The sequence below is a fragment of the Streptomyces sp. NRRL F-5123 genome (genome assembly GCF_000721495.1).
Lineage (GTDB): Bacteria > Actinomycetota > Actinomycetes > Streptomycetales > Streptomycetaceae > Actinacidiphila.
Genome location: NZ_JOHY01000002.1, coordinates 1 through 226,297, shown reverse-complemented (window position 1 = coordinate 226,297; position 226,297 = coordinate 1). Strand labels below are relative to the sequence as shown.

Sequence of the window (226,297 nt, the reverse complement as noted above, 5' to 3'; positions counted from 1 at the left end):
CCGGTCCACGGCGACGGTGTGCGCTCGACAGCTGTAAGGCCGAGACGTGCGGAGACCGCCGAAATCACCCGTACGGATGAACGCGCCTCCCACCGTCACTCGTTCGGGCAGCGGCCGGCCGCGGGTGACCTGCCCGCGGCGCCGGATGGGCGGGAGGGTCCGCGCCTGACCGCTATGTTCTCTTTCGTGGCACATTGCGTCGTTCGCAGAGGACGGCGACCGGGCACGAGGAGGAGGGAAGCGGCGGATGGCAGCGCACCGCCAGGCGGCACAGGACCCCGGCGGCCGGCTGCGGCTGATCGCGGCCGCGAGCGTCGCCGCACTGGCCGTCGTCCTGGCGCTGGCCGCGGTGACCGCCGACCACCACGACACCGCCCCGCGCCGCCAGGCCGGCCACAGCACCCCCCGCGACGCGCCGGGCGGGAGCCGGACGGGCGGTGCGGCGGGCGGCTCGATGAGTGGCTCGGCGAGTGGCGGCTGACGCGCGGCACCGCCCCGGAGCGCACGGGGCCGCCCAGGGATCCGGAGGATCCGCGGCGTGCGGAAGGCATCGCCCGAGACCGCTCGGGGACCGTTCGAGGCGCCGTCCGAGGCATCGCCTGCGAGCTGCTGACCTGGGCCAGGACATGGAAAACCCGGTCGCTGACGACGGGGGATGCATCAGCGACCGGGCTGACTAAACGGTAACAAGACTTCGTCCGATCGCAAATTCCTCACAAGCGGAGGCACCGCCGAATCCTGGGGATTCTCCGGAGGCTGTGACCGGAATCACTGACCAACCGCTCAGTCGGATGCGGTGCGCCCCGTCCGGCGGCACTGCGATCCGGCAGTGCGACGGCCCGGCGGCCACGCGCCGGGATGCCATGCGGGCGCGCACACGGTGTCGGGGCCGGCGCGGGCGTCCACGCGGGGGCCGGTGTCCGGCCGACCCCCGGCCATGGCACCGGCCCCGGCCCGGTCAGCTCAGTGTGATCTGGCGGTTCATGAAGCCGCTGCGGGCCCGCCGCTCCTCGGCGGTCAGCGGCTCGGTGCGGGCCAGGGTCTCCAGCAGGCGCTCGCCGAAGGCGGCCGCGGGCTTCTCGACCTCCTCCGCGCCCATGCCCAGCGGCAGGTCCCACACCGGCACGGTCAGCCCGTGCGCGCGGAAGGAGCCGACGAGCCGGGTGCCCTCGCCGAGCGAGGACGCGCCCGCGACGTGCAGCCGGGCCATCGCGTCGAGGAGCGTCTCCTCCGGGTGCGGCATGACCCACCGCAGGTGGTTCTTCTCCGGTGTCTCGCACCAGTACGCCGCGTCGACGCCGTTCAGCCGCACGGTCGGGATCACGGCCTCGTTCGCGCGCTCCAGCGACGCGGCCACCTCGCCGGTCGCCGTCTCCGCGTCCTCCAGCCAGAACTCGAAGCCCGAGTGCACCTCGGGCACGAAGGGCGCGTCCAGGTCCAGCAGGTCCTGCAGCCGCGGCCCGTCGGGGGCGGTCCTGCGGCCCTCCACCGGATTGCCGGGTTCGGCGGTGAGCGCGCGGGTGAGGGTGTCGGCGAGGTCGCGGCTGATGTCGCCGGAGGCCGTTTCGCTCTGCAGGCCGAGCAGCACGGCGCCGGTGTCGCGGCGCAGCCCGGGCCAGGCCATCGGCAGTACGGTGCCGAGCGTGACGGAGGGCACGCCGTCGGGCAGCGGTGCCTTGAGGGTGAGCGGGGCGGTCGCCGCGGGCACGAGCTCGCGCAGCGCCACCCAGTCGCATTCGCCGGGCAGGCCCTCGAAGGGGCGCTTGACCAGCTCGGTCACCGCGTGCGCCGCCTCCCGGCCGTGGCAGGCCTTGTAGCGGCGGCCCGAGCCGCACGGGCAGGGCTCGCGCGCGCCGACCACCGGCACTGCCGCGCCCTTCGACGTCCCGGCCGCCGGTGCGGCCCCCTTGCTCCTGGTGGCGGTCGCGCGCTTCTTGGCCATGGCTCGGTCTCTCCCGGTGCGGCGTTGTTCCCGGCCGCGAGCCTAGCGCCCGGCGGCCCCTCGCCCGACCACGACGGGCGGTGCGGCAGGGACCGCGTCGGGCGCGCTCAGCTCCGGTCGTCCAGGGACTCCGCCAGGTCCAGCGGGAGGCCGAGGGGGACTCCGCGGGGCAGGCCGATGCCCGTACCGCCCGGGGCAAGGTCGTCGCGGCGGGCGTGGCGGCCCCGGACGGGCAGGAGAGCCCAGACGGTGACCTCGCCGGGCGCGTAGTCGCCCACGCCCCAGCGGAGCGAGAGGCTGCCGACGATGCCCAGGCCGCGGCCGCCGTGCGCCGTCAAAGAGGGGCTGGAGGGGCGCGGCCTGGTGGGCCCGCCGCCGTCCGTGACCTCGATCTTGAGCAGCCCGTCGTCCCCGACCGCCCACCCGGCCCGTATGCCGCCGTCCACTTCCTCAGGACCGGCCTGACCGGCGGCCGAGCACAGGCCCTTGCCGGGGATCGCGGGCATCGCGCTCTCCGCCGGATCGCCCAGCGGACGGGCGTGGCGGCACGAATTGCTCAGCAGCTCGGAAAGGATGAGCACCGCGTCGTCCACGACCGGCTCCGGCACGCTCTGCGCGTGCAGATCCCGGCGCATGCGCCTGCGGGCCTCCGCGACGCCACCGGGACCATGGGGCAGGGCCATGGTCGTGGACGTCGGCACCTCCTGTGCGACCATCAACGACACCCCCGTGACCTCCTTCACCCCACGCCACGGGATGGATGCCCTCTGGGGCTGGACCGGAAACAGGCCAACCGCGATCTATTGACGCACTCCTTACGTCCCGGCAAAAGCCTCTGCGCCACATGTAGGGAAAACCCTGCGTCCGCCCGCGCCGCACACCCGCGCCCGATCTGGCGCCCGCCCGCGTACGCCCCCCAGCTCACGCGATGTCCCGCCACTGCTCCGCATATTGCCGCGCCCCGGGTGTCCGGCGCCCGCCCGGCCGTGACCCCGCGGCGTATTGCCGTGCCGCCGCAATATGCAGGGTGGATATCCCGCCACCCGACCCCCGCCACGGCGTTCCGCGCCCGGTCCGGTCGCGGGTCCGCCACCCGGCCCGGCGCGGCTCCGGTGCCGGTCCCCGGCGCGGCCGTGCGCTCCTTCCGTTCCGGTGGGCGCCGGTTCAGCGCCGGAGCCCGTCGTCGCCGCCCGCGCCACCGGCCCCGTCGATCGCCGCGAGCTGGGCGCGTACCTGCCGCGGCCGGTTGGTGATGACGGCATCGACGCCGAGCCGGGCGCAGAGCTCCACGTCGGCGGGCTCGTCGACCGTCCAGACGTGGACGCGGTTCCCGGCGCTGTGCAACCGCGCCACGTACCCCGGGTTCGCCCGCACGATGCGCATGCTCGGGCCGGCGATGCGCACCCCCGCGGGAATCCGCCCGTCGCGGTGCCGCGGCGACACGTACTGCATGAGGTAGACGGTCGGCAGTGCGGGTGCCGCGAGCCGCACCCGGCGCAGCGAGCGGGACGAGAAGCTCATCACCCGCACCTGGGAGGGCGCCCCGGCCGGTGAGGGCCGGTCAAGGCCGAAGGCGCGCAGCATCTCGATCAGCCGCTCCTCCACCTGTCCGGCCCAGCGCGTCGGGTGCTTGGTCTCGATGGCCAGCTCCACCCGGCGGTCGGTGTCCGCGACGAGTTCCAGCAGCCGCCGCAGGGTCAGCACGCGGCTGCGCTCCTCCGGGTTGCCCGGAGCCGCGGGCCCGGCGGGATCGGCGGGATCCCGCTCCGGCGCCTCCGGATCGGCCTGCCGCCCCTTCCAGGAGCCGAAGTCCAGCGCGGCGAGGTCGGCCAGCTCCAGCGAGGAGACCGCCCCGCGGCCGTTGGACGTACGGTTGACGCGCCAGTCGTGCACGCACACCAGCTCGCCGTCCGCCGTCAGCCGGATGTCGCACTCCAGGGCGTCGGCGCCGTCCTCGATGGCTTTCCGGTACGCGGCGAGCGTATGTTCTGGTACATCTTCGGAAGCACCCCGATGGGCGACGACCTGGACAGGTCGCCCCTGCGGGTACGCCTCCGGGACCGCGCGCACATGTGTCACCGGTTCATGGTGCCACCGCCTCGGCGGCCGCCACGCGAACCGGCTCCCGGCGCACGCGTCCCTGACATGCACAGCTCCCGCTTACGGTGGTCCGACACGCCGTGGGAAATGCTGTGTTCGGCCCACCACTCTGTCCTGAACCGAGGAGAAACGCTGTGAGCACCGAAAACGAAGCCGGTTCCGTCCCGGCTGCGGAGTCGGCGGCGGCCGCACCCGGCGGTGCGGCGTACGACGGTGCCTCGGCGGCACAGGCTCCCGCTCCTCCGGCGACCCCGCCGGCGCCCACGGACGACGCCGCGCGCACCGAGGTCCTGCCGACGCAGGCGCCTCCGCCGGTGGGACCGCCGTCGCCGTACGGCCCGCCGCCTGCCGCGCTCGCCCACCAGCAGCCGCAGGCCGCCCCGGCGTACGAGCCCGCGGCGCCCGCCGCCCCCGCGTACGACGCCAAGCCGTCCGCGTACGACGCCCCCGGGGCCGCGCCCGTACCGGCGCAGCCCCGGCCGCCCGTCGCCGACGCCCAGCCGCCCGTGGTGCCGGCCCAGCCGCAGGGCTACGGGCAGCACGCCGCGTTCGGCGCGGAGCCGCCGCACCAGGCCCCGCAGCCCGCGCAGCCGCAGCACGGCCCGCAGCCGCCGCAGGACCCGTACGCCGTGCCGGTCACGCCCTCGTACGCCACCGGGGGCCAGCCCCCGCAGACCCAGCCCGGCTACGGGGCCCCCGGCGGCCCCGAGGGCCCGGTGTGGGGCCAGCCCGCGCCCGTACCCCCGGACGGCGGACGCAAGCGCCGCGGCGTCGGCGGCCTGGTCGCCGCGGTCCTGGTGGCGGCCCTGGTCGCCGGCGGGGTCGGCGGCGGCATCGGCTACTGGGCCGCGGAGCACAACGACAAGAACGACACGTCGACGTCCACGACCGTCGCCGACGGCGGCAGCCAGAAGGCCCTCAACCGCGCCCCCACCTCCGTCGCCGGCATCGCCAACACCGCGCTCCCCCGCGTCGTGACGATCAAGGCGAGCGGCAGCCAGGAGAGCGGCACGGGCACCGGCTTCGTCTACGACACCCAGGGCCACATCCTCACCAACAACCACGTCGTCGCCCCCGCCGCCGACGGCGGCAAGCTGACGGTCACCTTCTCCAACGGCAAGACGTACGACGCGGAGGTCATCGGCCGCGCCCAGGGCTACGACGTGGCCGTCATCAAGCTCAAGAACGCCTCGGGCGTCAAGCTCTCGCCGCTGCCGCTCGGCAATTCCGACAACGCGGCAGTGGGCGACGCCACCATCGCGATCGGCGCCCCCTTCGGCCTGTCCGGCACGGTGACCACCGGCATCGTCAGCGCCGTCCACCGCCCGGTCGCGTCCAGCGACGGCCAGGGCTCGCAGGCGTCCTACATGAGCGCGATCCAGACGGACGCGTCCATCAACCCCGGCAACTCCGGCGGCCCCCTCCTCAACGCCAACGGGGCCGTCATCGGCATCAACTCCGCGATCCAGCCCGGCGGCAACACCCAGCCCGGCAGCCAGGGCGGCAGCGTCGGCCTCGGCTTCGCCATCCCGATCAACCAGGCCAAGCGCGTCGCCGACGAGCTCATCAAGACCGGCAAGCCCGTCTACCCGGTCATGGAGGTCCAGGTCGACAGCCAGTACCAGGGCGACGGCGCGAAGATCGCCGACGGCTCCGACGGCGTCACCGCGGGCGGCCCCGGCGACAAGGCGGGCCTCAAGCCCGGCGACGTCATCACCGAGTTCGACCACACGATCGTCGACAGCGACGAGACCCTGATCGGCGAGATCTGGCAGCACCAGCCCAACGAGAAGGTCTCCGTCACCTACACCCGTGACGGGTCCACCCACACCACCACCGTCACCCTCGGCTCCCGCGTCGGCGACTCCCCGCAGTAGGCTGACCCCCGCAGCGCCCACCCCCCCACGGGGGCCAGGGCGCCGCGGGGAGGCTTGCCCGAGCGGCCGAAGGGAACGGTCTTGAAAACCGTCGTGGCAGCGATGTCACCGTGGGTTCAAATCCCACAGCCTCCGCACTGGCGGTGAAAGCGCAGGTGAGGGCGGGTCTCGGAAGTCCGAGACCCGCTCTCGCGTGTTTCGCCGTCCTGATCCCGCCGCCCCGCCCGCGGGGACGGTCCTGCCTCGCACATCCCCGCAAGGTCCGCGTCGTCGGTTGCCGGCGTCAGCCAGGCCGTCTTCCGGTGATCGGGCGGGGGAGGCGGCGGCCTCGCGGGTGGGGGCGGGTGGGGGCGGGTGGGCTACTTCGTCGTCCACTGGGCCGTTTCTTCGGCGAAGCCGGAGTTGGGGGTGTACTGGACGCGGGTGACAGCCGCGGGCTTGGGGACCTGGAAGACGAGCCAGCCCAGGGCGACGTCGCCCGGGGGGAGTTTGAGCTCGGAGGGCATCAGGGGGCCGGCGGTGATCGCGTCGAGGAGGGCCTCGTCGAAGCGCTGGCCCTGGGCGTCGGCGGCCTGGACGCAGTTGCCGGGGCTGTCGTCGTAGACGGCGGTGCCGACATTCCTGATCTCGAACTGGCCGGCGACCCACGTCTTCCCGGGCTCGGGGGTGAAGTACTGGTCCGTGCTGCGGGCGGTGTTGTTCCACTTCTTGAGGGTGATGGCGAGCTTCACGCCCTCGTCGCCGCTCACGGTGATGGTGTCGCCGACGGCCGCCGCCGTGGGTGCGGGGGCAGCCGTCGTGGTCGTGGGGGCCGCAGTGGTGGGCCGGGCGGCGGCCGTCGTCGCGGCGGGCTTGTCGGGGGCGGACTTGACGGTGCTGCCGCTGCCGGACGAGCAGGCCGTGAGGGTGGTGAGGGCGGCGGCGGTCACGGCCGCGGCGGCGATACGGGTGCGCATCGGGCCAGCGTGGCGGATCGGGCGCATCATGTGGAGGAAATGTGATGGACCTGTGATGAAAACTGCCGAAGGTCCTGCTCGGAGGCGGCTGTTGGGGTGGCGGGCGAGGGCGTCACGTACGGCCGGAACGCGGGCGCGCGGCCACCGTCGCACCCCCTGGCGCGCCGTCACGGTCCCGCGCTGAGCCAGGCTCCGATCGCGGGGAGCGCCTCCGGGCCGTAGTCGCCGGTCACCTCTGCGGCGAGGTCGGCGACGGATATACCCCGCAGCGTCGCGCGCCACGCCGCGTCCGCGCTCGCCATCGCGCGGGTGATGGCGCAGGGGCGGGTGCAGGCCTCGGGGGGTGAGGCGAGGGGGCCGCGCTGCCGGATCTCGGTGCAGGTGAAGGCGGGCTGGGCGCCGTCCACGGCGGTGACGACGTCCAGCACGGTGATCTGCGCGGGCGGCCGGGTCAGCACGTAGCCGCCGGCCTTGCCCTGGACGGACTGCACGAGGCCGGCCCGGGAGAGGGCCTGGAGCTGCTTGGCCAGGTAGCTCGCGGAGACGTCGTGCAGCTCGGCCAGCCGCGCCGCCGGCACCGGCTCGCTCGCGGTCGTCAGGACGACGCAGCAGTGCAGCGCCCACTCGACTCCGCCGGAGATCTTCACGCCCGTCCCTCCGTCCCGTGCAAAGGCCCGGTGCTTCGCTTGACTCGGACAAAGACTATCCGACTATCATCTCGGACAGAGATTGTCCGAGTTAGCGCGTGGAGTGCGCGCGAGAGGTGGCAGTGATGAAGTTCACCGTTATCGGCGGTACGGGTCTGATCGGCTCGCAGGTGGTCGCGAAGCTGGCGGCAGCGGGGCACGAGGCCGTGGCCGCGTCGCCGTCCACGGGGGTCGACGTGATCACCGGTGAGGGCCTCGACAAGGCCCTGGAGGGTGCCGGGGTCGTGGTCAACCTGTCGAACTCGCCGACCTTCGACGACAAGTCCCTCGACTTCTTCCGCACGTCGATGGGCAACCTGCTCGCGGCGGGCGAGCGCGCCGGGGTGGGGCACCAGGTGGTGCTGTCGATCGTGGGCGTCGACCAGGTGCCGGGACTGGACTACTACCGGGCCAAGGTGCTGCAGGAGGAGCTGCTGCGGCAGGGGCCGACGCCGTACTCGATCGTGCGGGCCACGCAGTTCTTCGAGTTCGTCGACGCGGTGCTGTCGTGGACCTCGGACGAGCGGACGGTGCGGCTGCCCGCGACGCCGGTCCAGCCGATGGCCGCCGCGGATGTCGCGGCCGCCGTCCACGAGGTCGCGACGGGTGCGCCGCTGGGCGGCATCCGAAACGTCGCGGGCCCGGACGTCTTCACGCTCGACGACCTCGGCCGGCTCACGCTGGAGTTGAAGGGCGACGGCCGCGAGGTCGTCACCGACGGGACCGCGGGGATGTTCGCGGCGGTCGACGGCGACGTGCTGATCGGCGGCCCGGACGCCCGGCTCTCGCCCACGCACTACCGCGACTGGCTCCAGAGGAAGCTCTGACCTGCGGATTCGCCGGACGTGGGGAGGCGTGCGCGGCGGGTGCGCCGCGCTTCCGCGGTGATCCGGAAAGAGGCGTCAGGGGTGTTTACAGACGGATCGTCACGCTTGGGAGGGAAAAGGAGTACGCGGGCGCATCGGTCGGAGCGCGCTGGGCAATCTGATCTTGGCGACGCCGTCAGAGGGGCGGGAGGAGCGGTCGGCCGGCCGCTCCGCCGCAGACAGCAGGTCCGAGTTCGGAATTCTGTTTCCTGGGAGGGAACACCATGGCAAGCATCCGTACCGTCCGTGTCCTGGCCGCCGTGGCGGGACTGCCCGTTGCGGCGGTGCTGTTCGCGGCGGGCACCGCCGCGGCGGACGACGGCGCTTTCGCAGGTGGTCAGTCGGCCGCGACGGTCGTGAGCAACTCCGGGGGGAATGTCGTCGGGGACAACTTCGGCAACGTGACGACGACCCAGCAGGTGGCCACCGGCCCGGGTGCGTCGAACCGGAACAGCCAGGCGAGCGTGGCCGGTTCCGGGTTCACCGCCATCGACCAGAGCGCCGTCGACGTCCACTTCTCGCCGCTCTGGTTCGGGTGACCCTCCGATCGACCCGGCCCCGGTGTGCGAGGTGCTCGCCGGTCGGTTGAGCCGGGTCCGGGCGCGCGACGGTCTCCCCGTGCCGTCGCGCGCCCATCAGGGGGTGATGTGGGGATTCGTCCACAGGCTGTGGACAAACAGTGCCGGGAGGGAGCGGTGAGGCCCGAGGGGGAGGTGGGGGCAAGGAGGTGGCAGGGGTGGAATCCGTCGCAGACGGGTGTGCGGCGGCGTGTCTGCGTGTGCCGCGGGCGTTGCCCGCGTTGACTCGCTGAAATGACCGACAGAAGTGGATTCATCCGTTATGTACGCCACCTCCTGGTGGGCACCTTGACGATGACCGGCCTGCTTCTCCCCGCGATGAGCGCCGCCGCCGCGCCGGACGCCACGGGGGCGAACCGCGGCGACACCGTGCCCCGGATCTTCCAGGGGGCCGGCTTCGACACGTGCCAGGCGCCCGACCTGGCGACGATGCGCGCCTGGCGTGCCTCGACCGCCTACCGCGGGGTCGGTATCTACTTCGGCGGGCGCGCCCGCGCATGCAAGAGCCAGCTCCACCTCACGACCGACTGGGTGCGGCAGACCACGGCGGACGGCTGGAACCTGCTGCCCATCTACGTCGGCTCGCAGAGCCCGTGCGTCAACGGCTCCAACAAGAACCCCTACCGCATCGACCCGCTCCTCGCCTCCGCGCAGGGCGGAACGGAGGGCGAGGACGCGATCGCCGCGGCGAAGGCGCTGGGCCTGGGCAAGGGCAGCCCGCTGTACCTCGACATGGAGGCCTACGACACGCAGGACGCGGACTGCGCCGCAGCGACCCTCACCTTCGTGCGCGGCTGGGACCGCGAGGTCCAGGCCGCCGGTTACCTCGCCGGCTTCTACAGCAGCGCCGACTCCGGCATCCGGCACATCGAGACGGCCCGCCGGGCGGGAGTCGGTGACCTGCCCGACGTCGTCTGGTACGCCCGCTGGGGCGTGGACGCGACGCTCACCGACGAGCCGGTGCTCGCCGCCGACGCATGGGCTTCGCACGCCCGGATCCACCAGTACGCCGGGAGCGTGACCGAGACGCACGGCGGCGAGACGCTCACCGTCGACCGCGACCTGATCGACGCACCGGTCGCAATCGTCGACTGACCGCCCCGCGCCTCCGGTTCCTGTGGGTTCGCCCCCCCGCCCCCGGTTCCTGTGCGCTCGACACCCCGCGCCCCCGTACATGCCCGCTCCACGCCCCCGCACGCCGCCCCCGCGAGGGGGCGCGGATCCGCGCCGGTGGAGCGGGGTGCCGTACATCTGAGGGTGTACCCCCCGTCCGACCCTGAGGCCCGGCTCCCCCCTCGGGGGGTGGGGCAAACCCCCGGCCTACGACCTGAGGGTGATCTCCTTTCGGCACCTGCGGCCGATCCGCGCGGGCCGCCCCGGCGCCTAGCGTTGAGCCATGACCACGCCTGTGTGCACCCGCGCCGGCACAACGCAGTTCACGGCCTACGTCCGGACCAAGGGCCCGACGCTGCTGCGCACCGCGCGCTCCCTGACCCCCAACCCCGCCGACGCGGAGGATCTGCTCCAGACGGCACTGACCAAGACCTACCTCGCCTGGGACCGGATCGACGACCACCGGGCCCTCGACGGCTACGTGCGGCGCACCCTGGTCAACACGCGGACCTCCCAGTGGCGCAAGCGCAAGGTCGACGAGTTCAGCACGGACGAGCTGCCCGAGCCCACGACGGCGGGCCTGCCCGACCTCACCGAGCAGCAGGCCCAGCGGGACGCGCTGCTGCGCGCGATATCCCGGCTGCCCCCGCGTCAGCGCGCCATGGTCGTGCTCCGCTACTACGAGGACATGAGCGAGGCCCAGACGGCCGAGGCGATGGGCGTCTCCGTCGGCACGGTCAAGAGCGCCGTCTCCCGCGCCCTCGGCAAGCTTCGCGACGACCCGGAACTGGAGCTGTGCGTGGCCTGAGGCCGCGGCGGCCCCCGCAGGGGGTAGTGACATACCACCCGGTATGCCAGCACAATCGGGAAACCCTCGCCGATCCCGTGAGCCCGCCGGAGGCCCGTTGTGCTGAGCACGATGCAGGACGTACCGCTGACCGTGACCCGCATCCTCGTGCACGGGACGCTGGTGCACGGCAGGTCGCGGGTCACGACGTGGACGGGTGACGCCGAGCCGCAGCGCCGGACCTTCCGGGAGGTCGGCGTGCGGGCGGTGCAGCTCGCGAACGGGCTGCGGGACGGCCTCGGCGTGGTCGAGGGCGACCGGGTCGCCACCCTCATGTGGAACAACTGCGAGCACATGGAGGCATACCTCGCCATCCCCTCCATGGGCGCGGTCCTCCACACGCTCAACCTGCGGCTGCCCGCCGACCAGCTCACCTGGATCGTCAACCACGCCGCCGACCGGGTGCTGCTGGTCAACGGCTCGCTGCTGCCGCTGCTCGCCCCGCTGCTGCCGCGCATGGAGCCGCTGGAGCACATCGTGGTCGTCGGCCCCGGCGACCGCGCGCTGCTCGACGGCTGCCGCCCCGCCGTGCACGACTACGAGGAACTGCTCGCCGGCCGCCCCGCCCGCTACGACTGGCCCGAGCTGGACGAGCGCGCCGCCGCCGCCATGTGCTACACCTCCGGGACCACGGGCGACCCGAAGGGCGTCGTCTACTCGCACCGCTCCATCTACCTGCACTCCATGCAGGTCGGCAGCGCGGAGTCGATGGGCCTGACCGACCACGACACCAGCCTGCCCGTCGTGCCGATGTTCCACGTGAACGCGTGGGGGCTGCCGCACGCGGCCTTCATGAGCGGGGTCAACCTGCTCATGCCGGACCGCTTCCTCCAGCCCGGCCCGCTCGCCGAGATGATCGAGAGCGAGCGGCCCACACACGCCGCCGCCGTGCCCACCATCTGGCAGGGGCTGCTCGCCGAGCTGACGGCCAAGCCGCGGGACGTCAGCTCGCTCTCCCGGGTGACCATCGGCGGCTCGGCCTGCCCGCCCTCACTCATGAAGGCCTTCGACGAGCAGCTGGGCGTACGGCTCTGCCACGCCTGGGGCATGACGGAGACGTCGCCGCTCGGTACGGTCGCGCTGCCGCCGGGCGGCCTGGAGAGCGAGGCGGAGGAGTGGGCGTACCGCGTCACGCAGGGGCGCTTCCCGGCCTCCGTCGAGCCGCGGCTCATCGGGCCGGACGGCTCCGAGATGCCGTGGGACGGCGAGTCGGCGGGCGAGCTGGAGGTGCGCGGCCCCTGGATCGCGGGGGCGTACTACGGGGGCGCGGGGGCGGAGCCGCTGCGGCCCGAGGACAAGTTCAGCCCCGACGGGTGGCTGCGCACGGGTGACGTCGGCGTCATCTCGCCGGACGGCTTCCTCACCCTCACCGACCGCGCCAAGGACGTCATCAAGTCGGGCGGCGAGTGGATCTCCTCGGTCGAGCTGGAGAACGTGCTGATGTCCCACCCGGACGTGGCCGAGGCCGCGGTCGTGGCGGTGCCCGACGAGCGCTGGGGAGAGCGCCCGCTCGCCACGGTGGTGCTGCTCGAGGGCACGAGCACCGGCTACCAGGAACTGCGGGACTTCCTCGCCGAGCGGATCGCGCACTGGCAGGTGCCCGAGCGCTGGGCGGTCGTTCCTGCGGTGCCGAAGACGAGCGTCGGGAAATTCGACAAGAAGGTGATCCGCAAGTCGTACGCGGACGGCGAGCTGGACGTCACGCGGCTCTGAGGCCCTGCTCCGAAAGCCCCGGGGCGACGCGGAACCGCGGCACCGGGCCGTACGAACTCACGGAGCAGAAAGGGGAGTTCGATCGGTTCGACGGGCAACCACCGTGCCGTGTACGGGCGTACGTCCGGCGTGTCGTCCGAAGCAACTGACCCGTGAGGGTGTTGAAGCCGCCGGAGCCCCAAGTCCCGTGCTGGCCCGGCGCAGTTCACCAACTCGCCGCCCCGGCTATTCCGTTGAGTTCAGCCCGACGGCAACACCCCGCACAGCGCGGCCAGCGCGGCCGTGAAGGAGTGGTCCGGCGGGGCCGCGTACCCCACGACCAGGCCGTCCGCGGGAATGCCGGACCCGGCGGCCGACTCCCCGGTGGCGGGCGGCGCGTCCGGATGCAGGTAATCCCCCAGCGCGCCCAGCGCGACGCCCTGGAAGGCCGCGGCACGGGCCACCGCCGCCTCCGTGCCCGGCGGGAGGCGGAGCACCGCGTGCAGGCCCGCCGAGATGCCGGTCACCTCGATGTGCGGGGCCTGCTCCGCGAGTACGGCGGCGAGTTGGTCGCGGCGGCGCCGGTAGCGCTGCCGCATGCCGCGCAGATGACGGTCGTAGCCGCCGGACTCGATGAAGGCGGCGAGCGTCAACTGGTCCAGCGCCCCCGCCCATGGCTCGCGCTCGCCCTTCGCCGCGACCACCTCCGCCACCAGGTGGGCGGGCAACGCCATCCAGCCCAGCCGCAGCGCGGGGCTGAGGCTCTTGCTCACCGAGCCCAGGTAGACGGTCCGTTCGGGGTCCAGCCCCTGCACCGCCCCCACCGGCTGCCGGTCGTAACGGAATTCGCCGTCGTAGTCGTCCTCCAGGACCAGCCCGTCCGCCGCCCGCGCCCAGCCCACCGCCGCCGCCCGGCGGTCCGGGTGCAGGGCCGAGCCGGTCGGGAACTGGTGCGCGGGCGTGAGAAGTACGGCCCCCGCGCCGGACGTCGGGAGGCATGCCGGGTCGGCGCCGTCGGCGTCCACCGGAAGCGGCGTGGTGCGCAGGCCCGCGCCGGTGAGCAGGCTGCGGTGGAACGGCAGCCCGTACGCCTCGACCGCGAGCGGCGCCGACCGCAGCTGCGGCAGTGACGCGAGCAGCCGCAGCGCGCCCGCCGTGCCCGAGCACACCACGAGCCGCTCCGGCGACGTCCGTACGCCCCGGGCCCGCGCGAGGTAGTCCGCGAGGGCGCGCCGCAGCTCGATCCGGCCGCGCGGATCGCCGGGCCCGAAGGCGTCGTTGGGCGCCGCGGCGAGCGCCCGCCGGGTCGCCGCGAGCCAGGCGGTGCGCGGGAAGGACGCGGTGTACGGGATGCCCTCGCGCAGGTCGTGCACCGGACGGGAGCCGGGCGGCGGCGCGGCGGGCGCGGGCGGCGGGCCGCTCGGTGCGATCGGCGGCGCGGGCCGGTCGGCGACCCGCGTGCCCGAGCCCTGGCGGGCGGACAGCCAGCCCTCGGCGACGAGTTCGGCGTACGCGTCCGCGACCGTGTTGCGGGCCATGCCGAGGTCGGCGGCCAGCGAGCGGTACGGCGGCAGCCGGGTGCCCGGCGCGAGGCGCCCGCCGCGTACGGCCTCGCGCAGCGCCGCCGTCAGCGCGGCCCGCCGCCCGCTGCCCCGGCCCCCGCCGCGCGCGGACAGCTCCAGGTGCAGGTCCCGCCCGAGCCCGCCGGCCGCCTCCGCCCAGCCGGGACCGCCGTCCGTACCCCCGCCCGTACCCCCGCCCGTACCGGCCTCCGCGGCCGGGCCCCCACCCGTACCCCCGCCGTCCGGCAGCGAATTGACCCGCGAATCCGTCATGGAATTGCACTCTATGTCAGGTCACTGCGCTTCCTAAGCTCCTGTGCATGACGACGACAACGACGCAGCAGCCCACCACCGCGACCACCGCGACCACCGCGACCACCGCGACCACCGCGGCCACCGCGACCACCGCGACCACCGCCACCACGGCGACCACCGCGGCCACGGCGAACGCCCCCGCCCGCTCCCGGGCGCTCGAACTCGCCCAGCACGCCCCCGCCGCGTTCAAGGCGCAGATCGCCTTCGACGCCGCCGCCCGCGCCGGGCTCGACCCCACCGTCGCCGAGCTCGTCGAGATCCGTGCCTCCCAGCTCAACGGCTGCGCGTACTGCCTGCACATGCACACCAAGGACGCGCGCAAGCACGGCGAGAGCGAGGAGCGGCTGTACCTGCTCGCGGCCTGGCGCGAGGCCCGGCACTTCTACACGCCCAAGGAGCAGGCGGCGCTCGCCTTCACCGAGGCGGTCACGCTCGTCTCGCAGGGCGGGGTGCCGGACGACGTCTACGACGAGGCCGCGGCGCATTTCGACGAGACGGAGCTGGCGCACCTGCTGGCGAAGATCATCTCCATCAACACCTGGAACCGCATCGCGATCACCAGCGCCCGCCGCGCGGGCACCGACATGCGCGTTGCCGCCCGCAGCTGAGCCGGGGCGGCAGCCGGTCCGGCGTCACGTGCCGATCTTGCCCAGCAGGTCGACGATCCGGGACTGCACGTCCGTGCTGGTGGAGCGCTCGGCGAGGAAGAGGACCGTCTCACCGGACGCGAGCCGCGGCAGCTCGGCCGGGTCGATGTCGGCGGAGGTGTAGACGACCAGCGGCGTGGTGTTGAGCCGCTGGTGGCCGCGCAGCCAGTCGACGATGCCTTGCCTGCGGCGGCGGATCAGCATCAGGTCCATCACCACGAGGTTGGGGTGGACCTGCGCGGCCTTCGTCATCGCCTCGGCCTCCGAACCGGCGTGCGCGACCTGCATGCCGCGCCGCTCCAGCGTGGCGGCGAAGGCCTGCGCGATCGGCTCGTGGCCCTCGACGAGCAGCACCCGCGGCGGGTGCTGCTCGCTGTCGCGCGGGGCGAGCGCCTTGAGCAGCACCGCCGGGTCCGCGCCGTACGCCGCCTCCCGGGTCGCCTGCCCGAGACCCGCCGTGACCAGCACGGGGACATCGGCGGCGGCCGCGGCCTGGCGCAGCGCCTGGAGCGCGGTACGGGTGATCGGCCCGGTCAGCGGGTCGACGAAGAGCGCGGCGGGCGGCTCGGCGACCTGCGCGTCGACCTCCTCGCGCGACCGTACGATCACCGGACGGTAGCCACGGTCGGTGAGCGCCTGGCGCGTCGAGACGTCGGGCTCGGGCCACACCAGCAGCCGGCGCGGCTCGTCCAGGGGCTCTTCCAGCCGGTCGTCCGCCATGTCGGTGACGTCGACGGCGCCGTTCGGCCCGTCCAGCGGCTCCGGCCCTTCCGCGGCACCGGCCGCGGGCGCGCCTATGGCGTACGACCGGCCCGGCGGCTGCACGGGCGGTACGGCCACGGCCGCGGGCGCCGCGGGAACGGGACGCAGCAGCGCCGTCTCCTCCTCCGCGGAGGGGGCGGGCGCGGTCTGCGGAGCCTGGGGCGCCTGGGACGTCTGCGCGCCGGGACGGCGTACGGGCAGCTGTCCGCTGTCCGGGTCCGCCTGCGGGTGCTGGCGGGCCTGGCCCTCGCCGCCCGGACCGTGCGGCTGGCTCGGCACCTGCTGGATGAGGCTGCGGGTGGACGGCGCCTCGTCGGTGGTGCGGTCGGGGCTCAGCCGGCGGCGGCGCCCGGAACCGCCCGCGGCGACCTCGGCGGGCAGGCCCTGCGGGTCCGTCTGGCCGTTCGGTCCGGGGGCGAAGACGCCCTGGCCGAGGGTGCGGACGCTTATGGCCCGGCCGTACGTGCTGTGCGTCGGGTCCTGCGGCTGGCCCGCGGCCGGGCCGGGGAGCTGCGGCGGGGGCGAGGCGAGCGCCGGGCGGTTGCCGTTGCCTCCGCCGTTGCCGGGGGCGGCGGGCCACTCGGTGGCCGGCGGCAGCGCGGGCGTCTCGGCGGCGGGGGCCGCGGGGGACGCCGGAGACGCGGGGGCCACGGGCTGGCCGGGCGCGCTGGGCCAGGCCTGCGGGGTGGCCGGCACGGCCTGCCCGGCGTCGGGCCACGACTGGGGGGCGGGCTGCTGCACCGGCACGGCCTGCGACGCGGGCTGCTGCGCGGGTGCGGGCACCGGGGGCTGCGGCTGGTGCGGTACGACGGGGGCCAGGCCGGCGCCGGGGGCCGGGGCCTGCGGCTCGGCGGGCGCGGGGGTTCCGGGGGCGCGGTGGGCGGCGCGGCGGCGTGCGTTCTGAACGTTCTGGCCGTTCTGGCCGTTCTGGCCGGCCTGCGCGCCGGAGCCGCCCGCCGGCTCCTGGCCGCCGTGCGGGCCGTTGCCGCCGATCGGCGCGCCGGGCGGGAGCTGGTGCTGCGCGGGCGAAAGCTGCTGCTGTGCGCCGGGCGTGTCCTGGGCCGCGGCCGGGAGGGCGTTGGGGATCGGGACGGGCGGCAGCTCGGCGCGCTCGGTCGCCGGGGCGGGGGCCTGCTGCTCCTCGGCGCGGGCACGGCGGCGGCCGGTCGGCTGGGACTGCTGGGACTGCTGGGGTTCCGCGGCTGCGACCGGGGCGGCGGGCGCGGGCTCGGGACGGCCCTCCGGACGGCGGAGCGCACGCCGGCGCCCGGTGGGGGCGGCGTCCTGCTCGGGGGCGTGCGGGGCGTTCGGCCGGCCGGGGGTGTGCGCCTGCGGGTGGCCCTGCCCGGCGGCCTGGGCTTGCGCCTGGGCCGCGGCCTGCGCCTGCATCTGGGCCTGGCCCTGCGCGGACCAGGCGGCCGCGTCGCCGCCCGGCTTGCCCGTACCGTCGCCGCCGGGGGTGTGCGTGCCGCGTACCGGCTCCGTCGAGAGGGGCATCACGGTCGTCTCGGACTCGCGGGGCGCGTCGCCGTCGCCGGACGCGCGCCGGGCGCCCCGGGGGGCCGCGTCCGCGCCGGCGTGCGCCTGCTCCGTACCCGAGGCCGTCTGCGTACCGTCCGAGTCGCCCGCGGAGCCGCCCTTTCCGGCCGGCACCTCCAGGACGTACGCGCTGCCCGCGCCGGGGACCTCGTGGGTCTGGAGGACGCCGCCGTGCCGCTCGACGATGCCGCGGGCCAGCGGGAAGTGGACCGGGTCGCCGCCGGGGTGCGGGCCGCGCACGTCGATGCGGATGACGTCGCCGCGCGCGGCCGCGGCCACCACGATCGTCGAGTCGCCGGCGAAGGCCTGCGCGTTGCCGGCCGAGTCGATGCCCGCGACGTCCGCGATCAGGTGGGCCAGCGCCTGCGCCATGCGCTCGCCGTCCACCGCGGCCTGGATGGGCGGCGCGTGCACCGCGAACTGCGCGCGCCCGGGCCCGATGAGCTCGGTCGCGCCCTCGACGGCCGCCGCGATGACCTGGTCCAGACCGACGTCCGCGCGGCGCAGCTTCTCCTCGCCGCGGTCCAGCCGCTGGAAGGCCAGCACGTTGTCGATGAGCGTGGTGATGCGCGCGTAGCCAGCCGCGAGGTGGTGGAGTATCTGGTTGGCCTCGGGCCACAGCTGCCCCGCCGGGTCGGCCGCGAGGCCCACCAGCTCGCCGCGCAGCTCCGCGAGCGGGCCGCGCAGCGACGTGTCGAGCAGGGCCCGCAGCTGCGCCGTACGGGCGGCGAGCGCGTCGAAGGACGTGCGGTCGGTGAAGGTCATGACCGCGCCGACCAGCTGGTCCCCGTCCCGCACCGGCGCTGTCGTCAGGTCCACCGGGACCGCGGTGCCGTCCTTGCGCCACAGCACCTGGCCGCGCACCCGGTGCTTGCGGCCGCTGCGCAGGGTGTCGGCGAGCGGGGTCTCCTCGTACGTCAGCGGGCTGCCGTCCGGCCGGGAGTGGTGCACCAGCGGGTGCAGCTCCTTGCCGCCCAGGTCGGTGGCCCGGTAGCCGAGGATCTGCGCGGCCGACGGGTTGACCAGCACGACCTTGCCCGCGGTGTCCACGCCGACCACGCCTTCGGCGGCGGCGCGCAGGATCATCTCCGTCTGCCGCTGCTGGCGGGCGAGTTCGGCCTCGGTGTCGACCGTGCCGGTCAGGTCGCGGACGACGAGCATGAGCAGCTCGTCACCGGTGTAGTGCGGCAGGGCTGTCGCGGTGACGTACTCGGCGTACGGGGTGCGGCCGTCCTCCAGGTTGGCGCTGGTCACCTCGACGGGGAATTCCGTGCCGTCGGTGCGCCGCGCGACCATCCGGGTCGGCTTGGTGCGGGTGTCCTCGGCCGCTTCGCGCGGGCTGCGCATGGAGCCGGGGATGCGTTTCGAGTCGAATCCGGGCAGCAGGTCGAGCAGCCCGCGGCCGACGAGCGCGGTGCCGGGCGACTCGAAAGTCTCCAGCGCTATGGCGTTGGCGTTCACCACGGTGCCGTTGACGTCCACCAGGAGCAGGGCGTCCGGGAGGGCGTCGAGTATGGAGGCGAGGCGAGCAGCGCCTCGGGATGGCCTGCTGCTCACGAGACGCGTCCTCTCTGGTCACCGCACTGTTCTCGCCCCGGGCGCCGGCACCGCGCACGGCCGGCCCGCCGCCCGCCTGCACCGGCCGACGACGTCGGCTGTCCTTGGCCGATTTCCGGGCGGCCCATCTTGCCGCCACCCCCGGGTCATGTCACTAGAGCGAGTGTACGTGTCGGCCACGGGGGCGGGGCGGCGGATGCCCATGTGGGGCTGTGCGTATAGGGGTTCGGATGTGTGCGGGGTTTGTGTGGCGTCGGTCACGGCGCGCTGCGGGGCGCGACGGAGCGCGCGCCCGCGGGGCATGCTCGCGGAGGCTCCGGTGCGCCCCCGGCGCGTATCCGGGTACGTCCCCGGTACGCGCCGGGGCCCGGCGCCGCAGCCGTGCTCCGGGGCGCCGGGTACGTACCCGGCGCGGAGATCCGGGCGCGCCGGGGCTCAGGCGGCGAGGATGTGCGGGCCGCCCGAGGTGGGCTCGGGGAGCGCGGGGATCATGCGCTTCCAGCGGGCGACCTCGCAGCCGTTCGTACGGCGGTAGGTCTCGTCGACGGGCTCGCCCCGCCACATGCCCGTGACGTGCGCGGTCTGCGGGCCGCCGTAGATCATCGAGCACATCTGCCCCGCGGGCACGGGGGCGAGCGGCCCGCCCAGCTCGTCGAGCTGCCGGCACGCGGCGAGCTGCTCGGCCCTGACCGCACCGCCGCAGCTCAGGGTGCGCGTCCTGACCTGCCCGCTGCCGTCGTCGTACGCCACCGAGATCCGGTCGGCGCCCGCGTCGCGCCCGGACCAGGGCAGGCCGACGGCGACGGCCTGCCCGCCGGCCAGCACACCTCCGGCGACGGCGAGTCCGAGCGCTCCGAGTACCCGGACACGGTGACGCCCCCGGGCGGCACGGGGACGACTGACGGGAGAGCCTGCACGGCGGTGCGCGGCACGAGCACTGACAAGAGCCATACCCATCCTTTACCGCCCCGATACTCCTGGAGTGGCCCATTTCACCCGTTCGTGGGCGCGCCGCGCCGCGCGATCCCGGCGGTTCACCCGCCCCGACCGCCCAACCCCTTTGCCCTGCCGACCGGCAGCCTTGTACCGTAGTCTGCGATTGGTCGCAGCCCGCAAGGCTGTGCCATCATCTGCACACGCGCTCGCTCACGCGGGTCGCGCGTTGGAGGCGTCGCCTAGTCCGGTCTATGGCGCCGCACTGCTAATGCGGTTTCGGGTTTACACCTGATCGAGGGTTCAAATCCCTCCGCCTCCGCCACCTCCCCGGAACCCCGCCCGTCCTCCCGGACAGCGGGGTTTCGCCGTTTCCCCCACCCCTTCCCCCGGACCTGCGCCATCCCCCCTCCAAGGGCCTCCGCCGCAGCTCAGCCCACCTCCCCCTTATCGATTTCACGTCCCGCCCCACCTCATGTAATGTTGTTCCCGCGACGCCGACCGGCCCAAAAGCCGCGAAGCAGCCTCGCACTCGTAGCTCAACGGATAGAGCATCTGACTACGGATCAGAAGGTTGCAGGTTCGAATCCTGCCGAGTGCACCACAGGTCAAAGCCCCCGCCGGATCATCCGGCGGGGGCTTTGTCGTGCCGTACAGCAGCGAAGTACAGCAACGGCTGATCTCAGCCGGAGCCGCCCATCGCCTCGGAGAGCTGCCGCAGTGCCTCCCGCACCTCGTCCTCGCTCGCCTCGGCGTAGACCTCCATCGTCATCGTGATCTGCGAGTGGCGAAGGATGCGCTGGGCCACCTTCGGGTGGACCTTGAGGGCGACCAGGAGCGAGCTGCACGTGTGCCGGGTGTTCCGCAGCGGGATCACGCGCAGGCCCGCCCGCCGGGCCCGGAGGGCGAACATCCGGGTGAGGTTGCCCGGCTCGATCGGGGTGCCGTACTTCGTGGTGAAGATCAGGCCGCGGGTGTCCTGCCAGAGGTCCCCGGCCGCCTTGCGATCGCCCTCCTGCTGGGCCCGGCGCATCCGGAGCGCCTTCAGGCACAGCGCCGGCAGCGGCAGGAAGTCGTCCGACTCCTCCGTCTTCGTCTCGCGGTGCAGGATCTCCTTCCCGGCGCGCTGGATCTGGTGGTCGACGTACAGCTCGCCTGAATCCAGGTCGACCGACTTCCACGTCAGCCCCAGCACTTCACCGCGCCGGAGCCCCAGGCACAGGACGAGGACCCACGCGGCGAAGAGCGGGTCCTCCCGGGCGAGCCCGTCCGCCAGGAACCGGCCCGCCTCCACCACGGACCACGGCTTGATGCGCCGCCGCCGCGGCTTCGGCACCTTCACCAGCGAGGCGACGTTCTTCCCGATCTCCTCCTCCGTCACGGCGTGCGTGAGCGCGGCGCGCAGCGCATCCCGGGACGCCTGGATCACCCGCCGCGACGGGTACGCCTCGCAGCACTCACCGACCGCGCAGCAACGGCGCCGTGCCGGGGAGCGCTTGGCATCCTTGCCTTGCGCGCAGCACTGGCAGACGGCTGCCAGCTTGGTCAACCACTCCCGCACGTCCCGCACGGTGAGCTTGTCGAGCCGCTTCGCTCCGAGGTGGGGAGCGATGTAGAGCCTCACGGCGCCTTCGTACGAGACGTATGTCAGCGGGGCGAGGTTGGGCTTGACGATCGACTCCAACCAGTAGGAGAGGAAGGCGTCGAGCGTCCGGTGCCGCGTGGCCACCGGGCCCTTGCGCGCCTCGGTGTGCAGCCTGATCCACTTCTCGTGGACCTCTTCCCGGGACTTGCCGTAGACGTACTTCCGCTGACGCTTGCCGCTGGGGGTGTCCACCCAGACGTAGGCCGCGTAACCGTTCCTGTACGGGTAGATGGAGCCCTCGCCGTTGGCGCGCTTGCCGCTCATGCCGACCGCCTTTCAGGGCCCGCGGTGACGGCCCGGACGTACTCGTCCACCCAGGCGGGCAGGATGCGGCGGTTGCGGCCGACCTTGACGGAGCGGATCTCTCCCGTGAGTACGAGCATCTTGGTCTTGGACAGCCCGAAGCCGAGCATGGCGGCGACCTCGGCAACCGTGTGCCACTTGCGCTCGATGACGGTGGTCGCGGGACTCATGTGGTGGGTTCTCCTTCCGTTCCGGGGGCGGGTTCGAGGGAGGCGGCGAGCCAGCGTTCGGCGGTGGTGAGGCCGGTGCCAGCGAAGGTCCAGTGGGCGAGGACGTACGTCGTCTCTTCGGGTTGCTGGCCCTTTTGGGCGCGGCGGTATTCGGCGCGGGCGTCGCGGAGGGCGCCGAGGGTGGTGGAGTAGCGGCGGGTCTTGGTGGAGAAGTGGCCGCGGAAGCCGAGCATGTGGGCCCAGGCGCGCAGGCGGAGGTGTTCGAGGTCCTTGCGGGCCCCGAGGGTCCAGGCCGTGCGGATCATGCGGCGGGCGTGGTCGGTGAGGTGGAGGTGGGCGAGTTCGGCGAGGAAACGGATCGGGCGGTCGAGGGTGCCGGTCGCTGTCTCGGCGCCTTTGGTGGCGTACTTGGCGATGTACGCGGCAACGGCCCGGTCGGTGAGGGTCGATGAGCCGTGGAAGTCGTTGCTGCGGATGGTGCGGACGTCGAGTTGGCGGCCGAAGGCGAAGGTGTGGGGGCGGCCGTCGATCACGGGCCCGGTGACGCTGGCGGTGGAGGCGGCGGCGCGGATGGCGTCGGTGAGCAGGTCCGGGGTGGCCCAGGCGGGCGGTGGGGTGGTGCCGCCTTCGGGGCCGTCGAGGCGGATGACGGCGTGGAAGTGGACGGCGCCGCGCCGCTGGTACTCGGCGACCTTGGCGAACGAGACGCGGGCGTGCCGCCGGAAGGCGCGTTGGCTCAGCCCGGCGCGCTTGGCGATCTCGCGGCGCAGGTAGATGGAGAAGCGGCGCCACAGGGCCCCGGCGTGGGCGTTCCAGAGCACAGCGGCGTCGTAGTCGTATGTGTCCGGGTCGAGTGGGGCGCCGAGTTCCGGCGCGTCCGTCTCGTGCACGGCTCCGCAGCGGCAGCGGCCGGTGTCGGGGCGGTTGTGGACGGGGCCGAATCCGGGTGCGGTAAAGGTGGCGAAGACGCGCGGGTGGTGCGCGACGTCGTCCGGGGTGCCCTTGCCGCCGCGCAGGCCTGCGGTGATCAGGTGGAAGGTGTCGCGGCGGTAGGTCTCGGCGCAGGCCGGGCAGCGGGTAGTGCGGCGGTTGTTGCAGCGGACGAGGAGGTGCCCGGCGGGCAGTTGCTCGGAGGTCATCCGGTGCAGGACGGCGCCGATCTCGCCGGTGGTGGTGTCGAGGGCGTGTTCGGTGCGGTGGCCGTCGAGGCGGATGGGGTGGGTGCAGCCGCCGAGCCCGGAGAGCTGGCGGACGAGTCCGGGCAGGGTGCCGAAAGCGGCCAGGGTGCCGAGTTCGGGCAGCGGGGGCGGGGTTGCGCGGGTGATGATGGGGCTCCTTCGCGGGCTGAGGTTCGTGGAGGGTGGCTGCCGGGGCGGCGGATGCTTGGCGGTATCGGTGCCGCCCCGGCAGTTCGGTGGAGCGGTCAGCGCTGGCGCGGCGGCGCGAGCAGCGAGCGCAGGATGACGGCGACGATGGCGACCGAGATGGCCGCGACGGTGACGGCGACCAGGAGCGCGGTCAGGATCACGCCGACCGTGACGACGGCGGCCACGGCTCCGGCGACGACGCCGACAGTGGGCGCGAACCGGTGGCCCGGGGTGGCGGCGGGGTGGGCCTGCTGGCAGGCGCAGACCGGTGCGTGGGCGTGCTGCGGGAGCGCGGTCGAGGTGCTGACGGGCGCGGCCGGAGCGGTCGGCGCGGGCGGGTACTTGGGGTTCAGGAGCACGACGGGACCTCTCTCAGCTACTCGTCTAGGTGTGTGTGCCGTTGACGATCTCGACGCCGTTGCGCGTGCTGTCGTCGATGGCGGGGGCGAGGAAGGTGTGGGCGAGATAGAAGCCGAACAGGGCGATGACGACGGCGACCCAGAGGCGGATGCCGAGGAACCGGATCGCGGCCCAGGCGATGATCCCGAGGACAGCGACCAGGGGCAGGCTGACGGTCACGTGCGAGGACTTCCTTTCAGCGGACCGGGCAGCGGTGGGTTCGTGCGGCCAACTCGGCCGCAGCGCGGGAGTCGTAGTCGGCGGAGAAGCCGCAGCGCGGTGCGGTGCAGGCGGTGGTGTGCTTCTCGGTGCCGCGGGTGTCGTTGGAGGTGCCGACCTGGACGGGCCCGATGCTGATCAGGTCGCGGAAGTGGCGGTTGGCGGGCATGGGACGTTCTCCTCTCAGAGCTGGGCGGCGATGACGTCAGCGAGGGGTGCGGGGACGCCGAGGCGGGCGCGGAGGGTTGGAGCGTCGATGGCGCTGCCGGTGCGGGTGTGGTGTTCGGCGGCGATCTTGCGGGCGTGCGCGAGCAGGGCAGCCGGGATGGCGGGTTGGGCGGGCGCAGGTGCGGCTTCTGAAACGGGACCCGGCGCAGCGGCGGCCGTGACGGAGGGGAGCTCCCGGAGCACCGGCTCCGCTCCGTGCGCCAGGAGCGTTCCGCCGAGGAAGGCCAGGGCCGGCCATCCGGCGACGAGGATGCGCAGCCAGGCCGGTACGGACACGGCGTCGAGGAGCCCGGCGGTGGCGACGTTGGCGCCGAGCGAGGCTAACAGCGCCACGACGAACCAGCACCAGGCCGCCGCCTTCCCCGCACCGGAGCGCAGGCGTCGCCAAGCCGCGACGAGCAGCAGGTCGACGGAGACCGGGTAGGCCCACGCCTTCCAGCCCTGTTGTCCTGCGGCGTCGGCGACGTCGTGCAGGTGGGCGAAGGACAGCGACGCGGCGATGAGCGCTTGGACGAGCACCGCGTCCACACGGGACAGGTGGGCGGGCATGACGTCGTCTCCTCTCGGCCTGCCTCAGCCGGTGGCCAGGTCGTTTGCACGGGCACGGGCACGGGCAAGGGCGGCGGTCTGGGCCGCTTCCTCGTCGCCGGGCATGTCGGCGGCGATGCGTTCGAGGAGATCGGCCTTCCGGGCCATCAACGCGGCGTAGTCACCGGCTCCGCCCGTACGGAACGCGGCCAGGTCGGACAGGAAGTCGGACAGTTCACCGGCAGTGGGGCTGGACACGGGCCTGCCTTTCGGTTTGGGGCATGACGGGGTAGGGACGTGGCGCTGCACAGTGAGAGAGGGAGGGTCAGCCGCTGACGGGCCGTGGTTTGGCCAAGGGCGCGGGCGGACCGGCGGGACGCGCGGGGACGGCGGGCCGGAAGGGTGCGAGGGCGGGAAGTTCAGGCACGCGGTCGGTGGTGGCGTCGCAGACGGCCGCCGCGTCTCCGAGGGACAGGTACGGGGTGCGGATGCGGGACCAGCCGCCGGAGGTGTCCCCGGCGACGGCGAGCCCCGGCCGTTCGGGGGCGATGGCGCAGGCGGCCATGACGGCTTCCGGTGCGATGTCGCCGAGGGCCATTTTCGCAGAGGCTTCGTCGTTCACGCGGTGGCAGACGCGACCGCTGAGCTGGGCCCGGAGCATGGTCGCGCCCTTGCCGAGCTCGGCACCGAAGCGCTGCCCGCACACCTCCAGGTAGATGCCGGCGGCACGGCCGAGCTGAGCAAGGCGGATCAGATGGGTGACCATCTCGTCGCGCCGTTCCTCGTCCTTCTTGCTGGCGACGAGGAAGAGTTCCGCCACCTCATCGACGAACAGCACGATCGGTACGGGCCGTTGTGCTTCCGGTAGGCCCCATACGTCGGAGGTGATTTCCTCGCTCGGGGCCGAGGGGGCGACGCCCTGCCGGGCTTTGATCAGGTCGTAGCGGTTCTCCATTTCGCGTACGAGTACGGGCAGCAGGTTGGCCGCCTGCTCGGGGTCGGTGGCCAGGGCTGACAGCCGGGCCGCGAACGGCGCCAGCTCCACGCCCCGTTTGCAGTCGATCCCCACCAGCGCGACGCGTTGCGGGGCGAGCCCGGCGACCAGGTTTCGCAGGTACATAGACTTGCCCGACAGCGTCGCGCCGAGCGTGAGTTGGTGCGGTATCGCGCGGTAGTCCCGTACAAACGCGGTCGCGTCCTCCCGCAGAGCCATCGGCACCTTGAGCAAACCGGCGGCCATGCGGCGCGGCATGCGAACCTTGCGCAGTACGTCGAAGCCGACGAGCCGCAGTTCCACCACGCCCGGCTTGACCACCGACACATACACGGCGTGCACGCCCCAGGCATGCCGCAGCCGTTCCGCGGAGGCTGCGACGTCGGCGGGTTCCTGACCGGGCGCGAGCCGCAGCCGGAGCCGCAGACCGGTTGACGTCGGCCGGACGATCCCGCGCCGTGGAGGCACCGGCCGCACCTCCCGGCGAGTCGTCACCTGTACGGCCAGGGCCCGCAGCCGCGAGGGCGGGACGGTCAGCCCGCAGGCGTCCATGACCGAGGCGTACGTGCTGAGCAGGCGGGCGGTCGAGACGGGAAGCCCGACCAGGGACCAGTACGCGGCCGGTTGCTCGGCCCGGAGGTAGGCAGCGCCACCGCCGACAGCGGTGACGGTGCCGCCCCCCTCCAGCAACGTCATCAGGTCCGACATCGGGCTCAGGCCCCCACCTGTGCGGGGAAGGCGGCCGGGGTGACGGCGGCGGCCCGGAAGGCGATCCCATGCCGCTGCTGCCCGTTGAACATGCTCTCCCAGGGCCGGGCCACCAGCCCCGGCAGCGCGACCGGCGCCCCGAGGGCCAGGCCCTCACTCACACCGCTCTGCGGGACGGTCACCTTCACCAGCGAGGACTCCCCGTCCTCGATGTACACGACCCCGAGCGTCATCAGCGGCTCACCACTGACCGCGTCGGTCGCGATCTCGCCGGTCTGCCGGTCCTTGATCTTGGTTTCCGGGGCCTCGGTCAGCAGGATCGTCGCCGCCGAGGTCTCCACACGGATGGAACGCAACGCTGGTTCTCCCCTCACTCATGACAGCTAGTCGTCTAGATAAGTGTCATCCGATGTGCCCGCAGGGGCGGGTGCGGGACCCACTGTGCCACACGACCCAGCTACTCGTCTATACGAGTTTTCGTGTGGAGGCATACGAGTCGGCGGACGCGGCCTCCCCGCCACCCGTCACGCACCCCATCCGCCCTGGTCACGTTGCCGGAAGCTGGTACGCCAGGACGTATGCGTCCGCCGCCATCACCGTGTCGCAGACCTCGACGGCGCGTCCTTCCGTGTCGAAGGCGGTGCGGATCAGGTGGATCACGGGCACGCCGGCGGCCAGGTGGAGCGTCTTGACCTCACCGGGTGCCGGCATGCGGGCCCGGATCTCCTCCTCGAAGTGGTCGAGGCGGTGCCCCAGCTCCTCCAGCCGGGCATAGATGCCGCCGGGTCCGGGGTTCGGCTCGGCGATGGGTGTCCCCCGGGCGAGGTCCAGCGGCAGGTAGGAGGTGGCGAATTCGACCGGCCGCCCGTCGAGCAGGTACCGGCGCCGCCGGGCCAGCACCTTGCGGGGGCCGCCCAGCCGTGCAGCCACATCCTGCGTGGGCCGCTCCTCCTTGATCTCCAGGCTGTCGACGGTCGGGTGGCTGCCCGCGGCGTCGGCCTCGACGATGAACGCCGACTTCCCTTGCTCGCGGTGCCGGCGCGCGAACCGGTCGGAGGCCAGGCGGCGCACAGGTGGCCGGGGCCGCACGAACACGCCCTTGCCGTGCTCGGAGACGACCAGCCCCTCGCCCTGGAGGACGGAGAGCGAGTTGCGGACGGTCATCCGCGAGACGCCGTAGTGGTCGACAAGCTCCGTCTCGCTGGGAAGCTTGTCGCCCTCGGCGAACTTGCCCTTGTCGATGGCCTCGCGCAACTGGTCGGCGATCTGGCGGAACACCGCGCGGTCACTCGTGGGGTCCAGCGCCCCGAGTGTGCCGGAGAAGGAACCGGGCATCATTACTCCTTTGGATATCTAGACGAGTGGCCGACCTTTGTTGCTACGGTGGGCAGCCTAGCCAGTCGAAGGGATCACGTACGTGCCGATCGAGCGCCCGCACTCGGTGAGCGTCGCCGGAGTCATCGTCGACGACGCCGGCCGGGCCCTGCTGATCCGCCGCCGGGACAACGGCCACTGGGAGCCCCCCGGTGGCGTGCTCGAACCCGAGGAGACCATCCCCCACGCCCTCCAGCGTGAAGTCCTGGAGGAGACCGGCATCAAGATCGCGCTTCCGGCGACGTTGACCGGCGTCTACAAGAACATGACCGGCCTGATCGTCTCGCTTGTCTTCCGCTGCGAAGCGATCGACGGCCACCTCTCCACCGGTGACGAGACCAGCGCCCTGCGCTGGGCAACCCGCGACGAGGTCTCCGAACTCGCCGACGAGGCGTACGCGATCCGCGTCCTGGACGCTCTCGACGCCGTATCCCCGCCGGCCGTCCGCGCCCACGACGGCGTGAAACTCGTCTAGCTCGTAACACCTGTCCATGGCCGCCCACCAGCAGGAAGCAACTTGTATGCACGAGTATATGAGTAGACCGCGGGTCTGGGGAATCAGTTGCCCAGGTTCACCCGAAGAAGTTGCCCGCGCCCGCCGCTGGACCCGCGATGTCCTGCGCGAATCCCCGTGCGCGGACGACGCCGCGCTGATCGTCACGGAGCTGAGCACGAACGCCGTGCTCCACACGCACACCGACGCAACAGCCGACCAGCCGCCGGGAACGTTCCACATCAGCCTCGCCGTCTCCGATGCGCTGGTCTCGATCTCGGTGACCGACTCCGGAGGCACGAAGACCGCCCCGACCGTCGAGCACCCCGACGCCGACGAGACCCACGGCCGCGGCCTGGCGATGGTCACCGCCCTCGCCCACCACGTCGAGACCCACGGCGACCAGCACGGCCACACCGTCACCGCCCACCTGACCACCACACCGGACACGCCATGACGCCCGCCGGCCAGCAGGCGGACGACTCGGCCACTACCCACAGCCTGTGGACGGTCGCCCGCATCTGCCGAGCCCTGAACCACACCGTCCTGGAACGCCGCTTCCTGACAGACCTCACCCACGCCCCCGAACCCGACGTGATGTCCGTCTTCACGGCCTGGCGCAAGGTCGCCGCAACGATCGAGCAGCACGCCCCCAGCGAGGCACGCCTTGAAGACCTGGCCTTACCCGCACCCGTCCAGCCCCCGACCGCAGAAGGGCGGTAGCCCATGACCACCGCAACGGTGCAGCCCCACAGTCCCCAGCCGACGACCAGCGAGTCGGACGCGACGGCGCCTCACGGAGAAAACGCCCCGCCCACCCAGACGTGGACGATCACCACGACAACCGGCTACACAGCGGCCGGCTACCTGCCCCCTTGGGCCGAAACCGACCCCAGCACCACCGACATCCCGCCCCACCATCTCGCCACGGAGCTGGCGGACCTCACCCACCACCAGCCCTTCCCCGGCCAGCGCATCGCGGTCACCCTCACCGACGACCAGCCAGCCCCGGAAACCGTCATCCTCAGCGGAAGCATCGACTGCGCCCCCTACAGCGAAGACCCCACCTCACGCGAGCCCGTCGCCAACCTCCAACTCGTCGACGACTACTGGCTCACCAACCTCGACCCCAACCAACTGGCCACCATCGCAGCCCAACTCCGCACCCAAGCCGACCACCTCGACCACCAAGTTCGCCCCGCCCTCATCGCAGCCCGCAACGACTGGACCGCCCACCACAACGCGTAGCCGAAACCCACGTCCCATGGGCCCCGACCGCCACGAAGCTCCAAGGCGACCGGGGCCCTTCCACATGTCCACCTACGCCAGCGACGCCCGGAGTGAGTAACAACCTTCTCTACGAGTTCAAGGCACCCGGCGTCGCTGCCGCTCCGCCGGGCGCGCGTCCGGCGCCCGGCCGCGCCGTCGCTCCTGTCTCCGCCCCGCTCGGCACGGCCCGCGCCGCGCGCGCCCCCGAGGGGGAGGCCGGCGGCATGAGACGAGACGTACAGCCGGGGTCAAAGAGGTGCCTCCGGCGGGGGCGCTCCGGCTCCGAGATGGACCAGGCTCGGTCGGCGCCCGCGGGTTCATCATGGGCGGGTGCGGGGTGCTCCCATCCCGTCTGCCATCGGCCCGGGGCAAGCCGAGCAGTCGCGGCCCAGGGCGTCAAGGTCGTTCGTACAGTGGCGCGCTCCACCTTGACGCCCTGAACCACGCCCGCTCCACTGAAGTGCGGGCCGACGGCAGACGGGACGGAATCTGGGGACGAGAACGGGACCTGGTATGTCAACGACAGGTAGGGGGCTCCGCTTGCCAGGCGGCCTCAGCCTTTTCATCAGTTCACGAAACCAGTGAAGGTGCGCCGAAAGTGGTAGCCAATGACGCTACATAGACGCCGGGCAACTTCCGAGGTTGCCCACAGAATCGGCGGAGGTGAGAGGCATGGTGGTAGAACCCGGGATGCCTCCTCTGTGGCAACTGCGGCACGATTCACCTCAAAGTGGTGGCTACCGCCGTCACTGCCTGGACCATCGTTGCCAGCGCGTTCATTGTGGTGACAGAAGCGGCTGCCGCCCTGGGAAGTGCCTCCGAATGCGATGTTCCACTGCGACGCGCCAGAAAATATGCTGAGCCTCCCGCCGCAAGCGTCGCGATCAGAACAGCGAAGCAACCTAGAGTCACGAGAATTGAATTGTCGGACATCCCGTAGTTCCCTTCCATCAGAGCAGCGGAATTCGCGGCTGTTCTGAGGGTGGCCCAGACGATGTTCGCAGATGTTCAGCACGAACGAAGACGAACAAAGATGAACGGCAAAGACGGAGACTGGAGCGCCCTTGTCCACCGACAACTTCGATGACCGATCGGCAACCACCGCTAACGAGGCACTCGCAGAGTTGCGCCGCATCCTCAGGGCGAGGCGCTCGAAGAAGCGACTCACCATGGAACAGGTGACGGTCCGTAGTGGGTTAGGACGCACCGTGATCAGTCAGGCCTTCAGTGCGTCCGCACCACCGCCAAGCGGCGCGACCGTCAGCGCACTGGCAGACGTCCTGGCGCTGGACACCGACTACTTACTAGCTCTACTGGACGTAGCAACTGGGGCAGAGACCGATCGTTCCACGCCGCCAGGCGCCGGTAGCGGAGGCGACGTAGTCACTCTGGGGCGGCCAATCGCGGAGTGGGATCCGGACGAACTGGAAGTCCATCCCGCAGTGGACGCCCCTTCCTCTGAAAGCAGTAGCGGGCACCGTTTGTCAGCGAGACTGCCTAAATATGTCTTCCGTACACACGACGAGGAACTGTCCGCTCTCGTGTCTGAAGTCGACATGGGACAAAGCCGGATGGCAGTGCTGGTCGGTACCTCGTCAACGGGGAAAACGCGAGCTTGTTGGGAAGCGGTTCAGCCCCTGGCCAGTAAGGGGTGGCGGCTGTGGCACCCCTTCGACCCCACTCGCGCTGAGGCTGCTTTTAGAGGGATCGAGGGTGTGGGGCCGCGCACGGTTGTGTGGCTCAATGAAGCTCAGCACTACTTCGGTGCAAGTGGTGGACTGGGCGAACGCATTTCCTCCGCCGTCCACACGCTACTTACCACTCCGCGGCGGGGGCCCATCCTCATTCTTGGGACGATGTGGCCGGAGTACGCGGATACCTATATTGCCCTACCCCAACCTGGGGAGGTCGATCGATATTCACATGCTAGGGCAGTGCTCTCTGGACGGCTGATCGGCATCCCGGAGAGCTTCGATACCAAGGCGGCCGGTCACGCGCAGGCTCTGGCCATAGCAGGTGACGCCCAACTTGCGCATGCGCTCGAACACGTGCAGGACGGGAGGGTGACGCAATTCCTCGCCGGAGCTCCCGAGCTGGTCCGTCGTTACGAATCCGCCTCGTCGGCTGCTCGCGCACTCTTGCATGCGGCCATGGACGCTCGACGCCTCGGTGTCGGAGTCCAGCTACCGATAGGGTTCCTGGAACATGCCGCGGAAGGATATCTGAGCGACGACGAATTTGACGACCTTGATGATAATTGGCTCGAACAAGCCCTCATGGAAACCAGTCGACCCGTCCACGGCAAACTAGCCCCTCTGCGTCGCAGTCGCCGCCGAATACATGAGATTGTGCCCCCCACGCAGGCGTCTCCATCTTCACTAAACTATCGGCTCGCAGATTACCTCGAACAACGGGGGCGTCGTGAGCGCAGGCTCCTCTGCCCTCCTACATCGTTTTGGCAGGCCGCTCACGACTATCTGAGCGCCGCGGATCTGGTCCAATTGGCCAATGAAGCTCGGCTCCGTTACCGCAATCGCTGGTCATATATTCTACTCCAACGTGCAGTTGAGTCAGGCTATATTCCCGCCGTTAGGGAGCTTGCCTTCTTCCTGGAGAACCTAAATCCTGAACGCTCCAGTCGACTATACGAACAGGCCATAGAGTCTGGCGACACGCACGCCATGATATTGGTCGCTCAGTCGCGGGACATCTATGGAGACATCGCAGGTGCCGACGAATTATGGTGGCAAGCCGCTGACTCGGGCGACGAAGAGGCCATTGAGGTGCTTCCCCAGAGGCTAGATGCGTACGGGGTCGCCAAGGGAATTGAACAACTACTTCAGAAGAATACCGCTGCGGGAAATGTTCAGCAGCGAGAACTTTTAAGCGAATGGCGAAGCCTAGTCGAAGAGCTAGAAAGTGAAGATTTCCAGGCCCGGCACCCTGAGTATGGCGGTGAGGCCGACGCGCTAGCCTTGCTCGCTCAATGGCGAGACCAGGTCGGCGACAGCCGAGGGGCGGAGTCGCTTCGTCAAGTTAGCGCAGCGGTCGTTGACCCAGTGCATGAAGCTCTAGTCAGTAGATCCGGAGATGGATTTATCGAAGGAGCTATTTCACAGGCGGGCGAAGCGGGTGAGACCGAGGTACAGGGTTTGCTAATCGAACTAGAGGGGCGGAATGGCGACTACCGAGGCGTCGAGCGGACGCTCCTAAAATTGCTCGATTCTGGAAATCCGAAATCACCATCCGTTCTCTTTCTTGACGATGATGACCTATGGCCCAATTACATAAACTTCTGGCCGTATGGCCTGGAAGCAGATGGCAGCCAATCTGCGCCGTGGTGGTAGCGAATGATATGGGCGTGTCGAGGGAGACGAGCACGGTGAGAGCTCATTGTGAGTATGCCCATCTCCGCCGGTTGCAAAGTTCTCCGCGGCCCCTCGGGTGAAGTTGTTCCTGGCGGGTTTCGCGACGTCGGCCCTCAGCCACAGCGAGGCTGCAGGCTGAGGGCCAAGGGCACTTGATCAGCGCCTTCCGGCTGAGCATCTAGTTGATGGGCTCGGATTCGCTGCTGGTGAGTTCGGCCCAGGTGTCGGAAAGGATCTTGTTCTCCACCTTGCCAATGTGTGCCGGCGTGTTCGAGGCTGCAGCCGCGACGACGGTCTCACCAGTGCTCTTCAGCTTCACCGTCTTTTTGGTGCCGTTCTTCTCCTGCAGGTAACCGGTGATCTGAATCCAGTGCCGGCGGTCACGCCGCCAGTCGATGGCGGCCAGACGCTGCTTGAATTCATCAAAGGAGATCTCCGGAGCAGGCACCACCTGCTCCTCGATCATATCGTTGAACCTCTTCACCAACTGCTCAGTGGTGTCGTCTCCGGTTGCAGTCTCCTTCTGCATCGCTTCCATGATTGGCCCGAGTTTGTCCCTCCGCACCTGGTTGTAGGCCAATGCGAGAGCCTTGAGGGCGAATGCCCATCCATGGACGTACAACCGTCGGTAGGTGTCAGCCTTTTTGGTGTCACTCCAAGCGCTACCGAACTGACTTTCCAAGGTTTCCAGGAACTCGCGGCAGTAGGGCAGCACTGCCTCGATGTGATGATGCTTAATGTGCTCGCGCTTGCGGTTGCCGTGGGAGATCACGTTGAGCAGTAGTTGCTCGAGCGTCGATGCGTCGACGATATTCTGCACCGCGGTGAGTGTGGCTCCCGTGCTGCGGCCATCGGCGACGCGGTCCTCGAAGATGGTGCCCTTGACTGCCTGGTTGCGCAGCTTCGCCAGTGCTGACGAGGTGTCGAAAGTCGCCACCAAATTGGTGTTCTTCTTCGTGCCTCGGCCGTTGCGATCTGCGAAACTCTGGGCCGCCGCATCGACGTCAACCTTCAGTTCGACCTCAAGCGTCACGAAGAAGGTTTCGAGTGCACCGCTCTGGAGAGCGAGACGATTCTGCGCTGCCTCGAAGAGGGCAGCGGTTTGAGTCTGTCCGTCGGCCTGCATGATAGGGCGCTTGGGCAGGTAGATCTCGCCGTAGATGGCCGCCGGGTTGGCTTCATCAAACGCGACGAAAATGGGCTGCGGGTCTTCCTCAAACTCCTCAACCGACTGCCAACCGGTGACGGTGGGGAGGTAAGCAACTCGTTCGCCGCGGACGGCCTCCAAAATGTAACGACTGAAGTCCATACGGTTGGCGGACTTTGCTCCCTTGAAGTCACTTTGTGTCTTGATATGCGCAGCCCTCATGCCGTTGGCTTCGTAGTCGACAGCGCGCGGCGGATCGGAAGGATTATATTTTACGAGGTCCGTAAACTGCCGGAGACTGGGATGGACTGTGACACAAATGCGATACTTGCCGGCTGCACCCTTTAGGGACAGCGTGCCACGAATGGCGTGCCGCTTCTCACTCTCATGCTGGAAGCGGTAGCGATGCTGTTCGAAATTCTCTCGTGCTTCCGTGTCGGTGCTGACATGCAGAATGCGCAGGCCCCCATAGTTCGCGTCCTCGGGGATGTCGTCGGTGTTGATCAACTTCTGCTGACTGATGAACGGTGTACTCATGGCGTCTCCTGTTGATAGAGGTCGGTGCCCGGGGCGAGCAGCCCGGACTGGCCTGGAATTACGGGAATCGATATGGGCTCTACAAAAGCCGGAATGCCACCTGCATGGGCAAGTACCAGAGGGAGAGGGACTAGCTCGATCGAGAGGTTCAACCTCTCAACGGTGTAGGTGAGCTCAGGTTGAAAATCGAACGCTGCGATGACTCCGCGGATCAAGCATTCGCTGCCGGCGGTTTCCTCGGCCCGGCGCGCCATAGCCATGTAGACCAGGATCTGCCCAAGCGCCTCGTAACTCGCACTGATCTTGAATTCCCACAAGCGAGTGACGTTGCTTCGATCGATCGTGCGCATATCCGCGCGAACGGCCGTGCCGTCGTAACTGTTCTCTCGGGCGATAAGTAACTCGCCTGGACGGTGCTGGGCGAGCTCCGAAGCGTAGTAGTCCCGGACTCGACATTCGCGCTCGTGCAGCACTACCCGATCTCGCGCCATTGGCTCCAACTCTCGCCCCGCTCAACTCTTGCCTCGCAGAGGTTACTTGATACATCGTCAGTCGGCAAGCGTATCTCGGAGATGCAGGGGGCGTTGCCAAGACCGCAGTGGAATGCACTGGTGCACCGCACCGACGGCGAGGTCATCCCCGAGTCCGGCGAGCCCGAGGTCATCTTCTGCATGGACGAGTTCGGCCCGCTCAACCTCCAGCCTCACCCCGGGCGGCAGTGGGCCGAACGCGGCGGCAAGCACAAGGATCCCGAGCGCGGGCCCAGGCCGCGGCGGCGGGCGACCTATACCCGACCGCACGGGGTCAGGCACCTGTTCGCCGCCTACGACCTGGGCAAGGACAAGCTCTACGGCCACATCAAGAAGACCAAGAACCGGACGAAGTTCCTGGAGTTCTGCCGCTACCTGCGCAGTCTCTATCCGCCCGAGGTCCGCATCGCGATCGTCTGCGACAACTGTGAGACTCGTGGGGTGCCGCCGGGGGCCGGGGCCTGACCCGTGCGACAACTGGCCTCAGCTGCCTTGGAGTAGATCTGTCGGCTCCGGCCCCTGGCGATGCTTGCTGCCGCCGGACCGGCGAGCGTGTCCCGATAGGGGCCTTGCCCTACAAGGCACCATCACAGTTCTGACCGCCCTCCGGCCCGGCGTCGGCCATCAGCCCCAGCCGATGAAGGAGCCGCGTGACCGTCACCAGCATGCCCAAGCCAACCTTGCCCGCACAGCGGGCAGCACAGCCCGCGGAGGACGTGGTCCTCGGGGTCGACACCCACAAAGACGTGCACGTCGCCGCAGTGATCACCGTGCTGGGCGCACTCCTGGCTCACTAGGAGTTCCCGACCACCGCTGCTGGTTACCGCCAACTCCTCGTCTGGGCGGCTCTTTCGGCATCCTGCGCCGCGCCGGAGTGGAGTGCACCGGATCCTACGGAGCCGTCCTGGCGCGCTTCCTGCGGCAGGAGAACATCCAGGTCATCGAGGTCAACCAGCCTGATCGTGCCACCCGCCGCAAGCGGGGCAAGGCCGACGCCGTCGGCGCGGACGCCGACGCCCGCGCCGTTCTGTCCGGACGCGCCACCACCACGCCGAAGACGGGTGAAGGCCCGGCCGCGGACCTGCGCGTCCTCAGACTGGCCAAGGAATCAGCCGTCAAGGCCCGCACCCAGGCGATGAACCAGCTCAAAGCCGTACTCCTGGGCGTCGACCCCGTACTGCGCGAGTCCTTGTCCGGGCTCAGGAACCCGGCGCTGATCGCACGGTGCGCGGACGGCCTTGCCGACAGCGACGACGCGTCCGTCTTCACCCTCCGGCTCCTGGCCCGCTCGCTGGCTTCGCCTTTCAAGGTCTCTATCAGTGCCCAGAAGGCAGCCCAGGTCATCACGAGGGAAGCTTGCCAGATGGCGCACGATCCGCCTCAGCATCCCGTACAGCAGCGAAGTACAGCAACCCCAGCAACCCGTGCTGCCCTACAGGGCCCCTCGGCGCACCCGTGGCGGCCTGTATGACCGCCCGCGCCCCTTCCGGCTAGAGCTACGGATCAGAAGGTTGCAGGTTCGAATCCTGCCGAGTGCACCACAGGTCAAAGCCCCCGCCGGATCATCCGGGCGGGGGCTTTGTCGTGCCGTACGGCAATGAGCGTGTGATCGTCGGAGCGGGCCCGGGGCGGTGGGGCCGTGGTGCGGCGCGACGAGTACGTGGAGCACATCGCAGGTCTTGGGACGGAGAACCACGCGTCGGTGTCAGTCGGCGGTAAGGGGCTGTGGCGGACTGCCGCCCGGCAGTTCATGCGCGACAAGGGGTACTGACAACGGCCTCGGGCCAGGGCCCCCGAGAGGGTCGGGGGCCCTTTGCGGTTGCTCGCGTGGGTGGGGCGGGTCAGGAGGGGTGGTCGGCGGCGGGCGCGGAGAGGTGGGCGGACCAGGCGCGGGTCTCGTCCGGGGTCAGGACGCGGGTGAGTTCGGCTGTGCCGGGGAGGTGCGGGAAGAACCGGTCGGCATTCCAACTGCGCTGGTACGAGGGCTTGTCGAGTACGAGGAGGCGGCGTCCGGCGACGACCGGGATGTCGTCGGGCAGGCCCTCGTTCCAGATGCGCGTGCCGTCCGGGGCGAGGAGTTCGAAGGCCCCGGTCGCCACGGCCTCGCTGCGCCCACGGGCGGGCTCCGGGTCCGTGGCCAGGCGGACGCTCTCCGCGGAGGGCGGCGTGCCGGGCACGTGGCCGCCGCCGATCAGGACGTGGGCGAGCAGCGTGTGCAGCTGAAAGTTGTCGCCGATGCCGCCGATGCGTATCTCGAAGCCGCTTCCGGTGGGCCGGTGGAGGACGACCACGGGCTCGTCGTCGAGCACCGCCAAGGCGTAGGCCAGGCACTTGAGGTCGTGCCGGTTCAGGGCGGCCAGCTCGCGGCAGGCGGGGAGGACCGCGGCCGCGTGCAGGCGGCGTACCTCCGCGCTGCGGCACAGCACGGCCAGCGCGGGCGGCTGCCACTCCTCGACCGAGCACCAGGCCAGGGCCAGCCGCGTGGCCTCGTACGGGTCGCCGCCCAGGCGGGCCCGGAGGGCGTCGTCGACGATCTTCCCGTCCGGCTCCGGCAGCTCCTCGCCGGCCTCGCCGGTGGCCGACCAGCGGCGGGCGAACTCCAGGGCGTCGAGCAGATCCCGGTGCACGCCGTCGAGGACCGGGCCGGCGCAGGCCACCGGGTCCGCCCCGTGCTCGACGCAGAAGCCGGCCGCCATCGCCAGCATCGGCCGCGGACCGGTGGGCGGGAAGGCGGGGAGCAGCGCGGCCAGCCGGGGCCCGGCCGCGACGCGTGCGTCGTCCGGCGCCGACTGCACACTCTCGATCATGGTGGCGAAAGCGCGCCCGGTACGGTCGCCGTCACGCGCGGCGACCGCGTCCTCCAGTTCGGACACGGTGGTGGCGAGGCCCGAGGCCCGCTGCTTCCTCTTGAAGATCACCGGCACACCCTAGAACCCGGGCGGCGTGTCGCGAACCGCCGGTCGCGCCAGGGCCGTTCGCCCGCTGCCGCGGGTGCGGGTGCTTGCGGGCCGGCCGGGGGTGCGGGTGCTTGCGGGCCAGGAGCGTCTTCGCGCAGGCCTGGCGGGTGGGGCCGAGCACGGACGGTCGGCGGCGGACGGCCCGCGGCCCGGTCCGGTCACCGCCGCCGCGCCGACGGCGCCCGCTCGCCCCGGGGGTCAGGTTGCCGGGCTGTCGGCGGGCTTCCTGAGGGACGCCGACAGGGCGCGGGCCTCGTGCTCGGTCATGCGGGTCGTGGTGTACGGGACGGCGTTGACCCAGCGCTGGGACAGGTGGGCGATGCGCTCGCCGTAGCGCTCGGCCGTGATCAGGTCGCCGGGGGAGCAGCCGTCCTCCGGGCCGAGGTCGGTGTGGCTCTGGGCCATCAGGCCGAGCCACGAGCCGAGGCGGTTGACGTCGTCGCGGGTGCCGCCGCTCCAGTTGTTGCCCGGCATGTCGGCCACGCCGATCCACTGCATGCCCATCTGGGCGCCGAAGACGGACAGTTGCTGCAGGACCGCGAGCTTGTCGCCGCTCTGCGACGCGGACATGGTGAAGCCGCCCGCCAGCTTGTCCTTCCAGCCCTGCGTCGTGAACGGCTTGAACGCCGCCTCCATGAACGCCTTGAACACCGCCGACACGCTGCCCATCAGTGTCGGGCAGCCGAAGACGATCGCGTCGCTGCGGTCGAGCAGCTCCGCCGTCGCCGCGTCGTGCCAGCGGCCCGCGGTGACGTCCTCGGGCCGCAGGTCGACGAGGTGGACCTGCGCACCGGGGACGGTACGGGCGCCGGCGGCGATGTGCTCGGCCAGGAGCCGGGTGCGGCCGTGCACCGAGTGGACGACCACCGTCACCGTGACGGTGGGAGCTGCGCCGGGGGTGCGGTCAACGCCGTTGCTTGTCATGTCTGTTCACGCTTCCTGATGGCGGGCGTGCGCCGCTCCTGCCCCGCAGCCGGTGGCGGCGGGAGGCGGGCGCTGCTTGCCCTGCCATCACAACCCGCGCGCGGCGCACCATCAACGCCGGATTCCGGCATGCAGCGATCGGCCGCACCGATCGATCGGCGCTAACCTTGCGGTGTGGACAGGATGGAGCTGGAAGCCTTCGTCACGGTCGCCGAGGAACTCCACTTCGGACGTGCCGCCGCGCGCCTGCACCGCGGCCAGCCGACGGTGAGCGACGCCGTACGGCGGCTGGAAACCGCCCTGGGCGGACGGCTGTTCCACCGCACCAGCCGCCGGGTGGCGCTCACCGACCTGGGCGCCGCGATGCTGCCCGACGCGCGTGCCGCGCTGGCCCAGCTGCGCCGCTTCCAGCAGCGCGGCCGCGCCCTCGCCGCCGGGGACCGGAGCGGCACCACCCTCGTCGTAGGCCACGCCGAATACACCGGCCACCAGCTCCTGCTGGAGTGCCTGCCGCGGCTGCGCGACCGCTTCCCCGACGTCACGATCGTGCCCGAGCCGATGCCGACGACGGCCCAGCTCACCGCCCTGCGGACGGGCACGGCCGGGCTCGGCATCGGCTGGGCCACGGACGGCTTCACCGGCGTACGCGCGCGGGTGCTCTCCGCCGAGCGGTTCATGGCCCTCGTGCCCGCGGGCCACCCGCTCGCCGGGCGTGCGGAGTTGAGCGCCTCGGAGCTGTCCGCGACGGACCTGCTCACCTGGCCGCACCAGATCAACAGCGGTCTGTGCGACCGGCTGCTGGCCGCCTTCGACATCGGCGGCGCAGACCTGCGCATCATCCGCACCGCCGACAGCGTGCACGCCATCGCCGCGCACGTCGCCGCCGGGGCGGGCATCGGCATCACCGTCGGCTCGGCCCTCGACCACACCCCGCCCGGGATCCGCGTCATCCCCCTGACCGGCCCGTCGACGACCGCCGACCAGGTCGTCCTCACTCCTGCGGAGCCCACTGCCGCCGCCGTGGCGTTGCGCGAACTCCTGCTGCACGCAGCCGCGGAGGCGCGCGCCGCGGCGTGACGCGGGCCGCGGCAGGGCAGTTGCGGCACGGCAGTTGCGGCGTCAGCGGTCCGTCGCCCAGCGGGCGAAGGCCTCGACGGCGTCGCTGATCGCGTGCAGGCGGAGGGAGGGGAGGACGTCGAAGTTGTGCTGGGTGCCGGGGAGTTCGGCGAGGACGACGGGCTGCGCGGACGTACGGGCGAGGGCGGCGGTGAAGGCGCGGGCGTCCGCGGCCAGCACGAGGGTGTCGAGGGAGCCGTGGACGAGCAGGAACGGCGGTGCGGCGGCGTGGACATGGGTGTGCGGGGTGGCAGGGCCACCGGACCGGCCGCCGCCGACCTCACCGTAGTAGCCGTAGAAGCCGATCGCGGCGGATACCGCGCCGTCGGTGAGGGCGACGGTCGCGGCGAGGTGCGCACCCGCCGATCCGCCCGCCACGACCAGGCGTTCGGGGTCCGCGCCGAGCTCGTCGGCGTGGTCTCGCAGCCATGCGACGGCCGCGCGGGCGTCGGCGAGCGAGTTCGGGTACGGGGTGCGCAAGCGGTAGTTGGCGCTCGCGCACACCCAGCCGTCCGCCGCGAGGCGGTAGAGGAGGGGCAGCCCGCCAATGAGCTTGCTGCCGGTCGTGAAACCGCCGCCGTGGAAATAGAGCAGGACGGGTGCCCCGTGCGGCCGCTCGCGCGGGACGTACACGTCCAGCGCTTGCGAACGGGCCCTCCCGTAGCGGCGGTTTCGCAGCCGACGGACACCGCGGCGCGGGACGAGAAGGGGCAGCAGCACGCGGAGCAGGGGAAGCGGGCGGCGGGGGACGCGCAGGCCCGGCACGTCCGCGAGAGCCGCCTCCAGGACGCCCCGCGCGGACCGGGTACGTACGGCGAGCGCGGCCATACCGCAGGCGACGGCGGCGGTGAGGGCGGCCGCGAGCCACCACAGCGGGCCGCCGACGTCCGTCGCCAGCGTCTGGTAGGTGCTGAGGGCCAGGACGGCCAGGCCCACGAAGGGCTGCTCGTTGACGAACCAGCCGAGCCAGAACCACACATTGGACGGGCTCGACCGCCGCGGCATGGGCGGCCGGAGCGCGGCGAACGTGCACAGCGCGAGGATCGCGATCGAGGTGACGAAACCGGTCCGCACGGCGCGTTCAGCCTCCGGAGGGCGGTGCCGGTACGGGCACGCGGGCCGGCGGATCTCCGGTCGGCCCGGACGAGGACGCGACCGTGGCAGGTGGGCGGCTCATCGCGTCCTCCTCCTCAACCGGTCCTGGTGGGCCCATCTTTGCCTGCGGACGGCGTGCCGGGAAGCCCTCGGTCCGGGTTGCGGGCGGGCTCAGCGGTGGAGGTGCGACACGTCCGCGGGGTAGGGGCTCTCGCGCGGGAGGAGGGCGCGGGCCGCGTCGAGTTCGCCCGCGCGGACGTGGGCGTGGACGGTACGGGCGAGGGGCGTGACGTCGGTGACGGAGACGGTCCACTCGTCGGCGTAGCGGCGTACGGCTTCGCCGGAAAGGCCGAGTTGCAGCGAGCGGTACGGCAAGGGGCGCAGGTGGAGGTCGCGTTCGGGGTCCCACTGGACGCGCGCGGGAGAGCGCTTCAACTCCCGCTTCCAGGAGGCCTGGTCGGCGTGCAGGCCCGGCTCGTAGTGCGACAGGCAGGCGTGCGCGAGTGCCCACGCGAAGCCTTCACGGGTGATCTCGACGGCGAGGACGGTCTCCTGGCCTTCCTTGGTGCCCCATCCGCAGCGGTACATCATCCACAGGAACGACGGTTTGATCCACGTCATCCGGTCCCTCTTCCACGCCGCCGGGAAGCGGCCCTCCCGCACCGCCGCCAGGCCGATCTCGGGCCTGTACGCCTGGTAGACGGTGACGGTGGAGCCGGTGGCGAGGGCGCGGACGCGGTAGGTGGGCTCTTGCATGGGGCCAGGGTGAGCGGCGGGGGGCCGCGGCCGCCAGCGAATTACCGCGGCGCGGGAGGGGCGACGGGGGCACCGGTCCGAGGAGCGACCCCCCTGCGCGACCGCGGGGTCCCTGCTACGGGACGGCGATCTCCGGGTGCGCGCGGAGGGCGGCCGCGAACCACGCGAACACCGGTGTGAGCGGCGGCTGTTGCGGCCAGCCGTTGATGACGGACAGCAGCTGCCAGTAGTGCTCCGCGCGCGGGTCGGACGCGACGTCGAGGCGGGTCAGCAGCCAGCGGCGCAGGGCGGTGTCGTCGGGGCGGCCGAACGTCCGGGCGTAGCGCGCGGTGAGCCCGGCGACGACGGGAGCGGCCGCGGGGGAGTCCGGGGTGGTGCCGTCGTCGAGGGCGCGGGTGACGACGTCCCGTACGGCCTCCGTCAGTTCGTGGTGCAACCCGGTGGTGTCGCCGGTGGCGCGCTCGGCCGCCTGGTATTCGGCCATGCGGCGCACGGATGCGCGGAAGTCGGGGTCCTGGGTGAGTTCGGCGAGTTCCACCCAGGCCTCGATCTGAGGGGGCGCGGGGTCGTCGGGGAGTTCGGGCATGGCCGCGCGCATCATGGCGACGAACTCCGGATTGGCGTCGAGGCCGCCGAAGGTCTCTTCGACGAAGTCCTTCACGAGGCGCCGCCGTTCGGCGTCGGTGAGCTTGGCCAGCTGGTGCATGAGCTGCAACTCCTCTTCGTTCGAGCCCCGTTCGGCCACCGCTCGCAGCACCGCGCGCCGCGTCCGCAGGGTGCGGATCTGCACGTCGAGCGCGTCGGCGTGCGCGGCCGCGACCTCCGCCACCGTGGCCTCGCGGTCCAGCACGCGCCGGATGACGGCGAGTTCGAGGCCGAGGTCGCGCAGGGTGCGTACGAGGGCGAGGCGGGCGAGCGCGGTGATGTCGTAGAGCCGGTAGCCCGCGGGGCTGCGGGCCGTGGGCGGCACGATCCCGGTGTCGGAGTAGAAGCGGATGGCCTTGACCGTCAGGCCGGTCCGCCGCGCCAGCTCCCCGATCGTGAAGTACGTGTCGCCGTCCATGCCCGTACCCTCCCGTCTCCCCCCACGGGAGACTCAAGCGCATGCGGGTGCCCGCTGGGCGGCGGGTCTCCTGCGGGCGGGGCGCGGGGCGCCGGGTACGCGGTGCCGGGTACGCGGTGCGCGCGGGAATAGCGGATGGCGGGGCGGGGTGGTCCTGACAGCTGTCAGGACAGCAGGACCGCGGTTGTTGCCAGAGTGGTGAACGGCATCGTGAAGGCGCCGCCGAGGGCGTCGATCGCCGTGCCGACGTCGGAGAGGATCACGGACAGCTGGGCGGCGGTGAGCCGGGTGAGACCGCCGGTCGTGGGGAGCAGGGCGAGCCATTCGTCGCGGGTGTACGGGCGCTGCCAGTCGTAGCGCCAGTGCTCGGGGGCGTCGAAGGAGCCGGTGTCGCGGATGGCGTCGGCGAACGTCGCGTAGAGGGCTTGGTAGGCGTCGAGCGGGCGGCGCGCGGGCTGGGTGCTCAACGGGGAGTCGGGGACGGCACGGCGGAAGGCGGCGGCGAAGGGCTCGGCGACTTCGGGCGGCGGCTCGTAGACGTGCCCGAAGACGGCGAGCCGCCCGCCGGGGCGCAGCACCTCGGCGGCCCGGGCGGCACCCGCGGCGGGGTCCACCCAGTGCCAGGACTGGGCGGCAACGACCGCGTTGAAGGTGCGGCCGGCGGGCTCCCACGCCTCGAACGTCGCGACCTCGACGGGCAGCCCGCGCGCCTGGGCGAAGGCGGCCATGCGCGGGTCGGGCTCGACACCCAGGACGAGGCACCCGGCGGCCTGGAACTGCCGGGCGGCGATGCCGGTGCCGCAGCCCACGTCCAGGACGTCGGGCCGGGCGGGGTCGTCGGGTGCGGGCATGCCGGCGACGATCCGGGCGATGAGCGCGTCGGGGTAGCCGGGCCGGGCTGCGTCGTACTGCCCCGCGTTCTCGCCGAAGGACTCGGCCATGCGGCGGGCGGTGTGGGGCGCGGGACCGCCGGCGGAGTCCGGTGCGGGACGCGGGGAGCCCGTGGTGGGCGGGGCCTGATCCGGGGGTCGTGGCGGTAAAGTGGGCATGTGCCCACCTTAGTGGGCGTGTGCCCACTGAGCAACAATCGGCCGTCAGGGCGGCGGCCGACAGCGGACCGCCCGCAGGTGAGAGGGGAGCGGCGCATGCCGACCGGTGTGCATCTGCGCGACGCGCGGCAGCAGCTCTTCGACGCCGCGGAGCGCATCCTGCTGCGGTCCGGGCCGAACGGGCTCACCAGCAGGGCCGTCACCGACGAGGCGGGTTGCGCCAAGGGAGTGCTGCACCGGCACTTCGCCGACTTCGACGCCTTCCTGGCCGAACTCGTCCTCGACCGGGCGGCGGAGCTGGAGGAGCAGGCGCGGGTGCTGCGCGCGTCGGCGGGGGAGGGCAGCGTCGTCGACAACCTCACCGGGGCGCTGACCGCGCTGTTCGGGCCGGTCCCGGTGGCGATCATCCCGCTCATCACCTTCCGGGACGCCTTGCGGGCGCGGCTGCGGGAGGCCACGCCGGGTGGCGGCATCGCGGTCCTGGGGCAGGCCACGCAGGCGGTCGGCGCGTATCTGGCCGCCGAGCGCGACCTCGGCCGCATCGCCCCGGACGCGGATGTGGACGCGCTGACGCTCTCCCTCGTCGGCGGCGGCCACCTGATCTTCGCCGACCGAGAGCGGCCTGCGGACGCGGGGCCGGAAGGCCCGGACCGTGCGGCCGTGCGTCGCCTCGTCGCGGCGGTCGTCGCGGCGGCGGCCGTGCCGGGTGCCCCCGGCGGAGGCGGCGTGCCCGCCGGGCCGGGGGCGCTCGGTTCGCCCGGGGCGCGGTGACGGCCGGGTCCGCCGCCTCCGCCGGGGGCGGGCCACGAGGTGGTCCACCGCAACCTGTGCACGCCTGACGTGTCAGGCGTGTAAGAGCTGCAGAGCTGCGGACGAGGAGCCGGCCTCTGCCTCGGGCGGTGACGGGCCGACACCTGCCCGTCGGCGTCGGCAGGGGCCAGGTCGCCGGCCCCGAGCGTCGGCGCAGCGAGGGGGCATCGCGGCCTGCGGTGGTCCCGTGGGCGTACCGTCGCGCGAGGCTTGACACCCGGAGTGAGGCGGTTGCCTACTCTCCTCATGCCCGATGACGACGCCGCGCCCGCGCCTCCGGCGGCCCCTGCGGACGCGGCGGATCCGGTCGGCGAGGCGGTCCGCTCCCTGCAGTTGCGGCGCATCCGGCTGACCGCCGTCGCCCTCGGCGGGGTGGTCGCGGCGCTCACGCTGGTGCCCGTCCTGCTCGTCGCGCGGCCCACCGATCCCGCCCCGGTCATGTTCACCGCGGGGCTCGCCGCGGGCGTCGGGCTCGCCCTCCTGCCGCATCTGTGCGTGGCCCGGGGCGCCCCGCGGCGGCACGGCCCCGACCGCCGCTACCTCACCGCCCGCACCTGGGCCGGACCCCGCACCCTCGACCTGCACGACCTGCGCGGCGTGCGGACGTGGAAGGAGGTCGGCCGCAACGGGACTGCCGAGACCTACCTCGTCCTCACCGACACCGCCGGGATCCGGCTGAGCCTCAGCGACAGCGACCTCCGCAATGTGCGCCTCGTCCGCCGCTACGCGCTCGAGCGCCCTGCGCGGGAAGAGCGCGCGGACGCCGTGCACATGAGCCGGCTCGCGCTCGCCGACCTGGGCGTACGGCCGCTGCCGCGGGTCGTGTCGGGGCTGCGCTCGCTGCTGTCGGTGGAACGCACCGCCCTGATGCTGCTCGGCCCGATGACCGTGGCGGGCGTGCTGCTCTCCCGCTGACGCCCGCGTCGCGCCGCCCGCCCGGCGTTCCCGCCTGATACAGATGTCGGCGAGGACGGGCGAAGGGACGCAGGAGTGGCCGAGGAGGCGGGCGGCCTGGTCTGGTACGCGGCGTACGGCTCCAACATGTGCGCCGAGCGGCTGCGCTGCTACCTCGCGGGCGGCCGCCCGCCCGGCGGGTCCCGTACGTACGCGGGGGCGCGTGACCCGCGGATGCCCGCGCGTTCGCGCCCCGTGGAGCTTCCTGGCGCCCTGTACTTCGCGACGCACTCCCCCGTCTGGCACGGCGGCCGCGCCTTCTACGACCCCGACGCCCCCGGTACGGCATGGGCCCGCGCCCACCTGCTGACGGCCGCCCAGCTCTCCGACATCGCCGCCCAGGAGATGTACGGGCCGCCCGGCCGCGACCTCGACCTCGCGCCCGTACTCGCCACCGGCCGCCACGCGCTCGGCCCGGGCCGCTACGAGACCCTCGTCAGCCCCGGCGCGCTGGAGGGCCACCCGCTGCTCACCTTCACCGCGCCCTGGCACCTGGACGACGTTCCGCCGGTGCCGCCCTCCGTGCCCTACCTGCGCGTCATCGCCGCAGGGCTGCGCGAGACAGGCCGGGACCCCGCGGCGATCGCCCGCTACCTCGCCACCCGCCCCGGCGCCGCGGGCCACTGGACTCCCGCGGAGGTGGCCCGCGCCCTTGCCGCGCCGGGTGGCAACATGCCCGTATGAGCAGCCGGTGGGGCGTGACGGTGGTACGGGCGTGCGGGCGGGGCGGGCCGGAGGGGGCGGGCGGCAGCCCCACCGCGGTCGTCGCCGAGCGCGAGGCCGCGGGGGCGGCGGACGCGGAGCGCGCGGCGGTCGCGCCCGCCGCAGGCGTCTCGCACGCCGTCTTCGTCGACTCCGCCCCCGGCCGCGCCCGCCTGCGCTTCTTCACCGCCGAGGGCGAACTGCCCGCGTGCGGCCACGGCACGGTGGCCGCGCTGGCATACCTGGCCGCACGCGGCAACGGCCGCTTCCAAGGAGAACTGCACGCGGGCGGCGCGGCCTTCGCGGGCCGGGCAGAACCGGACGGCGCCGGCTACCGCGCCGAATTCCGCACCCGGCCCGTGGAGCTGCACGCGGCCACGCCCGACGAGGCGGCGGCGGTGGGGGACGCGCTCGGGGCGAGCATCGCGGACGGCGCGGTGATCGCCTCGCTCGGGCGGGCCCGCATGCTGCTCCCGGTGGCCGGCCGCCCGGCGCTGCACGCGCTCACCCCCGACCCCGCGCGGCTGCGCGCCGCGTGCGACCGGCTGGGGCTGCTCGGCGTCTACGTCCACACCCCGCCCAGCTCGGACGGGCGGCTCGCGGCGCGCATGTTCGCCCCGTCCATCGGGGTGCCCGAGGACATCGCGAACGCCAACAGCACCGCCTGCCTCGCCGCCCACCTCGCCGGACGCGGCGTGCCCCGGATCGCCGCCGACATGGGCGACACGCTCGGCTCCCCCGCCACGATCACGGCCGCCGCGGAACCCGGGCCGGGGCCACGGCACGTACGGGTCGGCGGCCGCGCGGTGCTCGCGGCCGGGGGCCGTTGTCACACCCTCCCCCTATCGTGATCTCCATGACGCAGAACGTGACGCGAGTGGACCTGGCGGCCTGGGACAAGGGCGATTTCCGGCTGCTGGAGCGGACCAACACGCCGGAGATGACGGACCACCTCGGCGGCCCCGAGAGCGCGGAGGCACTGGCGGCACGGCACCGGCGGTATCTGGAGCTGCCGAAGGGAGGCATGTTCAGGGTCGTGACGGCCGAGGGCGAGACGGCCGGGGCTATCGGCTTCTGGGAGCGCGAGTGGCGCGGCGGCCCGGTGTGGGAGGCGGGCTGGAGCGTGCTCCCCGAATTCCAGGGGCGCGGGATAGCCGCGGCGGCCGCGCGCGAGGTCGTCCGCGTGGCGCGGGAGCGGGACGGCAACCGCTACCTGCACGCCTTCCCCAGCGTCGACCACCCCGCCTCGAACGGGGTCTGCCGCAAGGCGGGCTTCGAACTCCTGGAAGAGGTCTCCTTCGAGTACCCGAAGGGCAGCTGGATGACGTGCAACGACTGGCGCACCGACCTGCAGGCCACCCCCACCGGGCGCTGACCGCCCCGCCCGGGCGGAAAATCACTGGCCGCCCGCAGGCGGCCGGGGGCAGCATGCCCGGATGGAGATCTCGGGACCGCCCCAGGGCGAGGTGAGCGTGCCCGCGCCGATAGCGCGCGTCGCGGGAGGGCGTCCTGCCGTCGCCGTGTGGCTCAACAACCGGGGCGGTACGGCCTTCCGGCTCGGGGAGGGCGAGCTGTACGCGAAGTGGGCCCCCGCGGGCGCGGACCTCGACCTCGCGGCGGAGGCCGAGCGCCTGGCGTGGGCCGCGCAGTACACGCCCGTCCCGCGCCCGGTCGACCACGGGTCCGACCCCGACGGGTCCTGGCTCGTCACCGAGGGCCTCCCCGGCGAGAGCGCGGTGAGCCCGCGGTGGCAGGGCGACCCGGGCACCGCGGTACGCGCGCTGGGCCGCGGGCTGCGGGCGCTGCACGACCGGCTGCCGGTCGACGCGTGCCCCTTCAGCTGGTCGGTGGAGCTCCGGCGCGGCCACCCCGACGTGCCCGCCGACCTCCCCGATCCGCCGGCCGTCGACCGGCTCGTCGTCTGCCACGGGGACGCCTGCGCGCCCAACACCCTCCTGGACGCGGACGGCTCGTGGGCCGCCCACGTCGACCTCGGGGCGCTCGGTCTCGCCGACCGCTGGGCCGATCTCGCGATCGGCGCATGGAGCACGACCCTCAACTACGGGCCCGGCTGGGAGGAGCTCTACTACGCCTCCTACGGTGTCGCCCCCGACCGCGAACGCATCGCCTACTACCGCCGCCTCGGCGGCCTGAGCTGACCCCCTCCGGGGTCCGCCCTCGCCATGGGCCTTGCAGCTTCCCGCCGCGGTGGTGCCCGCGCCTGGCGGCGCGGGGTGCTTCCCCCCACCACCCGTGCAGGTGGTAGCGCCAGCTGCTGTCCCCCTGCGAGGGGCGCACCACCGCCGGGGGCTGCCCCGCCGCTGCGGTGGACTCTCGGCTGACCGCCGGTGGGGGTTCCCGCGCCTGGCGGCGCGGGGTGTTTCCCACCCCCACCACCCGTGCAGGTGGGGGCGCTGGCTTCTGTCGACCTGTGGGGGCGCACCACCGCCGGGGGCTGCCCGCCGTGCGCGGTCGCCGCCTCAGCGGCGGGGGCCCGGGGCGGGTAGGACGTCGGCTGACGGCCCCCTCGTGGGGTGCACGGCAGCCGGGGGCTGCCCCGCCGTCCCCTGACGCCGCCTCAGCGGCGGGGGCCCGTGCGGGTGGTAGGGGCCCAGCGGCGGGAGGCCCGGGGCGGGTAGGACGTCGGCTGTCGGCGCCCTGCGGGGCGCGTTCGCGGGTGGGGTCGAACCGCGCTCCCTCCGCCATCACCCCCACCGGCGGGCAGCCGCCGACGAGGCCTCGGGAGGGGGACGATCCGGGGGTGCCCCCGCAGGAATGCGCATCGACTCCCCGTCACGCTGGGGGAGAGGTCAGACGCGCATTCCGAGGAGGTACCCCCGGAGTGGCCCCCGACCCCACCCACCGAAGCAGAAGCGCGATGCCCCGCCGGGCAACAACAGCGGCTGCGTCGGGGCGCCCCAGGCGAAGCTGGGGGAGAACGGAGCGAGCAACTCCCACCGGCGGCAAGGCCGCGCAGCGAACCGCACCACCCACCCCTCAGCGCCCACCACCCAAAAAGCGCTGAGCCGAATTCTCAGAGGATTCACAGATTCGGCCAAGACGGCTTTCATAGGGTGCCCACAGGGTGGGGCCATGACGACGACACCCCCCGCTCCCGCCGCGCAGGGCGCCGCAGCCGGTGGTGGCGCGCTCCGCGCCGCCAAGAGCTCCGTGAGCCACAGCGCCGCCACCACCCACCCCACCACCGCCAGCGCCTCCGCCACCAGCGCCACCGCCGATCTCGCGCGCCCGGACGGCTCCCCCGTGCGCGTCCTGGTCGTGGACGACGAGGCCCCGCTCGCCGACCTGCTGTCGATGGCCCTGCGCTACGAGGGCTGGAAGGTGCGTACGGAGTGCGACGGCGCGAGCGCGCTGCGCGCCGCGCGCGAGGACCGGCCGGACGCGGTCGTGCTGGACGTGATGCTGCCGGACATGGACGGCCTGGAGGTCCTCGCGCGGCTGCGCCGCGAGACGCCGGACGTGCCGGTGCTGTTCCTGACGGCGAAGGACGCCGTCGAGGACCGGATCGCCGGGCTGACGGCGGGCGGCGACGACTACGTCACGAAGCCCTTCTCCCTGGAGGAGGTCGTCGCGCGGCTGCGCGGCCTGCTGCGCCGCTCGGGCGCCGCGGCCGTACGCAACGAGTCGCTGCTGACCGTCGGCGACCTGGTCCTCAACGAGGACAGCCACGAGGTGAGCCGCGGCGGCGACAACATCCACCTCACCGCGACGGAGTTCGAGCTGCTGCGCTACCTGATGCGCAACCCGCGCCGGGTGCTGAGCAAGGCGCAGATCCTCGACCGCGTGTGGTCGTACGACTTCGGCGGCCAGGCCAATGTCGTCGAGCTGTACATCTCCTACCTGCGGCGCAAGATCGACGTCGGCCGCGCGCCGATGATCCACACCCGGCGCGGCGCGGGCTATCTGATCAAGCCCGGGGAGCCCGCGTGACCCTGCCGCGCCCCGGCAGGTCCATCCGCGCTGCCCGCGCTGCCCGCGGCGCCCAGCGGCGTACCGTTCACCCCGCCCGCGGCGCTTCGCGCCGCACTGTCCCCGGCGTCCGCGCCATCCGCGTCGCCCGCCCCCGGTGGTCGCTGCGGCGCCGCCTGGTCGCGTCGTGCGTGGCGCTCGTCGCCGTCGTGTGCACGGTGATCGGCGCCGTCACGATCTTCGCGCTGCACGACTTCCTGTACGGCCAGCTCGACGGCAAGGTGCACGACCTGTCCGTCCGCGCGTCCGGTCGCCCCGGCGGCGGCCCCGGCGGGCCGCTCCCCGGCGTGAACGTCCCGCACGACGAGCGGGCCCCCACCACCCCCACCGCCCCCGCCCGCGGCGACCGCGGCGACACCGTCCCCCTCGGCTTCCTCATCGGCGGCGGCCAGCCCCGCGAGACGGTCGGCGCGGTCGTGACCTCGTCCGGCGCGGTCGCGCAGGCGGCGGTGAGCGCGACCGACGCCACCGGCTCGTCCGGCTCGTCCGGCGGCGCCCTCGTCGCCTCCCCGCTCACGAACGCCCAGGCGGCCGCCTTCGCGGACGTACCGCGTGACGGCCACCCGCACACCCTCGACGTCCCCGGCCTCGGCGGCTACCGCGTCGAGTCCGCGCAGCCCGGCACGGACGGCAGCACCGTCCTGGTGGGGCTGTCCACCAAGGGCACCGAGGACACCCTGTCGACCCTCATGTGGGTGGAGGTCTCGGTGTCGGCGGCCGGCCTGGTCGCCGCGGGCCTGGCGGGCGCGGCGCTGATGCGTATCGCACTGCACCCGCTGCGCCGGGTCGCCGCGACCGCCACCCGGGTGTCCGAACTGCCGCTGGACCGCGGCGAGGTCGCCCTGCACGAGCGCGTCCCGGAGTCCGACACCGACCCGCGCACCGAGGTCGGCCAGGTCGGCGCGGCGCTCAACCGCATGCTCGGGCACGTCGCCTCCGCGCTGCACGCGCGGCAGGCGAGCGAGACCCGGGTGCGGCGGTTCGTCGCGGACGCCAGCCACGAGCTGCGCACCCCGCTCGCCTCGATCCGCGGCTACGCCGAGCTGACCCGGCGCGGCCGGGAGCCGGTGGGCCCCGACACCCGGCACGCGCTGGGCCGTATCGAGTCCGAGGCGTCCCGGATGACGACCCTGGTCGAGGACCTGCTGCTGCTCGCGCGGCTCGACGCCGGGCGCCCGCTGGACCCGGTGCCGACCGACCTGTCCCCGCTGGTCGTGGACGCCGTGAGCGACGCCCGTGCGGCCGGCGGCGACCACCTGTGGCGGCTCGACCTGCCCGACGAGCCGGCGGTGGTCGACGGCGACCCGCAGCGGCTGCACCAGGTGCTCACCAACCTGCTGGCCAACGCCCGCACCCACACCCCGCCCGGCACCACCGTGACCGCCCGCGTCACACCGCTGCCCGGCGGCGCCGTACGGCTCCAGGTCGAGGACGACGGCCCCGGCGTCCCCGCCGACCTCCAGCCGGTCGTCTTCGAGCGCTTCGCCCGCGGCGACGCCTCCCGCACCCGCACACCGCACAGTGGCGGCAGTACGGGTCTGGGCCTGGCGATCGTGCAGTCCGTGGTGGCCGCGCACGGCGGTTCCGTGGAGCTCGCGAGCGCGCCCGGACGCACCGTCTTCAGCGTCACACTGCCCTCTTCGCACTCACAGGCCGTCCCCAGCCTCAGCACAATGTCGTGACAGGGCCGGCGCCGAGCCTCGGCGTATGCGAACCACACTCGGCAACCTGCCGCCCCGGCAGCACCTGCCGGTCGCGGACGCGGCGCCCGCCGAGGGCGTGAGCGGCGCGGCCGCCACCCCGGTGCTGGACGTCGTCATCCCCGTTTACAACGAGGAGGACGACCTCGGCCCCTGCGTCCGCCGCCTGCACGCCCATCTGTCGGGCACCTTCCCGTACCCCTTCCGCATCACGGTCGCGGACAACGCCAGCACCGACCTGACGCCGCTGGTCGCCGCGGAACTCGCCGCACAGATGCCCGAGGTCACGTCCTTCCGGCTGGAGCAGAAGGGGCGCGGCCGCGCGCTGCGCACCGTGTGGACCGCGTCCGACGCGCCCGTGCTGGCGTACATGGACGTCGACCTGTCCACCGACCTCAACGCACTGCTGCCGCTCGTCGCCCCGCTCATCTCCGGGCACTCCGACCTGGCGATCGGCTCCCGCCTCGCGCGCTCCTCGCGCGTGGTGCGCGGCGCCAAGCGGGAGTTCGTCTCCCGCGCCTACAACATGATCCTGCGCGGCTCGCTCGCCGCCCGCTTCTCCGACGCCCAGTGCGGCTTCAAGGCGATCCGCGGCGACGTCGCGGAGCGGCTGCTGCCGATGGTCGAGGACACCGGCTGGTTCTTCGACACCGAGATGCTCGTCGTCGCCGAACGCGCGGGCCTGCGCATCCACGAGGTGCCCGTCGACTGGGTCGACGACCCGGACAGCAGCGTCGACATCGTCCGTACCGCGCTGGACGACCTGCGCGGTGTCTGGCGTGTCGGCCGGGCGCTGGCCACCGGCCGGCTCGCCCTGGACCGGCTGCGCCGCCCCTTCGGCGACGACCCGCGCGACCGCGACCTGTCCGGCGTGCCGGCCGGGCTGGCCCGCCAGCTCGTCGGCTTCTGCGTCGTCGGCGTCCTCAGCACCCTCGTCTACCTCGCGCTCTTCTCCCTCTTCCGGCTCGGCACGGGCTCGCAGGTCGCCAACGCGCTCGCCCTGCTGCTGTCCGCGCTCGGCAACACCGCCGCCAACCGCCGCCTCACCTTCGGCGTACGCGGCCGCGACCGCGCGATGCGGCACCAGGCGCAGGGGCTCGTCGTCTTCGCGATCGGCCTCGCCCTGACCAGCGGCTCGCTCGCCGCGCTGCACACGGCGACGGACTCGCCCTCGCACGGCAGCGAGCTGGCCGTCCTCGTCGCGGCGAACCTCGCGGCGACCGTGCTGCGCTTCCTGCTCTTCCGCGCGTGGGTCTTCCCCGATCCGGCAGGCCCCGCGGCTGCCGCCGCAGCCACCCCGGAGGCCACGCGGTACGGGACGGCGCCCGAGGCGCGCCCGTACGGCGCCGCGCCCGACGCGTACGGCTCCGTCCCGGGCGCGGGCTCGCCCGGCGTACCCGGGGGCCCGTACGGCTCCGGCCCCGGCGTTTCCGGCGCCGGTCCGTACGGCTCCGTCCCGGGTGCGGGCCGGCACGGCGGCTCGCCCGGCGTACCCGGGGGTCCGTACGGCTCCGGCCCCGGCGTTTCCGGCGCCGGTCCGTACGGCTCCGTCCCGGGCGCGAGCCCGCACGGCACCACCTCCTACGGCACCGCGGACCGCGGGGCCCCGAACCCCTCCGACAGGAGCCCGCGATGACCGCGACGACCGGCTTTCCCCACGCGCCGACCGCCGCCCGCCCGTCCTCGGCGCAGGCCCGCGCGGCCCGCCTGGCGCGCCGGATGTGGCGCGGCCGGACCGCCGACCCGGCGTGGGCCCGCCCCGCGCTGCTCGCGCTGCTGCTCGGCACCCTCGTGCTCTACCTGTACGACCTGGGCGCCTCCGGCTACGCCAACTCCTTCTACTCCGCGGCCGTCCAGGCCGGCAGCCAGAGCTGGAAGGCCTTCTTCTTCGGCTCCTCGGACGCGGCGAACGCCATCACCGTCGACAAGCCGCCGGCCGCGCTGTGGCCGATGGCCCTGTCCGTACGGCTCTTCGGCCTCGGCTCGTGGCAGATCCTGGTGCCCGAGGCGCTCATGGGCGTCGGCACCGTGGCGCTGCTGAACGCCGCCGTACGCCGCCGGTTCGGCGCCGGTGCGGGCCTGCTGGCCGGGGCGCTGCTGGCGCTCACGCCGGTCGCCGCGCTCATGTTCCGCTTCAACAACCCCGACGCGCTGCTCGCGCTGCTCATGGTGGCCACGATCTACTGCGTGCAGCGCGCGCTGGAGCACGCGAGCACCCGGTGGCTGCTGGCCGCGGGCGGACTGCTCGGCCTCGCCTTCCTCACCAAGACCCTCCAGGCCTGGCTGATCGTGCCCTCGCTCACCCTCGTCTACGCCGTGTGCGCGCCCGCGCGGCTGCCGCGCCGGCTGCTGCAGCTGCTCGCCGCGGGTGGCGCGATGGTCGTCGCGGGCGGCTGGTGGGTCGCGATCGTCGAGCTGTGGCCCAAGTCCTCCCGCCCCTACATCGGCGGCTCGCAGGACAACAGCTTCCTGTCGCTGACCTTCGGCTACAACGGCTTCGGCCGTATCACCGGCAACGAGACCGGCAGCGTCGGCGGGGGCCGCGGACCCGGCGGGGGCGGTGGCGGCGGCATGTGGGGCGAGACCGGCGTCGGGCGGCTCTTCAGCTCCGACATGGGCGGGCAGATCGCGTGGCTGCTCCCCGCGGCCTTCGCGCTGCTCCTCGCGGGCCTGTGGCTCACCCGGCGCGCCCGCCGCACCGACCTGGTCCGCGGCGACCTCATGCTGTGGGGCGGCTCGCTGATCGTCACGTTCGTGACGTTCAGCTTCATGTCCGGGATCTTCCACCAGTACTACAACATCGCGCTGGCCCCGTACATCGCCGCGGTGTGCGCGACGGGCGGCGTCCTGCTGTGGCGGCGCCGCGGCGAACTGCCCGCGGCCGCGGCTCTCGGCGCCGTCGTCGCCGGTACGGGCGCGGTCGCGTACGTGCTGCTGAACCGCTCCCCCGACTGGCACCCGTGGCTGCGCACCGCGGTGCTGGGCGCGGGCATCCTCGCCGCGGTCGCGCTCCTCGCGCTGCCGTACGTGCGGAGCGCCGCCGTGGGCGCCGCCGCGGCCGGCCTCGGGCTCGTCGCCGTGCTCGGCGGGCCCGTGGCGTACACCCTCGACACCGTCTCGACCCCGCACCAGGGCTCCATCGTGACCGCGGGCCCGGCCGTCATGTCCGGCGGCTTCCCGGGCGGCGGCGGAGGCGGCCGCGGCGGCATGCCGGGCGGCACGCCGGGCGGGCCCGGCGGCCAGGCAGGCGGGCAGGGCTTCCCCGGCGGGCAGACCGGCCAGAACGGCGCCCAGGGCTTCCCGGGCGGCCAGACCGGCCAGACCGGCCAGACCGGCCAGACCGGTCAAGGCCGGCAGGGCTTCCCCGGCGGGCAGACCGGCCAGGGCCAGTTCCCGCCCGGCATGGGCGAGGGCGGCTTCCCCGGCGGCGCGGGAGGCGCCGGCGGCATGGGCGGCCTGCTCAACGGCGCGCAGGTCAGTTCCGCGATGACGTCCCTGCTCAAGGCGAACGCCGGGAAGTACACGTGGGTGGCCGCTGCCGTCGGCTCGCAGAACCAGGCGAGCTACCAGCTCGCGACCGGCAAGCCCGTGATGTCCGTCGGCGGCTTCAACGGCAGCGACCCGTCCCCGACGCTCGCCCAGTTCAAGAAGTACGTCGCCGACGGCCGCATCCACTACTTCATCGGCGGCGGCGGCATGGGCGGCGGGAGCATGGGCGGCTCCGCCGCCGCGTCCGACATCGCCTCATGGGTCGAGTCGACGTTCACCGCGAAGACGGTGGGCTCGACGACGGTGTACGACCTGACGTCGTAGCACGCCCCGCCCGCCGGGGGCGGCCCACGCGCCCCTGAAAAACGCCTGCCCTGCGCGGTAAGAGCCTGCTCCTGCCGCGCGGGGCAACCAATCAGGGGCGCGGGGAACTGCGCGACAAGCCACCCACCCACCGCAAGGTCGCGCGGGCCACCGCAAGGCGCAGCCCGGGCGTACCCGGCGGGCGGGTCTCAGGCCAGCCGCGCCGGGAAGCCGCCCGTGGCGACGGGGGACCAGCGTTCCGGGGTGATGCGGAGGAGGGACTTCCCCTGGCGGACCATCGCTTCGCGGTACTCCGCCCAGTCGGGGTGCTCCCCGCTGATGTTGCGGAAGTACTCGACCAGCGGCTCGACGGAGTCGGGCACGTCCAGCACCTCGGCGACGCCGTCGATCTGCACCCACGGCCCGTTCCACTCGTCCGACAGGACGATGACGCTCACCCGCGGGTCGCGCCGCGCGTTGCGGGTCTTCGCGCGCTCGGGGTAGGTCGACACGACGATGCGGCCGGCGTCGTCGACGCCGGCCGTGAGCGGGGAGCCCTGGGGGCGGCCGTCCGCGCGGGTGGTGAGGAGGATCGCCCGGTGCCGCGGGCGTACGAAGTCGAGGAGCTCTTCCCGCGAGACCGCGGTGTTGGTGGCGATGTTGGGAGCCATGCCAGCACTTTACGTCGGTGCTCCCACGCCCGCCGGGCGTGGGAGCACCGGGGGTCCCGGCGGGCGGCGTCGGCCGTCCCCTGCCTCGGCCGCCGCCGGGACCCGTCACCCGTACCTCCGCTGCCTGGACCTCTCCGCTGTCGGGCACAGGGCGGGTGAACGGGGGTTCACCGGGCGGGCGCGCAGCGCCCGGGACGCTCAGTCGTCGGCGCGCTGCAGGCCGCTGCGGGTCTTGAGCGCGACCTCCTTGACGAAGATGACGAGCAGGAAGGACAGCAGCGCGAAGGGCGCCGCGTAGAGGAAGACGTCGCCGATGCCGTGCCCGTACGCGCTCTCCACGACGCCGCGCACCGGCTGGGGCAGCAGGGCGACGTCGGGGATGCCGCCGCTGTCGCCGGAGTCGGCCTTGACGTGGAGGGCGGCGAGGCCGTTGCTCACGAAGTGCGTGACGCGGTTGCCGAGGACCGCGCCGAGCGCGCTGACGCCGATCGCGCCGCCGAGGGAGCGGAAGAAGGTCACGAGCGAGCTGGCGGAGCCGAGGTCCGCGGTGGACACCTGGTTCTGCACGGCGAGCACCAGGTTCTGCATCATCATGCCGACGCCGAGCCCGAGCAGCGCCATGTAGATGCCGACCTCCCAGTACGGGGTGTCGTAGCGGATCAGGCCGAGCGTCGCGGCGCCCGCGGTGAGCAGCAGGCCGCCGGCGACCAGGAAGACCTTCCAGCGCCCGGTGCGGGTGATGATCTGGCCGGTCACAGTGGAGGAGAGGAACAGGCCGGCGATCAGCGGGATGGTCATGATGCCGGACATCGTCGGGGTCTCGCCGCGGGCCAGCTGGAAGTACTGGCTCAGGAAGACGGTGCCGGCGAACATCGCGACGCCCACGAAGAGGCTGGCCAGCGAGGTCAGGGTGATGGTGGCGTTGCGGAAGAGCCGCAGCGGCACGATGGGCTCGGCGGCGCGCGACTCGGTGTGGACGAAGAGCGCGCCGAGCACGAGCGCGAGGGGCACCATCACGTAGGACTGCCAGGACATCCAGGCGTAGTTCTGGCCGGCCAGCGACACCCAGATCATCAGCAGCGACACGGCCGCGGTGATGAAGAAGGCGCCCGTCCAGTCGATCTTCACCTGGCGCTTGACGACCGGCAGGTGCAGCGTCTTCTGCAGCACGACCAGCGCGATGATCGCGAAGGGCACGCCGACGTAGAAGCACCAGCGCCAGCCGAGCGCCGAGTCGACGATCACACCGCCGATGAGCGGGCCGCCGACGGTGGCGACGGCGAAGGTCGCGCCGAGGTAGCCGCTGTAGCGGCCGCGCTCGCGCGGCGAGATCATCGCGGCCAGGATCACCTGGGTCAGCGCGGACAGGCCGCCGGCGCCGATGCCCTGGACGAGGCGGCAGCCGATGAGCATGCCGGGGTTGGTGGAGAAGCCCGCCACGACCGAGCCGAGCACGTAGATCACCAGCGAGAGCTGGATGAGCAGCTTCTTGCTGAAGAGGTCGGAGAGCTTGCCCCAGATCGGCGTGGTGGCGGTGACGGCCAGCAGCGAGGCGGTGACCACCCAGGTGTACGCGCTCTGGCCGCCGCCGATGTCCGACAGGATGCGCGGCAGCGCGTTGGAGACGATGGTGGACGACAGGATCGCCACGAAGAGCCCCAGCAGCAGGCCGGAGAGCGCCTCCATGATCTGCCGGTGGGACATGACCGCCCCGTCCGGGGAGCCCGGCGGGGCGGTGTGAGCTGAGGGTCCGGTCGTGCCGGACTGGTCGGGGAGCTGGTTGTCGCTCCTGGTCGACGGGGTCGCCATCAGGCCTCCACTTAATTGCCTGAAGCAACCATAGGCTCGTATGGTTGTATTGCGCAAGTGCTATGGGGAGGCTGTGGCGCACGCCACGTGCGTCACTGCCGCAGATGGGGGGCCTGCGGGGGGTGCGGCGGCCGGAGCCGACACGCTAGGGTCAGGCGGCATGTCGAGTAGCCAGCAAAGCCCTGAGAACAACTACGACCCGGCCGGCTCCACGCAGATGTTCCGCGCCTTCGTCGACGAGCAGCCGCAGGCCGTCGAGGTGCAGCGGGCGCAGGCCCGTCCGCGGGTCGGTCTGATCGTCGGCATCGTCGTCGCGGTGGTCGTCATCGTCGGAGTGGTCGTACTCGCCATGAAGTAGCCCTCGGTCCTCGGGCGCCTCGGCGCTTCACCAGGCAGGCCCGACCACTCCGTCCCGTCAGGCCTCGGCGGTGAGCCCCTCGCGGAGCTGAGCCAAGGTCCTCGTCAGCAGCCGGGAGACGTGCATCTGCGAGATGCCGACCTCCTCGCCGATCTGCGACTGCGTCATGTTCGCGAAGAACCGCAGCATGATGATCTGCCGCTCGCGCGGCGGCAGTTGCGCCAGCAGCGGTTTGAGCGACTCGCGGTACTCGACGCCTTCGAGTGCCGCGTCCTCGTAGCCGAGCCGGTCGGCGAGCGAGCCCTCGCTGCCGTCGTCCTCGGGCGGCGGGGAGTCGAGGGAGCTGGCCGTGTAGGCGTTTCCGACCGCGAGGCCGTCCACCACGTCCTCCTCGGACACGCCGAGGCAGGCCGCCAGCTCGCCGACGGTCGGGGAGCGGTCCAGCCGCTGGGAGAGTTCGTCACTGGCCTTGGTGAGTGCCAGCCGGAGCTCCTGGAGCCGCCGCGGCACCCGTACCGACCACGAGGTGTCGCGGAAGAAGCGCTTGACCTCGCCGACGATCGTCGGCATCGCGAAGGTGGGGAACTCGACCCCGCGCTCGCAGTCGAAGCGGTCGATGGCTTTGATCAGGCCGATGGTGCCGACCTGGACGATGTCCTCCATGGGCTCGTTGCGGCTGCGGAAGCGCGCCGCCGCGTACCGCACGAGCGGGAGGTTGAGCTCGATGAGCGTGTCGCGTACGTAGGTGCGTTCCGGGCTGTCCTGCGGCACTTCCGCGAGGCGCAGGAAGAGCGAGCGGGACAGCGTACGGGTGTCGATGGCCTCGCCGTGATGAAGAGCATCGTGCGGTGCTGCGTCGGAGTCGAGCACCTTGGGACTGCCCACCTGTACGGACATGCCACCCCCTTGAGGTCGCGGACGGGTGTCGCGAGCGTCGTTCCGGTTGTTCCTCCACTGGAATACCGGCTGAGCGCACGCGACAAACGCGGTATCCGCAGAATGTCACATGTCGGCAACACGCTGTAGCGCCATGTCGACATATCTGTGCAGGTGACTTAATCCTCTTCGGTTAGGGTTCGAGCTGGTTTGCGGACCTCAGCCGGGCGAAGCTGCGGGAGAGCAGCCGGGACACGTGCATCTGGGAAACGCCCAGCTCAGCGCTGATCTGCGACTGTGTCAGGTTGCCGAAGTAGCGCAGCAGCAGGATCCGCCGCTCGCGCTCGGGGAGCTGCACCAGCAGATGCCGCACCAGATCGCGGTGCTCGACGCCCGACAGGGCCGGGTCCTCGTAGCCGAGCCGGTCCAGCAGTCCGGGGGCGCCGTCGCCCTCCTGGGCGGCCTCCAGGGACGTCGCGTGGTACGCCCGGCCGGCCTCCAGGCACGCGAGCACCTCCTCCTCCGACAGCCCCAGCCGCTCGGCGATCTCGGCGGTGGTCGGCGACCGCCCGTGCAGCACGGTCAGGTCCTCGATGGCCCCGCTGACCTGCACCCACAGCTCGTGCAGCCGGCGCGGTACGTGCACGGTCCGCACGTTGTCACGGAAGTAACGTTTGATCTCCCCCACCACGGTGGGCATCGCGAAGGTCGGGAACTGCACCCCGCGGTCCGGGTCGAAGCGGTCGATCGCGTTGATGAGCCCGATGGTGCCGACCTGGACGACGTCCTCCATCGGCTCGTTGCGGCTGCGGAAGCGGGCGGCGGCGTAGCGCACGAGCGGCAGATTGACCTCGATGAGCGCCGCGCGCACCCGGGCGTGTTCGGGTGTGCCGGGTTCGAGTGTGCGAATCTGTTCGAAGAGCACCTGGGTGAGGGCCCGTGCGTCCGCCGCGCCGGCGCTGGGGGTGCGCGTCCTGCCGCGGGGATAGGAGGTCGACGCGGTCGCCGCAGTCGACGCCGTACGGGCCGGCACCGGCACGTCACACCCCTCTTCGGTTCTTCGGTCCACTCATCCTGCAAAAGCGGTCATAGCATCACAATTCATGTGTGGGGGTTCAAGCACCGCATAGTGCCGTGTTGTACGACCGCGGCCCCGCCGCCGCCCCCGGAAACAGCGGAGCCCCCCGCCGGGAGGGGCGGGGGGCTGGGGGCTGCTCGGCGCGGAGCCGGGCGGCGGCCGGGGCGGGGCCGGGCGGCGGCCGGCGCGGGGCCTCAGAACTCGTAGTCGGCAATCACCCAGGTGGCGAATTCCGTCCAGGGCGCGACGGCGGCCTGGTGCGCCGGGTGTTCGATGTAGCGGCGCAGCGCATCGGCGTCCGCGACCGAGGAGTTGATCGCGAAGTCGTACGCGATGGGCCGGTCGGAGACGTTCCAGCCGGTCTCCCACGACGCGACCTCGGGCACGAGCCCGCCCAGCTCGGCGAACGCCTGTGCGCCCGCCACCACCCGCGGCTCGTCCCGCGAAACGCCCTCGTTGAGCTTGAACAGGACCAGATGCCGGATCATGCCACCCTCACTCGACTCGTCAGTTGACCAAGTCGTGCATGAACTGCCCGATGCTCTTGGCCGCGTTCGACATTCCGACGAAGCCTACTTGGACCAGATCGGCGGCCCGGGCGGGCTGGTTGATGATCGTGTACAGCACGAAGATCACCAGCACGTACGTGGCGATCTTCCTCGCCTGCGCCATGCTCCTTGCCCTCCCCAGCCGCAGCCCCACACCAACGGTCACAAGCGTGCAATCCACAGAGTCTATCCGTCAGATGGCGCAACAAGGCGTCCACCGGACCTTTGATCCGATGAACGCCCTCCCCGCTGGTCGCGGCCCGGAAACGCCGAACGCCCGTCGGCTCACGGGGAGTCGACGGGCGTCGCTGCGCTGTGCTCGCGCTGGGAGCGGTAGCGGTGGGATTTGAACCCACGGAGGAGTTGCCCCCTCACACGCTTTCGAGGCGTGCTCCTTAGGCCGCTCGGACACGCTACCGAGAGAGAGCTTAGCCCACGCCGGGGCGTGCGCAGAAATCCGTTACCGGTCCAGCGGGCGGCCGGAGCGGAAGAAGGCGGTCAGGAGGGCGGCGGCGGGCTCGGGGAGGACGCCGGCGATCACCTCGGGGCGGTGGTTGAGGCGGCGGTCGCGCAGCAGGTCCCACAGCGAGCCGGCCGCGCCCGCCTTGGTGTCGGTCGCCGCGTAGACGACCCGGTCGACGCGGGACTGCACGAGCGCGCCCGCGCACATCGCGCACGGCTCCAGCGTGACCAGCAGCGTGCAGCCGGTCAGCCGCCACTCGCCCACCGCGGCGGCGGCCCGGCGCAGGGCCAGCACCTCGGCGTGCGCGGTCGGGTCGCCGGTCGCCTCGCGCTCGTTGCGGGCGCGGGCCAGCACCGTCGTACCGTCCGCGGCCAGCACGACCGCGCCCACCGGGACATCGCCGGTGAGCGGGGCCAGCTCCGCCTCCGCCAGGGCCAGCCGCATGGCGGCCGTCCAGGGGTCGCGCACCGGGTCGTGCGGACCCGCGGCGCCCCCCGGCGGCTCCCCCGGTGGTCGGCCGGGCGGCTCCCCGGGCGGAGGGGAGTGGGGTACGGGAGGGTGCGGTGGGTGTGCTGTCAGCGGACCGCCTCCAGAACCTCGCCGCAGCCCAGGGCATCGGCGATCTCGCCCAGCGCCTCGCCGGTGAGCGCGCCGTCGCCGCTGAGCGCCAGCAGCTCCTTGCGGCTCATCCCGAGGTCCGCCAGCAGATCGGTCTCGCCGAGCGGACCGACGGGCACGTGGTCCTCGGAGAGGCCCGCGACGGCCCCCTCCTCGTCGTCGTCCCCGTCGCCGTCCTCGGTGCCGTCGAGGTCGACGAGCACGTCGAGGTCCTCCGGGTCGCGGCCCAGCACCTCGTCGGTGAGCAGGATCTCCCCGTACGAGCTGCGGGCGGCGGCCGCCGCGTCGGACACGTAGATCCTCGGGTCGTCCTCACCGTCCACGCGGACGACGCCGAACCAGGCGTCCTCCTGCTCGATGAAGACCAGAACTGTCTCGTCCTCGTCGCCGGCCGCGCGGGCCAGATCGCTCAGGTCGGCGAGGGTTTCCACATTGTCGAGATCGGGTTCGCTCGCTTGCCAACCGTCCTCGGTGCGCGCGAGCAGTGCGGCGAAGTACACCGTGACTCTCCCACAGGTCTCAGGCCGTCCGGACCGGGTGGGGCCGCCGCCGACATCTCTCGGCATTCCACGGTCCCGCCCATCGGCATCGTGGCAGAAACCGGGGCGTTGCGAAGGGTCTTCGGCACTGCGACGTGCCAGGTCTTCGTCACTTCTGCGAGATTCCCGGGCCGCGTACCGCCATTGCGGGGGTCCGACGGTCACCTGAGCGCCACCAACCGGTCACAGTCCGCGCGTGCCGCGATCGTCCGCGGACACCCGGACTCCCGCACAGAACCCTCACCACCGGAAGGTGCGCATCCGCATCTGCTGCCGCAGCCGTGCGGCCCGGGCCCGGCGCGGCTGCACCCGGTCGCGCAGCTCGCGCGCCTCGTCCAGTTCGCGCAGGAAGGAGGCGCGCTTGCGGCGCCGCTCCTGCTCGCTCCCGGGCTCGCGTCCGGCCTCGCTCCCGTGCCCTTCCGCCGCGCGCCCGTCCCGGTCCGCCATGGCGCCACCATCCCTGGGTCGCTTCACCCGGGTGACGCGCCCGGGCGTACAGACCCACTTTCCCCCGTTCGGGCGGTTTACCCCACCGGCGGCGCAGGAGCCGGGGGTGAGCCGGGGCTGGCAGGACCCCCGGGAGCTGCGGTTACAGTCGTCGTCATGCGTCTCCACGTAGTCGACCACCCGCTGGTCGCGCACAAGCTCACGACCCTGCGCGACGAGCGCACCGACTCCCCGACCTTCCGCCGGCTCGCCGACGAACTGGTCACCCTGCTCGCCTACGAGGCGACGCGCGACGTCCGGACCGAGCAGGTCGACATCCGCACGCCCGTCGCCGCCACCACCGGGGTGCGGCTCTCCCACCCGCGCCCGATGGTCGTGCCCATCCTGCGCGCCGGGCTCGGCATGCTCGACGGCATGATGCGCCTGCTGCCCACCGCCGAGGTCGGCTTCCTCGGCATGGTGCGCGACGAGCACACGCTGGAGGCCAAGACCTACGCCACCCGCATGCCCGAATCCCTCTCCGGCCGCCAGGTCTACGTCGTCGACCCCATGCTCGCCACGGGCGGCACCCTGGTCGCGGCGATCAACCTGCTCATCGAGCTGGGCGCGGACGACGTCACCGCGCTGTGCCTGCTGGCCGCGCCCGAGGGCGTCGAGACGATGGAGGCCGCACTCGCGGGCAAGCCGGTCACCGTGGTGACCGCCGCGGTCGACCACCACCTCAACGACCAGGGCTTCATCGTCCCGGGCCTCGGCGACGCGGGCGACCGCCTCTACGGCGCGGTCAGCTAGCCGCTGGGGCTTCGAGGGGGCCGCCCTCGCGCTGGACGGTGCGTTTCCCTGCTGCGCGGGTGAGCGTCTTCAGGCTGCGGCTGCGGCTGCGGCTGCGGCTGCGCCGCGGGGCCAGCCAGCGGCGCGGGGAGGATGCGCTTCCCGCGCGGGGTGATCCCTTTTAGGGGCGCGGGGACCTGCGTGACCAGCCACGACGTGCCGTCACGTCGTCACCGGCCCGAAGGGGCAGCACGGTCCGATCCGGACCATCGGCCGGTGGAGGGCTGAGCGCGCAGTTCCCCGCGCCCCCGAACGCCTACCGCCCGGCGCGAGCTGACGGCTTCGCCGGAGAGGCAGAGGCCGACGAGCCGCACGCAGGAGCCGGCGGCGGGGGGTTCGCCGCCGCCACGCGGGCCTTGGCCGCATCCGCGGGGCTGGCCATCGCCTTGTAGGCGTTGCCGATCATGACGTCGACGTTCTTGTCCTTGCGCGCAGGATCGATCTTCACGGCCGACCCGGCGATCTGCGTACCCGCCTCGCGGGCCGCGGCCTCCGCCGCGGGTCCGGCGACGATCAGCGCCGTCTGGGTGACCTTCTTGTCGTACGGCGCCGAGGCGTTCCCGAACGACTTGACCTTGAAGCCGCGCTTGGCGAACTCGTCGGCGGTGGTCTTGGCAAGGCCGCCGCGCGTGGTGGCGTTGTAGACGTTCATCGTCACGGCCGCCGGCTGCGGCAGCGCCATGGGCTTGAGCGCGGGAGCCGGGCTCGCGGTGCAGGGGTGGCTCTGCGGGGCCGCGTTCGCCTTGGTGTCGCCGTCGTCGCCCTTGAAGACGTCGAAGAGCTGCAGCGCGCCGTAGCCGAACAGGCCCAGCACGACGACCGACGCGATGACCACGGCCACGATGCGGCCGCGCCGCTTGGGCCGCCGCATCCGCGGGTAGTGGTCCCCGGTGATTCGGTATTTACCGCCCATCCCGGAGGGCGTCAGCATGCTCATGAGCGCAGCGTAAGCGGATTGTCAGTCCATCTCCAGGACCCGGGCATGCAGCACTTGGCGCTGCTGGAGAGCGGCGCGTACGGCTCGGTGGAGGCCGTCTTCGAGATAGAGATCACCCTGCCATTTGACGACATGTGCGAACAGGTCGCCATAGAAGGTGGAGTCCTCGGCGAGGAGCGTCTCCAGGTCGAGCTGGCCCTTGGTCGTCACCAATTGGTCCAGCCGCACGGGTCGGGGGGCGACGTCCGCCCACTCACGCGTACTCACCCGGCCGTGCTCCGGGTACGGCCGAGAGCTTCCGATGCGCTTGAAGATCACACGGAAAGCCTACCGGTCCGGCTTGTGCGGGCGCAGCACCCTGCGCTTCCTGCCCTGTGTCAAGCCCTGGGGTGCACTTGCCGGGCGGGTATGACGCCGTCGCGGCGTAGAGGAGCGCGCGGGTCGAGGGGTGGGCGGCGGCGGAGGGCGGCCAGACGAGCCGGAGCCGCAGCGCGGGCAGCGGGCGGGGGAGCGGGAGGGCGGTGAGGGCGCCCGCGGCGAGGTCGGCGGCGACCGCGAAGGAGGGCAGCAGAGCGACGCCCACCCCCTGCCGGGCCCAGGCCCGCATGACGGCGACGCTCCCGGCCTGCACACGCGCGACGCCGGGCCCGAAGATGCGCCCGGCGGCGAGGGCGAAGGAGCAGGTGGACGCGGTGTTGACGAGCAGCCGGGCGCGGTCGGGGTCCGCCGGTGCCCGGCCGGGCGCGGCGACCAGGACCAGCGGGACGGGGTCGAGGTCCAGGAAGTCCAGCTCGGCGCCGGGCGGCACGGCGAAGCCGAGGTCGCCGAGGGCCTCGCCGGTGTCGAGCAGCAGCGCCGTGTCCAGCTCCCCGGTGCGTACGGCGGCGAGCAGCGCGTCCCGCGAGGCCTCCGCGCGCACCTCGACGGTGAGCCCGGGGCGCCGGGCGGCGAGCCGGTCCAGGATCCCCGGCACCAGCTCGGCGGCGATGGACTCCAGCGCTCCGAGCCGTACGACCGTGACCTGCCGCGCGGCGGCGTCCGCGGCGACCACCTCGTGCCGCGCCCGCTCCGCCTGCTCCAGCAGCCGCCTGGCCCATCCCACGAGCTCCGCCCCGGCGGCCGTCGTCCGCATCCCCCGCGCCCCCCGCTCGAAGAGCGGCACCCCGAGGTCCCCCTCCAGCGTCCGCACGGCCTGCGACACGGACGACGGCGCCATCCCCAGCAGCGCGGCCGCCTCGGTGACACTCCCGGCCCGCACGACGGCCTCGAAACTCCGCAGCTGCCGCAACTCCATCGGCTCCGCCCCCTTTCCCCGTGACCTGCCGCTCCCCGGCCACGGTACCGGCGGGGCCGGTCATTCGGCCGGGGTGAACCAGGCGGTTGCCTCGTTGGCGAGGCCCAGCTCCGCTGCCGCGGTGGCGATCTCGCTCAGCCGCGCGCCGTGCCCAGTGGGGAGATGGCCGGGTCGTCGTACCCGCTCGCTCCGGTCAACAGCGCCCTGCAGGCCGACGGTTGCCCCTCCGAGCCCACCACCCGACGAACGCGGCGCGTCAACTCCAGGGCGCGGCACGGCGGTCCGGCGACCGAAGCCCCAACGAGCCGACGTACGCCGCCCTGCCCGCACCGAGGGCCCTGCCGCCGAAGCGGCAGGGCCCTCGGCGCGCCGGGAACGCCCCTGCCAGGGGCGGGAGATCAGCTCGCGAAAGGCACGGCGTCGGACGCCTTGGTGTGCCAGCTGGTGACGATCGGCTTGTCGACGGTGTAGGTGCCGACCTTCAGCGAGACCGGGTTCGGGTCGGTGTCGGAGACGGAGACGATGATGGTGGTCAGCTCCTTGCCGCCGTCGGACGCGGTGGACTTGGGGTTCACCCCCGCGTAGGCGGAGACACCCGCCTTCAGGGTGATCGGCTGGCCCGCGGACTGCTCTGCGGGCTTGGCCTCCGTACCGTCCGAGCCGAAGGCGATGACCGGCAGAGCGGCGGGGATGACGCAGGTGATGCCGGGCTTGGCGGTGGCCTTGACCAGGAAGTAGCCGCCCGCCTGCGATTCGGACGTCACGCTCCAGGAGATGTCGTTGCTGCCGCAGGACTGGCCGTAGCCCTTCTTCTGCGGGGCGCTGCCGCTGTCGTCCGTACCGGACTTCGCGGGCTTGCCCGGCTTGCTCGTGCTGTCCGACGAGTCGTCCGCGGGGGCCGCGGTGCCGGTCGACGGGGACGCGGTGGCGGAGGCCGCGGGGGCCGAGGGGGAGGACGACGTCGCGGACGGCGACGGATCCTTGGCCGAGGACGACGAGTCGTCGCCCCCGCAGGCCGACATGAGCAGGCCCGCGCCGAGGGCGGTGGCGGCGGCGAGGGCTGCGGCGCGCAGACGACGGTTCATTGTTCGTGACTCCCCTGAGGACGACGGCCGCGTTCGGCCGCTGCTGTGTGACGCGCGTTGACGATCACTCACACGATGCCCGCCCGACGGGCGGTTCCGCCGTGGCACGCCCAGGACGGGGCTGTCGCGCGCCTGTGACATCTGACACGGGTAGGGCGGAGGTCATGGGGAGGGGCGTGCGGGGCGTACGGCGAGGGCCCCGGTCACCAGGTGACCGGGGCCCTCGGGGCAAGGGGGCGTGCGGGGTTACTTGTCGCTGCCCACCGGGCCGTGCTTCTTCGTGCCGGCCGCGAGCTGCAGGTCCTGCTGGAGCGTGGAGTACACGGTCTTGGGCTGCAGGTTCACGTCGTACAGCAGGCCGGAGCCCTCACCGCTGAACGTGCCCGGGATCCAGGAGTCGCCGTCGTAGACGCCCCACGCGGTGAAGGAGATGCACTGGGTGACCAGCTCGCAGCCCTTGAGCAGCGCGGAGAACTCGTACGGCTGCGCGAACTGCGCGAGCGAGTCGGTGGGCACCTGGGTGGCCGGGTCGTCGACGAAGGTGCGCACGTCGGCCTCGGTGATGGCGACCTTCAGACCGAGGTCGCCGTAGGCCTGCAGGTCGTTCTGGTAGAGCTGGGCGTTGAAGCCGTACTGCGTGTCGAGGTGGCCCTGCTCGCCGATGCCGTCGATCGGGACGCCCTGCTTGCGCATCTGCTTGACGAAGTCGTAGACGGCCTGGAACTTGACGTTCGTGCCGTCCTCGCCGGTGATGTTGTAGTCGTTGTACATCAGCAGCGCCTTCGGGTCCGCCTGGTGCGCCCAGCGGAAGACGTCGGCGAGCACGCCCGAGCCGAGGTGCTTGACCCAGAAGTCATCGGCGTTCAGGCCGTCGGCCTGCGGGGTCTCCCAGGAGTTGGCGAAGGTCTCGTTGGCCACGTCCCACTGCCACACCTTGCCCTTGAAGTGGGTGACCTCGTCGGTGACGTGCTTGTGCAGGATGTCGCGCAGCTGCGCGTCGCTGATGGTGCCGTTGCTGACACCGGTGGTCAGCCAGCTCGGGAGCTGGTTGTGCCACATCAGGGTGTGGCCGCGGACCGCCTGCCCGTTCTGCTGGGCGAACTTGACCAGGTCGTCCGCGGCCTTCCAGTTGTAGACGCCCTGGCTGGGCTCGACGGCGTCCCACTTCATGGCGTTCTCGGCGGTGACGGCGGAGAACTGCCCGGCGACGATGTCGGTGTAGGCCTTGTTGCTGCCCAGCTGGCTGGCGTCGACGGCGGTGCCGAAACGCAGCCCCTGCTTCGACGCCAGCGCCCGCAGGGAGGTGTCGTCCTGCTTGCCGTTTCCGTGGGCGGCGGCGACTGCGGCCGGAACGAGCAGGGCGGCGGCGGCGACACCGGCGGCGACGACTGCGGATCTGCGTCGGAGCTTCACAGCAGACTCCCGGGGAGTGAGCGGTCTCGAAAGTTTCGGACCGATGTTCGATCGGAGCTGAAAGCTAGCCCCGGCGTTCTGGCGGAGTCAATGACGCTGCACGGCTCAAATTCGACGGATTCGACATCTCATTTGGTGAGCAGGGGGACGTGGTGGGGCCCGGGTTTACGCACCCGGGTCCGGTCCGGTGGTGCCGTCAGCGCTGCCGCGCCGCCGCGCGTGCGGCGACGGCGTCGACCGCGGCGCGGGACCAGGCGAGTTCGGCCCGAGGGCCGGGTGCCTCGCGCAGCAGGGCCCGCAGCTCGTCCCAGACGTGCGACCCGCTCCACTCGGCGAAGCGCCGGTGCGCGGTGGGCCCGGACGGCCCGAAGACCGGCGGCAGTTGGCGCCAGGCGCAGCCGGAGGTGGCCGCGAACACGATCGCGGCGAGCACCTCCCGGTCGCCGTACCGCCGCCGGCCGCCGCCCTGCGGCCGGGCGGGCGCGGCCGGTGCCACGCGCTGGAAGGCCTGCCACAGCGCGTCCGGCACGAGCCGCTCGACGATCGTCACGCGGCCAGGTTAGCCGCCCGGCCAAATGAGATGTTTCCGAGGTGTCGCGCCGGTGTTAATTGCCCCTGTTTCGCCCTCGGTGGTGCGGTCGAAACTTTCGGCCGCGCGTCCGATCACGCTCGGGGCGCCCCTGCGTCCGACCGTCCGCGGCCGTCCACGCCCCGTCACACCGTGGCGCCGCCGCCCGCGCCCTGGCTGCCCTGGCTGTCCTGGCCCTCGCCGTCGGCTTCGCCCGCCCGCAGCGTGAGGACGGTGATCTCGCTCGGCGCGAACACCCGGAAGGGCGGGCCCCAGAAGCCGCTGCCGCGGCTGGTGTAGAGCCGTGTGCGCTCGCCGTGCCGGCTCAGGCCCTGCACCACCGGCTGGTCGACCCGGACCAGGAAGTGGAAGGGCCAGATCTGGCCGCCGTGCGTGTGCCCGGAGATCTGCAGGTCGATGCCCGCGGCGGCGGCCTGCGCCACGTACTTGGGCTGGTGGGCGACGAGCAGCACCGGCCGCTCCGGGTCCGCGCCCTCCAGGGCGCCGAGCAGGTTCGCACGGTGCCCGGCCAGGCCCGAGGACTCCGCGGTCACGTCGTCCACGCCCGCGAGCACGAGCGCGTCCCCGCCCCGCTCAACCACGACGTGGCGGTTGTGCAGCGGCTCCCAGCCCAGCTCCGCCATGCGGTCCAGCCAGCCCTGGGCCTCGCCGAAGTATTCGTGGTTGCCCGTGACGTAGACCTTCGCGAGCCGCGCCCGTACCGTCCCGAGCGGCGCGGACTGCGCGGTGCGCTGCGCGGGCGTGCCGTCGGCGATGTCACCGGCGTGCACGACGACGTCCGCGTCGAGCGCGTTGACCGCCTCCGTGACCCGCTCCGACCAGCGGGCCCGGTCGATGGGCCCGTAGTGGGTGTCGGCCAGGACGACGACCCGGGTCCCGTCGAGCCCGCCGCCGAGCCGCGGGAGCGGGACGTCCACCCGCCGTATCCGCGGTACGCGCATGGCCTCGTAGTGCCCCCAGGCCAGCAGCACCACCGCGACCGCGGCGACGCCCAGCGCGACCGCCCGCGCCCGGTCGGCGCCCCCGGCGCCGAGCCCGATCAGCACGAGGTGGACGAGGTCCCCCAGCACCGACCAGGAGAACAGCACCCACACCACCCCGAGCGTGGTGTCCGCGACACGTGACGCCCGGTCGTTGCGGCGCCGCCCGTGGCCCGCGGCCATCAGGAACGGGAAGGAGACCAGCCCGGCGCCGAAGACGGCCGTGCCCGCGACGAAGACCGGGAGCGGCCAGCCGGTGCCGAAGGCGAACAGCGTCGCCCAGGGCAGTGCGAACAGCAGCCCCAGCACGAGCAGCACCACCGGCAGCCCCAACGGCCGCCGCCGCGCCCGCCGCCCCCCGTCCTCCGCCGCCTCCGCGGCCTCCCCGTCCTTCAGGGGCGCCGCCGCTCCCACCCGCTCCCCCGCAGCCTCGCGTTCCGCCCCTGCCACCCGAATCGATTCGCTCTCCGCCACTGCCCCGCCCCTCGGTTCCGCCGCTTCGCCGTCCTCCCCATCATCCGCCACGCGCCCGTACGGGGCGGGCACGGCGGCAGGGGACCGACGCGGCGGCGTCAGAGCAGCAGGCGGGCCGCCGCCGTCGACGGGCCGGAGCGCCCGCGCGACCACAGCTCGGCGTCGGTCGCCGGGTGGGCCGCCGTGATCTCCCGCCGCAGCGCCGCCCGGTGCAGCGCCGCGGCCCGCCCGGCGCTGCCCGCCGGCGTCATGCCGCCGGTGAGGGCGACGGTCACGCCGTCGCGCTGGAGCACGTACCCCACGGGCTCCTGCTCCGTACCGCGGAACCACAGCCCCGGGCCGTCCGCGGCGCACGGCGGTGTCACCTCGCCGACCGCGTCGCCCTCGCCCGTCAGCAGCGGACCGCAGGGGTCGGCCCTGCCGGGCGTGACCGTCTCGGCGCCCACCCACGCGGCCGACCCGCCCACGGGGACGGTGAACATCGCCGTGAGCCGCTTGCCGTCCCAGCGGTACGGATCCTGCGCCGTCCCCGGCAGGACCACCACCTGCGCGAGCGCGCGGGACGGGATCCCGTTCGCCTTCAGCCACTCGCGTGCCGCGACGTGCTGCTGCATCTCGCGCACCGGCCACGCGAGCGCGTACACCGCCAGCAGTCCGCAGAGGGCTCCCAGGACCGCCGCCCGCGACCGCAGGAGCACGCCCCGTCCCACGCACAGCGCGGGCAGGCAGTACAGCAGGCAGCTCAACGCGCCCCAGCGGAAAGGGAGGAGGAGGGCGAGCAGCAGCGTCGCAGCCGTGTTCGCGAGGAGCACGGGGACGAGTACGGGCCGCAGGTCGCGGTGCCGCCGGCGGCGGACGGCGCGGAAGGCCAGCAGCATCGGCGGCGCGGCGAGCAGCAGCCCCGCCGTGACGACGACGAGCGCCCCGAACGTGCCGAACGGCCAGTCGCCGACGCGTCCGAGCGCCGCCATCGCCCCGGTGACCGGAACCGCCGCCCCCAGCCCGCCCGCGAGTCCCAGTACGGCCGGTCCTGCCCGGCGGGCGGTGCGGGTGCGGGTGTCGGGGTGCCGGGTGGAGGACAAGGTGGGGAGCACCAGGCACACTTCACATGGCGCAGTGCCAATCGACAAGGGGATCGAGCATGATCACGCTGAAGAAGGACGACGAGCCCGCGGACCTGGGCGGAGTCACCCACCTGTCCATCGGGGTCTCCTGGGACCCCAGCGCCGGGAGCAGCGGCGGGCTGATGGGGAAGATCCGCCAGAAGAGCGGCACCGACCTCGACCTGATCGCGATAGCGATGGCGGGCGCCGAGCCGGTGCGGCTGGCCGGGCTGGACTCCCTCGACCCCTTCGGCAACGGCGCGCTGGTGCACAGCGGCGACAACCAGACGGGGCGCGGCGACGGCGACGACGAGACGGTGACCGTCGTGCTCGACAAAGTGCCGGACAGCGTCACCTCGATCGTCTTCGTCGCCGCCGCCTACAAGAAGCGCAGCGCCTTCCAGAACGCCCGCAACGTCAGCTTCAAGGTCTACGACGCGACGGGCGGCAGCGCCCAGCAGGTCGCCGACATCTGGCCGAGCCTGCTCACCACCGACAACGGCTGCGCGGTGGCCAAGGCGATCCGCGAGGGCGGCGTCTGGAAGCTGCAGGTGATCAACGAGACCGGGAAGATCAAGCAGGGGGACGAGCAGGCGCTGATGCGCTTCGCGATGAGCAAGTAGCGGTGCCCGGCCGCCCGGCCGTGTCCGGCGGCTGTCGCAGGGGCCCGCTCGTCCTCGGGCCCCTGCGACCGGATCGCCGGACGGAGTTCCGGTGCCCCGCGGGACACCCGTAGTCTCCGGGCCATGGCTCTGCGACCCGACGAATTCCACGCCCGCGCGCTGAGTGCCGCGGACACCGAGGCCCGGCTCCCGCTCTCCCGCATGACGGGATGGGACATCAGCCCGTTCGAGCCGGAGGGCCTGCGTGTCTCGCCGCTGCGCCCGCCCGTGCTGCCCGAGGCGCCCCGGCACGGCGAGGACCCGGCGGACTGCGGCTCGTGCCGCGGGCGGGATGAAGGGATCTGGCGCGACGAGCACTGGCGGCTGACCCGGATAAAGAAGGTCGGCGTCCCCCTGGTGCTGATGCTGCACCCGCGCGACCACCACGACCTCGCCGACCTCCCCGACGGCCTGGCGGCGGAGCTCGGCGTGCTCACCGCCCACATCGCCCGCCACGTCCAGGCCCTGCCGCACATCGCCCGCGCCCACGTCTACCGCATCGGCGACGGCGGCGCCCACCTGCACGTCTGGTTCTTCGCCCGCCCCGAGGGCCAGGCCCAGCTCTACGGCTCCTGGCTGCCCGTCTGGGACGACCTGCTCCCCGAATACCCCGAGGACATCGCGGCCGCGGACGCCTCGCTCGTCGCGGACGCGCTGACCGCCTCCTACGGCGGCCACCGCCCCGTGCCCGCGCCGTCCTCACATACCTGAACGCGCCGTGACCGCGCGAGCGCCCGGGACAGGTCGGCCCGGGCGCCCGGCGGTCCGGTGGCGCGGTGGTCGGTAGCGGTTGTGTCAGTGGTTGCGGGGACGGCGGGGTCGGTTGCGGGGACGTCGGGCTGGGCTACAGCTTGGTCATCTTGGTGTAGGGGCTCGGGATCCGCATGCGGGCCGAGCCGAAATCCACGAGCGCCGCGACTCCCTCCTCGGTGTCGATCACCCGGCCGAGGCCGTACATGTCATGTGTGACCTGGTCGCCCACGGCGAAGTGCTTGGCGGTGGGCACGACCGGTGCCTTGAAGGGACTGGTGGGCAGATGGCGCTTGGGTACATCGGACTTTGTCATTGTTGCCAGTGTGCACCCGCGGGGGCCCTGCACGCCCCGTCCGTCCACGTCAGGCGCTCGATTCCGGCTCGCCCGGGCCGCCCGCGGGGCGCGATTCAGTGCTCGCAGAGGGAGAATTCCCGCTCGTAGAGCTGCTCGTTGTGCTCGTCGACGAAGAACTTGCGCTCCTGCATGAGCTGCTCCCGGTAGGTCCTGGCCTCGTCGAGCGTCATGGTCGAGGTGGCGGCCCACGGCTGCTGCGGGGGGACGTCGGACGTCGACACGAGCGTCCGCGCCGGGTCGACCAGGAAGAACGCGAGGATCTTGCGGTGCCCCGGGCGGGTGGGGTCCGCGAGGCGGAACGGGCCGACGCGGTGCTGCAGGACGTTGGGGAAGGCCAGGCAGCGGCCCGCCGGGGTGGACGCCGAGCCCAGCACCTGGTTGAGGGCGTCCTCGTTCTCCAGGCCGTAGACCTCGCGCATGCCGTTGTCGTCGTTCTGCTCGTAGTCCGGGTCGTCGACCGCCGTCCGGAAGCTCAGCCGGCTCTCGGTGATGTTCTCGCTGTCCCAGTAGTAGATGCCGGTCGAGACGATGCTCTCGTTCATCATCCCCTCGACGTGCCAGGAGCCGCCCGCGTACTCCGGGGCCTCCGGCGTGAGACAGATCGTGGCGAGCTTCACGATCACCTGGAGGCGGCGGCCGCGCAGATCGACCCGGTCGGCCTCGCCGGGCGCCTCCGGCGGGGTGAAGTCCGGGGCGTCGGGCACGACAGGGCGGCGGTTCTCCCACCAGTCGTCCTGCGCCTCCTCCGCTACGCGGACGGCCTCCTCGTACGCCTCGTCGTCGGCGAAGGAGTCCTTGTCCGGGTATTCCGGCTCCGAGTCGTACCACCCGTAGGGATCCGCCTTGATCCGCAGCGGCCGCGGACGGCGCAGATCGGTGAGCACGTTCTCCAGCAGCGGGAGCATGCGCGTGAACAGCTCCGGCAGGACGGCGGCCAGGTCGCGGTGGTCCTCGGGGTGGACGTTGTTGACGTACGACCGGAAGGCGGCCTCGCCCTCGTCGCTGACGTCGACGTCCGTGGGAAGCCACTGGAACTTCTCCGAGAACTCGTACCGCGAGGAGCGGTCCGCCGGATTCTGCCAGGCCTGCTCGTGCGCCCCGCTCACCTCGCGCACCAGGCAGAACAGCGAGGGGTGCACCAGGTCCAGCACCTGGCCGCCGGATCCCGGATGCCAGTCCCGCTCCGCCTCGGGCACCTGCTCCAGGACCCGGACCGCCTCGCGCAGCCGCGCCCGCAGCGCGTCATCGACCAGTGAGTCCGACTGCCACACCCCGTCGACCGCGGACACCTCGACGCCGGTCCGCGCGTCCCGCAGCCCCGCGTAGTACGCAAGTTCGGCGAGGACGTAGCGCACCTGGGCCTCGGTGAGGCCCTGGTCGGCCGCCTCCCGCGTCCACCGGGCGACGATGCCGGGGTCGTTTCTCTTGTCGAACCACCCCGGCTTCTCCCGGATCGTGGCGCTGCACCGCATCATGTCGAGCTCGCGCAGCGTGCGCGGCGCCGCGATCCGCAGCGAGCGGGCAGCCCGGAAGGGCAGCGGGAAAGCAGAAAGGCCGGTCAATTCGCCTGATCCTCACGGTCGTTGTGCGGTGCCGGGAGGATACTTCAGCGCACCGGCACCGCCGCGTCAGCCGGTGGGGCGGGCCAGGACCGGGTCCGGGTCCCGAGTGCGGACCCGGCCGGCGGACGCAGCCTGTCCCGGCCAGGGCAGCCACGAAAAGGCGGCTCCGCGCGACCCATCATTTCTACGTTTCGTAGTAGGTTGCGATGGTCACGGCCTGACCTCCCCCTCCCCCAGGAGAACCTCGTGCCGCTCGCTTCGCCGTACCTCGCCCCCTCCGACCCGTGGAGCGACGCGCATCTGCTCCACGCCCTGGAGGAGGTCGTGGCGCGCGAGCTCGACCGGCACCTGGGGGTGGCCAAGGAATGGATGCCGCACGAGTACGTCCCGTGGAGTGACGGCCGCAACTTCGACGGCGTGCTCGGCGGCGAGGCGTGGCAGCCGGAGCAGTCCAAGGTCTCCGAGATCGGCCGGATCTCGCTGGTGGTGAACCTGCTGACCGAGGACAACCTGCCCAGCTACCACCACGAGATCGCCACCCTCTTCGGACGCGACGGCGCCTGGGGCACCTGGGTGCACCGCTGGACCGCCGAGGAGGGCCGGCACGCGATCGTGATGCGGGACTACCTGCTGGCCAGCAGGGCGGTCGACCCGTGCGAGCTGGAGCGGTTCCGGATGCAGCACATGTCGGCCGGGTTCGAGCACGACCACCGGCACAGCATGCTGCACTCGGTCGCCTACGTGGCGTTCCAGGAGCTGGCCACCCGGGTCTCGCACCGCAACACCGGCCGCGAGTCCGGCGATCCGGTGTGCGAGCGGATGCTCGCCAGGATCGCCGCCGACGAGAACCTGCACATGGTCTTCTACCGGAATCTGCTGGCCGCGTCGCTGGCCATCGCCCCGGACCCCGCGCTGGTCGCCGTCCGGGACGTCGTGGTCGGCTTCCGGATGCCGGGGCACGGCATGCCCGGCTTCGAGCGGGCGGCGGCCCGGATCGCCCTCGGCGGGATCTACAACCTGCGGATACACCACGACGACGTGCTGCTGCCGGTGCTGCGCCATCTCAAGGTGCTGGAGCTCGGCGGGCTCGGCCCCGAGGGGCTGCGGGCGCAGGAGGAGCTCGGGCTGTTCATGGGCGGTCTGAACGATCAGGCCGGGCGCTTCGACGAGCGGCGCGAGGCCCTGCTCGCCCGCCGCCGGGCCCGTGCCTGACCTGCGGGCCGCAGGCCGTACGCGGCCGGTTCTCCACGAGGAGGCGCCGGGTGGCGCAGAAGGACGGCCGGGGGAGGTCCGGAGGCGCGCCCGGGGTGAGCTGGAGGCCGAGGTGCTGGCCGCGCTGTGGGCGGCAGACGCCCCGGTGACGGCGGCCGTGGTCCGGCAGGGGGTGCCCGCCGTCGCGCACACGACGGTGCTGACGATCCTGACGCGGCTGTGCGGCAAGGGCCTGGTGACCCGGCGGCGGGAAGGCCGCGGCCACGTGTACGCGCCCGTGGACGACCGCGCCGGGGTCGCCGCCGCGGGAATGCACTCCCTGCTGGCCGACAGCGGCGACCGCGCGGCGGTGCTGGCCCGTTTCGTGTCCGACCTGTCGGCGGAGGACGAGCACCTCCTGGAGCAGCTCCTCCACGGCGCGCCGCCCGCCCGGCTCCCCGAACGGGAGTAGCGGACTCCGCGCGACTGCGACCGCCCGGGAAGACGGGCTCCGGCCTTCGACGGTCCGCTAAGCTCCGAGCCGTGTCCGACCTGCCAAGCTTTCACAGCGCGACCGTCGACGCCATCATCGACCATGCCGGCCGGGCGACGATTCCCTTCCAGCGAGCGCACCGCGAGGAACAGCACGCGACGGCCTTCTGGTTCAACGAGCTGGTGGAGACCTCGGACGAAGGCGAGGTCGTCCGGCAGTACCTTGTGACCGCCGGCGAGCCGACGAGGGTCGACATCGCGGAGTTCACCCTCAGGCCCGAGCTGTGCGAGCCCACGATGAGCGCGGAGAAGCTGCTCATGGCCGACTTCTCGGAGAGGTGGACGCATCTGGACCGCCTCGGCGTCGCTGTCATGTCCACCGCCGGCCTGCACGCGCACGGCGCTCGCAAGGGGTGGCGCTGGTCGACCGATGAGATCACCGACGGCATCGCGGCAGGGGCCGAGGACATCGCCGCCCTCGGCGCGGAGCCTGCCGCGGCGTATCTGCTCGGCCACGACGTCGATCCCGGGACGGGTGCCCGGGAGCTCGTCGTCGTGGTCGGCGAGGTCACGCGTGACGAGGACGGTGACGTCCGCTGGGTCGGGAACGTTCCCCGAGGCTGCGTCGGAGCACCGGTGTTCACCGGTGTTCCCAAGGGCGGTGACAGGTTCAAACTGGTATGCGCGGGGGTGCTGCTGCCGGGCGACGGCGACCATCCCGTCGCTCCCTTCGACCGCCTCCGCACGGCCCTGCGCGCCCTCACTCCGGAAGCCTCGGCCGCCCCCGAGCCGGCCGGACCGCGTCCCCGAGACCACGCGCCGAAGCAGCGCTGGTGGCGCCGCCGCGGTTGACGGCGAACCACCCGAAAACGCAGCCGGCCGTCCCGGGGAGTCCCACAGGGCTTTCGCAATCCTCAGTCCTCGACGGCGACCGGGTGGACCTGAATCGTGCTGCTGCCGTACGGCCCGGCCAGCGGCGGCGCCCCGGCGGGCCACTTCAGCGACACGGTGTGGGTCTCGTTCGGGGGTGTCGTCAGGATGGCGACCGGGTTGTAGAGGTGGTCGCCGCTGCGGTCGACCGCGTACGAGATGCTGAAGCTGGCGGTTTCGCCGGGCTTCAGGTCGGTGACTTTGGGCACCTCGCGGCCGCGGGCGACGGAGACGGACGTGCCGTCGCGGTCCTTGAGGTCGGCGCCGGGGAAGCCCGCCGCCGAGCAGGTGCCCGCGCCCTTGTTGGTCATCAGGACGGTGACGTCGCCCGTCCGGCTGTCGGGCGAGGTGTTCTCGGCACGCATGGTCAGGTCGGCCGTGCGGCAGATCGGGCTCTTGCCTCCGCCTTGCGCCACCTTGTTTCCGGAGCCGCCCGTGTCGGCGCTGCCGGCGGTGGAGGGCACCGCGTCCGGGGACGGGGCCGAGGACGGCGCCGCCGTCGGGGCCGAGGACGGGGCTGTGGCGGAGGAGGACGGGGCGGCGGAGGAGGCCGGAGCCGCGGAGGAGGTGGGCGCGGAGCCTGCCGCGTCGTCGTGTCCGGAGCCGCAGGCGGTGGCGGTGGCGGCGAGGGCCGTCACGACGGCGGTAGCCAGGAGAAGGCGGGCGGAACGGGCGGCGGGACGCGGACGCATCGTGATCTCCAGCTGCTGTCGGTTGCGGTGTTTCCTGCTGACAGCCACGACACTAGGGACACGTCGATCCTGAAATGATCCTGCGAATGTCCGGATTCGGTCCCGGCGAATCCGGTTCCGGAAAGCGGCGTCGAATCCGGGAATCCCTGGGCGGAAGGCGGCCCGGAGCCACGCCAAGTCGCCCGCCCGCCAAGGTGGTCCGCGAAGGAGCCGCCGCCGGGGGAATGGCGTACGCGAGAACGCGGCGGGCGCGGGCGGCCACCCGGAGCAGCCGCCTGCGCCCGTCCTTCGGTCTCACTCCGGGACCGCCGCCGGGGTCACCACGGCACCACCCCGTCCTCGTCGAAGAACGCACCGGTCGGGCCGTCGTCGGGGAGGGACGCGAGCCGGATCGCGATCGCCGCGCCCTGCTCGGGGGTGCGCACGCCGCTGAGGCCGTTGAGGTCGGTCGCGCAGTAGCCGGGGCAGGCGGCGTTGATCAGGATGTTCGTGTCCCGCAGCTCCTTGGCGTACTGGACGGTCACGGCGTTGAGGAACGACTTCGACGGTGCGTACGCCACGGAGATCGGTCCCGTCTCCGCGTCGGAGTCGGTCTGCCTGGTGAGCGATCCGACGCTGCTGGACATGTTGACGATCCGCGGCGACGCGGAACGGCGCAGCAGCGGCAGCAGCGCGTTGGTGACGCGGATGACGCCGACCACGTTGGTCTCCACGGCCGTCCGTACGGCCGAGAGATCGACCGTGGTGGGCGTCTGCGGCATGCCGCCGGTCACCGCGGCGTTGTTGACCAGGACGTCGAGCCGGCCGGCCCGCTCCTCCACCAGCCGGGCGGCGGCCGCCACGCTCGCGTCGTCCGTCACGTCGAGCGGTACGCCGAACGCGTCCGCGCCGCCCGCCCGCAGCTTCTGCACGGCGGCCTCCCGGCGTGCCTCGTCCCGGGCGCCGACGCCGACGCTCCAGCCGAGGGCACCCAGGCCCGCCGCGATCTCGTACCCGATTCCCTTGTTCGCGCCGGTGACCAGCGCGATCGTCTGTCCGCTCATGCTGTTCATCGTGTCCCGCGCCCCCGCGACGCGGCCAACACCGTCTGGGTAAGCGGTGATACCTCCCGGGTATCGGACCAGCTCATCGCAGTCTTTTCAGCCGGCGCCGAGGCGGTGTCGGGTAGGTTGGCGGCATGGAGACGAGGGAGCTGCGGTACTTCGTCGCCGTCGCCGAGGAATTGCACTTCGGGCGGGCGGCGCAGCGGCTCGGGATCGCCCAGCCTCCGCTGTCGCGGGCGATCCAGCAGCTCGAACGGCGGCTCGGGGCCGCGCTGCTGGAACGCAGCAGTCGCGGTGTCGGTCTGACCGATGCCGGATCGGTGCTGTTGCGGGAGGGGCAGGCGGCCCTCGACGCGATCGACGCCGCCGAGCGCCGGACCCGCCGCGCCGCTCTCGCGCCGACCGGCGCGCCCGGCGTGGTCCTCGTCACGAAGGCCGGAGCGACGGGCGAGTTGCTGGCGAGACTGCTCGACGCCTACGCGGCCGAGCCCGGCGCGGTCGCCGTCGACGTGATGCTGTGCGGGGTCGGCGAGCAGGAACGGCTGCTGCGGGACGGGCGGGCCGATGTGGCGCTGCTGCACCGGCCGTTCGACTCGACAGCGGGGTTCGACACGGAGGAGCTGCACGCCGAGGGTCAGATCGTGGTCCTTCCGGCCGGCCACCCCCTCACCGGCCGGGCCCATGTGCGGATGTCCGACGTCGCCGCGCTGCCCGGCCTGCCCATGCCCCGCTGGCCGAACCTCGACGGCACCTTCCCGGACGGCGCCGGTCCGCCGGTGCACAACCACTCGCAGCTGCTCCAGCTGGTCGCGCTCGGCCGGGCGGCGGCGATCCTGCCGGAGTCGGTGCGCGCCGAGCTGAGGGACGGCCTCACCGCCGTCCCCGTGGCCGACGCCCCGACGGTGACGACGGTGATCGCATGGCCGCCCCACAGCCGCTCGCGGGCGGTCGCCGCCCTCGTCCGGGCCGCCACCCGGGTCTGCGGACCGTCCGCCCGGCGGTAGGGCGGGCGCGGTCAGCGCAGTCCGGCGAAGAGGTCGTTCTCGGGGACGGGCGCGCCGGTGGTGTCCCGGACTCGTACGAAGGTCTCGATGCCCATCAGCTCGCCGAACCTCTCCTTGCCCATCTTGAGGAAGAAGATGTTCTCGCCCTGACTGGCGTGCGCGGCCAGCGCGTCGAACTTCTGACCGCTGAACGCGGTGGTGTCGACCCACGTGGTGACCTCGTCGTCGGGAAGGCCGATCTCGGCCATCGCGGCGGCCTCGGCAGGGTCCGGTTCGGGCATGTCCGCACCGAACTCGCGCATGACCTCGCCGAACCGCTGCATCATCGAGCGGGGCGCCGTCGTCCAGTACACCTTCGGCGTCAGCGCGGTCATCTCCAGCGCCGCCATCGTGATGCGGTGGGCCTGGATGTGGTCGGGGTGGCCGTAGAAACCGTTCTCGTCGTAGGTGACGACGACGTCGGGCCGGTAGTGCCGCATGAGTTCCGCGAGCCGGGCGGCGCCTTCCTCGACCGGGGTCCTCCAGAAGGACCCGGGGGCGTCGTTGCCCTCCCAGCCCATCATTCCCGAGTCGGCGTAGTCGAGCATCTCCAGATCGCTGATCCCCAGGACCTCGCAGCTCGCCTCCAGCTCCTGACGGCGCATCACGGCGACCGCCGCCGGATCGTGCCCGGGATCGCCCGGCTTCACGCCCTCCGGTCCGTCACCGCAACCGCCGTCGGTACACGTCACGAGAACCGTGCGGATGCCCTCCGCCGCGTACCGCGCGAGGATCCCGCCCGTTCCGGTGGCCTCGTCGTCGGGGTGGGCGTGTACTGCCATGAGGGTCAAGGGCCGGTCAGTCATGGAACAGTCCTCCTGCGGAATTACGTCTTGCTCCGAAGTCCATGCCGGACATACCACCACGCCGGGGCCCGGCCCCGGCGCGGGCGGGCGACGCTGCGGCTTCCGTGTTCCCGCCCGTGCGGCGTCGGCCCCCGGCCAGTGCAACCGCGCCGACCGGACCGGCTGTTCCCGGCGGGCCTTCGGGGTTTCCCGGCGAACGAGACAACGCTGTGCGCGGCCTTCCTCGCGGACCTGCGCGGTGGCGAGGGCGGGACGGGACCGCCGGGTCAGGCAGGGAGGCGGTTCAGGGCTGCGGTGGCGATGCCCTTGACGTAGGACGGGGCGTCCGTGGGCCGGCCGGTGAACTCGACGACGGCGACCCTGGTGCCGCTGCGGAGGACGGCGACGCCGCCGGTGGCGGTGCCGTCGCCGCTGTAGGACGGGTACCAGCGGCCGCTGCCGCCGGCGGCGGTGAGGGTGTGGGCCGCGCCGTAGTGCCAGTGGCCGGCCGGCTCGTCCTGGCAGGCCTGCACGAGTGCGTCGAGCTGCTTCTCGTACGCGCTCGCCGAGCTGCTGGTGGCGGCGTTCGCGGCCGACTCGGTCAGCAGGCTCTCGGAGTCGAAGGTCCAGGTCACGGACGCGTACGCGGTGGCCTTGCCCTTGGTCAGGTCACGCATGGTCTCCTCGCCCGAGCACGCCGAGAGCGCCTGGCGCCCGTCCAGCGCCACGGTCGCGCCGACCGGACCGGGGCCCTGCTGGAAGAAGTCCTCGCTCTGGACGAGGGCGGCGGAGCCGAGCCCGGGCGTTGCGGCCGCGGCCGGGCGGGCGGCGGCGGGCCGGGCGGCGGGCGTGGTGCGGTGCGCGGTGTGGTGCGCGGCCCCGTCGGCGGTGGCCGACTGGACGCTCACGACGCCGACCGTGACGAGTGCGGCGGCGAGGCAGGCCGCGGCGGCGGCACGGTTGCGGCGAACGGACGTGCGCTGGACGGACGTGCGCTGGACGGCCTGGTTCTCGGACATTTGGGTCTCCCTGCTGGTCGGGACGCCTGCTGCGTCCTCGTACGACCGGGGAGATGACGCCGGCGGAGGGAATGTTGGAGCCCTGACCGCCTGTTTCACAGCTGTGACAGAGCGGTCCTGACGATGCGGGACATCGCTGCCGTGCCCAGACAGGCGTCGACCTCCAGCACCCCGTAGTGGCTGCCGCTGCGGAGCACGGCGATGCCGCCGCAGGGCTCCTTGCCCTCGGGCGCCGTGCCGCCGGTGTTGAGGGATCCCGGGTAGGTGCCCATCCAGCTCGCGCTGACGTCGGGGGCGAGTTCCACCGTCGTGGCGCTGCCGTAGACCCAGTGGCCGGGTACGTCCTCCTGGCAGGGCACCTCCTCCAGCAGCAGGCGCTGGGCGAAGTTCTGCGCCAGGGCCGGGCTGTGGGCCTCGGCGGCGACCTCGCGGGCGATCTGGTCGGAGGGGTCCAACGCCACGGTGGGGTCGCCCGGATCAGTGCGGGTGCTGGTCATCAGTCCGCGGAAGTGGGCCCCGGGCCCGCCCAGCGTCTGGGTGAGCGTCTTCTCGCCGGTGCAGGCCGCGTTGGCGTACGAGCCGTCGCCGAAGCGGTCCCGGGCGTAGATCTTCCCTGTCACGCCGACCGCGGCGAACGCTGCGGGGCCGACCAGGTCGGCGGTCGTCAGCGGCCCGGTGGCGGCCTTCGGCGGGACGGTGGCGGAGGCCGAGGGCCCGGGTGCCGGGGCGGACGCGCCGGCCGTCCCGGAAGTGGAAGCGGAAGTGCCTTCGGTCGCAGGGGTCGCCCGCGCTGCCGGGTGCGCGGCGCCGGGGGGAGGTGGCAGCGCGTATCGGCCGGTCGCCAGGCCGCACACGGCGGCCGCCACCAGGGCGGCGACGGCGGACCGGGTCCGGACGGTGGCGCGGGTCCGGACGGCGGCGCGGCCGCCTCCCGGCTCGGGACCGCCGTTCACAGACCGCCGGCCAGGTGCTCGCGCATGAAGCGCCGCGCCTGGTGGATACGGTCCTTGACCGTGCCCAACGGGGCGTCCAGTTCCTGGGCCACCTGCACGTAGGTCAGGTCGCCCAGGTCGCGCAGCACGAAGGATTCCACCAGGGTGGGGTGCTGCTGCTCCAACGCCGTGAGCGCCTCCATCAGGTCGAGCCGGGTCCCGGCTATGACGCTGGTGGTCCGCGGGTCCACGGACTCGGGCAGGTCGGCGTGGCTGTCCTCGGCCCGCCGGCGCATCGAGCGGTAGGTGGACCGGGCGGCGTTGGACGCGATCACCGTCACCCAGCCCAGGAAGGAGCCGCGGCCGCCGTACTCGCCCAGATGCGTACTGATGGAGAGCAGCGCGTCCTGCGCAGCCTCCTCGGCGTCCGCGTGGTGCGGCAGGAAGCGGGAGCAGCGGCGCAGCACCACCGGCCGCAGCTTCGCCAGCAGGTACTCCACCGACCCCGGGTCCCCTGCCTGAGCAGCCGCCACGAGCCGTTCCAGCTCGCCCTCCTCGAACACCCGGAGCCCCCCGTCCCGTCCCTGCCACGTCGCACCCGTCGAACGGGAGTTCCCTGCTCCCGACGATTCCGGCAGAATGCTGCCACATGCGCAAGCTCGGCCGTTACCTCCTCCTGGACCGACTCGGAGCAGGCTCCTTCGCGACGGTCTGGAAGGCCTACGACCCGGAGCTCGACACCGAGGTCGCGGTGAAGGTGCTGGCAGAGAACTGGGCTGCCAACGCCGACGTGCGCGAGCGCTTCCTGGCCGAGGCGAGGCTGCTGCGCCGGATCGCCAGCCCGCGGGTGGTCCGGGTGCACGACGTCGGGGTGCAGGACGACCGGCCCTACTTCGTCATGGACTACGTACGCGGCGGCACCCTGGCGGACCGGGTCGGGCGGTGCGGCCGGCAGGAGGCGCTGCGGCTGGCCGCGGAGGCGGGCTACGCGGTCCAGGTCCTGCACGAGGCGGGCGTGGTGCACCGCGACGTCAAGCCGTCGAACCTGCTGCTCGCCACCGGCTCCGCGCCCGCCGCGGTGCTGGTGGCGGACCTGGGCAGCGCCAAGCAGCTGGCCGACGCGTCCGGGCTGACGGTGACCACGGGCACGCCCGCGTACATGGCGCCGGAACAGGCCTTCCAGACCGGCGGGTTCGACGGGAGGGCCGACGTGTACGCGCTGGCGGTCGTGGCCTACGAGCTGCTGACGGGGCAGAAGCCGTTCGGCCCGGGCGGACGCGCCACGGCCCTGATGACGGACCGCCCGGCCGCATCGACGCTGCCCGCGCTGCCGGCCGGCCAGGAGCTGCCGCCGGGGGTGGCCCTGCTGCTGCGGACCGCCATGTCCGTCGAGCCGGCGGACCGGCCGCCGACCGCACAGGCCTTCGCGGACGCGCTGCTGGCGCCGGTCCCGCAGGGCGAGCCGCAGCCGCAGGCGCAGCCCCAGTCCCGGTCCCAGTCCCGGTCCCAGGACCGCCCCGGGCGGCTGACCCTGCGCGCGGTCTGTCTGGCGTCGGGCGCGGTGTTCACGGCGGCCATGCTGCTGAGCTGGCTGTATCGCTGAACCGGACCGGCTCCCTGTCCGGCACACGCTCCGCAGGGCGCAGCCACGCAGGGGCTGTTTGTCACCGGTCTGGAACAGCCGCCCAGAGCTCCAACATTTCCGCCGCGGTCGGCATCTCCCCGGTTGCACGAGGACGCGACAGCGATCGCGTTCCCATGACGCACAGGGGAACTCAACGGGAGCGTGGGGAACATGGCACGGAACGCACGACGGGCACCGAACCGCGGGCACCGCGGGCACGCCAGGCACATCGGCGCGGCGGTGCTCGCTGCCGCGGTGCTGCTGGGCGCCACCGCCTGCCAGGACGGCGCTGCCAAGGCCACCGCGCCGGGCTCCTCCTCAGCGGTGCGGTCCCCGTCGCCCGGTGCTTCGAAGGGCGCCGCACCGGACGCCGGCACCGGCTCCGCCAGCCCTTCCCCCACCCACCCGGCGGGCCCGCCCCTGCTGCTGGAGACGATCACTCCGACGAACGGCGCCACCGTCGGCGTGGCGATGCCCGTATCCGTGCGGTTCACCCACCCCGTCGCCCGCTCCGCCCGCGCGGCGGTCGAGCGGGCGATGCAGGTCACGACGTCCACCCCGGTCACCGGCGCCTGGCACTGGTTCGGCAGCACCCGGGCGGACTGGCGCCCGCAGCACTACTGGCCCTCCGGCACCCGCGTGGCCGTCGACGCCCGCCTCACCGATGTCGCGGACGGCAACGGCCGCTACGGCATCCACGACTACCACCACGCCTTCACCATCGGCGCCGACTGGGAGACCAAGGTCGACGCCCCCGCCCACACCATGGACGTCTATCTCGACCACGTCCGCCAGAAGCACTTCCCGATCGACGCGGGCAGCGCCCAGTTCCCCACCTGGGACGGCACCATGGCCGAGATGGGCAAGGCGCCGACGGTCCACATGACCTCCTGCAGCGTGCACATCAGCTGCACCCCGGGCACGGCCAACTACTACGACGTCACCCTGCCCTGGGACGTCCAGCTCACCACCAGCGGCACCTACGTCCACTACTCCGACGCCCACCCCAACCCCGGCCAGGCCGGCTCCCACGGCTGCATCCACCTGTCCCTGGCCGACTCCCGGTGGTTCTACGCCCACGCCCACCAGGGCGACCCCGTCACCGTCACCGGCACCCCACGCGGCCTCGTCCACGCCGACAACGGCTACGCCGCCTTCACCCTCGACTGGAACGCCTGGCTCACCGGCAGCGCCACCGGAGCCCAGCGGACCGCGAGCTCCTGAACCACCCCGTCGACGTGACCCGGCGCCGGGGATGCGGGCGGGGCCGGGTGGCGAGAGGCTGGAGACAGCGGCTCCGCGGCCCGGGTGGCTGTGCGGCTCTGTGGGGGCGCCGCCGCACGGGCCGGCCGGAGGAGGGCGGGGCTGGTCACCGAACGTCACCGTGCCCCCGCGAGGAGTTCGCCATGGACGTCACGACGCTCCAGGGGATACGGACGGCGTTGCGCGGACCGGTCGTCACCGCCGAGGACGCGGAGTACGACGAGGCCCGCAAGGCCTACAACGCGATGATCGACCGGCGGCCGGCCGCCGTGGTGCGGTGCGCGGACGCGGGGGACGTACGGGACGCGGTCACCGCGGTCCGCGAGGCGGGACTGGAGATCGCGGTGCGCGGCGGCGCGCACAGCGGCCCCGGCCTGTGCCTGGTGGACGACGGTGTCACCGTCGACCTGTCGCCCATGCGCGCGGTGCGCGTCGACCCGGTGGCACGGACCGCCCAGGTCGCCGGGGGGAGCCTGCTGGCGGACCTCGACCACGCCGCGCACGCCTTCGGCCTGGGCGTACCGGCGGGGATCGTGTCGACGACCGGCGTGGCGGGTCTGACGCTGGGCGGCGGACACGGCCACCTCACCCGCAAGTACGGCCTGACGGCGGACAGCCTGCTGTCCGCCGACGTCGTGCTGGCCGACGGCGATTTCGTCACCGCGAACGAGCGCGACCACCCGGACCTCTTCTGGGCGCTGCGCGGCGGCGGCGGGAACTTCGGCGTCGTCACCTCGTTCACCTTCGGCCTGCACCCCGTGGACACCGTCCTCCTCGGGATCACCCTGTGGCCGCTGGACCGCATCCGGGAGGTGCTGCGCTGGTACCGCGAATTCCTGCCGCAGGCGCCGAACGACGTCAACGGCTTCTTCGCGGAGCTGACCGTGCCGCCGGCCCCGCCCTTCCCCGAGGAGATCCACGGGCGGAAGATGTGCGGTGTCGTGTGGTGCGTGACCGGGGAGCCGGACGAGGCGGAGAGGGCGCTCGCGGTGGTGGACGAGCCCGGGCCGCCCGACTTCCACTTCACGGCCCCGATGCCGTATCCGACGGTGCAGTCGATGTTCGACGACCTGCTGCCGCCCGGGTTGCAGTGGTACTGGCGCGGGGACTTCTTCGACCGCATCACGGACGAGGCCGTCGAGGTGCACGCCGAATACGCGCAGCGGCTGCCGACCGGCCTGTCGACGATGCACATGTATCCGGTCGACGGTGCCGCGCACGAGGTGGCCCCGGGGGACACGGCGTGGGCCTACCGGGACGCGGTGTGGTCGGGGATCGTCGCCGGCATCGACCCGGACCCGGCCAACGCCGAGGCGATCAGGCAGTGGTGCGTGGACTACTGGGAGGCACTGCACCCCCAGTCGATGGGCGGCGGCTACGTCAACTTCATGGGCACCGGAGAGAACCAGGGCCGGGTCAGGGCCACTTACCGCGACCACTACGACCGGCTCGCGGACGTCAAGCGGACCTACGACCCCGGCAACTTCTTCCACGCCAACCAGAACATCGCACCGTCCGCGCCGTCCTGACGGCTGTCCTGCCCTCCCGGTGACCCGCGGCGGAACGGTCAGCGGGCGGGTGGGCGCTTCACCGGCGGACGCCGATCGGGGGGGACGGCTGTCGGCGGGAAGCCGAACGCGGCGGCAAGGCCGGGTTGGTGGAACGAGCAGATCCGGCTGATGCCCGTGCCGGTGACAGTGAGAACGACTACCCCGTAAGCCTGGTAGGTACCGCCCCGATCACGGGTATAGGCCATCGCGGCGGGCTGCCCGTTGGCCCTCGTCGGCAGCATCAGCCAGTCACCGGGCGATCCCATAACCCAGGTGCGGAGATAGGACACGCAGGTCTTTTTGCCGGCGAACCAGGTGGAGAAGGGGGTCGCCTCCAGCGTGGCGTCCCGGCACAGCAGCCGTTCCAAGGCCTGCGCGTCGGCGTTCTGGAAGGCCGCGATGTACTGGTCGAGAAGCCTGTAGGCCTCCGGCGCCGTGGGCTGGGTGATCTCGTCGGCCGCGGGGGCCAGTTCCCGGAGCCTGCTGCGGGCGCGTTGGAGCGCGCTCTTGACCGCCGTCGTGGTGGTGCCGAGCATGACGGCGACCTCCGCCGCCGGGAAGCACAACACCTCCCGCAGGATGAGTACGGCCCGTTGCGTGCCGGACAGGTACTGCAGGCTGGCAACGAGCGCCAGCCGCAGGTCCTCGTGCGCGAGGACGACGGAGGCAGGGTCCGCAACGCCCGGGTCGAGGTGGAGGTCGGGGACGGGCTGGAGCCAGCTGACACCCGGTTCGGCCGGTACGGGAGCGGCGTCGGGGTCCGGTTCCGGACCGCGGAGACCGGAGGGCAGCACACGCCGGCTGTGGTGGGCCAGCGCGGTCAGACAGGCGTTGGTGGCGATCTGGTGGAGCCAGGTACGCACCGAGGACCGCCCCTCGAAGCTGCCGTAGGAACGCCAGGCACGCAGATACGTCTCCTGGACCACGTCCCTGGCGTCGTCCACCGAGCCGAGCATGCGGTAGCAATGCGCCAGCAGCTCCCGCCGGAACGGCTCGGTGGCCCCGACGAACGCCTCGCTGTCGCGGACGGCGGGTTCCGTGTCAGATCCACTCGAGGTCAAAGCCAGTCCCCGTCCTCACGTAGCACGATCACACGGTGCGACCGAGGAAGGCGGCCAGCCGGTCGGCCGGGTACGCTCCGGCGGGAGCCTCGACGACGGGCCCGAAGACGGCCGCTCCTTCGGGTCCACGGTAGGCGTCGAGGATCTCGACCCGGGCCTGGGCGAGAAGTTCGTCGGCGAGTTCGGGATCCAGGTCGGTGCCGCACCCGATGGCGCGGGCCAGGTCCCAGCCATGGGTGAACTGGTCCCTGGCAACCATGCCCATCAGGTCCGCACCGGAGAACTCGCCGAAGGCCAGCACGATCTTCTTCTCCAGGACGCCGTCGGCCCCGAAGGCCGCCTGCGCACGCTCGATTGCCTCGTCGTAGTCGGCAAGGAAGCCGGCGGCCGTGAAGTCCTCGTCGCCGCTCCCGTGACCCGCTCCCATGACGGTGGAGGCCCCCCACCGGGCCGAGCCGACGAAATGGCCGATCAGAGCGCGCACATCCCACGACGCGCACGGCGTCGCGGCATCCAACTGGTCGGGGCCGACCCTGGCCAGCACCGCCCGGGTGCTGGCCAGGGCCCGGCTCAACTGCCGGGTGGGCGCGGAATTCTGCTTACTCTCCACCGTTGCGGCCTCTCTCGTGTTTCCTGGCGAATCAGGCCTTGCCCCCACAGTCGCGGAAGTCCTCGGCCCACAGCAGGTAGACCTCCCGGCGTCGGAAAAGGAATCGCGGGCCATGAGCGGACTCGAATTCCACGCCGCACGGCCCCGGCGCGGGTTCGGCTTCGGCGTCCAGGCGCATCGCCTGGCGGCAGCCGCGGCGGGGATGGCCGGTTCACCACCGCGGCGACAGCCGTCCCCGAAGCGCCCGCCCGGGGCACTCGATCCCGATCGGTCGGACGGCGGCACCGCCCCGAAAACCACCGGGACTGGAACGGATGTGGGCGGCTGCGCGCCAGGCTGCGCCTGCTGCTCGTGAACATCTCGTTGCCCGGCCGCACACCCCCCGCCCGGTCCGCCGATACTGACGGATCGGTCCGGGGACGGCGGGGGGAAGCGGTGGAGTGGACGACCTGGGCGGGCTTCGCGGCCGGCCTGCTGATCTCGACGGCGACCGCTCCGGCAGGCGTGTCCGGAGCGGTCTTCCTCCTGCCGGTCCAGCTCAGCGTCCTCGCAGTGCCAAGTCCCGCGGTCACCCCGACGAACCTGCTGTTCAACGTGGTGGCCGGACCGGGCGCGCTGTGGCGCTACCGCCGCGACGGCGCTCTGCGCAGCGGACTGACCCGGCGCCTGGTCGTATGGACGCTGCCCGGCGTCGTCAGCGGCGCCGCCGTCCGCGTCCTCGCCCTCCCCGGCCCCGCCGTCTTCCGCGCCCTGGTCGCGGCCTTCCTCCTCCCCCTCGGCATGTGGCTGTGCCTGCGCACCCTGAGGCCCGCCCGGGGCAGGGCGAACGCGGCCGAACCGCCGGCACGCGTGCTCGCAGCCCTCGCCCTGACGGTCGGCCTGGTCGGCGGGATCTACGGCATCGGCGGCGGCTCCCTGCTCGGGCCCGTACTCGCCGCACGTGGCATGCCGATCGCCCGCATCGCACCGGCCACCCTGGCCGCGACCTTCACCACTTCCCTCGCCGGTGCCACCGCCTACGCCGTGCTGGCCCTGGGCCGCCACGGGGCTGTCGCGCCCGACCTGCGGCTGGGCCTGGCCTGCGGCGCAGGCGGACTGCTCGGCGGCTACGTCGGTGCCCGCCTCCAGCCCCGCCTGCCCGACACCGCGCTCCGGCTGCTGCTCGGCACCCTCGCGCTGGCCCTCGGCGCGCTCTACGCCGCACAGGCACTGGCCTGAGCCGGCACGGCGGGTGGCAGCTCGCGCCGCAGCCGGCACATTCTCGCCGCCTGGGCCGAGGACTCCCGCCTGGTGGCCGCCGGACCGGCGGACGAAGACGCCCTGCGCCGCGCCCTGCTCTCGCCCCCACTGCTCATGGGCTCCATCGCGGAACTCGAGAACACACTGGGCGTGGAGGCCTTGCTGCGCGGACTGGAGCACCAGCACGTCCGCGACGACACGAGTGAGGTGAACAGGCACCGACTACACCCTGACGTCAGCGCCTGCGCCACTGGCGACGGCATGGTCCTACTCGACGAACGCGCCGCCCGCCACCGGCAGTTGAACCGCACCGGCGCCTCGTCGTCCAGGCCCTGCCGGACGGCGGCACACCCGAGCACGCCGCCCGGCGACGTCATTGACCGGGCAGCTCGAACCCGAGGGCGGCGAGTGCCTCCTCGGCGGCCTGCTGATCCTGCTCGTAGCTGCCGCCGGAGATTCCCAGCCCCCCGATGTATCGGCCGTTCTCAATGATCGGGTAGCCGCCGCCGACCGCCATCACGCGAGGGTGGCCGCCCAGCGGTGCGATACGGGGGTTGGTGAGGTAGTCGTTCCACGTATGGGTGGGGATGCGGAAGGAGGCCGCTGTCCATGCCTTGTCGAGGGCGACCTCGGCGGTGAGGAAGGGTGCGTCGTCGGCTCGGTCGAAAGCCTTCAGATGTCCGCCCTGGTCGGTGACGGCGATGGCCGCCGTGAAGCCGATCCGGGTAGCGGCGCTGTGCACCGCCGCGATGAGTGCGCGGGCGGCGGCCCGGGTGACCGACGAAGCGGGGGCGGACTTCTGGAGTGTCTCGGTGCTCATGGAGGTTCCCTGTTCCTGTGCGGTGCTGTGGCGGATGAAGCGTTCGTGAGCCGGGTCACCGCCGACGGAACGGGATGATGACCACGTCCTCCATGTAGCGAACCCACTCCTCGCGGCGTCCGGATCGGGCCCGGTAGCGGCGGGTCTCGTAGTACACGGTGCTACTCCGAACTGCTGTCAGGCACGGTCAGTCGGTCACGGTGAGGACGACCTTGCCGCGGGTGCGGCCGGCCTCGACACGGGCGTGGGCCGCGCCGGCCTGCTCCAGCCGGAAGGGCTCCTCGACCTCGACGGCGACATGACCGGCGTCGATCAGGCCTGCGATCGTTGTCAGCGCGGCGCCGTCCGGCTCAACCAGGTACGGGGTGACGCGCACGCCGGCCGCCTCGGCGGCCCGGGCCAGCTCCGGGGAGACGCCGGCCGGGACGGCGACCAGCAGGCCGCCCGGGCGCAGGACCTTGAGCGAGCGGGTGCCGGTGTTGTCGTGGGCGTCCCCCACCAGGTCGATGACGACGTCGATGTCGGTGGCGACGTCCTCGAAGCGCGTGGTGGTGTAGTCGATGGTCTCGTCGGCACCGAGTCCCTTGAGCCAGGGGTGGCGTGCCGCACTGGCGGTGGCGGTCACGTGGGCGCCCCGATGCCGGGCGAACTGGACCGCGAAGTGGCCCACCCCGCCGGCGGCTGCCGTGATCAGGACGCGCTGGCCTGCCTGGACGCGGGCGGTGTCGACCACGGTCTGCCATGCGGTCAGCGCCGCCAGCGGCACGGCGGCGGCGTGTACGTGGTCGAGCGTGGCGGGCTTGCGGGCGAACTGGCGGGCCGGTGCGGTGACGTACTCGGCGTAGGCGTGCGCGGCGCGCGGGAACCACGGCATGCCGTACACCTCGTCGCCGGCCGAGAGGGTGGTGACGCCGAAGCCGACCTCCTCGACGACACCGGAGACGTCCCAACCCAGGATCAGCGGGAGCGTCTGCAGCCCCGCCATGCCCTGGCCCTCGCGCGTCTTCCAGTCCACCGGGTTGACGCCGGCTGCGTGCACACGCACCAGCACCTCGGTCGGCAGCGGCTCGGGGCGCGCGACCTCCTCGACGGTCAGCACCTCCGGTCCGCCGAACTCCTTGACAGTGACAGCCCGCATGAAGTGCCCGCTCATGGTGTCCTCGCTCATGTCCGTTGCGCTCTTCCTTGCCGGGACCGCCGGTCCGGCAAGGAAAGAGTGGCGCGTGGTCGACGAGGCGGGTGAGTGGCCGGAAGGTCAGCTGTCGTACCATTCCGGCCATGACGCATCGTGTGGCCGTTCTTGCCCTCGACGGAGTCCTGCCGCTGGACCTGGGCATCCCGGCACGGGTGTTCAACGAGGCCCGCGAACCGGACGGGAGCCCTCTTTACACCGTCAGCACCTGCTCGCTCGGCGGCCGGCCGGTGCGCACGCACGAGGACTACCGGATCGTCGTCGACCACGACGAGTCGCTGCTGGAGACCGCGGACACCGTCGTACTCGCCACCCAGGAGCCCGGCGAACGTCTGCTCGCCACCGGCACGCTCCCCGAGGAACTCGCCGCGGCGCTGCGCCGGATAGGCCCGCGAACCCGCATCGTCAGCCTGTGCACCTCGGCCTTCCTGCTCGCGGCGGCCGGCCTGCTGGACGGCCGGCGGGCCACCACGCACTGGGCGCTGTGTGACGCGCTGGCGCGGTTGTTCCCCGACGTCGAGGTCGATCCCGGCGTGCTGTTCGTCGACAACGGGCGCATCCTGACCTCCGCCGGCGGAGCGGCCGGCATCGACCTGTGCCTGCACCTGGTCCGCCTCGACCACGGCGCGGCGGTGGCCTCGGCGGCCGCGCGGCGCTGCGTGGTGGCGCCGTGGCGCGAGGGCGGGCAGGCGCAGTTCGTCGAGCACCCGGTTCCGCAGGACGCCGGCCGTTCCACGTCGGCGACCCGGCAGTGGGCGCTGGACCGGCTGGACGAGCCGATCACCCTCGAGGACATGGCCCGGCACGCACGCATGAGCGTACGCACCTTCACCCGGCGATTCCGCAGCGAGGTGGGCAGCAGCCCGCTGAAGTGGCTGGCGCAGCGGAGGCTGGCGCACGCGCGCGTGCTGCTGGAGTCCACCGACCTGACCGTCGCACGAATCGCCACCACCTGCGGCTTCGGCGACCCCGTCGCCCTGCGCAAGCACTTCCACACGTACCTGGGCCTGTCACCACTGGCCTACCGTCGCGCCCACCACGCACCGGAGCCGATGACGGCACGGTGACCACCGAGCCGGGCCACAGCCGCGACAACCCCGCGTTCCCGGGACTGCGAACGTCGATGGCCCCCGCAGCGGGCTGCGGGGGCCGTCGACGTCGTGCCCGGTGAGGCACTGGCGGAGCCAGGACAGAACAGCCGGCGCCGCAGGCCGACCGCGGGCGCCGGTGGCGGTCGCCCCCGATGGTGCGGAACAGACCGCGGGAGGAGGTTCCTCCAGAAGAGTGCTAGCGTCGTTGACAGGGGGAAATCTGATGATTTCTCCTGTTTCTCCGTCCCCTGAGCAAACGGTGAGCAGGGCGAGATGACAGCTGCGAGGACTACCTCGGAAGGCAGCTCCGGTCCGCTGGCTGCGGTGGACCCCGGGGCGTTCTCGGGTGCCCGGCCCGCCTCCCCGGAGGGTGCGCCGCCGGACAGCACCCTGGCCTCGGTATTCGGCTTGGCCCTTCGACAGGCGAAGGTGTGCCTGGGCGGCCTGGAAGCCCTGGCCCACTGGCGTGAGCCCGCTGACGGTCGGCTGCGGATGGTGGCCTCCTACGGGTCTGCCCCGGTCGGCGCCGAGGGGTGGGCCCAGCTGGGTGCAGACCAGGACGCGGCGCCCGCACGCGCCGTCCGGCGCGGCGGCTACGTGTGGGTGGAAGGGGACATCCTGGGGATCGGGGCGTCCGGCACCGCCGCGGTGCCGTTCCTCGGCGCCGAAGGACCCGTAGGGGCGTTGTCCGTGCTCACGGGCGGGGCGGGCGAGCCGGACGAGATGCAGTGGTCCTTCCTGCGCGCGGTGGCCGCGTGGGCCGCGGCGCACGTGCGCGGTGTGCCACAGCCGTCGGCGCCCGGTCCGGGAGGATCGGTGGTCGCGCGTTCCGCCCTCATGGGTGAGCTGACGGCCGCGCTCGGCCAGGCCGTGACTGCCCAGGACGTTGCTCAGGCAGTCGCGGACCACGTGATGCCCCCGTTCGGTGCCGACGGGCTCCTGGTCCAGGTGCTCGACGAGGACGACCGGCTGTACGCCGTCGGCTCTGCCGGGTACCCGCAGGAGTTCACCAGGCTGATGGACGGGTTCCCGCTGTCCGACTACACCACGGTGCACGACGTCGTAAGGAGCCGTACCCCCCGGTTCATCGAGTCGAGAGCCGAGTACGACCGGCTCTACCCCTCGATGAGCCGGGTGAGCACGAAGTCGCCGAAGGAGGCGTGGGCGTTCCTGCCCATGATCGCCTCCGGCCGGACCATCGGCCTGTGCACGGTGTCCTTCAGCGAGCCGCGCCCCTTCGGCGAGGAGGAGCGCACTCTCCTGACGGCCCTGAGCGGCCTGGTCGGACAGGCCCTGGAGCGGGCCCGCCTGTACGACATGGAGCACGCCCGCGCGAGGGAACTGCAGCGCGGTCTCCTACCGCGTACGCTGCCTCGGCTGCCCGCGGCCTGCGCCGCTGCCCGCTACCTGCCCGCAGCCCAGGGCGAGGGAGTGGGCGGCGACTGGTACGACGTGATCCCGCTGTCCGCCGACCGGGTCGCGATCGTGATCGGCGACGTGATGGGACACGGCATCGCGGAGGCGGCCACCATGGGACGGCTGCGCACCGCCGTGAGCACCCTCGCCGACCTGGACATGCCTCCCGACGAGTTGTTCGACCGGCTCAACGACCTGGTCTCCGAGCTGGGCGACGACTCCTACGCCACCTGTCTGTACGCCGTCTTCGACCCGGTCGCCCGGACCTGCTCGTACGCCGTGGCGGGGCACCCCCAACCGATCGTCGTCCATGGCGACGGCACCGTCGACAGCCCTGTCGTCGCCGCCGACCCGCCACTGGGCGCCGCACAGCCGCCCTTCGAGACACACCAGCTTCAGTTGCCCGACGAGAGCCTGCTCGTCCTGTGCACGGACGGGCTCATCGAGTCGGCCACCCAGGACGTGGAGGAGGGTCGGGCCCGCCTTCAGCAGGTTCTCACCCAGGCCGCGTCCTCCACCTCGTACTTCCGGGTCGCGGACGAGGACGACGATGTCCGGCAACTCGAGGAGCTCTGCGACACGGTCGTCTCGGCCCTGCTGCCCGATGCCAGAGCGACCAGCGACGACGCCGGCCTGCTCATCGTCCACACCCGGTGCACCGCCCCGTGCGACGTCGTCGGATGCGACCTCGCCGACGATCCCCGGGCGGCCGGTCAGGCCCGCAAGTACGTGCGCGCACGGCTCGCCACGTGGGGGCTGGCGGACCTCGTGCTCACCACGGAACTGCTGGTGAGCGAGCTGGTCGGCAACGCCGTCCGGCATGCCAGCGGCCCGGTCCGGTTGCGTCTCCTGCGTAGCCGGACCCTGATCTGCGAGGTCTACGACGGGAGCCTCAACACTCCCCGCATCCGCCGTGCCGACTCCACCGACGAAGGCGGACGCGGCCTGCAACTCGTCGCAGCCCTCTCCCGGCGCTGGGGTGCCCGGTATCTTCAGGGCGGCAAATGCATCTGGACCGAGCAGCAGCTGCCGATTGGTGAGCCGCCTGGTGCGGTCTCCGACACCGCGCCGCATGCCGCCTGACATTCTTCCGCCGCGCGTCTGTTGTCCTTCCGAAGGTGCTGGCTGTGTTTCCGCACCGTGAGGCGGGGCCCTTCGACGTCGTGCCCGGTGATGGACTGGCGGAGGATGCGGGATCCGAACTCGTGAGGGGTTGCCCCCCACAGGCTTTCCAACTGCTCACGAGGGCAGCGCTGGGTGCTGTGAGGCTATTTCCCGGGATCGGGGCCGTACCACTGGAGGGGCTGGCCGGTGACGGCGGCGATGCAGTCGAAGTCGCGGTCGCGATGGAGGAGGGTCAGTCCTTGGAGCTCCGCGGTGGCTGCAACCACCAGGTCCACCGCGCCCGCGCTGCGGTGCTGCCCTTTGCGGGTCAGCAGTTCCTGGACCCGCCATGCGCGATCGTAAGCCCGGTCGTCCACGGGCACCCGGCCGAAGAGCAGGCGCATGTCCTCGATGCCGCGTGCCCGGCATCGCTGGATGCGCAGAGGGCGGGGCTCCGGTACGGCCGGCGCGGGGTTCGCGGGCTTCAGACGTCGGATGGGCCGTTGGGCCGCACGAGTCCGGATTCGTAGACGTAGACCACGGCTTGTACCCGGTCGCGCAGGTGGAGTTTGGCAAGTATGCGGCTGACGTGGGTTTTCACGGTTCCCTCGGTGACGTGGATGCGCGCGCCGATCTCGGCGTTGGACAGGCCCCGGGCCATGAGTACCAGTACCTCGCGTTCGCGTTCGGTCAGCGCTTCCAGGTCGGTGGCCGCGGTGAGGCGCGGGGACCGCGTGCCGACGTAGCGGTCGATGAGGCGGCGGGTCACGCCGGGCGCCACCACCGCGTCGCCGCGGACCACCACGCGGACAGCCGACAGCAGGTCGGCGGCCAGGGTGTCCTTGAGCAGGAAGCCGCTGGCGCCTGCGTGGAGGGCGGCATAGACGTATTCGTCGAGATCGAAGGTGGTCAGTATCAGTACCCGGACGTGTCCGGCGGCGGCGCTGATTCGGCGGGTCGCCTCGACGCCGTCCACGTCGGGCATGCGAACATCCATCAGGACGACGTCCGGCCGGAGTTCGACAGCCAGGGCCACCGCTTCGGCACCGTCGCCCGCCTCACCGACCACTTCCATGTCCGGCGCGTTCTCCACGATCATGCGGAAGCCGGTACGGACCAGAGCTTGGTCATCCACGAGGAGCACGCGGATCGCGTCCTGCACGCGGATCACGCGTTCCGACCGTTGATCGGAAGACCGGCCCGGACGACGAACCCGCCCCGGTCGCCGGGCTCGGCACTGAGCCGGCCGCCGAGAAGCTTCACCCGCCGATGCATGCCCGGCAGGCCGTTGCCGCCGCCGGCCGTACCCCGGTCGTCGCCACTGATGCCCTGGCCGTCGTCGCTGACCTCGATGGCGACCTCGCCATGGCCGTACGAGACGACGACATCCGCGGTCGCGCCCGCACCAGCGTGTTTGACGACGTTGGTCAGTGCCTCCTGCACGATGCGGTAGGCCGACAGGTCGACAGGCGACGGCAGGGCCGCAGGGGTCCCGTCGATACGCAGACGCACCGGCGTGCCCGCGTGCCGTACCCGGGTGAGCAGGCTGGGCAGTCGGGCGAGTCCGGGCTGCGAATGCCAGGCGTCCTCCGTCTCGCCGAGCGCGGCGAGTACCCGGCGCATGTCGGACAGGGCGTCGCGGCCGGTGGCGACGATCGTCTGCAGGGCGGCGCGGGTGTCGCCGGGACGGTTGTCCAACGCGGCCTCGGCACCTTGTGCCTGAACGACGATCAGTGACAAGCCGTGGGCGACCACGTCGTGGACCTCGCGGCTGATCCGTCCGCGTTCGGCGGCCACCGCGAGCGCGGCCTGATGGTCCCGTTCCCGCTCCAGCCCCTGGGCGCGCGCGTGCAGCTGTTCAAGGTACGCGCGCCGGTTGCGGCTCCCGTATCCGACCGCCCACGCGGTGACCAGCCCCGATCCCAGCACGGGCAGGCCGCGCCACGGACTGGACCCGCTGCCGTGACAGGCCACGCCGATGCCGTCGGCCCCGGCCCCGGCCCCGGCCCCGGCCCCGACCTCGGCTCCGGCCGGCCCGGACGGGGCGACATGACGACTGCACACCTGAAAGGCAGGCATCCGCAGCGGCTGATCGAGCGGCGAGCCACCGATCAGCCAGGCCGCACCCAGCAGCAGCCCGCCCAGGGCCAGCAGCGAAGCGGGCCGCGAGCACAGGGACGCGACCGTGTAGAGGAGTATCAGCACCGCCAGATCCATGACCGTGGGAAGAACACCTACGGCCGCGCGCGCTCCCGCGGACAGTGCGCACAGGACGAGCATCGCCACCGGCCGGCGCCGCCGCAGGGTGACGCCGACCATGGTGAGCGCCGTGGCGACCCACCACACCCACAACCCACCCGGTCCGCTCCACCCACCGCCGCCAGGCCGGTCGGCCTGGGTCCGTACCAAGTCGAACGCACCGTTCACCAGCAGGCACACCACGAAGAGCACGCAAGCCAGTGCGGCGTCCGGAAGCACCGTCCGACCGACCCAGGCACGGAGGGCGGGAGCCGCAGGAGCGTTCATGTCCGGAGGAGTCTAGGGGCGGTCCCTGTGCCGCCGTATCTGTCGTAGGGAGGATGCGGAAGCGCCGTCGTACATCTCGCGACAGACGCGGCTGTCGGGCCGCGGGCAGACGCGTGGGGCGGTCGGCGCGCGGCAAGGTCGTGGCATGAACCACACGAGGGAGAACGACGACGTCCGCGACGGCCTCGGCCGACGCGCTTTTCTGCGACGGGCGGGGCTGGTCGCCGGTGCGAGCGCGGCCCTGCCGCTGCTGGGAGCCGCGGGCTACCCGTCGGCGTCAGCCGCCGGCACCGCGGCCCACCCTGCGGCCCCGGGCGATGACCCCGACCGATTGTTCCGGTCGGGCGAGTTCGCCGCCGCCGGGCGGGGCTACGCACGACTGCTGCGCGACGATCCTGGCAATGCGCACGCCGCAGGGCAGCTGGGGTACATCGCGCTGCTGTCCAACCGGTTCGCCCGCGCCGAGCGCTACCTCAGCGAGGCGCACGGCCTGGCCCCCGACGACACGGACATCAAGCGGCGGCTCGCGGACTGCTTCGTGCGCCAGGACATGTTCGCCCGCACCGTACCGCTGCTGCCACCCGCCCCAGCCGCCCAGGCAGCGCAATTCGCAGAAATGAACGGTCGGCCGTACGAGGTGCACGGCGCGCAGGCCACCCGGGTGCGCTTCCTCGACATCGACCCGCTGCCCCAGGTGACGGCTTCCGTGAACGGGCGGGCACCAGGGACATTCGTCCTCGACACCGGAGCCATGGGCCTGACCCTCACCACCGAGGCGGCGGAGGAGGCAGGGCTCGACGCCGTCTCCTCGATGACGGCGAACATCAACGGCAGGGCCGTCACGACCTTCCTCGGTGTCGCACCGTCGCTTCGGCTCGGGGACATCGAACTGCGCAACGTGCCCGTCAGCTGGACGGATGGTGCGATCATGGCCTTTCCGAACGGCGTCGTCACGGCCGGCACCATCGGAACCGCGGTTTTCCACCACTTCCTGACCACGATCGATTACCGGGGCCGGGCACTCGTCCTGCGGCGGAAAACGAGCGCACAGCAACGGGCGTTCCACGCGGAGGCCGCCCGCGCCGCCCTCCGCCCGCAGCCGCTGTGGCTGGCCGGCGACCACCTCCCCTGCACGCTGGGGAAGCTCAACGACTACGGCCCGCAGATGGCCGTCATGGACACCGGCAGCATCGCCAACGGCCTCAACACGACCGTGGCGAACGCTGAGCGGGCCGGCATCACGATCGACTGGGACCACCCGATCCCGGTCAACGGCGGTACGACCACGGTCTATCCGATCGCCCCGGACCGGATAAGCATCGGAGACATGGTCGGCCGGCATCTTCCCGGCTCCGTCGGGCCGACGCCGTGGGAGGGCCAGACCGGGTTCGACCTCATCGGCAATTTCACCCACGAGTTCTTCAAGCCGTTCGCCGTCACCTTCGACTACGTCGGCATGAACCTCTTCGTCGGCTGACCGCCTCCGCACGTCCTGCCCCTCGTCCGCCCTGGCCGGTGGGTGCGGACCGCACGATCGCGTGAGGGGTTGCCCCCCACACGCTTTCCACGTGCTCGCCGGGGCGTTCATGGTGGTGGGGACTCGGGGCCCGGACGTCCGGCGGGTGCGACCTCGACGAGACCGAGTCCCATGGGCCGGGGTTCGTCGTCAAGGTTTCAGCCGGCGGTGCCCTCTGCCCGTCCGGCCGGGCGGTGAACGGGACCGCGCCCCCGTCGCGGGTTCGGTCCCGCAGGCCGTCCTCCCGCCGGCGGGCCGCCCGCGGCGTTCGGCTCGCCCGGGTCGTCGGGCGTCCCGCCGGGCTCGCCCGCAGGTGCGTCGGTGTCGGCGAGCGGCAGGGTGACGCGGAACGTCGCCCCGTCCCCTGGCGAGGTGCGGACGCTCACGGCGCCGCCGTGGGCGGCGGCCAGTGAGGCCACGATGGCGAGTCCGGGTCCGGAGCCGCCGGTGTGGCGGGTACGTGAGGTGTCGGTGCGGTAGAAGCGTTCGAAGACGCGCTCCGCCTGTTCGGGGGTGAGGCCGGGGCCCTGGTCGGCGACTTCGAGACCGTGGCCGGCACCCTCGGCTACGGTGACCCGATTTCCGTGCAGGCCGGGAGCGGCGGGGGCGAGCCGCCGGCCCAGGACGGCGCCGGCACGGGCGGCTCGGGCGCCGGCTCGGGCTCGGGATCCGGCTCCGGCTCCGGCTCCGGGACACTCACCTGGCTGCCCGCCGAGGGCGCGGTGATCGAGCGCGGTGAGGCGGTCTACCGCGTGAACGAGAACAAGGTGCCGCTGCTCTACGGCTCCACGCCGCTTTACATCACCCTGGAGGTCGGCGCCGAGGGCGAAGACGTCCGGATGCTGGAGAAGAACCTCGCCGCCCTCGGCTACAGCGGCTTCACGGTGGACCGCACGTACACCGCCGGCACCGCGGGCGCCGTGCGCGCCTGGCAGAAGGACCTGGGCCGCGAGCAGACCGGCAAGGTCGCGCCCGGTGACGCCGTCGTCGCCTCCGGCGCCAGACGCGTCGCCGAGGTCAAGGCCGTCGCCGACACCGCGGCCTCCGGCGAGATCCTCACGTGGACCGGTACCGAGCGGCTCGTCACCGTCGATCTGGAAACGCGGTACGAGGACCTGGTCAAGCAGGGCACCAAGGCCACCGTGAAGCTCCCCGACGGCACCGAGGCCGACGCCACCGTCACCCGCGTCGGCAACGCCGCCACCGCCGAGCCCGCCGACGGAAGCGGCAGCAGCGACACGACCACCCTGCCGGTCGAGCTGTCGGTCCCCGACCAGAAGGGGCTCGGCCGCTACCAGGCCGCGCCGGTGCAGGTGACGCTGGTCGCGGAGACCCGCCGGGACGTCCTCGCCGTGCCCGTCAACGCCCTGGTCGCCCGCAAGGGCGGGGGCTACGCGGTACAGGCCGTCACCGCCGAAGGGGTGCAGTACCGCCCGGTGAAGCTCGGCCTGTTCGCAGGCGGCATGGTCGAGGTGTCCGGCAGCGGCATCACCATGGGCCTGAAGGTGGGGATCCCGCAGTGAGGCGGCCATCGATCGAACCGTCCGCGTGCGGGGTGTCCGGGGCCGAGCCGCCCGTGGTCGTGCTGTCCGGCGTGTCGAAGACGTACGGCGACGTGGCCGCTCTCGCCGACGCGGACCTGGTGATCCGGCGCGGGGAGATGCTGGCGATCGTCGGCCCGTCCGGTTCCGGCAAGTCCACGATGCTCAACCTCATGGGGACCCTGGACCTTCCCGCCTCCGGTACGGTCCGCATCGACGGCCACGCCGTCGACGACCTCTCCGACCGCGAGCTGTCCGCGCTGCGTGCCCGCACCATCGGCTTCGTCTTCCAGTCCTTCCACCTGGCGGCCGGCGTCCCGGCCCTGGACGCGGTGGCCGACGGGCTGCTCTACAGCGGCCGGCCACTGCGTGAGCGCCGCCGCCTGGCGCGGCAGACCCTGGACCGGGTGGGCCTGGGCCACCGGCTCCACAACGAGCCGCACCAGCTCTCCGGCGGCGAGAAGCAGCGCGTCGCGATCGCCCGGGCGGTGCTCGGCGGCCCTTCCCCGGCCGCCGGCCGGTCAGGCCCGCTGCTGCTGCTCGCCGACGAGCCGACCGGTGCCCTCGACTCACGTTCCGGTGCGGTGGTCATGGACCTGCTGCACGAACTGCACCGGGCCGGCACGACGGTCGTGGTCATCACGCACGACCAGGCGATCGCGGCATCGCTGCCGCGCGAGGTACGTATCAAGGACGGCCGCATCGAGCACGACTCGGCCCGGCCGGAGCGGGTGGGCGCATGACAGCGACGACACCGTCACCGGCCTCGTCCCGCCCCAGGCCCGCCCGGCTCAGCCTGGCGGACGTGATCCGCACCGGCGGCTCCGGGTTGCGTTCACGCCCGCTGCGGGTCTTCCTCTCCGCTCTCGGTATCGCCATCGGCATCGCCGCGATGATCGGTGTGGTCGGCATCTCCGCCTCCAGCACCGCGGAGCTGAACCGCAAACTGGCCGCGCTCGGCACCAACCTGCTCACCGTGGCCCCCGGGAAGACCTTCGCTGGCGGCGCGGCGCATCTGCCCGACGAGGCAGTGGAGATGGTGCGCGGCATCGACGCCGTCGAGTCTGTGTCGGCGATCGGCAGGACCGACGCGAAGGTGTACCGCAACGACCGCATCCCAGCGGTGCAGACCGGCGGCATCTCGGTGTACGCGGCCCGCACCGACCTGGCCGGGGCGGTCGGTATCGACGTCGTGTCCGGCCGCTGGCTCGACGCCGCCACCGAACGCTACCCGGCGGTCGTCCTCGGCTCGCGGTCCGCCCAGCAGCTCGGCGTGTACCAGGCCGGGCCCGAGGTCCAGGTGTGGCTGGGCGGCCGGTGGTTCACCGTGGTCGGCCTGCTGGCCACCGACGAGCTGGCCCCCGAACTGGATTCGGCCGCGCTGATCGGCTGGCCGGTTGCCGAGCAGGAACTGGGCTTCAACGGCTACCCGACGACGGTCTACACCCGCGCCGAGGAGGACCATGTCGCCGATGTCCAGCAGGTGCTCGCCGCCACCGCCAACCCGGAGAACCCCAACGAGGTGGACGTCTCCCGTCCGTCGGACGCCCTGGCGGCGAAGCAGGCCACCGACGACGCCCTCTCCGGGCTGCTGCTGGGCCTGGGCGCGGTGGCGCTGCTGGTCGGTGGGGTCGGGGTGGCCAACACCATGGTCATCTCGGTCCTGGAGCGCCGGGCCGAGATCGGCCTGCGCCGCTCGCTGGGCGCCACCCGGGGCCAGGTCCGCACACAGTTCCTGTGCGAGTCACTGCTGCTGTCCGCCCTCGGTGGCCTCGGCGGGGTCGCCATGGGCATCGCGGTGACCGCCGGATACGCGGGCTACCGGGGCTGGCCGACCCTGGTACCGCCGTGGGCCATGGCCGGCGGAGTGGCCGCCACGCTGGTCATCGGCGGCCTGGCCGGCTTCTACCCGGCCGCCCGGGCAGCCCGGCTCCCCCCGACCGAGGCACTGGCCGCCACCTGATCACGGCGGCCGCAACGCTGCGTGCCGAAGGGCCCCACCGCGAGCGGTCGGGGCCCTCGTCTGCCCTGGTGGGCGGGTGCGGAGGATACGAGATGCGAACTCGTGAGGGGGGCGCCCCCAACACGCTCTCCAACTGCTCACCTTGGAGTTCGACGGCGACCCCAGGCGTCCTGACCTGCGATGGAACGGTCGAGCGAGAGGCTCACGGACGCCGGTGGACAGGCACGAAGGAGACCAGGACTGAGACCGGTGGCTCTTATGCAGCGGGCGCGATGAACTCGACGGCGGAGGTGTCACCGTCGAAAGCGATGTCGAGCGACGCTTCGAGTGCGCCGGCGAGCCAGGCGAGCCGGGGAAAAGTCGGGACAGTGCCGCCGAGTTCGAGCTTCGGGACCTGGGGTTGCGTCACGCGGGCACGCCTGGCGAGTTCGGTCTGGGAAGTGTCGTGCGCGGTGCGGCGCTCGGCTTCGCACGCGTTCCTGGGCCCGTGCCGGAACTCTTCGTGGGGCGGCCACGAGGGCTGTTGTCAGAGGCGATTGGCAAGATCGCGGCCATGAATGTCACTCCTGTCACTCCGCCACGGCCGATCGACGTTGCCGCGGTCTTTCCCCAACTGGTCCCACTGGCCCGCACTGCGACCCGCCTGCACCCCCGCCCCGGGGCGCCGACATGGCACGACAGCTCGATCGGCGGGCCGCTGCTGTGGCCCGCCGAGGAGCCGTGGCCGTACTGCGAGGAACCGCATGTGGTGGATGGCATCAACCCAGCCCAGTCCCCGGCGCATCTGCGGCTGGAACGACGGATCTTCGCCGCCTCGCACGGCCGGGACCTGACTCCGGAGGAACGGGAGACTCTCGAGCGGATCCGGCCCCCTCGGACCTATCCGGTGAGGCTGGCGGTCCAGGCGTACGACGGCCCCATAGCGATGCTGCCCGTCGCGCAGCTGTACCTACGGGATGTGCCCGATCTGAGCCCGCCGGAGGGCAAGGACCTGCTGCAGGTCCTGTGGTGCCCCTTCGATCATCCGATCATGCCCAGGACCCGGCTCTTCTGGCGTTCGGCAGCCGCCGTCACCGACATCCTCGACACGCCCCCCGAGCCGCCCGCAGTGCAGTTCGACGGCTATCTACCGGAACCGTGCGTGCTCGAACCGGAGCAGATCACCGAGTACCCCGACCATCTGGAGCTGAGCGAAGAACTGCGGGAGCAGCTCAAGCAATGGAGTGTGCCGCAGGCAGCAGAAGAAGACATGGACCCGGACACGTACTACGACTGTGTGCTGTCCAACGCACCCGGGTGGAAGGTCGGCGGCTGGCCCGCTTGGAACTCCACCGACCCCAGCCCGCAGCCCTGCTCCGAGTGCGGCACCGGCATGGAGGTCCTGATGACCGTCGCCACGTTCGAGGAAGGGGACGACGCCGGGAACAGCTGGTCTCCGCACCCCCACCCGGGTGCTGGACCGTACCCCGGCCACCGTGGCTACAACGCGACCGGGGTCCAGATAGGCAGCGGCTACCGCCAGCACCTGTTCGTCTGCCCCGCGGAGCCCGAGCATCCGCACATCGAGTTGATGACGTAGCCCGTCCGCAGTGTGGAGCCGGGGCGTCACAGCGCGGGTGCCCCCCCAGCGCAGGCCGGACGGCTCGGGCTCGTCGGACGGATCCGGCAACTTGGGGCCGAGCGCCGGATCGGCCCTGGCCGGCAGCGCATTCGCACCGGCTGCGAGCGGCCCGTACGCCGGGTAACCGTCCGGGAGCTCCTCCCGCGTCCCGCCGAACGGGATGAGCGGACCGTCGACGTCAAGGAAGAGCAGGGGCCGGGTCACATCCGCACCGTACGGGCAGACAGGCCGCCCGGAAGCGAACCGACGGCCGCCCGCCCGGACAGGACCGCCCCGCTGGCGCGACCCCGAACGTCGAAGGGTCCCACCGCGGATGGGGCCCTTCGAGGTCGTGCCCGGTGAGGCACTGGCGGAGGATACGAGATGCGAACTCGTGAGGGGTTGCCCCCAACACGCTTTCCAACGGCTCACTACGGCGTCCGCAAGGACCAGAGCCGGTCGGACCCGCAACGAAGCGGGTGGTGTTCCGGGTTTTGAACGCCGTCGGACGGGCCTGAACGAGATCAGAACTGAGACCGGACTTTGCAGAATCGCCTTGGGTAGCGACCGAAGCGCACTGCCGTTCATGGCCCGTTCGGTGCGGACCGGGCACCGCGCCTCGGGTCGAGACCTGATCGCTCGCCTGCGATGCGATGGATTTAGCTTTCGGTGTCCTTGGGGTGCCGGGTAGAGGCGTAGACGAGGTGTACGGTCCTGCGTGGTTGGTCGATGAGATAGCGGACGCGGCCACCGGCGGTGACCTCGTACTCCCACTGCGGGTATTCATTGCCGCCAAGGGTGGCGGCGCCCAGTCGCCCGCGAAGCCTGTGCTGGCGGTCGGGGTCCTTTATGGAGGCCGGGTCGGCGCGCAGCGCCTCGTAACAGCGCCGGGTGTTGCCCGGAGCCTCAGTGCACAGGTCGCTCCAGCCTTTGGCTGCATCGTTCGTGGCGAACCGGAGGCGCCATTCGTTGCCGATCGGCGGTGGTGGGACGTCGTCGCCGCGTTTGGGGCTCATGGAGCGGGTACCTCGCCATGGTCCTCGTCCGGAAGCGGAGCGGTCATCTGCGCGGTCAGTTCGGGATCAGCGAGGATTCTGGCAGTAGCGCGCCATTCGACAATGACTCGGTGCAGGTTGGTGTGCACGTCCAGTTCCGCGGCGTCATGAGTTGCGTTCACCAGGTCGACGACGAACTCGCGGACCTCCTCCGTCGACAGGTGCCGGGTCCACGGGAAGACCTCGGGCAGTGCGAGCAAAATCGCGCGGGCACCTTCGTCGCTGCTGATCAGGGCTGCGAAGAGCCGAGCGGTGATGTCGGCGGTCTCCTCGCGCTGGCGGTCATGACGCTCGGTGGTGAGGTACAGATCCTCGCCGTCCCGACGCGTCACATGGACGCGTTGGGCACGCTCGACGGTGTCGGCAACCCGCTTGGAGTTCTTCGACAGATCGGAGAACGAAACGGTCAGATTGGACATGAGTCGAGCTTACTTCGGAATATGTTCCGAAGTCAAGCAGGCGGTAGCGCGGTGCCCTCTTTCATGACCCGGCGAACGATGCCGACCATGTTCGTCGGGTGCTGTACTACGCGCCATTCCGGCGCCGGCCCGTAGGCGAGGGCCTCGGCGTACGCGACGGAAGAGAGGTACCGAGACACTGGCCCTGCCGTCCACTGTCGACATCCTCACCCGGCTCGAAGCCGCTCAGGTCAGGATCGGCTGCATCTTCTCACCGGACCGGACGTGGGCCTTCATGCTCTTCCTCGCAGCACACAGAGCTGGCGCAGCTTCCGCGGGAGCTTGTCGCGCAGGGGCGCGCTCGACCTCGCGGGCGACCTGTTCCGGCAGCTCGACCGTCGCGTCCAAGCGCATGTCGAGGACGAGGGGGTGGCGGTTGAGGTCCGGAACCACAGACCGCATCCGCGCGGCGGCGCGGGCCCGGCTGGCCGCCGCGCCCCTGGAAGACCGGTCCCGCCGCCTCCGCCGGTACGAGCCTGCCTGTCGCACCCTCCGCCCGCAGCAGGAGCACCCCGCTCCCGGAACTACCCGGGCCGCGATCGGTACGCACCTCCCACACACCGTCACCGACCAGGTGGTGGAACGGATAAGCGGGCGTCGTCCTGTTGGCAGGGCCGTACTCGGCCAGCAGCCGCCCCAGATCCGACTCCACCGCGCTGTAGCGCAGTTCAACCTCGGCATCATCCTGAAACCTGCAGAGGGCGTACAGGAGCGGCAGATACGGGAGAGCGTGAGGACGCACTGTCGCTGGTTGAGGGGTGGCAGCCGCTTGGACGTCGCCAGGCACTCCACAGGGCGCCCTCACCGCTCCGGCGCCAAGACCGCCGATGCGGACGGCATCTGTGGGACCGTCAGCCGGAGACAGATGCGATGACGTCGTCGAGGTTCACCGCCAAGTCGACGAGGAGGCCGGTCTCCGCCCAGGAGTCCTCCCTGGTGAGCATGGACCCGGTGGCGAGACGGTCGCGGCTGGTGGTGAGTTCGGTGAGCTGGGACCTGCCGGGTATGACCGTCACGCCACGGTCCTCCTGCACCGTGTGCTGGCGTACGAGGCGTATCCGGCGGACGGTGCCGGCCAGCGCTTGTTCGGGCGGTTCGCTGCTGTTCCAGGTGGCGAACAGCCGCCCACGCAGCCCCTCGGCGTGCTCGGGGTCGGCGACCGACGCCGTCGCCGCCGTCGTCACGACGGAGTCCACCGGGAGCATCACCTCGGCGGGAGCCGCGAACTCGACCTCGTGGAGGAACTCCAGGTGCCAGCGGACTTCCGTCCCGACGGCGAACGGCGCGCCGCAGCAATACATCTCCCATTCGGCCACGAACACGGCAGCGAGTCCATGCGTCCATTGTGAGCGACATAGGGTCGCGCCACGCAGCTCATGGAGGCGCCGATCCCGGCGGCCAGGGCAGAGGATCTCTTGTTCGGCCATGGGAAGAGATGCCGGTGGACCTCGCCGTGCGCTGATATCCCTTGAAGCGCAGGGAACATCGGAGCGAGAAGGAGGGGGCCGCTTTGCCTCTTGAGTTCGGGTTGTGGCGCGTGGATGACCGACCAGTACGCGTCACCACGACGCCGATGCCGCTGGAGTCCCGGCTGGAGGAACTCATCGTGGCCGACCCAGCAATCCTGGGTCGGCCGATACTGCTCATCGGTCGGCAACTGCTGACACGCCACAGCAAGGTCATCGATCTGCTGGGCATGGACGCCGAGGGCTGCCTGCACGTCCTGGAACTGAAACGGGACCGCACTCCCCGGGATGTCGTGGCCCAACTTCTCGACTACGGAACCTGGGTACAGGATCTGACCAACGAGCAGGTGCGTGAGATCTATGCGGCCTACGCGCGAGATACCGGGGTGGCGGAGGAACTGGACGAGGCGTTCGCCCTCCGGTTCGGGAGCAGCCCGCCGGACGCCCTGAACAGGGCACACACACTCACGGTGGTCGCGAGTGAGGTCGACGCTGCGACCGAGAGAATCGTCACCTATCTGGCATCGGGCTTCCAGGTACCGATCAATGTGCTCTTCTTCCGCTACTTCGCCGATGAGGGCCGTTCGTACCTTGCCCGCTCCTGGCTGATCGATGACGTCGACGCTGCCGAATCGTCCGTGGGAATCAAGACCGGAGGAAAGCGGGAACCGTGGAACGGCACGGACTGGTACATCTCGTTCGGCGAGGAACCCGGCGGCCGTAGCTGGGACGATGCACGCCGCTACGGCTTCGTATCCGCCGGCGGTGGGGACTGGTTCTCCCGCACCCTTCGCGCCCTGCCCATCGGGGCGCGCGTCTTCACCCACATCCCCAAGGCCGGCTACGTGGGCGTCGGGACCGTCTCCGGTGAGGCGCAGCCGTTCGAGAGCGCGGCCCTCGCCGTGGATGACGAGGTGGTACCCATGGGCCGGCTCCCTCTCCAGGGAACCTACCAACACGCTTCCGACGCTCCGGCGACGGAATCCGGTGAGGACCGCCGCGAATGGGTCGTCCCGGTCAACTGGGAGAAGGCTGTCCCCCGCGATCAGGCGCTGTGGCGGGCGGGCTTCTTATCGCGGATGGGGGCCCTTCGACGTCGTGCCCGGTGAGGCACTGGCGGAGGATACGAGATTCGAACTCGTGAGGGGTTGCCCCCAACACGCTTTCCAACGGGCACGAGGCCGTACGCACCGAAATAGAGGCGCTCTGAACCGCAACGGAACCGGTCTCCCAGGCGGGTGATGGACGTTCGCCCCGGACGCGGCTGAATGAGACCAGAATTGAGACCGGACCGCATCACACCCTCTTGACGACGACGGTGTCCGGGACCAGTTTCTCCAGGTCGTCGACATCCGAGGTGAAGACGGTGACCTGGCCCTGCTGCTGTCGTGCTATCACGGCGAGCACCGCGTCGATCGCGTACTTGTGCCCGTGCAACTTGGTGTCGGCCAGAAGTCGACGGGCCTGTCGGGCCTCGTCCTTTCCGATGTCGGCGACCTTGAGCCGGGAGAGCACCCAGTCCCAGCGCTGCTCGGTGGTCCTGCTGTCGTACGCCTCGACCAGCGTCATCGGGGATGTCACCACCTCGGCTTCGCCCCGGGCCGCGAGGTCGAGCCAGGCGATCATCTTCCGGTCACCGCGAACGGCCAGGGACAAGGCTTCGCAATCGAGCACGAAGACCCGGAGCGGGGGCCCGTGCTCGCCGCCTCGCTTCTTCACGCGGCGTCTCCGACGCGGCGGGTCCGACGACGCTCGTGCTCGGCGTCGAGGCTGTTCAGCTCGTCGAGGGCTGTCGTGTGTTCGTCTTCGGTGACCGGGCCGTGCTCTTCCTCCAGCCAGCCGACGAGCTCAACGAGCCGGTCCCGGTCACGCTTGACCCGCAGTGCCTCGGCGACGTACGCCGACAGGCCGCGCTCAGCCGCCTCCGCTCGGATCTCGTCAAGGAGGTCCTCAGGAATCGTCACCGTTACCTTCTTACTCGCCATACAAGGCACCATACTCCTGGTGCTTCGAGCCTGCTACCAGGGCAGGCACATGGGTGGTGGTCACCCTTGGTGCGTCGATGCGTGGTGGTGCCCCAAGGCGGTGCGGGCATGACCGCGGAGCTGTCAGCCGGGTGTTCACCGCGCTACGTTTCCCCTCATCCTGCAACTGACTGATGCGCGCAAGGAGGAGGGCCATGCTCCCGCTCCGCCCTGTCCACCTCCTTCGGCGCAGGTGGGACGCGCTGTACGGCCTCGGGGTGGAGATCCTTACACGGGATCCGCAACGGGCGTTGGAACTGCGGGTGACCCGTCGGTACGTGAAGGCGCACGGACGGTACTGGTACGTGTTTTCGCGCGCGGCCCTGCTACTGCCTCTTCCCCGCCTGCGGCTCTTCCAGCGGCGGCTGCGCCGGGATGCCCGGCAGGCCACGGCACGCGAGTTGGAGACGCTGCTCCGCCTGGGGCGGCGCGAGCAGGGGGTGGGTCTGTGGCTCATCGCCGCCGGCCGGCGTGTCGACCTGCGGAACCGCCTGGCAGAGATGGCGGCGGAGGACGAACACCGGGGTATGGCGGACCTCGGGCCGGCCGCGGTCTGCCTCGGCGAGGACCAGGACGCCGAAACACTGGTCAGGTACCTTCGCGTCGCGCTGCCCCGGGGCGACGAAGACGGACCGCGCATGGCCCTGGCCGCACTGCTCCATCTCGACGACCGACTCGACGCCCACCGCGCACAGGAGTTCCTCGCTGCCGGTGGGCCTTGGGAGCGCTACGCGGGCCATGCCGCGGACCCGGACGATCTACGCCGGTCGATCGCCGATTACCTCGACCTGTTCTCAGGCGGACGCCCTACCTCACGCGCCGAACTCATCCGCGACGGCACCTACCCACCCGGCTGGTGGGGCTGGCACCTGCCGCCCTTCTTCTGAACGTCAGCGGGGCGACCCGAGTGCGCCAGCCAGCCGGGCGAGCAGGGAAAGGGTGGGCGCGATAGGGCTCACCTGGCGGGCCCGGCCCGAGCACCGCTCGCGATCTCATCGCGGATGGGGGCCCTTCGACGTCGTGCCCGGTGAGGCACTGGCGGAGGATACGAGATTCGAACTCGTGAGGGGTTGCCCCCAACACGCTTTCCAACTCTCCTCGGCGCCGTCTACAGAGGTTCACACCCATCCTGGCCTGTGGCTTAAGGAGCTAGTGGAGGCGGTTGAACGCCGGTGGACGGGTGTGAATGAGACCAGAACTGAGACCAGTGGGCTACCGGCCTTCCGGAAGTCCGGCTGTTCCGCGCCCGTTGTGCTCTGCTTGCGGAGGCTGAGAAGGCCACTTGCCGTTCCTCGATGTCGGTGGCACGACTTGCGAGCATCTCACCCGACGCTGATGTATCTTGTGTACAGCGCTGCTGCGGCAGCGTGCCTCGGTCGCATCCGGTCCCGGCGTCGGAGCCGAGCAGTGGGCTCTTGAGAGTCTCCGCAGTTGTGAAGCCAGTAGTCAGAAGGACACTTCACCTGTCTTTCCTGTCGTCGCCGGGCGACATGTGGAAAGGGCGAAGTATGTCCAACTCAGGCAACGCGAAGCGACTGGCGAAGAAGATCCGCGACAACACGTCACTCACCCTCGCTGCTTCGTTTCGATTGGCGCGGCAGCTAAACGTGCGTCCCGAGCCTCCGACTGTCGATGCTCCCGATCCGCGCCAGCGGCGCTTGGAAGCCCACCTGGCCCACGTCTTGGCCGCAAGCTTCCAGGACCATCAGCTCAATGGCTCGCTACTGGGCGTGCGGAAAGCTGTGCCGAACGGGCAACGCCTGGATCTGCTTCTGGAACCAGCTATGGCGGAGGCTGTTATTTACGAGCTTCTGCCGCGCTTCGACCGTTCCTACGGTGGCATCCGTGGGGTTCCCGGACTGCGTGTTACGGGTGACGGAAGGAGATGGACACTCCATGCGATCGGCCTGGGGAAAGTAACTGCGGCACGAACTGACCACGGCCCCATCCGTCTGCCAATTCCGCGCGACGACGAGGTGGCCTTGTGGGGCAGACTGCCCGACGACCTTTCTCGCGACGAGAGGCATGAGATCGAGTGGTGGGTCGATGCCAAAAGCGTTGACGCCCCGGATATCCGGGACCTACTGATGAGTCGACTCCTACGACGTCCTGAACTGGTCAACAAGGCAGCGGAACCTCATGGATTCGCTAACTGCTACAATCACCATGCGGGTGACCTCGTGATCGAGTGGTGTTGTGGTGAAACTGTGGAGGCGCTCTGTGCAGCTCTCCTGGCACACGGCTTCATCGACGGCGTACCGAGGGCCGACGCAGTCGAGTTGGTCTCCCGGAACTCTGCCCTTCTCGGCGATGCCACGATCATCCTGAACCGCCACACCTCGTGCTTGTACGGCGATAACGCCCAGTCCATTGCTGAGCACATCAAGAAAAGCTACGAGTCATGAGCCCGTCCGCAGCGGCACTCGTACCGCCCGCGTGCGTGCTTATGGGGGCCCTGGCGCGCTACTTCCGGGAAATGATGGTGCTGCGACAGTTGAAGCGACTGCTGGAAGGCTGCGATCCGCAACAGCGAGCCGAAGTCTGTTTGATCCTTGCTAAGTCACTGAACGCTGGTCGGCAGACGGGGGTGCGGCGCGAGCTATGAGAGGACGGGTTACAGGATCTGGGCAGGTGTCCCTCGGCCTGTGGAACAACGGCGCCACGCTGCACTCCCTGCTGGGCATCAACGGAGCAGGCCAGGGCAACGAGCAGTACCGAGCCCGGTGGAGGGACACCTACGGCAAGCCATCGCAGCGCCGGGGGCAGGCTCAGGGCAGGGGTTAGTTAGAGTTCGGGCGTGCGGCGGCCTCTGGTCCTCTTCGACCTCGACAACACCCTTGTAAACCGGCGAGGAACGCTAGCCGGCTGGTCTGCTCAGTTCACCTCCCGGCATGGCCTGGGGGACCAGGAGCAAGCGGGCCTCCTGGGGATGGTGGCAGAGCGGACGTATCCGTCGACCTTCGACGCGATCCGTACCCGCTATGGCTTGCTCATGCCGGCGGAGGAGTTGTGGCGGTCCTACTGCGCTGACATCGCGGCCATGGTGTCGTGCCCGGGTGCGGTCCTGGACGGGTTGGACGAGCTGCGCGCGGCCGGGTGGCGGGTGGGGGTCGCGACCAACGGGGCGGTGGATATCCAGTGGGACAAGCTGAGGGCCACCGGTATCGTCGATCATGTGGACGGCGCCTTCGTCTCCGAGGAGGCCGACGCCCGTAAGCCCGAGGTCCGGCATTTTGCTCTGGCCGCGGCCCGGTGCGGGGCCGCGCTGGGTGATGGCGGCTGGATGGTGGGCGACAACCCGGTCAATGACATCGGCGGCGGGCACTTGGCCGGACTGCGCACCGTCTGGGTCGACAACGGCCGTTCCTGGGTACAGCAGGCTCCGGACCCTGATCACACGGTTCCTCATGCGCGGGCCGCAATCGATCTCCTCCTTCGGTGCACGGCAGTTCGTGCGAGGACGGCGTCATGACAGCGACGGTCGGGCTGCTGCATCCAGGCACTATGGGGGCGGCCTTCGGCGCCCAACTCCGTGCCCGCGGCCACACGGTGCTCTGGTGCCCCGACGGCCGTAGTGACGCGACCCGTCTCCGAGCGGATAGCGCTGGCCTTCAACCCGTCGCGCTACCCGAACTCGTCGAGCGCTCCCAGGTGGTGCTTTCGCTCTGCCCGCCTGCTGCGGCTGAGGAGGTCGCAGCCCAGGCCGCGGCAGTTCGGACCGGTACGGATGCGATCTACGTCGAGGCGAATGCCGTGGCGCCGTCGCGTATGAAGCGAATTGCCGAGCTGCTCGAGCCGGTGCCGGTCGTCGATGCCGCGGTGGTCGGGTCGCCCCCGACCGGTGGCAAGACGCCCACGCTGTACCTCGCGGGTGCCGACGAACAGACCGACCGGATCGTCCAGCTCCTCGCGGAGACGGATGTCCGCACGCATGTCATCGGCGATCGTTTCGGCGCGGCCTCCGCGCTGAAGCTCGCCTACACCAGCTACCAGAAGGTCTCCCGCGTGCTGGCCGCCGTGGCGTACGGAGCAGCCGACGCGTACGGCGTCGGGGACGAGCTGCTGGAGATCGCGGCCAAGCGCACCCGCAGCTACCTCGTGGAGATCGACTACATCCCCAAGACCGCCGCCCGCGCCTGGCGCTGGGGTCCTGAGATCGAGGACGCGGCCGCTCTGCTCGCGGGCGCCGGACTGCCGGACGCCCTTATGCACGCGGCTGCTGCGACGCTCGCTCGCTGGGACGACAGCAAGGACCAGGCGCTGACCATCGCAGAGGCGTTGGAAGCCCTGCATGTGGAGCCGGACGACCCGAGCTGAGTCGTCGAGCCCGGCGGTGCGGCCTCGCGACGGTCAGGGCTGAGCCACCGCACTTCGGATGAAGGCGTCGATCTGCTGGGCGGCGTCCCGGGGCGTCGTCACGTCCGTGTCCACCCGCACCTCCCACCCGGCCTGCGGATACGGGGCGAGGTCCGCGTGGGTGGCGTCCCACGCGGCCAGTCGAGCTGCCGTGTCGGTGTCCCCCCGCTGTTGTGACCGCTCAGCCGTGGACGCCCTAGAACACCACAGCAGCACACGCACCCAGCGCGCCGGGAAGAGAGCGCCTACCCGCTCCACCCCCGCCACCTGGCCGAGGTGGACGACCGGTATCTTCCCGTCCTCCATGGCTCGTTCGAGCCCGGGCCGGTCGACGACGTAGACGTTGCCGTACCGCTCGTTGCGGTAGATGACGTCTCCGCGCGCTTCCAGGTCGGCCAACTCCTCCTGTGTGCCCATCCGGTACCCCGTGGACTTGCCACTGCCGACCTTGAGGCGGTGAAAGGGGACGTAGCGTGCGTCGAGTTCAGTCAGGGCCGCGGTGACCGTGTCCTTGCCCGCCGCCGGAGGCCCGTACAACAGAACGCCCGGCCTCATGGGAACACCGCCCCGAAGACCTGACGTACCTGGTCGGTGAGGGAGATCGCGGCGCCGAGCCGGTTGTCGACGCTCAGGTGGGGAACGACGGGCCGCAAGTCGAGATCGAGCCCGGCGGCGTAGGCATCCCAGTTCTGGAGTTTCCAGCTGTCGCGGGCCGCGGACCGGAAGCTGATGTTCTCGTGCATCGTGTCGAGGTCGCAGTGGATCCACACGACCACGACGGTGACGCCTCGCGCCTCGCAGCGGTTGATCAGTCGCCGCATCCACCGGGCGTCGGTGGCCTCGGCTACGAACGGTGCGGTGAGTACGGTGCTGATCGCGCAGTCGATGTTCGCGTATGCGGTCTCCAGCAGGCACTGGTACTCCAGCGGGCGGACCTTCTCCCGGTAGACGTCCGAGTGCCGGTCGTTCGGGTCACTGCCCAATTCCACGAGCAGGCGCTCGACCAGCGGGCGCGTGATCGGGTCCTTGTCGAGGACGGGCCAGCCGGTGAGCTGGGATATGAACCGCGAGAACTCGGACTTTCCGCTTCCCGCGTAGCCGCCGACCATCAGTAAAGTCGGTCGGTTGGGGTCGCCGCCGGTGTGACGCCGCTTCCAGGCGTCGAGTATCCGCTGCTGCACGCTGGGCCCGTCGATCTCCTCAGGGCCAGGCCCGAGTTGGAGCAGCGCGCGTTCCACGGCCAGTACGTGGGCGCCGTCGTGCGGTTCGCTCGACGCGGTGAACTTCAGCGTCGTCGCCTCGTCCGGCAACGCGTGGCGGAAACCGAGCTCGGGTTCGGTCGCCCGGTACAGCAGGCAGTAGGCGCGCCGGTAATGCGGCCCGGGGTAGACCTCGCCCTGTTCGTGCTGCCACAGAGTCTGGAAGTTGGCGGCCGGCACCGTCAGATTCGCCGCCCCGGCCACCTCACGCAGGCGTTCGCCCGCACCCTCCAGGGTCAGACCGTGGGCCTCGCGCTGCTGCCGCAGCTTGTCCGGGCGCCAACCGGGGCGATTCTTACCCACCGTGTCCACCGCCTGCCCATCGCTGGTCATGATCGGGAGCCTAGGCAAGCCTCTCATGAACGCGTGTGTAAGCGGATGTTGAAAAGTCAGGCTGCCCGTTGCTGAGCCCGTGATGAGGAGGTTCGGCAACTCTCCGTGATACTCCACTGCTTCCCGAGCCGCTGTGATGGTTCGCACCGAAGCAGTCGTCACTGATCGGCTTCGGTGCCTAAGTGGCGGCCGACACCTGCCCCCGTCAGGCATCGGCCGCCACTGCTCACCCCGCAGGCTGAGGAGAAGCTCCGGATGAAGCACCAGCAGCTACCGGCGCCGGACGAATTCCACGTCCAGGCCGGCGCCGACGCCGTCGGCGATGCTCGGCGGAGAATCGTCCTCGCTGCGCGTCACTGGAACGTTCCCCTGTCCGACTCCGCGCTGGCCGACGTGGAACTGTGCGCGAGCGAGATCATCACCAACGCCCTGACCCACGCCGGCGACGAGTGCTGGGTGCGCACGCACTGGACCGGCCAGTTCCTCCAGGTCGAGGTCACTGATCGCTCCCTGCGGCCACCCGTGTCGTCCACCGCATCGCCGGACGACACGAGCGGCCGGGGCCTCGCCATGGTGGAGTGCTTCTCGCACGCCTGGGGCTGGGTGCCGAAGGAACTGGGCAAGACCGTCTTCTTCATAGTGGCCGCCGAAGCCGTGCTCACGGGCACAACACGGCTGAGCGCGCTGGCGCGGACGGCCCAGGCGTGCATCACGCAGGCACGGAGCACCGCCCTGTGGGCCTCCGACACCCGGCGCCGGCGCAAGGCCCGTACACGAGGGCAGGCCCTCCGGGCATCCACAGCAGTGGAAGCCCTCGATGGGGCGGGGTGGTCGGCGTGACGGGGGCTGTCGGCGAGGCGCTGCGCGGGCGCTTCGGGCCGTTGGTGCCGATGCACGACAAGCCGCTGTCCACGATGTGGGGCGCGTGCGGCGGTGAGGCTGTGCTCAAGGTCTACCGGCGGATTGCGCCTGCGGAGCGGCGCGACCGTGAGGCACAGGCATTGGCCCTGGCCCGCGGCTGGGGCGTGCCCGCACCGGCTGTGCGTGAAAGCGGCTCCGAAGAGGACTACAGCTGGTTGCTGCTTGACGCAGTCGCCATCACCGCGCCACAGGGGACCGACACGCTCCGCGCATTCGTCCAGCGCACGCTCGCGCTCACGGTGGTCCTTCAGCAACGGCCCGCGCCTGCCTGCGCAGGCCCAGGCTGGCTTTCGCCCGAGGGAAGCGGACAGAGCAACAGTGACGCGCTTCTGGACCAGCTCTCCGCGCGGTGCGCCGGGCAGGCGTGGTGGGACCGGTTGTCCGGCAGCCTCGCCGGTCTGGACGACGAGCCGCCCGTGTATTTGCACGGCGACATCAAGCCCGAGCACTTCCTCGACGACGGACACACCGTGCACGTCGTCGACTGGGAGGCAGCCGCTCGCGGCCCGGCCGCGTGCGATGCCGCGGACGCCGCCTTTCACCTGGTCCGTGACCTGGTCTACGTCGGCACACCGGCGTGGCCCCTCGACTCCGTCGGCCGGCTGCCGGTCACAGGCCCGGTCGCGGCCTGGCGCTTCGTGCGCTGGCTGGACCGGCGTCGGCCGGACGACCTCGCTCTCGTCACCACGGCCGACCTGACCGGTCTCATCGGCGCCTGCGACACCCCGGACGTTCTTCGCCGTCTCGCCCGGCTGATCACCGTCGCGCGCACGGCGGGGGTCCCCCGATAGCGCAAGCAGTTCCCCCTGGCTCCATCCGTTCCCAACGCCAAGGAGCACCACGTGAACCGCACCATGTGCACGTCCGGAAGCAGCCGGATCGTCATCGAGACGGGTGGCCCGGCCCCGGACGGGACCACCATCGTGGAACGCAAGGGGTTCGGGCACCCGGACACCCTGGCCGACCACCTCGCCGAACGGCTCTCCCAGGCGTACAGCCGTCACACGCAGGAGGCCTTCGGCGCCGTCCTCCACCACAACTTCGACAAGCTCGCCCTCCTGGGCGGCGCCAGCCGGGTCGAGTACGGCGCCGGCGGGATGAAAGCGCCCGTCCGCGTCCTGGTCAACGGGAGGGCCGCCCGCGCCTGTGGGGGTACGGAGATCCCGGTGCACGAGCTGGCCGAGCAGACGATCCGGGAGTTCTTCGCGGAGCGCCTGCCGGAACTCGCGGACCACCTCGACCTCCACTTCCACATCACCGCCAATTCCAGCCCCGGCGCGGTCATCACCGACACCGGCGCTCCCGAGCGCACCCGCTGGTTCGCACCCCGGTCCGTCGAGGACCTCCGCGAGAGGCAGGCGCTCATCGCCAACGACACCTCGATCGGCACCGGCTGGGCACCCCACACGCCGTTCGAGGTGCTGGTGCGGGAATTGGCCGACGGCTTCTCCGACGTCACGCCGTTCACCCGCGCGCACCCGTGGTGCGGCAGCGACGTCAAGGTCATGGGCTACTACGACGGCGAGCAGGCCGATGTCGTCCTGTGCGTTCCCCAGAAGAGCCGGTTCGTTCCCGGCCGGGCCGCGTACCTCGCCAACAAGGAGACGGTGCTCGCCGAGTGCCGTCGGATCGCGGCCGAGCACCTGCCCGGCACCTCGATCGACTTCCGGTTGAACGTCCGCGACGTTCCGGAGAAGGACGAGCTGTACCTGACCTACTCCGGCAGCTCGATCGAGTCCGGTGACGAAGGCGTGGTGGGCCGCGGCAACCGGGTCAACGGCCTGATCACCCCGCTGCGGCCGATGAACATGGAGGGCGCCAGCGGCAAGAACCCCGTCTACCACGTCGGCAAGCTCTACAACCTGGCCGCCGCCCGCCTGGCGCACCGCCTCCACGAGGAGACGGGCGGCCACGCCGAGGTCCACATGGTCAGCGCCACCGGCGAGCCGCTGGACCAGCCCTGGCGTGTCCTCGTGCGCCTCTCCCGCCCGGACGCCCACGTGGACACCGTCCAGGCTCTCGTCCTGGAGACGCTTGCCGGTTTCCCGACGCTCACGCAGGAGCTGGTACGGGAAGGGGTGCTGCTCAGTTGAGGACGCCTCCCGTCCTGCCGCCGCCACCCTTGACCTGCCGCGGTCGCCTCATCGCTCATTACGGTGGGGCAGCGGAGGCGTGGCTCGACCGCGTCCCTCGACTGCTCACGGACGCCGGGCACCGGTGGAATCTGCGGCTCACCGGCTATCACGACGCCGGTCACGCCAGCGTTCTCGCCACAGCCGTCGACCGCCAGGACCGGCCCGTCCTGGTGAAGACCTGGTTCGACCCCGACCGCTACGTCCGTGAGACCGCCGCCCTGCGTCTGTGGCATCCCGGTCCTGACCGCGTCGTCCTCGACACCGCGGACGAGCTGTCCGCCGCGCTCCTGCGCATGATCGCCGGGCGCCCAGGCGGCCACGAGCCCCCGCCCGGCGAAACCGCGCTGGTAGCCGAAGCGCTCCAGCAGGCGCACGGCGTCGGTCGGGATGTCGTTCCGGGCACGTTCCCCTCACTCGCCGATCACCTCGCCAACGAACTCTGGCCCCGTATGCGGGAACGCGCGCTCACCAGCCTCCACGGCTCTCGCATCGCCCAGATCACGCCTTACCTGGACGGCCTCGCGGAAGCCCCCTTCCGTCGAACGGTGCTGCACAGCGACCTCTACCGGGAAAACGTCGCCTTCACCCGCCAGGGCCGTCCCGTTCTGCTCGACCCGCTGCCCATGCAGGGCGACGCCCTCTTCGACTGGGCCTTCTGGACCCTCTACTACCGCCTCGGGCACGCCACGGAAGAACGGCTCCGCGAGGCTGCCCGCCGCTCGGGCGTCCCGCGGGCCCGGATCCTGCCCTGGTGCCTGCTCATCGGACTCGACGGGCTCCTCTACTACGAGGACACAGGAGATCCCCGCCAGGAGCGCATGGCCGACGTCCTCACCACCTTGTACCGCTCCACCGACGGGGGGCCGACTCCGTGACGACGATCCTCATCCGGCACGCGAGCACGTCGTACAGCGCCCGCTACCTCGTGAACGGAGATCCGAGCGTGAGGCTGCCGATCAGCGCCGAGGGCGTCGCAGCCTGCCATCGCCTGCGGGACTCGGGTGCCGTCCGTCATCCCCGGACGTGGATCACCAGTGCCTTCGCCCGGACGCAGCAGACCGCGGTCCTCCTCGCGGGTCCGATGCAGCCGGAGCTGCACGTCGACGCCCGCCTCAACGAGATCGACTACGGCGCCTTCGAAGGGGGCCCGTTCCTCGACTACGCGGCCTGGCTGGGTCTGCACGGCCCCTTCACCCGCCCGCCCGGAGCCGCGGAATCCCAACGTGAGGCCTTCGTCCGCATGCTCACTGGCGTCCGCAATGCCCTGCGGCTTCCCGGCCCGCGGGCCGTCGTCGCGCACGGTCTCCTGCTCTCCCTGGTCGACTGGGCGCTGTCCGAGCCGCCCGGCGAACCGCTCCCGCTCTTCTTCCCGGAGGCTCCCTGCCTGGAGCCGGTCGTCGTCGCCGACACCCGGCTGCAAGCCCTCACCAGTCGGCTGATCGACAGCATCGACACCAGCGGGTCTCACGCACAGCCGACCGAGTGTGACTGGCCCGAATCTCGTCAAGGAGGGATGCCCGTCCTTGCTACCTTCGATCCTCTACGGACCCCGCCCGAGGAGAGATCCCCTCATGCATGATGCACGCGCTCTGATCGACATGGGAGACGAGGCTGTACGCCGCCTCGCCCGTCGCGGCTACGCCCTGGACCTCTCCTCTCTGGAGTCCCTCCAGTCCCGCCGTACCCAGAGCATTCGTGTCGTCGACGAACTGCGGTCGGAGTCCAAGTCCGTCGCGGCCGAGGTTCAGAAGACCGCAAGGTCCGGGGGCGACACGTCCGCCCTCAAGGAGCAGGCGCGCAAGCTCAAGGAGCGGATCCGTGAGACAGAAGCCGAGCAGGAGCAGGCGCAGCACGAGCTGACCGCGCTGCTGCTCACCATCCCGAACCTGCCCGCTGACGAGGCCCCGGACGGGGACTCCGAGGACTTCGCCGTCGAGCAGCGCCGGGTCGGGAACCCCCAGGCCTTCGCCTTCGAGCCCAAAGACCACGTCGACCTCGGCGAAGCGATGGGCATCCTCGACTTCGGCCGCGCGACCAAGCTCTCCGGCCCCCGTTTCAGCGTCCTGCGCGGCGTCGGCGCCGCCCTGGAGCGGGCCCTCGTCAGCCTGTTCCTCGACCTCCACACCCGCCGCCACGGCTACACCGAGCACTCCGTCCCGTTCCTGGTCACGCGCAAGACCATGACTGGTACCGGCCAGCTCCCCAAGTTCGAGGAGGACCTGTTCGCCACCGGCGTCGCCGACCGCGAACTCTTCCTCATCCCCACCGCCGAAGTCCCGCTCACCAACCTCTACGCCGACGAGGTCGTACCACCGACCCAACTTCCCCTTGCCCTGACGGCGCAGACTCCCTGCTTCCGCTCGGAGGCCGGTTCGTACGGCCGCGACACCCGGGGGCTCATCCGCCAGCACCAGTTCTCCAAGGTCGAGATGGTCCGCATCTGCGCGCCCGGCGACTCGCGCGCCGAGATGGAGAAGATGGTCGGCCACGCCGAGGCCTGCCTGAAGGAACTCGACCTCGCCTACCGCGTGGTCACCCTCGCCGCCGGCGACACCGGATTCTCCGCCCAGCTCACCTACGACATCGAGGTGTGGCTGCCCAGCCAGAGCACCTACCGCGAGATCTCCTCGATCTCCGACTTCGGCACCTTCCAAGGCCGCCGCGCCGGCATCCGCACCCGTGACGAGCACGGCAAGCCCACCCCGGCCGCCACCGTCAACGGCTCCGGCCTGCCCGTCGGCCGCACCCTGGCCGCGGTCCTGGAGCAGCACCAGCAGCAGGACGGCTCCGTCCTGCTCCCGCCATCCCTCGTCCCGTACCTGGGCTTCCGCCGGATCACGGCGGACGGAAAACCCTCGGAGGCATAGGTGTTAGTCGGCGTCTGCGACTTCCCGGGCAGCTACGCGTTCCCCCCGACCGGATACGGCGGGATCGAACGCTGGCTGTGGGCAGTCGCCATCGGGGCGAAAGCCGCAGGCGCCGACGTCCACCTCCTCGGGCCGGCGTGGCGCGACGACCTGGGCCCCGACTGGACCAGGAGGCCCGTGAGGCTGGAGGACACCGAGCCGGGGTCGGCCGCCGCCGCTGACCTGGCTGCTACCGGCTACGACCTGCTGGTCGTCGGCCACGAATACCCGACGCTTCCCGCCTGGCGCCGGATATCGGATCTGCTCGGTTGCGACGTCGCCACTTTCCAGCACAATCCCGACTTCCGCCACGCCCCGGACGCCTTCGACGGCGAACGAACCCGCCTGTACTGCTATTCGCCCGAGATGGCCGAGCGGTACGCCACACACCAGCCCCGCCTGGAGCTGGCCGTCCATCTGGGCCTGGACGAAGCCGAGCCGCCCGCGGCCAAGGGCAGCGACCTGGTGTGGCTCGGCCGCATCGACGCGGAGAAGGCACCGCACCTCGCCGTCCGCGCTGCCGAAATCCTCGGCCGCCGCATACACCTGGTCGGCCCGGTTTTCGACCGCAGGTACGTCGAGCGCCACAAGCAGCAGCTCGCCGCCGACCACGTCGAATGGGTGGGCGAACTCGGCGGCCATGCCAAGATCGCAGCCCTCCACCAGGCCGGCACCTTCGTCTACACCTACGCTCGCGACTACGTCGAAGCAGGCGCGGCCGTCTTCGGCGAAGCCCTGCGCGCGGGGACACCGGTGGCCGCCCTGAGCTGGCGCGAGGGCACCTGCGCGGAAGCCGCGCTCTGCCCGGACACCGGCGTGACCACGGTTGTTCCGCCCGAAGTCGACGACGAGACGGCGGCACACGCACTCGCCGAAGCCATCGCCCGGACCGAAGACCTCGACGCGGCAGCCGTGCAGGCTCTCGGTCAGCAGCGCTTCGACCCGCAGTGGCACTTCGAAGCCCTGGCCAGTCGTTCGTGCTGACCACGCCAGATCCCGCCGAGATACCCGGCCTCCTCCGCAAAGCACTCGGACCTCGCTGGAACTTCACCGTCGAAGGCGCCCAGTTACTCGTCCGCCATCGGGACCACGCCACGCCCTACCGCCCGCCTCGCCGCGCTCTGCCCTGGCCGGACCTGCTCGCGCTCCTGGAGTCCGCCTTCGCCGACCAAGGCGTCCCCCGAGCCGCCTCCCTCCCCCTGCGCTGGGGCCGCGAGACCGAGCTGACCATCTCCGCGGTTCAGGCTCTCGACCCCGTACTCAAGGACGGCGGCACGGTCCCGTACCGCCAGGGCTTCATCCCCCAACCGGTCGTCCGGCTCACCGCCAAACGCGGTCCGGGCGGCACCCTCCAGGACGGCTTCCTGACGTCGTTCGTCAACGCGTCCCGCATCGCCCTGATCCCCGATCTGAGTGCGTACACCACTGCCTTCGACCAGCTCCTCACCGTTCTGTCCCGCCTCGGCCTCCACGCTCGCCACATCACCTTTCGGGGCCGCCTTGTCATCTGGCAGCGGCGCCAGGTGAAAGGCATCACCCTCCGCTTCGACCACGCCGGTCTCCCTCTCGGCGACATCGTCCTGCTCTGGAACGAAGCCCAGCCGGGCCGCCTCGCCCTCGACCTGGGCACCTCCCTGGAACGCCTCAACTGGGCCCGCCGCCGAGTCTCATGGCCCGAGCTGATCTACGGCTGCTTAGCCGACGCCGCGCCCCACGAGGTGCTTGATGCCGTTCGTACGGCAACGCTCCTCCTCGCCCACGGCCTCACCCCCTCCGCACGCGGCGCGGGGGGTGTCACCCGCCAGGTTCTCCAACGCGTTCCCCCGGGAGTAGCCGCCCTGGGGCTGAGCCGGGCCGTCCGCCACTTTCATCAGCACTGGCAATGCGTCTGCACGACCGCTGTCGGCTGGCACCACGTCTCAGCGCAGATGGAAGACCTGCTTGCACGCCCGCACTCGCCGTCGAGACGAGTGGGCCAGCAGGCGCAACGTCCAGGCCGAGCCGGTGTCGTACGCACCGCTGCCCCATGTCGAACGGATGATCACTTCTCGTGATCTTCTCAACACTGATTGTCAGTGGTGGGTGCGAGCATGAAGTGCGCACGGGGGCAGGCCACGAGTTGAGGGGGGCGCATGCCCTGGATAGACAGGTACGTCAAGGCCGACGGGACGACAGTGCGGGGGCACTGGCGTTCCGCGGCGGGGTCGGGGACCGCAGTGCTGATGTTCGGCGTGCTCTTATTTGTGGCTGCGGGCAACCACGGCCAGGCCTCCGCGGATCCGGAACACACGGGGCCCGCACCGGCCCGCACGGTGCATTATCCGATCACGTTCCCACCCGCGAAGGGACACCCGCACCACACGGCACCACGCCCGACGGTGTCCTACCCGATCAAATTTTCGGACGCGCCACGAACGCAGCCGCGCCCCCACTCCACCGTCTCGTACCCGATCCGTTTCCCCTCCTCGAGGAGTGGGCGATGACCCGCAAGGCTCCGGTGAGGCGCCGGCCCGCGCGGAGGAAGAACAGCGACGCGCTCATTCCAGTCCTGTTGGCCGTCGGCGTCGCGATCGTGATCATCGTGACAGTGGTCAGCTGGCTACTGGCTCACGTGTGGATCCTCGTGCTCCTTCTGCTCGCAGCCGGTGGTGCCGCGGGAGCGTGGTGGCACCAGCGCGCCCGGCAGGCGCAGTGGCAGGCCGTACGCGCCCAGAACCTGCGGTACGCGCTGTCCCAGCTCGATGCCCTGCACCACAGGCAGTTCGAGCACGCCGTTCGCGACTTGATGCGCAGGGACGGCTGCCGCGACGCGGTCCAGGTCGGTGGAGCAGGCGACAACGGCGCTGACGTCAAGGCGACCGACCCCTTCGGCCGACGCTGGGTCATCCAGTGCAAGCACCGCCGCAACGGCGACCACGGTTCCGCCGTCGGCACGCCGGACCTGCACGTTCTCAACGGCACCGCCCGGCAGTTGCACGGCGCCGACGTGGTCGTCCTGGTGACCAACGGCCGCTTCACCGCCAACTGCCCGCCGCTGGCGAGGTCCCAGAAGCTCCATCTCGTCGACCGGCGTCTGCTCGGCGCATGGGCGTCCGGATCGCGGCCCATATGGGAGGTCCTGCGCGAACTGCCGCCGCCGCGCAGATCATCGTCACTGTCGTGACAGCAGCGGGGGCCGGCCTCTACCGGCCCCCTCGTGGAGCGCGGGCCAGGGATTCCTAAGCCTTTGGCGCCTCTGTTCCGTTCGGCGCCTGTCGGTGGCGACGCTGGTCGTTCCGGGCGCGGCTGCGGCAGTGTGAGCCGCGCGGTACGGCGCGGATGCGGGCTCGGTTCATGCACTCCGGACGGCGGCGGGGTCAGATCGGCGGAGCCTTGCTGGGTTCGCCCAGGACACCAACTGAGACCAAGCACGTTGAAGGGCCCCACCGCGAGCGGTGGGGCCCTTCGACGTCGTGCCCGGTGAGGCACTGGCGGAGGATACGAGATTCGAACTCGTGAGGGGGTGAACCCAACACGCTTTCCAAGCGTGCGCCCTAGGCCTCTAGGCGAATCCTCCGTGGGGAACAGTACAAGACGGAGGGGGGTGGGGGCGAACTCGTTCGAGGGTGGGGGGATCGGGTAGGGTGGGCGTAGCCCCTCACGTGGCGCTATCTCGCTGAAATCCCCCAGGGCCGGAAGGCAGCAAGGGTAGGTGGGCTCTGGCGGGTGCGTGGGGGGTCTTTGTGTGGGTGGGAACGGTTGTCGGTGGGCGCGGATAGGCTCGTGGTGTGTCGCTCGCTCTGTATCGCCGCTATCGTCCCGAGACCTACGCCGAGGTCATCGGGCAGGAGCATGTCACTGACCCGTTGCAGCAGGCTCTGCGGAACAACCGGGTCAATCATGCGTACCTGTTCAGCGGGCCGCGGGGGTGCGGGAAGACGACCAGTGCGCGGATCCTCGCGCGGTGTCTGAACTGCGAGCAGGGGCCGACGCCCACGCCCTGCGGGGAGTGCCGGTCGTGCCGGGACCTGGCCAGGAACGGGCCGGGGTCGATCGACGTCATCGAGATCGACGCCGCTTCGCACGGTGGTGTCGACGATGCCCGTGACCTGCGGGAGAAGGCGTTCTTCGGGCCTGCCGGCAGCCGGTACAAGATCTATATCATCGACGAAGCCCACATGGTCACCTCGGCCGGCTTCAACGCGCTGCTCAAGGTCGTCGAGGAGCCTCCGGAGCATCTGAAGTTCATCTTCGCCACGACCGAGCCCGAGAAGGTCATCGGGACGATCCGGTCGCGGACGCACCACTACCCCTTCCGGCTCGTGCCGCCCGGGACGCTGCGGGACTACCTCGCGGAGGTCTGCCGGCAGGAGGACATCGCCGTTGAGGACGGGGTCTTTCCGCTGGTCGTACGGGCCGGGGCCGGGTCCGTGCGCGACTCGATGTCGGTCATGGACCAGCTGCTCGCCGGGGCCGGGGCGGACGGTGTGACGTATGCCATGGCCACCGCGCTGCTGGGGTACACCGACGGGGCGCTGCTGGACGACGTCGTCGACGGCTTCGCCGCCGGGGACGGGGCCGAGGTCTTCCAGGTCGTCGACCGGGTGATCGAGGGCGGGCACGACCCGCGGCGGTTCGTCGCCGACCTGCTGGAGCGGCTGCGGGACCTGGTCATCCTCGCCGCCGTGCCGGACGCCGCGGAGAAGGGGCTCATCGACGCCCCGCGGGACGTCCTGGAGCGGATGCAGGCGCAGGCCTCGGTCTTCGGCGCCGCGGAGCTGAGCCGCGCCGCCGACCTGGCCAACACCGGGTTGACGGAGATGCGGGGGGCGACCTCGCCGCGGCTGCAGCTGGAGCTCATCTGCGCGCGGGTGCTGCTGCCCGCCGCCTACGACGACGAGCGGTCCGTGCAGGCGCGGCTGGAGCGGCTGGAGCGTGGCGGGGCCGGTGGCGGCGGCGGGTTCGCCGCCGCCGCGGGGGGTGGCGGGGGTGCCGGGGGTGGCTACCCGGCTGCCGCGCCGCCCGCGCCGGCAGCCCCCGCGCCGGTCGCGCCGCCCGCCGCCGCGGCCCCTGCCCCGGTGGCCCCGCCGCCCGTGACCGCCGCTGCGCCCCCGGCCCCGCCGGCCGCGTCCGCGCCCGTACCCTCCGCCGACAACCCCGCCCGGCGTGGGGCCTGGCCCACGGCCGCCGCGCCCGCGGCCACACCCGCCGCCGCTCCCGCGCCCGCCGCCCCGCAGGGGGGCTCCGCCGGGGTCGGGGATCCCTCGCGGGTGCGGCAGATGTGGCCGCAGATCCTGGAGGCCGTCAAGAGCCGGCGGCGCCTCACGTGGATGCTGCTCTTCAACAACGCCCAGGTCTCCGGGTTCGACGGCGAGACGCTGCAGATCGGCTTCGACAACGCCGGGGCCCGCAACAGCTTCGCCAACAACGGCAGCGAGGACGTCCTCAAGCAGGCCATCAGCGACGCCCTGGGCGTGCAGTGGCGGATCGAGGCCATCGTCGACCCCTCCGGCGGCGGCCCCGGCCCCGGCCCCGGTCCCGCGGGCGGCTTCGGCGGCGGAGGCGGCAGCACCCCCGGCGGCTTCGGCGGCGGCTCCCCCCGCCCGCCCGCACCCCCGCCCGGCCCCGGATCCCCCTCCTACGCCCCCGCGGGCCCGGACGCGTACGGCTCGGCCCAGGCCCCCGCCCGTACCGCACCGGCGACCACCGCGCCCGGCGCCCCCGGCGGCCCGGCCGTGTCCGGCGGCACTACCGCACTCGGCCCCGTCGCCGTACCCGGTCAGGGCACGGCCGTGGCCGCACCGCCCCCGCCCCGCCCCGCCCCGCCCGGGCCCGGGGACGTACCGCCAGGTCAGGCCCCCGGCGGGCAGCGGCCGAGGCTCATGACCGACGAGACGCCGCCCCCGATCGAGGACGACATCCCCGAGGACGACGACCCCGACCTCGTCGATTCGGCACTCAGCGGTCACGATCTGTTCATCCGCGAGCTCGGCGCGACCGTCATCGAGGAGATCCGGCACGACTGACCTTCCTCGCGGCCGCGGTTCGTCCCCTCCAGCCGGACTGACCTGGCCGGCAGCGGGCAGATGGTGCTCCGGGTACGCCGTAGGGCCGGCGCACCCGCTACTCCCGGCGGAGTCGGAGGACGGCGCGATCCTCCGTACGGCGTAGGGCGCGGCAAGGGGCGAACACGTAGGCTCGGCGTGTCACGGACGGCAGGGTGCGAGACGATCGAGAGACGGACGAAACGCGTCCGGCGGACGATGCGAGGCAGGAGCAAACCATGATTCCCGGTGGTCAGCCGAACATGCAGGCGCTGCTCCAGCAGGCGCAGAAGATGCAGCAGGACCTGGCCGCGGCCCAGCAGGAGCTGGCCCGGACCGAGGTCGAGGGCACGGCGGGCGGCGGGCTGGTCACGGCGACCGTGTCCGGCGCGGGCGAGCTGCGCGCGCTGGTGATCGACCCCAAGGCCGTCGACCCGGAGGACACCGAGACGCTGGCCGACCTCGTGGTCGCCGCCGTGCACAACGCGACGGAGGCAGCACAGGAAGTGCAGCAGCGCAAGCTGGGCCCGCTCGCGCAGGGCCTCGGCGGCGGGCTGCCCGGACTCTTCTGACCATCGGACAGTCGGCCCCGCCGGCCCGGTCCGACGATCGGACGGCCGGCAACCGAAGGTCCCACCCCTCCTCCCCGAAAGGCGACCCGGCGTGTACGAAGGCGTGGTCCAGGACCTGATCGACGAACTGGGCAGGCTGCCCGGCGTGGGTCCCAAGAGCGCGCAGCGGATCGCCTTCCACATCCTGCAGGCCGACCCCGCCGACGTGCGCCGGCTGGCGCACGTGCTGGCGGAGGTCAAGGCGAAGGTGCGCTTCTGCCAGGTGTGCGGGAACGTCGCGCAGGACGAGCTGTGCCGGGTGTGCCGGGATCCGCGCCGCGACGCTTCGGTGATCTGCGTCGTCGAGGAGCCCAAGGACGTGGTCGCGATCGAGCGCACCCGCGAGTTCCGCGGGAAATACCACGTGCTGGGCGGGGCGATCAGCCCGATCGACGGGGTCGGGCCGGACGATCTGCGGATCGCGGAGCTGCTGCGCAGGCTCGCCGACGACTCGGTCACCGAGTTGATCCTGGCGACCGACCCCAATCTGGAGGGCGAGGCGACCGCGACGTACCTCGCCCGGACGGTCAAACCTATGGGTTTGCGTGTGACGCGCCTGGCCAGCGGCCTGCCGGTGGGCGGCGACTTGGAGTACGCGGACGAGGTCACGCTGGGGCGGGCCTTCGAAGGGAGGCGGTTGCTCGATGTCTGAGACCGTGGTGAACAGGAACCCGGAGAGTCCCGCCGGTTCGGCGGGCGGTGGCGCGGCCGCAGTCGATCCGGTGGTGGCGCTGCCGCGCGAGCAGGAGCCGGACGAGTACGCCGTCCAGATCGCCGACCAGATCGAGAGCTTCATCCTCTCGGTCCGCGAGGTCGCCAAGGGCGACGACCCGGACAGCGCCGTGCCGTACCTGCTGCTGGAGGTATCGCAGCTGCTGCTGGCGGGCGGGCGGCTCGGGGCGCACGAGGACTTCGTGCCCGACGAGCGCTACGAGCCGGACGCCGGGCCCGAGCCCGATGAGGACGACCTGCGGCAGCGCCTCGCGGCGCTGCTGGAGCCGATCGACGTCTACTCCGAGGTCTTCGACCCGTACGTGCCCCGGTCGACGCCGGTGGCTTGCCGGATCTCGGACGACATGGCCGACGTGGTGGCCGATCTCACGCACGGGCTCACGCACTTCCGGGCCGGGCGGGTGTCGGAGGCGCTGTGGTGGTGGCAGTTCTCGTACCTGTCCAACTGGGGGTCGACGGCGAGCGCGAGCCTGCGGGCCCTGCAGTCGCTGGTGGCGCACGTACGGCTGGACAGCCCGCTGGACGAGCTGGACGGCCTGGACACGGGTGGCGAGGCGGACGACGAGGAGGAGCTGGCGGAGGAGGCCGGCCGCGTCATGGAGGCCGAGCTGGGGACGATGGGGCTGCGGCCGGCGCGGTGAGCCGCCCGCGGCGGCCGGGGCGGGGTCCGGGCGGGGCCTGGCGGGGCCTGGCGGGGGTCCGGCCTGGCGGGGTGAGGGCGGGTCCGGCGGTCGCCGGGGTGATCGCGTGATCATTCTCTGAGCGTCACATCTCACCATGCGATACGTTCCGGGCGAATCGTGCCTGCTCGTTAAACTGGGCCGACCGCATTCACATCCCTGAGCGAGGAGCGCACGTGGGCCTTGTCGTGCAGAAGTACGGCGGCTCCTCTGTCGCCGATGCCGAAGGCATCAAGCGGGTCGCACGCCGGATCGTGGACACCAAGAAGCACGGCCACCAGGTCGTCGTGGTGGTCTCGGCGATGGGCGACACGACGGACGAGCTGATCGATCTCGCGGAGCAGGTGTCGCCGATCCCGGCCGGCCGCGAATTCGACATGCTGCTGACCGCAGGAGAGCGCATCTCCATGGCGCTGCTGGCGATGGCGATCAAAAACCTCGGCCACGAAGCGCAGTCCTTCACCGGCAGCCAGGCGGGTGTGATCACCGACTCGGTGCACAACAAGGCGCGGATCATCGACGTCACGCCGGGCCGCATCCGTACCGCGCTCGACGAGGGCAACATCGCGATCGTCGCCGGCTTCCAGGGTGTGTCGCAGGACAAGAAGGACATCACCACGCTGGGGCGGGGCGGCTCGGACACGACGGCGGTCGCACTCGCGGCGGCGCTGGACGCCGAGGTCTGCGAGATCTACACGGACGTCGACGGCGTCTTCACCGCGGACCCGCGGGTGGTGAAGAAGGCCCGCAAGATGGACTGGATCGCCTTCGAGGACATGCTGGAGCTGGCGAGCTCCGGCTCGAAGGTGCTGCTGCACCGCTGCGTCGAGTACGCGCGGCGCTACAACATCCCGATCCATGTGCGCTCGTCCTTCTCCGGACTCCCGGGCACCTGGGTCAGCAACGAACGGCCCGAGGGGCTGGAAGCGCGGCCGGTGCCGCACCACGTCACGCAAGGAGGCAGCCCAGTGGAGCAGGCCATCATCTCCGGTGTCTCGCACGACACCTCGGAGGCGAAGATCACGGTCGTCGGGGTGCCGGACAAGCCGGGCGAGGCGGCGACGATCTTCCGGGCCATCGCGGACGCCGAGATCAACATCGACATGATCGTGCAGAACGTGTCCGCCGCCACGACGGCGCTGACCGACATCTCCTTCACGCTGCCGAAGGCCGAGGGCCACAAGGCGATGGAGGCGCTGCAGCGGGCGCAGACGGTGATCGCCTTCGACTCGCTGCGCTACGACGACCAGATCGGCAAGATCTCGCTGGTCGGGGCCGGGATGAAGACCAACCCCGGCGTGACGGCGACCTTCTTCGAGGCGCTGTCCAACGCGGGGGTCAACATCGAGCTGATCTCGACCTCGGAGATCCGCATCTCGGTCGTCACCCGGGCCGACGACGTGAACGCGGCGGTGCAGGCCGTGCACACGGCGTTCGGGCTGGACAGCGACAGCGACGAGGCCGTGGTCTACGGCGGTACCGGCCGCTGAGCTTCCGGAGTCCGCGGGGCCGGAGTCCCCGGAGTCCCCGGAGCTTTCGCAGCTTCCGGAGTTTCTGGCGGTGCTGGCGTAAGGATTCCGGCAAATCGGGTCGAAATCGGCTGAATCTGGTCGGAAGCTGGTCTGGACCACTTGAATCCGCCCGTGCAACCCTGGAGAATTTGCTCCCCCGTGGCCGCAACCGCCGGCCGCGGGGGAGCGTCTTTGTGTCAGCGCGCTACCGGGTGCTGTCCGGGGTGCTGCACACACACCGAATGTGAACGGGGGCCGTCGGTGCAAATCAGGCGCTGAGGGAAGAGCTGGTGCGCATGGGGATATATGACGCTCCGTCGGGTGGGGTGCCTTGCGCGTACAACCCTGACAGGGGGATGCGTGTCCAACTGGCGTGGCGGAGGCACTGGCTATCGATACGGCACTGGGACGAGCGGCGGTCGCACCCGCGGCCCGTCCGGCGCGCCCGGCCGACCCGGCCCGTGCGGTACGCCCGGCCGGAACGAAGCGGGCGCCGTACGGAGGGCTTCCGGTGATCGCGCCCTGGCCGGTGGCGCGGGTGACGCCTGCCGCACCGGACACGGCGACGACCGACAGCGGGCAGGACGGCCGATCGGACGACAGGCATGCGGACGAACGCGCCGACGGGCGGGCGGACGGACGCGGGGGAACTGACGCCGCGATGGCCGCCGGCACCACGGTCGACCACCTCACCGAGACCTACCGCGCCCACTACCGCGCCCTGCTGGGCCTCGCCGCCCTGCTGCTGGACGACACCGCGTCCTGCGAGGACGTCGTGCAGGAGGCCTTCATACGGGTGCACTCCGCCCGCAGCCGGGTCCGCGACCCCGACAAGACCCTCGCCTACCTCCGCCAGACGGTGGTCAACCTCTCGCGTTCCGCCCTGCGCCGCCGCATCCTCGGGCTGAAGCTGCTCTCCAAGCCCATGCCCGACATGGCGTCCGCGGAGGAGGGCGCGTACGAGCTGCTGGAGCGCGACCAGCTCAAGGCCGCGATGCGCTCCCTCCAGCGGCGCCAGCGCGAGGTGCTGGTGCTGCGCTACTTCGCCGACATGACCGAGGCGCAGGTCGCCGAGACGCTCGGGATATCGCTCGGCTCGGTGAAGGCGTACGGCTCGCGCGGCATCGCCGCCCTGCGGGTCGCGATGGAGAGCACGACATGACCGCAGCCCCCGACGGACACGACGACGACACCCCCGAAACCATGAACCGGCACCACCACACCCCAGGCCCCGACCGCGACCCCGCCTCCGCCCCCGGCGCCGACCCCCGCTCCGACACGGAGGCCGTCGCCGGAACCGGCGCCCTCCGCGAGGCCGGCGAGGAGGAGGCGCTGCGTGCCCTCTTCCACCAGGCCGTGCGCGACCTGCGGCCCGCGCCCGACGCACTGGACCACCTGCGCCACGCCGTGCCCGCCCGCCGGCTGCACCGGCGGCAGGCGATGGCCGGCAGCGTCGCGGCCCTGCTGCTGGTCGGCGCGGCGGTGCCCGCGCTGGTCCACGCGGCCGGCGCCACCGGCAGCCCCACCGCGGCCCCCGCCGGCCCGGGGAGCCCGCGCGCCTCGCACCCGGACGACGACGGCCGCGCCGACGCCTGGGGCACCAGCGGCGACGCAGGGGCGGACCGCACCGGGCCGGACGACGACGGCTCCGGCCGACAGGCCACGGCCTCCGGCGGCAGCGGCAACTCCGCAGGCCTGGCCACCAGCCCCGGCAGCCTCCCGACGGCCGCCGCCCCGGCCTGCTCCAGCACCCAGCTCGGCGGGGGCAGCAGCAACGCCGTCCCCGACCCCGACGGACACGTCCACGGGTGGTTCCGCGTCGCCAACGTCTCCACCTCCGCCTGCACCGTGCCGCCCGGCCCGGCCACCGTGGGGGTCATCGCCCAGGGCGCCGCCGACCCCGGGCAGATCACGGTCGTCAACCACACCGCGGGCGACGCCGCCACCGAGCTGCCCCCGCCCGCCGACGACGCGCAGCCGCTCGTCCTCGCCCCGGGCCAGACGTACGAGGTCGCCTTCGCCTGGGTGCCCGCCGACACCGGGCCGGGCGGCTGCCCGCCGACCGGCTCGCCGACGGCCAGCCCCACCGCGGCGCCCACCGCGACGGACACCCCCGCCGCTGCCGCCGAGGGTGCGGACGGCGCGGGCCCGGCCGCCGCGGCCAAGGCGGACGGCCCGGCCGGCGGCGGGCAGTCCGTCGGCACCCCGACCGCGACGGCGGCGCCGGCCGCCATCGCGCTGACCCACACCCCCGCCGCCGGCGCACCGCTCATCGTCGGCCCGACCCTCCAGGACGCCTGTGCGGGCACGGTCTACACCACCGCACCGATTGCCGAGAGCCCGCCCGCCGGCTCCTGACCGGCCGGGGCGCCCCCGCCCTGACCAGGGGGCGGCGGCAGGACCGGGTCCCGGTGGCGGGCGGCGCGCCGCTGCCCCGTACCGTGGGGGTGTGTACCGGTTCCTGCTCACCCCGCGCTGGCTGGCCGTCGGCGCGTTCGTGGTGCTCGCCGTCGTCGTGTGCGTCTTCATGGGCACCTGGCAGCTGAGCCGCTTCGAATTCCGGGTGGACCAGCACCGGGACGCCAAGAGCTCCCAGGCCCACGCGGCGGAGCAGAAGCCCGTCCCGCTCGGCGGGGTGCTGCCCGACACCAGGGCCGAGGTGCCCTCGGACGCCTCCGGCCGCCGGGTCACCGCGACCGGCCGCTACGACGCGGCGCACCAGATGCTCGTTCCGGACCGTCGGCTCGACGGACGCGACGGCTACTACGTGCTCACCCCGCTGCGGCTCGACGGCGGCGCCGCGCTGCCGGTCGTTCGCGGCTGGCTGCCGGGCACGGCGCCCGCGGGCGGCCCGGCGGACGGCGGTGCCGCCGGCGGGGCGGTGCCGGCCGCTCCCTCCGGCGAGGTCACCGTCACCGGCGCGCTGCAATACCCGGAGACGGCGGGCAGCAACGGGGTGCCCACCGCGCCCGGCGGGCTCCCCTCCGGGCAGCTGGGCATCATCAGCGCCGCATCCCTGGTCAACCTCCTTCCGTATCCCGTCTACAACGGCTGGATCACCGCGACCGAGGCCGCCGCACCCCTGAAGGCCGTACCGCCGGTGGCGCCACCGAACAGCGGGCTGGACCTCAAGGCCTTCCAGAACCTCGGCTACACCGGCCAGTGGTTCGTCTTCGCCGGCTTCGTCGTCTTCATGTACTTCCGGCTGGCCCGGCGGGAGGCCGAGGCCCGCGCCGACGCCGAGCTGGGGATCCTCCCCCCGCCCGGCCCCGGCCCGGGGGCGGGACCCGGAGCCGGAACCGGGGCGAGGGCCGGGTCAGCCGCCCACGTGGCGTAGGGCGAAGGCCAGCTCCAGCCGGACCTGCTTGATGCGCTCCTCCACGACGAGCGAGCCGTGGCCCGCGTCGTAGCGGTACACCTCGTGGGGCTTGTCCAGTGTCCGCAGCCGCTCCACGTAGTTGTCGATCTGGCGTATCGGGCAGCGCGGGTCGTTCATCCCCGCGCTGATGTAGACCGGCGCGGTGACCTGCTCCACGTATGTCAGCGGCGAGGAGGCCTCGTAGCGCTCGGGCACCTCGGCGGGGGAGCCGCCGAAGAGCGTGCGGTCCAGCGACTTGAGCGCCTCCATCTCGTCGGCGTACGCCGTCGGGTAGTCCGCGACCGGCACCGCGGCTATGCCCACCGCCCAGTCGCCGGGCTGGGTACCGAGGCCCAGCAGCGTCAGATAGCCGCCCCACGAGCCGCCGGTGAGCACCAGCCGTGCCGGGTCTGCCAGGCCCGACTCCACCGCCCATGTGCGGACCGCGGCTATGTCCTCCAGTTCGATGAGGCCCACCCGGTGCTTGAGCGCGTCCGTCCACTCCCGGCCGTAGCCGGTCGACCCGCGGTAGTTGACCCGCACCACCGCGAAGCCGTGGTCCAGCCAGGCGGCGGGGCCTGCGGCGAAGGAGTCCGACTCGTGCCACGTCGGGCCGCCGTGCACCTCGAAGACGGTCGGCAGCGGCATGGCGTCCGGCCCGGCGCCGGGCGGGCGCTGCACCAGGGCGTGGATGAGGCCGCCCGGCCCCTGCACCCAGACGTCCTCCACCGGCACCGAGTCGGGTGCCCGCAGCCCGGCCGCCTCCAGCACGACCGCACCGGTGGTGGAGCGCACCGCGGGCGGCCGCTCCGCAGAGGACCACAGGTACTCCACCGTGCCGTCAGGCCGGGAGGTGGCGCCGCCGACCGAGCCGCGCGGGGTGTCCAGCGCGGTCAGCGTGCCCTCTGCCAGGTCGTACCGGAACAGCTCGCTGCGGGCGTGGTAGTCGTGCACCAGCAGCAGCGCCCCGGCGTCCGGATACCACTCGGCCTGCACGTCGCCCGGCAGGTCTATCGACGGGAAGGTCTGCTCGCCGCTCGCCACGTCCCAGATCAGCGGCAGCCAGCGGTCGGAGCGCTGGTGGCCGACCAGCAGCCGGGTATCGCCGCGCACCGGGGCGAAGCCCCAGCTGTCGAGGCCCAGTTCGCGTACGCCACCCTCGGTGTCGTCCAACTCCGCGACCACCGAGCCGTCCGCGACCCGCAGCACCCGCAGGGCGCTGTGCATCGCGTCGCCGTGCTCGGTGTGCTCGATGACGACGAGCGTCCCGTCCTCCGAGAGGTCGCCGACGCCCGCGGACTCCTCGTGCCGGTAGATCTCGTAGGGCTCCGCACCGCCTGGCGGCACGACGTGCACGGTCGTGCCCTCGTCGTCCGTCGAGCGGCCGACGACCGCGACACCGCCGACACCGAGCGCCACGCCCGCGGGATAGGAGGGGGCGAGGCCGGGGGCGGCCGGTATGTCCTCACCTCCGCCGAACGGCTGGCGCATCCACACGCCGAACTCGTCCCCGTTCGTGTCTGAGAACCACCAGACCCACTCGCCGTCCCGGCTCAGCGTGCCCTCCGTCGTGCCGTTCGGCCGGTCGGTGACCTGGCGGCGCTCGCCCGTACGGCGATCCCACGCGTACAGCTCGTACGTGCCCGTCACGTCGGAGACGTACAGATTGCGCTCCGGGGCGTCCTCCGCCCACTCCGGCAGGCCCACGCGCGGTGCGCGGTACCTCTTCTCCCAGTCGGGGAGCCGGCCGTGGGGCTCGCGCCGGGACACGGTGTGCTCCCCCGCGGAGCCGGCAGGGGCCTCCTGCGCGTGCGCGGGGGCGTGCGCGGGGGGAGGGGCCGTGAGGGTGGCGGGCGCCCCGGGCGCGGTGGCGTCGGCAGCCGGGCCGGCCGGAGCAGCCGCGGGCGAGGCCGGTGCTACGGGCTGGGCCGATACGGCGGGCGCCGCGTCGGATGCGGGTGCGGACCCGCTGGCGGATCCGGTCGTCTCGTTCATGCATCCATCATGCTCCGCCGGGCACGCCTCACGAGCGGCCCTCGCCCAGGCTGTGGATAACTCTGGGCAGGGGCCTGACAAAGCGGGGAGCTGCGTTATTCCTGGGACGTGGGGCCCGAGGCGTCGGCGGTCTCCGGGACGTCGTCGCTGCCGCGCACCACGACCACCGGGCACTCCGCGTGGACGGTCACGGTGTGGCTGACCGAGCCGAGCAGGGTGGCGCGGAAGGTGCCGTGGCCGCGGACGCCGACCACGATGAGGTCGGCGTCCTCCTCGTCCGCGCGGTCCAGGATCGCCTGGGCCGGGTTGCCCAGCACGACGACCTGCTCGACGGTCTCCGCCTGGGTCGGCGGGAGGGCGTCCTTGACCGCCTCCGCGAGCGCCTGGGCGGCGGGCTCCTCCATGTCCAGGTCCTGCGGGAGGCCGGGGACGCCCGCCCAGCCGAATGCCCCCGGCAGCTCCCAGGCGATGACGGCGACGAGCCTGCCGCCGGTCAGCTCGGCCTGGCGGCCGGCCCAGCGCAGAGCCTGCACCGAGGGCGCCGAGCCGTCGACCCCGACGATGATCGTGTCGTTCGGCATCCTGTCGGCCTTTCGCTTGCGCGGGCGGGTGGACGGATGGGCGGTTACCCGCTGATTCGCAGCGTAAGCATGGGCCGGGGGCGGCGCGACCGGAGCGGGAGCCCGCGAGGGCTGCGGCGGGCCGGGGCACGGCGGGCCGTCCTCGCGCGCAGCCCCCCGTCCTCGTCTGTTCGCCGTGCCGGGTGCTCAGGAGCGGGCGGCCGCGTCCAGCAGGGGGGCCAGCTCGGTGGTGACCGTGGTCAGGGGGGTGGTGGACTCGTGCGCGCGGCAGAGGAGGATCGCGCCCTCCAGGGCGGAGATCATCAGGGTCGCCAGGGCCGGGGCGCGGCCGGCGGGAACGGCGAGGGTGACCAGTGCCGCGGTCAGGGGGGTGGTCCAGGCCGTGAAGGCGGAGGCCGTCGCCGCGCGGGCGGACGGGGTGGAGGCCGTGGAGTCGACGGTGGCGGCGGCCACCGGGCAGCCGGTGAGGAAGCCCTCGGACTCGAACTCGTCGATCCATTGCTGGGCCATCGCGGCGAAGAGCGCACCGGGGGTGGGCTCCGGCAGGGAGGCCAGGTAGTGGTCGACGCGCTTGCCGGCGTAGCGGCCGGCCCACGAGACGGCCTCATTGACGACCTGTTCCTTGCCGCCGGGGAAGTAGTGCTGGAGCGAACCGCGCGGGGCCTCGGCGTGGGCGGCGATGTCGCGCATGCCCGTCGCGCCGACGCCGTCGCGCCGGATGAGTTGGGCCGCGGCGAAGACCATACGCTCCCGCGGGCCGTGGGTGCGGGGTGCGGTCATCGCCGGCCTCCTCAGGGTCGGTCCAGCTTATAGACGCCGCTCGGGCCGTCGGCGGTGTACGCCAGGTGCGCGGCGGGAAGGTGCCGCCCCAGCGCGCCGAGCAGCGCGGGCCTGCCGGGCAGCACAGTCGCGGTGACGCGCCGGACGCCGCGGGCGCGGGCCCTGGCGAGCAGCAGCTCCAGCATCGCGCGGCCGGCGCCCTGCCGCTGCCAGGGGTCGCCGACGAGGAGGCCCAGCTCCGCGGCCGTTTCGCCCGCATCGCGCGCGTTGCCCGTGGGGGCGGCGAGGCTGGCCAGGCCGATCAGCCGGTTCCGTGAGCCGCCCCGCGCGTACGCCACCACCGCGTCGTGACGGTCGGGACTGCCCGCGAGCGCCTGCTCCAGATACTCCTCCGGGAGAGCGCGCACCTGGCCGAAGAAGCGCAGCCGGATCGTCTCGGGCGAGCAGACGGCGAACAGGGCGTGCAGTGCGGGCGCGTCGGAAGGGCGTACGGGCTCGGTCCGCCAGCGCCCGGCCGGGGCCGCGGATGTCGTCGCGGGTGGGGTGCGCGCGGCTCCGTACGCCGTCCGCGCGCGGGCCGGGGCCGCCGTGGGGAGAGGAGGCTCCGCGTCCCCGGGCAGCCGGGCCGAAGCCCCTATGACGGTCGTCATAGGGACCAGTATTATGACGTGTGTCATAGGCCGCAACCCGGCCTCGGCCCGCCGGGGAGGCCCGGCGGCAACGGCGGAAGGGGCGCGCCCGCATGCACGGAAGAAGAATCGGTTTTCTCGGGCTCGGCGTCATGGGGCGGCCCATGGCGCTCAACCTGCAGCGGCGGCAGCCGACGGGCGCGCCGCTCACGGTGTGGAACAGGACGCCCGCGAAGTGCGCGGAACTGCGGGGGGCGGGGGCCGTCGTCGCCGATTCCGCCGCGGAGGTGCTGCGTACATGCGACGTCGTCTTCCTGATGCTCGCCGACGGCGCGTCCGTCGACGACGTCCTCGGCCGCGGTACGGACGCCTTCGCCGGCCGGGTGCGGGGACGGACGCTCGTCCACATGGGCACCACCTCGCCCGGTTACTCGCACGCGCTGGAGTCGGACGTCCGCGCGGCGGGCGGACGTTACGTCGAGGCGCCGGTGTCCGGGTCGCGCGTGCCCGCGGAGGACGGGCAGCTGATCGCGATGCTCGCCGGTGAGCAGGCGGCGGCGGACGCCGTACGGCCGCTGCTCGCGCCCGTGTGCCGGGACGCGTTCGACTGCGGCCCGGTGCCGAACGCCCTGCTCACGAAGCTGGCCGTGAACCTCTTCCTGATCACCATGGTCACCGGCCTCACCGAGGCCTACCACTTCGCCGACCGGCACGGTCTGGACCGGGACCGCTTCCTCGCCGTGCTCGACGCCGGGCCCATGGCCAGCGCCGTCTCGCGCATGAAGGCGCCCAAGCTGCGCGAGCGCGACTTCGCCGTCCAGGCGGGCGCAGTGGACGTGCTGAAGAACAACCGGCTCATCGCCGACGCGGCCCGCGCGGCCGGGCTCGCCTCCCCGCTGCTCGACGTCTGCCACGCCCTCTTCTCCGAAACCGTGGCAATGGGCCACGGCGACGGCGACATGGTCGCGGTCCTGCACGCCATCGAGGCCCGCACGTCCGCCGACGCGCAGGAGCGGGACGCCGCGGCGCCGCACGGCGGGTGACAGGCCGGCACATTGCCGTGCCGCCGCATTGTGCCGCGCCGCCGGTCGTGCCGCCGCAATGTGCCGCGTTCTGCGGCTCCGACGGGCGGCTCCGCCCACCGGCCGCGTTTCCGTCCGCGGTGCCGGGGTGGGGGCCGGGGCACCGCGGACGGAGGGTCCGTCAGGACAGCGTCGCGCAGATGTCCTCGTACGGACCGATCAGGGCCAGCAGCTCCCTGCTGGTCCGGCCGTCGACCGTGGTGATCTTCACCGACATGAAGGTGCTCGCCACGATCCACTTGTTGTGGACCGGCCGGTCGGTGGTGTGGAAACCCGCCGACCAGTCGTTCCCGCTGAGGATGTACGAGTCGGGGGTGGGGTAGGTGATCACGCCCGTGCCGGAGATGTCGCGCACGATGGTCCTGCCGGTGTCCACGTTGGTGACCCGCATGAGCAGCGGGCCGTCCTCGATCGCGAAGACGGGGGTGCCGGCGGAGTCCGTCCAGGTCCGCATCCGCAGGTCGCTCACCGGGAACTCGGTGTGCGTGGGGAAGGCGCAGACCTCGCCCGCGGGGTAGTCCCTGGGCGACTCGGTCGGGTAGGTCACCACCGGGCCCTGCAGGCCCCGCACGTTCGCCGGTACGCCCGGCAGGTCCGGGACGGTGTTCGCGGGCGCCGCCTGCGCCTGTGCAGGTGCCGCGAGGACGGCGACCAGCGCGCCCGCCGCCAGTGCCGCCGCGCCCGCCGCCCGGGTGGGGGTCCGCCGGACAGTCCCTGCGTCCGGTGTGCCTGCCTGCCGCGCCGCGGTCCATTGCCGTGCCTTCATGCCACGTCCTCCCGTTCCGTGTGCGCGCCGCCGCCCCCTTGCGACGGCACGTGCCCTGCTCCTCCGCGCGGCAGGATGTGCCGCCGCGCGGTGTCGTGCGGTCCGTGTTCCCGTTTCGCGCCGCCACGGCCGGGCGCCGTGCCATGTGCCCGCGCAGCACCGTCCGGACGGCGCATCGCCGTTCGCGGGCGGCGCTTTCGAGCTCCCCCCGTACGCTCGAAAGCGCCGCGCACACACCACCGTGCCGGGCGAAGAGGACGACGGCGGTACGTTTCGGCCTTGGCCGAAGCGAAAGCCGGGCGAGAGCCGAAGCGAATGGGGGACGTTCGTGCGCATCCACTTCACACTGACCGACCTGGCCCGCACCCGGATCGCGGGCCGCCCCAGCCCGCTGGCGGCCGCCACCTTCAGTGCCTTCCGGCTCACCCAGCGGGCGGGCGCGCCGCGGCTCGACGACTGGCGGCGGCTGGTGCGTGTCGGGTTCGCGCTCCTCGACGCCCCGGGGCCGCGCCGGCAGCGGCCCTGGCAGACGTATTTCGCGCAGCTCACGGCCTCGGACCCGGCCCATCCCGTGCCGCGCTTCCTGCGCCCGCACATCGGCCTGGAGAGCCTGGAGGACGAGCTGGAGCGGCTGCTCGGCACGCCCTCGCGGGTACTGCGCGCCGACCTGGAATACGTCGGGCGGCACCGCCCGCTGCCGGGCTGGACCCGCGACCTCGCCGCGGGGGACCCGGCCACCGTGGAAGGCCTCGCCGCGGCCGTACGCAGGTACCACCGGGTGGCCGTGGCGCCGTACTGGCGACGGATCACCACGGCGCTCGCCGCGGACCGCGCCGCCCGCACCCGGCAGCTGGGAGAGGGCGGCATGGAGAAGGTGCTGGACGGCCTCGGGCCCCATGTACGGTGGCGGCCGCCGGTCCTGGAGGTGCGGACCGTGGCGCCGCTCGCGTACGACTACCACCTGCGCGGGCGCGGACTCGTCCTCGCGCCAGGGGCCTTCGGCGGGTACGTGCCGTGCGATCCGGACGACGAGCAGCCGACGCTCTACTACGAGGTCGGGGCGGGCGCGGGCGCGGGTGCCCCGGACCCGTTCGCGCCACCGCCGGGCGGCGGGGCGCCTTACGAGGGCCTGGCGGCGCTGATCGGGCACAGCAGGGCGGCGGTGCTCGAAGTCATCGCGGACGGTGTGACGACCGGCCGGCTCGCCCGGCGTGTCGGGCTGTCTCCCGCGTCGGCGAGCGAGCACGCGGGCGTGCTGCGGCGGGCGGGGCTCGTGGTGACGCGGCGCAGCGGGCGGTGGAGCTTTCACAGCCTGACGGCGTTGGGGGCGGAGCTTCTCGCTGCCGCGGGCGGGGATGTCGTGCGGGGCTGAGCTGTTTTCCGCACCCTCTCGGCCCGGGGGCGGGGCGCGGTTGCCGTGCGGCGGCCCGCCGGTGGGAGGTTGTTCGCGCCGTTCTCCGTGCCGTCTTCGGCGACCGTCCCATGGCTCCCGGACGGCCGCGGCCATTCGGCTGGTCTGGGGGCGGGGGTACGTGTGTCGGGCGGGGGACGGGGACTGATCGTCAGATCGTAAGGGCGCTCGTGTGCGCTCTGCCACGACTGTCGACGTCCCCCTGGGAGCTTCCCATGCGTCTGTTCGCGCGCGGTCTGTCGGCCGCCGCCCTGGTGCTCGCACCGCTGGCCGTGGCAGGTACGCCTGCCGTGGCCGCCATTCCGCTGCCCACGCCGGAGGCGACGCTCGCCCCGCTGCGCACGCACGACAACGCGATCGCCGGGCAGTACATCGTCACGCTCGACAAGACGCTGGACCCGGCGTCGACGGCGCAGAAGATCGGCGTCGCGCCCTTCTTCACCTACAGCAGCGCGCTGCGCGGCTTCGCCATCACGCTCACGGCGACGGAGCTGGACACGGTGCGCAGGATGCCGGGGGTGACGTCGGTCGAGCAGAACGCCACGGTCAGCGCCTTCGGGTTCGCGCACACGACGGACACCGCCGCGCCGCTGCTCGACCCGACCGGCAGCAGGGTCAAGGCGAACTCGTGGGGGCTGGACCGCATCGACCAGCGGCAGCTACCGCTGGACGGGCAGTTCAACACGGTGGGCAAGGGCGCGGGCGCGACCGCGTACATCATGGACACCGGCATCGACTTCGGGCACAGCGAGTTCGGCGGGCGGGCCGTGCCGGGCTACGACGCGGTCGGCGACGGGCGCGACGGGCAGGACTGCCAGGGGCACGGCACGCATGTGGCGGGCACGGTCGGCGGCGCCACCTTCGGCGTCGCGCCGCAGGCGAAGCTGGTCAGCGTGCGGGTGCTGGGCTGCGACGGGACGGGCAGCTGGGCCGGGGTCGTCGCCGGCTTCGACTGGATCGCCAAGAACGCGCAGCAGCCGGCCGTGCTGAACGCCTCGCTCGGCGGCGGCTACTCGCAGGCCGTCAACGACGCGGCCGACGCGGTCGCCGACGCCGGCGTGCTGCCGGTGGTGGCCGCGGGCAACAGCAGCGAGGACGCGTGCAACGCCTCCCCGGCGAGCGCGGTCGGCGCCTTCACGGTCGGCGCCACCACCTCCGCCGACCAGCAGGCGAGCTTCAGCAACTTCGGCCGCTGCCTGGACATCTACGCTCCCGGCCAGGACATCGTCTCCGCCCGGCTCGGCGGCGGCAGCGTCGCGGAGTCCGGTACGTCGATGGCGAGCCCGCACGTCGCGGGGGTGGCGCTGCTCTACAAGGCGACGCACCCGACCGCCGACACGGCGGAGGTCGGCAGCTGGCTGCTCGGCGCCTCCACGCAGGGCGTGCTGGCCGTGAGCCCGGACTCCCCGAACAACCTGCTCTACACCGGCGGTCTCTGACGCCTTACGGCCCCTTCCCGGGCCTCCGCGAGCCGTCTCGTCGCCACGAGGCGGCTCGCGCGCCGTGTGCCCGTCGGCGGCGGCCCGGCGCGCTCCGGTACTCCCGCTCGAAGGCCTCGGCGTAGGCGAAGCGTCCCCGGTCCGGCGTTCAGAGGAGGCCGAGGCGCATCGCCGACGTGACGGCGGCGGTGCGGTCGTCGACGCCGAGCTTGGCGAAGGAGCGCAGGAGATGGGTCTTCACGGTGGATTCGCCGATGAAGAGGCGGCGGCCGATCTCCGCGTTGGTGCAGCCCTCGGCGACCAGACGGAGGACGGCGGTCTCGCGGTCGGACAGGTGCGGGCGTTCGGGGCGGGTACGGAGGCGGTCGACGAGGCGGGCGGCGACCGTGGGGGCCAGGACGGTCTCGCCGCGGGCGGCGGCGCGGACGGCGTCGGCGAGCTCGCTGCGGGCGAGGTCCTTGAGGAGGTAGCCCGCGGCTCCGGCCTCGACCGCGCGCAGGATGTCGCCGTCCGTCTCGTAGGTGGTGAGCACGACGACCCGGCAGGGCAGCCCGGCCGCCGTCATCCGGACGATGGAGTCGACGCCCCCGCCGCCCGGCATGCGCAGGTCCATGAGCACGATGTCCGGCAGCAGCGCGGCTGCCTGCGCCTCGGCCTGCGGGCCGCTGGACGCCTCCCCGACGACGTCCAGGTCGTCCTCCGCCTCCAGCATCGCGCGCAGGCCCTCCCGGACGACGGGGTGGTCGTCGGCGAGCAGGATGCGGATCACGGTGCGCTCCTCGGGGCGTCGGCGGGCTGGGCCTGGGCGTCGGCGGGCTCGGGCGGTACGGCGGCGGGCCCCGGTGCCGCGGCGGCCGGTTCGAGCGCCGTGGCGGGCGCCCCGCGCGTCAGCGGCAGGCACACCGTCACGCACGTACCGGCGCCCGGCGCGCTGCTGACCGTGGCCGTACCGCCCAGCTCCGCGGCCCTGGCGCGCAGGCCGGGGAGGCCGTAACCGGCGGCCGGCGCGGATTCGGGGGCGAAGCCGCAGCCGGTGTCGCGGACGGTGAGGCGGAGGGCGTCGGCGGCGTAGTCGACGTCGAGGCGGACGGGGACCGCGGGCCCGGCGTGCCGACGGGCGTTGGACAGGGCCTCCTGGCAACTGCGCAGGGCCACGACCTCGACCGCCGGTGCGAGGGCGCGTACGCGGCCGGTGACGGAGACGTTCGCGGGGGCGCCGCTCTGCTCGGAGTGCCGGGCGGCGAGGCGGCGCAGGGCGTCGGGCAGCGAGGTGCCGTCGAGGCCCGCGGGGGCGGTGCCGGCGACGAGGGCGCGGGCCTCGGCGAGGTTCTCGCGGGCTGTGCGGGCCATCAGGTCGAGATGGCTGCGGGCCTGCGCCGGATGGGTGTCCAGCTCGCCCTCGACGGCCTGGACGAGCATGACGAGGCTGGTGAAGCCCTGTGCGAGGGTGTCGTGGATCTCGCGGGAGAGCCGCTCGCGCTCGGCGAGGGCGCCGTGTTCGGCCGACAGCCGGGCGATCTCGCCGCGGCTGGCCTCCAGTTCGGCCACGAGCTGGGCCCTTTCCGTGCTCTGCTCGATGATGCGGATGATCCAGCTGCCGACGACCGCCGAGAAGGCGAGCGTGACCATGCCGAAGACGGAGTTGTAGAACAGGTCGTGCGTGCTGGGCCGCCAGACGACTGCCCACGCGGCGACCGGCGTGACGTTGACGACGGCCACGGCTGTCAGCGCACCCGGGACCCGCAGCAGCATGAAGCACTGCGGCACGAGGGCGAAGGTGGCCAGCCGGGTCTCGCCGACGAGGGCGGCGGGCGGCAGGAAGAGCAGCACCAGCCCGGCCAGGTAGCGGACGGCGGCGCGGCTGCCGGTCGTCTCGGCCTGGCGGCACAGCAGCGGTCGGCCCACCGCTGTGTACCAGGGGATGGGCAGGCAGAACAGGCACGCCGCCACGATGCGCACCCGCAGCCCCGGGCTCTCGGCGGAGAGCGCGAAGAGGACCGTGCCGAGCCACACCACCGCGAAGTACAGGTCCCACGGCAGGAAGCTGCGCTCCCACACGTGCCCGCCGCGGGCGGAGTCCGCGGCGGGCGGTGCGGCGGGAGCCGGGGGCACGGAGAGCCCCGGCGACGGCCCCGCGTCCTCGTGCGGCGGCACGCTCACCCGTCGTTCCGGCTCTTCCAGCGGAAGGTCAGCAGGCACAGCACCAATCCTCCGACGCACCAGGCGGCGAGCACCAGGGCGGTGCGCCCGTACTCCCAGCTGCCCGCGGGCTCCAGCGCGGCCGCGGCCTGCGGCAGGAACACCCCGCGCAGCCCCTGGCAGAGCCACTTGAGCGGGAAGAACGAGCTGACGGTCAGCATCCAGCTCGGCACGGTGTCGATGAGGATGTAGACGCCGGAGATGAACTGGAGCACCAGGAAGGGCAGGACGACCACCGAGGTGGCGCTGCGCGCGGACTTCGGGACGCTGCTGATGGCGATGCCGAGCAGCGCGCACGCGGTGATGCCGAGCACGAAGATCCAGCCGAAGGTGAGCCAGCCGGTGGCGTCGGACGGCAGGTCGACGTCGTAGACGGTGGCGCCGAAGACCAGCAGCGCGGCGGTCTCCAGCAGCCCGGTGACGAGCACCAGCCAGATCTTGCCGAGGAAGTACGCGGCCGGCGGCATCGGGGTGCCGCGCAGCCGCCGCAGCACCTTCTCGTCACGCTCGACGGCGATGGATATGCCGAGCGACTGGAAACTCGTGGACATGATGCCGGCCGCAGTCATCGACGCCACGTAGTACTGCGACGCGGTGGAGCCGGTGTCGGCCATGTCGTCGTGGAAGATCGAGGCGAAGAGGAAGAGGAAGACGATCGGGAAGGCGAAGGTGAAGATCACCTGTTCGCGTTGCCGGAAGAAGAGTTTGATCTCCATCGCCCCGCGTACCATGCCGAGCCGCCATGCCCCGGGGGGTGCAGCCTGGCCGGTGCTGCGCGGTGCGGTCGCCGTCGTCGCCGCCGTGGTCTCGGCCATCACGCTTCCCCCGATCCGGCGAGTCCGATGAGTCGCAGGTAGACGTCTTCGAGCGTGGGCCGGGTGACCCGCAGCTCGGGGATCTCGCCGTCGAAACGGCGGGCCAGTTCGCCGACCGTGCGGGTCGGAGTGTCCGTCTCGGTGCTGCGCGCGGTGCCGTCCGGCTCCGTCCAGTGCACGGTCGCCCTGGCCTGCGCACGCCCGGCGAGCGAGGCGGGCGCGCCCTCCGCGACGACGCGGCCCGCGGCGATCACCGCGAGCCGGTCGGCCAGCGCCTCGGCCTCCTCCAGGTAGTGCGTGGTCAGGATGATCGTGGTGCCCTCGGCCGCGAGGCTGCGGATGAGCGACCAGAACTGCCGCCGGGCCGCCGGGTCGAAGCCGGTCGTCGGCTCGTCGAGCAGCAGCAGCTCGGGGCTGCCGATCACGCCGAGCGCCACGTCGAGGCGGCGCCGCTGGCCGCCGGACAGCGCCTTGGTGCGCGCGTCCGCCTTCTCCGTCAGGCCCACCAGCGCGATGACCTCGGCAGGGTCGCGCGGACGCGGGTAGTAGCGGGCGAAGTGCCGTACGGTCTCGGCGACCGTCAGCTCCGCCGCCGCGGACTCGTCCTGCCAGACGATCCCCACCCTCGCCTGCCAGGCGCGGGACGCGCGGCCCGGGTCCTGACCGAGCACCGCCACCTCGCCCCCGTCCCGCCGCCGGTGGCCCTGCAGGATCTCCACCGTCGTGCTCTTGCCGGCCCCGTTGGGCCCCAGGATCCCGAACACCTCGCCCCGCCGGATGTCGAGATCCACCCCGTTCACCGCGTCGACCTCGCCATAGCGCTTGCGAAGCCCGCGGACCGTCACCACGTCGTCCGTCATGCGTCCACCATCCCGCCGTGCCCGCGCGCGGGGAACGCCCGTACGGCCACGGCCGGGTCCACCGAACGGTGGACAGCGGCCGGGGACGGTCCCGGCACGGCGGGCCGCTCGCAGGGACGGGCACGTACGCCCGCGTGGCGGGTTCCGCGGGGCGGGGTGATGATGGGGGCACCGGAGGGCGGTGGGGCTCATGGGGCGCAAAAACCACGACCCCGTGTCCGCGGGTGAACTGGCCGCTCCGCGGCGCAGCACCGCGGAGCGCGCGGCGCACGGCAAGGCTGTCAGGCAGCACATACCCCGTTCGGCGCATGCCCGCTACGAGGCGGGGCCGGAGCGCTTCGACCCCGTCGCGGTGCTGGAGGGGCAGTCCGCCGACCGGGTGCCCGAGCTGGTGCCGATCCGCTACGGGCGCATGCTGGAGTCGCCCTTCCGCTTCTACCGCGGCGCCGCCGCGATCATGGCCGCGGACCTCGGGGCGGCCCAGCACACCGGCCTGACCGCCCAGCTGTGCGGCGACGCCCATCTGCTGAACTTCCGGCTGCTCGCCTCGCCGGAGCGGCACCTCGTCTTCGACATCAACGACTTCGACGAGACGCTGCCGGGCCCCTTCGAGTGGGACCTCAAACGCCTCGCGACCAGTCTGGAGATCGCCGCCCGCGCCCGCGGCCTGTCCGGCGGGCAGCGCACCGCGGTCGTCCGCGGCGCCGTCGAGTCCTACCGCGAGCGCATGCACCTGTTCGCGGGCATGGACACCCTCGACGTCTGGTACGCCCTCGACGACACCGACCAGCTCGGCGCCCTGCTGGACCAGGGCCCCGGCACGCGCCCGGACAAGGCCGTCCGCAAGCGCACGGGCAAGGCGCTCGCCAAGGCCCGCACCCGCGACACCGCGCAGGCCTTCGGGCGGCTCGCGCACGTCGTCGACGGCCGGCCGCAGATCGTCGCGGACCCGCCGCTCATCACCCCGGTGCGCGAGCTGCTGCCCAAGGGCGAGGAGCGCGGCGAGCTCACCGGCTGGCTGCGCGGGCTGCTGGAGCGCTACGCCCGGAGCCTGCCCGCCGAACGGCAGCTGCTGCTCAGCCGCTTCGAGGTCGTCGACATGGCCCGCAAGGTCGTCGGCGTCGGCAGCGTCGGCACCCGCTGCTGGGTGATCCTCGCGGTCGGGCGGGACGCGGACGACCCGCTCGTGCTGCAGGCCAAGGAGGCCGGCCGGTCCGTCCTCGCGCCGTACACCGGCGGACCGGGCGCCGGCCGCGGGCACCAGGGGCGGCGCGTGGTGGAGGGCCAGCGGCTCATGCAGTCCGCCGGGGACATCCTGCTCGGCTGGGTGCGGGTGACCGGCCTGGACGGGCGGCAGCGGGACTTCTACGTGCGTCAGCTGCGCGACTGGAAGGGCATCGCCCGACCGGAGACCATGACGCCCGACATGCTGCGGCTCTTCGCCCGGGTCTGCGGCGCCTCGCTGGCCCGCGCGCACGCCCGCTCCGGCGACCCCGTCGCGATCGCCGCCTACACCGGCACCGGCGACGTCCTCGACCGGGCACTCGGCGAGTTCGCCGAGGCCTACGCCGACCGCAACGAGGCCGACCACCGCGCCCTCGCGGCCGCGGCGTCCGACGGCCGCGTGACCGCGGCCGGCACCACACCCCGCTGACAGCGCTCACCACGCAGAACCGGAGGCAACCCATGAGCGACACCGTCTATCTCGCGTACGACTACCCCGTGCTCGGCGCCTTCCTGACCGCCCTGTGGGTCTTCCTGTGGGTCCTGTGGGTCTTCCTGCTCTTCCGCATCGTCGTCGACATCTTCCGGGACGACGACCTGGGCGGCTGGGCGAAGGCCGGCTGGCTGGTCTTCGTGCTGATCCTGCCCTTCCTGGGCGTGTTCGTGTACGTGTGCGTGCGGGGCGGCAGTATGGGCCGGCGCGAGGCGCGGCACGCGAAGGCGCAGCGCGCGGAGTTCGACGACTACGTGCGCAAGACCGCCGGCTCCGGCGGGTCCGCGGACGAGCTCGCCAAGCTGGCGGAGATGAAGCGCGAGGGACACCTCACCGAGGAGGAGTTCCAGCGGGCCAAGGAGAAGATCCTCAGCTGAGTGGGCGGACCGGGCGGACCGGTACATTGCCGCGCCGCGGCAATGTACCGGTCCGCCCGGCTGTGCACGTCGGTTCGACGTCAGTACACGTCGCGGACGTAGCGCTTGTCGGCGGCGAGCTGCTTGAGGTAGGCGGTAGCCGCTTCCGGCGTCATCCCGCCGTGGGCGGTGGCAATGGCGTGCAGGGCCCGGTCGACGTCCTTCGCCATGCGCGCGGCGTCCCCGCACACGTACACGTGCGCGCCGTCCTGGAGCCAGGACCACAGCAGGGGCCCGCGCTCGCGCATCCGGTCCTGGACGTACACCTTCGCGCGCTGGTCGCGGGAGAAGGCGGTGTCGAGCCGGGTGAGGGTGCCGTCGGCCCGGAAGGCGGCGAGGTCGTCCGCGTAGTAGAAGTCGGTGGCGCGGTGCTGCTCGCCGAAGAAGAGCCAGTTGGGAGCGCGGTGGCCGCGGGCGCGGCGCTCGTCGAGGAAGCCCAGGAAGGGCGCGACGCCGGTGCCGGGGCCGACCATGACCATCGGGGTGCCCGGGTCCGCCGGCGGCCGGAAGTGCGGGGAGCGGCGTACCTGCACGGGCACGGCGGTGCCGGGCTCGGCGTCGGCGAGGAAGGGCGAGCAGACGCCGCCGCGGGGCCGCCCGGCAGGGCTTTCGTACCGGACGACGGAGACGGTCAGGGCGATGGCGTACGGGTCGGTGAGCGGGCTGGACGATATGGAGTACTGCCGCGGCTGGAGCCTCTTGAGCACCGCGGCCCATTCGGCGGCCTCGGCGCGCACCGCGAACTCCGCGACGACGTCCACTGCCTGCCGGCCCCATGACCACGCGGCCAGCTCGTCCTTGTTGTCGGGCCGCAGCAGCTTGCGCAGCAGCCGGCCGTGGGTGTGGTCGCGGTCGCGTTCGGCGAGGAAGCGCAGCAGGTCGGGGGTGATGCGGGTGATGTCGAGGTGGTGCCGCAGGGCCTCGCCGAGGCTGATGTCACCCGCGCCGGGAAGGGCGACGGCGGTGTCCGCGGCCAGGCCGGTGACGTCGAGCCACTCGGCGACGAGGGAGGGCGCGTTGACCGGAGTGACGCTGAGCGCGTCGCCTGCCTCGTACGGCAGCGGGACGGGGCTGTCGCGGGTGTCGAGGACGAAGCGGCGTACCTCCTTGGCGGCGCCCGGCAGGCTGAGCAGCCGGTTGCCGGTCAGGCGCGCGGTGCCGGACGCGGGGCGGCGCTGCCTGGCCGGCGCGGGCGCCGGTACGACCGTGGCGGTGGCGGTGGCGGTGGCGGTGGCGGCGGGGGCCGGGGTGGCCGGCGGGCCGGACAGGGCGGCCAGGACCTGGTCGAGCCAGGCCAGGGCGGACGGTTCGTAGTCCGGCTCGCAGTCGGTGCGGGGTGCCAGGCGGACGCCGCCCAGCTCGCCGAGGCGCTCGTCGAGGCGGCGGCCGTGGCCGCAGAAGTCGGCGTAGGACGAATCGCCGAGGGCGAGAACGGCGTAGCGGCGGCCGTCGAGCCGCGGGGTGTCGGGTGCGGTGAGGGCGTCCCAGAAGCCGGTGCCGTTGTCGGGGGCGTCGCCGTCGCCGAACGTGCTGGTGATGAGGAGCAGGTCGGCGGCGGCCGGGAGCGCGGCGGGGGAGGCGTCCGCCATGCCCAGGAGGGTGGCGCGGTGCCCCGTCCCGGCGAGCCGCTCGGCGGCCGCGGCGGCGAAGTCCTCGGCATTGCCGGTCTGCGAGGCCCACAGGATCACCACGTCCCGTCCGGCGGGGGCGGCCGGGGCGGCGGGTGCGGAGGTGCCCGGCAGCCGCGAGTACATCCCGGCGAGCGCCCCGTTGACCCACTGCGCGTGCTCGGGCGTGAAGGGCGCGTCCGGCGGCAGCACGGGCACCCCGGCGAGCCCCGACCCCAGCCCTGCGAGGAAGCCCACGAGGTAGCGCCGTTCGGCCCCGTCGAGCACGGGCGGCGCCATGTCCTGCACGCCGAAGACGCCCGCGGCCGCGTAGGCGGCTTCCCCCGGCCCGATGGTCCCCGCGTCCGCGTCCGGCGCGGGAGGGCGCGTGAAGGCTTCCGGGAGGGCCTGCGCGGGTGCCTCCGGGACGGGCGCGGCCGCCACGCGCGTCAGCGACACCGCGCAGACCTTCAGCTCGGGCTGGAAGGACACCGGGTCGACCGCGTCGCTCGTCACGGCGTTGACGCTGAGGTATTCGCCGAAGAGGTCGTTCCAGTGGAAGGGCGCGAAGCAGCAGCCCGGCAGGACCCGGTCGGTGAGTACCGCGGGCAGCACGGCCCGCCCGCGCCGGGAGGCGACCTCGACGGCGTCGCCCTCGGCGATGCCCAGCTCGGCGGCGTCGCGCGGGTGCAGCTCCACGAAGGGACCCGGGTTGAGGCGGTTGAGCTTGGGCACGCGGCCGGTCTTGGTGAGGGTGTGCCACTGGTGCTGCACCCGCCCGGTGTTGAGCACGTACGGGAAGTCGTCGTCCGGCATCTCCGCGGGCGGTACGTGGGGGCGCGGGTGGAAGACGGCGCGCCCGCTGGGGGTGGGGAAGCGCAGCCCGCCGTCCTCCTCGACGTAGCGGATCGGGTTGCGGTCCGGGCCGTCCGCGGTCGGCGCGGGCCACTGCACGGGGGTGCCGCGCAGCCGCTCGTACGTGACGCCGCGCAGGTCGTAGCCGGTGAGCGGGTTGTGGGCGCGGCGGATCTCGTCGAAGACCTCCTCGGCGTCCGCGTAGTCGAAGGCGTCCCCGTAGCCCATGGCCCGGGCGACGCCGGCGATGATCTGCCAGTCCGGCAGGGCCTCGCCGGGCGGGTCGACGGCCTTGCGGGCGAGCGTCAGGTTGCGCTCGCTGTTGACCAGGACGCCGTCGGACTCCGTCCACAGCGCGCCGGGCAGCACGATGTCGGCGTACGCGTTGGTCTCGGTGTCGGCGAAGGCGTCCTGCGTGACGACGAACTCCGCCGCCTCCAGGCCCTCGATGACGGTGCGGCGGTTCGCCACCGAGGCGACGGGGTTGGTGCAGATGATCCAGCAGGCCTTGATCTCGCCGTCGGCCATGCGGCGGAACATCTCCACGGTGCCGCGCCCGACGCCGTCGGCCCTGACCGTGCCCGCGGGCAGGCCCCACAGCTCCTCCGCGAAGGCGCGGTCCTCGGCGACCAGCACCGAGCGCTGGCCGGGCAGGCCCGGGCCCATGTAGCCCATCTCGCGGCCGCCCATGGCGTTCGGCTGGCCGGTCAACGAGAACGGGCCGCTGCCGGGGCGGCAGATCGCTCCCGTCGCGAGATGCAGGTTGATCAGGGCGTTGGTGTTCCACGTGCCGTGCGTGGACTGGTTCAGGCCCATCGTCCAGCAGCTCACCCAGTTGGCCGCGCCGCCGATCAGCTCGGCGGCGCGGCGGATGTCCTGCTCCGCGAGACCGGTCGTCCCGGCGACCGCCGCCGGGGCGTAGTCCGCGAGGAAGTCGGGCATCGCCTCCCAGCCCTCGGTCCAGCGCCCGATGAAATCCGGGTCGGTGGCGCCCTCGGCGTGCAGCAGGTGCAGCAGGCCGTTGAGCAGCGCGAGATCCGTGCCGGGGCGCAACTGGAGGTGCAGGTCCGCCTTCGCGGCGGTCGCGGTGCGCCGCGGGTCCACGACGATGAGCTTCGCGCCCTGCTTGACCCGGTCCATCAGCCGCAGGAAGAGGACGGGGTGGCAGTCGGCCATGTTCGCGCCGATGACGAGGAAGACGTCGGCGCTGTCCAGGTCCTGGTAGGAGCCGGGCGGGCCGTCGGCGCCCAGCGACAGCTTGTAGCCGCTGCCCGCGCTCGCCATGCACAGGCGCGAGTTGGACTCGATCTGGTTGGTGCGGACGAAGCCCTTGGCGAGCTTGTTCGCCAGGTACTGAGCTTCCAGGCTGAGCTGACCCGACACGTACATTGCCACCGCGTCCGGGCCGTGCTCGTCGACGATCGCGCGCAGACGGCGGCCGGTCTCCGCGATCGCCTGCGCGGCGGGCGAGGGCGCGGCCTCCGCGCCGCGCTCGGCCCTCGTCAGGGCGGTCGTCAGGCGGCCGGGGGCCGCGAGCATGTCCGCGGTCGTCGCGCCCTTCGTGCACAGGCGGCCGTGGTTCGCCGGGTGCGACGCGTCGCCGCGGGCCCTCAGGACGGTACGGCGGCCGTCGGGGGCCGCACCCACGTCCAGGAGCAGGCCGCAGCCGACGCCGCAGTACGAGCACGCTGTGCGCACCGTCGTGGTCACCTGCGGGTCCTCCCACCCGCGGCCGCCGCGGCCGCGCCCGCGACACGCTAGACGCGGCCGATTTCACGGGGGTCACTCCGTGGGCTGCCCGGGGTTACGCGCTCCTTACACCTCGCGGGGCGGGGCGGTGAGGCCCTCGCGTATTGCCGTGGCGTGGGAATGTACCGGTCCGTCGGGGCTGGGCGGGCGGCTGCCCCCCAGCGTTTCGCCGGCAGGTGCCCCCACGCTTTCGTCCCCCCGCGCGGCATGACCGGGCCTTCCCGTTCCCTGGGCGTCACAGGGCCGGGACGCGGAGCCGGGTGGCGCGGAGGGTTTCGACGAGAGAGGCGGGGGCAGTGGCCACGGAGCCCGTGGTGTAGGGGGGTTCAGGGGCGTACTCGACCACGAGCTGAATCGCCTCGGCGACCGCGTCGCCGGCGATGCGGCCGGTGAGGGTGAAGGCGAGGTCGATGCCCGCGGAGACGCCCGCCGCCGTCGCGTACTTGCCGTCGAGGACGACCCGGTCCGTGCTGGGCACGGCACCGAACAGCGGAAGGTGTTCGAGGGCGAGCCAGTGGGAGGCCGCCCGCCGGCCCGTGAGCAGTCCGGCGCCGGCGAGCAGCAGCGAGCCCGAGCACACGGACGTGGTCCAGGCCGTACCCGGGTCGACGGCCCGCAGCCAGTCGAGGAGCGCGGGGACGCCGAGCGCCGCCTCCGTGCCGGGCCCGCCGGGCACGAGCACCAGGTCGGGCGCGGTGACCTCGGAGAGCGGCCGCTCCGCGGTCACGGAGAGGCCCATGTCGGTGCGTACGGGCCCGGCCTCGACGGCGGTGAGGACGACCTCGGCCCCAGGTATGCGGGACAGGACCTCGTACGGCCCGACGACGTCGAGCGCGGTGAAGTCCTCGTAGAGCAGGGCGGCGATCTGCACGGTTCAGCTCCTGACGCTGTGGAAGCGCCGGCGGTATTCGGCCGGCGGGAGGGCAAGGGTGCGGACGAAGGCGCGGCGCATGGCCTCGGGGGTGCCGTAGCCCGCGGCGCGGGCGACCTCGGCGATCCCGTCGGCGGTGTCCTCCAGCAGCCGCCGGGCCGCTTCGAGGCGCGCCCGGTCGACGTACCGCCCGGGCGTGACGCCGACCTCTGCGCGGAAGGCGCGGGCGAACTGCCGGGGTGAGAGCGCGGCGCGGGCGGCGAGCGCGTCGACGGACAGGTCCGCCTCCGGGTGCTCGGTGATCCAGCGCTGGACCTCGCGCAGCGGGTGCCGCTCGGCGAGCTGCGCGGCCAGTTGCGTGCTGAACTGTGCCTGGCTGCCGGGCCTGCGCAGGAAGACGACCAGGCCGCGGGCGACCGCGAGGGCCGCGTCGCGTCCGAGGTCGTCCTCGACGAGGGCGAGCGCCAGGTCGATCCCGGCGGTGACGCCCGCCGACGTGGCGTATTTCCCGTCCCGTACGAAGATCGGCTCGGCGTCCACCTCGGTGCCGGGGAAGCGGCGGGCGAGCGTGTCGCAGTACGCCCAGTGCGTGGTGGCCCGGCGGCCTTCCAGCAGCCCCGCCTCGGCGAGCAGGAACGCGCCCGTGCACACCGACACCACGCGCTCGGCGTCCGGTGCGAGCGCCGCGATACGGGCGACGGTCTCCGGGTCCGGCCGGTGGGTGCCGGACCCGCCGGGCACCAGCAGGGTGCCGGGCGGCGCGGCGGTGCGCAGGTCCTCGTCGGGCAGCAGCCGCAGCCCGGCGCTGGTGCGTACCGGACCGCCGCCCAGGGCCGCGGTCCGCACCCGGTACGCCGCGGAGCGGGCCGCGGGACCGGCGGCGGACGCGTGCACGGCGGCGGCGAAGACCTCGACAGGCCCGGTCACGTCGAGGCTCTGCACGCCGTCGAAGAGCACGACGAGCACGTCGTGGGCCGGGCGCCGGCCCGGGGGGCCGGGCGGGCCGCCGACGGGCGTTCCGTGGCTGGTCACGCTCCTCAGCGTGGCAGCGGGCCGCGGACGGCGGCAATGACGGATTTCCCACCTTTCCTGCCGTGTGCCTCGCGCGCCGGCGTGCGGGCATGCGAGAGGCCGCCGGCGAACGGAGTCGCCGACGGCCCTTCGGCGCACCGCGTGGGGGCGGTACGGACGTGTCAGCCGTTCGCGGTGCCGTTGCCGGACAGGACCGGGATGTCGTCGACGATGTGCGACAGGGGCTCGTCGCCCTGGGCCTGCGTCGAGTTCTCGGCGCACTGCTGGTTCTGCGGCGAGGTCAGGACGTTGACGTCCTGGGCGCTGATCGGGATCAGACCGATCAGCGAGCCGACGTTGGCCTTGACCGGGACGCCGAGGCACGGCTTGTTGACGCTGCCCTGGACCAGGCCGATCTGCGGGCTCTGGGTGCCGCTGGTGACGGTGTTGCCGTAGTTCTGCTCCGCGCCGTTGCCGTTGACCGTGGTGGTGCCCTGGTCGTCACCGAGCGCCATGGCCGGGGCGGCGGTCACGCCGACGGCGGCGACGGAAGCGGCGAGGGCGGCTCCGGCGAGCATCTTCTTGATCATTGTGTGTCCCTTTGCGGTGCTCGTGGCACGGTTCATGAAAGGTCTGAGCGGCCTGGCCAACCGCCCAGGGAGGGTCTGGTTCCGGCGATTCACTCCACGTGGAGCGGGCCCGCCGCTGCCCTGCGGCCCGTCGGCCCACGACCCGCCCTCGGGTCGGCGGGCCGGGGGGCCGCCAGCCGGGTCAGCCGGCGAGGGCGCCCATCGGCAGCCCGCCGATCAGCGCGGCGCCCGGTACGGCGCCGGCCACCAGTGCGGAGCCGGCGAGGTCCTGGGCGGCGCCGGAGGCGTCCCCGACCAGGACGACCGCCGGGGCCTGCCCCTGCAGGGCGGCGCCCGCGTCGTCGATGGTGCGCACGGTGGAGTCGAGGTTCGCGCTGTCGGCGGCCTTCTGCAGCGGCTGCTCGGCGAGCGCCTGGTCCACGCCGCCGTTCACGCTGGTGGGCATGGTGCTCATGGTGCGGGCGTCGACGGGGTTGGCGGTGTCCGTGGTGGAGGCGAACGCGGGGGCTCCCACACCGACCGCCATCACGGAACCGGCCACGACCGCTGCGACCTTCGAGAACTTCACTTGCCACCCTTTCGGTACCGCGGGATGTCTGTCGTCCCGCTCAACGACTACGGAGCGCGACGGAAACTGTGTGCCGCGCCGCCGCCCGAGAATCACCCGATAGAGCGCGGTGTCGAGGTCGCGCGCTCGTACGTTCGCGCGGTAAGCGCGCAGGAACGGGATCCGTGGGCGGGCGGCGGGCGGCAGGCGTCGCTCAGGAATACGTGCGCCGGATGCGCGCGGCCCGGGCGGAGCGCCGGTAGATCAGCGTGCCGCCCAGCAGCAGGACCGCGCTCGCGCCGGCGGCGGCCCCCATCGCACCGCCCGACGCGCCCGTCTCCGCGAGCTGCGTGTGCACCTCGGGGGCCGGGGCGTGCGGCGCGACGTGCGGCGGGGCCACGTGCGGCGTGGGCGTGCCGTTCGCGCAGGAGTTGCCGAACGCGGGGTTCAGCAGCCCGACGACGTCCACGGAATTCCCGCACACGTTCACCGGCACGTGGACCGGGAGGCTCACGCTGTTCCCGGACAGCACTCCCGGCGAGCCCTCCGTGTTGCCCTGTGCGGTCGCGCCGCCGCCGCCACCGCCGGCAGCGGCCGCGTTCGCGGCGGCGGCGATCGCCGCCGCGTCCGTCTCGGAGGAGGAGGCTGCCGCGGAGGACGGAGAAGGCGCGCCTCGGTCCTGCGGCGACTGGTCCTCGGCCGAGTGGCCGGGTGCGTTCTGCCCGCCCTCCGCCGCGGTATCCGCGTGCGCGTAACCTCCCGTCACCGCGAGGATGCTGCTTGCCGCAGCAACGGTGAGCAGACCCCGGTTCAGAATCTGTCGTCGCATGGACTTTCTCCACTCGTGCAAAAGGGTGGTGCAGATGACGGACCGCCCCGGAGTGCGCTGCACAGGGCCCGGGGCGGCTCCTTGTCGGCCGGCGCGTGACGGCCGGCCGTCGGTGTCGATCGGCCTACGGCCGTCGTCAGCCGTTGTTCTCGCAGACGTTGCCGAAGGTCGGGTTCAGCAGGCCGATGACGTCGACGGTGTTGCCGCACACGTTCACCGGGACGTGGACCGGAACCTGGACCAGGTTGCCGGACACCACGCCCGGGGAGTTGGCGGCGCCGCCGAGCGCGCCGGAGCTGGCGAAGGCCGGGCTGGCGACACCCATGGCCACGACGGTGCCGGCGGCGAAGGCCGCTGCCTTGGTGAGCTTCTTCACGTTTCTACTCCTCTAATTTTCCGGCGCTTCGGATGGAGCGCCGCCACGGATTTCGTGCCGACCGGTCCCGGGTGACGGGCCCGTGCGCACCGCGCCGACTGGTAAACGAGCATTGGTGCCGTCAGGTGACTCCTTCTGCTTCTCCTGATGCCATCAATCACTCGAATGGAGGGTGTAGGTGACATGTGAGGGGAAATACAGAAGGGAAGAACGGCTCCGGCCGCCGCTGCCGCATCAGCGAACGGAGCCGCGCGAGGGGGCCCCTCGCGGCGCCTTCCGGGGAGCCGACCTCAGCCGTTGGCCTGGCCGTTGCCGGTCAGGACCGGGATGTTGTCCAGGATGTGCGACAGCGGCTCGTCGCCCTGCGACTGGGTGGAGTTCTCGACGCACTGCTGGTTCTGAGGCGAGGTCAGGACGTTGAGGTCCTGGACGCTGACCGGGATGGCGCCGATGAGCGAGCCGGCGTTGGCCTTCAGCGGCAGGCCGACGCAGGGCTTGTTGAGCGAGCCCTGGACCAGGGCGAAGGACGGGCTCATGTAGCCGCTGGTGTAGGTGTTGCCGTAGCTCTGCTCGGCGCCGTTGCCGTTGACGGTGGTGGTGCCGTTGTCGTTGCCGAGAGCCATTGCCTGCGGGGCGGCGACCGCGGCCGAGATGCCCGCGACGGAGGCGGCCACGGCAGCCGTGGCGAGGAACTTCTTGATCACGGTGGATCCTTTGCGAAGTGGAGCGGTGTGCCCCGGAAGACGGTCGCTCTGACCAACCCCGCGACTGGCGATTAGTAATGACGTTTCACCCGAACGGATAGTGGTGCGCGCGGCGGACCGGCTTCGCAAGGCATGAGGGTGAACATCCGGGGCGTCGCGTTGACGCGGCGTCAATGCGCCGCTCTGCGCGTCCGTGGTGGGCGGTGCCTGGATTCGGGTGCGGGCGGTGTGATGGTCGTAAGAAGCTGCAAAAATAACGCTCTCGCTCGCGCGGCTTGCGTGATTTTCGACGCGCCGTCTGTCAGCGTGCATTTCTGTTTCCGGCGTTCCAGCGTTTCCGGTTTCCGGCGATGACATGGCCGGCTCGGCATTCGTGGGGCACGGAGGCGCGCGCGGGCCACGCAGCGGCCAGCGGAACCGAGTGGCGGGGTTTGACGGGCATGTAGAGGGAGAACGGCGCGCGATGCCGCAACATCTTGACGGACTCGCCGGTCTGACGGTGCTGCACATGGTCCAGCCCGTCGAGGGCGGGGTGGCCCGCGTCGTCACGGACCTGGTCCGCGCGCAGGTGCGGGAGGGGGCCTGCGTCGTCGTCGGATGCCCGGCCGGGGAGGAGCTCGGCCCTTGCCGGGGCCCCGCCTCCGGGCCGTCCGAGTCGTCCGCAGCTTCCGCCGGCCTGCTCCCCGTGCCCCTCGGGCCCGACACGCTCGCCGTCGCCGCAGGGCGCGCGGGCGCGCGGGTCGTGCGCTGGGACGCCCGGCGGGCACCCGGCGCGGGGCTGGGCCGCGAGGTCGCGGCGGCGGCACGCGTGGTGCTGGAGGTGCGGCCCGACTTGGTTCACCTGCACAGCGCCAAGGCCGGACTGGTCGGCCGGCTCGCCCTGCGCGGCGCCCTGCCCACCGTCTTCCAGCCGCACGCGTGGTCCTTCGACGCGGTCGGCGGCCCCACCGCCCGTGCGGCGCGCGCCTGGGAGCGGTACTCCGCGCGCTGGGCGGACCGTGTGCTGTGCGTCAGCGACGCCGAGCGCCGCGCGGGCCTCGCCGCGGGCGTACGGGCCCGCTGGGCGGTCGTGCGCAATGGCGTCGACCTCGCCCGCTTCACCCCTGCCGCCGACCCTGCAGCCGTCCGGGCCGCCCTGCCCGCCTTGTCGGACGCCGGGCCCGGCACGCCGCTCGTGGTGTGCGTCGGGCGGCTCTGCCCGCAGAAGGGCCAGGACGTGCTGCTGCGGGCATGGCCCGCGGTGGCCGCGGCGATGCCCGAGGCGCGGCTCGTCCTGGTCGGCGACGGGCCCGACCGGCCGCGGCTGCTCGCGGGCGCGGGGCCGGGAGTCCTGCTCGCGGGCGCCGCCCGCGACACCGTGCCGTGGTACCAGGCCGCGGACGTGGTGGTACTGCCCTCCCGCTGGGAGGGCATGGCGCTGGCCCCGCTGGAGGCGATGGCCTGCGGCCGGCCGGTGGTCACCACCGACGTCAGCGGCGCCCGCGAGACCCTGCACCCGGAGGACGGGGACGGCTGCGTCGTCCCGGTCGGCGACCCGGCCGCGCTGGCGGCGGCGCTGCTGCGGCTGCTCGCGAACCGGCCGTTGCGCACGGCCGCGTCGCTGCGCGCCCTCGCGCACGCCCGCGCACACCACGACGTGACCCGTACCGCGGCGGATGTCGCGGCGCTCTACCAGGACGTGCTCCGGCTCCCCCGGCCCGCCCGCCCGCGGCAGCTGCCGCGGTGACCCCCGACCCCGTCCCCGCTCCCCCGGCCGAGCCGGGCGCCGGAGAGGGCAGCGCGGTACCCGCCGCACGCTTGCACGCCCCCGCGGACCCCGAGTCGGGCGTGACGGCCGGAACCCGGCCCCGTCCCGGCCCCGGGGCGACGGATTCGCCCCGGGAAGGCGGGGCGGACGCGGAGGGCGGTCCGGAGACGTCGGACGCGGGTGCGTCGGAGGTCGGGGGGCCGGGGGCGCCGGCGGGTGCGGCGCGTTCGGAGGCTTCGGCGCGGGCGGGCGCGGGTGGTTCGGGGGCGACGGGTGCGGTGGAGGTCGCGGGGCCGGGGGTACCGGCGGGTCCGGAGCCGAAGGGTTCGGCGATGGGTGCGGGGGTGGCCGGGCGGGTGTACGACGTGGCAATTGCCGGTCCGCCGTGGCGGCCCGTCCCGGAGGAGCCGGGGTCGGCGCGGACGGGCGAGGCGGACGCGGGGGTCGGCGACGCCGGGCGTCGCGGGCCGGGACACGGGACTGCCGCGCGGGAGCACGAGCGGGCCGCGGCGGGGGAGGCGGCGTACGCATCCGCCGGGGCCCGTACGCATGACGAGCACGGGAGCGGGCCCGTAGGGCGGCCCGAGGGGTATCCGCGGCACCGGGCGGTGCGGGAGCGGGTCGGGACGGCGCTGGCCGCCGCTGACTGCGCCGGGGCCCTGACGGGCGTGGTGGCCGTCGTGCCGCCGCGGACGGCGCTGGCCTGCGGGGTCGTCGCCGGGTGCCTGCTGGTGGCCCAGCAGCGGGCCGGGCTCTACCGGCCCGGCTTCGCGCCCGGGGCCTTCGCGGAACTGCCCGGGCTCACCGGCCGTACGGTGCTGGCCTGGGGGCTGTTCGCCGCCGTCGCCCTGCCGGGGCCGCCCGGCTGGGCCGCGTTGCTGGCGGCCGTCGGCGTGACCGTCGCCGTTGCGGGCACGCTGCGGGCCGCGGTGTACGGTGCACGGCGCTTCGCGGCCCGTAGGAGGCCCGCCCCGACCCTGGTCGTCGCGGCGGACGCGGCTTCGGCGGGGCGTATTGCCGCGGTCCTGCACGCGCGCCCCGAGTACGGGATGCGCCCGGTGGGCCTCGCCGCGCCCGTGCCGGTGCGGCCCGCGCCGCCGGAGCCCGAGCCGCCCGCGGCCGTACCCGTGCAGCAGGCGCCGCAACTGCCGCCCCCCGTGCTGCCGGTGCTGCCCTCGCCGGGCGAGGTGACGCGGGCGGTGGTGCAGGACGCCGTGCGGCACGCCGTCGTGACCGGGCCCGGGACGCCCGACGCCCGCATCATTGCCACGGTGCGCCTGCTGGCCGCGCAAGGGTGCGTGCTGTGGCGGGTAGAGGGCGTCGACGGCGCCCTTCCGCACGGGCGCGGGTGGACGGCCCACGGGCACCTGTGGGGCTACGCGTGCCACCGGCTCGACCCGTACCCGCCGACCGCCGCCCGCTCCGCGCGAGGCGCCAAGCGGGCGCTGGACGCCGCCGTCGCCGCCGCCGCGCTGCTGTGCCTGGCGCCGCTGTTCGGCGCATGCGCGCTGGCCGTACGGCTCGCGGACGGCCCCGGCGTGATCTTCCGGCAGGAGCGGATCGGGCTGCACGGGCGGCCCTTCACCCTGCTCAAATTCCGCACTCTGCGCCCCGCCGACGAGCGCGAGTCGGCGACGCTGTGGAGTGTCGCCGGCGACCGGCGCATGAGCCGCGCGGGCCGGCTGCTGCGCCGGACCTCCCTGGACGAGCTGCCCCAGCTCTGGAACGTCCTGCGCGGCGATATGAGCCTCGTCGGGCCGCGCCCGGAACGCCCGCACTATGTGGCGCAGTTCAGCCGGACCCTGCCGGGATACGCCGACCGGCACCGGATGCCCGCGGGTATCACCGGGCTCGCGCAGGTGCACGGGCTGCGCGGCGACACCTCCATCGCCGACCGGGCACGCCTCGACAACCACTACATCGACAGCTGGACGCTCTGGCAGGACGTGTCGATCCTGCTGCGCACCGCCGTCACGGTGTTCCGCCACGCGGGGAGCTGACGTGCCGTGAACGTGACGAAGCTGCTCCGCTCCGGTCGCCCGGCAGGGCCCCGGCCCGGCGTATTGCGCAGCCGTGCGGTGTGCGCCGCCGCGTCCGAGCCCTTTCTCCTGGCGGGAGGTGGGCCGGCGTGACGCTCGCCGCCGTCGTCGGCCTGCCCTCCGCCGGCGGGCGGGCGGTGCCCGTGCTGCGGCGCTACGCACCGCTCGCGCCCGTGCTGGCCACCGTGCTGCTGCTGGCCCTGCCGGCGGCCGCGGGGGACGTGAGCGCGTCCGGCAAGGTCACGCCGGCGGACGCCGCCTCCGCCGTCCTCGTCGTGACCGCCGTGGTGCGGTGCCTGCGGGAGCGGCTCCGGCCGTTGACGGCTGCCTCCGCCGCCGTGCTGGGGGCGCCTGCGGTGGGGTTCGCCGTCGCCGCCGCGACGTCCCTCGACCCGGGCGCGGGGGTCACCGGATTCCTGCGCTACGTGCAGGTCTTCGTGGCGGTGCCCGCGGCGGTGGTGATGCTGCTGCGCGACCGGCGGGACTTCGGCGTCGTCGCCGGCGCGATCGTGCTGCTCGCCCTCGTGCAGGGCGCTGTCGGCACGTGGCAGTACGCCACGGCGAACGGCGCCTCGTACATGGGCCGGGACATCCGCGCGGTCGGCACGTTCGGGCCCTCCGACGTCATGGGGATGGCCACGGTCGTCGCGTACGGCCTCGTCGTCGCCCTCGGCTACGCCCTTGCCACGCCGTCGCCCGGCGCCCCGCGGTGGCTGCGGCCCGCGGCAGCGTCCTGCGCCGCGCTCCTCGCCGTACCGCTCGCGGTGTCCTTCAGCCGGGGGACGTGGATCGCCACCGCGCTCGCCTGCGCCGTGACGGTCCCGCTCGCCGGGCGGCGGCAGGTGCTGCGCGCCCTTGCCGCGCTCGCGGCCGCCGCGGCGGCGGGGGTCGTCCTGGTCGGCGGCTTCGGCGCCGGGTCGCAGGTGATCGGCGCGCGGGTCGCCAGCATCACGGAGGTCACCGCCGCGCCCGACTCCTCCGTCAGCGACCGCTACACCCTCTGGTCCGCCGCGCTCGGCATGTGGCGCGAGCACCCGCTCACCGGCGTCGGCCTGAAGCGCTTCCCCGCCGAGCGCGACGGGCACGCTGCCCTCGGCCTCTCGTCGGCGAGCGACACCGGCGGTGCGGGGCAGGGCTTCGCGCGCGAACCCCTGCTCTCCCCGCACAACATGTACCTGCTCGTCCTGAGCGAGCAGGGCCTGCTCGGCTGCACCCTGCTGGCCGGCGGCTGGGCCGCGCTGCTCGTCCTCGGCCTGCGCCGGCTGCGCGCCGCCCCCGCCGCGTCCCGCGCCGCCGGACTCGGCGCGGTGGGCCTGCTGCTGTGGCAGTGCACGGATTTCGGCTACGCCGACATCGGCGGCCCCTCCACCGCCGCGACGGCCGTCCTGCTGGGCCTCGCGGCCTGGTGGGCCCTCCACGCGGCCCCCGCAGGGAGCGAACGGTGAACGCCCCGCTGCGGCCCGCCGCCGCACATGCCCTCGCAGCCGCCCGGACGCGGGCGCTGAGCCGCCTGCGGAGCGCTCGGCGGGCGGCTCCGGCGGGCCAGGCCGGTCCACCGCCCGGGGAGGCCGCCGGGCCGCCGCCCGTGGCGCAGGACCTGCTCCGGCCGCGGTCGGCTGCCGACACGGCGGAGGCGGCCGCGTGCCTCGCCGTGTCCCCGCCCGCCGAGCCGGAGCCGTTCGGAACGCGGGCCGAGGCGCGGGGTTCTGGCACCTGCGGAGGTGACGGTGTGGGGGACGCGGCGAAGCCGACCGCGCGGGAGGCCGCCGCGCCGCCGGGCTCGCCTGCGTCGCTGCCCGTCGCGCGGGATGCCGTGCGGGGAGCCGGTGCGGCCGGAGGTGTCGTCGGGGCGCGGGAATATGTGGGGCGGGGGTTCGTGGCGCGGGCCGCGGCGGTCACCGCGGGGCTGAGCGTGGCCGGGTCGGTGCTGGGGCTGGTGCGGGACCAGGCCATCGCGCGGTTCTTCGGCGCGGGGACGGGCAGCGACGCCTTTCTCGTCGCCTGGACGGTGCCGGAGATCGCCGCGACCGTTCTCATCGAGGACGCGATGGCCCTGCTGCTCGTGCCCGCCTTCAGCGCGGCCCTAGCCAAGGGCGGTACCGCCGCGCTCATCCGTGGCACATTGCCGCGTCTTGTCGCTCTGCTCGCCGTTGTGACGGCCGCGCTCTGCGCTGCGGCCCCGCTCGCCGTCCGCGTCCTGGCCCCGAGTCTGCCCGACCCCGCGCTCGCCGCGGCGTGCACCCGGCTGACCGCCACCACCGTGCTCGCCTTCGGCCTGGCCGGCTACCTCAGTGCTGCGCTCCGCGCCCACCACCGCTTCCTGCCGCCCGCGGCGATCTACGTGGCCTACAACGCCGGCATCGTCGCGACCCTGCTGGCACTCCACCGCCCGGTCGGCGTCCGGGCCGCGGCGCTGGGGGTCGCGGTGGGCGGGGCCCTGATGGTGCTGGTGCAACTGCCGCCGTTCCTGCGGGTGGTACGGGAGCGCGGCGGCTGCGCCGAGGCGGCCGAGGGCTCGGACCGCCGCGCGTCCGAGGCGGCCGCGGACTCGTCGGACCCCTGCGCGACGGGACGGCCCGGTGCGGACCGCCGGGCGCGGCACCGGCGCCCGAACCGCGTCGCGCGCGGCAAGGGCGGCGGGCTCGCGGTGGGGCTGGTCCTGCCGGTGGTCGTCTTCGCCGTCAGTCGGCAGGCGCAGGTGCTCGTCGAGCGGTATTTCGCCGCCGGCCTGCCCGCCGGGGCCATCTCGCACCTCAACTACGCGCAGAAGGTCGCACAACTGCCGATGGTGCTCTCGCTCATGGTCTGCACCGTGACCTTCCCCGTCGTCGCCCGCGCTCTCGCCGCCGGGGACCGGGAGGGCGCGCGGCGGCGCGTCGAGCGTGACCTCGCACTCGCATGCGTCGTTGTACTGCTGGGCACGGCGTACGTCCTCGCGTGCGCGCCGCAGCTCGTCGGCGTGCTCTTCCAACGCGGTGCGTTCGGCGCCGCGGACACCGCAGCGACCGCGGCGGTCATGCGCGTCTATGCGCTCGGGCTGCTCGGCCAGAGCCTTGTCGGCGCCCTTGTCCGCCCGTACTTCTCCGCGGCGCGGCCCACGTGGTTCCCCGTCGCGGCAATGGCCGCGGGACTCACCGTCACGCTCGCCGCGGATGCCGTCGCCGTCGGGACCTGGGGCGCGTACGGGATCGCCGCGGGGAATGCCGCGGGGATCAGCGTGACCGCCGTGCTGCTGCTGCGGGGGCTGCCCGCGCGGGCCGTGCCCGTCAGGGTGGGCGCGCTCGCGGTGGTCGTGGCCCGGTACGTGCTCGCCGCCGTCGTGGCGGCGGGCGCCGGGTGGTGCACCGCGCGGCTGCTGCCCGGGTCGGCGGTGGCCGGCGCGGGCGCCTGCTGCCTCACCGTTCCACTCGTCTTCGCCGCCGCGGCCGCCGCGGTCGGCGCGCCTCTCAGGAGCCTGAGCCATGCCGTCTGACGCCGCCGCACCGGCACCGTGGGTGCTGATGTACCACTCCGTCGCCGAGGGACGTGAGGACCCCTGCAAGGTCACCGTGAGCCCGCGGCGGCTCGCCGCGCACCTCGGCTGGCTGCGGCGGGCCGGGCTCACCGGCGTCGGCGTCGGTGAACTCCTCCGGGCCCGTGCGGAAGGCCGCGGGCGCGGCCTGGTCGGGCTCACCTTCGACGACGGCTACGCGGACTTCCTCACCGGCGCGGTGCCGCTGCTGCGGGCGTACGGGCACCGGGCCACCGTCTTCGTGCTGTCCGGCCGGCTCGGCGGCGACAACGCGTGGGACGCGGAAGGGCCCCGCAGAGCGCTGCTGGACGCGGAAGGGGTCCGCGCCGCCGCGCAGGCCGGGATGGAGGTCGGCTCGCACGGGCTGCTCCACCGCGACCTCACCGCCTGCGAGGACGCCGCTCTCGCCGCGGAGGCCGCCGGAAGCAGGCAGATCCTCGGAGCGCTCACCGGGGAGGCCCCGGCGGGCTTCTGCTACCCGTACGGGGCCGTCAACGCGCGGGCGGTGGCGGCGGTGCGCGCCTCCGGGTACGCGTACGCCTGCGCGGTGACGCCGCCGGCGGGGCTCGCCGCAGGGCCCTACGCCTTGCCGCGGGCGTACGTCGGCGAGCGCGACCACGCCGGGCGGCTCCTGGCGAAGGGCCTCCTCCATCGCATGCCGGCGGCCCGCTCCGCCCTCCGCCGGGGGGCGGGGACCCGTGCGTAACCCCTGCGGGGTGCGGAGGAGGGGGCTCGGCCTGCGGCCGGCGGCCCGCTTTTCGCGGGGGGCGGCGGGGGAGGGGGCGCCACTTGCCGTGGCGTGGCAATGTGCCGGTCCGTTCCGGCCGGGCGCGCGGTTCTCCCCCGGGGCTTCGCCCGGGAGGAGCTCCCGCGCGTCCCTCGGCAACGCTCGTCCGGTGGGGTGCGGGTCGGCTCCGGCGGTGGGGGGATGAAGGTGCTGCACGTCATCACCGGGCTCGGGGTGGGTGGGGCGGAGCAGCAGCTCAGGCTGCTGGTGCGGGAGATGGCCGGCGCCGTTCCGGCCGCGCAGGTCGTCGCGTTGACGAACGCGGGGGCTGTGGCCGAGGGGATCAGGGCGGACGGGTTCCAGGTCACGGATCTGGGGATGCGGGGCAATCGCGACCTTGCCGCGTTGCCGCGGCTCGCGCGGCTGATCCGGGCGGGCGGCTTCGACCTCGTCCACACGCATCTGTACCGCGCGTGCGTGTACGGGCGGGTCGCCGCCCGCCTGGCGGGCGTGCGCGCGGTCGTGGCGACCGAGCACTCGCTGGGCGACTCGCAGATCGAGGGTCGCCCGTTGAGCGCGGGGACGCGGGGGCTCTACCGCGCGACGGAGCGCCTCGGCGCCGGGACCGTGGCCGTGTCGGTGACCGTCGCGGAGCGGCTGCAGGCGTGGGGCGTGCCGGAGCAGCGCATCCATGTAGTGCCCAACGGCATCGACCCGGAGCGCTTCCGCTTCGACCCCGCCGTGCGGGCGGCGGCACGGCGGAGTCTCGGCCTGGACAAGGCGGCGTACGTCGTCGCCGGTGTGGGCCGCCTCGTGCCGGGCAAGCGGTTCGGCCTGCTGGTGCGCGCGGTGGCCGCGAACCCCGGAACGTACCTGCTGCTGACGGGTACGGGGCCGGAGCGCGGCCCGTTGCAGCGGCTCGCGGAGGAGGCCGGGGCCGCGGACCGTGTCCGGGTCGTCGGCGAGGTCGGGGGCGGGGGCGGGGCGGGCGGCGGCCCGGACGTCCCCGGCCTGCTGGCCGCCGCGGACCTCTTCGTGTCGCCGAGCGCGGAGGAGGCCTTCGGGCTCGCGGCGGTGGAGGCGCTCGCCGCGGGGCTCCCGGTGCTGTACGCGGCCTGCCCGGCGATCGAGGACCTGCCACTCCAGGACGCGCCTGGAGCGAGCCGGACGGGCGGCTCGGCGGAGGAGATCGCCGCGGCGATCGCGCGGCAGCGCCGCGCGGGGCCGGTACGGCTGGCCGTGCCCGCGGCGGTCGCGTACTACCACATCGCCAACACAGCGGACCGGGTCCTGGCGTTGTACGCCGCGGCGCTCAGGTCCGCCCGGAAGAAATGAGCTCCTGTATGAGGGCACTCCCGAGGGCAGCGCGGTGGGCCGCGCTGCCGCTGGGCGTCGGCTTCGGCATGCTCGCGGGTCTGGGCTGGGGTATTGCCGCGACTCCGCAATATGCCGCGACCAGCTACGTGATGGTCGTGTCGCAGCGCGCCGACCCGGCCGCCGCGCTGGGGTTCGCGCAGGCCTACGGGCGGGTGGTGACCGGTACCGCGGTGCTCGCGGGCGCGCAGGCCGCGGCCGGTACGTCCGCGGAGCGGCTGCGCGGGCACGTGGAGTCGCAGACCTCCCCCGACGCACCGATGATCTCGGTGACCGGTACGGCGTCGAGCGGCGCGGCGGCGGCGCGTTACGCCAACGCCGTGGCCAAGTCCCTTGCCGCGACCGGTAACAAGGACGCCTCCGGCACGGGCGTGAGCCTGCTGCTCTTCGCGCCGGCGTCCGCGCCCGCCGCGCCGTCCTCCCCGTCCGCGGCACTGTCGGCGGCGGTCGGCGGGAGCGCCGGCGGGCTGCTGGGCGCCCTTGCCCTGCTGGTCCGCCCGGCCCCGCGCCGTACCCCGGACGCCGCCGACCCGGCCGCTCCCGTTCCCGCCCCCGCACCGTCGGTGCGGGAGACCGCATGACGCCGCCGCCCGACCCGGCGGCCGGCCGCGGACCGGCCGCCGGGTCGCCCGTGCCCCTGGCCTGCCGCGCAGTCCCGCAGGCCGCGCCCGCGCCCGCCGCGGGGGGCGCGGCGCCGCTCGTGGTCAGCGTGTGCCGGGAGAGCGGGGAGTTCGGGAGGCTCGCGGGGGAGTGGGGCGGGCTGTGGCGGCGGTGCGCGGGGGTGACGGGGTTCCAGGGGCACGGGTGGCTGCACTCGTGGTGGCTGGCGTACGGGGGGCGGGGGGACCGGCTCAGGGTCGTGCTGGTGCGCAGCGCGGGGGTGCTGGTGGGAGCGGCACCGCTGATGCGGACGTACCGGCCTGGGCCGGTCGTGGTGGCGCTCGGCGGGGGGATCACGGACTACACGGACGTGCTGGTCGCCGCGGACGGGGTGGCAGGGACGACGCCGGACGCGGTGGCCCGCGCGCTCGCCGAGGGGATCCGCGCGGTGGCGTGGGGCGCGGTCGTCGATCTGCGGGAGGTGCGGCCGGGGGCGGCGGCGTTCGCGGTGTACGACGCGTGGCGCGGGCCGAAGCGGCGGGCTGCCGGGTCGGTGTGCCTGGAACTGCCGGGGCTGCCGATGGCGGAGCTGATCGCGCGCGTGGGCAGCTCGCGCGGGCAGCGCATCCGTGCGAACCTGCGCAAGCTGGACGCCGCGGGGGTGACCGTGCGCGAGGCCGCCGCGCACGAGGTGCCGGACGCCGTGGCCGGCCTGCTGCGGCTGCACCGGGCGCAGTGGCAGGGCCGCGGGGTGACGCAGGAGCACCTGCGGCCTCGTTTCGCCGCGCACCTGACGCGCGCGGCCACGGCGATGGTGGCGTCGGGCGAGGCGGTGGTCGCCGAATTCCACGTCGGCGGCCGCGTCGTGGCCGCGAACCTCACGGTGCTCTCCCCCGCCCTCGCCGGCGGCTACCTCTACGGGGCCGACCCGGCGCTGCGCGACACCACGGTCGACGTCACGACGCTGCTGATGCGGCACGGCGTGCAGCACGCGGCAGGGGCGGGACGGCCGGTGCTGAGCCTGCTGCGGGGCGCGGAGCCGCACAAATTCCACTGGCGGCCAGAACACGTCGGCAACGAGCGGCTGCTGCTCGCGAGCCGCCCGCTCGGCCCCGTGCTCCACGCCCGTTACGCGCTCGCCCTCGCCCGCAGGCGGCTCGTCCGTACGGCGGCGGCCCGGCTGCCCGCCCTGCGGGCGTGGCGCACCCGGCTGCACAGCCTGCTCGCCTGCCTCCGGCCCCGGGCCTGACCCGCCGGGCAAGCCCGCTTCCCTTCACCCCCTCGCCGCCCTCGACGGGCTCGCCGCCGTCGACGGGCTCGGCACGGCAGCAGCCCTCGGGGGCACGGCACCTTTGCCCCTCCCCGGCGCCGGACTGGAGGTCCCCGGCGCGGGATGCGGCACCGTCGCTGTCACCGGCGCCCGTGAGGCCGGCGCACCGGACGGCTTACGGGCCGTGCTGGGCCGCGGGCTCGGCGACGACGAGGGCGTGCGGCCCACCGCGGCCATGGGCGCGGACAGCAGCTCACGGAAGACCTTCGACGACTGCGGGTTGGCCGTGCACTGCCACACGCCGTGCGGGCAGTAGTCGGTGACGGTCTGGTAGAGCGCGTGGTGATCGCTCATCCACCGCAGCATCCGTTCGACGTACGCGGTGTCGTCGCCGTTCTGGAACAGGCCCCACTCCGGGTAGGAGACCGCCTTGCCGTGCCGCGCCGCGAAGTCGACCTGCGCCTGGAGCCCGTACGGCTCGCTCACCTGGTGGTCGAAGGACGCGCCCGGCGGCTGGTCGTAGGAGTCCATGCCGATGACGTCCACCGTGCCGTCGCCGGGGTAGCACTCCGTCCAGGGGACGGCGTCCTGACCGCGGCTGGGGGCGAAGTCGAAGCGGAACTTCTGGCCGGGCACCGCGCGCATGGCCGCGACGATCCGCTGCCAGTACGCCCGCCAGCTCTGCGGGTCGGGGCCGCAGCGGTGGGCGTACGTCGTGCCGTTCATCTCCCAGCCGAGCACGATCACCGTGTCCGGCACGCCCAGTTCGACCAGATGCTGGGCGAGCAGCGAGAAGTGCGCGTCGAACGCGCCGCTCGCGCCCTGCCGCAGCAGACCGCGGACGCGGGTGTCCGAGATGCGCTCCTCGTTTCCGGCCTGCATCGGCACGTTGAGCACGAGCATCCGGTCCGGCTCGGCCCGCCGCCAGTCGGCCCAGGGCTGGAGCAGCTTCTGGGGGCCCTCGATGTCCTCCCACGAGCCTCCGGACAGGTAGGTGTGGCCGACCCGGACAGGGGTGCCGCCGAGCCACTTCTGGAAGCCGGCCAGATTCGCCACGCCCTCGGCACCGGAATCGGTGAAGGCCCCGAGGTGGGGGAAGGCCACGGCCGCGGACCGCGCGGCGCCCCCACCCCCGCGGGCCTGCGCCGAACTGCCCCTGCTCGCCGCGGCGGAGCCCAGCGCGCCCGCTGCCAGGCCCGCCAGCAGGGTGGCCGTGGCGACACCGGCCCCCGCTCCCGTGATCCACCGGCGCCGGTCGGCCATGCTCCGTCACTCCTTGCTCGTCGGAAACGACGGGGTGAGTGTTCCCTTTTCGGCAAGTAATAACGTATGGCAGACAGTCCGATGCCGCGGAGTAGTCCGAACGCGCCGTCAGTTCCGTTGCTCGCATTTCCCATCGCCTCCATACGGTGAATTCCACGTATCGTCGGTATGCCCATGGCATACGCGTGCGAATCCGGCCGCCCCGTCACTCGCCCGGATGAACTTCCGGCTCGCATAAACCGATAATCCACAGTTCTCCGTCGTCGCGTCTGCATGATGGCCCGGCAGCGAACGGTCGCGAGGGGCAAGGAGCGGACGGGAAGCGTATGGGAACGGGCGAGAACCGATGAGAACGGACGAGAGGAGTCGGTCGTGAGCGAGTCCGACGCAGGACGGAACGCCGGTCGGAAGTCCGCGCGCACCGCCGTCACCCGCCGGCGGGTGATCACGTCCGGCGTGACGTCCGCCGCCGCCGTGGCGGGCACCGTCGCGGCACTGCACCCGCTGCTGACGGCAGGTCAGCCCGCGGGCCCCGCGGGGGCCGTCGCGGTCGGCGGCCCCGCCGGCTCCGACGGCAGCGGCGGCGACGTCGAGGTACAGCCCGCGCTCTTCGACGAGGTCTACCGCGGCCGCCGAATCCAGGGGTTCACCGATCCCGGCGAGGACGGCGTGGCCATCACCGTCGACGGGGAGGCGCTGCCGGTCATGCGCCGGGTCGACGGCAGCTGGATCAGCACCGCCAACCACTACCAGCCCTACACGACGCCGCTGGCCACCGCGCGGGCGGCGGTCGACGTCATCGGCCGGGCGAAGCTGTCCGCGGCCTTCGCGCAGCTGCACCACCACTGACCCGCGTACCACCTCCGATCGGGGCACCACCGGTGAACACCCGCAAGAACCAGCGCAATCTCACCAGCACCCAGCGCACCCGCTTCGTCGAGGCAGTCCTCGAACTCAAGCGCTCCGGCCGCTACGAGAAGTACGTCCGCACGCATGCCCAATACTTCGCCTCGGACGGCGAGAACGGTCTGCGTGTGGCGCACATGGCACCGACGTTCTTCCCCTGGCACCGGCAGTTCGTGCTGTACTTCGAGCGCGACCTCCAGCTCATCGACCCGTCCGTCACCGTGCCCTACTGGGACTGGACGGTCGACGACAAGGAGACGTCCGCGCTGTGGTCGGCGGACTTCATGGGCGGCAACGGGCGCGACAGCGACGGCCAGGTGATGACCGGCCCGTTCGCATACAGCGGGGGCAGGTGGCCGATCACCTTCGGCGTCACCGACGAGAAGTACCTCACCCGCAACATCGGTCGCCCCGACCGGCCGATCAAGCTGCCCACCAAGGCCGAGCTGGACGGCGCGCTGGCGCTCGGCACCTACGACACCGCGCCGTGGAATTCCGCGCCCGACACGCAGGGTTTCCGCAACAGGATCGAGGGCTGGACGGTCAGCGAGACCAAGGGCGGCTACCTGCACAACCGGGTGCACCAATGGGTCGGCGGGCACATGATCGGCGCGGCCTCGCCCAACGACCCGGTCTTCTGGCTGCACCACGCCTTCATCGACCTCATCTGGGTGCGCTGGCAGCGGCTGCACCCGAAGTCCGGCTATCTGCCGTCGGAGGCGCTGGCCGGTGACGACCCGGAGAGCGGCCGGGTGATCAGCGCCGACGAGCCGATGCCGCCGTGGAACGTGAAGCCGTCGGAGATGTTCGACCACCGGCCGTACTACCAGTACGAGGAGTAGGCGCTCCGGCACGCCGGTCCGTGCACGAAAACGGCCTCCCCGCACCGCACGGTGCAGGGAGGCCGGTCGCGCGTACGGGGGGCGCGCGGTCTACCAGTTGTCGCCGGGCTGGGTGACGGGGGTCGGGGTGGCCACCGTGCCCGAGGAGGTGTTCGCGCACTCGTTGCCGAGGGCCGGGTTCAGCAGGCCGATCACGTTGACGGTGTTGCCGCACACGTTGACCGGCACGTGGACCGGCACCTGGGCGACGTTGCCGGACAGGACGCCCGGGGAATTGACGGCAGCGCCCGCGGCACCGGCGTCGGCGGCGGCAATCCCGGCACCGGCGGCCAGCACGGCGCCCGCAGCTGCAGTGACGGCCGCGGCCTTTGCGATACGCGACATCGAGATCTCCCTGACTGAGGCGAAAGAGCGGCCGCAATACGCTGCGGCTTTGACGCAGTGGGCAACGGGGAGGATCGGCAATGGTCACGCAGGTTGAGCTGAATCGGTGATTCGTTATCGGATTACGCCAATGGAGTGACAAGCGCCCCGGGCGGCCGCCCCCGGCCGTTAGGGTCCGGCCCATGAGCCAGACCACTTCTGCGTCCGACGCGTCAATGCTGAGCCGGCTGGGCACCTTCATGGTGATCCCGTGGTCCGGAGAGAACCATCAGGACGGCCGCGACATGGCATTCCTGATGGCCTACACCCTCGGCGACGGGATCGAGGGCCCCTCGGGGTCGGAGGCGGCCGCGCTCGCCGTCGCCGAGGAGGCGGGGCTGCCGGTCGGCGGGGCGATCCTCGACGTGGCGCAGACGCCCAGGTCGCCCGTCAAGCTGCTGGTCGAGGGCGGCAAGGCGGTGCTGACGATGCCGTATCTGCAGGTCGCGTGCGCGGTCCCGGACGAGTGGACGGCCGCGGCGCGCGACCGCGGCACGGTCTACGTGATCCTCGCCAGCCGCCCCTGGCCGCAGGCCGTGCCGGGCCGCCAGGTCACCGAGGACGACCTCAAGGCCTTCATCGCCGACGAGACGGCGCTGACCTCCGCCGCCCACTGCTTCGTCCCCGTCCGCTCGCTCATGTCCTGACGCCCCGCACCGTCACAAGGCCACCGGTCGTACCCGTGACCGGTGGCCTTGTGACGGCAGCGGCCGCGCGCCCCGGTCCGGGAAGGCCGGCACACCGCAGGCCGGACGGGCCCGACGCAGCTAGTTGACCAGCTCGTTGCCCGCGTTGACGGCGTCCGTGCCGGCCTGGACGGCCTTCTTCACGGCGCCCACCTTCTTGGCCACGCCGGACTGCGCGACCAGCCCTCCGGCGGTCTGCTCGCCCACCGTCCGGGCGGTGACGGCGGTGCCGCTGAGGGTGTTGCCGAGGTCGGCGGCCTGGGCCGACGCGGAGGTGGCGGCGGTCGCGGACGTGGCTGCGGCGAGCAGGACCGAGCCTGCCGCCGCCTTGCTGAGGAATCGGCGTACGTTCATGGTCCGTCCAACGACCCACCGCCCTCCGAGGGCACGCGGCTCACCCCCACACGCTGGTCCCCAGCGTCACCCCTGCGAAGGCCATGGCCAGCCCGACGGCCACGCTGAGCAGCGCGTTCCCCGCCGCGTACGCCTTCGCACCGCCTTCGGCCAGCCGCAGCGTCTCGTAGGAGAAGGTCGAATACGTCGTGAGCGCCCCGCACAGCCCCGTGCCGAGCAGCAGTTGCAGGTGCGAGGACGCGGCGCCTGCCACCGAGGCGCCGGTGAGGGTGCCGAGGACCAGGCAGCCGCAGGCGTTGACGACGAAGGTGCCCCACGGGAAGACCGAGTCGTGCCGGGACTGCACCGCCCGGTCCGTCAGATAGCGCACGGGGGCGCCGACCGCGGCGCCGGCGACGACGAGCAGCCAGTTCACGCCGTGGCGCTCCCGGGCCGGGCGCTGTGCCGTACGACCTCGCAGGCGTCCAGGACGACCATGCCCTTCTCCACCAGGCCGTCCAGCTCGGGGAGGAAGGCGCGGACGCGCTCCTCGGTGTCGACGACGATCACCGCCACCGGCAGGTCCTCGCTGAGCGACAGCAGGCGCGAGGTGTGGATCAGGGAGGACGCGCCGAAGCCCTCGATGCCGTGGAAGACGCTCGCGCCCGCCAGGCCCGCGCGGCGGGCGCGGTGCACGATCTCGGTGTAGACGGGCTTGTGGTGCCACCGGTCGCTCTCGCCGAGCAGGACGGTCAGGCGCAGCGCGGCGCCGGACAGCCGCCGCTCCCCGTCCGCCTCTGCGCCTCGGTGGCCGGGGCCGGTGCCGGCGTTCGTCTCAGGAGTCACGGAAGTCATCGTGCCCGCCGTGCCAGCACCCCGCGGGTCGCCCACGCCGAGGCCCACACGGCGCCGAGCGCGGCGGCCAGTGTGGCGGCGGTGTACGCGGCCGCCGTCGCCGCCTGGTGCGCATCGACGAGCCGCCGGGCCTCCACGGCGTAAGTCGAGAAGGTGGTGTAGCCGCCCAGTACGCCCGTGCCGACGAACGGCCGGACCAGCCGGTGCGCCGCCCGGACCTCGGTGATGAGCACCATGAAGGCGCCGATGACGGCGCAGCCCGTGACGTTCACTCCGAAGGTCGTCCACGGGAAGGTGCCCGCCGGCTGCGGCCACAGCAGTGCGGCGCCGTACCGCGCGCACGCGCCCGCCGCGCCGCCGGCCGCGACAACGCCCACAACAGGCCACTGGTCATACATAAGACCGGGCGCCTTGTGTGGCGGCCTCGGTGCCCGCAGGGGTCGGCAGCGGCGCCGGGGCGGCGGCTCGGGCGGCTGCTGCTGCATGACCGGGCGTCCTCTCGTGCCGTACGGGCCCCGGTGTCCAGCGTAGTGCGCGGCCGCCGTACGAAGCCGGTACGGCAGGGCGAAGCCGCAGGTGGCGAGGGGCGCGCGGGGCGGCCGGAGCGGATCGCGGCCTGTTGCACGCACGTGACAACGGACGGACAGGAGAAGGACGTTGGCCCGGCACGATTTCCCTCGGCACCGGGCGCGACGGGCGACCCGGTGGACAACCCAGAATCAACGGGGGAATCAGAAATGTCCGTTCGTTCCAGAAGCCGCCGCACTGCCGCAGCGATCGCCGTCGTGGCGGGCGTCACCGCGGGACTCAGCCTCGTCCTGACCGGCTGCGGCCCTGAGGACGCCACCGGCACGGACGGCACCGACCCGTCCGCCACCAGCACCGCCTCTCCGGCGCAGGGCACCTCCGGTGCGAAGGGCGACCCGGCAGCCTCGGACGCGCCCGCTGCGAAGGTCAACGGCACCGGGAAGAACGGCCTGACCATCAGCGACGGCTCCCGCTTCGTCGTCATGAACGGCACCCGCGTCGACTTCGGCACCGTGGTCCGCGACCTCGCATGGTCGCCCGACGGCAAGAAGGCCGCCTTCGTCGACGGCGACGGCGACCTCGTCGTCAGCGACCCGGACGGCGGCAACCGCACCGTCGTCGCGAAGAACCCCGGCAGCGAGAACTGGTCGCACCCGACCTGGCAGGTCCGGGCGGCCGACACGGCGAACCAGCTGCCGAAGCTGAACAACCTCTTCTTCGCCGGCCGCAAGGGCGGTGTCTCCCGGCTCTACGGCGTCTCCGCGACCGCGCACAACGGCACGCCGCACGTCCTCAGCCTCGGCAACGAGTCCGGCGAGGACGTCAAGGAACTGCCGCAGACCGGCAACGTCTGGCCGAACGCCGCAGGCAAGTACGGCGCGGCCGTCTACGCCAACGCCGACGACGGCAAGGTCTACGTCCGCGACGACTACCTGCGGCAGCAGGGCGCCGCGATCGCCCCGGGCTCGGAGCCCGCTCTGGCCCCCGGTGACGACGAGGGCTTCGTCTTCGTGCGCTCCGTCGCCGGCCACGACCACCTCTTCCGGGAGACCCCCGGGGACAACGGGCCGACATTCAAGGACCTGACGCCCAACGCCGCCACCGACTACACCGAGCCGGCCTTCTCGCCCGACGGGAAGACCGTCGCGGCCCGCACCCCCGCCGGCATCGTGACGCTGCCCGCCGACGGCTCCGCGGCGCCCGTCAAGATCTCCGACTACACCGGGCTGCCCGCCTACCGCGCCTGACGCCCGCTCAGCCAGCCGGACCGCCGGACGCATCGGCAGCCCGCGCGGCCAGCTCCGCGCGCAGCTCGTCCAGATGGGTGTCGGACACCTCGTGCGGCAGGAATTCGACGAGGTCGACGAAGCGGAAGACCACCTGGGACGCGGTGACGGCGAACTCGTAGTCGGCGAACCCGACGACCGCACCTGTCGCCCCCCGCACCGCCCCCCTGACCACATGGCCCGTCATGTCGTCAGGGGAGTCGGCACCCGTGCGGCGGCGGGCGTTGGGCCGGGCCAGGTACGGGCAGACCATCGAGGCGTACAGCATGCACGCCCGGTGCCCCGGGCCCTCCAGCGTCGGCGCCATGTTCCGGTACGGCCGCCCGGCCGCCAGCGCCTCGGCTATCGCGGCGCACTCCGAGCCGCCCACCACCCGCCACACCGGCCCGCGCGGCATCAGCCGGTTGCACACGGAGCACAGCCGCTCCCGCGCGCACTTCGCACTGCGTTCGTAGTCGGTGAGCGCGAACTGCGGCTGGTCGCCCTCCCACGGGGTGATCGCCGGGACCGGATAGCCGCGCGCGTCCCGCGGGCGGGCGTCGACGGCGGGCGGCACGGGGACGGATTCGAAGCGCACCGCCCCTCTCTATCAGGCCGGACGCCTCCGGCGGAACAGCCGCCGGAATCCCTTCGCGGGGGCCTCCCGCGGCACCTGCTCCTGCTGCCGCTCCCGCTCCTGCTCCGCGGGATCCGGCGCGGGGTGGGCCGCGCGCCAGTCGGCGGCGACCTGCTCGACGTCGAAGAGCCCGCGCATCAGCGGCGGGCCCTGCGGCGGGCGGCGCAGCGCCTCGCGCAGGTCCTCGTTGACCGCCTCGACGATCCGCCGCGCCAGCGCCTCGGTCGGCGCGGCCATGGCCGCCGCCTCCGCGTCCTCGGCGCGCTTGCGCAGCACCAGCGACGGCGGCAGCGCCGACAGCCCCTCGGTCTGCATCTTGCGCCGCACCCACCACAGCGGGTCGTACGGCTCGTCCAGCGACGGCAGCGGCTTGCCCGCGCCCTCCAGGCCCGCGAAATCCCCGCGCCGCTCGGCGTCCCGGATCTGCTTGTCGGCCCAGGTCTCGAAGGGGACCCCGGGCGGCTTGCGTTCCGTCATCGCGCGCTCCTCCCCGTGCACCGTCGCTGCCTCAAGGCTAGTGCTGTGACCGGGAGGGTTCACCGGCTTGCGGCGTCCGGCACGGCACCTCGCTGCGTTGCCGCGTCGACCGAGTAGGGCCCACTACGAGGCCGGTCCGGCGCCTTGCGACGCACCGCACCGGACGCCGCAAGCTACCGGTGAAGCCTCCCGGTCACAGCACTAGTCCGGCACCGCCCCGTACGGCCTGGCCCGGGCCGCGAGCAGGGCCACGTCGTCCTCGGCGGCCTCCGGGGCCAGGCGGTGCACGACGCGGGCCAGGAGCGTGTCCAGCGGGCCACCGGCGTGCGGCAGCACCAAGCCGGCCAGCCGGGCGAGGGAGGCGTCGATGTCCTCGCCGCGGCGCTCGACCAGGCCGTCGGTGTAGAGCAGCAGGGTGTCGCCGGCCGGCCAGCGCATGTACACCCCCTCGTACGGGCCGCCCAGGTCCGCGCCCAGCGGCGGGCCCGGCGGCACCTCCAGCAGCCGCACCCGGCCGTGCGGGTCGACGAGCGCGGGCGGCAGGTGGCCGGCGTTGGCGAAGCGGCAGCAGCCGTGCACCGGGTCGGCGAGCGCCAGCAGGCACGTCGCCGGGCGCTCGGTGCCCGCGGCGGTGAGCAGCGCGTCCATCCGGCTCAGGATGAGGTCCGGCGGGTCGCCGTCGCCCGCGACGACGCGCAGCAGGGAGCGGTAGTGGCTCATCTCCACGGCCGCCTCCACGCCGTGGCCCATGACGTCGCCCATGGCCAGCAGCGTGACGCCGCCGGGCAGCGCGAACGTGTCGTACCAGTCGCCGCCCACCAGGTCCGACGCGCCCGACGGGAGGTAGCGCGTCGCGACGTCCAGCTGCGGCTGCGCGCCGCCGCCCGGCGTGGCCAGCAGCGCGCGCTGCAACTCCACCGCGATGCCGCGCTCGCGGCTGTAGCGGCGTGCGTTGTCCATGCTGATCGCCGCGCGGTCGGCGAGTGTGACGGCCACCGCCACGTCCTCCTCGCCGAACGCGGGCGAGGATCCCGCGCGCACCAGCGTCACCGTCCCCAGCTGCGCGCCGCGCGCCGCCAGCGGCACGACCAGCGCGGAGTGGATGCCCGCCGCGCGGTAGGCCGACACCCGGCCGGAGTTCGGCGCGGACCGGCCCATCTCCGCGTCACCGGGCACGTTGTACGCGAGCGGGCGGCCGTTCGCCAGGCAGCGCGGGACCGCCGATCCCGGCTGGTACTCGACGTGCTCGCCGGGCACCCCGAACTGCTGCACCGCCTCGCGCAGCCCCGGCACCGACGCGAGTGCCGCCCGGCGCAGCCGCACCGTGTCCGTGTCGGGCGGGCGGCGGCCGTCCGAGCCGCCCATCGCCAGCAGTTCCACCGTCGCGACGTCCGCGATCACCTCGACGAGCAGGTCGCACAGCTCCTGGCAGGTGCGGTCCAGCTCCAGCGTCCGGCCGATCCGCACCGCCGCGGTGTCCAGGAGCTGGAGGCGTTCCCGGGCCCTCTCCAGCTCTGCGCGCGCCTCGCGGTCGTCGCTCACTTCCAGCAGGACGACGCCGAGGCCGTGCACCCGGCCCTGCGCGTCCTCCAGCCGGTGGCAACTGCCACGCCACACCCGCAGCCGGTGCGGGGACTCCGCGCGGGTCTGCCCGCTCGACACGAGCTCGCGGGTGTTGCCGTCCGCCAGGACCTGGCGCAATGTACCGAGCCCGGCGTCCACGCCGGGTACGACCTCGGCGATCGTACGGCCGAGGTGCGCTTCGGCGGGCACGCCGTTCAGGCGGGCCATCGCGGGGTTGACGTAGACGAAGCGCAGGTCGGTGTCGAGCACGGCCACACCGGCCGCGGTGCCTTCCACGAGGGCGGGGTGGACCCACTCCCCGCCTGGAGCGCCCGCTCCGGGCGGGGAGGCGTGGTCCGGGGCGTCTGCTCCGCCTGACCTCCCGCCCACCCGCACCTCCACCCGTCCGTCGGCCTTGCACTCCAGCCTGCGCTTCCCTCCGGGGGTGGGCGAGTTTTCGGCCGCCGCCGCGGTCCCGCCGCCGGCGGCGGGAGGGAGGGCGCGCTTGCCCCGCCGGGCGGGCCTTTCCGCCGGACGCGGGAGCTGGGGGCGCGGCTGCGCCGCGGGGCGAGCGATTCGGGGGCGCGGGGGAACTGCGCGGGCAGCCCACCACCGGCCGGTGGCCCTGGGAGGTGCCCCCACGCGCCCCTGAAAACGCCCGCCCGGCGGCGGACAGGTTCCCTTCTCCTGCGGCAGCGGAGGATGCTCCGTGCTGTGGCGGCTCTCTCCTTCGCGGGGGTGGAAGGAGGGGTGGCCGCGGCGCATGGGCGGCCTCCTACCGGGGAGAGGAAGCGCTCAGGGATTGCGGGCGGGGTGGGGGAGGGTCGCAGCGAGAGCGGGGATCGCCGCGGCCAGGAGGAGGGTGGCGGCGGTGCGCGGGTCGGAGTGGGCGGGGGACAGGCGGGGGGAGACCGTGGTGAAGGCGCCGAGGGCGGCGACGCCCAGGGTCGCGCCGAACTGGCGCACGGCGTTGAGGAGGCCGCCCGCCGCGCCCGCGGTGCCCGGGGGCGCGAGGGTGATGACCGCGGTGGTGAGGGCGGGCAGTGCGAGGGAGACGCCGAAGCCCGTCGCGGCGAGCCCCGTGGCGAGGAGGGCGTAGGGCGCGCCCGTCCAGACCGCGCCGCTCATGACGCCGCCGCCCGCGGCCAGGAGGCAGAGCCCGGCCAGGACCGGCGCGCGGGGCCCGGTGCGGGCCACGACGCGGCCGGTGAGCAGCGGGTTGAACGCGGTGGGCAGCGTCATCGGCAGGAAGGCCAGGCCCGTGCCGACGGCGCTGTAGCCGAGCCGTTGCTGGAGCAGCAGCGGCAGCACGAAGAGCACGCCGGTGAGGGTGAAGCCCACGGCCGCGCCGGCGAGCAGCATCCCGGCCATGCCCGGGGCCCGCAGCACCGCGCGGGCCAGCACGGGCGCGCTGCTGCGGCGCTCGCGCCGCGCAAAGAGCCACGCCGTGGCAATTGCCACAGCAAGGGACGCCGCGGCATGCGCCCAGTGCCGGCCGCCGCCGGCGATCGCCGCGTCCGTGCCCAGCGCGAGCGCGGCGCACGCCAGCACCTGGCCCGCACGGTCGATGCGGCGGGACGCGTCCGCGCGGCAGCGGAGTGCGGCGCCGCGCACCAGGGCGAGGGTGAGCGCCGCGATCGGGGCGTTGACGAGGAAGACCGCGCGCCAGCCCGCGAGGCCGACGAGCAGCCCGCCCGCGATGGGGCCGGCCGCCAGCGCGGCACCGCTCACCGCCGCCCACACCGCGACTGCGCGGGCCCGCCGGGCGGGCTCCGGGTAGAGGGCGGTGATCAGCGCCATCGAGCTGGGCACGCACGCCGCCGCGGCGACCCCGAGCACCGCCCGCAGGACGACCAGCACCCACAGCGCGGGCGCGGCCGCGCACAGCAGTGACGCGGCGCCGAAGACGGCGACGCCGCCGCGGAAGAGGCGGTGCGCCCCGAAGCGGTCGGAGGCGGCCCCGGCGGACAGCAGCAGCGCGCCGAAGGCCACGGTGTAGCCGGTGACCGCCCACTGGAGCCCGGCGACCGACCCGCCGAAATCGTGCGTGAGGTCGGGCTCGGCGACCGACAGCACGGTCATGTCGAGCAGCACCATGAAGTAGCCCAGTGAGATGCCGAGCAGAGCGTACGGGGCTCGGGCGGTGCCCTCCGAGCCCTTGGCGGCCCCGGGCGGGTTGGCGGGGCCGCGGACGGACGCGGCGGACGTCGCGGGCGGCTGAACTGGCGGCCGGACTGGCGGCCGGACTGGCGGCCGGACTGGCGGCTGGGCAGGCGGCCGGACTGGCGGCTGGGCAGGCGGCCGGACTGGCGGCTGGGCAGGCGGCCGGACTGGCGGCTGGGCAGGGGGCTGGACTGGCGGCTGGGCAGGCATCGTCTCTCCGGTCGTCCGGGCTCACCCGGATGGCGGGTTCAGGGGGAAGCGCCCGCAGAAGCGCCGCCGGGCTCCGGCCCGGCACATCACCCCGCGGGAACGCCCGCCAGCATGCGGCTCACCCCAGGACCCCCTCCACCGGCGCCGCCGCACGCAGCGTTCGGTACGGCCGAACGCTGCCCGCCCGGGCGGCGGCTCCGGCATCGGCGTGCGGGCGGTACGTCCGGCGTGCGGCGCGGCAGCCGGTCCGCCCGGCGGCAGCGCGCCCCGCGCCCGTACCCGTGCAGGACGAGCGCGCCCCGTGCGCCACGGGCTCGCGGTGCCGTACCCGTCCACAGGCCTGTGGAAAGCAGCGGGAGGGACCGGATCTGCGCCGCGGCCTTGAGCTTCCACGACGCCCGGCATGGCGTCCACGGCCCGCGCCGCACCCGGCGGAGGCCGCCGGAATGAGGCGGCCATCGGCCGGGGGCACCCACAGGGGGATGCCCTACGCTGCCGGGAGGCGGTTCCGCGGGGGCGGGGGGACGTGAGGTCGTGGCAGCGGGGGCAGAAGGTGCCGGGGCGTGGGGATCCACCCTGTCGGCGCAGGAGTTCGCAGCGGTCCAGGGCGTGGGGTTCGACCCGGTCGGGCAGGTGCTCGGGACGGCGGTCTTCCATCTCGGCTACAGCGGCAACTGGTGCGCGTACATGTGGTCGTCCGGTCAGGACACGGCCGTGTCGTCCACCGCGCGGGCGCCCTTCTCGAACCTGGTGCGGACGATGTACGCGGCCCGCAGGCTGGCCCTCCGCCGGGCCGTCGACGAGTGCGCCGCACTGGGCGGGGACGGGGTCGTGGGGTTGCGGCTGCGCACCGGCTCCTTCCCCGCGGGCGGAACGGAGTTCACGGTCCTCGGGACGGCGGTGCGCGCGAGGTCCCGGATCCGTCCGGCGCGGCCCTTCACGTCGCATCTGAACGGCCAGGACTTCGCCAGGCTCGTCGGCAGCGGCTGGGTGCCCACCGGGCTGGCCTTCGGGATCAGCATCGCGACCCGGCACGACGGCTACGACACGCGCCGGCAGATCAGACGCTTCGCCGGGAACCGGGAAGTCGACGGCTACACCGACCTGGTCACGTCCGCCCGGAAGGACGCCCGGCGGCAACTTGCCGCCGACGCCGCATCGAACGGCGGCGACGCAGTCGTGCTGGACGGGATGGACCTGCGGGTGAGCGAACAGGCGTGCGGCAACAGCAATGTCGACCACCTGGCGGAGGCCGTTCTCGTCGGCACCTCCGTCGCCCGCTTCCGCCGTACCGCGCGCAACGTCGAGCCACGGCCACTGACCATCATGAGACTTTGAGCGGGAGCGCTGACATGGCGAAAAAGGCAGACGGAGGACTGGGCGGACACGAGGCCCAACTGGCGGCCGCGGGGCTGCCCGAGGACGCGATGCACCGGCTGAAGCAGCTGCAGCCGGGGAAGGCGGGGTCGATCTTCACCTCCGACCTCTCGGTGAACGAGTTCCTGCTCGTGCGGGAGGCCGGCTTCCGGCCGCTGGGCCTGGTGCTGGGCTCGTCGATCTACCACGTCGGCATCCAGATGGGCCGCTGGTCGAAGAACCAGGAGCTCACGACGCTCTCCCAGGCGATGTACCACGCCCGGGAGCTGGCGATGAGCCGGATGGAGGCGGAGGCGAGCGAGCTGGGCGCGGACGGCATCGTGGGCGTCCGGCTGGACATCGAGATCAAGGAATTCGGCACGGACATAGCCGAGTTCATCGCCGTCGGCACCGCTGTGAAGGCGGACGGGGCGGACCCGGGGCACAGCGGAACCTGGCTCAACAACAAGGGCAAGCCCTTCACGTCCGACCTGTCCGGCCAGGACTTCTGGACGCTCGTCCGCGCCGGGTACGCGCCCCTCGACATGGTCATGGGCTCGTGCGTCTACCACGTGGCGCACCAGAAGCTCGGCCAGGTGATCGGCAACGCGGGCCGCAACGTCGAGATCGAGCAGTTCACCCAGGCGCTCTACGACGCGCGGGAGCTTGCGATGGGCCGGATGCAGGCCGAGGCGGAGGAACTCGGCGCCGAGGGGATCGTGGCCGTGCAGCTGCGGCAGCACTCGCACACCTGGGGCGCGCACACCACGGAGTTCTTCGCGATCGGCACGGCGGTGCGGCCGCTGCGGGACGACCATGTCATCGACCGGCCGACGATGGTGCTGGGCCTCGACAGCTGACCGCGCCGGGGAGGGAAAGGGGACGTCATGTCCGAGAAGGATCCTGAGCGGGGTGCGCCCGGCGGCGAGGGGGAGGTGGAGCTGCTCGCCGCGGCACTGCGGCGGGACAGCGCCGACCTGGATCTCTACGCCCGGGTGCTGTCGGTCAACCTGATGGAGTCGCTGCCGCCCGGCACGCTCCAGGTCGCGCGCAAGCGCTCGGTCGCCGACCGGATGGCCGGGCGCGAGGGCACGGTCACCGAGCTGGACGTCTCGCTCGGGGAGCAGCGGCTGGCGCTGCGGAGGGAGCGGGAGCGGACGGTCGCCGAGATCCGCAAGGAGGTGCGCGGCATCGTCCTGTCCCGCCGGGAGGTGGGACTGGACGAGTGGGTCGACGCCCTCGCCCGCGCCCTGGCCGGCGCCGCCGCCTCCAGTTCCCGGGCCCGCGAGGCGCTCGAACGCTTCCTGACCTGACGCGACAGGACACCGCGACAGGACGGGACGGGGTGGCGTCACCTGCCGTACGGGCCCGCTTCCGTAGCGGCGTGACGCGTACGCGCCTGCGCCTGCGCCCGCGCCTGCTCAGCGCTGCAGGTGCGGTGGCAGCGGTACCCAGCGGCGCGCGGACCGGTTGTCGACGGCCTCCCGTGCGGCCGATACCCGCATGCCGGCCGCCGCGCACGCGTACGCCAGGGCGTTGGCGCCGTACGGGAAGCGGGGCCGGGTCTGCCAGAACCGGAAGCGCCAGTAGGCGTCCTGGTCGCCCTGGCCGGGCTGGGGCGCCAGGGTGCCCAGCTCGTCGGACGCCACGACCTCGCCCTCCCGGGCCAGCGTGAAGAACGTGCCGCCCTTGGGATTGAAGTACAGCCCGCACGCGTCCGTACCCGCCGACACCGCGCGCAGCACGGCCCCGTCGTTGGGCAGGTAGCCCTGCTGCGTGACGGCGCAGCCGCCGGGGTCGCCGGGCAGCGCCGTCACGCCGACGTAGCGCAGGGTCTCCTCGTAGTCGTCCTCGTCGAAGGGCGCGTCCTCGATGTCCACGGGCGGGCATTGGGCCGGGTCGGCGCCGAGCCGGCGTATCAGCTCGTCCTCGGTCAGGCCGCGGACGAAGGCGGCGCCGAGGCCCTCCGTCCACAGCCCCTGCGTGTCGAAGGCGGCGACGAGCGCGTCGGCCTCCGTGAAGGCGGCGGCTTCCGCGGCGGGCAACCGTACGGCCCCGGGCAGGGCGGCGACCAGCGGCGCGAGCGGCGTGGTCAGCAGCAGCCGGCCCGGTGACCAGGCGCCCTCCTGCGGGGTCCACGCGTCCGCGCCCGCGTCGAGCAGCGCGCGGACGCTGCCCTCGTCCAGCGCGCGGGCGGCCTGCCACAGCGGGGTGTGGCCCGCCTCGTCGCGCGCGTCGGCCGCGGCGCCGTGCGCGAGGAGCGCGGCGACCGCCTCCGCCGCACCGCGCTCGGCCGCCATGTGCAGCGGCGTGGTCGCGGCGCGGCCCTCGGCGACACCGCCTGCGGGCGCGCCGCCCTCCAGCCGGGCCCGGACCAGGGCGGCGTCCTCCCAATCCCGGTAGCCCATGCCCTGCCAGTCGGCGCGCGGAAGGTAGCGCTGCCGGGCCTCCTGCGCGCGGCGCAGCTCGGCGCGCTGCTGCGCGGTGAGCGGCGGCGCGAGGAACGCGGGCGGCCCGCCGCGCTCCACGTGGGCGAACGCGCGCGGGCCCGCGGGACCGGCCGGCGGCTCCGGCAGATCCGGCCAGACCTCCCGCGCGTGCTGCGCCGCCGCCCGTATCGCCGCCGTGTCCAGCGGCGTCCGGGTCTCGGATATGCCCTCGTCGGGCCACTCGACGACCAGTTCCGTCGCGCCCGGCGGCGGCAGTTCGGGCAGGTACAGGTCGACGTCCGTACGGAACGGGGACCGGTGGGAGGGGCCGAGCCCCGGGTCGAGCGGGATCAGGCCGACGGCCTGCGGCGTGGCCGCCGTACGGGGCGTGCCCTGCGCGTCGGTGTACGTCACCCGGCGCATCACCGTCCCGTCCAGCGAGGTCACCCGGCGGCCGTCCGCGAGCAGCAGCCCGACGCGCAGCCCCGACTGCCGCTGCCCCTCCCCCGCCGACTCCTGGCGCCGGACGCTGCGGAAGACGGTCAGCCGCGCGGTGACCGCCCGCGGCCACACCGACCACGCCAGGGACACGACCCGGACCTCCGCCCCTGCGCCCACCACCCCGGCGCCGGGCAGCACGGCGGGCGCGAAGTGGTCCGCCGGCGGTGCGTACTCACCGGCGGCGGCCGTGCTCGGGCGCAGCGCGGCCACCACCGGCCGCCCGTCGGCGGGCGCTCCGGAAAGCGCGCCGGCGGGCCCGTCGTCCGGCTCGTCGGTCATGACCAGATCATCGAAGAATCCCACGCGCCCAGCCTCGCACGGGGGTCTGACAACCCGTCGGGGCCGGACGTCCTCCCGCTCGTACGACCAGCGGACGAACGGATCGCCGACCACCCCGCGCGCCGACCACCCCGCGCGCCGACCACCCCGCGCGCCGACCACCTCGCGCGCCGACCGCCGGGCCGTCAACCCCCGTCGTCCCCGTCATCCCCCGTCGTCCTGCGGCGGGATCATCCGCACGGGCCCTACCGGGCGCCCCCGCCCCCGCTGCCGTCAGCCGTCGGCACGCAGCACCAGCAGATCCATCCAGCTGACGGCCTTCTCCGTCGGATCGGCGGCGGCAGCGGCCCGCAGGCGGTCGAGTCCGCGCGCGTAGGCGGCGTCGCTGAGGGAGCGGAGCTTGCTGTCGGTGCCGCGGCGCAGGCCGTCTGCGTAGGCGGCGAGGGTGGGCGCGGACTCCTGGGGGAGTGTGCGCAGCGCGGTGCGGTGGAAGCCCGCGGCGGTGAAGACGGTGACGACGTGCTCGACCGGCGGGTAATAGGCCACGCTGTCGGCGGTCTCGGGGAAGAAGCGCAATCGCAGGTCGCGCTCGGCGCGGCCGGGGAAGACGTTGCGGATGAGCACCGGCGCACCGGGCCGCAGCGCGCGGCGGGTCTCGCGGGCGGCAGCCACGAGGTCCTCGATGTGGTGGACGACGGAGCCGAACCAGGCCGCGTCCGCGCACCCGTCGCCCACCGGCAGGGCCTCCGCGCGGCCCTCCAGCACGGTGATGCCGTCGTCCGCCGGGATCAGCGCGCGCATGGCCGCAGACGGCTCCACCGCCAGGACGTCCACCCCGAACCACTCGCGGAAGGCCGTGGCGAAGCCGCCGGTCCCGGCCCCGACGTCGAGCACCGTCATGCCGGGTCGCAGCCCCGCCTCCTCGGCGACGGCCTCCCGCCACGCGCCGAGCCCTTCCCTTGGCACCTCCCGCGCGGCGCGATATGCGGCGGCGTCGTCCGCCGGGTCCGCCAGACCTCCCGTGCCCCTGCCCTGTGCGGCCATGTGCCCTCCTCCTGCGGTGCCGGTCCCGCACCCGGCGGGCGTTCGCCCTCAGTCTGTACGAAAGGTGCCGATCGGACCCGGCACAGGGCGATTTCCCACCCCGACGTGGTGACGGACCGGCCCGGACGTGACGCACAAAAGGCCCCTCGGAGCCCGCCGGAGCCGTCCTGCCCGGGCTGTTGCGCGCCCCTACGCCGGCGCGGGCGGCCCGTGTTCCGCGGCGATCGGGGCCAGCAGGCCGCCCAGCTGGGCGCGTTGGGCCGGTGTTCGTCCGTACCGGGCCCTGCGCGTGGGACGACGTCCCGACCCGGCAGGCCGTCGCCGCCCGCCGTCGCCCGCACCTCGCGCTGTGCGGCGTGACCAGCGAGAGGGTCGTCCTGCACACCGCGCTGGACGCGCCGGCCGCGGGGTACGAGGTCACCGTCCTGCTCGACGCCTGCGGCGGGCTCTCCGCCCGTACCGAGCAGGCCGCCTTCCGGCAGGTCGAGGCGGCGGGCGGGGTGTGACCGCGGTCTCCGGCTTCGCCGCGGACCTCGTCCGGGACTTCACCACGCCGGTGGGCCGCGAGGTCGTCACCGCCCTGCACGGACTGCTCCGGCCGGCCGGGAGCGCTGCCTGAGGCAGGGGTCCTCAGTCCGGCGCGGCGGCGAAGCGCGCGATGAGCAGCGACAGCCGCCCGGCGTGGTCGGCGGTGGGGAGGCGGCCGCTGCGGGTGAGGGTGACCAGGCCGTGCAGGGCGGCCCAGAAGGTCTCCGTGAGCAGTGCCGGGTCGTCGCCGCCGGTGAGGGGGGCGACGGCCCGGACGAGCTCGCCGAAGGCGTCCCGCAGGGGGGCGGGGGCCTCCGGTGTGGCGAAGGGCAGGTCGACGGCGTGGGTGAACATCGCGTCGTAGAGGGCGGGCCGCTGCTGCGCGAAGTCGGTGTACGCCGAGGCCACAGCGGCGAGGGCGGCGGCGCCCGCGGTCGCGGGGGTCCCCGCGGTGCGGTCCGGGCCGGCCTCTCCCGTACCTGCCGCGCCTGCCTCTCCCCTACGGGCCGAGTCGACGCCTCGGCCTGCGGCTTCCGGCGGTGAGCCGGTACGGGCCGCGCGCAGGGTGGCGGCCAGTTCGGCGAAGCCCTGCTCGGCGACGGCGGCCATGATCGCGCCCTTGCCCTTGAAGTGGCTGTAGAGGACGGGCTGGCTGTACTCGATCTCGGCGGCTAGCCGGCGGGTGGTGACGGCGTCCCACCCCTCCGCCTCCGCGAGTTCGCGCGCGGTCGTGACGATCAGCCGTTCGCGTTCCGCTCGTTCGCGCTCCCGGCGCGTCTGGATGGTCATGGCCACGATTCTAGCACTGCTAGAAATTGTGCTGGCGCTATGTTAGCTTCGCTCTCGTCCCTAGCGCTGCTAGCAAGGAGTCCCGCCATGACCGCCACCGCGTACACCCTCGCCGCCGTCCTCGACGTGTTCGTGCTCTTCATCGGGGCCCGCTTCCTGCTCCAGCCGCACCCCGCCGCCGCGGGGTACGGCGTTCCCGCCCGGCCCGCGGGCGACGCGGCCTACCTCGCCGTCAAGGGGCTGCGGGACGCGGTGTCCGGCGTCATGGGCCTCGCCCTGCTGGCCTTCGCGGGGGCGCACGCCGAGGCGTGGTTCATGCTGGCCGTGGCGCTCGTGCCGCTCGGCGACACCGCGATAGTGCTGCGGCACGGGGGGCAGAAGGCCGCCGCGTTCGGGATCCACTTCGCGACCGCCGTCGTCGTCCTCGCGAGTGCAGCGCTGCTCTTCGCCGTGTGAGCGCGCCGGGCGCTCCCGCACACCCGGATGATCAGCCCCGCAGCGCCCGTACGCCCCGGATGATCAACCCCGCGGGCCCGCCCCCGCGTCTGTCCGTACGGGACCCCGTGCGGCCGGCCCGGTCACGGCCCGCCCACGAGCCCCACTCCGCCCCATCCCGCCGCACCCCACCCAGGAGTTCGCCATGTCGCTGATCGTGCCCCGCTTCGACGAGTCCGTGATCGTCCGCTCCACCGACGCCGAGACGGTCGGCCGGGCCCCCACCACCGTGCGGCTGCTCGCCGACAGCAGCGCGACGGGCGGCGCGCTGTCCACGCAGCGCGTCACGCTCCTCGACGGCGCCGACGGGGCGCGGCCGCACCGGCACGACAGGTCCGCCGAGATGTTCTACGTCCTGGACGGCGCCGCGCAGTTCCTGTCCGGGGACGAGGCGGTGACGGCGGAGACCGGCGACCTCGTCATCGTCCCGCCGGGCCGCCCGCACGCCTTCGCCGCCGCGCCCGGCAGCGACGCCGACCTGCTCATCGTCATCACGCCGGGCGTCGAACGCTTCGAGTACTTCCGCCATCTGCAGCGCATCGCCCTCGGCCAGGCCACGCCGGAGAGCCTGCTGGAGGTCCAGGAGGTCTACGACACGTACTTCCTGCAGAGCCCGGCGTGGGAGTCCACCCGCCGGGCGGGCGTGCGGCCCTGAGGGCGTGCGGACCGCGGTCTCGAGGGCTGACGCGCCCCGTCCGGAGGGCGCGGCACCGTACGATCGGGACGTGATCAACGGTGTGATGTTCGACTTCTCCGGCACGCTGCTGCGGATCGAGTCCGCCGAGGAATGGCTCGCCGCCGTCCTGGCGGAGGCCGGGAACGGCCCGGCGGAGGGGGAGTTCGCGCAGTGGGCCGCGCGGCTCACCGAGTACGGGGCCGTGCCCGGTGGTACGCCGCCGCGGCGGATGCCCGAGGAGGCCGCGAAGCTCTGGGACGAGCGGGATCTCAGCGCCGAGCAGCACCGCGCCGCGTACACCGCGCTCGCCCGGGCGGCGGCGATCCCCGTCCCCGGCATCGAAGAGGCCCTGTACGAGCGGCACATGAGCCCCGCCGCCTGGCGCCCCTACCCCGACACCGAGCCGACCCTGCGCGAACTGCGGCGGCGCGGGCTGCCGGTGGCCGTCGTGAGCAACATCGGCTGGGACCTGCGGCCCGTCTTCCGCGCGCACGGGCTGGACGAGCTGGTCGACACGTACGTCCTGTCCTACGAACTCGGCGTCCAGAAGCCCGATCCGCAGATCTTCGCGGCCGCCTGCGCCCGCCTCGGACTGCCGGCCGCCGAGGTGCTGATGGTCGGCGACAGCCGCGAGGCGGACGGCGGTGCGGCCGGGCTGGGCTGCCCGGTGCACTTCGTCGACCACCTCCCCGCCGACCGCCGCCCCTCCGGTCTGACCCCGCTGCTCGACCTCCTGGAGCCGGAGCCCGCAGCCGGCTGAACCCGTGCGGGGCGCGGGCGCAGCCGGCTGAACCCGTGCGGGGCGCGGTCAGTGCATGGGGAAGACCGGGCCGCGCGGGGTGAAGGGCAGGCGGGCCCCGCGGGGGAGCAGGAAGGCGTGCGGGCGGGCGATGCGGAGGGCGTCGCAGGCGCCGTCGGTGATGACGAGGACGGGCGCGGCCCCGCCGCCCAGCGCAGCCAGTCCGTCGCGGACGCCTCCAGGTGGACGTGCGCCAGCCGGTTGACCAGCGCGGACGCGAGGGGGCGGGCGAGCGCGTTGTCCGTGGCCCGGTTGCCCGCGCCGATGACGATGCTCCCCGCGGGCAGCTCGTAGCCGCCGATGCGGCGGTCGAGGATGAGCGAGTAGAAGGCCTTCTGCACGTCGGGCGCAGCGGCGTTGAGCTCGTCCAGGAAGAGGCAGTACGGCTCGTCGCGCGCGATCGTCTCGGGCGGGCAGAAGACGGAGCGCCCGTCGCGGATCTGCGGCACCCCGATCAGGTCCTCGGGCGCGAGCTGCGTCCCGAGCAGGCTCACGCACTCAAGCCCCAGCGACTCCGCGAACTCCCGCACCAGGGACGACTTCCCGATGCCGGGCGCACCCCACAGGAACACCGGCCGCACGGTCGCGAGCCCGAGCAGCAGCTCGGGCACCTGCGACGGGCTCACGGCGACGGCGGACTGCACGCGTCAACTCCTCCTCGGAGTGGGTGTGATGAGCGGCCGGACATCCCGACCCCGGGGCGGACCGCACCTCATCGTCCACCGCGTGGCACCGAGCCCGCACCCGGATTAACCGGACGACGACGCCCGCCGCGGGCGCCTACGATGCCGACCTGTCCGCCGAGCCCCGCTCGCCGAGCCCCCTCCGGGAGTCCTTCGTGAACTACGACCGCTCCGCGCTCGTCGACTGCAGGCTGCACGTCCTGGCAGGGCCCGCCAGCGGCTTCGGCGACTACTCCCGCGGAGGCGACGCCTTCAACGAAGCGCTGGCCGCCTACTGGGCGGAGCTGGAAACGGCCCTGGAACGGTGCTTCGGCGCGACGCTCGTGAGCAGCCGGGCGACAGACTTCGACGCGCGGGTCCTGCTGATGCTCTTCGGGAGCACCGCGCGCTCCTACCTCGCGATCCGGACGCCCTGGTCCGGTTACCTGGAGGCGGGTCTGCTCCTGCAGAAGCTGGACGAGGCGGGCCCGGCGGGCGAGCGCGTCCGCGCGGCGGGCGACCGGATCGAGGAGGCCACGAAGACCTCCCGCGCGGCCCACCGGGAGATGCTCGACACGCTGGCCGGGCACGTCCTGGGCGACCGCGCGGACACCGTGGTCACCTCCGCCGACCTGCTCGCAGACGGCTTCGACGACGCCCGGCGGCCCGACCCCGCCGACTTCCCCGCCTACGAGGACTGACGGCGGAGCCGAGGCGATGACGGGGTGCGGGCGGCCGTGCACGGGTACGGGCCGGCCTTGTGCACTCCGGCGGGGGCGCGGTCGGCCGAGTGCGCCCCGCGTACGCCTGTGTGGGTCGCGCACCTCCGCGTAACGGGTCGTGCAGTAGCCGCAGGTTGGCGGCGTCGTTGCCAGGGCATGAAGATCGTGAACCCGCCGTCGGCTTCCGCACCGGCCCGGATCCCCGCCCAGGAGTCCGGTGTACGGCCGGCGGCGCTCGCGGCCGTGCTGTACGAGGACGGCCCCGGGGAGTGGCACGGCCTGTGGCGCAAGGCCGTGTCCGCGGACGTCTTCCGCCACGCACCGCACCTGTCCGACCAGGAGCGGTGGGCGCGGGCGTACGGGCGGCTGCGCGCGCTGCACGACGAGGTGCCGGACCCGGTGGCCCTCGCGGGCGACGTGCGCGGGCTCGCGGCGCTGCACGAGTGGACGGGCCAGGTGGACGGCGCCACGGCGACGGTGGCCGGCATCCACTTCAACCTCTTCCTCGGCAGTGTCCTCGACGACACCGCCACGGCTCCGGCGCACGACGTACGGGATTTCACGTCACTGCGGCGGACGGGCGTGTTCCTGTGCACCGAGCGCGCGCACGGCAACGACGTCTCGGCGCTGGAGACCACCGCGACCTGGGATCCGGCGGACGGCGGCTTCGTCCTGCACACCCCGCACCCGGGCGCGGTCAAGTTCATGCCCAACACCGGGCCCGCGGGCGGTCCCAAGACCGCGGTGGTCGCGGCGCGGCTGCTCGCCGGCGGTACGGACCACGGGGTCTTCCTGCTGCTCGCCCCGCTCACCGGCGAGGACGGCGGTCCGCTGCCCGGCGTGCGGATCGAGCCGCTGCCGCGGCGCGTCGGCGACCCCGTCGACCACTGCGCCACCGCCTTCGAGCACGTCCGGCTGCCGCCCGGCGCGCTGCTCCAGGGCCGGCACGGCAGGCTGCGGCCCGACGGCACGCTCGACGCGGAGGTCGGGAGCGCCCGGCGCCGGGTGCTGCACGCGATCCGCCGGGTCACCGTCGGCAAGCTGTGCATGAGCGCCGCCACCGCGGGCGGGGCCCGCGCCGCGCTGGCCGTGGCCGTACGGTACGGCGAGCTGCGCGTGGTGTCCGGTGCCGTACCCGGCAGCCGCGTCCGGATCAACGCGCTGCGCAGCCACGCCGCCCCGCTGCTGCGCGCGACCGCCACCGCGTACGCCATGACGCTGTGGCACCGCCGGGTCGTACGCCGCTGGATCGGCCACTCCCCGCAGGAACGCGCTTCGGCGGAGCGGCTGGTGGGCATCGCCAAGGGCTGGATCACCTGGCAGGCGCGGGACGTCATCGCCGAATGCCGGGAGCGCGTCGGCGCGCGCGGCCTCTTCCCGGCGAACGCGCTGTCCGACTACTACGCCAACGCCGAGGGCGCCGTCACGGCCGAGGGCGACAACCTGCCGGTGTGGTGCAAGGCGGGCAGTGAGATGGTCTTCGGGCAGTCGCTGCCCCCCGCCCCGCCCGCGCCGACCGGCACCGAGGCGCTCACCGACCCGCGCTTCCTGCTGGGCCGCGCGGCCGCCGCCGAGCGCCACTGGCAGCTGCGGGCCCGCGAGCGGATGCGGGACGCCCCGGCAGGCAGCCCGCTGGAGCGCTGGAACCACGCCTCGGGCGCGGCGGTGGAGCTCGTCCGCGCCCATGCCGTACGCGGTGCGGGCGAGGCGCTGGCCGCCGCGGGCGAGCGGTGCGCCGACCCGCGGGCGGCGGGGCTGCTGGACGGCCTGGCCGCGCTCTTCCTGCTGGACCACCTGCGCGAGTCGACCGGCCCGCTGCTCGCCGACGGCGCCCTCACCGCGGCCCAGGCCGGCGCCTGGGCCGGGGCCCGCGACGACCTGACCGGCCGTCTCGCGCCCCATCTCCCGCTGCTGACGGCGGCTTTCGAGGTGCCGGAGGAGCACCTGCGGCGGCTCCCGCTGCTGCGGGAGCCGTTCTAGGGCGCGCGTCCGGTCAGGCCCGGGTGATCCGCGTCTCGTACCCGATGCGGGAGAGCTTCTCGGGATTGCGCACCACGTACAGCGCGCTGATCAGGCCGTCGTCGACGCGGACGGTCACGACGTCGTCGACCTCGCCGTCGATGCGGACGAGCAGCGCCGGGGAGCCGTTGACCAGGAGCCATTCGAGCGTGGCCCGGCGGCCCAGCTCGGGCAGGCCCGCGGAGAGCGTGGCGCCGACCGCGTCCGCGCCGCTGACCGGGGCGGTCGCGGCGGTGCGCACGCCTCCGCCGTCACCGACGAGGACGACGTCCGGGGCGAGCATGTCCAGCAGCTCGCGCAGGTCGCCGGTCTCCGCCGCCAGCCGGAAGGCGGCGAGCGCGCGGCGGCTCTCGGCTGCGGGAACGGTGCCCTGCTCGGCGCGCGGGCGGCGGGCGGCGACGTGCGCGCGGGCGCGGTGCGCGATCTGCCGCACCGCCGCGGGGGACTTGTCGACGGCCGCGGCGATCTCGGCGTAGTCGACGGCGAAGACCTCGCGCAGCACGAAGACCGCGCGCTCGGTCGGCGCGAGCGTCTCCAGCACGAGCAGCATCGCCGTCGAGACGCTGTCCGCCAGCTCGACGTCCTCGGCGACGTCGCGTGTGGTCAGCAGGGGTTCGGGCAGCCAGGGGCCGACATAGGTCTCGCGGCGGCGGCTGAGGGTGCGCAGCCGGACGAGCGCTTGGCGGGTGGTGGCGCGGACCAGGTACGCGCGCGGCTCGCGGACCGCGGCCAGGTCGACGGCGATCCAGCGCAGCCACGTCTCCTGGAGGACGTCCTCGGCGTCGGCGGCGGAGCCGAGCATCTCGTAGGCGACGGTGAAGAGGAGGTTGCGGTGCGCGACGAATGCCTCGGTTGCCGCGTCCATCGCGCCGCCCGGCCGGTCCGCGGGGCCGCGGATGTCCGCGTCGTGGTGCGGGGCGGCGGTTGTCCTGCCGGGGGCGGTGCCGCCTCGCGCCGCTGCTGCGGCCGATGCCGCGGTCGTCCGGGTGGCCGCTGCCGTGACCGGCGTCGCCGTGCCGTCGGTGGTGTGCTCGCTCATGTCCGCCCTGCCCTTCTCCGCCCTTCTCCGCCTGCCCGTTTGCGGACGGCGCCGCCCACGTGACACCGGCCGGGGCGGCCGTGTGACGGGTGGGAGGCGTGGCACTCGTCACAGCGGCGGGCGCGTCACAGGGCGCGGACGGCCGGTGTCCTGTGGGCGATCGGCGCCGCGCACCACCGCACGGCGCACCACCGCACGGGAGGACACCCCCCATGGCACCCCGCTTCGACCTGCTCGCCACCCCGACGTCCAGGAACGTCGGCAAGCACTTCTACGCCACCTCGACGGCGCTCTTCGAGTCCACGACGCTGCCGCGCGCGCTGCTGGAACTGGTGCAGTTGCGCGTCAGCCAGATCAACGGCTGCGGCTATTGCGCCGACGTCCACCTCAAGGAGGCCGCGGGGGCCGGGGAGAGCGCGCTGCGGCTCGGTCTCGTCGCGACCTGGCGGCACACCACCGTCTTCACCGAGGCCGAACGCGCGGCGCTGGCCTTCGCCGAGGAGGGCACCCGGATCGCCGACGGCGCCCCGGGCGTGTCCGACGCGACCTGGGCGGCGTTGCGCGAGCACTACGACGAGGACCAGACCGGCACGCTGATCGTCCTGGTCTCGCTCATCAACGCGGCGAACCGGATGGGCGTCATCGTCCGGAACCAGGGCGGCTCCTACGCATCGGGGGCCTTCGCGGCGCTCGACTGAGCGGGGACATTCTGCCGAGCGCCGCGAAGGCGGTACGGGCCCGCGACGGGGGCCCGGGGCGGGGGGCGGCGGGCGCGGGGCGGCCCCGGTATGCCGCTCAGGCCGCGGTGCCCGCCGTGTCGCTGGCCCCGGCGACCAGGTGGTCGCCGGGGATGCCGGCCTTGTCGGGCGCGTAGTAGTCCTTGATCCCCTCGGCCCAGGTCCGTACCCCGATCCGGTCGTCGGGGGTGGGGGAGAAGGCGTCGAAGAGGATGTCGATGTTGTCGCGGCGGAAGCCGATGGCCGTCATCAGCGCCATGAACGCGGGCCGCTCCACGAGCCCGTCGCCGTCCGGGTCGCCCAGCTCGGCGAGGGCCTCGGCGAATTCGCCGACGGTCGGCGCGAAGCGCGCCGGGGACAGGACGCACGAGCGGAATTCCTCGAAGTCGATCCGCCCGTCCCGGTCGGCGTCCAACTCCTTCAGAAGCGTGGTCCAGTAGCGTGCGAAAGCGGCGTGCATCCGCTCCTGGGCCGCTGTGCTCGCGCGCGGCGCGGCGGCGACGACGCGGTCGCTCATGAGGGAGAAGTCGTCGGCCTCCAGCACCCCGTTGCCGTTCGCGTCGAGCAGCGAAAAGACGAGCGCGACCCTCCGGGTGGCCTCTGTGCGCATGGCTCCGTTGCCTCTCTTGCCGTGATGCTGCCGTCGTGGGGATGGGGACCCCGCGGCCGGACCCTCTGCCCGGCTCGTCGGAAGAGGTGCCCGGTGCCCGTCACTCGCACACCGCAAGCGCACACGGTTACCCGCAAAGAGGGAAATCCCGGCATTCCGGCGTGAGTTCGGGCGGGATCGGGTAAATGCCCAAGCGGATGTTCGCGTTCGGTGTCCGGCGTTCGGCCTCGGGCCCGGCGGATCGCCGCACGCCGGTCGCCGTCCCCCCGCCTGTCGACCGCGGGTGGGCGCGCGTGCAATCGCCGTACCCGGAGCGCCCGGTGGCTGAGACGAGGAAGACGCCCGGGGCGTCGGGCGTGCCCGCGAGGGCGGTCCGGTCGGGCGGTCGCGGTGACGGTGACGGCGCCGGAGCCTGTCGCGGGCGGGGGCGTCCTCGGTGCCGCGTCGCACGCCCGCGGCGCAGCCCCTGTGAGCGGATCATGGCTGGTCAGTGGCGATTTGGGGGGCGTTGTCAGACCCTTGGTGCAGACTGTCATCAACAGGGCGGAAAGCCGCGAAGGGCCGCTTCCGCCCGAGGCTCCGAAGCTCCGGGGGCCGTGCGGACGGCCCCCGGAGCGCGGGAGGGATCGGGAGGAAGCGGAGGGATCGGGAGGAGCTAGTCGGCGGCGGCCATCACGTCGACGGGCCGCGGGCGCAGGGCGAAGCGGCCGGGGAGGGCGGTCGCGGGGAGGGCGAGCAGGACGGCGAGCGCGAGGACGGACAGGTAGGGGAGCAGCGCGAGGGTCGGAGAGGAGGTGCCGGTCATGCCGGTGCTGAAAGCGGTGAGGACAGCAAGGGAGATGGCGGTGCCGAGCAGCCCCGCGAGGGTGACGACGGCGGTGGCCTCGCAGGCCAGCATGCGGAGCACCTGCCGCCGGGTGGCGCCCGCGAGCAGCAGCCGGGCGAATTCCCGGACGCGCTCGGCGGTCGACATGGCCAGGGTGTTGACGGCGGCGATGGCGGTGAAGACCAGGACCAGGCCCATGGCCAGGAATTGCGCCTCGGCGTTGCCGCGCCGCACGGTCGGGGCCAGCGCGTCGGCCGCGTGCCCGGGGGCGAGGACGCGGATACCGGGGTAGCCGCGGACGGCGGCGGCGAGGCCGGCGCGGTCGGTGCCGGCCGCGGTGCGGACCAGGACGGCCGCGGCGAGCGGGTCGTCGACGTGCCGGGCCACCAGGGCGTGGGACATGGTGAGATCGCCGAAGCCGAGTCCGCGGGCGTAGACGGCGGCGACGGTCAGCGTCACCGGCGTGCCGTCGCCGAGGGTCACCCGCAGCGTGCTGCCGGGGTGCACGTGCCGGGTGCGGGCGGCGGTCTCGCTCACCGCGACGCTCGTGTCGCCGAAGCCGGTGAGCGAACCGTCCACCACGTCCAGGTCCGGGCCCAGGTCGCGGCCGAGCGAGCCGGCGGTGACGCCCTGCGCGGGGAATTTGTCGAGGCCGACGCGGACGGTGGTGCGGACGACCTCCGTGACGGACGTGACGCCGGGCGTGCGGCGTACGGCGTCGGCGGCCGCGCCCGGGACGCCGAGGCCGTCGGAGGTCAGCGCCCAGGAGCCGCGGGTGCCCGCGGCGGCTTGGTCGTGGGCCGCGTGCTGCAGCGTCGCCTGGGTGAAGAGGACGGTCGAGGCCATGGCGACGAGCAGGGCGAGCGGGGTGACGGCGGCGGCGTTGCGGAACGCGTTGCCCCGCAGGTTGCGCCGGGCCAGGACACCGGGGAAGCGGGCCGCGCGCAGCGGCCCGGCCAGCAGCGCGGCACCACCGCGCACCAGCAGCGGACCGAGGAGGGAGACGGCGATGGCGAGGACGATCACGGTCAGGAAGGTCACCGGCGTGGCGGCCGGTTCGGTGTGCAGCGAGCGCAGGACGACGACGAGCGCCGCCCCGCCGCCGAGCAGCAGCAGGCCCGCGACGGTGCGGCCGGCGGACGCGCCGCGCTCCAGCAGCGACTCGGCGAGCGCCTGCGCCGGGCTCAGTCGGGTGATCCGGCGCGCGGAGATCCGGGCGGCGGCCCACGCGCCCGCGGTCGTCGCCAGGGCGCCCGCGGCCATCGGCACGAAGCCGACCGAGGGGCGCAGGGTGTCCGGGATCGCGCCCAGGGCCACGAAGCGGCCGAGCAGCCAGTGGGCCAGGGGCAGTCCGGCGAGCGCGCCGAGCACCCCGGCGGTCGCGCCGACGAGCAGCGCCTCGCGCCCGATGAGCTGCCGCAGCTGGCGGGAGGTGGCGGCGACGGCGCGCAGCAGGGCGAGTTCGCGGTGCCGCTGGCGCAGCGACAGGGCGAAGGTGCCGACGACGACGAGGATCGCGACCAGCAGCGCGGTGCCGCCGATGGCCCCGCCCATGCTGACCAGCTGGACGCGGGCGCGGGCCGCTTCGGGGAATTCGGCCGCGCCGCGCCCGTCGCCCGTGTGGACACGGGCCTTGGTGCCGTCGAGCGCCGTGCGCAGGGCGTCCGGGTCGGGCCCGCCCTCGGCCTGCGGCAGTACGCCGAAGGCAGCCACCTGCCCCGGGTGGGCGGCCAGCCGCTCGGCCTCGGCCTGGCTGAAGAAGAGGCTGGTCTGCTCGGCGAGGTCGGCGTGCGCCGCGCCGCCTGGGGCGGTGGGGGCGGCGACGCCGCTGACGCGGTACGTCCGCGGGGCGGCCGTCGACTGGACGGTCAGCCGGTCGCCGGGAGCCAGGTGGGCCCGCCGGGCGAGCCCGCGGTCGACGACGACCTCGTCCGCGGCGGTCGGTGCGTGCCCGGCGACGAGGGCGAAGGGCGTGAGCACGGCGGAGTTCCAGCCGTGCCCGTACGCCCGGCCGTACGACGTGGCGCCGGACCCGCCGCCCGAGCCCTTGCCACCGGTGTCGGTGCCCGAGCCGCCTGCGCCTGAGCCGGCTGCGCCCGAGCTGGCTGCGCCTGGGCCGGTGTCCGCTCCCGCGGCCGGGAAGGTCTCGGCGGGGAAGGTCAGTTCGGGGACAACCGCGCGGACGCCGGGGACGGCGGCGATGCGGGGGGCGAGGCCCGCGGGGAGCCAGACGCGCTCGGCCAGCGCCTTGGCCTTGTGCTTGACCTTCGTCTTGCCCTTCTTGTGCTTGACGGTGGTCTGGTGGACGTTCTGGTCGGCGGTGACGACGACCGGCGCGGCACCGTACCGCTCGGTGGCGATGCTGCCGGACAGCCCCGTCTCCAGCAGCCCGCCGCACGCGGTGATGAGCGCCGCGGCGCAGAAGAGGGCGAGAAAGGCGCCCAGGAAACCGCCCCTTCGGGCCTTCAGGGTTCTCAGGGCGAGACGCGTCAGCATCGTGGACCGGTCCTCGTGGCAGTGGCGTCCGGACCCGTCCCCCGAGCCCGGTGGCCGGCATCCCCCGACCTGCCCTCAACGATCCCGTCGCGCCCCTCCCGGCACACTCCGGCCGCCCGGCACCTCCACGGTGGGGCCAGCCCCACCAACCCCCGGCCCGCAAGCGGCGGTTCCGGCCCCCGGCGATGTCAGCCGGCCGACACATAAGCAACCTTTGGTTGCGCGTCGCACCGGCGGCCGCTACCGTAATACGCAACCGAACGTTGCGGGAGGTGGCCGTCATGGAGACGGGGACAGAGGTGGAGTACGGGTCGATCGAGCGGGAGATCCGGATCGAGGCGTCGCCGGAGGTGGTCTTCGACGTCGTGAGCAGTCCCGAGCACCTGCGGGAGTGGTGGCCGGACGAGGTGGACCTGCCGGGGATCCCCGGGGTGGCCGGGCGGATCGGCTTCGGGAAGGCGGCGGGCGGCGGGATTGACTGGGTGCAGTTCACCGTGGTCGACGCGGTGCCGCCGCGGCTGTTCTCCTTCCGGTGGACGCAGCCCGAGGGGGAGGCGGCCCGGCGGGGGAATTCCCATCTGGTGGTCTTCGCGCTGGAGGCCGCCGGGGACGGGGCGACGCTGCTGCGGATGACCGAGACCGGCTTCCGGGAGCGCGGCTGGAGCGAGGCCAAGGTCGTGGACCGCTACAACGACCACTCCTCCGGCTGGGATCACTACCTGCCGCGGCTGATCGGCTACGCCGCCAAGGTCCAGGCGGGCGTGTAGTCGTGGCGGCAACCGGCACGACCACCACTGCCGCCGGCGGGGACATCGACGACGACCTCTGGTCCGCGGTCGGCGACCCGACCCGACGCCGCATGCTCGACCTGCTGCTCAGCGAGGGCAGCGGGACGGCGACCGGCCTCAGCGAGCGGCTGCCCGTCACCCGGCAGGCGGTCGCCAAACACCTCGCCGTCCTGGACCGGGTGGGCCTGGTGCACGCCACCCCCGCGGGCCGCGAGAAGCACTTCCGCGTCGACGAGGAGCAGCTCGCCCGCGCGGTCGCCCAGCTCACCGGCGTCGGCGCCGCCTGGGACGGCCGGCTGCGCCGTATCCAGCGCATCGCCGAGACCGTCCAGCGCCGGAAGGACGCACAGGAGCAGGACGCACAGGAGCAGCAAGCCCAGGAACAGGACGCGCAGGAGCAGGACGCGCAGGAGGCGCACGACACGTCCGGCGCACCGGACGACAACGATCAGCCCTGACGAGCGAAAGGCACGGCCATGCCCGACATCCTGCACCGCATCGGCGTCAAGGACGCCACCCCCGACCAGGTTTACGCGGCCCTCACCACGCTCGACGGCCTGTCCGGCTGGTGGGCGGAGAAGACGACCGGCTCCACCGACGTCGGCGGCGTCATCGCCTTCCGCTTCAGCACCGGCGGCTTCGACATGAAGGTCACCGGGTCCGACCCGGGTCGCCGGGTCGCCTGGGAGGTGGTGGACGGCCCCGAGGAGTGGATCGGCACCACCGTCACCTGGGAGCTGCGCCACGAGGCCGGTGACGGCGACTTCACGATCGTGCTCTTCCGGCACGAGGGCTGGCGCGAGCCCGTGGAGTTCATGTCCCACTGCAGCACCAAGTGGGCGACGTTCCTGATGAGCCTCAAGCAGCTCGTCGAGACCGGCGAGGGCGCCCCCGACCCCCGCGACGTGCACATCAGCGACTGGCACTGACCTCCGCGGGGGCCGCCGCCGCGCACGACGGGCACAGCCCCCGGTAGGTGACCTCCACCGTCTCGACGGTGAAGCCGAACCGTTCCGCCGGGGGCAGGTCCGCCAGCGGGCTGCCCGCCGGGTGGACGTCGCGGACCGTGCCGCAGCGCGAGCACACCAGGTGCTGGTGCGGGTGGTGGGCGTTGGGGTCGTACCGCTTGGCGCGGCCGTCCGTGGCGACCTCGATCACCTCGCCCAGCGAGACCAGCTCGCCCAGCGTGTTGTAGACGGTCGCCCGGGAGATCTCCGGCAGCAGCTGCGCGGCCCGCGCGTGCACCTCGTCGGCCGTGAGGTGCACGTGGTCGCCGTCGAGGACCTGCGCGACCACACGCCGCTGCGAGGTCATCCGCCAGCCGCGGCCGCGCAGCCGCTCCAGCAGGTCGCTCATGTGGGTCCACCAATCAGGGTCAGGCTCCCGGTAGCCAAGAGTTTACCAAGTGCGGTCAGAAAATCGATGATGTGTACGACTGGGTGGTGTGTACGACTGGGTTAATTCTTGACTTGGACTGTGTCCATCGTAGGATCGGTTCCGGTGACAAGCCAAGTCTCAGGTCGGGAAGGACCCTCACAATGACTGAGAAGCACGACGCACTCGAGGCGGCACCGGTGGCCGCGGGCGGCGGCTGCCCCGTCGCGCACGGGCGCGCACCGCACCCCACGCAGGGCGGCGGCAACCGCGGCTGGTGGCCCGAGCGGCTGAACCTCAAGATCCTCGCGAAGAACCCCGCGGTGGCGAACCCGCTGGGCGAGGACTTCGACTACCGCGAGGCCTTCCTCTCCCTCGACCTGGCCGCGGTCAAGCAGGACATCGCCGAGGTGCTCACGACCTCGCAGGACTGGTGGCCGGCCGACTTCGGCAACTACGGCCCGCTCATGATCCGGATGGCCTGGCACAGCGCGGGCACGTACCGCATCAGCGACGGCCGCGGCGGTGCCGGCGCCGGGCAGCAGCGCTTCGCCCCGCTCAACAGCTGGCCCGACAACGGCAACCTGGACAAGGCCCGCCGCCTGCTGTGGCCGGTCAAGAAGAAGTACGGGCAGAACCTGTCCTGGGCCGACCTGCTGATCCTCACCGGCAACGTCGCCCTGGAGCAGATGGGCTTCGAGACCTTCGGCTTCGCCGGCGGCCGCCCCGACGTGTGGGAAGCCGACGAGGACGTCTACTGGGGCCCGGAGACCACCTGGCTCGGCGACGAGCGCTACACCGGCGACCGCGAGCTGGAGGAGCCGCTCGGCGCCGTCCAGATGGGCCTGATCTACGTCAACCCCGAGGGCCCCAACGGCAACCCGGACCCGGTCGCCGCCGCCCGCGACATCCGCGAGACCTTCCGCCGGATGGCGATGAACGACGAGGAGACCGTCGCCCTCATCGCCGGCGGCCACACCTTCGGCAAGACCCACGGCGCCGGCCCCGCCGACAACGTCGGCCCGGCCCCCGAGGGCGCGCCGATCGAGGCCATGGGCCTGGGCTGGGCGAACACGCACGGCACCGGCAAGGGCGCCGACGCGATCACCAGCGGCCTCGAGGGCATCTGGACGGACACCCCCACCACCTGGGACAACAGCTTCTTCGAGATCCTCTTCGGCTACGAGTGGGAGCTCTTCCAGAGCCCCGCGGGCGCCAACCAGTGGCGGCCCAAGGACGGCGCCGGCGCGGACACCGTGCCGGACGCGTTCGACCCGGCCAAGCGCGTCGCCCCGACGATGCTCACCACCGACCTCTCGCTGCGCTTCGACCCGGCCTACGAGCAGATCTCGCGGCGCTTCAAGGACAACCCGGCGGAGTTCGCCGACGCGTTCGCCCGCGCCTGGTACAAGCTCACGCACCGTGACATGGGCCCGATCGCCCGCTACCTCGGCCCCGAGGTCCCGTCCGAGACGCTGATCTGGCAGGACCCGCTGCCCGCCGCGGACTACGAGCAGATCGATGCCGCCGACGCCGCCGTGCTCAAGGAGCAGGTGCTCGCCTCCGGCCTGACCGTCGCGCAGCTGGTGTCCACCGCGTGGGCCTCGGCGTCCTCCTTCCGCGGCAGCGACAAGCGCGGCGGCGCCAACGGCGCCCGCATCCGCCTGGAGCCGCAGCGCGGCTGGGAGGTCAACCAGCCCGACGAGCTGGCGCTCGTGCTGCGCACCCTCGAAGGCGTCCAGGAGGCCTTCAACTCCGCGCAGACCGGCGGCAAGCGCGTCTCGCTCGCCGACCTGATCGTGCTGGCCGGTGCCGCCGGCGTCGAGAAGGCCGCCAAGGACGCCGGGGTGAGCGTCGAGGTGCCGTTCGCGCCGGGCCGCGTGGACACCACGCAGGAGCTGACCGACGTCGAGTCCTTCGCCGCGCTGGAGCCGCTCTCCGACGGCTTCCGCAACTACGTGGGCAAGGGCCAGCGGCTGCCGGCCGAGTACCTGCTGGTCGACCGCGCCAACCTGCTGACGCTGAGCGCGCCCGAGATGACCGTCCTGGTCGGCGGCCTGCGCGTGCTGGGCGCCAACTACGGCGCCTCGAAGCAGGGCGTGTTCACCGACCGGCCCGGCACGCTGACGAACGACTTCTTCGTCAACCTGCTGGACCTGGACACCACCTGGCACGCCACCTCCCCGGACGCCACGGCCTTCGAGGGCCGCGACGCCGCCGGTGCCGTCAAGTGGACCGGCAGCCGCGCCGACCTGGTCTTCGGCTCGAACTCCGAGCTGCGCGCGCTCGCCGAGGTCTACGCGAGCGACGACGCGAAGGAGAAGTTCGTCACGGACTTCGTCCAGGCCTGGGCCAAGGTCATGGACCTGGACCGCTTCGACCTGGTCTGAGGTCTGCTGGTCCACGGGGCCCCGCGGTTCGGCCGAACCGCGGGGCCCCGCCGTGTACGTACCGCTCCCGCTACTGCCCCATGACGCTCAGGTCGTTGACGACGTCGGTGCCGGTGAGGCCCACCCACGCGACGGTCACCACGCCGCCCGTCGCCTGCTGCGGTGCGAGCTGCGCGTCCGGGCCGACGTCGAGGTGGGTGGTGTCCTTCGCCGGCAGCGGCAGCGGGGTGCTGCTCAACTGCCGCCCGGTGCCGGCGTCGAGGACGACGAGCCGGGCGTCGTAGCCGTCCAGCAGCGGCTTCAGGTCGTCGTCCAGGTCGACCCGGGACGGCTGCTGCACGACGTAGACGCGGTTGCCGACGAGCAGCGGGCTGCCGAAGCGCAGGCCCTCCGCGGGCCCGGCCGTCCAGCGCTGCCGGTGGTCGCCGATGCCGAACGCCACGAGGGCGCCTTCGTGCTCGTCGTTCTGCGTTCTGTTGTCCGAGCACAGCAGCACGCCGTCGCCGCCGCCGACCGCCGGCTGGTCGGGCCGTACCGGGAAGGTGGTGACGGCGGGCTTCGCGCCGGAGATGTCCACCGTGGCGGCGGTGCCCTCGTGCGTCCACAGGCTGGTGATCAGGGTGTGGTCGTCGGCCGGCCGCAGGGACTTGAATTTCTGTTCCAGCTTCCAGCGCAGCGCGCCGCTGTTCTCGTCGAAGCCGAAGACCTGAGGTTCACCGGTCCTGCCGCACATGCCCTCCGTCACCACGGTCTTCGCCATGAGCCGCACCATGCCGTACGTCTGGCCGCAGCCCTCCGGCGTTTCGGCGGTCCACCGCTTCCTGCCGGTCGCGGCGTCGAAGGCCGTGAGGTCGTCGCGGCGCTGCGCCACCACCAGGTCGCCGGTCATCCGCAGGTCGGCGATGCCGCCGTTGTCGCCCGGCAGGTCGCCGTAGGTGAGCGTGTGCCGCCAGCGCGGCTTGCCGGTGCGGACGTCGAGGGCGGTGATCAGGCCGTCGTCCCACCACAGGGCCACCGTGTCGCCCGTCCCGGCGAGCGCGACGCGGTCCAGGTCGGCGCCTGTGCGCGTGTAGCGCCAGTAGGACCTGCCGGTGTGCAGGTCGTGGGCCTCGACGCCGTCGTGGTGCAGATCCCGGTCGGCGATCTCGTCGACCGACAGCGCGCCGGTCACGCCGTACGAGTCGGCCGTGCGCCGTACCGCCCTGCCCGGCACGTCGGGTGGCGCGCTGCCGAAGGCGGCCGGGTACGCGCCCGCCGCCGTGGTGACCGTCTCGTGGTGGTCGTCGCCCTGCCGCGCCCACAGCCACCCGCCCGCCGCGACCACGACCGCGACGACGCCTGCGACCGCGGTGCGGCCCCTGTTCCCTGCCATGTCCGTTGTCCCCCTGTGGTGTCTGCCCCGGCCCCGGGGCCCGTCTCAATGCCCCGGCACGACCGCGCCGACGGACGGGCGGGCGATCCCGTCCGTACCCCACACCACGCTCACCACGCTCACCACGCCGTCGGCGGCGTCCCAGGGCTGGAGTGAGCGGGCGACCTGGGGCGAGAGCCCGCCGCCGATCGGGATCGGCGGCAGCGGGGTGGCGCCCAGCCGCTGCCCGGTGCGCGCGTCGAGGACCAGCGGCGTCGCCTTGCAGCGGTCCGCCGGGACGGGGTCCGCGTTCGTGTCGTGGGCCCGCTCGGGCTGCTGCACGACGGAGACGCGGTCCCCGGCCCGGAGTGCCCCGCCGAAGCGGGTGCCCTTCGCCGCTGGGTAGCTCCGGTGCTGCTCCGGGACGGACAGCGCGCCGGTGAAGCCGTACGTCCCCGAGGTGCCGACCAGCACCTTTGCCGGGGCGTCCGGCGGTGCGGTGCCCGCGGCGGTCGGGTACGCGCCCGCCGCCGCGGTGATCTGCTCGTGGTGGCCGTCGTCGTCGCCGTGCCGCACCCGCAGCCGGCCCCCCGCCGCGGGCGCGATCACCGCGACGCCGGGCACGGCTGAGCGCGTTCTGGCCAACGCCGGTGCCATGTCCGTCCCCACCCCTGTCGGACCCCTCGATTACCCGCCCAGGCTACGACGGGGCGTCAATTGCCGGGCGTCAACTGCCGGAACGTCCGTGTCTTCGGTGTCTTCCGTGTCAGTAGCCACCGCCGCTCGACGAGCCGGACGTGGTGATCTGCTTGCCGTCGGTGCCCAGTACGTACCACTTGGCCCCGAAGTTGTTCAGGCCCTGGCCGCGGGTGTTGCCGGAGCTGGTGTCGGCGGCGAAGAGGTAGAGCGGGTGGCCGTTGTACGTGACCTGGGTGCCGCCGCCCGAACGCTTCGTGGTGCCGAGCTTCTTGGAGTCCGCGCCGCCGGAGGCCGTCGGCTTGCCGTTGACCAGCAGCGGCGGCCACACCTTCGCGCACGCGCCGGTGCAGGTCGACTGGTTCTTCTTGTCGGCGAGGAAGAGGTAGAGCGTCCGGTTCTTGGCGCCGCCGACCAGGATCTTGCCGAACGGCGAGACGTCCTTGGTGGTGACCGTCGCGGGCGTGGACTGCGCCGCCTGCCCCGCGGGGCTCGCGGTCACGGTGGCGGCGGTCCCGGTGTCATGGCTGCCGCTGGTGCTGCTGCCGCCGGAGCAGGCGGTCGCGGTGGCGGCGAGCAGGGCGACGACGGCGGTCGTGGCGGTGGCGTGATGCCTCACGGCTTTTCCTCCGGGCGGTCGTGACGGTGTGTGTGGGGGGTTGTACGGCGGGCGCGGGGGCGGGGCCGCACACAGCCCACTACACGCCAGGCCCACGCGCCCGGCCACGCGGGAGCGCCGTCCGGAGTACGGCACCGGGTACGGCGGCAGGTGCGGCAGCAGCGCGGCAACGGGTACGGCGGCAGGTGCGGCAGCACCACGGCAACGGGTACGGCAACAGCACGGCGGTGTCGCGGCGCCGTCCCGGCGGTGTCGCGGCCGTGGCACAGCAGCGGTACGGCCCTGGTACGGGGCGGCAGGGCAGTGGCGCGCGCGTGGCCGTCAATGCCACAGTGTCCACCTCCGGTGGCGCGCCGGGCGGACTCCGGCAGGCGCACCGGCAGTCGCCGGACCAGGCGTGCGGGGCGCGGTAGGAGCGCCGGCCGCGGCGCCATGAACCAACTACGGGGGAAGACGCGATGGAACCGCTCAAGGCGGGCGACCCGGCCCAGGTCGGTACGTATCAGCTGGTGGGCAGGCTCGGCACGAGCGGGCTCGGGCAGGTCTTCGCCGGGCGCGGCCCGGACGGGCGGCTGACGACGGTGACGGTGCTGCACGCCCGGCTCGCGGGCGACCCGCAATACCGCGAGCAGTTCCGCCGCGACGTCGAGAGCGCCCGCCGCATCACCGGCCCGTCGCTCGCGCCCGTCGCCGCCGACACCGAGAGCGACGTCCCGTGGGTCGCGACCGGCAGCGCCGACGCCCCGACCCTCGCCTCCGTCGCAGGCAGCGGTCCGCTGCCGCCCGCCGCCGTACGGGAGGTGGGCCTCGCCCTCGCGCACGCGCTGCGCGCGGTGCAGGCCGCGGGCGCCAAGCTCACCGGAATCGAACCCTCGCAGGTGCTCCTGACGCCCGAGGGCCCGCGGCTGACGCACTTCGGGATCACCCAGCCCATGGTCGGCCCGGGGAGCACGATGGCCGCCGTGCCCTCCGACGCCGACGCCGTGCAGGCCCTCGGCCGGGTGCTGCACTTCGCCGCGACCGGGCGGCCGGCCCCCGCGGGCGGCGGCTGGCAGCAGCCCGCCCCGCAAGTCGCCGACCCGGTCCTGGCCTCGATCGTCGCCGACTGCCTGGCCGCGCAGGCCTCAGGTCCCGGCCTCGACACCGTCGTCGAGCGGCTGAACGCCGCCGCGCCGCCCGCCATGGCGCCGCCGCCCGGCTTCGGCCCGGCCGCCGGTGCGGGCATGCCGCCGGGACCGCCGCCCGGGTTCGCCGCGGGCGGCTTCCCGCCGCCGCCCGGCGGGGGCATACCTCCGGCGCCGACACCCGCGAACCAGCCCTGGTGGCGTACGGCGAACGGCCAGCTGGTCGCGATCATCGCCGTCGTGGTCCTCGTGATCGGCATCGGCGTGGCGACCGCCGGCACGAACGGCGACTCGTCCTCCTCCGCCGATCCCACCGTGAGCGCGTCAGGGCTGCCGTCGCTGCCGGCCATGCCCGGCGACAGCAGCGACGACGAGAGCGACAGCACAAGCTCCGACGGCGGAAGCTCGGACGGCGGAAGCTCCGACGGCGGCAGTGACTTCGGCAGCGACGAGCCCAGCGACTCGCCCTCCGCCGACCCTGTCGCCGACGCCGTGACGGGCGACTGCTTCGACAACTCCGGCACCGCCTCCAACCCCGAACTGACCTCCACCATGTGCGGGTCGGGCACCTTCAAGGCCGTGGACGTGCTGCACGGCACGAGCGACACCCACAGCTGCGACAACGTTCCCGACGACGACTGGAACGTCAGCTACCCCGTCCGCGGGCTCGTGCTGTGCCTGAGCTACCAGTACGACCACGGCACCGCCTACCACGCCTCCTCCGGCGACTGCGTGTACGGCAGCAGCGCCACCAGCGACTGGGACGAGATCGACTGCCAGACCGGCGCGTTCACCGTCCTCGCGCGCTACACCGGCACCACCAGCTCCGCCAAGTGCAAGGGCCTGCGCGACTACGACTGGTCCGAGCACTTCGGCATCTCCGGCCGCGCCGACCTCGACGTCACGCTGTGCCTGTCGATGGTCTACCCGGACGACGCCGGGCACGCGGTGCTCAACGAGTGCCTGAAGTTCACCGGTACGTACGCGCAGCCGCACATGAAGTCCGTGTCGTGCTCGGCCGCGAACGTCATCGTCACCGGGCGCACGGGCAAGTACAACGCCAAGACCTTCTGCGGCAACGACGCGTGGACCACCTGGAAGCCCAACGACTACCCGTCGCTCGCCTACACGATGTGCTACCGCAAGCGCTGACGGTACGTCAGTGACCGTTGGGCTGCGCCTGGCTGGGGCGGGCGCGGACGTGCATGCGCTCGCCCTGCCGGCCGAAGAGGCTGAGCACCTCCACCGGGTGGCCGTCCGCCCCGCTGAACCAGTGGGGTACGCGTGTGTCGAACTCCGCGGCCTCGCCGGGGCCGAGGACCAGGTCGTGGTCGGCCAGTACCAGCCGCAGCCGCCCGTGCAGGACGTACAGCCACTCGTAGCCCTCGTGCGTGCGCAGCTCCGGCTCGCCGGTGCGGGCCGGGACGAGCATCTTGTACGCCTGGAGCGGTCCCGGCGTGCTGGACAGCGGGACGACCGTGCCGCCGCCCGGCAGCGAGCGCGGGGTCAGCCGCACCCGCGGGTCGCCCACCTCCGGGGCGCCGACCAGGTCGTCGAGCGGCACCCGGTAGGCCGCGGCGAGCGGCAGCAGCAGCTCCAGGCTGGGGCGGCGCAGGCCGGACTCCAGCCGGGACAGGGTGCTCTTGGAGATGCCGGTCGTCTCGGACAGCGCGGCCAGCGTGAGGCCCCGCCGGGCCCGCAGCCGCTTCAGCCGCGGGCCGACCTCGTCGAGCACGGCGCGGTGGGAGGGCGGCTCGGACGGTGCGTGGCCGCGTTCGGGCTCGGGGTCGGGTATCGGCATACGGGCATTCCACCGCGCCGTCCCGGAAACGGCAACATTAATTGCCGTCCGGTACGTCATGGGTGCACGCTGCCCGGCATGAGCCCTCACACGGACCCCGCCCCCGGCCACGGCGCCGGTCACGCCCACGGCGGCCAAGGCCAAGGCCAAGGACACGGTCGCGGACACGGCCACGCTCACGGTCATGGCCACGGACACGACACCGAGATCGACTGGGAGGAGATGTCCGACCACCTGGTCGCCGCCGGTGAGCTGCAGCTGCCGGCCCTGCGGGACGTCGCCGCCCGGCTGCACGGACTGCTCGACGGCGACGGCGGGACCCCCGCTCACGAGGTGCGCCGGGTGCTCGACGTCGGGAGCGGCCCGGGTGTCATGGCCTGCGTCTTCGCGGAGGAGTTCGGCGCCGCCGAGGCCGTCGCCGTCGACGGCTCCCGGCCGCTGCTCGACCGTGCCCTCACCCGCGCCGCCGCCCTCGGCCTGGAGGGGCGGATCAGCGTGCGGGCCGCCGAGCTGAACGGCGGCCTCGACGCCGACCTCGGCCCCGCCGACCTGGTGTGGAGCAGCAAGGCCGTGCACCACCTCGGCGACCAGCAGGGCGCCCTCGACGCGCTCGCGGCCGTGCTGCGGCCCGGCGGCCTGCTCGCCGTCGCCGAAGGCGGCCTGCCGCTGCGGTTCCTGCCGCGCGACATCGGCCGCGGCACCCCGGGCCTCACCGCGCGGCTGGACGCCGTGCAGGAGGAGTGGTTCGACGTGATGCGGGCCGAGCTGCCCGGCAGCAAGCCCGTCGTCGAGGACTGGCCCGGCTTGCTGCGGGCCGCCGGGCTCACCGGCGTCACGAGCTTCACGTGCCTGCTGGACCTGCCCGCGCCGCTCACCCCCGCCGGGCGGGACTACCTGCTCGCCCACCTCACGCGTATCCGCGAGAAGGTCGGCGGTGAGCTGCTCTCGCCGGCCGACCGCGAGACCCTCGCCGCCCTGACCGACCCCGACGCGCCCGAGAGCATCCTGCACCGCCCGGACGCGTACCTCCTGATGGGCGTCACCGTCCACGCAGGGCGCCGCCCGAGCTGAGCCGCCCGCCGGTACGGGGCCGGTACGGGGGGCTCACCCGCCCCCGTACCGGCCCGGTCCGTCAGCCCCGCGGCGCCATGTACGAGGTCACGCGGTCGGAGAGGACCGCGTACTCGCCCTTCGTGAGGCCGGTGCGGGCCTGCCGCAGGACCGCCTCGACCAGATTCCAGCGCTCGTCGACCCGGCTGGGCCCGCTGTCCCCCAGCGCCTCCGCCGCGGCGAGCTCGGCCGCGGCCTCCGCCGCCTCCTCCTGCTCGACGTCGCGCAGCGCCCGCGCCGCGTCCTCCCGGCCCGCCCCGGCGAGCTGCTCGGCGGTGACCCCGACCGCCCGCGCCATTCGCGCCAGCGTCTTGTCGGGGCTGCGCACCGCGACATACGTGCGCTGCACCAGCTGGTAGCCCGACACGAGCTGGCGCCAGCGCGCCTCGCTCATCCGGGCCCGCCGCGCGGCCTCCCGTTGCGAGATGTTCATCTCCATCTGGGCCTGCTTGATCAGCAGACCCTCGGGCGGCGCGGCCAATGGCTCAGTCATGCGCCGAGCTTCGCACCACTACGCACACCCCGTCCACCGAATCCCCCGAAAGAGTGGCCCCCTCTCCGGGCACGTGTGATGGCCGGAAACAGAGGGGTCGGCGAGGCGGATGGGAGCAATTTCGTTTTGTGGTGAACAACTTCGCGGCGGGGTCCGTATCTCCTGGTGCCGAGGCGGCGCCTGCGCCGAACCGGCACCGCTTGCTCCCCCCACACCTAAGGAGCACACCTTGGATCTCGACAAGCGGATCGACACCGCACGCCCCTATGTCCTCTCCCTCTACCGCATCGTGGTCGGGCTGCTCTTCGCCTGCCACGGCGGGTCGACCGTGCTCGGCATGTTCGGCGGCCCGGAGGGCGGCCGCCCGCACGCGGGCGCCTGGCCCTCGTGGTGGGCCGGGCTCATCCAGCTGGTCTGCGGGCTGCTCGTGTGCGCGGGCTCCGGTGACCGGGCCACCCGCGCCGCGGCCTTCCTCGGCTCCGGCGCCATGGCCTACGCCTACTTCACCGTGCACCAGAAGCGCGCGCTGTGGCCGATCGAGAACGGCGGCGAGGCGGCCGCGATGTTCTGCTGGAGCCTGCTGCTGCTCGCGGTGACCGGCCCCGGCGCCTGGCAACTCGCCCGCGCCCGCCTCCCCCACCGCTCCTCCACCACCGACCCCGACCGAGCCCGGGAGGCCAGCCTGACCTGACCCCGCCGCGACACGGAACCGCCCCCGCGACAGGTGTGTCGCGGGGGCGGTTTCACGCTTCGGGTCAGTGCACGACCATCGGGAGCTGGTCGGCCTCCGCTGCCTTGTCGGACGGGGTGTCCGAGCTGGAGGCGATGCGGACGGCGGACGGACGGGGGGCGCGGACCACGGTCAGGGCGATCAGGGCCGCGGCGGCCTCGATCGCGAAGGCCCACCAGATGGCGTGGGTGTAGCCGTGGACCAGGGCGTGGGACTGGGTGAGGTGCGCGGCCGCCGGGGTCGCCGCGTGGTGGGCGGCGAGGTAGGTGGTGGTCGCGGAGGCGGCGATCGTGTTCAGCAGCGCGGTGCCGATCGCGCCGCCGACCTGCTGCGAGGTGTTGACCATCGCCGACGCCACACCCGCGTCACGCGGCTCGACGCCCGAGGTGGCCAGCGACATCGCCGGCATGAAGGCCGTGCCCATGCCCAGGCCCAGCAGCACCAGGCCCGGCAGGATCACGCCCGGGTAGGAGGAGCCGACGCCGAGCCGGGTCAGCAGCAGCATCGCGACCGCGGCGGTGGCGAAGCCGGGGGCCATCAGGGCGCGGGCGGGGAGCCGGTTGACCAGCCGGGCGCCGATCTGCGTGGAGCCCACCACGAAGGCGGTGACCATCGGCAGGAAGGCGAAGCCGGTGCGGACGGCCGAGTAGCCCTGGACGACCTGGAGGTAGTAGGTGAGGAAGAGGAAGACGCCGAACATCCCGATGATGGCCAGCGCGAGCGAGGCGTAGACGCCACCGCGGTTGCGGTTGCCGACGACGCGCAGTGGCAGCAGCGGGAAGCGCACCCGGGACTCGACGGCGACGAAGGACGCGAGCAGCACCACCGCGCCGACCAGCAGCGCGATCGTGGAGGCCGCCGCCCAGCCCGCGGACTCCGCGCGGGTGAAGCCGTAGACCAGGGAGATCAGGCCGAGGCTGGACAGCACCACGCCGGGGATGTCCAGCGGCGAGCGGTTGCGGCCGCCGGCCGGCTCGCGGATCACGAAGTTGGCGCCGAGCGCGGCGATCACCGCGAAGGGGACGTTGACGAAGAAGGTCCAGCGCCAGTCGAGGTATTCGGTCAGCACACCGCCGAGCAGCAGGCCGACCGCACCGCCGCCGCCGGCGATGGCGCCGAAGATGCCGAAGGCCTTGGCGCGCTCCTTGGCGTCGGTGAAGGTCGTCGCGAGCAGCGACAGCGCGGCGGGCGCGAGCAGCGCGCCGAACACGCCCTGCGCGGCGCGTGAGCCGAGCAGCATCGCCTCGTTGGTCGCGGCGCCGCCGAGCGCGGAGGCCAGCGCGAAGCCGGTCAGGCCGGTGACGAAGGCGCGCTTGCGCCCCCACAGGTCGGCGATGCGGCCGCCGAAGAGCAGCAGCCCGCCGAAGGCGAGCGCGTACGCGGTGATGACCCACTGCTTGTTGGCGTCGGATATGCCGAGGTCGTGCTGGGCGCTCGGCAGCGCGATGTTCACGATGGTCGAGTCGAGCACGACCATCAGCTGGGCGAGGGAGATGAAGACGAGTGCTTTCCAGCGCCGCGGATCGGGCTGGACTGCTGTTCCGGGCATGAGGGTATCCACTTCGGTACGCGTGCGGTGGTCCTGCGGTGCTCGTGTGCTCGCGGCGGGTCGCAGGGGAAAAAGGCAATGGGGGGCGGGGCGCTCGGCTCAGGGCCTTCGCGTCGGGGGTTCGGCCGGCGGCCGGGCGCTCCGTTGCGCCCGCGGGAGGTACGGCTGGGGCTGGTGCGGGATTACTCCTGGTTCGTGAGGCCGTCCAGGAAGAGCTGCAGGTGGCGGTGGATGTCGTCGCCCGGGCAGTCGATGCCGGGCAGCGGACGGGTGAGGCGGGAGAGGACGACCATCAGGTCGGTACGCGTCACGTCGGCGCGCAGCGCACCGCCGCTCCTGGCCCGTGCCATCAGCTCGTCGAGAGCCGCCTCCAACCGCGCTTTCTGCACGGTCAGTTCGGCGGAGCGGGCTTCGGCGCGGCCCACCAGGAGGCCGCACAGGGCGCCGACCCTCTCGTCGACCGCGGCGTGCGCGAAGCGGCCGAGCGCCGCGCGCGCGTCACCGGTGGCGGCGTTCGCCGCCTCCGCCGCCGCGTTGTCCGCGGTGCGGGTCACGACGCTCAGCTGCACGGCGTGCGCGAGCGCGTGGCGGTCGGCGAAGTGCCGGTAGAGGGTCGCGTTGCCGATGCCCGCGCGCCGGGCGATCTCGTCGAGCGGCGCCTCGGGCCCGTACTCGACGAAGGCGTCCCGCGCGGCGGCGACGATCCGCTCCCGGTTGCGCACCGCGTCGGCCCGCGGCCGGTGCGGCTTGCTTCCCCCGGCCGCCTCCTCGGTACGGGCGGTACGACCCGCGGTCTCGATCGCTTCTGTCGCGGTGGTCACGCCGGTCACCCCTTTCCACGTCCGTCTCGGCGAACCGGGGAAGTGCTCCCCGGATTTTCATTCACGTGCATGTAACGGGGAGGGAGTCCCCGGATATTTCCCGCCGGGAAAGTGACCTGCGTCACGGGTCTGTCCGTCGCACGCGAGGGGGCTCAGCGGACGTGCAGGGACTCCGCGCCGACCGGGCGGAAACCCGCGGCCTGGAAGGTGCGGACGGCGCGGGCGTTGCCCGGGGCCTGCTGGGCCCACACGGGGGCGGGGGCCAGATGGCGGGCGGCGGTCGCGAGCGCGACGCCGAGGCCCCGGCCGCGGGCGGCGGGGTCGACCTCGACCGCGGCCTCCCAGCGGCCGGCGACACCGCGGCCGAGGACGAGGACGCCGGTGCCGGTGCCGACGCTGCTGCCGTTGTCCCTGTCCCTGTCCCTGTCCCTGCCGTCGCCGTCCGCCGCCCAGACGCGTACCTCGTCGCGGTGCTCCAGGGCGCGGGCCACCCGCGGGTGCGCCGGGTCGTCGATCTCGACGAGCGGGAGCGGGGGCGGGCCGGGCAGCGGGGACGCGACGGTGAGCAGGTCGATCGTGTCGGTCCGGCGGCCGGTGCGGTCGAGCAGCGCGGTCAGGAAGCGCGGATGCATCGCGGCGGCCAGCGGGTCGCTGTCGGCCGCGGCGAGCTGGGCGCGCACCCACGCGGGGTCCTCGCCGGTGAAGACGACCGCGTGCGCGGTGAAGGCGATGACCCCGGCGTCGCGCTCGCCGTGCTGCGGCACGATCGTCGTCCCGCCGTCCGCCGCCGGGAATTGCCCGCGGGCGGCGCTGTCCAGGATGTCGCGCAGGGTGCGTCCCACGAGGAACGAGCGTAACGGGCTGCCGCCCGGGGAGGGCCAGGGCGATACGTGGCCGGTTCACCTGGACCGTCAGCGGCGGCGGAACCCCGCCCACCGGCTGCGGCAACCTCCCGCCCTGGGGCGCCACGACCGCCTGCGTGCCGGGCGGCTCCGGCCCACCGCCGCGCGAGGGGGCCCGGCGGGGCGGGCGCGGGGCGGCGGCGAACGTACGCGGTACGGACTCCGGACGTACGGTACGGGCTGCGTGTGCCGCGGGTCCTGGACGTGTGAGGCAGGTGCACGGCCGCCCGCGGGCCGTCCCGGGGGCGCGCCCTCCGCGGCCGCGCTGGTCGGCGACGAGCAGGGCCAGGACGGGGAGGGAGGCGGCGGGCGACAGCAGGCACCACGCCGGCCAGTGCAGCTCGGGCCCTGGGCCAGGGGCAGGACGAGCAGCCCGATGCCCGTGGCGGCGGGCGCGGTGCCGCGCGGGTCGGCCCGTACGGGGCCCGGGGAGCCGCCCGGCGGGAGCAGGGCCGCTCCCGCGGCGCGGGCGGTGAGCGCGACGGGGACGTTGAACAGGAAGACGGGCCGCCAGTCCGCGCCCGGCACCGACCGGGCTTCCGGCGGCGGGAGGACGGGGCGCCGCAGCGAGGCGAAGCGTGAGGCGATCCTGCGGGCCGCGCTCACCGTCCTTCCTGCGCGAGGGCTTCGCCGGGGCGAGTGCGGACGTGGTCGCAGCGACCGCGGGAGTCGGCAAGCAGACGTCTACGGGCACTTCGGCGACAAGGAGCGGCTCTTCCTCGCCGCGGCGGAGGCGCCGGGCATGCCCGTAACACCGGGCAGCCCCCGTAACGACGACAACGCACGGTGCCGCCGGGTCCCGTGCACCCGGCGGCACCGTGCGTCACGCAGGCCGGACGGTCAGGCGTTCCAGACCTGCAGCTCGGACAGCTGGGCCGCGGGCCAGCCGTCGTTGGCGGTGACCGTCACCCGCACGTAGCGCGCGGTCGCGGCCGGGAAGGTGATCGTGACGGTGTTGTTCGCACCCGGCGTGAACGCGTAGGACGCGGACGCCTTGAGCGTGCTGAAGCTCGAACCGTCGGTGCTGCCGGTCACGGACAGCGTCTCGTTGCGCGCACCCCAGCCGGCGGGCAGTTGGAGCACGACCTTGCTGACGCTCGCCGCCGAGCCGAGGTCGACCTGCGCCCACTGCGGGAAGGCGTTGTTGGCGCTCTCCCAGTAGCTGGCCTGGTTGCCGTCCGTGAGGTTGGACGACGGGTAGACGTCGGTGTGGCTGGACTCGCTGGTGGTGCGCCCGGCCGCCAGGTTGGTGTTCGCCGAGCCGGTCCCGGTGCCCGAGAGCGCCACGGTGGTGGGGCTGTTGCCCGCGTTGCTGGTGACGGTGAGGGTGCCGGAGCGGGCACCGGACGCGGTCGGGGCGAACTTCACCGCGACCGTGCAGCTGGCGTTCGCCGCGAGCGAGGATCCGCAGGTGTTGGTCTGCGAGAAGTCGCCGGAGGCCGCGACCGAGGAGATGGCGGCCGCCGCGGAACCGGTGTTGGTCAGTGTCACGTTCTGCGCGGCACTGGTGGTGCCGGGCGTCTGCGTGGCGAAGGTGAGCGAGGACGGGTTCGCCGCGAGCGTCGCCGACGTCGGGCTGGTGCCGCCGCTCGGGAAGACCTGGAGAGCCGACAACTGGGCGGCGCTCCAGCCGGAGTTGGCGGTGACGTTGATGCGGACGTAGCGCGCGGTGGCAGCCGGGAAGGTGATGTCCACCGTGTTGTTGTTCGCGCTCGGGTCGAAGGTGCGCGCCGCGGAGGCCGACAGCGTGCTGAAGCTCGAACCGTCGGTGGAACCCTGCACGGACAGCGTCTCGCTGCGGGTCGCCCACGCCGTGGACGGCGGCAGCTTCAGCGTGACCTTGCCGATGCCGGTGGCCTGCCCGAGGTCGACCTGCACCCACTGCGGGAAGGAGCCGTTGGCGCTCTCCCAGTAGGTGGAGGCGTCCGCGTCGGTGACGTTGCCCGCCGCGAAGGTGCCGTTGACGGAGCTGGCGGTGGCCGGGCGGCCGGCCGCGATGTCGGTGCTGCTGTCGATGCCCGCGCCGCTCAGCGCCACCGTGGTGGGGCTGTTGTTGGCGTTGCCGGTGAGCGTGAGGGTGCCGTTGCGGGTGCCGCCCGTGGTGGGCTTGAAGGCGACCGTCACGGTGCAGGACGCGCCGACGGCGAGCGAGGAGCAGGTGTTGGACTGGGTGAAGTCACCGGTCGCCGCCACCGAGGAGACGGTGGCCGCGGTGGTGCCGGAGTTGGTGACGGTCACGGTCTGCGAGGCCGCGGTGGCGCCGACCACCGTGGCGGGGAAGGACAGGCTCGCCGGGTTGGCGTTCAGCACGGGGCCGGGCGCGGTGCCGGTGCCCGACAGCGCGACGGTGCTGGTGTTGCCGCCCGCGGTGACGGTGAGTGTTCCGGTACGCGTCCCCGCCGCGGTCGGCTTGAAGGTGACGCTGACCGTGCAGGAGCCGTTGGCCGGAACGGAGCTGCCGCACGTGTTGGTCTGCGCGAAGTCGCCGGTGGCGGCCAGCGCGCTGACGGACGCGGCCGAGCCGGTCGGGTTGGAGACGGTCACGGTCTGCGCGGCCGAGGTCGAACCCGTCGCCACCGAGCCGAAGTTGAGGGCGCCCGGGGACGCCGTCACACCGGTCACCGGGTAGGGCGGGAAGTTCGGGGTGGGGAAGCTGCCGCAGAACGGTGTACCGGAGATACCGGAGTTGCCGCCGCCGTCGGTGACGGCGAAGTTGCCGCCCTCGCAGGAGTAGACGGGGCTGGACGCGCCCACGCCGGTGGCGGTGACGTTGGTGAACTTCGCGGCGCCGCCGGTCTGCTCCTGGAGCGCGAAGGTGCCGGTGCCGGCGATGGTGACGTTGCTGAGGTTCACCCCGGAGACGGTGCCCTCGACCCACTGCACGGCCTCGTACGGGCTCTGCTGGATCAGCGCGTTGCTGACGTTGATCGGCCCGGTGATCGCGCCCTGCGAGCCGTCGAACCACAGCGCGCCCACGCCGAACTGCCAGTTCGGGTCGAGACTGCCGGCCCGGACGATCGTGTTGTTGGTGATGTCGGTGGTGCCGACCGGCGTGGAGGTGAAGCGCTGGCCGACGTGGATGCCGCCGCCCTGCGCCAGGCCGGTGTCCTGCACCAGGTTGCCGCTCACCGTGTTGTCGTGGCCGCCGTAGATGGCGATGCCGTTGGCGAGGATCTGCGTCTCGACCGTGTTGTTCGAGATGGTGTCGTTGGCGTCGGCGCCGAGTGCGGAGTCGGCCCAGGTGGCGATGCCGTCGTCACCGGTGTTGCGGATCTCGCTGTTGGTGACCGTCGAATTGGTCACGCCACCGTGGAAGTTGATGCCGTCCGCGGTGGTGTCCCGGATCCGCACGGCGCTGAAGGTCAGCTTGTCCATCGGCCCGTCCATCCAGGCGCCGACCTTCATGTGGTCGATCCACACCCGGTCGACGGTGGAGTTGCTGAGCGCGCCGCCGATGCCGTTGACCTGGTCGCCGTCGTTGCGCTCCTGGACGTCGCCGAAGATCGCGAAGTCCTTGAGGTGGACGTTGGAGCTCGGGTTGGGCTGGTAGCCGCCGTAGAAGCCGGGCGCGGCGCCCGTCACGGTGGAGTACCACATGCCCGCACCGGCCACCGTCACGTTGTTGACGGCGATGTGCCCGGGGATCTTGAACGTGCCCGGCGGGATCCACACCGTGCCGCCGGAACCGGCCGCCGCGACGGCCGCGTTGAAGGCCGCGGTGGAGTCGGCGGCGCCCGTCGCGTCCGCGCCCTTGCTCGTCACGGACACCGAGCCGGACGGCTGCGCGAGCGCCCCGCCGACCTGCTCGAAGTCCGCGAAGTCGATCGTCGTCGAGGTGCCGCCGGAGGGCACCTGAAGGGTGAAGGTGGTGCCCGCCTGGTACGTCTGCGGCAGCAGCCGGTGGACCTCGTCGTAGAAGTGGTGCGGGTTGCTGCCCGGCGAGTTGGTGAAGGGGTAGCTGCCGTAGTACCAGCTGTAGGCGTTGGTGAGCGTGAAGTCCGGCTGCGCGGCACCGTTGATCGAGAAGGAGAGTGGCGCGGTGTAGACGGAGCCGCCCGAGGTGTCCGGGATGCTGTAGCGGAAGTCGATCGAGTTGGTCGCCACCGGCGTGGTGAAGGTGACGTACTTGCCGCTGCCCGAGAGCGTCACGGCCTTGCGGTACGAGGCCTCGTCCGCGAGTTGACCGGCGGCCCAACTGGGGCCGATCACTGCGCCGTTGGTGGCGGAACTCTCCGCCTGGACCTCGACGTAGGGCAGGCTCGCACCGCTTCCGCCGGTGGCACCGGCGGCGTACGCGGGCGAGCTGCCGAGGGCGAGCAGCCCGCCGCCGGTCAGCAGCGCGGTGGTGCCGGTGATCGCGACCGCCCGGCGCAGCCGCGGGCCGCCGCCCGGCGGGCCCTGCCGTCTGCGGTGTGGGGGGAGGGGGGACATGCGGAACATCACGTGCTCCTTTCGGGCACAGATCCCGATCTGCACCGGTGGGGGATGGAGCGTCGACGCAAGGGGCACCGTAATGTCGCGGATACGCCACCGCAATATCCGCGCTCAGCATTGATAGAAAGTAACTTTCTTGCGCAAGATTCTGCGTTGAGGTGGGCGAGCGTACAGGAAGGCGCGCGGAAGCCCGGCGGAGGGGAGGATCCCGCCGCAACCGGTCACTCGGTCACCCGGTCAACGACCGGACTTCTGCTGGCCCTTCATGACATTCCGCATCGCCCCGACGAGCCCGGGCTCGAACCGCCCGACGTCCGAGGCGGCTGTCTGCAGCGTGCCGCGCACCGCCTCGGGCGTGTCCTCCGAGACCGAACCGGACGCGTACCAGGTGAGCGTGAGCGTGAACACCGCCCCGCCGTGCAGGACCTGGATCTCCTCGCTGCGGTCCATCGCCTGCGCGACCGCCTCGTCCCCGAGTCCGGCGACCCGGTGCACGTCCGCCGCGGGCGCCAGCGTCTGCGGGTCGACACCCGCCAAGTCCTCGAACTCCCCCCGCGGGTCGTTGCGCTTGTGCAGGTCGACAGTGACCGCGAGCTGGTAGAGGTCCAGGCCCCCCGAGCCGTCCGGCGCGTACAACTCCATCGTGCAGCGCGCGGTGTCGACCGCCTTCCCCAGATGCGCGTCCGTCGGTGTGACGACCGCGCTCTCCGTCGTCCCCAGCGCCGTGAGCAGCGGCTTCATCGTCCCGCCCGTGCACGGGCTGCCCCCCAGCGCGTACCCGTGCAGATCCGGCCGCCCGTCATGCCGCGCCTGCCACGCCCGCACCCCCACCCCCCACACCGCGGACGCCACGAGCGCCCCGCACACCCCCCACACCCACGCCCGCCGCCCCGCCGCCCTGCGGCTCGGCGCCTCCTCCTCCCCGCCGCTGATGACCTCCCCCGGTTCGTCGTCCGCCCCGTCTGTCAGCTCCGGTTCCGTTATCACGGCCGCTCCTCGCCCAGGCGCCGTCCCCGACCCCGCCCCAGCAGGGTCCTGCGCTCGACGGTACGCCGCGATTCCGCTTCTTCCCAGGTCACATCGCGTCGCCGTGGTGCGCGACCAGCAGGCCGAGCATGCGGGTGAGCTCCGTGCGTTCGGCTGCGCTCAGGGGGGCGAGGACGTCGTCCTGGAGGTCGGTCAGGAGGGCGTCGATGCGGGTGAGGCGGCGGCGGCCGCGGGGGGTGATCGTGATGACGTTGCGGCGGCGGTCGGCGGGGTCGGGCGCGCGGGCGACGTACTCCTCGGCGGCGAGTTCGTTGATCGCCGCGACCATGTCGGAGCGGTGGATGCCGGAGCGGTCGCTCAGGGCCGCCTGGCTCGCGGGGCCGTACTCCTGGAGGGCGGCGAGCACCGCGTAGTGCCACTTGTGCGCGCCGATCGCCGCGAGGCCGTCGGTGACGCGCCGGTCGCTCCACATTCCGGCGAGCCCGAGCAGCCGACTGGGCAGCGTACGCAGCCGGGTGGGCGTGCGGCGGGCGGAGGAGGCGGCTTCGGTCATGGGGGAAGTGTACGCCGTTGCGTTAGTCGGACTAACGATGTACGTTCGTTGGCGTCATAAACGTTCGTCGGACCAACATTCTGGTCCGCTTCGGGAAGGCGCCGCATGCCCACCGTCAACGCACTCGACTCGACCCTGCACTACGCGGAGTTCGAGCCCGCCGCCCCCGGTACCCCGTACGTCCTGCTGCACGGCAACCCCGGCAACGCGCACTCCTGGCGCAAGGTCGTCCCCGGCCTCGCCGGGCGCCGCGTGCTCGCGCCCGACCTCATCGGCATGGGCCGCTCCGGCAAGCCCGACATCCCGTACTCCCTCGCCGACCACGCCCGCTACCTCGACGCCTGGTTCGACGCGCTCGGCCTGGAGAAGGTCGTGCTGGTCGGGCACGACTGGGGCGGCGTCCTCGCCTTCGACTGGGCCGCGCGGCACCCCGAACGCGTCGCGGGCATCGCCTTCTTCGAGACCTTCCCGCGCCCCCTCAGCGGCGCCGACCTCACCCCGCAGGCCGTCGAGCGCACCCGCACGCTGCGCACCCCCGGCGCCGGCGAGGCCATGGTCGCGGGCGACAACCAGCTCGTCCGCTCGGCGCTCACCCGCGGGGTCCTGACCCCCCTCACCGAGCCCGAGCTCGACCTCTTCCTCGCCCCCTACCCGGCCGAGGCCGACCGCCGCCCCCTCCTGGCCTGGGCCCGGCAGATGCCCATCGACGGCGAGCCCGCGGACACCGTCGCCCGCATCGCCGCGTACGGCCCCTGGCTCGCCTCCTCCCACGACGTCCCCAAGCTCCTGCTGACCTTCACCGGCTCCCCGACCCTCGCCGTCACCGAGCGGACGGCGGCCTGGTGCGCGGCCAACATCGCCGCCCTGACCACGGTCCCCTGCGGCGAGGCGGGCCACCATGCGGCGGAGGACCGCCCGGCCGAGATCGCGGCGGCGGTCACCGCGTGGGCGGCGAAGGAGGGACTGGGCTGAGGTGTCGGAGGGGTAGGGCCGTGCGGCGTAGGCGTGGAGGGCGGGGCCGTGCGGCGTACATGCGGCGTACGTGCGGGTGTCGGCACGAATCCGCCGCGCGGGCGGCTCGAAAGGAACGTTTCGCCGTCCGACGGACCTTCTATGGTGTTTGCGCTGATATTTGCCGCTCCACCACAGAAGGTGTCGAATGTCGATTCGTTTGCGCCAGGCGGTCGCCGCCGCTGCCGCCTCCCTCGCCCTGGCCGTCGCGCTGCCGACGTCCTCGGCGCACGCCGCCCAGGGCGAATTCCGCTACACGTACGACGACGACTCAGGCAACCCCGCCGAGGGCGTGCTCCTCGACCCCGACAGCCGCGTCTGCCTCACGCTGCCCGAGGTGGCCGACCCCGCGTCCACGGGCCCGGCCTTCGCCCCGCAGAACTTCACCGGCAGCACGGTCACCATGTTCACCGGCCCGGACTGCGACGGCGACTACTACAGCCTCCGCCCGGGCGGCCGGGCGAGCGACCGGCTCAAGCTCCGCTCGGTCGTCTTCAGCTGAACCGCGGCCGTGGGCGGGAGCCGCGGGGTCGCCGACCCCGCGGCTCCCGCCCCGCTCACAACGGGCCCAACACCTCGCCGGGCTCGGCCGCCAGGTCGAGGGCTTCGAGCACGGTGAGCAACTTCCGCTCCTCGTAGCGGAAGTGGCTCTCCATGATCGCCGCGATGCCGTCGAGGTGGCGGGCCAGCTCCGCGGGCGGCGCGGACCTGTCCGCGGCGGCGCGCAGGCTGCCGAGCAGCTGGGCGATCACCGTGTGGTCCTGCTCCAGCGCGCGCAGCACCGGCCGTAGTTCGGGATGCGCGTCCGCGACGGCGGGGAAGAGGGTGCGGTCCTCACCCCGGTGGTGGCCGTCGAGGGCGGCGCAGAAGCCGTGGCAGTACAGCAGCAGTTCACGCGTGGCCGCCTCGGCCCGTTCGGGGGCGCTGTCGGTGAGGGAGGCGCGGGTCACGGCCAGCGCCTCCCGCAACCGCCGGTGCACGCTGCGCAGTTCGTGGTTCCAGGCGACGAGCCTGGTCGTCTCGCGCTCAGTCACGCGAGAGCGAAGGGTGCGACGAGGGCATCGTCGGGCTCCTTCGGTCCGGCGCCTCCATGCCTGGCACGGTCTGCCACCGGCACGCGACGCTCCCCTCACCGTACCGCGCCCGTCACCGGGCCCCGTCCTGCCGGGCCCGTCCTGCCGGGCCCCGTTCTGGCCCGGACCGCCCGGCCCCTTCCCGCCCTGGCCCGGGACGCCCGGCTCTCCCGCCCCGGCCCGGGGCGGCGGCGCCTCCGGCGCGGGAGGACGGCCGCCCGTGGGACGGGGCGCCCGAAAAATGGCAGGTGGCGAGGGCCCGGGGCCCGGCACGATGGGGGTATGCCGAGTACGCAGCCTTCCGCCGCCGAGATCTACGACGTCCGCGTGGGGTTCGACCACGCCATGGCGCGGGCCGCCCACCCCGGGCCCGACGCGGGCGTGCGGCTCGCGGACGCGGTACGGGCCCTGGAGGCGGTCGGGCTCGCGGACCACGGGCTGCGGGCCTTCGCCCGGAGGCCGCACGCCGCGCTCTTCCTGGACCGCGCACTGCGCACCGTCATTCCTCCGCGCTCCGGCACCGGGCAACGGGCGCACGACTCCCTCCCGTACGACACCGGCCCGCTCGCGCTCGCCCTCGCCTCCTGCGCCGCGAACGGCCACACCCGGGAGGCGGCCGTACGCCGGATCGTGACGCGGCTGGCCGAACCGCAGGTGCCGCCCGGGCTCGTGGTCTTCCTGGCACTCCGCACCGCCGACTGGGTCGGCCCGGTACGGGACCGTGCCCGCGGCGCGCTCGCCGTCCTGCTGCACGCCGACCCGCGGCGGTTCGTGCCGCCCGTCGTCCTCGCCGCGGAGCTGCTGGCTCGGCGCGACCGGGGCGAATTCGCCCGGCAGCAGGTGCTGGCCGCGCTGACCGCAGGGCCCGGCAGTGCGGTGCTGGACGAGCTGACGTCCGCGCCTGATCCGCAGCTGCGCGCGTTCGCCGTGCGCACCGCCGTCGCCGCGGGCCGCCTGCCGCTCGACCGGCTGGCGGCGCTCGCGACCGGCGACCCCGAGCGGCGTTGCCGCCTGCCCGCCGCGCAAGCCGCCGCCCGCGAAGCGCTGTGGACCGAACGCCCCGACGTGCTCCGCCGGTTGGCCGCGTCCGTCGACCGCGACGTGCGCCTTCTCGCCCTCACCGCCCTGGTCCGCGCGGGCCACCCGGACGAGGCCGCGCGCCACCTCGCCGACCCCTCCCCGCTGGTCCGCGCCACGGCCCGCGACGCCGCCCGCCGCACGGGCCTGGACGCGCTGGAGTGGTACCGCACGGCGGTCGCCGAGCTGGTGGCGGAGGTGCCGGTGGGCGCTGCCGGTGAGCCGGCCGCGGACGGGTCGCCGCCGAGCGGGAGTTCGGGGCCCGCACCGGGGGCGGGCGCGGGTGCTGCTCCGGAGCGGGGTTCGGGAGAGCACGGCGCGGCGGACGCGGGCGCCGGTTCGGGCGTGAGTGCTGCTTCCGGGCCGGGTTCGGAGGGTGGTGCCGTGTCGGGGCCGGGTTCGGAGGGTGGTGCCGTGCCGGGGGCGGGTTCGGAGGGGGGTGCCGTGTCGGGGGCGGGTTCGGAGGGTGGTGCCGTGTCGGGGG

Annotated in this window: 215 protein-coding genes, 5 tRNA genes, 1 other RNA gene and 7 pseudogenes; 110 read left to right on the top strand and 118 right to left on the bottom strand. The window is 73.1% G+C overall.

The genetic code is table 11. The features are described from left to right. Positions 1-247 precede the first annotated feature (247 nt). Positions 248-481: a hypothetical protein gene (locus tag IH54_RS0102885; protein ID WP_031512607.1), complete on the top strand. Its 234-nt coding sequence runs from the start codon at positions 248-250 to the stop codon at positions 479-481. Between the two features lie 477 nt (positions 482-958). Here IH54_RS0102885 and IH54_RS0102880 read toward each other — a convergent pair whose 3' ends face one another. The 3 genes from IH54_RS0102880 to IH54_RS0102870 form a co-directional block, all read right to left on the bottom strand. Next, entirely contained in the window at positions 959-1,942 is a 984-nt protein-coding gene (locus IH54_RS0102880; RefSeq protein WP_031512606.1) for a DUF5926 family protein, read from the bottom strand. A 107-nt stretch (positions 1,943-2,049) separates the two neighbouring features. Further along, positions 2,050-2,667: an ATP-binding protein gene (locus IH54_RS0102875; protein WP_043179599.1), complete on the bottom strand. Its 618-nt coding sequence runs from the start codon at positions 2,665-2,667 to the stop codon at positions 2,050-2,052. A 439-nt stretch (positions 2,668-3,106) separates the two neighbouring features. Next, positions 3,107-4,021: a glycerophosphodiester phosphodiesterase gene (locus IH54_RS0102870; RefSeq protein ID WP_052397002.1), complete on the bottom strand. Its 915-nt coding sequence runs from the start codon at positions 4,019-4,021 to the stop codon at positions 3,107-3,109. A 155-nt stretch (positions 4,022-4,176) separates the two neighbouring features. Between IH54_RS0102870 and IH54_RS0102865 the strand changes: the two genes are divergently transcribed. Both IH54_RS0102865 and IH54_RS0102860 read left to right on the top strand, forming a co-directional pair. Next, entirely contained in the window at positions 4,177-5,919 is a 1,743-nt protein-coding gene (locus tag IH54_RS0102865) for a S1C family serine protease (RefSeq protein WP_078861886.1), read from the top strand. A gap of 48 nt (positions 5,920-5,967) precedes the next feature. Then, a tRNA-Ser gene (locus tag IH54_RS0102860) sits at positions 5,968-6,054 on the top strand. A 224-nt stretch (positions 6,055-6,278) separates the two neighbouring features. Here IH54_RS0102860 and IH54_RS0102855 read toward each other — a convergent pair. Together IH54_RS0102855 and IH54_RS0102850 are read right to left on the bottom strand one after the other, a co-directional pair. Further along, a complete protein-coding gene (locus IH54_RS0102855) occupies positions 6,279-6,875 on the bottom strand; it encodes a DUF4352 domain-containing protein (protein ID WP_031512601.1) in 597 nt (198 codons plus the stop codon). Between the two features lie 167 nt (positions 6,876-7,042). Then, positions 7,043-7,522, bottom strand: coding sequence for an RrF2 family transcriptional regulator (locus IH54_RS0102850; RefSeq protein ID WP_031512599.1), 480 nt, complete (start codon positions 7,520-7,522; stop codon positions 7,043-7,045). Between the two features lie 125 nt (positions 7,523-7,647). Between IH54_RS0102850 and IH54_RS0102845 the strand changes: the two genes are divergently transcribed. The 5 genes from IH54_RS0102845 to IH54_RS0102825 all read left to right on the top strand — a co-directional run bounded on the left by IH54_RS0102845 (position 7,648) and on the right by IH54_RS0102825 (position 12,678). Further along, positions 7,648-8,388 (top strand): SDR family oxidoreductase, encoded by a 741-nt coding sequence (locus IH54_RS0102845; protein ID WP_031512598.1) that lies wholly within the window; start codon positions 7,648-7,650, stop codon positions 8,386-8,388. A 263-nt stretch (positions 8,389-8,651) separates the two neighbouring features. Then, positions 8,652-8,966, top strand: coding sequence for a hypothetical protein (locus tag IH54_RS0102840; RefSeq protein ID WP_031512597.1), 315 nt, complete (start codon positions 8,652-8,654; stop codon positions 8,964-8,966). A gap of 273 nt (positions 8,967-9,239) precedes the next feature. After that, positions 9,240-10,100 carry a DUF1906 domain-containing protein gene (locus tag IH54_RS0102835; RefSeq protein ID WP_031512595.1) on the top strand — a complete coding sequence of 287 codons (861 nt, stop codon included), beginning with the start codon at positions 9,240-9,242 and terminating at the stop codon, positions 10,098-10,100. A gap of 301 nt (positions 10,101-10,401) precedes the next feature. Then, on the top strand, positions 10,402-10,926 hold the full coding sequence (locus IH54_RS0102830) for a SigE family RNA polymerase sigma factor (protein WP_031512594.1): 525 nt from the start codon (positions 10,402-10,404) through the stop codon (positions 10,924-10,926). A 99-nt stretch (positions 10,927-11,025) separates the two neighbouring features. Next, entirely contained in the window at positions 11,026-12,678 is a 1,653-nt protein-coding gene (locus tag IH54_RS0102825) for a long-chain fatty acid--CoA ligase (protein WP_031512593.1), read from the top strand. 239 nt (positions 12,679-12,917) lie between these two features. Here the strand turns inward: IH54_RS0102825 and IH54_RS0102820 are convergent, their stop codons facing one another. Continuing rightward, the gene (locus IH54_RS0102820) at positions 12,918-14,492 is read right to left on the bottom strand and encodes a PLP-dependent aminotransferase family protein (protein ID WP_078861885.1); all 1,575 of its coding nucleotides are present in this window, start codon (positions 14,490-14,492) and stop codon (positions 12,918-12,920) included. 47 nt (positions 14,493-14,539) lie between these two features. On the opposite strand from IH54_RS0102820, the gene IH54_RS0102815 reads away from it, so the two are divergent. Beyond that, positions 14,540-15,142 (top strand): carboxymuconolactone decarboxylase family protein, encoded by a 603-nt coding sequence (locus IH54_RS0102815; protein ID WP_052397000.1) that lies wholly within the window; start codon positions 14,540-14,542, stop codon positions 15,140-15,142. Between the two features lie 24 nt (positions 15,143-15,166). Here the strand turns inward: IH54_RS0102815 and IH54_RS0102810 are convergent, their stop codons facing one another. Together IH54_RS0102810 and IH54_RS41330 are read right to left on the bottom strand one after the other, a co-directional pair. Next, the gene (locus tag IH54_RS0102810) at positions 15,167-19,039 is read right to left on the bottom strand and encodes a PAS domain-containing protein (RefSeq protein WP_031512590.1); all 3,873 of its coding nucleotides are present in this window, start codon (positions 19,037-19,039) and stop codon (positions 15,167-15,169) included. 435 nt (positions 19,040-19,474) lie between these two features. Further along, on the bottom strand, positions 19,475-19,864 hold the full coding sequence (locus tag IH54_RS41330) for an SSI family serine proteinase inhibitor (protein WP_052396999.1): 390 nt from the start codon (positions 19,862-19,864) through the stop codon (positions 19,475-19,477). Positions 19,865-20,203: 339 nt separating this feature from the next. Here IH54_RS41330 and IH54_RS0102800 point away from each other — a divergent pair. Together IH54_RS0102800 and IH54_RS0102795 are read left to right on the top strand one after the other, a co-directional pair. Then, positions 20,204-20,297 (top strand) — tRNA-Ser (locus IH54_RS0102800). A gap of 203 nt (positions 20,298-20,500) precedes the next feature. Beyond that, positions 20,501-20,576: transfer RNA gene (locus IH54_RS0102795), tRNA-Arg, on the top strand. Positions 20,577-20,654: 78 nt separating this feature from the next. On the opposite strand, the gene IH54_RS0102790 is transcribed toward IH54_RS0102795, so the two are convergent. The 11 genes from IH54_RS0102790 to IH54_RS0102740 all read right to left on the bottom strand — a co-directional run bounded on the left by IH54_RS0102790 (position 20,655) and on the right by IH54_RS0102740 (position 27,868). Beyond that, a complete protein-coding gene (locus IH54_RS0102790; protein ID WP_031512588.1) occupies positions 20,655-21,881 on the bottom strand; it encodes a site-specific integrase in 1,227 nt (408 codons plus the stop codon). Next, entirely contained in the window at positions 21,878-22,090 is a 213-nt protein-coding gene (locus tag IH54_RS0102785) for an excisionase family DNA-binding protein (protein ID WP_043179596.1), read from the bottom strand. Before IH54_RS0102785 ends, IH54_RS0102790 begins: the two co-directional genes overlap by 4 nt. Continuing rightward, positions 22,087-23,391 (bottom strand): replication initiator, encoded by a 1,305-nt coding sequence (locus tag IH54_RS0102780; RefSeq protein WP_052396998.1) that lies wholly within the window; start codon positions 23,389-23,391, stop codon positions 22,087-22,089. The genes IH54_RS0102785 and IH54_RS0102780 overlap by 4 nt, the downstream gene beginning before the upstream one ends. Positions 23,392-23,513: 122 nt before the next feature. Then, entirely contained in the window at positions 23,514-23,816 is a 303-nt protein-coding gene (locus IH54_RS0102775; RefSeq protein ID WP_078861883.1) for a hypothetical protein, read from the bottom strand. A gap of 25 nt (positions 23,817-23,841) precedes the next feature. Beyond that, on the bottom strand, positions 23,842-24,036 hold the full coding sequence (locus tag IH54_RS0102770) for a hypothetical protein (RefSeq protein ID WP_031512582.1): 195 nt from the start codon (positions 24,034-24,036) through the stop codon (positions 23,842-23,844). Positions 24,037-24,052: 16 nt separating this feature from the next. Further along, positions 24,053-24,244: a mobile element transfer protein gene (locus tag IH54_RS0102765; protein WP_031512580.1), complete on the bottom strand. Its 192-nt coding sequence runs from the start codon at positions 24,242-24,244 to the stop codon at positions 24,053-24,055. Positions 24,245-24,258: 14 nt separating this feature from the next. After that, positions 24,259-24,852: a DUF2637 domain-containing protein gene (locus IH54_RS0102760; protein WP_031512578.1), complete on the bottom strand. Its 594-nt coding sequence runs from the start codon at positions 24,850-24,852 to the stop codon at positions 24,259-24,261. A 24-nt stretch (positions 24,853-24,876) separates the two neighbouring features. Further along, on the bottom strand, positions 24,877-25,089 hold the full coding sequence (locus tag IH54_RS0102755; protein WP_031512577.1) for a hypothetical protein: 213 nt from the start codon (positions 25,087-25,089) through the stop codon (positions 24,877-24,879). A gap of 67 nt (positions 25,090-25,156) precedes the next feature. Further along, entirely contained in the window at positions 25,157-26,533 is a 1,377-nt protein-coding gene (locus tag IH54_RS0102750) for an FtsK/SpoIIIE domain-containing protein (protein ID WP_031512576.1), read from the bottom strand. A 5-nt stretch (positions 26,534-26,538) separates the two neighbouring features. Continuing rightward, positions 26,539-26,889 (bottom strand): hypothetical protein, encoded by a 351-nt coding sequence (locus IH54_RS0102745; protein ID WP_031512575.1) that lies wholly within the window; start codon positions 26,887-26,889, stop codon positions 26,539-26,541. A gap of 190 nt (positions 26,890-27,079) precedes the next feature. Then, on the bottom strand, positions 27,080-27,868 hold the full coding sequence (locus tag IH54_RS0102740) for a GntR family transcriptional regulator (protein ID WP_031512573.1): 789 nt from the start codon (positions 27,866-27,868) through the stop codon (positions 27,080-27,082). A 106-nt stretch (positions 27,869-27,974) separates the two neighbouring features. Here IH54_RS0102740 and IH54_RS0102735 point away from each other — a divergent pair, with 106 nt between their 5' ends. The 5 genes from IH54_RS0102735 to IH54_RS44290 all read left to right on the top strand — a co-directional run bounded on the left by IH54_RS0102735 (position 27,975) and on the right by IH54_RS44290 (position 33,016). Continuing rightward, on the top strand, positions 27,975-28,382 hold the full coding sequence (locus tag IH54_RS0102735; RefSeq protein ID WP_031512572.1) for an NUDIX hydrolase: 408 nt from the start codon (positions 27,975-27,977) through the stop codon (positions 28,380-28,382). 46 nt (positions 28,383-28,428) lie between these two features. Beyond that, a complete protein-coding gene (locus tag IH54_RS0102730) occupies positions 28,429-28,857 on the top strand; it encodes an ATP-binding protein (RefSeq protein ID WP_031512570.1) in 429 nt (142 codons plus the stop codon). After that, a complete protein-coding gene (locus IH54_RS0102725; RefSeq protein WP_031512569.1) occupies positions 28,854-29,123 on the top strand; it encodes a hypothetical protein in 270 nt (89 codons plus the stop codon). Before IH54_RS0102730 ends, IH54_RS0102725 begins: the two co-directional genes overlap by 4 nt. A 3-nt stretch (positions 29,124-29,126) precedes the next feature. Then, a complete protein-coding gene (locus tag IH54_RS0102720; RefSeq protein ID WP_031512567.1) occupies positions 29,127-29,648 on the top strand; it encodes a DUF6907 domain-containing protein in 522 nt (173 codons plus the stop codon). Positions 29,649-31,210: 1,562 nt separating this feature from the next. Next, positions 31,211-33,016, top strand: a complete 1,806-nt coding sequence (locus tag IH54_RS44290; protein WP_234343326.1) for a hypothetical protein — start codon at positions 31,211-31,213, stop codon at positions 33,014-33,016. 199 nt (positions 33,017-33,215) lie between these two features. Here IH54_RS44290 and IH54_RS0102700 read toward each other — a convergent pair whose 3' ends face one another. Continuing rightward, positions 33,216-34,721 (bottom strand): DNA sulfur modification protein DndB, encoded by a 1,506-nt coding sequence (locus IH54_RS0102700; RefSeq protein WP_031512565.1) that lies wholly within the window; start codon positions 34,719-34,721, stop codon positions 33,216-33,218. After that, on the bottom strand, positions 34,718-35,194 hold the full coding sequence (locus IH54_RS0102695) for a hypothetical protein (protein ID WP_031512564.1): 477 nt from the start codon (positions 35,192-35,194) through the stop codon (positions 34,718-34,720). Before IH54_RS0102695 ends, IH54_RS0102700 begins: the two co-directional genes overlap by 4 nt. A 150-nt stretch (positions 35,195-35,344) precedes the next feature. On the opposite strand from IH54_RS0102695, the pseudogene IH54_RS0102690 reads away from it, so the two are divergent. The 3 genes and pseudogenes from IH54_RS0102690 to IH54_RS39255 form a co-directional block, all read left to right on the top strand. After that, a pseudogene (locus tag IH54_RS0102690) lies at positions 35,345-35,677 on the top strand (IS630 family transposase); the annotation flags it as partial. Between the two features lie 239 nt (positions 35,678-35,916). Beyond that, positions 35,917-36,048, top strand: a complete 132-nt coding sequence (locus tag IH54_RS47555) for a hypothetical protein (RefSeq protein WP_267965162.1) — start codon at positions 35,917-35,919, stop codon at positions 36,046-36,048. A 77-nt stretch (positions 36,049-36,125) separates the two neighbouring features. Further along, positions 36,126-36,722, top strand: coding sequence for an IS110 family transposase (locus IH54_RS39255; protein ID WP_052396997.1), 597 nt, complete (start codon positions 36,126-36,128; stop codon positions 36,720-36,722). A 370-nt stretch (positions 36,723-37,092) separates the two neighbouring features. On the opposite strand, the gene IH54_RS0102675 is transcribed toward IH54_RS39255, so the two are convergent. Together IH54_RS0102675 and IH54_RS42755 are read right to left on the bottom strand one after the other, a co-directional pair. Next, entirely contained in the window at positions 37,093-38,169 is a 1,077-nt protein-coding gene (locus IH54_RS0102675) for a hypothetical protein (RefSeq protein ID WP_234343323.1), read from the bottom strand. Positions 38,170-38,406: 237 nt separating this feature from the next. Then, positions 38,407-39,132, bottom strand: a complete 726-nt coding sequence (locus tag IH54_RS42755) for a flavodoxin family protein (RefSeq protein WP_078861881.1) — start codon at positions 39,130-39,132, stop codon at positions 38,407-38,409. A gap of 183 nt (positions 39,133-39,315) precedes the next feature. Here IH54_RS42755 and IH54_RS42750 point away from each other — a divergent pair, with 183 nt between their 5' ends. Then, on the top strand, positions 39,316-40,209 hold the full coding sequence (locus tag IH54_RS42750; RefSeq protein WP_078861880.1) for a LysR family transcriptional regulator: 894 nt from the start codon (positions 39,316-39,318) through the stop codon (positions 40,207-40,209). 42 nt (positions 40,210-40,251) lie between these two features. Here the strand turns inward: IH54_RS42750 and IH54_RS0102650 are convergent, their stop codons facing one another. The 4 genes from IH54_RS0102650 to IH54_RS0102635 form a co-directional block, all read right to left on the bottom strand. After that, positions 40,252-41,322, bottom strand: a complete 1,071-nt coding sequence (locus tag IH54_RS0102650; protein WP_031512557.1) for an alpha/beta hydrolase — start codon at positions 41,320-41,322, stop codon at positions 40,252-40,254. Between the two features lie 192 nt (positions 41,323-41,514). After that, positions 41,515-42,099: a DUF4291 domain-containing protein gene (locus IH54_RS0102645; RefSeq protein WP_031512555.1), complete on the bottom strand. Its 585-nt coding sequence runs from the start codon at positions 42,097-42,099 to the stop codon at positions 41,515-41,517. A 115-nt stretch (positions 42,100-42,214) separates the two neighbouring features. Further along, positions 42,215-43,162, bottom strand: coding sequence for a MerR family transcriptional regulator (locus tag IH54_RS0102640; protein WP_031512553.1), 948 nt, complete (start codon positions 43,160-43,162; stop codon positions 42,215-42,217). A 164-nt stretch (positions 43,163-43,326) separates the two neighbouring features. Next, entirely contained in the window at positions 43,327-44,103 is a 777-nt protein-coding gene (locus IH54_RS0102635) for a class I SAM-dependent methyltransferase (protein ID WP_031512551.1), read from the bottom strand. 204 nt (positions 44,104-44,307) lie between these two features. On the opposite strand from IH54_RS0102635, the gene IH54_RS0102630 reads away from it, so the two are divergent. The 10 genes from IH54_RS0102630 to IH54_RS0102585 all read left to right on the top strand — a co-directional run bounded on the left by IH54_RS0102630 (position 44,308) and on the right by IH54_RS0102585 (position 56,180). Then, positions 44,308-44,982, top strand: a complete 675-nt coding sequence (locus IH54_RS0102630) for a TetR/AcrR family transcriptional regulator (protein ID WP_078861879.1) — start codon at positions 44,308-44,310, stop codon at positions 44,980-44,982. A 285-nt stretch (positions 44,983-45,267) separates the two neighbouring features. Continuing rightward, positions 45,268-45,936: a hypothetical protein gene (locus tag IH54_RS0102625; protein WP_031512549.1), complete on the top strand. Its 669-nt coding sequence runs from the start codon at positions 45,268-45,270 to the stop codon at positions 45,934-45,936. A gap of 126 nt (positions 45,937-46,062) precedes the next feature. After that, positions 46,063-46,659 carry a hypothetical protein gene (locus tag IH54_RS0102620; protein WP_052397037.1) on the top strand — a complete coding sequence of 199 codons (597 nt, stop codon included), beginning with the start codon at positions 46,063-46,065 and terminating at the stop codon, positions 46,657-46,659. After that, positions 46,656-47,528, top strand: a complete 873-nt coding sequence (locus tag IH54_RS0102615; RefSeq protein ID WP_052396996.1) for a PhzF family phenazine biosynthesis protein — start codon at positions 46,656-46,658, stop codon at positions 47,526-47,528. The genes IH54_RS0102620 and IH54_RS0102615 overlap by 4 nt, the downstream gene beginning before the upstream one ends. 5 nt (positions 47,529-47,533) lie before the next feature. Beyond that, positions 47,534-48,052 (top strand): GNAT family N-acetyltransferase, encoded by a 519-nt coding sequence (locus IH54_RS0102610; protein ID WP_031512545.1) that lies wholly within the window; start codon positions 47,534-47,536, stop codon positions 48,050-48,052. Positions 48,053-48,113: 61 nt separating this feature from the next. After that, positions 48,114-48,836: an aminoglycoside 3'-phosphotransferase gene (locus IH54_RS0102605; RefSeq protein ID WP_031512544.1), complete on the top strand. Its 723-nt coding sequence runs from the start codon at positions 48,114-48,116 to the stop codon at positions 48,834-48,836. 934 nt (positions 48,837-49,770) lie between these two features. Further along, positions 49,771-50,628 (top strand): response regulator transcription factor, encoded by an 858-nt coding sequence (locus IH54_RS0102600; protein WP_078861878.1) that lies wholly within the window; start codon positions 49,771-49,773, stop codon positions 50,626-50,628. Between the two features lie 116 nt (positions 50,629-50,744). After that, positions 50,745-52,349: a sensor histidine kinase gene (locus tag IH54_RS0102595; protein ID WP_031512542.1), complete on the top strand. Its 1,605-nt coding sequence runs from the start codon at positions 50,745-50,747 to the stop codon at positions 52,347-52,349. Between the two features lie 25 nt (positions 52,350-52,374). Next, positions 52,375-54,003, top strand: a complete 1,629-nt coding sequence (locus IH54_RS0102590) for a bifunctional glycosyltransferase family 2/GtrA family protein (protein WP_078861877.1) — start codon at positions 52,375-52,377, stop codon at positions 54,001-54,003. Beyond that, positions 54,000-56,180, top strand: a complete 2,181-nt coding sequence (locus IH54_RS0102585) for an ArnT family glycosyltransferase (RefSeq protein ID WP_031512540.1) — start codon at positions 54,000-54,002, stop codon at positions 56,178-56,180. The genes IH54_RS0102590 and IH54_RS0102585 overlap by 4 nt, the downstream gene beginning before the upstream one ends. A gap of 188 nt (positions 56,181-56,368) precedes the next feature. Here the strand turns inward: IH54_RS0102585 and IH54_RS0102580 are convergent, their stop codons facing one another. Then, positions 56,369-56,830 (bottom strand): PPOX class F420-dependent oxidoreductase, encoded by a 462-nt coding sequence (locus IH54_RS0102580; protein WP_031512539.1) that lies wholly within the window; start codon positions 56,828-56,830, stop codon positions 56,369-56,371. A 198-nt stretch (positions 56,831-57,028) separates the two neighbouring features. Beyond that, on the bottom strand, positions 57,029-58,534 hold the full coding sequence (locus IH54_RS0102575) for an MDR family MFS transporter (protein ID WP_078861914.1): 1,506 nt from the start codon (positions 58,532-58,534) through the stop codon (positions 57,029-57,031). A 265-nt stretch (positions 58,535-58,799) separates the two neighbouring features. Between IH54_RS0102575 and IH54_RS42745 the strand changes: the two genes are divergently transcribed. Beyond that, complete coding sequence (locus tag IH54_RS42745) at positions 58,800-58,997, top strand: hypothetical protein (protein WP_031512536.1); 198 nt, start codon at positions 58,800-58,802, stop codon at positions 58,995-58,997. 57 nt (positions 58,998-59,054) lie between these two features. On the opposite strand, the gene IH54_RS0102565 is transcribed toward IH54_RS42745, so the two are convergent. The 8 genes from IH54_RS0102565 to IH54_RS0102530 form a co-directional block, all read right to left on the bottom strand. Further along, the gene (locus IH54_RS0102565) at positions 59,055-59,894 is read right to left on the bottom strand and encodes an RNA polymerase sigma factor SigF (RefSeq protein ID WP_031512534.1); all 840 of its coding nucleotides are present in this window, start codon (positions 59,892-59,894) and stop codon (positions 59,055-59,057) included. A 172-nt stretch (positions 59,895-60,066) separates the two neighbouring features. Continuing rightward, a complete protein-coding gene (locus tag IH54_RS0102560; protein ID WP_043179697.1) occupies positions 60,067-60,906 on the bottom strand; it encodes a SigB/SigF/SigG family RNA polymerase sigma factor in 840 nt (279 codons plus the stop codon). Between the two features lie 239 nt (positions 60,907-61,145). Further along, on the bottom strand, positions 61,146-61,439 hold the full coding sequence (locus tag IH54_RS0102555) for a Dabb family protein (RefSeq protein WP_031512532.1): 294 nt from the start codon (positions 61,437-61,439) through the stop codon (positions 61,146-61,148). A 19-nt stretch (positions 61,440-61,458) separates the two neighbouring features. Further along, positions 61,459-61,665 (bottom strand): hypothetical protein, encoded by a 207-nt coding sequence (locus IH54_RS45245; protein ID WP_159011620.1) that lies wholly within the window; start codon positions 61,663-61,665, stop codon positions 61,459-61,461. A 165-nt stretch (positions 61,666-61,830) separates the two neighbouring features. After that, positions 61,831-61,917: transfer RNA gene (locus IH54_RS0102545), tRNA-Ser, on the bottom strand. 42 nt (positions 61,918-61,959) lie between these two features. Beyond that, a complete protein-coding gene (locus IH54_RS0102540; RefSeq protein ID WP_031512531.1) occupies positions 61,960-62,406 on the bottom strand; it encodes a nucleoside deaminase in 447 nt (148 codons plus the stop codon). Positions 62,407-62,537: 131 nt separating this feature from the next. After that, positions 62,538-63,080 (bottom strand): hypothetical protein, encoded by a 543-nt coding sequence (locus IH54_RS0102535; protein WP_031512529.1) that lies wholly within the window; start codon positions 63,078-63,080, stop codon positions 62,538-62,540. Between the two features lie 279 nt (positions 63,081-63,359). Beyond that, on the bottom strand, positions 63,360-63,566 hold the full coding sequence (locus tag IH54_RS0102530; protein ID WP_031512527.1) for a hypothetical protein: 207 nt from the start codon (positions 63,564-63,566) through the stop codon (positions 63,360-63,362). Between the two features lie 156 nt (positions 63,567-63,722). Here IH54_RS0102530 and upp point away from each other — a divergent pair, with 156 nt between their 5' ends. Then, entirely contained in the window at positions 63,723-64,358 is a 636-nt protein-coding gene (gene upp, locus IH54_RS0102525) for a uracil phosphoribosyltransferase (protein WP_031512525.1), read from the top strand. A 295-nt stretch (positions 64,359-64,653) separates the two neighbouring features. Here the strand turns inward: upp and IH54_RS0102520 are convergent, their stop codons facing one another. From IH54_RS0102520 to IH54_RS0102485, 8 genes and pseudogenes are all read right to left on the bottom strand, one after another. Beyond that, positions 64,654-65,334 carry a LytR C-terminal domain-containing protein gene (locus IH54_RS0102520; protein ID WP_052396994.1) on the bottom strand — a complete coding sequence of 227 codons (681 nt, stop codon included), beginning with the start codon at positions 65,332-65,334 and terminating at the stop codon, positions 64,654-64,656. A gap of 21 nt (positions 65,335-65,355) precedes the next feature. Beyond that, positions 65,356-65,652 (bottom strand): type II toxin-antitoxin system VapB family antitoxin, encoded by a 297-nt coding sequence (locus IH54_RS0102515; RefSeq protein WP_031512523.1) that lies wholly within the window; start codon positions 65,650-65,652, stop codon positions 65,356-65,358. Then, positions 65,588-66,628, bottom strand: coding sequence for a LysR family transcriptional regulator (locus IH54_RS0102510; protein WP_063762183.1), 1,041 nt, complete (start codon positions 66,626-66,628; stop codon positions 65,588-65,590). The genes IH54_RS0102515 and IH54_RS0102510 overlap by 65 nt, the downstream gene beginning before the upstream one ends. A 398-nt stretch (positions 66,629-67,026) precedes the next feature. Then, entirely contained in the window at positions 67,027-67,713 is a 687-nt protein-coding gene (locus tag IH54_RS0102505; protein ID WP_031512521.1) for a DUF4232 domain-containing protein, read from the bottom strand. Positions 67,714-67,959: 246 nt separating this feature from the next. Further along, entirely contained in the window at positions 67,960-69,126 is a 1,167-nt protein-coding gene (locus IH54_RS0102500) for an endo-1,4-beta-xylanase (protein WP_031512520.1), read from the bottom strand. Between the two features lie 202 nt (positions 69,127-69,328). Continuing rightward, positions 69,329-69,676, bottom strand: a pseudogene (locus IH54_RS0102495) (transposase); the annotation flags it as partial. A 164-nt stretch (positions 69,677-69,840) separates the two neighbouring features. After that, positions 69,841-71,091, bottom strand: coding sequence for a metallophosphoesterase (locus IH54_RS0102490; RefSeq protein ID WP_052397035.1), 1,251 nt, complete (start codon positions 71,089-71,091; stop codon positions 69,841-69,843). A 176-nt stretch (positions 71,092-71,267) separates the two neighbouring features. Next, positions 71,268-72,263, bottom strand: coding sequence for a hypothetical protein (locus IH54_RS0102485; RefSeq protein ID WP_159011618.1), 996 nt, complete (start codon positions 72,261-72,263; stop codon positions 71,268-71,270). A gap of 47 nt (positions 72,264-72,310) precedes the next feature. Here IH54_RS0102485 and IH54_RS0102480 point away from each other — a divergent pair, with 47 nt between their 5' ends. Beyond that, entirely contained in the window at positions 72,311-72,895 is a 585-nt protein-coding gene (locus tag IH54_RS0102480) for a TerD family protein (RefSeq protein ID WP_031512515.1), read from the top strand. A 123-nt stretch (positions 72,896-73,018) separates the two neighbouring features. After that, the gene (locus IH54_RS0102475) at positions 73,019-73,645 is read left to right on the top strand and encodes a hypothetical protein (protein ID WP_043179588.1); all 627 of its coding nucleotides are present in this window, start codon (positions 73,019-73,021) and stop codon (positions 73,643-73,645) included. 133 nt (positions 73,646-73,778) lie between these two features. On the opposite strand, the gene IH54_RS0102470 is transcribed toward IH54_RS0102475, so the two are convergent. Together IH54_RS0102470 and IH54_RS0102465 are read right to left on the bottom strand one after the other, a co-directional pair. Then, the gene (locus IH54_RS0102470; RefSeq protein ID WP_031512513.1) at positions 73,779-74,000 is read right to left on the bottom strand and encodes a hypothetical protein; all 222 of its coding nucleotides are present in this window, start codon (positions 73,998-74,000) and stop codon (positions 73,779-73,781) included. Positions 74,001-74,095: 95 nt separating this feature from the next. After that, complete coding sequence (locus IH54_RS0102465) at positions 74,096-75,604, bottom strand: DUF4246 domain-containing protein (protein ID WP_031512512.1); 1,509 nt, start codon at positions 75,602-75,604, stop codon at positions 74,096-74,098. 246 nt (positions 75,605-75,850) lie between these two features. Here IH54_RS0102465 and IH54_RS0102460 point away from each other — a divergent pair, with 246 nt between their 5' ends. From IH54_RS0102460 to IH54_RS0102450, 3 genes are all read left to right on the top strand, one after another. Further along, positions 75,851-76,816 (top strand): acyl-ACP desaturase, encoded by a 966-nt coding sequence (locus IH54_RS0102460; RefSeq protein WP_031512511.1) that lies wholly within the window; start codon positions 75,851-75,853, stop codon positions 76,814-76,816. Then, entirely contained in the window at positions 76,809-77,267 is a 459-nt protein-coding gene (locus IH54_RS0102455; RefSeq protein WP_324607731.1) for a BlaI/MecI/CopY family transcriptional regulator, read from the top strand. Before IH54_RS0102460 ends, IH54_RS0102455 begins: the two co-directional genes overlap by 8 nt. 71 nt (positions 77,268-77,338) lie before the next feature. Further along, the gene (locus IH54_RS0102450; protein ID WP_031512508.1) at positions 77,339-78,139 is read left to right on the top strand and encodes a hypothetical protein; all 801 of its coding nucleotides are present in this window, start codon (positions 77,339-77,341) and stop codon (positions 78,137-78,139) included. Positions 78,140-78,201: 62 nt separating this feature from the next. On the opposite strand, the gene IH54_RS0102445 is transcribed toward IH54_RS0102450, so the two are convergent. Both IH54_RS0102445 and IH54_RS0102440 read right to left on the bottom strand, forming a co-directional pair. Then, the gene (locus IH54_RS0102445) at positions 78,202-78,909 is read right to left on the bottom strand and encodes a DUF4232 domain-containing protein (protein ID WP_031512507.1); all 708 of its coding nucleotides are present in this window, start codon (positions 78,907-78,909) and stop codon (positions 78,202-78,204) included. 317 nt (positions 78,910-79,226) lie between these two features. Then, on the bottom strand, positions 79,227-79,952 hold the full coding sequence (locus IH54_RS0102440; protein WP_031512506.1) for an SDR family oxidoreductase: 726 nt from the start codon (positions 79,950-79,952) through the stop codon (positions 79,227-79,229). 134 nt (positions 79,953-80,086) lie between these two features. Here IH54_RS0102440 and IH54_RS0102435 point away from each other — a divergent pair, with 134 nt between their 5' ends. Then, entirely contained in the window at positions 80,087-80,956 is an 870-nt protein-coding gene (locus IH54_RS0102435) for a LysR family transcriptional regulator (protein WP_031512505.1), read from the top strand. Between the two features lie 11 nt (positions 80,957-80,967). Here the strand turns inward: IH54_RS0102435 and IH54_RS0102430 are convergent, their stop codons facing one another. The 4 genes from IH54_RS0102430 to IH54_RS0102415 form a co-directional block, all read right to left on the bottom strand. Beyond that, positions 80,968-81,801: a PIG-L family deacetylase gene (locus tag IH54_RS0102430; RefSeq protein WP_031512504.1), complete on the bottom strand. Its 834-nt coding sequence runs from the start codon at positions 81,799-81,801 to the stop codon at positions 80,968-80,970. Positions 81,802-82,067: 266 nt separating this feature from the next. Continuing rightward, positions 82,068-82,799 carry a hypothetical protein gene (locus IH54_RS0102425; RefSeq protein ID WP_031512502.1) on the bottom strand — a complete coding sequence of 244 codons (732 nt, stop codon included), beginning with the start codon at positions 82,797-82,799 and terminating at the stop codon, positions 82,068-82,070. Positions 82,800-82,894: 95 nt separating this feature from the next. Next, entirely contained in the window at positions 82,895-83,752 is an 858-nt protein-coding gene (locus IH54_RS0102420) for a hypothetical protein (RefSeq protein ID WP_031512501.1), read from the bottom strand. Beyond that, positions 83,749-84,294 carry an RNA polymerase sigma factor gene (locus IH54_RS0102415; RefSeq protein ID WP_031512499.1) on the bottom strand — a complete coding sequence of 182 codons (546 nt, stop codon included), beginning with the start codon at positions 84,292-84,294 and terminating at the stop codon, positions 83,749-83,751. The genes IH54_RS0102420 and IH54_RS0102415 overlap by 4 nt, the downstream gene beginning before the upstream one ends. Before the next feature lie 86 nt (positions 84,295-84,380). On the opposite strand from IH54_RS0102415, the gene IH54_RS0102410 reads away from it, so the two are divergent. The 3 genes from IH54_RS0102410 to IH54_RS0102400 all read left to right on the top strand — a co-directional run bounded on the left by IH54_RS0102410 (position 84,381) and on the right by IH54_RS0102400 (position 88,147). Further along, on the top strand, positions 84,381-85,334 hold the full coding sequence (locus IH54_RS0102410) for a serine/threonine-protein kinase (RefSeq protein WP_052396993.1): 954 nt from the start codon (positions 84,381-84,383) through the stop codon (positions 85,332-85,334). A 192-nt stretch (positions 85,335-85,526) separates the two neighbouring features. After that, on the top strand, positions 85,527-86,579 hold the full coding sequence (locus IH54_RS0102405) for a L,D-transpeptidase (RefSeq protein WP_052396992.1): 1,053 nt from the start codon (positions 85,527-85,529) through the stop codon (positions 86,577-86,579). Between the two features lie 182 nt (positions 86,580-86,761). Next, positions 86,762-88,147: an FAD-binding oxidoreductase gene (locus IH54_RS0102400; RefSeq protein ID WP_031512496.1), complete on the top strand. Its 1,386-nt coding sequence runs from the start codon at positions 86,762-86,764 to the stop codon at positions 88,145-88,147. 38 nt (positions 88,148-88,185) lie between these two features. On the opposite strand, the gene IH54_RS0102395 is transcribed toward IH54_RS0102400, so the two are convergent. Next, positions 88,186-89,229 carry a sigma-70 family RNA polymerase sigma factor gene (locus IH54_RS0102395; protein ID WP_031512494.1) on the bottom strand — a complete coding sequence of 348 codons (1,044 nt, stop codon included), beginning with the start codon at positions 89,227-89,229 and terminating at the stop codon, positions 88,186-88,188. A gap of 28 nt (positions 89,230-89,257) precedes the next feature. Continuing rightward, positions 89,258-89,839: a TIGR03086 family metal-binding protein gene (locus IH54_RS0102390; protein ID WP_052396991.1), complete on the bottom strand. Its 582-nt coding sequence runs from the start codon at positions 89,837-89,839 to the stop codon at positions 89,258-89,260. 435 nt (positions 89,840-90,274) lie between these two features. Between IH54_RS0102390 and IH54_RS0102385 the strand changes: the two genes are divergently transcribed. Then, entirely contained in the window at positions 90,275-91,057 is a 783-nt protein-coding gene (locus IH54_RS0102385) for a sulfite exporter TauE/SafE family protein (RefSeq protein ID WP_031512491.1), read from the top strand. Between the two features lie 394 nt (positions 91,058-91,451). Here IH54_RS0102385 and IH54_RS0102380 read toward each other — a convergent pair whose 3' ends face one another. Both IH54_RS0102380 and IH54_RS0102375 read right to left on the bottom strand, forming a co-directional pair. Next, the gene (locus IH54_RS0102380; protein ID WP_031512490.1) at positions 91,452-91,898 is read right to left on the bottom strand and encodes a GlcG/HbpS family heme-binding protein; all 447 of its coding nucleotides are present in this window, start codon (positions 91,896-91,898) and stop codon (positions 91,452-91,454) included. Positions 91,899-92,085: 187 nt separating this feature from the next. Beyond that, on the bottom strand, positions 92,086-93,051 hold the full coding sequence (locus IH54_RS0102375) for an NADP-dependent oxidoreductase (protein WP_031512488.1): 966 nt from the start codon (positions 93,049-93,051) through the stop codon (positions 92,086-92,088). Positions 93,052-93,176: 125 nt separating this feature from the next. Between IH54_RS0102375 and IH54_RS0102370 the strand changes: the two genes are divergently transcribed. Together IH54_RS0102370 and IH54_RS39250 are read left to right on the top strand one after the other, a co-directional pair. Beyond that, complete coding sequence (locus tag IH54_RS0102370) at positions 93,177-94,157, top strand: GlxA family transcriptional regulator (RefSeq protein ID WP_031512487.1); 981 nt, start codon at positions 93,177-93,179, stop codon at positions 94,155-94,157. 432 nt (positions 94,158-94,589) lie between these two features. Continuing rightward, entirely contained in the window at positions 94,590-96,680 is a 2,091-nt protein-coding gene (locus tag IH54_RS39250; protein WP_234343321.1) for an ATP-binding SpoIIE family protein phosphatase, read from the top strand. Between the two features lie 185 nt (positions 96,681-96,865). On the opposite strand, the pseudogene IH54_RS0102360 reads toward IH54_RS39250, so the two are convergent. The 3 genes and pseudogenes from IH54_RS0102360 to IH54_RS0102350 form a co-directional block, all read right to left on the bottom strand. Further along, a pseudogene (locus IH54_RS0102360) lies at positions 96,866-97,126 on the bottom strand (PIN domain-containing protein); the annotation flags it as partial. Between the two features lie 59 nt (positions 97,127-97,185). Further along, positions 97,186-97,863: a response regulator gene (locus IH54_RS0102355; RefSeq protein WP_199923325.1), complete on the bottom strand. Its 678-nt coding sequence runs from the start codon at positions 97,861-97,863 to the stop codon at positions 97,186-97,188. A gap of 5 nt (positions 97,864-97,868) precedes the next feature. Then, a complete protein-coding gene (locus IH54_RS0102350) occupies positions 97,869-99,227 on the bottom strand; it encodes a sensor histidine kinase (protein WP_031512481.1) in 1,359 nt (452 codons plus the stop codon). A gap of 145 nt (positions 99,228-99,372) precedes the next feature. On the opposite strand from IH54_RS0102350, the gene IH54_RS0102345 reads away from it, so the two are divergent. Further along, a complete protein-coding gene (locus IH54_RS0102345; protein ID WP_031512480.1) occupies positions 99,373-100,704 on the top strand; it encodes an aspartyl protease family protein in 1,332 nt (443 codons plus the stop codon). A gap of 197 nt (positions 100,705-100,901) precedes the next feature. Here IH54_RS0102345 and IH54_RS48030 read toward each other — a convergent pair whose 3' ends face one another. After that, on the bottom strand, positions 100,902-101,333 hold the full coding sequence (locus IH54_RS48030) for a sensor histidine kinase (protein ID WP_234343338.1): 432 nt from the start codon (positions 101,331-101,333) through the stop codon (positions 100,902-100,904). On the opposite strand from IH54_RS48030, the gene IH54_RS46530 reads away from it, so the two are divergent. The 3 genes from IH54_RS46530 to IH54_RS0102330 are packed head-to-tail and all read left to right on the top strand — an operon-like array spanning position 101,292 to position 104,247. Continuing rightward, entirely contained in the window at positions 101,292-102,266 is a 975-nt protein-coding gene (locus IH54_RS46530; protein ID WP_052396990.1) for a peptidoglycan-binding protein, read from the top strand. The two genes, IH54_RS48030 and IH54_RS46530, sit on opposite strands and share 42 nt — an antisense overlap. After that, positions 102,263-103,027: an ABC transporter ATP-binding protein gene (locus IH54_RS0102335; RefSeq protein ID WP_234343320.1), complete on the top strand. Its 765-nt coding sequence runs from the start codon at positions 102,263-102,265 to the stop codon at positions 103,025-103,027. The genes IH54_RS46530 and IH54_RS0102335 overlap by 4 nt, the downstream gene beginning before the upstream one ends. Next, on the top strand, positions 103,024-104,247 hold the full coding sequence (locus IH54_RS0102330; RefSeq protein WP_031512476.1) for an ABC transporter permease: 1,224 nt from the start codon (positions 103,024-103,026) through the stop codon (positions 104,245-104,247). The genes IH54_RS0102335 and IH54_RS0102330 overlap by 4 nt, the downstream gene beginning before the upstream one ends. A 256-nt stretch (positions 104,248-104,503) precedes the next feature. Here the strand turns inward: IH54_RS0102330 and IH54_RS0102325 are convergent, their stop codons facing one another. Then, positions 104,504-104,656, bottom strand: a complete 153-nt coding sequence (locus IH54_RS0102325; RefSeq protein WP_420711699.1) for a hypothetical protein — start codon at positions 104,654-104,656, stop codon at positions 104,504-104,506. Positions 104,657-104,800: 144 nt separating this feature from the next. Between IH54_RS0102325 and IH54_RS0102320 the strand changes: the two genes are divergently transcribed. Then, positions 104,801-105,826, top strand: a complete 1,026-nt coding sequence (locus IH54_RS0102320; protein ID WP_031512473.1) for a hypothetical protein — start codon at positions 104,801-104,803, stop codon at positions 105,824-105,826. Positions 105,827-106,506: 680 nt separating this feature from the next. On the opposite strand, the gene IH54_RS0102315 is transcribed toward IH54_RS0102320, so the two are convergent. The 4 genes and pseudogenes from IH54_RS0102315 to IH54_RS0102300 form a co-directional block, all read right to left on the bottom strand. After that, positions 106,507-106,863 (bottom strand): hypothetical protein, encoded by a 357-nt coding sequence (locus tag IH54_RS0102315; RefSeq protein WP_031512471.1) that lies wholly within the window; start codon positions 106,861-106,863, stop codon positions 106,507-106,509. Next, a complete protein-coding gene (locus IH54_RS0102310) occupies positions 106,860-107,321 on the bottom strand; it encodes a hypothetical protein (RefSeq protein WP_031512470.1) in 462 nt (153 codons plus the stop codon). Before IH54_RS0102310 ends, IH54_RS0102315 begins: the two co-directional genes overlap by 4 nt. A gap of 505 nt (positions 107,322-107,826) precedes the next feature. Then, positions 107,827-108,102: pseudogene (locus IH54_RS46520) on the bottom strand (restriction endonuclease); the annotation flags it as partial. Between the two features lie 109 nt (positions 108,103-108,211). Then, a complete protein-coding gene (locus tag IH54_RS0102300) occupies positions 108,212-108,682 on the bottom strand; it encodes a DUF6578 domain-containing protein (RefSeq protein ID WP_031512468.1) in 471 nt (156 codons plus the stop codon). A gap of 188 nt (positions 108,683-108,870) precedes the next feature. Here IH54_RS0102300 and IH54_RS0102295 point away from each other — a divergent pair, with 188 nt between their 5' ends. After that, positions 108,871-109,935: an endonuclease NucS domain-containing protein gene (locus tag IH54_RS0102295; RefSeq protein WP_031512467.1), complete on the top strand. Its 1,065-nt coding sequence runs from the start codon at positions 108,871-108,873 to the stop codon at positions 109,933-109,935. A gap of 187 nt (positions 109,936-110,122) precedes the next feature. Here IH54_RS0102295 and IH54_RS0102290 read toward each other — a convergent pair whose 3' ends face one another. Further along, entirely contained in the window at positions 110,123-110,545 is a 423-nt protein-coding gene (locus IH54_RS0102290; RefSeq protein ID WP_031512466.1) for a PIN domain-containing protein, read from the bottom strand. Continuing rightward, positions 110,542-110,811 (bottom strand): hypothetical protein, encoded by a 270-nt coding sequence (locus IH54_RS0102285; RefSeq protein WP_031512465.1) that lies wholly within the window; start codon positions 110,809-110,811, stop codon positions 110,542-110,544. Before IH54_RS0102285 ends, IH54_RS0102290 begins: the two co-directional genes overlap by 4 nt. Before the next feature lie 257 nt (positions 110,812-111,068). On the opposite strand from IH54_RS0102285, the gene IH54_RS45240 reads away from it, so the two are divergent. The 5 genes from IH54_RS45240 to IH54_RS0102265 all read left to right on the top strand — a co-directional run bounded on the left by IH54_RS45240 (position 111,069) and on the right by IH54_RS0102265 (position 115,167). Then, positions 111,069-111,737: a DUF6000 family protein gene (locus IH54_RS45240; protein WP_159011615.1), complete on the top strand. Its 669-nt coding sequence runs from the start codon at positions 111,069-111,071 to the stop codon at positions 111,735-111,737. A gap of 621 nt (positions 111,738-112,358) precedes the next feature. Further along, complete coding sequence (locus IH54_RS0102275) at positions 112,359-113,255, top strand: hypothetical protein (RefSeq protein ID WP_031512463.1); 897 nt, start codon at positions 112,359-112,361, stop codon at positions 113,253-113,255. Positions 113,256-113,481: 226 nt separating this feature from the next. Beyond that, complete coding sequence (locus IH54_RS45235; protein WP_159011613.1) at positions 113,482-113,634, top strand: hypothetical protein; 153 nt, start codon at positions 113,482-113,484, stop codon at positions 113,632-113,634. Between the two features lie 13 nt (positions 113,635-113,647). Beyond that, positions 113,648-114,322: an HAD family hydrolase gene (locus tag IH54_RS0102270; protein WP_031512462.1), complete on the top strand. Its 675-nt coding sequence runs from the start codon at positions 113,648-113,650 to the stop codon at positions 114,320-114,322. Further along, positions 114,319-115,167 (top strand): DUF1932 domain-containing protein, encoded by an 849-nt coding sequence (locus IH54_RS0102265; protein WP_031512461.1) that lies wholly within the window; start codon positions 114,319-114,321, stop codon positions 115,165-115,167. The genes IH54_RS0102270 and IH54_RS0102265 overlap by 4 nt, the downstream gene beginning before the upstream one ends. A 33-nt stretch (positions 115,168-115,200) precedes the next feature. Here the strand turns inward: IH54_RS0102265 and IH54_RS0102260 are convergent, their stop codons facing one another. Both IH54_RS0102260 and IH54_RS0102255 read right to left on the bottom strand, forming a co-directional pair. Continuing rightward, complete coding sequence (locus tag IH54_RS0102260; RefSeq protein ID WP_031512459.1) at positions 115,201-115,761, bottom strand: guanylate kinase; 561 nt, start codon at positions 115,759-115,761, stop codon at positions 115,201-115,203. Continuing rightward, positions 115,758-116,798, bottom strand: coding sequence for an AAA family ATPase (locus tag IH54_RS0102255; RefSeq protein WP_031512458.1), 1,041 nt, complete (start codon positions 116,796-116,798; stop codon positions 115,758-115,760). Before IH54_RS0102255 ends, IH54_RS0102260 begins: the two co-directional genes overlap by 4 nt. Positions 116,799-117,053: 255 nt before the next feature. Between IH54_RS0102255 and IH54_RS41320 the strand changes: the two genes are divergently transcribed. The 9 genes from IH54_RS41320 to IH54_RS0102210 all read left to right on the top strand — a co-directional run bounded on the left by IH54_RS41320 (position 117,054) and on the right by IH54_RS0102210 (position 125,923). Then, a complete protein-coding gene (locus tag IH54_RS41320; protein WP_052396988.1) occupies positions 117,054-117,638 on the top strand; it encodes an ATP-binding protein in 585 nt (194 codons plus the stop codon). Continuing rightward, positions 117,635-118,510, top strand: coding sequence for a phosphotransferase family protein (locus tag IH54_RS0102245; RefSeq protein WP_159011610.1), 876 nt, complete (start codon positions 117,635-117,637; stop codon positions 118,508-118,510). Before IH54_RS41320 ends, IH54_RS0102245 begins: the two co-directional genes overlap by 4 nt. Before the next feature lie 51 nt (positions 118,511-118,561). Then, the gene (locus IH54_RS0102240; RefSeq protein WP_031512454.1) at positions 118,562-119,812 is read left to right on the top strand and encodes a methionine adenosyltransferase; all 1,251 of its coding nucleotides are present in this window, start codon (positions 118,562-118,564) and stop codon (positions 119,810-119,812) included. Beyond that, a complete protein-coding gene (locus tag IH54_RS0102235) occupies positions 119,809-120,729 on the top strand; it encodes a fructosamine kinase family protein (protein ID WP_234343318.1) in 921 nt (306 codons plus the stop codon). Before IH54_RS0102240 ends, IH54_RS0102235 begins: the two co-directional genes overlap by 4 nt. Next, on the top strand, positions 120,726-121,433 hold the full coding sequence (locus IH54_RS0102230; RefSeq protein ID WP_031512451.1) for a histidine phosphatase family protein: 708 nt from the start codon (positions 120,726-120,728) through the stop codon (positions 121,431-121,433). Before IH54_RS0102235 ends, IH54_RS0102230 begins: the two co-directional genes overlap by 4 nt. Beyond that, entirely contained in the window at positions 121,426-122,721 is a 1,296-nt protein-coding gene (serS, locus tag IH54_RS0102225) for a serine--tRNA ligase (RefSeq protein ID WP_031512450.1), read from the top strand. The genes IH54_RS0102230 and serS overlap by 8 nt, the downstream gene beginning before the upstream one ends. Continuing rightward, positions 122,722-123,744: a glycosyltransferase gene (locus IH54_RS0102220; RefSeq protein ID WP_031512448.1), complete on the top strand. Its 1,023-nt coding sequence runs from the start codon at positions 122,722-122,724 to the stop codon at positions 123,742-123,744. It begins immediately after the preceding gene. Next, positions 123,738-124,814 (top strand): hypothetical protein, encoded by a 1,077-nt coding sequence (locus IH54_RS41315; RefSeq protein WP_052396986.1) that lies wholly within the window; start codon positions 123,738-123,740, stop codon positions 124,812-124,814. Before IH54_RS0102220 ends, IH54_RS41315 begins: the two co-directional genes overlap by 7 nt. Before the next feature lie 425 nt (positions 124,815-125,239). Continuing rightward, positions 125,240-125,923: a restriction endonuclease gene (locus tag IH54_RS0102210; protein WP_031512446.1), complete on the top strand. Its 684-nt coding sequence runs from the start codon at positions 125,240-125,242 to the stop codon at positions 125,921-125,923. A 305-nt stretch (positions 125,924-126,228) separates the two neighbouring features. Here the strand turns inward: IH54_RS0102210 and IH54_RS0102205 are convergent. Beyond that, positions 126,229-126,316, bottom strand: a tRNA-Ser gene (locus tag IH54_RS0102205). Between the two features lie 72 nt (positions 126,317-126,388). Between IH54_RS0102205 and ffs the strand changes: the two genes are divergently transcribed. The 9 genes from ffs (at position 126,389) to IH54_RS0102165 (ending at position 135,654) form a co-directional block, all read left to right on the top strand. Next, positions 126,389-126,485: signal recognition particle sRNA small type (ffs, locus tag IH54_RS42360), an RNA gene on the top strand. Positions 126,486-126,527: 42 nt separating this feature from the next. Beyond that, positions 126,528-128,765, top strand: coding sequence for a DNA polymerase III subunit gamma and tau (locus tag IH54_RS0102200; protein ID WP_031512444.1), 2,238 nt, complete (start codon positions 126,528-126,530; stop codon positions 128,763-128,765). A gap of 257 nt (positions 128,766-129,022) precedes the next feature. Continuing rightward, the gene (locus IH54_RS0102195; protein WP_078861873.1) at positions 129,023-129,355 is read left to right on the top strand and encodes a YbaB/EbfC family nucleoid-associated protein; all 333 of its coding nucleotides are present in this window, start codon (positions 129,023-129,025) and stop codon (positions 129,353-129,355) included. Between the two features lie 91 nt (positions 129,356-129,446). Further along, positions 129,447-130,046, top strand: coding sequence for a recombination mediator RecR (gene recR, locus IH54_RS0102190; RefSeq protein ID WP_031512442.1), 600 nt, complete (start codon positions 129,447-129,449; stop codon positions 130,044-130,046). After that, positions 130,039-130,767, top strand: a complete 729-nt coding sequence (locus tag IH54_RS0102185) for a DUF5063 domain-containing protein (protein ID WP_078861872.1) — start codon at positions 130,039-130,041, stop codon at positions 130,765-130,767. Before recR ends, IH54_RS0102185 begins: the two co-directional genes overlap by 8 nt. A gap of 215 nt (positions 130,768-130,982) precedes the next feature. Continuing rightward, a complete protein-coding gene (locus tag IH54_RS0102180) occupies positions 130,983-132,296 on the top strand; it encodes an aspartate kinase (protein ID WP_031512440.1) in 1,314 nt (437 codons plus the stop codon). 532 nt (positions 132,297-132,828) lie between these two features. Next, on the top strand, positions 132,829-133,479 hold the full coding sequence (locus IH54_RS0102175; RefSeq protein WP_107060075.1) for a SigE family RNA polymerase sigma factor: 651 nt from the start codon (positions 132,829-132,831) through the stop codon (positions 133,477-133,479). Next, entirely contained in the window at positions 133,476-134,675 is a 1,200-nt protein-coding gene (locus tag IH54_RS0102170) for a hypothetical protein (RefSeq protein WP_052396985.1), read from the top strand. Before IH54_RS0102175 ends, IH54_RS0102170 begins: the two co-directional genes overlap by 4 nt. A gap of 91 nt (positions 134,676-134,766) precedes the next feature. Continuing rightward, positions 134,767-135,654, top strand: a complete 888-nt coding sequence (locus tag IH54_RS0102165) for an SURF1 family protein (protein ID WP_052396984.1) — start codon at positions 134,767-134,769, stop codon at positions 135,652-135,654. On the opposite strand, the gene IH54_RS0102160 is transcribed toward IH54_RS0102165, so the two are convergent. The 4 genes from IH54_RS0102160 to IH54_RS41310 form a co-directional block, all read right to left on the bottom strand. Continuing rightward, complete coding sequence (locus IH54_RS0102160) at positions 135,634-137,670, bottom strand: prolyl oligopeptidase family serine peptidase (protein WP_078861871.1); 2,037 nt, start codon at positions 137,668-137,670, stop codon at positions 135,634-135,636. The genes IH54_RS0102165 and IH54_RS0102160 overlap by 21 nt on opposite strands. A gap of 95 nt (positions 137,671-137,765) precedes the next feature. Then, positions 137,766-138,251: a universal stress protein gene (locus tag IH54_RS0102155; protein WP_052396983.1), complete on the bottom strand. Its 486-nt coding sequence runs from the start codon at positions 138,249-138,251 to the stop codon at positions 137,766-137,768. A 186-nt stretch (positions 138,252-138,437) separates the two neighbouring features. Beyond that, positions 138,438-139,031, bottom strand: a complete 594-nt coding sequence (locus IH54_RS0102150) for a TetR/AcrR family transcriptional regulator (RefSeq protein WP_031512431.1) — start codon at positions 139,029-139,031, stop codon at positions 138,438-138,440. A gap of 11 nt (positions 139,032-139,042) precedes the next feature. After that, positions 139,043-139,681: a GNAT family N-acetyltransferase gene (locus IH54_RS41310; RefSeq protein ID WP_031512430.1), complete on the bottom strand. Its 639-nt coding sequence runs from the start codon at positions 139,679-139,681 to the stop codon at positions 139,043-139,045. Positions 139,682-139,752: 71 nt separating this feature from the next. On the opposite strand from IH54_RS41310, the pseudogene IH54_RS0102140 reads away from it, so the two are divergent. Further along, positions 139,753-140,703 (top strand): annotated as a pseudogene (locus IH54_RS0102140) (NAD(P)-dependent oxidoreductase); the annotation flags it as partial. Positions 140,704-140,863: 160 nt separating this feature from the next. Here the strand turns inward: IH54_RS0102140 and IH54_RS41305 are convergent. After that, positions 140,864-141,508 carry a hypothetical protein gene (locus IH54_RS41305; RefSeq protein ID WP_052396982.1) on the bottom strand — a complete coding sequence of 215 codons (645 nt, stop codon included), beginning with the start codon at positions 141,506-141,508 and terminating at the stop codon, positions 140,864-140,866. Between the two features lie 328 nt (positions 141,509-141,836). Here IH54_RS41305 and IH54_RS0102130 point away from each other — a divergent pair, with 328 nt between their 5' ends. Then, positions 141,837-142,880 (top strand): ArsR/SmtB family transcription factor, encoded by a 1,044-nt coding sequence (locus IH54_RS0102130; RefSeq protein WP_031512426.1) that lies wholly within the window; start codon positions 141,837-141,839, stop codon positions 142,878-142,880. A 254-nt stretch (positions 142,881-143,134) separates the two neighbouring features. Continuing rightward, the gene (locus IH54_RS0102125) at positions 143,135-144,358 is read left to right on the top strand and encodes a S8 family peptidase (RefSeq protein ID WP_031512425.1); all 1,224 of its coding nucleotides are present in this window, start codon (positions 143,135-143,137) and stop codon (positions 144,356-144,358) included. A gap of 148 nt (positions 144,359-144,506) precedes the next feature. Here IH54_RS0102125 and IH54_RS0102120 read toward each other — a convergent pair whose 3' ends face one another. From IH54_RS0102120 to IH54_RS0102105, 4 genes are read right to left on the bottom strand one after another with little or no spacing between them, the layout of a single operon-like run. Continuing rightward, a complete protein-coding gene (locus tag IH54_RS0102120; protein ID WP_031512423.1) occupies positions 144,507-145,127 on the bottom strand; it encodes a response regulator in 621 nt (206 codons plus the stop codon). Further along, a complete protein-coding gene (locus tag IH54_RS0102115) occupies positions 145,124-146,557 on the bottom strand; it encodes a sensor histidine kinase (RefSeq protein ID WP_078861868.1) in 1,434 nt (477 codons plus the stop codon). Before IH54_RS0102115 ends, IH54_RS0102120 begins: the two co-directional genes overlap by 4 nt. After that, the gene (locus IH54_RS0102110; RefSeq protein ID WP_031512421.1) at positions 146,515-147,372 is read right to left on the bottom strand and encodes an ABC transporter permease; all 858 of its coding nucleotides are present in this window, start codon (positions 147,370-147,372) and stop codon (positions 146,515-146,517) included. Before IH54_RS0102110 ends, IH54_RS0102115 begins: the two co-directional genes overlap by 43 nt. Next, on the bottom strand, positions 147,372-148,232 hold the full coding sequence (locus IH54_RS0102105; RefSeq protein WP_031512419.1) for an ABC transporter ATP-binding protein: 861 nt from the start codon (positions 148,230-148,232) through the stop codon (positions 147,372-147,374). Before IH54_RS0102105 ends, IH54_RS0102110 begins: the two co-directional genes overlap by 1 nt. Before the next feature lie 190 nt (positions 148,233-148,422). On the opposite strand from IH54_RS0102105, the gene IH54_RS0102100 reads away from it, so the two are divergent. Together IH54_RS0102100 and IH54_RS0102095 are read left to right on the top strand one after the other, a co-directional pair. Next, a complete protein-coding gene (locus IH54_RS0102100) occupies positions 148,423-149,886 on the top strand; it encodes a DUF2252 domain-containing protein (RefSeq protein WP_052396981.1) in 1,464 nt (487 codons plus the stop codon). A gap of 32 nt (positions 149,887-149,918) precedes the next feature. Further along, positions 149,919-150,326, top strand: a complete 408-nt coding sequence (locus tag IH54_RS0102095) for an SHOCT domain-containing protein (RefSeq protein ID WP_031512417.1) — start codon at positions 149,919-149,921, stop codon at positions 150,324-150,326. Between the two features lie 80 nt (positions 150,327-150,406). Here IH54_RS0102095 and IH54_RS0102090 read toward each other — a convergent pair whose 3' ends face one another. The 8 genes from IH54_RS0102090 to IH54_RS0102055 form a co-directional block, all read right to left on the bottom strand. Next, positions 150,407-154,537, bottom strand: a complete 4,131-nt coding sequence (locus tag IH54_RS0102090; RefSeq protein WP_031512415.1) for a molybdopterin-dependent oxidoreductase — start codon at positions 154,535-154,537, stop codon at positions 150,407-150,409. Positions 154,538-154,811: 274 nt separating this feature from the next. Further along, positions 154,812-155,447 carry a DJ-1/PfpI family protein gene (locus IH54_RS0102085; protein ID WP_031512414.1) on the bottom strand — a complete coding sequence of 212 codons (636 nt, stop codon included), beginning with the start codon at positions 155,445-155,447 and terminating at the stop codon, positions 154,812-154,814. Positions 155,448-155,450: 3 nt separating this feature from the next. Beyond that, positions 155,451-156,413 (bottom strand): GlxA family transcriptional regulator, encoded by a 963-nt coding sequence (locus tag IH54_RS0102080; RefSeq protein WP_031512413.1) that lies wholly within the window; start codon positions 156,411-156,413, stop codon positions 155,451-155,453. 227 nt (positions 156,414-156,640) lie between these two features. Next, positions 156,641-157,048, bottom strand: a complete 408-nt coding sequence (locus IH54_RS0102075) for a rodlin (RefSeq protein WP_031512412.1) — start codon at positions 157,046-157,048, stop codon at positions 156,641-156,643. A gap of 181 nt (positions 157,049-157,229) precedes the next feature. Continuing rightward, positions 157,230-157,616: a hypothetical protein gene (locus IH54_RS39235; RefSeq protein ID WP_043179578.1), complete on the bottom strand. Its 387-nt coding sequence runs from the start codon at positions 157,614-157,616 to the stop codon at positions 157,230-157,232. A gap of 193 nt (positions 157,617-157,809) precedes the next feature. Beyond that, on the bottom strand, positions 157,810-158,424 hold the full coding sequence (locus tag IH54_RS47855; protein ID WP_078861867.1) for a chaplin: 615 nt from the start codon (positions 158,422-158,424) through the stop codon (positions 157,810-157,812). Positions 158,425-158,560: 136 nt separating this feature from the next. Continuing rightward, positions 158,561-158,749, bottom strand: coding sequence for a chaplin (locus tag IH54_RS0102060; protein WP_052397030.1), 189 nt, complete (start codon positions 158,747-158,749; stop codon positions 158,561-158,563). Positions 158,750-159,090: 341 nt separating this feature from the next. Then, entirely contained in the window at positions 159,091-159,504 is a 414-nt protein-coding gene (locus tag IH54_RS0102055) for a rodlin (RefSeq protein WP_031512405.1), read from the bottom strand. Between the two features lie 463 nt (positions 159,505-159,967). On the opposite strand from IH54_RS0102055, the gene IH54_RS0102050 reads away from it, so the two are divergent. The 8 genes from IH54_RS0102050 to IH54_RS0102015 all read left to right on the top strand — a co-directional run bounded on the left by IH54_RS0102050 (position 159,968) and on the right by IH54_RS0102015 (position 170,751). Then, the gene (locus tag IH54_RS0102050) at positions 159,968-161,230 is read left to right on the top strand and encodes a glycosyltransferase (protein WP_031512404.1); all 1,263 of its coding nucleotides are present in this window, start codon (positions 159,968-159,970) and stop codon (positions 161,228-161,230) included. Positions 161,231-161,583: 353 nt separating this feature from the next. Beyond that, positions 161,584-163,251: a sugar transferase gene (locus tag IH54_RS0102045; protein ID WP_078861866.1), complete on the top strand. Its 1,668-nt coding sequence runs from the start codon at positions 161,584-161,586 to the stop codon at positions 163,249-163,251. A 128-nt stretch (positions 163,252-163,379) separates the two neighbouring features. Further along, a complete protein-coding gene (locus IH54_RS0102040; protein ID WP_031512402.1) occupies positions 163,380-164,735 on the top strand; it encodes an O-antigen ligase family protein in 1,356 nt (451 codons plus the stop codon). 284 nt (positions 164,736-165,019) lie between these two features. After that, the gene (locus IH54_RS0102035) at positions 165,020-166,762 is read left to right on the top strand and encodes a lipid II flippase MurJ (RefSeq protein ID WP_043179661.1); all 1,743 of its coding nucleotides are present in this window, start codon (positions 165,020-165,022) and stop codon (positions 166,760-166,762) included. Then, the gene (locus tag IH54_RS0102030; RefSeq protein WP_052396979.1) at positions 166,752-167,507 is read left to right on the top strand and encodes a polysaccharide deacetylase family protein; all 756 of its coding nucleotides are present in this window, start codon (positions 166,752-166,754) and stop codon (positions 167,505-167,507) included. The genes IH54_RS0102035 and IH54_RS0102030 overlap by 11 nt, the downstream gene beginning before the upstream one ends. A 222-nt stretch (positions 167,508-167,729) precedes the next feature. Next, the gene (locus tag IH54_RS0102025; RefSeq protein ID WP_031512397.1) at positions 167,730-168,863 is read left to right on the top strand and encodes a glycosyltransferase; all 1,134 of its coding nucleotides are present in this window, start codon (positions 167,730-167,732) and stop codon (positions 168,861-168,863) included. A gap of 8 nt (positions 168,864-168,871) precedes the next feature. Next, positions 168,872-169,483 (top strand): hypothetical protein, encoded by a 612-nt coding sequence (locus IH54_RS0102020; RefSeq protein WP_043179574.1) that lies wholly within the window; start codon positions 168,872-168,874, stop codon positions 169,481-169,483. Next, positions 169,480-170,751 carry a GNAT family N-acetyltransferase gene (locus IH54_RS0102015; RefSeq protein WP_078861865.1) on the top strand — a complete coding sequence of 424 codons (1,272 nt, stop codon included), beginning with the start codon at positions 169,480-169,482 and terminating at the stop codon, positions 170,749-170,751. Before IH54_RS0102020 ends, IH54_RS0102015 begins: the two co-directional genes overlap by 4 nt. Before the next feature lie 24 nt (positions 170,752-170,775). Here IH54_RS0102015 and IH54_RS0102010 read toward each other — a convergent pair whose 3' ends face one another. Then, positions 170,776-172,035 carry a glycoside hydrolase family 26 protein gene (locus IH54_RS0102010; protein ID WP_052396977.1) on the bottom strand — a complete coding sequence of 420 codons (1,260 nt, stop codon included), beginning with the start codon at positions 172,033-172,035 and terminating at the stop codon, positions 170,776-170,778. A 372-nt stretch (positions 172,036-172,407) separates the two neighbouring features. On the opposite strand from IH54_RS0102010, the gene IH54_RS39230 reads away from it, so the two are divergent. Continuing rightward, the gene (locus tag IH54_RS39230; RefSeq protein WP_052396976.1) at positions 172,408-172,884 is read left to right on the top strand and encodes a tyrosinase family oxidase copper chaperone; all 477 of its coding nucleotides are present in this window, start codon (positions 172,408-172,410) and stop codon (positions 172,882-172,884) included. Between the two features lie 32 nt (positions 172,885-172,916). Then, positions 172,917-173,783 (top strand): tyrosinase family protein, encoded by an 867-nt coding sequence (locus IH54_RS0102000; RefSeq protein ID WP_031512389.1) that lies wholly within the window; start codon positions 172,917-172,919, stop codon positions 173,781-173,783. A gap of 90 nt (positions 173,784-173,873) precedes the next feature. Here IH54_RS0102000 and IH54_RS0101995 read toward each other — a convergent pair whose 3' ends face one another. Next, positions 173,874-174,167 (bottom strand): chaplin, encoded by a 294-nt coding sequence (locus tag IH54_RS0101995; protein WP_052396975.1) that lies wholly within the window; start codon positions 174,165-174,167, stop codon positions 173,874-173,876. A 182-nt stretch (positions 174,168-174,349) separates the two neighbouring features. Between IH54_RS0101995 and IH54_RS0101990 the strand changes: the two genes are divergently transcribed. Then, positions 174,350-174,853 (top strand): DUF5949 family protein, encoded by a 504-nt coding sequence (locus tag IH54_RS0101990; protein ID WP_031512386.1) that lies wholly within the window; start codon positions 174,350-174,352, stop codon positions 174,851-174,853. 120 nt (positions 174,854-174,973) lie between these two features. On the opposite strand, the gene IH54_RS0101985 is transcribed toward IH54_RS0101990, so the two are convergent. The 4 genes from IH54_RS0101985 to IH54_RS0101970 form a co-directional block, all read right to left on the bottom strand. After that, on the bottom strand, positions 174,974-175,246 hold the full coding sequence (locus tag IH54_RS0101985; RefSeq protein WP_031512385.1) for a hypothetical protein: 273 nt from the start codon (positions 175,244-175,246) through the stop codon (positions 174,974-174,976). 40 nt (positions 175,247-175,286) lie between these two features. Continuing rightward, the gene (crcB, locus tag IH54_RS0101980) at positions 175,287-175,661 is read right to left on the bottom strand and encodes a fluoride efflux transporter CrcB (RefSeq protein ID WP_031512384.1); all 375 of its coding nucleotides are present in this window, start codon (positions 175,659-175,661) and stop codon (positions 175,287-175,289) included. Continuing rightward, positions 175,658-176,002: a DUF190 domain-containing protein gene (locus tag IH54_RS0101975; RefSeq protein ID WP_031512383.1), complete on the bottom strand. Its 345-nt coding sequence runs from the start codon at positions 176,000-176,002 to the stop codon at positions 175,658-175,660. The genes crcB and IH54_RS0101975 overlap by 4 nt, the downstream gene beginning before the upstream one ends. Positions 176,003-176,076: 74 nt before the next feature. Next, complete coding sequence (locus IH54_RS0101970) at positions 176,077-176,478, bottom strand: FluC/FEX family fluoride channel (protein ID WP_031512382.1); 402 nt, start codon at positions 176,476-176,478, stop codon at positions 176,077-176,079. Positions 176,479-176,817: 339 nt separating this feature from the next. Between IH54_RS0101970 and IH54_RS0101965 the strand changes: the two genes are divergently transcribed. Beyond that, the gene (locus IH54_RS0101965; protein ID WP_078861863.1) at positions 176,818-177,855 is read left to right on the top strand and encodes a PD40 domain-containing protein; all 1,038 of its coding nucleotides are present in this window, start codon (positions 176,818-176,820) and stop codon (positions 177,853-177,855) included. Between the two features lie 7 nt (positions 177,856-177,862). Here the strand turns inward: IH54_RS0101965 and IH54_RS0101960 are convergent, their stop codons facing one another. The 4 genes from IH54_RS0101960 to IH54_RS0101945 all read right to left on the bottom strand — a co-directional run bounded on the left by IH54_RS0101960 (position 177,863) and on the right by IH54_RS0101945 (position 182,647). Next, on the bottom strand, positions 177,863-178,471 hold the full coding sequence (locus IH54_RS0101960) for a hypothetical protein (RefSeq protein WP_031512380.1): 609 nt from the start codon (positions 178,469-178,471) through the stop codon (positions 177,863-177,865). A gap of 12 nt (positions 178,472-178,483) precedes the next feature. Beyond that, a complete protein-coding gene (locus IH54_RS0101955) occupies positions 178,484-178,987 on the bottom strand; it encodes a DUF1992 domain-containing protein (protein ID WP_063762174.1) in 504 nt (167 codons plus the stop codon). Between the two features lie 201 nt (positions 178,988-179,188). After that, complete coding sequence (locus IH54_RS39225; RefSeq protein WP_052396974.1) at positions 179,189-180,847, bottom strand: SpoIIE family protein phosphatase; 1,659 nt, start codon at positions 180,845-180,847, stop codon at positions 179,189-179,191. A gap of 498 nt (positions 180,848-181,345) precedes the next feature. Continuing rightward, complete coding sequence (locus IH54_RS0101945; protein ID WP_063762173.1) at positions 181,346-182,647, bottom strand: MFS transporter; 1,302 nt, start codon at positions 182,645-182,647, stop codon at positions 181,346-181,348. A gap of 810 nt (positions 182,648-183,457) precedes the next feature. Here IH54_RS0101945 and IH54_RS0101940 point away from each other — a divergent pair. Genes IH54_RS0101940 through IH54_RS0101930 form a run of 3 tightly spaced genes read left to right on the top strand, consistent with a single transcriptional unit; the run spans position 183,458 to position 185,592 of the window. Next, positions 183,458-184,261 carry a heavy metal-binding domain-containing protein gene (locus IH54_RS0101940; RefSeq protein ID WP_159011608.1) on the top strand — a complete coding sequence of 268 codons (804 nt, stop codon included), beginning with the start codon at positions 183,458-183,460 and terminating at the stop codon, positions 184,259-184,261. A 14-nt stretch (positions 184,262-184,275) separates the two neighbouring features. Then, positions 184,276-185,139, top strand: coding sequence for a heavy metal-binding domain-containing protein (locus tag IH54_RS0101935; protein WP_199923318.1), 864 nt, complete (start codon positions 184,276-184,278; stop codon positions 185,137-185,139). A gap of 27 nt (positions 185,140-185,166) precedes the next feature. Then, a complete protein-coding gene (locus tag IH54_RS0101930; protein ID WP_052396972.1) occupies positions 185,167-185,592 on the top strand; it encodes a hypothetical protein in 426 nt (141 codons plus the stop codon). A gap of 108 nt (positions 185,593-185,700) precedes the next feature. On the opposite strand, the gene IH54_RS0101925 is transcribed toward IH54_RS0101930, so the two are convergent. Together IH54_RS0101925 and IH54_RS0101920 are read right to left on the bottom strand one after the other, a co-directional pair. Next, complete coding sequence (locus tag IH54_RS0101925) at positions 185,701-187,488, bottom strand: ankyrin repeat domain-containing protein (RefSeq protein WP_107060074.1); 1,788 nt, start codon at positions 187,486-187,488, stop codon at positions 185,701-185,703. A gap of 273 nt (positions 187,489-187,761) precedes the next feature. Continuing rightward, on the bottom strand, positions 187,762-188,532 hold the full coding sequence (locus IH54_RS0101920) for a class I SAM-dependent methyltransferase (RefSeq protein WP_052396971.1): 771 nt from the start codon (positions 188,530-188,532) through the stop codon (positions 187,762-187,764). A gap of 263 nt (positions 188,533-188,795) precedes the next feature. Between IH54_RS0101920 and IH54_RS46515 the strand changes: the two genes are divergently transcribed. Continuing rightward, positions 188,796-189,038 (top strand): isochorismatase family protein, encoded by a 243-nt coding sequence (locus IH54_RS46515; protein ID WP_052396970.1) that lies wholly within the window; start codon positions 188,796-188,798, stop codon positions 189,036-189,038. A gap of 124 nt (positions 189,039-189,162) precedes the next feature. On the opposite strand, the gene IH54_RS0101910 is transcribed toward IH54_RS46515, so the two are convergent. Then, entirely contained in the window at positions 189,163-189,849 is a 687-nt protein-coding gene (locus IH54_RS0101910) for a TetR/AcrR family transcriptional regulator (RefSeq protein ID WP_031512367.1), read from the bottom strand. An 87-nt stretch (positions 189,850-189,936) separates the two neighbouring features. Between IH54_RS0101910 and IH54_RS0101905 the strand changes: the two genes are divergently transcribed. The 3 genes from IH54_RS0101905 to IH54_RS0101895 all read left to right on the top strand — a co-directional run bounded on the left by IH54_RS0101905 (position 189,937) and on the right by IH54_RS0101895 (position 191,780). After that, positions 189,937-190,305: a DUF4267 domain-containing protein gene (locus IH54_RS0101905; protein WP_031512365.1), complete on the top strand. Its 369-nt coding sequence runs from the start codon at positions 189,937-189,939 to the stop codon at positions 190,303-190,305. 184 nt (positions 190,306-190,489) lie between these two features. Next, positions 190,490-190,999: a cupin domain-containing protein gene (locus IH54_RS0101900; RefSeq protein WP_031512364.1), complete on the top strand. Its 510-nt coding sequence runs from the start codon at positions 190,490-190,492 to the stop codon at positions 190,997-190,999. Between the two features lie 73 nt (positions 191,000-191,072). Continuing rightward, complete coding sequence (locus IH54_RS0101895; RefSeq protein ID WP_234343334.1) at positions 191,073-191,780, top strand: HAD family hydrolase; 708 nt, start codon at positions 191,073-191,075, stop codon at positions 191,778-191,780. A 185-nt stretch (positions 191,781-191,965) separates the two neighbouring features. Here the strand turns inward: IH54_RS0101895 and IH54_RS42720 are convergent. Further along, a pseudogene (locus IH54_RS42720) lies at positions 191,966-192,463 on the bottom strand (ATP-binding protein); the annotation flags it as partial. 194 nt (positions 192,464-192,657) lie between these two features. Here IH54_RS42720 and IH54_RS0101885 point away from each other — a divergent pair. Both IH54_RS0101885 and IH54_RS0101880 read left to right on the top strand, forming a co-directional pair. Further along, complete coding sequence (locus IH54_RS0101885; protein WP_031512359.1) at positions 192,658-193,182, top strand: hypothetical protein; 525 nt, start codon at positions 192,658-192,660, stop codon at positions 193,180-193,182. A gap of 177 nt (positions 193,183-193,359) precedes the next feature. Then, positions 193,360-195,183: an acyl-CoA dehydrogenase gene (locus IH54_RS0101880; RefSeq protein ID WP_078861861.1), complete on the top strand. Its 1,824-nt coding sequence runs from the start codon at positions 193,360-193,362 to the stop codon at positions 195,181-195,183. 13 nt (positions 195,184-195,196) lie between these two features. On the opposite strand, the gene IH54_RS0101875 is transcribed toward IH54_RS0101880, so the two are convergent. Next, entirely contained in the window at positions 195,197-196,087 is an 891-nt protein-coding gene (locus IH54_RS0101875; RefSeq protein WP_052397026.1) for an RNA polymerase sigma-70 factor, read from the bottom strand. A gap of 386 nt (positions 196,088-196,473) precedes the next feature. Here IH54_RS0101875 and IH54_RS0101870 point away from each other — a divergent pair, with 386 nt between their 5' ends. Beyond that, positions 196,474-196,959: a carboxymuconolactone decarboxylase family protein gene (locus IH54_RS0101870; protein WP_031512354.1), complete on the top strand. Its 486-nt coding sequence runs from the start codon at positions 196,474-196,476 to the stop codon at positions 196,957-196,959. A 97-nt stretch (positions 196,960-197,056) separates the two neighbouring features. Here the strand turns inward: IH54_RS0101870 and IH54_RS0101865 are convergent, their stop codons facing one another. Both IH54_RS0101865 and IH54_RS0101860 read right to left on the bottom strand, forming a co-directional pair. Beyond that, the gene (locus IH54_RS0101865) at positions 197,057-197,608 is read right to left on the bottom strand and encodes an EF-hand domain-containing protein (protein ID WP_031512353.1); all 552 of its coding nucleotides are present in this window, start codon (positions 197,606-197,608) and stop codon (positions 197,057-197,059) included. A gap of 655 nt (positions 197,609-198,263) precedes the next feature. After that, complete coding sequence (locus IH54_RS0101860) at positions 198,264-200,930, bottom strand: FtsX-like permease family protein (protein WP_031512352.1); 2,667 nt, start codon at positions 200,928-200,930, stop codon at positions 198,264-198,266. Positions 200,931-201,211: 281 nt separating this feature from the next. Here IH54_RS0101860 and IH54_RS0101855 point away from each other — a divergent pair, with 281 nt between their 5' ends. The 3 genes from IH54_RS0101855 to IH54_RS0101840 are packed head-to-tail and all read left to right on the top strand — an operon-like array spanning position 201,212 to position 202,647. After that, positions 201,212-201,697, top strand: coding sequence for an SRPBCC family protein (locus tag IH54_RS0101855; RefSeq protein WP_324607730.1), 486 nt, complete (start codon positions 201,212-201,214; stop codon positions 201,695-201,697). Positions 201,698-201,699: 2 nt separating this feature from the next. Further along, entirely contained in the window at positions 201,700-202,176 is a 477-nt protein-coding gene (locus IH54_RS0101850; RefSeq protein WP_078861860.1) for a winged helix-turn-helix domain-containing protein, read from the top strand. Positions 202,177-202,194: 18 nt separating this feature from the next. Next, positions 202,195-202,647: an SRPBCC family protein gene (locus IH54_RS0101840; protein ID WP_031512349.1), complete on the top strand. Its 453-nt coding sequence runs from the start codon at positions 202,195-202,197 to the stop codon at positions 202,645-202,647. Here IH54_RS0101840 and IH54_RS0101835 read toward each other — a convergent pair. After that, positions 202,631-203,074 (bottom strand): Fur family transcriptional regulator, encoded by a 444-nt coding sequence (locus tag IH54_RS0101835; protein ID WP_031512347.1) that lies wholly within the window; start codon positions 203,072-203,074, stop codon positions 202,631-202,633. The genes IH54_RS0101840 and IH54_RS0101835 overlap by 17 nt on opposite strands. A 182-nt stretch (positions 203,075-203,256) precedes the next feature. Here IH54_RS0101835 and katG point away from each other — a divergent pair, with 182 nt between their 5' ends. Further along, on the top strand, positions 203,257-205,482 hold the full coding sequence (katG, locus tag IH54_RS0101830; RefSeq protein ID WP_031512346.1) for a catalase/peroxidase HPI: 2,226 nt from the start codon (positions 203,257-203,259) through the stop codon (positions 205,480-205,482). 70 nt (positions 205,483-205,552) lie between these two features. Here katG and IH54_RS0101825 read toward each other — a convergent pair whose 3' ends face one another. From IH54_RS0101825 to IH54_RS0101815, 3 genes are all read right to left on the bottom strand, one after another. After that, positions 205,553-206,854, bottom strand: coding sequence for a PQQ-binding-like beta-propeller repeat protein (locus tag IH54_RS0101825; protein WP_031512344.1), 1,302 nt, complete (start codon positions 206,852-206,854; stop codon positions 205,553-205,555). 45 nt (positions 206,855-206,899) lie between these two features. Next, a complete protein-coding gene (locus IH54_RS0101820) occupies positions 206,900-207,490 on the bottom strand; it encodes a hypothetical protein (RefSeq protein WP_159011606.1) in 591 nt (196 codons plus the stop codon). A gap of 109 nt (positions 207,491-207,599) precedes the next feature. Continuing rightward, complete coding sequence (locus IH54_RS0101815) at positions 207,600-208,148, bottom strand: hypothetical protein (RefSeq protein ID WP_031512342.1); 549 nt, start codon at positions 208,146-208,148, stop codon at positions 207,600-207,602. A 458-nt stretch (positions 208,149-208,606) separates the two neighbouring features. Here IH54_RS0101815 and IH54_RS41290 point away from each other — a divergent pair, with 458 nt between their 5' ends. After that, a complete protein-coding gene (locus tag IH54_RS41290) occupies positions 208,607-210,424 on the top strand; it encodes an LppU/SCO3897 family protein (protein ID WP_052396967.1) in 1,818 nt (605 codons plus the stop codon). Between the two features lie 7 nt (positions 210,425-210,431). On the opposite strand, the gene IH54_RS0101805 is transcribed toward IH54_RS41290, so the two are convergent. Next, entirely contained in the window at positions 210,432-211,073 is a 642-nt protein-coding gene (locus IH54_RS0101805; protein WP_052396966.1) for a helix-turn-helix domain-containing protein, read from the bottom strand. Positions 211,074-211,151: 78 nt separating this feature from the next. Here IH54_RS0101805 and IH54_RS0101800 point away from each other — a divergent pair, with 78 nt between their 5' ends. Next, positions 211,152-212,144 carry an SAM-dependent methyltransferase gene (locus IH54_RS0101800; RefSeq protein ID WP_078861859.1) on the top strand — a complete coding sequence of 331 codons (993 nt, stop codon included), beginning with the start codon at positions 211,152-211,154 and terminating at the stop codon, positions 212,142-212,144. A 61-nt stretch (positions 212,145-212,205) separates the two neighbouring features. On the opposite strand, the gene IH54_RS41285 is transcribed toward IH54_RS0101800, so the two are convergent. After that, positions 212,206-212,676, bottom strand: a complete 471-nt coding sequence (locus tag IH54_RS41285; RefSeq protein ID WP_107060073.1) for a helix-turn-helix domain-containing protein — start codon at positions 212,674-212,676, stop codon at positions 212,206-212,208. A gap of 229 nt (positions 212,677-212,905) precedes the next feature. Here IH54_RS41285 and IH54_RS0101790 point away from each other — a divergent pair, with 229 nt between their 5' ends. Continuing rightward, positions 212,906-213,367: a DoxX family protein gene (locus IH54_RS0101790; RefSeq protein WP_031512336.1), complete on the top strand. Its 462-nt coding sequence runs from the start codon at positions 212,906-212,908 to the stop codon at positions 213,365-213,367. Positions 213,368-213,431: 64 nt separating this feature from the next. On the opposite strand, the gene IH54_RS0101785 is transcribed toward IH54_RS0101790, so the two are convergent. From IH54_RS0101785 to IH54_RS0101760, 6 genes are all read right to left on the bottom strand, one after another. Further along, the gene (locus IH54_RS0101785) at positions 213,432-214,955 is read right to left on the bottom strand and encodes an MFS transporter (protein ID WP_031512335.1); all 1,524 of its coding nucleotides are present in this window, start codon (positions 214,953-214,955) and stop codon (positions 213,432-213,434) included. 182 nt (positions 214,956-215,137) lie between these two features. After that, positions 215,138-215,776 carry a TetR/AcrR family transcriptional regulator gene (locus IH54_RS0101780; RefSeq protein ID WP_420711696.1) on the bottom strand — a complete coding sequence of 213 codons (639 nt, stop codon included), beginning with the start codon at positions 215,774-215,776 and terminating at the stop codon, positions 215,138-215,140. Positions 215,777-215,928: 152 nt separating this feature from the next. After that, positions 215,929-216,618 (bottom strand): GNAT family N-acetyltransferase, encoded by a 690-nt coding sequence (locus tag IH54_RS0101775; RefSeq protein ID WP_031512332.1) that lies wholly within the window; start codon positions 216,616-216,618, stop codon positions 215,929-215,931. Positions 216,619-217,518: 900 nt separating this feature from the next. After that, positions 217,519-221,118, bottom strand: coding sequence for a choice-of-anchor D domain-containing protein (locus tag IH54_RS39210; RefSeq protein ID WP_234343317.1), 3,600 nt, complete (start codon positions 221,116-221,118; stop codon positions 217,519-217,521). A gap of 231 nt (positions 221,119-221,349) precedes the next feature. Continuing rightward, positions 221,350-222,099: a hypothetical protein gene (locus IH54_RS45230; RefSeq protein ID WP_031512329.1), complete on the bottom strand. Its 750-nt coding sequence runs from the start codon at positions 222,097-222,099 to the stop codon at positions 221,350-221,352. 88 nt (positions 222,100-222,187) lie between these two features. Beyond that, positions 222,188-222,652, bottom strand: coding sequence for a MarR family winged helix-turn-helix transcriptional regulator (locus IH54_RS0101760; RefSeq protein ID WP_031512328.1), 465 nt, complete (start codon positions 222,650-222,652; stop codon positions 222,188-222,190). Positions 222,653-222,757: 105 nt separating this feature from the next. On the opposite strand from IH54_RS0101760, the gene IH54_RS0101755 reads away from it, so the two are divergent. Then, positions 222,758-223,624: a haloalkane dehalogenase gene (locus tag IH54_RS0101755; RefSeq protein WP_031512326.1), complete on the top strand. Its 867-nt coding sequence runs from the start codon at positions 222,758-222,760 to the stop codon at positions 223,622-223,624. Positions 223,625-223,811: 187 nt separating this feature from the next. After that, positions 223,812-224,165, top strand: a complete 354-nt coding sequence (locus IH54_RS0101750; RefSeq protein WP_078861856.1) for a hypothetical protein — start codon at positions 223,812-223,814, stop codon at positions 224,163-224,165. Between the two features lie 55 nt (positions 224,166-224,220). Here the strand turns inward: IH54_RS0101750 and IH54_RS0101745 are convergent, their stop codons facing one another. Further along, positions 224,221-224,697 (bottom strand): hemerythrin domain-containing protein, encoded by a 477-nt coding sequence (locus IH54_RS0101745; protein ID WP_031512323.1) that lies wholly within the window; start codon positions 224,695-224,697, stop codon positions 224,221-224,223. A 321-nt stretch (positions 224,698-225,018) separates the two neighbouring features. Here IH54_RS0101745 and IH54_RS45225 point away from each other — a divergent pair. Continuing rightward, positions 225,019-226,297: pseudogene (locus IH54_RS45225) on the top strand (hypothetical protein); the annotation flags it as partial.

Coding starts and splice junctions, on each gene's coding strand:
- IH54_RS0102605 (WP_031512544.1), top strand. CDS start 48,114: ATGGAGATCTCGGGACCGCCCCAGGGCGAGGTGAGCGTGCCCGCGCCG.
- IH54_RS47855 (WP_078861867.1), bottom strand. CDS start 158,424: ATGCGACGACAGATTCTGAACCGGGGTCTGCTCACCGTTGCTGCGGCA.
- IH54_RS41290 (WP_052396967.1), top strand. CDS start 208,607: ATGGAACCGCTCAAGGCGGGCGACCCGGCCCAGGTCGGTACGTATCAG.
- IH54_RS0102630 (WP_078861879.1), top strand. CDS start 44,308: ATGCCGACCGGTGTGCATCTGCGCGACGCGCGGCAGCAGCTCTTCGAC.
- IH54_RS0102075 (WP_031512412.1), bottom strand. CDS start 157,048: ATGATCAAGAAGATGCTCGCCGGAGCCGCCCTCGCCGCTTCCGTCGCC.
- IH54_RS0102310 (WP_031512470.1), bottom strand. CDS start 107,321: ATGTCCAATCTGACCGTTTCGTTCTCCGATCTGTCGAAGAACTCCAAG.
- IH54_RS0102470 (WP_031512513.1), bottom strand. CDS start 74,000: ATGACAAAGTCCGATGTACCCAAGCGCCATCTGCCCACCAGTCCCTTC.
- IH54_RS42755 (WP_078861881.1), bottom strand. CDS start 39,132: ATGACAAGCAACGGCGTTGACCGCACCCCCGGCGCAGCTCCCACCGTC.
- IH54_RS0101930 (WP_052396972.1), top strand. CDS start 185,167: ATGTCCGAGAAGGATCCTGAGCGGGGTGCGCCCGGCGGCGAGGGGGAG.
- IH54_RS0102025 (WP_031512397.1), top strand. CDS start 167,730: ATGAAGGTGCTGCACGTCATCACCGGGCTCGGGGTGGGTGGGGCGGAG.
- IH54_RS0102615 (WP_052396996.1), top strand. CDS start 46,656: ATGAGCAGCCGGTGGGGCGTGACGGTGGTACGGGCGTGCGGGCGGGGC.
- IH54_RS0101855 (WP_324607730.1), top strand. CDS start 201,212: ATGGAGACGGGGACAGAGGTGGAGTACGGGTCGATCGAGCGGGAGATC.
- IH54_RS0102105 (WP_031512419.1), bottom strand. CDS start 148,232: ATGACGGACGACGTGGTGACGGTCCGCGGGCTTCGCAAGCGCTATGGC.
- IH54_RS0102765 (WP_031512580.1), bottom strand. CDS start 24,244: ATGCCCGCCAACCGCCACTTCCGCGACCTGATCAGCATCGGGCCCGTC.
- IH54_RS0101835 (WP_031512347.1), bottom strand. CDS start 203,074: ATGAGCGACCTGCTGGAGCGGCTGCGCGGCCGCGGCTGGCGGATGACC.
- IH54_RS0101905 (WP_031512365.1), top strand. CDS start 189,937: ATGACCGCCACCGCGTACACCCTCGCCGCCGTCCTCGACGTGTTCGTG.
- IH54_RS0102440 (WP_031512506.1), bottom strand. CDS start 79,952: ATGAGCGGACAGACGATCGCGCTGGTCACCGGCGCGAACAAGGGAATC.
- IH54_RS0102510 (WP_063762183.1), bottom strand. CDS start 66,628: ATGGAGTTGCGGCAGCTGCGGAGTTTCGAGGCCGTCGTGCGGGCCGGG.
- IH54_RS0102045 (WP_078861866.1), top strand. CDS start 161,584: ATGGGTGCGGGGGTGGCCGGGCGGGTGTACGACGTGGCAATTGCCGGT.
- upp (WP_031512525.1), top strand. CDS start 63,723: ATGCGTCTCCACGTAGTCGACCACCCGCTGGTCGCGCACAAGCTCACG.
- IH54_RS0102320 (WP_031512473.1), top strand. CDS start 104,801: ATGAATGTCACTCCTGTCACTCCGCCACGGCCGATCGACGTTGCCGCG.
- IH54_RS0102375 (WP_031512488.1), bottom strand. CDS start 93,051: ATGAGCGGGCACTTCATGCGGGCTGTCACTGTCAAGGAGTTCGGCGGA.
- IH54_RS0102010 (WP_052396977.1), bottom strand. CDS start 172,035: ATGGCCGACCGGCGCCGGTGGATCACGGGAGCGGGGGCCGGTGTCGCC.
- IH54_RS0102625 (WP_031512549.1), top strand. CDS start 45,268: ATGCCCGATGACGACGCCGCGCCCGCGCCTCCGGCGGCCCCTGCGGAC.
- IH54_RS0102585 (WP_031512540.1), top strand. CDS start 54,000: ATGACCGCGACGACCGGCTTTCCCCACGCGCCGACCGCCGCCCGCCCG.
- IH54_RS0102750 (WP_031512576.1), bottom strand. CDS start 26,533: ATGTCGGACCTGATGACGTTGCTGGAGGGGGGCGGCACCGTCACCGCT.
- IH54_RS0102400 (WP_031512496.1), top strand. CDS start 86,762: ATGGACGTCACGACGCTCCAGGGGATACGGACGGCGTTGCGCGGACCG.
- IH54_RS0102840 (WP_031512597.1), top strand. CDS start 8,652: ATGGCAAGCATCCGTACCGTCCGTGTCCTGGCCGCCGTGGCGGGACTG.
- IH54_RS0102885 (WP_031512607.1), top strand. CDS start 248: ATGGCAGCGCACCGCCAGGCGGCACAGGACCCCGGCGGCCGGCTGCGG.
- IH54_RS0102530 (WP_031512527.1), bottom strand. CDS start 63,566: ATGGCGGACCGGGACGGGCGCGCGGCGGAAGGGCACGGGAGCGAGGCC.
- IH54_RS0102720 (WP_031512567.1), top strand. CDS start 29,127: ATGACCACCGCAACGGTGCAGCCCCACAGTCCCCAGCCGACGACCAGC.
- IH54_RS0101945 (WP_063762173.1), bottom strand. CDS start 182,647: ATGGTGCTGCTCGACATGACCGTGCTGTCGGTCGCCGAGCCCGACCTC.
- katG (WP_031512346.1), top strand. CDS start 203,257: ATGACTGAGAAGCACGACGCACTCGAGGCGGCACCGGTGGCCGCGGGC.
- IH54_RS0102600 (WP_078861878.1), top strand. CDS start 49,771: ATGACGACGACACCCCCCGCTCCCGCCGCGCAGGGCGCCGCAGCCGGT.
- IH54_RS0102110 (WP_031512421.1), bottom strand. CDS start 147,372: ATGGCCGAGACCACGGCGGCGACGACGGCGACCGCACCGCGCAGCACC.
- IH54_RS47555 (WP_267965162.1), top strand. CDS start 35,917: ATGCCCAAGCCAACCTTGCCCGCACAGCGGGCAGCACAGCCCGCGGAG.
- IH54_RS0102635 (WP_031512551.1), bottom strand. CDS start 44,103: ATGGCCGAGTCCTTCGGCGAGAACGCGGGGCAGTACGACGCAGCCCGG.
- IH54_RS41320 (WP_052396988.1), top strand. CDS start 117,054: ATGAAGCACCAGCAGCTACCGGCGCCGGACGAATTCCACGTCCAGGCC.
- IH54_RS0102315 (WP_031512471.1), bottom strand. CDS start 106,863: ATGAGCCCCAAACGCGGCGACGACGTCCCACCACCGCCGATCGGCAAC.
- IH54_RS0102855 (WP_031512601.1), bottom strand. CDS start 6,875: ATGCGCACCCGTATCGCCGCCGCGGCCGTGACCGCCGCCGCCCTCACC.
- IH54_RS0102125 (WP_031512425.1), top strand. CDS start 143,135: ATGCGTCTGTTCGCGCGCGGTCTGTCGGCCGCCGCCCTGGTGCTCGCA.
- IH54_RS0102580 (WP_031512539.1), bottom strand. CDS start 56,830: ATGGCTCCCAACATCGCCACCAACACCGCGGTCTCGCGGGAAGAGCTC.
- IH54_RS0101800 (WP_078861859.1), top strand. CDS start 211,152: ATGAGCCCTCACACGGACCCCGCCCCCGGCCACGGCGCCGGTCACGCC.
- IH54_RS0102170 (WP_052396985.1), top strand. CDS start 133,476: ATGACCGCAGCCCCCGACGGACACGACGACGACACCCCCGAAACCATG.
- IH54_RS0102520 (WP_052396994.1), bottom strand. CDS start 65,334: ATGAGCATGCTGACGCCCTCCGGGATGGGCGGTAAATACCGAATCACC.
- IH54_RS0102060 (WP_052397030.1), bottom strand. CDS start 158,749: ATGGGTGTCGCCAGCCCGGCCTTCGCCAGCTCCGGCGCGCTCGGCGGC.
- IH54_RS0102760 (WP_031512578.1), bottom strand. CDS start 24,852: ATGCCCGCCCACCTGTCCCGTGTGGACGCGGTGCTCGTCCAAGCGCTC.
- IH54_RS0102150 (WP_031512431.1), bottom strand. CDS start 139,031: ATGACCGCACCCCGCACCCACGGCCCGCGGGAGCGTATGGTCTTCGCC.
- IH54_RS0101965 (WP_078861863.1), top strand. CDS start 176,818: ATGTCCGTTCGTTCCAGAAGCCGCCGCACTGCCGCAGCGATCGCCGTC.
- IH54_RS0102555 (WP_031512532.1), bottom strand. CDS start 61,439: ATGATCCGGCATCTGGTCCTGTTCAAGCTCAACGAGGGCGTTTCGCGG.
- IH54_RS0102640 (WP_031512553.1), bottom strand. CDS start 43,162: ATGGACGGCGACACGTACTTCACGATCGGGGAGCTGGCGCGGCGGACC.
- IH54_RS0101925 (WP_107060074.1), bottom strand. CDS start 187,488: ATGACCGACGAGCCGGACGACGGGCCCGCCGGCGCGCTTTCCGGAGCG.
- IH54_RS0102610 (WP_031512545.1), top strand. CDS start 47,534: ATGACGCAGAACGTGACGCGAGTGGACCTGGCGGCCTGGGACAAGGGC.
- IH54_RS0101880 (WP_078861861.1), top strand. CDS start 193,360: ATGAAGATCGTGAACCCGCCGTCGGCTTCCGCACCGGCCCGGATCCCC.
- IH54_RS0102330 (WP_031512476.1), top strand. CDS start 103,024: ATGACAGCGACGACACCGTCACCGGCCTCGTCCCGCCCCAGGCCCGCC.
- IH54_RS0102820 (WP_078861885.1), bottom strand. CDS start 14,492: ATGACGGATTCGCGGGTCAATTCGCTGCCGGACGGCGGGGGTACGGGT.
- IH54_RS0101820 (WP_159011606.1), bottom strand. CDS start 207,490: ATGGCACCGGCGTTGGCCAGAACGCGCTCAGCCGTGCCCGGCGTCGCG.
- IH54_RS0102260 (WP_031512459.1), bottom strand. CDS start 115,761: ATGAGGCCGGGCGTTCTGTTGTACGGGCCTCCGGCGGCGGGCAAGGAC.
- IH54_RS0101995 (WP_052396975.1), bottom strand. CDS start 174,167: ATGTCGCGTATCGCAAAGGCCGCGGCCGTCACTGCAGCTGCGGGCGCC.
- IH54_RS0102050 (WP_031512404.1), top strand. CDS start 159,968: ATGCCGCAACATCTTGACGGACTCGCCGGTCTGACGGTGCTGCACATG.
- IH54_RS0102255 (WP_031512458.1), bottom strand. CDS start 116,798: ATGACCAGCGATGGGCAGGCGGTGGACACGGTGGGTAAGAATCGCCCC.
- IH54_RS0102425 (WP_031512502.1), bottom strand. CDS start 82,799: ATGTCCGAGAACCAGGCCGTCCAGCGCACGTCCGTCCAGCGCACGTCC.
- IH54_RS0102350 (WP_031512481.1), bottom strand. CDS start 99,227: ATGAACGCTCCTGCGGCTCCCGCCCTCCGTGCCTGGGTCGGTCGGACG.
- IH54_RS0102505 (WP_031512521.1), bottom strand. CDS start 67,713: ATGAACCGTCGTCTGCGCGCCGCAGCCCTCGCCGCCGCCACCGCCCTC.
- IH54_RS0102345 (WP_031512480.1), top strand. CDS start 99,373: ATGAACCACACGAGGGAGAACGACGACGTCCGCGACGGCCTCGGCCGA.
- IH54_RS39210 (WP_234343317.1), bottom strand. CDS start 221,118: ATGTTCCGCATGTCCCCCCTCCCCCCACACCGCAGACGGCAGGGCCCG.
- IH54_RS0101865 (WP_031512353.1), bottom strand. CDS start 197,608: ATGCGCACAGAGGCCACCCGGAGGGTCGCGCTCGTCTTTTCGCTGCTC.
- IH54_RS42745 (WP_031512536.1), top strand. CDS start 58,800: ATGTCGAGTAGCCAGCAAAGCCCTGAGAACAACTACGACCCGGCCGGC.
- IH54_RS0102540 (WP_031512531.1), bottom strand. CDS start 62,406: ATGCGGCTGGCCCTGGCGGAGGCGGAGCTGGCCCCGCTCACCGGCGAT.
- IH54_RS0101985 (WP_031512385.1), bottom strand. CDS start 175,246: ATGAACGTACGCCGATTCCTCAGCAAGGCGGCGGCAGGCTCGGTCCTG.
- IH54_RS0102405 (WP_052396992.1), top strand. CDS start 85,527: ATGGCACGGAACGCACGACGGGCACCGAACCGCGGGCACCGCGGGCAC.
- IH54_RS0102725 (WP_031512569.1), top strand. CDS start 28,854: ATGACGCCCGCCGGCCAGCAGGCGGACGACTCGGCCACTACCCACAGC.
- IH54_RS0102815 (WP_052397000.1), top strand. CDS start 14,540: ATGACGACGACAACGACGCAGCAGCCCACCACCGCGACCACCGCGACC.
- IH54_RS0102410 (WP_052396993.1), top strand. CDS start 84,381: ATGCGCAAGCTCGGCCGTTACCTCCTCCTGGACCGACTCGGAGCAGGC.
- IH54_RS0102100 (WP_052396981.1), top strand. CDS start 148,423: ATGGGGCGCAAAAACCACGACCCCGTGTCCGCGGGTGAACTGGCCGCT.
- IH54_RS0102480 (WP_031512515.1), top strand. CDS start 72,311: ATGATCACGCTGAAGAAGGACGACGAGCCCGCGGACCTGGGCGGAGTC.
- IH54_RS0102590 (WP_078861877.1), top strand. CDS start 52,375: ATGCGAACCACACTCGGCAACCTGCCGCCCCGGCAGCACCTGCCGGTC.
- IH54_RS0102030 (WP_052396979.1), top strand. CDS start 166,752: ATGCCGTCTGACGCCGCCGCACCGGCACCGTGGGTGCTGATGTACCAC.
- IH54_RS0102835 (WP_031512595.1), top strand. CDS start 9,240: ATGACCGACAGAAGTGGATTCATCCGTTATGTACGCCACCTCCTGGTG.
- IH54_RS0102785 (WP_043179596.1), bottom strand. CDS start 22,090: ATGAGTCCCGCGACCACCGTCATCGAGCGCAAGTGGCACACGGTTGCC.
- IH54_RS0102430 (WP_031512504.1), bottom strand. CDS start 81,801: ATGACTGACCGGCCCTTGACCCTCATGGCAGTACACGCCCACCCCGAC.
- IH54_RS0101920 (WP_052396971.1), bottom strand. CDS start 188,532: ATGGCCGCACAGGGCAGGGGCACGGGAGGTCTGGCGGACCCGGCGGAC.
- IH54_RS0102845 (WP_031512598.1), top strand. CDS start 7,648: ATGAAGTTCACCGTTATCGGCGGTACGGGTCTGATCGGCTCGCAGGTG.
- IH54_RS0102565 (WP_031512534.1), bottom strand. CDS start 59,894: ATGTCCGTACAGGTGGGCAGTCCCAAGGTGCTCGACTCCGACGCAGCA.
- IH54_RS0101755 (WP_031512326.1), top strand. CDS start 222,758: ATGCCCACCGTCAACGCACTCGACTCGACCCTGCACTACGCGGAGTTC.
- IH54_RS0102275 (WP_031512463.1), top strand. CDS start 112,359: ATGTCCAACTCAGGCAACGCGAAGCGACTGGCGAAGAAGATCCGCGAC.
- IH54_RS0101785 (WP_031512335.1), bottom strand. CDS start 214,955: ATGCCCGGAACAGCAGTCCAGCCCGATCCGCGGCGCTGGAAAGCACTC.
- IH54_RS0102645 (WP_031512555.1), bottom strand. CDS start 42,099: ATGCAAGAGCCCACCTACCGCGTCCGCGCCCTCGCCACCGGCTCCACC.
- IH54_RS0101840 (WP_031512349.1), top strand. CDS start 202,195: ATGCCCGACATCCTGCACCGCATCGGCGTCAAGGACGCCACCCCCGAC.
- IH54_RS0101935 (WP_199923318.1), top strand. CDS start 184,276: ATGGCGAAAAAGGCAGACGGAGGACTGGGCGGACACGAGGCCCAACTG.
- IH54_RS0102790 (WP_031512588.1), bottom strand. CDS start 21,881: ATGAGCGGCAAGCGCGCCAACGGCGAGGGCTCCATCTACCCGTACAGG.
- IH54_RS41305 (WP_052396982.1), bottom strand. CDS start 141,508: ATGAAGGCACGGCAATGGACCGCGGCGCGGCAGGCAGGCACACCGGAC.
- IH54_RS0102155 (WP_052396983.1), bottom strand. CDS start 138,251: ATGCCGAACGACACGATCATCGTCGGGGTCGACGGCTCGGCGCCCTCG.
- IH54_RS0101860 (WP_031512352.1), bottom strand. CDS start 200,930: ATGCTGACGCGTCTCGCCCTGAGAACCCTGAAGGCCCGAAGGGGCGGT.
- IH54_RS41310 (WP_031512430.1), bottom strand. CDS start 139,681: ATGACGACCGTCATAGGGGCTTCGGCCCGGCTGCCCGGGGACGCGGAG.
- IH54_RS42750 (WP_078861880.1), top strand. CDS start 39,316: ATGGAGCTGGAAGCCTTCGTCACGGTCGCCGAGGAACTCCACTTCGGA.
- IH54_RS0102195 (WP_078861873.1), top strand. CDS start 129,023: ATGATTCCCGGTGGTCAGCCGAACATGCAGGCGCTGCTCCAGCAGGCG.
- IH54_RS0102620 (WP_052397037.1), top strand. CDS start 46,063: ATGTGCGCCGAGCGGCTGCGCTGCTACCTCGCGGGCGGCCGCCCGCCC.
- IH54_RS0101990 (WP_031512386.1), top strand. CDS start 174,350: ATGAGCCAGACCACTTCTGCGTCCGACGCGTCAATGCTGAGCCGGCTG.
- IH54_RS0101805 (WP_052396966.1), bottom strand. CDS start 211,073: ATGCCGATACCCGACCCCGAGCCCGAACGCGGCCACGCACCGTCCGAG.
- IH54_RS0101910 (WP_031512367.1), bottom strand. CDS start 189,849: ATGACCATCCAGACGCGCCGGGAGCGCGAACGAGCGGAACGCGAACGG.
- IH54_RS0102575 (WP_078861914.1), bottom strand. CDS start 58,534: ATGTCCCACCGGCAGATCATGGAGGCGCTCTCCGGCCTGCTGCTGGGG.
- serS (WP_031512450.1), top strand. CDS start 121,426: ATGCATGATGCACGCGCTCTGATCGACATGGGAGACGAGGCTGTACGC.
- IH54_RS0102445 (WP_031512507.1), bottom strand. CDS start 78,909: ATGCGTCCGCGTCCCGCCGCCCGTTCCGCCCGCCTTCTCCTGGCTACC.
- IH54_RS0102370 (WP_031512487.1), top strand. CDS start 93,177: ATGACGCATCGTGTGGCCGTTCTTGCCCTCGACGGAGTCCTGCCGCTG.
- IH54_RS0102265 (WP_031512461.1), top strand. CDS start 114,319: ATGACAGCGACGGTCGGGCTGCTGCATCCAGGCACTATGGGGGCGGCC.
- IH54_RS0102185 (WP_078861872.1), top strand. CDS start 130,039: ATGTCTGAGACCGTGGTGAACAGGAACCCGGAGAGTCCCGCCGGTTCG.
- IH54_RS0102730 (WP_031512570.1), top strand. CDS start 28,429: ATGCACGAGTATATGAGTAGACCGCGGGTCTGGGGAATCAGTTGCCCA.
- IH54_RS0102095 (WP_031512417.1), top strand. CDS start 149,919: ATGAGCGACACCGTCTATCTCGCGTACGACTACCCCGTGCTCGGCGCC.
- IH54_RS0102740 (WP_031512573.1), bottom strand. CDS start 27,868: ATGCCCGGTTCCTTCTCCGGCACACTCGGGGCGCTGGACCCCACGAGT.
- IH54_RS0101760 (WP_031512328.1), bottom strand. CDS start 222,652: ATGACCGAAGCCGCCTCCTCCGCCCGCCGCACGCCCACCCGGCTGCGT.
- IH54_RS0102700 (WP_031512565.1), bottom strand. CDS start 34,721: ATGAGTACACCGTTCATCAGTCAGCAGAAGTTGATCAACACCGACGAC.
- IH54_RS0102830 (WP_031512594.1), top strand. CDS start 10,402: ATGACCACGCCTGTGTGCACCCGCGCCGGCACAACGCAGTTCACGGCC.
- IH54_RS0101825 (WP_031512344.1), bottom strand. CDS start 206,854: ATGGCAGGGAACAGGGGCCGCACCGCGGTCGCAGGCGTCGTCGCGGTC.
- IH54_RS0102285 (WP_031512465.1), bottom strand. CDS start 110,811: ATGGCGAGTAAGAAGGTAACGGTGACGATTCCTGAGGACCTCCTTGAC.
- IH54_RS0101970 (WP_031512382.1), bottom strand. CDS start 176,478: ATGTATGACCAGTGGCCTGTTGTGGGCGTTGTCGCGGCCGGCGGCGCG.
- IH54_RS0101900 (WP_031512364.1), top strand. CDS start 190,490: ATGTCGCTGATCGTGCCCCGCTTCGACGAGTCCGTGATCGTCCGCTCC.
- IH54_RS0102435 (WP_031512505.1), top strand. CDS start 80,087: ATGGAGACGAGGGAGCTGCGGTACTTCGTCGCCGTCGCCGAGGAATTG.
- IH54_RS0102015 (WP_078861865.1), top strand. CDS start 169,480: ATGACGCCGCCGCCCGACCCGGCGGCCGGCCGCGGACCGGCCGCCGGG.
- IH54_RS0102475 (WP_043179588.1), top strand. CDS start 73,019: ATGGCTCTGCGACCCGACGAATTCCACGCCCGCGCGCTGAGTGCCGCG.
- IH54_RS0102160 (WP_078861871.1), bottom strand. CDS start 137,670: ATGAACGAGACGACCGGATCCGCCAGCGGGTCCGCACCCGCATCCGAC.
- IH54_RS0101750 (WP_078861856.1), top strand. CDS start 223,812: ATGTCGATTCGTTTGCGCCAGGCGGTCGCCGCCGCTGCCGCCTCCCTC.
- IH54_RS0102880 (WP_031512606.1), bottom strand. CDS start 1,942: ATGGCCAAGAAGCGCGCGACCGCCACCAGGAGCAAGGGGGCCGCACCG.
- IH54_RS0101870 (WP_031512354.1), top strand. CDS start 196,474: ATGGCACCCCGCTTCGACCTGCTCGCCACCCCGACGTCCAGGAACGTC.
- IH54_RS0101875 (WP_052397026.1), bottom strand. CDS start 196,087: ATGGACGCGGCAACCGAGGCATTCGTCGCGCACCGCAACCTCCTCTTC.
- IH54_RS0101955 (WP_063762174.1), bottom strand. CDS start 178,987: ATGACGGAACGCAAGCCGCCCGGGGTCCCCTTCGAGACCTGGGCCGAC.
- IH54_RS41285 (WP_107060073.1), bottom strand. CDS start 212,676: ATGACTGAGCCATTGGCCGCGCCGCCCGAGGGTCTGCTGATCAAGCAG.
- IH54_RS0102380 (WP_031512490.1), bottom strand. CDS start 91,898: ATGAGCACCGAGACACTCCAGAAGTCCGCCCCCGCTTCGTCGGTCACC.
- IH54_RS0102020 (WP_043179574.1), top strand. CDS start 168,872: ATGAGGGCACTCCCGAGGGCAGCGCGGTGGGCCGCGCTGCCGCTGGGC.
- IH54_RS0102210 (WP_031512446.1), top strand. CDS start 125,240: ATGACCCGCAAGGCTCCGGTGAGGCGCCGGCCCGCGCGGAGGAAGAAC.